The 210,159-nt window shown below is 59.4% G+C and carries 185 protein-coding genes, 2 rRNA genes and 5 pseudogenes (2 of these 192 running past the window's edge); 120 read left to right on the top strand and 72 right to left on the bottom strand.

All coding sequences use genetic code 11. The features are described 5' to 3' along the window. The 6 genes from BLV61_RS09280 to BLV61_RS09255 form a co-directional block, all read left to right on the top strand. A 23S ribosomal RNA gene (locus tag BLV61_RS09280) occupies window positions 1-1,767 on the top strand; it begins 1,125 nt to the left of the window's first position. A 155-nt stretch (window positions 1,768-1,922) separates the two neighbouring features. Continuing rightward, window positions 1,923-2,038: ribosomal RNA gene (rrf, locus tag BLV61_RS09275) — 5S ribosomal RNA — on the top strand. A gap of 376 nt (window positions 2,039-2,414) precedes the next feature. Continuing rightward, window positions 2,415-4,019, top strand: coding sequence for a response regulator (locus tag BLV61_RS09270; protein WP_047532304.1), 1,605 nt, complete (start codon window positions 2,415-2,417; stop codon window positions 4,017-4,019). Next, window positions 4,016-4,708, top strand: a complete 693-nt coding sequence (locus tag BLV61_RS09265; RefSeq protein WP_090464373.1) for a sensor histidine kinase — start codon at window positions 4,016-4,018, stop codon at window positions 4,706-4,708. The genes BLV61_RS09270 and BLV61_RS09265 overlap by 4 nt, the downstream gene beginning before the upstream one ends. A 215-nt stretch (window positions 4,709-4,923) precedes the next feature. Further along, complete coding sequence (locus tag BLV61_RS09260; RefSeq protein ID WP_167361833.1) at window positions 4,924-6,165, top strand: glutamine synthetase family protein; 1,242 nt, start codon at window positions 4,924-4,926, stop codon at window positions 6,163-6,165. Window positions 6,166-6,234: 69 nt separating this feature from the next. Then, a complete protein-coding gene (locus BLV61_RS09255; protein WP_047532298.1) occupies window positions 6,235-7,599 on the top strand; it encodes an MFS transporter in 1,365 nt (454 codons plus the stop codon). A 63-nt stretch (window positions 7,600-7,662) separates the two neighbouring features. Here the strand turns inward: BLV61_RS09255 and BLV61_RS09250 are convergent, their stop codons facing one another. The 4 genes from BLV61_RS09250 to flgA all read right to left on the bottom strand — a co-directional run bounded on the left by BLV61_RS09250 (window position 7,663) and on the right by flgA (window position 10,287). Beyond that, window positions 7,663-8,409 (bottom strand): flagellar brake protein, encoded by a 747-nt coding sequence (locus BLV61_RS09250; RefSeq protein ID WP_047532296.1) that lies wholly within the window; start codon window positions 8,407-8,409, stop codon window positions 7,663-7,665. Window positions 8,410-8,501: 92 nt separating this feature from the next. After that, on the bottom strand, window positions 8,502-8,969 hold the full coding sequence (locus BLV61_RS09245) for a flagella synthesis protein FlgN (RefSeq protein WP_047532295.1): 468 nt from the start codon (window positions 8,967-8,969) through the stop codon (window positions 8,502-8,504). Between the two features lie 49 nt (window positions 8,970-9,018). Then, complete coding sequence (flgM, locus tag BLV61_RS09240) at window positions 9,019-9,345, bottom strand: flagellar biosynthesis anti-sigma factor FlgM (protein ID WP_047532293.1); 327 nt, start codon at window positions 9,343-9,345, stop codon at window positions 9,019-9,021. 180 nt (window positions 9,346-9,525) lie between these two features. Then, window positions 9,526-10,287, bottom strand: a complete 762-nt coding sequence (gene flgA, locus BLV61_RS09235; protein WP_047532291.1) for a flagellar basal body P-ring formation chaperone FlgA — start codon at window positions 10,285-10,287, stop codon at window positions 9,526-9,528. Between the two features lie 83 nt (window positions 10,288-10,370). Here flgA and BLV61_RS09230 point away from each other — a divergent pair, with 83 nt between their 5' ends. From BLV61_RS09230 to flgE, 6 genes are all read left to right on the top strand, one after another. Continuing rightward, a complete protein-coding gene (locus tag BLV61_RS09230; protein ID WP_090464367.1) occupies window positions 10,371-11,303 on the top strand; it encodes a chemotaxis protein CheV in 933 nt (310 codons plus the stop codon). A 46-nt stretch (window positions 11,304-11,349) separates the two neighbouring features. Beyond that, window positions 11,350-12,177, top strand: a complete 828-nt coding sequence (gene cheR / locus BLV61_RS09225; RefSeq protein ID WP_047532288.1) for a protein-glutamate O-methyltransferase CheR — start codon at window positions 11,350-11,352, stop codon at window positions 12,175-12,177. 277 nt (window positions 12,178-12,454) lie between these two features. Then, complete coding sequence (gene flgB / locus BLV61_RS09220; protein ID WP_047532287.1) at window positions 12,455-12,862, top strand: flagellar basal body rod protein FlgB; 408 nt, start codon at window positions 12,455-12,457, stop codon at window positions 12,860-12,862. A gap of 3 nt (window positions 12,863-12,865) precedes the next feature. Beyond that, window positions 12,866-13,309 (top strand): flagellar basal body rod protein FlgC, encoded by a 444-nt coding sequence (gene flgC / locus BLV61_RS09215; protein ID WP_034146132.1) that lies wholly within the window; start codon window positions 12,866-12,868, stop codon window positions 13,307-13,309. Window positions 13,310-13,324: 15 nt separating this feature from the next. Next, entirely contained in the window at window positions 13,325-14,047 is a 723-nt protein-coding gene (gene flgD / locus BLV61_RS09210; protein ID WP_090464364.1) for a flagellar hook assembly protein FlgD, read from the top strand. A gap of 31 nt (window positions 14,048-14,078) precedes the next feature. Next, complete coding sequence (gene flgE / locus BLV61_RS09205; RefSeq protein WP_090464361.1) at window positions 14,079-15,395, top strand: flagellar hook protein FlgE; 1,317 nt, start codon at window positions 14,079-14,081, stop codon at window positions 15,393-15,395. A 249-nt stretch (window positions 15,396-15,644) separates the two neighbouring features. Here the strand turns inward: flgE and BLV61_RS09200 are convergent, their stop codons facing one another. Continuing rightward, window positions 15,645-18,539 (bottom strand): ribonucleoside-diphosphate reductase subunit alpha, encoded by a 2,895-nt coding sequence (locus BLV61_RS09200; protein WP_047532283.1) that lies wholly within the window; start codon window positions 18,537-18,539, stop codon window positions 15,645-15,647. Window positions 18,540-19,272: 733 nt separating this feature from the next. On the opposite strand from BLV61_RS09200, the gene BLV61_RS09195 reads away from it, so the two are divergent. Next, complete coding sequence (locus BLV61_RS09195; protein WP_047532281.1) at window positions 19,273-19,995, top strand: response regulator; 723 nt, start codon at window positions 19,273-19,275, stop codon at window positions 19,993-19,995. After that, window positions 19,992-21,602, top strand: coding sequence for an ATP-binding protein (locus BLV61_RS09190; protein ID WP_047532280.1), 1,611 nt, complete (start codon window positions 19,992-19,994; stop codon window positions 21,600-21,602). The genes BLV61_RS09195 and BLV61_RS09190 overlap by 4 nt, the downstream gene beginning before the upstream one ends. A gap of 58 nt (window positions 21,603-21,660) precedes the next feature. Here BLV61_RS09190 and BLV61_RS09185 read toward each other — a convergent pair whose 3' ends face one another. Next, window positions 21,661-22,386, bottom strand: coding sequence for a 4'-phosphopantetheinyl transferase family protein (locus BLV61_RS09185; RefSeq protein ID WP_208604203.1), 726 nt, complete (start codon window positions 22,384-22,386; stop codon window positions 21,661-21,663). A gap of 109 nt (window positions 22,387-22,495) precedes the next feature. Then, window positions 22,496-23,287 (bottom strand): dienelactone hydrolase family protein, encoded by a 792-nt coding sequence (locus tag BLV61_RS09180; RefSeq protein WP_090464358.1) that lies wholly within the window; start codon window positions 23,285-23,287, stop codon window positions 22,496-22,498. Window positions 23,288-23,432: 145 nt separating this feature from the next. Between BLV61_RS09180 and BLV61_RS09175 the strand changes: the two genes are divergently transcribed. From BLV61_RS09175 to BLV61_RS09165, 3 genes are all read left to right on the top strand, one after another. Then, a complete protein-coding gene (locus tag BLV61_RS09175) occupies window positions 23,433-24,035 on the top strand; it encodes a hypothetical protein (protein ID WP_090464356.1) in 603 nt (200 codons plus the stop codon). A 122-nt stretch (window positions 24,036-24,157) separates the two neighbouring features. Beyond that, a complete protein-coding gene (locus BLV61_RS09170; protein WP_047532275.1) occupies window positions 24,158-24,835 on the top strand; it encodes a response regulator in 678 nt (225 codons plus the stop codon). After that, complete coding sequence (locus tag BLV61_RS09165; RefSeq protein WP_090464354.1) at window positions 24,832-26,178, top strand: ATP-binding protein; 1,347 nt, start codon at window positions 24,832-24,834, stop codon at window positions 26,176-26,178. The genes BLV61_RS09170 and BLV61_RS09165 overlap by 4 nt, the downstream gene beginning before the upstream one ends. Window positions 26,179-26,203: 25 nt before the next feature. On the opposite strand, the gene BLV61_RS09160 is transcribed toward BLV61_RS09165, so the two are convergent. Further along, window positions 26,204-27,202, bottom strand: a complete 999-nt coding sequence (locus BLV61_RS09160; protein ID WP_047532271.1) for an AraC family transcriptional regulator — start codon at window positions 27,200-27,202, stop codon at window positions 26,204-26,206. Window positions 27,203-27,541: 339 nt separating this feature from the next. Between BLV61_RS09160 and BLV61_RS09155 the strand changes: the two genes are divergently transcribed. Both BLV61_RS09155 and BLV61_RS09150 read left to right on the top strand, forming a co-directional pair. Further along, on the top strand, window positions 27,542-28,876 hold the full coding sequence (locus BLV61_RS09155; RefSeq protein WP_047532270.1) for a dicarboxylate/amino acid:cation symporter: 1,335 nt from the start codon (window positions 27,542-27,544) through the stop codon (window positions 28,874-28,876). A 143-nt stretch (window positions 28,877-29,019) separates the two neighbouring features. Beyond that, window positions 29,020-30,201 carry a CaiB/BaiF CoA transferase family protein gene (locus tag BLV61_RS09150; RefSeq protein WP_090464351.1) on the top strand — a complete coding sequence of 394 codons (1,182 nt, stop codon included), beginning with the start codon at window positions 29,020-29,022 and terminating at the stop codon, window positions 30,199-30,201. 6 nt (window positions 30,202-30,207) lie between these two features. On the opposite strand, the gene BLV61_RS09145 is transcribed toward BLV61_RS09150, so the two are convergent. Then, on the bottom strand, window positions 30,208-30,702 hold the full coding sequence (locus BLV61_RS09145; protein WP_047532266.1) for a SprT family zinc-dependent metalloprotease: 495 nt from the start codon (window positions 30,700-30,702) through the stop codon (window positions 30,208-30,210). A 161-nt stretch (window positions 30,703-30,863) separates the two neighbouring features. Next, window positions 30,864-31,466 carry a Yip1 family protein gene (locus tag BLV61_RS09140; RefSeq protein WP_047532264.1) on the bottom strand — a complete coding sequence of 201 codons (603 nt, stop codon included), beginning with the start codon at window positions 31,464-31,466 and terminating at the stop codon, window positions 30,864-30,866. A 314-nt stretch (window positions 31,467-31,780) separates the two neighbouring features. Here BLV61_RS09140 and ttcA point away from each other — a divergent pair, with 314 nt between their 5' ends. Beyond that, complete coding sequence (ttcA, locus tag BLV61_RS09135) at window positions 31,781-32,605, top strand: tRNA 2-thiocytidine(32) synthetase TtcA (protein WP_047532261.1); 825 nt, start codon at window positions 31,781-31,783, stop codon at window positions 32,603-32,605. 70 nt (window positions 32,606-32,675) lie between these two features. Then, window positions 32,676-33,350 carry a DNA-3-methyladenine glycosylase I gene (locus BLV61_RS09130; RefSeq protein WP_090464348.1) on the top strand — a complete coding sequence of 225 codons (675 nt, stop codon included), beginning with the start codon at window positions 32,676-32,678 and terminating at the stop codon, window positions 33,348-33,350. Window positions 33,351-33,393: 43 nt separating this feature from the next. Here BLV61_RS09130 and BLV61_RS09125 read toward each other — a convergent pair whose 3' ends face one another. From BLV61_RS09125 to arsC, 3 genes are read right to left on the bottom strand one after another with little or no spacing between them, the layout of a single operon-like run. Next, window positions 33,394-33,819: a DUF2069 domain-containing protein gene (locus BLV61_RS09125; RefSeq protein WP_090464345.1), complete on the bottom strand. Its 426-nt coding sequence runs from the start codon at window positions 33,817-33,819 to the stop codon at window positions 33,394-33,396. A gap of 1 nt (window position 33,820) precedes the next feature. Further along, on the bottom strand, window positions 33,821-34,417 hold the full coding sequence (gene wrbA, locus BLV61_RS09120) for an NAD(P)H:quinone oxidoreductase (RefSeq protein WP_047532255.1): 597 nt from the start codon (window positions 34,415-34,417) through the stop codon (window positions 33,821-33,823). Further along, window positions 34,414-34,767, bottom strand: a complete 354-nt coding sequence (gene arsC, locus BLV61_RS09115) for an arsenate reductase (glutaredoxin) (RefSeq protein WP_090464342.1) — start codon at window positions 34,765-34,767, stop codon at window positions 34,414-34,416. The genes wrbA and arsC overlap by 4 nt, the downstream gene beginning before the upstream one ends. Before the next feature lie 114 nt (window positions 34,768-34,881). Between arsC and BLV61_RS09110 the strand changes: the two genes are divergently transcribed. Next, window positions 34,882-35,349, top strand: coding sequence for a TlpA disulfide reductase family protein (locus tag BLV61_RS09110; protein ID WP_047532251.1), 468 nt, complete (start codon window positions 34,882-34,884; stop codon window positions 35,347-35,349). A gap of 88 nt (window positions 35,350-35,437) precedes the next feature. On the opposite strand, the gene BLV61_RS09105 is transcribed toward BLV61_RS09110, so the two are convergent. The 4 genes and pseudogenes from BLV61_RS09105 to BLV61_RS09090 form a co-directional block, all read right to left on the bottom strand. After that, window positions 35,438-35,842, bottom strand: coding sequence for an META domain-containing protein (locus tag BLV61_RS09105; protein ID WP_090464339.1), 405 nt, complete (start codon window positions 35,840-35,842; stop codon window positions 35,438-35,440). Further along, on the bottom strand, window positions 35,842-36,276 hold the full coding sequence (locus tag BLV61_RS09100; RefSeq protein ID WP_090464336.1) for a hypothetical protein: 435 nt from the start codon (window positions 36,274-36,276) through the stop codon (window positions 35,842-35,844). Before BLV61_RS09100 ends, BLV61_RS09105 begins: the two co-directional genes overlap by 1 nt. A gap of 77 nt (window positions 36,277-36,353) precedes the next feature. Further along, window positions 36,354-37,346, bottom strand: a complete 993-nt coding sequence (locus BLV61_RS09095; protein ID WP_047532247.1) for a 2-hydroxyacid dehydrogenase — start codon at window positions 37,344-37,346, stop codon at window positions 36,354-36,356. Window positions 37,347-37,367: 21 nt separating this feature from the next. After that, window positions 37,368-40,120 (bottom strand): annotated as a pseudogene (locus BLV61_RS09090) (response regulator). A gap of 215 nt (window positions 40,121-40,335) precedes the next feature. Between BLV61_RS09090 and BLV61_RS09085 the strand changes: the two are divergent. The 9 genes from BLV61_RS09085 (at window position 40,336) to BLV61_RS09045 (ending at window position 51,222) form a co-directional block, all read left to right on the top strand. Then, window positions 40,336-41,055, top strand: coding sequence for a response regulator transcription factor (locus tag BLV61_RS09085; protein WP_090464332.1), 720 nt, complete (start codon window positions 40,336-40,338; stop codon window positions 41,053-41,055). Further along, window positions 41,045-42,403 carry a sensor histidine kinase gene (locus BLV61_RS09080; protein WP_090464329.1) on the top strand — a complete coding sequence of 453 codons (1,359 nt, stop codon included), beginning with the start codon at window positions 41,045-41,047 and terminating at the stop codon, window positions 42,401-42,403. The genes BLV61_RS09085 and BLV61_RS09080 overlap by 11 nt, the downstream gene beginning before the upstream one ends. 167 nt (window positions 42,404-42,570) lie before the next feature. Continuing rightward, the gene (locus BLV61_RS09075; RefSeq protein WP_047532240.1) at window positions 42,571-43,092 is read left to right on the top strand and encodes a hypothetical protein; all 522 of its coding nucleotides are present in this window, start codon (window positions 42,571-42,573) and stop codon (window positions 43,090-43,092) included. Between the two features lie 773 nt (window positions 43,093-43,865). After that, the gene (gene cysM / locus BLV61_RS09070) at window positions 43,866-44,768 is read left to right on the top strand and encodes a cysteine synthase CysM (protein WP_047532238.1); all 903 of its coding nucleotides are present in this window, start codon (window positions 43,866-43,868) and stop codon (window positions 44,766-44,768) included. Next, complete coding sequence (gene rlmD, locus BLV61_RS09065) at window positions 44,768-46,120, top strand: 23S rRNA (uracil(1939)-C(5))-methyltransferase RlmD (protein ID WP_047532236.1); 1,353 nt, start codon at window positions 44,768-44,770, stop codon at window positions 46,118-46,120. Before cysM ends, rlmD begins: the two co-directional genes overlap by 1 nt. Before the next feature lie 131 nt (window positions 46,121-46,251). Further along, entirely contained in the window at window positions 46,252-48,495 is a 2,244-nt protein-coding gene (gene relA / locus BLV61_RS09060; RefSeq protein WP_047532234.1) for a GTP diphosphokinase, read from the top strand. 138 nt (window positions 48,496-48,633) lie between these two features. Beyond that, window positions 48,634-49,467: a nucleoside triphosphate pyrophosphohydrolase gene (mazG, locus tag BLV61_RS09055; protein WP_047532232.1), complete on the top strand. Its 834-nt coding sequence runs from the start codon at window positions 48,634-48,636 to the stop codon at window positions 49,465-49,467. A 28-nt stretch (window positions 49,468-49,495) separates the two neighbouring features. After that, a complete protein-coding gene (locus tag BLV61_RS09050) occupies window positions 49,496-50,038 on the top strand; it encodes a DUF2058 domain-containing protein (RefSeq protein WP_007988773.1) in 543 nt (180 codons plus the stop codon). A 236-nt stretch (window positions 50,039-50,274) separates the two neighbouring features. Continuing rightward, window positions 50,275-51,222 (top strand): hypothetical protein, encoded by a 948-nt coding sequence (locus tag BLV61_RS09045; RefSeq protein ID WP_090464326.1) that lies wholly within the window; start codon window positions 50,275-50,277, stop codon window positions 51,220-51,222. Window positions 51,223-51,284: 62 nt separating this feature from the next. On the opposite strand, the gene BLV61_RS09040 is transcribed toward BLV61_RS09045, so the two are convergent. From BLV61_RS09040 to BLV61_RS09015, 6 genes and pseudogenes are all read right to left on the bottom strand, one after another. Then, the gene (locus BLV61_RS09040; RefSeq protein ID WP_047532226.1) at window positions 51,285-51,473 is read right to left on the bottom strand and encodes a hypothetical protein; all 189 of its coding nucleotides are present in this window, start codon (window positions 51,471-51,473) and stop codon (window positions 51,285-51,287) included. A 399-nt stretch (window positions 51,474-51,872) separates the two neighbouring features. Further along, on the bottom strand, window positions 51,873-53,093 hold the full coding sequence (gene fabB / locus BLV61_RS09035) for a beta-ketoacyl-ACP synthase I (RefSeq protein WP_047532224.1): 1,221 nt from the start codon (window positions 53,091-53,093) through the stop codon (window positions 51,873-51,875). Between the two features lie 11 nt (window positions 53,094-53,104). Beyond that, window positions 53,105-53,620: a 3-hydroxyacyl-[acyl-carrier-protein] dehydratase FabA gene (fabA, locus tag BLV61_RS09030; protein WP_047532222.1), complete on the bottom strand. Its 516-nt coding sequence runs from the start codon at window positions 53,618-53,620 to the stop codon at window positions 53,105-53,107. Window positions 53,621-53,867: 247 nt separating this feature from the next. Beyond that, entirely contained in the window at window positions 53,868-55,769 is a 1,902-nt protein-coding gene (locus BLV61_RS09025; RefSeq protein WP_090464323.1) for an ATP-binding protein, read from the bottom strand. Further along, a complete protein-coding gene (locus BLV61_RS09020; RefSeq protein WP_425272117.1) occupies window positions 55,766-56,695 on the bottom strand; it encodes an ABC transporter substrate-binding protein in 930 nt (309 codons plus the stop codon). Before BLV61_RS09020 ends, BLV61_RS09025 begins: the two co-directional genes overlap by 4 nt. 45 nt (window positions 56,696-56,740) lie before the next feature. Next, window positions 56,741-56,962: pseudogene (locus BLV61_RS09015) on the bottom strand (TonB-dependent receptor); the annotation flags it as partial. Between the two features lie 243 nt (window positions 56,963-57,205). Here BLV61_RS09015 and BLV61_RS09010 point away from each other — a divergent pair. The 10 genes and pseudogenes from BLV61_RS09010 (at window position 57,206) to BLV61_RS08965 (ending at window position 65,399) form a co-directional block, all read left to right on the top strand. Next, entirely contained in the window at window positions 57,206-58,231 is a 1,026-nt protein-coding gene (locus BLV61_RS09010) for an NAD(P)H-dependent glycerol-3-phosphate dehydrogenase (RefSeq protein ID WP_047532214.1), read from the top strand. Window positions 58,232-58,261: 30 nt separating this feature from the next. After that, window positions 58,262-58,609 (top strand): DUF4389 domain-containing protein, encoded by a 348-nt coding sequence (locus BLV61_RS09005; protein ID WP_090464318.1) that lies wholly within the window; start codon window positions 58,262-58,264, stop codon window positions 58,607-58,609. Next, on the top strand, window positions 58,606-59,061 hold the full coding sequence (gene sixA, locus BLV61_RS09000) for a phosphohistidine phosphatase SixA (RefSeq protein WP_047532211.1): 456 nt from the start codon (window positions 58,606-58,608) through the stop codon (window positions 59,059-59,061). Before BLV61_RS09005 ends, sixA begins: the two co-directional genes overlap by 4 nt. Window positions 59,062-59,187: 126 nt before the next feature. Then, window positions 59,188-60,855: an AMP-binding protein gene (locus BLV61_RS08995; protein ID WP_090464315.1), complete on the top strand. Its 1,668-nt coding sequence runs from the start codon at window positions 59,188-59,190 to the stop codon at window positions 60,853-60,855. Between the two features lie 32 nt (window positions 60,856-60,887). Continuing rightward, window positions 60,888-61,331, top strand: a complete 444-nt coding sequence (locus tag BLV61_RS08990; protein ID WP_090464312.1) for a hotdog fold thioesterase — start codon at window positions 60,888-60,890, stop codon at window positions 61,329-61,331. A 225-nt stretch (window positions 61,332-61,556) separates the two neighbouring features. Next, window positions 61,557-62,363, top strand: coding sequence for an alpha/beta fold hydrolase (locus tag BLV61_RS08985; protein WP_047532205.1), 807 nt, complete (start codon window positions 61,557-61,559; stop codon window positions 62,361-62,363). Further along, complete coding sequence (locus tag BLV61_RS08980) at window positions 62,360-63,214, top strand: alpha/beta hydrolase (protein WP_090464309.1); 855 nt, start codon at window positions 62,360-62,362, stop codon at window positions 63,212-63,214. Before BLV61_RS08985 ends, BLV61_RS08980 begins: the two co-directional genes overlap by 4 nt. 50 nt (window positions 63,215-63,264) lie before the next feature. Beyond that, window positions 63,265-63,417: pseudogene (locus BLV61_RS08975) on the top strand (thioredoxin domain-containing protein); the annotation flags it as partial. A 53-nt stretch (window positions 63,418-63,470) separates the two neighbouring features. Continuing rightward, a complete protein-coding gene (locus tag BLV61_RS08970; RefSeq protein ID WP_047532199.1) occupies window positions 63,471-64,277 on the top strand; it encodes a DUF4892 domain-containing protein in 807 nt (268 codons plus the stop codon). Window positions 64,278-64,346: 69 nt separating this feature from the next. Further along, window positions 64,347-65,399 (top strand): AI-2E family transporter, encoded by a 1,053-nt coding sequence (locus BLV61_RS08965; protein ID WP_047532198.1) that lies wholly within the window; start codon window positions 64,347-64,349, stop codon window positions 65,397-65,399. Between the two features lie 132 nt (window positions 65,400-65,531). On the opposite strand, the gene BLV61_RS08960 is transcribed toward BLV61_RS08965, so the two are convergent. After that, a complete protein-coding gene (locus tag BLV61_RS08960; protein WP_090464306.1) occupies window positions 65,532-66,863 on the bottom strand; it encodes a putative porin in 1,332 nt (443 codons plus the stop codon). A gap of 283 nt (window positions 66,864-67,146) precedes the next feature. On the opposite strand from BLV61_RS08960, the gene BLV61_RS08955 reads away from it, so the two are divergent. Then, window positions 67,147-68,271: a GNAT family N-acetyltransferase gene (locus tag BLV61_RS08955; protein ID WP_047538998.1), complete on the top strand. Its 1,125-nt coding sequence runs from the start codon at window positions 67,147-67,149 to the stop codon at window positions 68,269-68,271. A 56-nt stretch (window positions 68,272-68,327) separates the two neighbouring features. Here BLV61_RS08955 and BLV61_RS08950 read toward each other — a convergent pair whose 3' ends face one another. The 4 genes and pseudogenes from BLV61_RS08950 to BLV61_RS08935 form a co-directional block, all read right to left on the bottom strand. Beyond that, window positions 68,328-70,160, bottom strand: coding sequence for an ABC transporter ATP-binding protein (locus BLV61_RS08950; protein WP_090464303.1), 1,833 nt, complete (start codon window positions 70,158-70,160; stop codon window positions 68,328-68,330). A 93-nt stretch (window positions 70,161-70,253) separates the two neighbouring features. Further along, window positions 70,254-70,811, bottom strand: coding sequence for a peptidylprolyl isomerase (locus BLV61_RS08945; RefSeq protein ID WP_090464300.1), 558 nt, complete (start codon window positions 70,809-70,811; stop codon window positions 70,254-70,256). A 3-nt stretch (window positions 70,812-70,814) separates the two neighbouring features. Beyond that, window positions 70,815-71,620: pseudogene (locus BLV61_RS08940) on the bottom strand (alpha/beta fold hydrolase). 14 nt (window positions 71,621-71,634) lie between these two features. After that, window positions 71,635-72,558, bottom strand: coding sequence for a PA3225 family LysR-type transcriptional regulator (locus tag BLV61_RS08935; RefSeq protein ID WP_047532189.1), 924 nt, complete (start codon window positions 72,556-72,558; stop codon window positions 71,635-71,637). Between the two features lie 49 nt (window positions 72,559-72,607). Here BLV61_RS08935 and BLV61_RS08930 point away from each other — a divergent pair, with 49 nt between their 5' ends. The 3 genes from BLV61_RS08930 to BLV61_RS08920 all read left to right on the top strand — a co-directional run bounded on the left by BLV61_RS08930 (window position 72,608) and on the right by BLV61_RS08920 (window position 74,832). Continuing rightward, a complete protein-coding gene (locus tag BLV61_RS08930) occupies window positions 72,608-72,922 on the top strand; it encodes a 3-phosphoglycerate kinase (protein WP_090464294.1) in 315 nt (104 codons plus the stop codon). 215 nt (window positions 72,923-73,137) lie between these two features. Then, window positions 73,138-73,737, top strand: coding sequence for an FMN-dependent NADH-azoreductase (locus tag BLV61_RS08925; protein ID WP_047532183.1), 600 nt, complete (start codon window positions 73,138-73,140; stop codon window positions 73,735-73,737). A gap of 228 nt (window positions 73,738-73,965) precedes the next feature. Beyond that, window positions 73,966-74,832, top strand: a complete 867-nt coding sequence (locus BLV61_RS08920; protein WP_090464292.1) for a carboxylate/amino acid/amine transporter — start codon at window positions 73,966-73,968, stop codon at window positions 74,830-74,832. 253 nt (window positions 74,833-75,085) lie between these two features. Here the strand turns inward: BLV61_RS08920 and tcuC are convergent, their stop codons facing one another. From tcuC to BLV61_RS08895, 5 genes are all read right to left on the bottom strand, one after another. Beyond that, window positions 75,086-76,381, bottom strand: a complete 1,296-nt coding sequence (gene tcuC / locus BLV61_RS08915) for an MFS transporter (RefSeq protein ID WP_139213618.1) — start codon at window positions 76,379-76,381, stop codon at window positions 75,086-75,088. A gap of 50 nt (window positions 76,382-76,431) precedes the next feature. Beyond that, entirely contained in the window at window positions 76,432-77,589 is a 1,158-nt protein-coding gene (gene tcuB / locus BLV61_RS08910) for a tricarballylate utilization 4Fe-4S protein TcuB (protein WP_047532179.1), read from the bottom strand. Next, window positions 77,576-79,027 (bottom strand): FAD-dependent tricarballylate dehydrogenase TcuA, encoded by a 1,452-nt coding sequence (gene tcuA, locus BLV61_RS08905; protein ID WP_047538994.1) that lies wholly within the window; start codon window positions 79,025-79,027, stop codon window positions 77,576-77,578. The genes tcuB and tcuA overlap by 14 nt, the downstream gene beginning before the upstream one ends. A gap of 172 nt (window positions 79,028-79,199) precedes the next feature. Further along, entirely contained in the window at window positions 79,200-80,135 is a 936-nt protein-coding gene (locus BLV61_RS08900) for a LysR family transcriptional regulator (RefSeq protein ID WP_090464289.1), read from the bottom strand. 223 nt (window positions 80,136-80,358) lie between these two features. Next, window positions 80,359-82,482: a TonB-dependent siderophore receptor gene (locus BLV61_RS08895; protein ID WP_090464286.1), complete on the bottom strand. Its 2,124-nt coding sequence runs from the start codon at window positions 82,480-82,482 to the stop codon at window positions 80,359-80,361. 369 nt (window positions 82,483-82,851) lie between these two features. On the opposite strand from BLV61_RS08895, the gene BLV61_RS08890 reads away from it, so the two are divergent. Next, window positions 82,852-84,192 carry a DEAD/DEAH box helicase gene (locus BLV61_RS08890; RefSeq protein ID WP_047532173.1) on the top strand — a complete coding sequence of 447 codons (1,341 nt, stop codon included), beginning with the start codon at window positions 82,852-82,854 and terminating at the stop codon, window positions 84,190-84,192. Window positions 84,193-84,303: 111 nt separating this feature from the next. Here the strand turns inward: BLV61_RS08890 and BLV61_RS08885 are convergent, their stop codons facing one another. Both BLV61_RS08885 and BLV61_RS08880 read right to left on the bottom strand, forming a co-directional pair. Next, window positions 84,304-84,579, bottom strand: a complete 276-nt coding sequence (locus BLV61_RS08885; RefSeq protein WP_047532165.1) for a hypothetical protein — start codon at window positions 84,577-84,579, stop codon at window positions 84,304-84,306. Between the two features lie 102 nt (window positions 84,580-84,681). Beyond that, entirely contained in the window at window positions 84,682-85,416 is a 735-nt protein-coding gene (locus BLV61_RS08880) for a DUF899 domain-containing protein (RefSeq protein WP_090464284.1), read from the bottom strand. 178 nt (window positions 85,417-85,594) lie between these two features. On the opposite strand from BLV61_RS08880, the gene BLV61_RS08875 reads away from it, so the two are divergent. After that, the gene (locus BLV61_RS08875; RefSeq protein WP_047532160.1) at window positions 85,595-85,984 is read left to right on the top strand and encodes a hypothetical protein; all 390 of its coding nucleotides are present in this window, start codon (window positions 85,595-85,597) and stop codon (window positions 85,982-85,984) included. Window positions 85,985-86,033: 49 nt separating this feature from the next. On the opposite strand, the gene BLV61_RS08870 is transcribed toward BLV61_RS08875, so the two are convergent. The 4 genes from BLV61_RS08870 to BLV61_RS30845 form a co-directional block, all read right to left on the bottom strand. Continuing rightward, window positions 86,034-86,903 carry a DUF6279 family lipoprotein gene (locus tag BLV61_RS08870; RefSeq protein ID WP_047532158.1) on the bottom strand — a complete coding sequence of 290 codons (870 nt, stop codon included), beginning with the start codon at window positions 86,901-86,903 and terminating at the stop codon, window positions 86,034-86,036. Between the two features lie 72 nt (window positions 86,904-86,975). Beyond that, window positions 86,976-87,692 carry a TorF family putative porin gene (locus tag BLV61_RS08865; protein ID WP_047532156.1) on the bottom strand — a complete coding sequence of 239 codons (717 nt, stop codon included), beginning with the start codon at window positions 87,690-87,692 and terminating at the stop codon, window positions 86,976-86,978. A 203-nt stretch (window positions 87,693-87,895) separates the two neighbouring features. After that, complete coding sequence (locus BLV61_RS08860; protein WP_017337097.1) at window positions 87,896-88,084, bottom strand: hypothetical protein; 189 nt, start codon at window positions 88,082-88,084, stop codon at window positions 87,896-87,898. A gap of 127 nt (window positions 88,085-88,211) precedes the next feature. Continuing rightward, window positions 88,212-88,436, bottom strand: coding sequence for a hypothetical protein (locus BLV61_RS30845; protein WP_139213617.1), 225 nt, complete (start codon window positions 88,434-88,436; stop codon window positions 88,212-88,214). Between BLV61_RS30845 and BLV61_RS08855 the strand changes: the two genes are divergently transcribed. The 4 genes from BLV61_RS08855 (at window position 88,435) to BLV61_RS08840 (ending at window position 92,641) form a co-directional block, all read left to right on the top strand. After that, window positions 88,435-89,271, top strand: coding sequence for a CvfB family protein (locus BLV61_RS08855; RefSeq protein WP_047532155.1), 837 nt, complete (start codon window positions 88,435-88,437; stop codon window positions 89,269-89,271). The genes BLV61_RS30845 and BLV61_RS08855 overlap by 2 nt on opposite strands. A gap of 62 nt (window positions 89,272-89,333) precedes the next feature. Then, window positions 89,334-89,738 carry a DUF2177 family protein gene (locus BLV61_RS08850; protein ID WP_090464280.1) on the top strand — a complete coding sequence of 135 codons (405 nt, stop codon included), beginning with the start codon at window positions 89,334-89,336 and terminating at the stop codon, window positions 89,736-89,738. Between the two features lie 356 nt (window positions 89,739-90,094). Beyond that, the gene (locus tag BLV61_RS08845) at window positions 90,095-91,540 is read left to right on the top strand and encodes an NCS1 family nucleobase:cation symporter-1 (protein ID WP_090464277.1); all 1,446 of its coding nucleotides are present in this window, start codon (window positions 90,095-90,097) and stop codon (window positions 91,538-91,540) included. A gap of 168 nt (window positions 91,541-91,708) precedes the next feature. Beyond that, on the top strand, window positions 91,709-92,641 hold the full coding sequence (locus tag BLV61_RS08840; protein WP_047532149.1) for a DMT family transporter: 933 nt from the start codon (window positions 91,709-91,711) through the stop codon (window positions 92,639-92,641). On the opposite strand, the gene BLV61_RS08835 is transcribed toward BLV61_RS08840, so the two are convergent. Beyond that, complete coding sequence (locus BLV61_RS08835; RefSeq protein ID WP_090464274.1) at window positions 92,586-93,773, bottom strand: MFS transporter; 1,188 nt, start codon at window positions 93,771-93,773, stop codon at window positions 92,586-92,588. The two genes, BLV61_RS08840 and BLV61_RS08835, sit on opposite strands and share 56 nt — an antisense overlap. Before the next feature lie 103 nt (window positions 93,774-93,876). Between BLV61_RS08835 and ptrR the strand changes: the two genes are divergently transcribed. Beyond that, window positions 93,877-94,770 carry a putrescine utilization regulator PtrR gene (gene ptrR / locus BLV61_RS08830; RefSeq protein WP_047532146.1) on the top strand — a complete coding sequence of 298 codons (894 nt, stop codon included), beginning with the start codon at window positions 93,877-93,879 and terminating at the stop codon, window positions 94,768-94,770. Window positions 94,771-94,909: 139 nt separating this feature from the next. Next, the gene (locus BLV61_RS31865; RefSeq protein WP_003184145.1) at window positions 94,910-95,038 is read left to right on the top strand and encodes a PA1414 family protein; all 129 of its coding nucleotides are present in this window, start codon (window positions 94,910-94,912) and stop codon (window positions 95,036-95,038) included. A 141-nt stretch (window positions 95,039-95,179) separates the two neighbouring features. Here the strand turns inward: BLV61_RS31865 and BLV61_RS08825 are convergent, their stop codons facing one another. The 6 genes from BLV61_RS08825 to speB form a co-directional block, all read right to left on the bottom strand. Beyond that, on the bottom strand, window positions 95,180-95,431 hold the full coding sequence (locus BLV61_RS08825; RefSeq protein WP_047532144.1) for a phosphopantetheine-containing protein: 252 nt from the start codon (window positions 95,429-95,431) through the stop codon (window positions 95,180-95,182). Between the two features lie 69 nt (window positions 95,432-95,500). Then, window positions 95,501-96,226, bottom strand: coding sequence for an MBL fold metallo-hydrolase (locus BLV61_RS08820; RefSeq protein ID WP_090464271.1), 726 nt, complete (start codon window positions 96,224-96,226; stop codon window positions 95,501-95,503). A gap of 84 nt (window positions 96,227-96,310) precedes the next feature. Beyond that, a complete protein-coding gene (locus BLV61_RS08815; protein ID WP_047532139.1) occupies window positions 96,311-97,690 on the bottom strand; it encodes a sodium:solute symporter family protein in 1,380 nt (459 codons plus the stop codon). 189 nt (window positions 97,691-97,879) lie between these two features. Continuing rightward, window positions 97,880-99,391 (bottom strand): purine-cytosine permease family protein, encoded by a 1,512-nt coding sequence (locus BLV61_RS08810; protein WP_090464267.1) that lies wholly within the window; start codon window positions 99,389-99,391, stop codon window positions 97,880-97,882. A 55-nt stretch (window positions 99,392-99,446) separates the two neighbouring features. Next, entirely contained in the window at window positions 99,447-99,869 is a 423-nt protein-coding gene (locus BLV61_RS08805) for a YybH family protein (protein WP_047532135.1), read from the bottom strand. Window positions 99,870-99,878: 9 nt separating this feature from the next. After that, window positions 99,879-100,829: an agmatinase gene (gene speB, locus BLV61_RS08800; protein ID WP_047532133.1), complete on the bottom strand. Its 951-nt coding sequence runs from the start codon at window positions 100,827-100,829 to the stop codon at window positions 99,879-99,881. 368 nt (window positions 100,830-101,197) lie between these two features. Between speB and BLV61_RS08795 the strand changes: the two genes are divergently transcribed. Together BLV61_RS08795 and BLV61_RS08790 are read left to right on the top strand one after the other, a co-directional pair. Next, complete coding sequence (locus tag BLV61_RS08795; RefSeq protein WP_047532131.1) at window positions 101,198-102,094, top strand: LysR family transcriptional regulator; 897 nt, start codon at window positions 101,198-101,200, stop codon at window positions 102,092-102,094. Between the two features lie 12 nt (window positions 102,095-102,106). Beyond that, a complete protein-coding gene (locus BLV61_RS08790) occupies window positions 102,107-102,703 on the top strand; it encodes a tRNA-uridine aminocarboxypropyltransferase (RefSeq protein ID WP_090464264.1) in 597 nt (198 codons plus the stop codon). Window positions 102,704-102,850: 147 nt separating this feature from the next. Here the strand turns inward: BLV61_RS08790 and BLV61_RS08785 are convergent, their stop codons facing one another. The 3 genes from BLV61_RS08785 to BLV61_RS08775 are packed head-to-tail and all read right to left on the bottom strand — an operon-like array spanning window position 102,851 to window position 107,775. Then, the gene (locus BLV61_RS08785; RefSeq protein ID WP_090464261.1) at window positions 102,851-104,230 is read right to left on the bottom strand and encodes an HlyD family type I secretion periplasmic adaptor subunit; all 1,380 of its coding nucleotides are present in this window, start codon (window positions 104,228-104,230) and stop codon (window positions 102,851-102,853) included. Window positions 104,231-104,239: 9 nt separating this feature from the next. Then, window positions 104,240-106,399 carry a type I secretion system permease/ATPase gene (locus BLV61_RS08780; RefSeq protein WP_090464258.1) on the bottom strand — a complete coding sequence of 720 codons (2,160 nt, stop codon included), beginning with the start codon at window positions 106,397-106,399 and terminating at the stop codon, window positions 104,240-104,242. A 17-nt stretch (window positions 106,400-106,416) separates the two neighbouring features. Next, window positions 106,417-107,775, bottom strand: a complete 1,359-nt coding sequence (locus BLV61_RS08775) for a TolC family outer membrane protein (RefSeq protein ID WP_047532123.1) — start codon at window positions 107,773-107,775, stop codon at window positions 106,417-106,419. 597 nt (window positions 107,776-108,372) lie between these two features. Here BLV61_RS08775 and BLV61_RS08770 point away from each other — a divergent pair. Beyond that, on the top strand, window positions 108,373-116,319 hold the full coding sequence (locus BLV61_RS08770) for a retention module-containing protein (protein WP_090464255.1): 7,947 nt from the start codon (window positions 108,373-108,375) through the stop codon (window positions 116,317-116,319). 94 nt (window positions 116,320-116,413) lie between these two features. Here the strand turns inward: BLV61_RS08770 and lapD are convergent, their stop codons facing one another. The 4 genes from lapD to BLV61_RS08750 form a co-directional block, all read right to left on the bottom strand. After that, complete coding sequence (lapD, locus tag BLV61_RS08765) at window positions 116,414-118,354, bottom strand: cyclic di-GMP receptor LapD (RefSeq protein ID WP_090464251.1); 1,941 nt, start codon at window positions 118,352-118,354, stop codon at window positions 116,414-116,416. Between the two features lie 22 nt (window positions 118,355-118,376). Further along, entirely contained in the window at window positions 118,377-119,084 is a 708-nt protein-coding gene (lapG, locus tag BLV61_RS08760; RefSeq protein ID WP_047532114.1) for a cysteine protease LapG, read from the bottom strand. Between the two features lie 118 nt (window positions 119,085-119,202). Further along, on the bottom strand, window positions 119,203-119,598 hold the full coding sequence (locus BLV61_RS08755; RefSeq protein WP_047532112.1) for a YbaN family protein: 396 nt from the start codon (window positions 119,596-119,598) through the stop codon (window positions 119,203-119,205). Window positions 119,599-119,608: 10 nt separating this feature from the next. Continuing rightward, entirely contained in the window at window positions 119,609-120,196 is a 588-nt protein-coding gene (locus tag BLV61_RS08750) for a UPF0149 family protein (RefSeq protein ID WP_047532110.1), read from the bottom strand. 389 nt (window positions 120,197-120,585) lie between these two features. Here BLV61_RS08750 and recQ point away from each other — a divergent pair, with 389 nt between their 5' ends. From recQ to BLV61_RS08730, 4 genes are all read left to right on the top strand, one after another. After that, window positions 120,586-122,712 (top strand): DNA helicase RecQ, encoded by a 2,127-nt coding sequence (gene recQ, locus BLV61_RS08745; RefSeq protein ID WP_047532109.1) that lies wholly within the window; start codon window positions 120,586-120,588, stop codon window positions 122,710-122,712. 119 nt (window positions 122,713-122,831) lie between these two features. Continuing rightward, window positions 122,832-123,266, top strand: a complete 435-nt coding sequence (locus BLV61_RS08740) for a MarR family transcriptional regulator (RefSeq protein WP_047532107.1) — start codon at window positions 122,832-122,834, stop codon at window positions 123,264-123,266. A gap of 126 nt (window positions 123,267-123,392) precedes the next feature. Next, window positions 123,393-124,706, top strand: a complete 1,314-nt coding sequence (locus BLV61_RS08735; protein ID WP_139213616.1) for a type IV pilus assembly protein FimV — start codon at window positions 123,393-123,395, stop codon at window positions 124,704-124,706. A gap of 136 nt (window positions 124,707-124,842) precedes the next feature. Further along, window positions 124,843-125,130 (top strand): Rdx family protein, encoded by a 288-nt coding sequence (locus BLV61_RS08730; protein ID WP_047532104.1) that lies wholly within the window; start codon window positions 124,843-124,845, stop codon window positions 125,128-125,130. Here the strand turns inward: BLV61_RS08730 and BLV61_RS08725 are convergent. Then, window positions 125,124-126,017: a DMT family transporter gene (locus BLV61_RS08725; protein WP_047532102.1), complete on the bottom strand. Its 894-nt coding sequence runs from the start codon at window positions 126,015-126,017 to the stop codon at window positions 125,124-125,126. The genes BLV61_RS08730 and BLV61_RS08725 overlap by 7 nt on opposite strands. A 73-nt stretch (window positions 126,018-126,090) precedes the next feature. Beyond that, entirely contained in the window at window positions 126,091-126,852 is a 762-nt protein-coding gene (locus tag BLV61_RS08720) for a helix-turn-helix transcriptional regulator (protein ID WP_090464246.1), read from the bottom strand. A gap of 135 nt (window positions 126,853-126,987) precedes the next feature. Between BLV61_RS08720 and BLV61_RS08715 the strand changes: the two genes are divergently transcribed. Further along, window positions 126,988-127,803: a UDP-2,3-diacylglucosamine diphosphatase gene (locus tag BLV61_RS08715; protein ID WP_047532099.1), complete on the top strand. Its 816-nt coding sequence runs from the start codon at window positions 126,988-126,990 to the stop codon at window positions 127,801-127,803. 93 nt (window positions 127,804-127,896) lie between these two features. Here the strand turns inward: BLV61_RS08715 and BLV61_RS08710 are convergent, their stop codons facing one another. Beyond that, complete coding sequence (locus tag BLV61_RS08710) at window positions 127,897-128,487, bottom strand: HD domain-containing protein (RefSeq protein ID WP_047532097.1); 591 nt, start codon at window positions 128,485-128,487, stop codon at window positions 127,897-127,899. 18 nt (window positions 128,488-128,505) lie between these two features. After that, window positions 128,506-128,817 carry an Mpo1-like protein gene (locus BLV61_RS08705; protein WP_047532095.1) on the bottom strand — a complete coding sequence of 104 codons (312 nt, stop codon included), beginning with the start codon at window positions 128,815-128,817 and terminating at the stop codon, window positions 128,506-128,508. A gap of 161 nt (window positions 128,818-128,978) precedes the next feature. Between BLV61_RS08705 and BLV61_RS08700 the strand changes: the two genes are divergently transcribed. After that, on the top strand, window positions 128,979-130,040 hold the full coding sequence (locus BLV61_RS08700; RefSeq protein ID WP_090464243.1) for an AraC family transcriptional regulator: 1,062 nt from the start codon (window positions 128,979-128,981) through the stop codon (window positions 130,038-130,040). Here the strand turns inward: BLV61_RS08700 and BLV61_RS08695 are convergent. Beyond that, window positions 129,997-131,451, bottom strand: coding sequence for a TrkH family potassium uptake protein (locus BLV61_RS08695; RefSeq protein WP_047532091.1), 1,455 nt, complete (start codon window positions 131,449-131,451; stop codon window positions 129,997-129,999). The two genes, BLV61_RS08700 and BLV61_RS08695, sit on opposite strands and share 44 nt — an antisense overlap. A gap of 121 nt (window positions 131,452-131,572) precedes the next feature. Here BLV61_RS08695 and BLV61_RS08690 point away from each other — a divergent pair, with 121 nt between their 5' ends. Beyond that, window positions 131,573-132,139: an NAD(P)H nitroreductase gene (locus tag BLV61_RS08690; RefSeq protein WP_090464240.1), complete on the top strand. Its 567-nt coding sequence runs from the start codon at window positions 131,573-131,575 to the stop codon at window positions 132,137-132,139. A gap of 21 nt (window positions 132,140-132,160) precedes the next feature. Here the strand turns inward: BLV61_RS08690 and BLV61_RS08685 are convergent, their stop codons facing one another. The 6 genes from BLV61_RS08685 to BLV61_RS08660 all read right to left on the bottom strand — a co-directional run bounded on the left by BLV61_RS08685 (window position 132,161) and on the right by BLV61_RS08660 (window position 136,476). Beyond that, window positions 132,161-133,504, bottom strand: coding sequence for a sensor histidine kinase (locus tag BLV61_RS08685; protein ID WP_090464237.1), 1,344 nt, complete (start codon window positions 133,502-133,504; stop codon window positions 132,161-132,163). A 181-nt stretch (window positions 133,505-133,685) separates the two neighbouring features. Beyond that, window positions 133,686-134,135, bottom strand: coding sequence for a Spy/CpxP family protein refolding chaperone (locus tag BLV61_RS08680; RefSeq protein ID WP_047532087.1), 450 nt, complete (start codon window positions 134,133-134,135; stop codon window positions 133,686-133,688). Between the two features lie 234 nt (window positions 134,136-134,369). Continuing rightward, complete coding sequence (locus BLV61_RS08675) at window positions 134,370-135,047, bottom strand: response regulator transcription factor (protein WP_027922300.1); 678 nt, start codon at window positions 135,045-135,047, stop codon at window positions 134,370-134,372. 7 nt (window positions 135,048-135,054) lie between these two features. After that, on the bottom strand, window positions 135,055-135,468 hold the full coding sequence (locus tag BLV61_RS08670) for an SH3 domain-containing protein (RefSeq protein ID WP_090464234.1): 414 nt from the start codon (window positions 135,466-135,468) through the stop codon (window positions 135,055-135,057). Window positions 135,469-135,578: 110 nt separating this feature from the next. Next, the gene (locus tag BLV61_RS08665) at window positions 135,579-135,878 is read right to left on the bottom strand and encodes a YciI family protein (RefSeq protein ID WP_047532085.1); all 300 of its coding nucleotides are present in this window, start codon (window positions 135,876-135,878) and stop codon (window positions 135,579-135,581) included. A 1-nt stretch (window position 135,879) separates the two neighbouring features. Beyond that, on the bottom strand, window positions 135,880-136,476 hold the full coding sequence (locus tag BLV61_RS08660) for a septation protein A (RefSeq protein ID WP_047532083.1): 597 nt from the start codon (window positions 136,474-136,476) through the stop codon (window positions 135,880-135,882). 87 nt (window positions 136,477-136,563) lie between these two features. Here BLV61_RS08660 and BLV61_RS08655 point away from each other — a divergent pair, with 87 nt between their 5' ends. The 7 genes and pseudogenes from BLV61_RS08655 to BLV61_RS31595 form a co-directional block, all read left to right on the top strand. Beyond that, complete coding sequence (locus BLV61_RS08655; protein ID WP_047532081.1) at window positions 136,564-137,427, top strand: PHP domain-containing protein; 864 nt, start codon at window positions 136,564-136,566, stop codon at window positions 137,425-137,427. A gap of 13 nt (window positions 137,428-137,440) precedes the next feature. Continuing rightward, window positions 137,441-138,070: an L-threonylcarbamoyladenylate synthase gene (locus tag BLV61_RS08650; RefSeq protein ID WP_047538990.1), complete on the top strand. Its 630-nt coding sequence runs from the start codon at window positions 137,441-137,443 to the stop codon at window positions 138,068-138,070. Between the two features lie 60 nt (window positions 138,071-138,130). Next, on the top strand, window positions 138,131-138,889 hold the full coding sequence (locus BLV61_RS08645) for a segregation and condensation protein A (RefSeq protein ID WP_174552501.1): 759 nt from the start codon (window positions 138,131-138,133) through the stop codon (window positions 138,887-138,889). 11 nt (window positions 138,890-138,900) lie between these two features. Next, window positions 138,901-139,890, top strand: a complete 990-nt coding sequence (gene scpB / locus BLV61_RS08640) for an SMC-Scp complex subunit ScpB (protein ID WP_090464231.1) — start codon at window positions 138,901-138,903, stop codon at window positions 139,888-139,890. 314 nt (window positions 139,891-140,204) lie between these two features. After that, entirely contained in the window at window positions 140,205-141,434 is a 1,230-nt protein-coding gene (rluB, locus tag BLV61_RS08635) for a 23S rRNA pseudouridine(2605) synthase RluB (protein ID WP_047532076.1), read from the top strand. A gap of 883 nt (window positions 141,435-142,317) precedes the next feature. Beyond that, window positions 142,318-143,733 carry an amino acid permease gene (locus tag BLV61_RS08630; protein ID WP_047532075.1) on the top strand — a complete coding sequence of 472 codons (1,416 nt, stop codon included), beginning with the start codon at window positions 142,318-142,320 and terminating at the stop codon, window positions 143,731-143,733. A 318-nt stretch (window positions 143,734-144,051) separates the two neighbouring features. Next, window positions 144,052-144,496: pseudogene (locus BLV61_RS31595) on the top strand (FAD-binding protein); the annotation flags it as partial. A gap of 96 nt (window positions 144,497-144,592) precedes the next feature. On the opposite strand, the gene BLV61_RS08620 reads toward BLV61_RS31595, so the two are convergent. Together BLV61_RS08620 and BLV61_RS08615 are read right to left on the bottom strand one after the other, a co-directional pair. Next, a complete protein-coding gene (locus BLV61_RS08620) occupies window positions 144,593-147,340 on the bottom strand; it encodes an O-linked N-acetylglucosamine transferase family protein (RefSeq protein ID WP_167361788.1) in 2,748 nt (915 codons plus the stop codon). 299 nt (window positions 147,341-147,639) lie between these two features. Then, window positions 147,640-150,666: a beta strand repeat-containing protein gene (locus tag BLV61_RS08615; RefSeq protein WP_279627451.1), complete on the bottom strand. Its 3,027-nt coding sequence runs from the start codon at window positions 150,664-150,666 to the stop codon at window positions 147,640-147,642. Between the two features lie 418 nt (window positions 150,667-151,084). On the opposite strand from BLV61_RS08615, the gene arfB reads away from it, so the two are divergent. Beyond that, window positions 151,085-151,498 carry an alternative ribosome rescue aminoacyl-tRNA hydrolase ArfB gene (gene arfB, locus BLV61_RS08610; protein ID WP_090464219.1) on the top strand — a complete coding sequence of 138 codons (414 nt, stop codon included), beginning with the start codon at window positions 151,085-151,087 and terminating at the stop codon, window positions 151,496-151,498. Here the strand turns inward: arfB and BLV61_RS08605 are convergent. From BLV61_RS08605 to phhA, 6 genes are all read right to left on the bottom strand, one after another. Continuing rightward, on the bottom strand, window positions 151,495-152,694 hold the full coding sequence (locus BLV61_RS08605; RefSeq protein ID WP_090464215.1) for an MFS transporter: 1,200 nt from the start codon (window positions 152,692-152,694) through the stop codon (window positions 151,495-151,497). The two genes, arfB and BLV61_RS08605, sit on opposite strands and share 4 nt — an antisense overlap. Before the next feature lie 103 nt (window positions 152,695-152,797). Then, window positions 152,798-153,034, bottom strand: coding sequence for a hypothetical protein (locus BLV61_RS08600; RefSeq protein WP_178083164.1), 237 nt, complete (start codon window positions 153,032-153,034; stop codon window positions 152,798-152,800). Window positions 153,035-153,070: 36 nt separating this feature from the next. Then, on the bottom strand, window positions 153,071-153,202 hold the full coding sequence (locus BLV61_RS31860) for a hypothetical protein (protein ID WP_269082055.1): 132 nt from the start codon (window positions 153,200-153,202) through the stop codon (window positions 153,071-153,073). Between the two features lie 267 nt (window positions 153,203-153,469). Beyond that, on the bottom strand, window positions 153,470-154,663 hold the full coding sequence (locus tag BLV61_RS08595; protein WP_090464212.1) for an amino acid aminotransferase: 1,194 nt from the start codon (window positions 154,661-154,663) through the stop codon (window positions 153,470-153,472). Next, on the bottom strand, window positions 154,663-155,019 hold the full coding sequence (locus BLV61_RS08590; protein WP_017337151.1) for a 4a-hydroxytetrahydrobiopterin dehydratase: 357 nt from the start codon (window positions 155,017-155,019) through the stop codon (window positions 154,663-154,665). The genes BLV61_RS08595 and BLV61_RS08590 overlap by 1 nt, the downstream gene beginning before the upstream one ends. A 103-nt stretch (window positions 155,020-155,122) precedes the next feature. Continuing rightward, window positions 155,123-155,914: a phenylalanine 4-monooxygenase gene (gene phhA, locus BLV61_RS08585; protein ID WP_090464208.1), complete on the bottom strand. Its 792-nt coding sequence runs from the start codon at window positions 155,912-155,914 to the stop codon at window positions 155,123-155,125. 371 nt (window positions 155,915-156,285) lie between these two features. Here phhA and BLV61_RS08580 point away from each other — a divergent pair, with 371 nt between their 5' ends. The 49 genes from BLV61_RS08580 to fliM all read left to right on the top strand — a co-directional run. Beyond that, window positions 156,286-157,845 carry a sigma-54-dependent phenylalanine hydroxylase transcriptional regulator PhhR gene (locus BLV61_RS08580; RefSeq protein ID WP_047532064.1) on the top strand — a complete coding sequence of 520 codons (1,560 nt, stop codon included), beginning with the start codon at window positions 156,286-156,288 and terminating at the stop codon, window positions 157,843-157,845. A 248-nt stretch (window positions 157,846-158,093) separates the two neighbouring features. Beyond that, entirely contained in the window at window positions 158,094-158,834 is a 741-nt protein-coding gene (locus tag BLV61_RS08575) for a flagellar basal body rod protein FlgF (protein WP_047532062.1), read from the top strand. A 45-nt stretch (window positions 158,835-158,879) separates the two neighbouring features. Continuing rightward, window positions 158,880-159,665, top strand: coding sequence for a flagellar basal-body rod protein FlgG (flgG, locus tag BLV61_RS08570; protein ID WP_047532060.1), 786 nt, complete (start codon window positions 158,880-158,882; stop codon window positions 159,663-159,665). Window positions 159,666-159,717: 52 nt separating this feature from the next. Next, window positions 159,718-160,413, top strand: coding sequence for a flagellar basal body L-ring protein FlgH (flgH, locus tag BLV61_RS08565; RefSeq protein WP_047532059.1), 696 nt, complete (start codon window positions 159,718-159,720; stop codon window positions 160,411-160,413). 57 nt (window positions 160,414-160,470) lie between these two features. Then, entirely contained in the window at window positions 160,471-161,541 is a 1,071-nt protein-coding gene (locus BLV61_RS08560) for a flagellar basal body P-ring protein FlgI (protein WP_236693152.1), read from the top strand. A gap of 10 nt (window positions 161,542-161,551) precedes the next feature. Next, the gene (gene flgJ / locus BLV61_RS08555; RefSeq protein WP_090464205.1) at window positions 161,552-162,841 is read left to right on the top strand and encodes a flagellar assembly peptidoglycan hydrolase FlgJ; all 1,290 of its coding nucleotides are present in this window, start codon (window positions 161,552-161,554) and stop codon (window positions 162,839-162,841) included. Window positions 162,842-162,851: 10 nt separating this feature from the next. Beyond that, complete coding sequence (gene flgK / locus BLV61_RS08550; RefSeq protein WP_047532057.1) at window positions 162,852-164,909, top strand: flagellar hook-associated protein FlgK; 2,058 nt, start codon at window positions 162,852-162,854, stop codon at window positions 164,907-164,909. A 13-nt stretch (window positions 164,910-164,922) separates the two neighbouring features. Further along, complete coding sequence (locus BLV61_RS08545; RefSeq protein WP_090464201.1) at window positions 164,923-166,494, top strand: flagellar hook-associated protein 3; 1,572 nt, start codon at window positions 164,923-164,925, stop codon at window positions 166,492-166,494. A 122-nt stretch (window positions 166,495-166,616) separates the two neighbouring features. Further along, entirely contained in the window at window positions 166,617-170,189 is a 3,573-nt protein-coding gene (locus BLV61_RS08540; protein ID WP_047532053.1) for a glycosyltransferase, read from the top strand. A gap of 490 nt (window positions 170,190-170,679) precedes the next feature. Further along, window positions 170,680-171,453: a glucose-1-phosphate cytidylyltransferase gene (rfbF, locus tag BLV61_RS08535; RefSeq protein WP_047532051.1), complete on the top strand. Its 774-nt coding sequence runs from the start codon at window positions 170,680-170,682 to the stop codon at window positions 171,451-171,453. Further along, window positions 171,435-172,517 (top strand): CDP-glucose 4,6-dehydratase, encoded by a 1,083-nt coding sequence (rfbG, locus tag BLV61_RS08530; RefSeq protein ID WP_047532049.1) that lies wholly within the window; start codon window positions 171,435-171,437, stop codon window positions 172,515-172,517. The genes rfbF and rfbG overlap by 19 nt, the downstream gene beginning before the upstream one ends. Continuing rightward, window positions 172,514-173,074 (top strand): dTDP-4-dehydrorhamnose 3,5-epimerase family protein, encoded by a 561-nt coding sequence (locus BLV61_RS08525; RefSeq protein WP_047532048.1) that lies wholly within the window; start codon window positions 172,514-172,516, stop codon window positions 173,072-173,074. The genes rfbG and BLV61_RS08525 overlap by 4 nt, the downstream gene beginning before the upstream one ends. Beyond that, window positions 173,071-174,297, top strand: a complete 1,227-nt coding sequence (locus BLV61_RS08520; protein WP_090464197.1) for a class I SAM-dependent methyltransferase — start codon at window positions 173,071-173,073, stop codon at window positions 174,295-174,297. The genes BLV61_RS08525 and BLV61_RS08520 overlap by 4 nt, the downstream gene beginning before the upstream one ends. Next, window positions 174,294-175,151 (top strand): NAD-dependent epimerase/dehydratase family protein, encoded by an 858-nt coding sequence (locus BLV61_RS08515; protein ID WP_090464194.1) that lies wholly within the window; start codon window positions 174,294-174,296, stop codon window positions 175,149-175,151. Before BLV61_RS08520 ends, BLV61_RS08515 begins: the two co-directional genes overlap by 4 nt. After that, the gene (locus tag BLV61_RS08510) at window positions 175,141-176,211 is read left to right on the top strand and encodes a class I SAM-dependent methyltransferase (protein WP_090464191.1); all 1,071 of its coding nucleotides are present in this window, start codon (window positions 175,141-175,143) and stop codon (window positions 176,209-176,211) included. The genes BLV61_RS08515 and BLV61_RS08510 overlap by 11 nt, the downstream gene beginning before the upstream one ends. A gap of 17 nt (window positions 176,212-176,228) precedes the next feature. Beyond that, window positions 176,229-176,966 carry a cephalosporin hydroxylase family protein gene (locus BLV61_RS08505; RefSeq protein WP_047532039.1) on the top strand — a complete coding sequence of 246 codons (738 nt, stop codon included), beginning with the start codon at window positions 176,229-176,231 and terminating at the stop codon, window positions 176,964-176,966. Between the two features lie 52 nt (window positions 176,967-177,018). Beyond that, a complete protein-coding gene (locus tag BLV61_RS08500) occupies window positions 177,019-179,955 on the top strand; it encodes a TIGR00180 family glycosyltransferase (protein WP_090464188.1) in 2,937 nt (978 codons plus the stop codon). 29 nt (window positions 179,956-179,984) lie between these two features. Next, window positions 179,985-180,986 (top strand): UDP-N-acetylglucosamine 4,6-dehydratase (inverting), encoded by a 1,002-nt coding sequence (gene pseB, locus BLV61_RS08495; protein WP_047532035.1) that lies wholly within the window; start codon window positions 179,985-179,987, stop codon window positions 180,984-180,986. After that, complete coding sequence (gene pseC, locus BLV61_RS08490) at window positions 180,983-182,146, top strand: UDP-4-amino-4,6-dideoxy-N-acetyl-beta-L-altrosamine transaminase (RefSeq protein ID WP_090464184.1); 1,164 nt, start codon at window positions 180,983-180,985, stop codon at window positions 182,144-182,146. Before pseB ends, pseC begins: the two co-directional genes overlap by 4 nt. A 95-nt stretch (window positions 182,147-182,241) precedes the next feature. After that, window positions 182,242-183,351 (top strand): pseudaminic acid synthase, encoded by a 1,110-nt coding sequence (gene pseI, locus BLV61_RS08485; protein ID WP_090464180.1) that lies wholly within the window; start codon window positions 182,242-182,244, stop codon window positions 183,349-183,351. Then, window positions 183,348-184,049 carry a pseudaminic acid cytidylyltransferase gene (pseF, locus tag BLV61_RS08480; RefSeq protein ID WP_090464177.1) on the top strand — a complete coding sequence of 234 codons (702 nt, stop codon included), beginning with the start codon at window positions 183,348-183,350 and terminating at the stop codon, window positions 184,047-184,049. The genes pseI and pseF overlap by 4 nt, the downstream gene beginning before the upstream one ends. Beyond that, window positions 184,046-184,930: a class I SAM-dependent methyltransferase gene (locus BLV61_RS08475; protein WP_090464174.1), complete on the top strand. Its 885-nt coding sequence runs from the start codon at window positions 184,046-184,048 to the stop codon at window positions 184,928-184,930. The genes pseF and BLV61_RS08475 overlap by 4 nt, the downstream gene beginning before the upstream one ends. Before the next feature lie 11 nt (window positions 184,931-184,941). Continuing rightward, window positions 184,942-185,694 carry a crotonobetainyl-CoA--carnitine CoA-transferase gene (locus BLV61_RS08470; RefSeq protein WP_047532028.1) on the top strand — a complete coding sequence of 251 codons (753 nt, stop codon included), beginning with the start codon at window positions 184,942-184,944 and terminating at the stop codon, window positions 185,692-185,694. Next, window positions 185,691-186,281, top strand: a complete 591-nt coding sequence (locus BLV61_RS08465; RefSeq protein WP_090464171.1) for a GNAT family N-acetyltransferase — start codon at window positions 185,691-185,693, stop codon at window positions 186,279-186,281. Before BLV61_RS08470 ends, BLV61_RS08465 begins: the two co-directional genes overlap by 4 nt. Beyond that, window positions 186,263-187,279, top strand: a complete 1,017-nt coding sequence (locus BLV61_RS08460) for an ATP-grasp domain-containing protein (RefSeq protein ID WP_090464168.1) — start codon at window positions 186,263-186,265, stop codon at window positions 187,277-187,279. Before BLV61_RS08465 ends, BLV61_RS08460 begins: the two co-directional genes overlap by 19 nt. Beyond that, window positions 187,263-188,027, top strand: coding sequence for an HAD family hydrolase (locus BLV61_RS08455; protein WP_090464165.1), 765 nt, complete (start codon window positions 187,263-187,265; stop codon window positions 188,025-188,027). The genes BLV61_RS08460 and BLV61_RS08455 overlap by 17 nt, the downstream gene beginning before the upstream one ends. 299 nt (window positions 188,028-188,326) lie before the next feature. After that, entirely contained in the window at window positions 188,327-189,253 is a 927-nt protein-coding gene (locus BLV61_RS08450; protein ID WP_047532022.1) for a ketoacyl-ACP synthase III, read from the top strand. A gap of 82 nt (window positions 189,254-189,335) precedes the next feature. Further along, window positions 189,336-190,625 carry a motility associated factor glycosyltransferase family protein gene (locus BLV61_RS08445; RefSeq protein WP_090464160.1) on the top strand — a complete coding sequence of 430 codons (1,290 nt, stop codon included), beginning with the start codon at window positions 189,336-189,338 and terminating at the stop codon, window positions 190,623-190,625. Further along, complete coding sequence (locus tag BLV61_RS08440; protein ID WP_090464155.1) at window positions 190,625-190,891, top strand: hypothetical protein; 267 nt, start codon at window positions 190,625-190,627, stop codon at window positions 190,889-190,891. Before BLV61_RS08445 ends, BLV61_RS08440 begins: the two co-directional genes overlap by 1 nt. Before the next feature lie 247 nt (window positions 190,892-191,138). Then, complete coding sequence (locus BLV61_RS08435; protein ID WP_047532016.1) at window positions 191,139-191,984, top strand: flagellin domain-containing protein; 846 nt, start codon at window positions 191,139-191,141, stop codon at window positions 191,982-191,984. Between the two features lie 74 nt (window positions 191,985-192,058). Further along, a complete protein-coding gene (locus BLV61_RS08430; RefSeq protein WP_090464150.1) occupies window positions 192,059-192,424 on the top strand; it encodes a flagellar protein FlaG in 366 nt (121 codons plus the stop codon). Between the two features lie 82 nt (window positions 192,425-192,506). Further along, window positions 192,507-193,946 carry a flagellar filament capping protein FliD gene (fliD, locus tag BLV61_RS08425; RefSeq protein ID WP_090464146.1) on the top strand — a complete coding sequence of 480 codons (1,440 nt, stop codon included), beginning with the start codon at window positions 192,507-192,509 and terminating at the stop codon, window positions 193,944-193,946. A 132-nt stretch (window positions 193,947-194,078) separates the two neighbouring features. Continuing rightward, window positions 194,079-194,474 (top strand): flagellar export chaperone FliS, encoded by a 396-nt coding sequence (fliS, locus tag BLV61_RS08420; RefSeq protein ID WP_047532010.1) that lies wholly within the window; start codon window positions 194,079-194,081, stop codon window positions 194,472-194,474. Window positions 194,475-194,485: 11 nt separating this feature from the next. Continuing rightward, window positions 194,486-194,782, top strand: a complete 297-nt coding sequence (gene fliT / locus BLV61_RS08415; RefSeq protein ID WP_090464142.1) for a flagellar protein FliT — start codon at window positions 194,486-194,488, stop codon at window positions 194,780-194,782. A 172-nt stretch (window positions 194,783-194,954) separates the two neighbouring features. After that, entirely contained in the window at window positions 194,955-196,430 is a 1,476-nt protein-coding gene (locus BLV61_RS08410; RefSeq protein ID WP_047532006.1) for a sigma-54 dependent transcriptional regulator, read from the top strand. Between the two features lie 128 nt (window positions 196,431-196,558). Continuing rightward, window positions 196,559-197,776: a sensor histidine kinase gene (locus BLV61_RS08405; RefSeq protein ID WP_425272099.1), complete on the top strand. Its 1,218-nt coding sequence runs from the start codon at window positions 196,559-196,561 to the stop codon at window positions 197,774-197,776. A gap of 5 nt (window positions 197,777-197,781) precedes the next feature. Beyond that, on the top strand, window positions 197,782-199,167 hold the full coding sequence (gene fleR / locus BLV61_RS08400; protein WP_090469818.1) for a sigma-54-dependent response regulator transcription factor FleR: 1,386 nt from the start codon (window positions 197,782-197,784) through the stop codon (window positions 199,165-199,167). Between the two features lie 257 nt (window positions 199,168-199,424). Next, window positions 199,425-199,754 carry a flagellar hook-basal body complex protein FliE gene (gene fliE, locus BLV61_RS08395; RefSeq protein WP_047532003.1) on the top strand — a complete coding sequence of 110 codons (330 nt, stop codon included), beginning with the start codon at window positions 199,425-199,427 and terminating at the stop codon, window positions 199,752-199,754. 15 nt (window positions 199,755-199,769) lie between these two features. Beyond that, the gene (gene fliF, locus BLV61_RS08390) at window positions 199,770-201,557 is read left to right on the top strand and encodes a flagellar basal-body MS-ring/collar protein FliF (protein ID WP_047532002.1); all 1,788 of its coding nucleotides are present in this window, start codon (window positions 199,770-199,772) and stop codon (window positions 201,555-201,557) included. Continuing rightward, window positions 201,550-202,569, top strand: a complete 1,020-nt coding sequence (gene fliG, locus BLV61_RS08385) for a flagellar motor switch protein FliG (protein WP_007983391.1) — start codon at window positions 201,550-201,552, stop codon at window positions 202,567-202,569. The genes fliF and fliG overlap by 8 nt, the downstream gene beginning before the upstream one ends. Window positions 202,570-202,573: 4 nt before the next feature. Next, window positions 202,574-203,371 (top strand): flagellar assembly protein FliH, encoded by a 798-nt coding sequence (gene fliH / locus BLV61_RS08380; RefSeq protein WP_090464139.1) that lies wholly within the window; start codon window positions 202,574-202,576, stop codon window positions 203,369-203,371. Further along, the gene (gene fliI / locus BLV61_RS08375; RefSeq protein WP_047531997.1) at window positions 203,361-204,719 is read left to right on the top strand and encodes a flagellar protein export ATPase FliI; all 1,359 of its coding nucleotides are present in this window, start codon (window positions 203,361-203,363) and stop codon (window positions 204,717-204,719) included. Before fliH ends, fliI begins: the two co-directional genes overlap by 11 nt. 6 nt (window positions 204,720-204,725) lie before the next feature. Continuing rightward, entirely contained in the window at window positions 204,726-205,175 is a 450-nt protein-coding gene (fliJ, locus tag BLV61_RS08370) for a flagellar export protein FliJ (protein WP_090464136.1), read from the top strand. A 116-nt stretch (window positions 205,176-205,291) separates the two neighbouring features. After that, the gene (locus BLV61_RS08365) at window positions 205,292-205,600 is read left to right on the top strand and encodes an STAS domain-containing protein (RefSeq protein WP_047531993.1); all 309 of its coding nucleotides are present in this window, start codon (window positions 205,292-205,294) and stop codon (window positions 205,598-205,600) included. Window positions 205,601-205,605: 5 nt separating this feature from the next. Then, on the top strand, window positions 205,606-207,312 hold the full coding sequence (locus BLV61_RS08360; RefSeq protein WP_090469815.1) for an ATP-binding SpoIIE family protein phosphatase: 1,707 nt from the start codon (window positions 205,606-205,608) through the stop codon (window positions 207,310-207,312). A gap of 30 nt (window positions 207,313-207,342) precedes the next feature. After that, window positions 207,343-207,708 (top strand): Hpt domain-containing protein, encoded by a 366-nt coding sequence (locus BLV61_RS08355; protein WP_047531992.1) that lies wholly within the window; start codon window positions 207,343-207,345, stop codon window positions 207,706-207,708. Window positions 207,709-207,797: 89 nt separating this feature from the next. Next, window positions 207,798-209,171, top strand: a complete 1,374-nt coding sequence (locus BLV61_RS08350; protein ID WP_090464133.1) for a flagellar hook-length control protein FliK — start codon at window positions 207,798-207,800, stop codon at window positions 209,169-209,171. Window positions 209,172-209,406: 235 nt separating this feature from the next. Continuing rightward, window positions 209,407-209,907 (top strand): flagellar basal body-associated protein FliL, encoded by a 501-nt coding sequence (gene fliL, locus BLV61_RS08345; RefSeq protein WP_047531985.1) that lies wholly within the window; start codon window positions 209,407-209,409, stop codon window positions 209,905-209,907. A 9-nt stretch (window positions 209,908-209,916) separates the two neighbouring features. After that, on the top strand, window positions 209,917-210,159 hold the beginning of the coding sequence (fliM, locus tag BLV61_RS08340) for a flagellar motor switch protein FliM (protein ID WP_047531984.1). Its footprint extends 726 nt past the window's final position; only the first 243 of its 969 coding nucleotides appear in the window; the start codon lies at window positions 209,917-209,919; the stop codon falls past the right edge of the window.

Below are 210,159 nucleotides of genomic sequence, written 5' to 3'. Positions count from 1 at the left end.
CGGGGCTCAAACCATACACCGAAGCTACGGGTATCACTTAGGTGATGCGGTAGAGGAGCGTTCTGTAAGCCTGTGAAGGTGAGTTGAGAAGCTTGCTGGAGGTATCAGAAGTGCGAATGCTGACATGAGTAACGACAATGGGTGTGAAAAACACCCACGCCGAAAGACCAAGGTTTCCTGCGCAACGTTAATCGACGCAGGGTTAGTCGGTCCCTAAGGCGAGGCTGAAAAGCGTAGTCGATGGAAAACAGGTTAATATTCCTGTACTTCTGGTTATTGCGATGGAGGGACGGAGAAGGCTAGGCCAGCTTGGCGTTGGTTGTCCAAGTTTAAGGTGGTAGGCTGGAATCTTAGGTAAATCCGGGATTCTAAGGCCGAGAGCTGATGACGAGTGTTCTTTTAGAACACGAAGTGGTTGATGCCATGCTTCCAAGAAAAGCTTCTAAGCTTCAGGTAACCAGGAACCGTACCCCAAACCGACACAGGTGGTTGGGTAGAGAATACCAAGGCGCTTGAGAGAACTCGGGTGAAGGAACTAGGCAAAATGGCACCGTAACTTCGGGAGAAGGTGCGCCGGTGAGGGTGAAGCACTTGCTGCGTAAGCCCACGCCGGTCGAAGATACCAGGCCGCTGCGACTGTTTATTAAAAACACAGCACTCTGCAAACACGAAAGTGGACGTATAGGGTGTGACGCCTGCCCGGTGCCGGAAGGTTAATTGATGGGGTTAGCTAACGCGAAGCTCTTGATCGAAGCCCCGGTAAACGGCGGCCGTAACTATAACGGTCCTAAGGTAGCGAAATTCCTTGTCGGGTAAGTTCCGACCTGCACGAATGGCGTAACGATGGCGGCGCTGTCTCCACCCGAGACTCAGTGAAATTGAAATCGCTGTGAAGATGCAGTGTATCCGCGGCTAGACGGAAAGACCCCGTGAACCTTTACTATAGCTTTGCACTGGACTTTGAATTTGCTTGTGTAGGATAGGTGGGAGGCTTTGAAGCGTGGACGCCAGTTCGCGTGGAGCCATCCTTGAAATACCACCCTGGCAACTTTGAGGTTCTAACTCAGGTCCGTTATCCGGATCGAGGACAGTGTATGGTGGGTAGTTTGACTGGGGCGGTCTCCTCCTAAAGAGTAACGGAGGAGTACGAAGGTGCGCTCAGACCGGTCGGAAATCGGTCGTAGAGTATAAAGGCAAAAGCGCGCTTGACTGCGAGACAGACACGTCGAGCAGGTACGAAAGTAGGTCTTAGTGATCCGGTGGTTCTGTATGGAAGGGCCATCGCTCAACGGATAAAAGGTACTCCGGGGATAACAGGCTGATACCGCCCAAGAGTTCATATCGACGGCGGTGTTTGGCACCTCGATGTCGGCTCATCACATCCTGGGGCTGAAGCCGGTCCCAAGGGTATGGCTGTTCGCCATTTAAAGTGGTACGCGAGCTGGGTTTAGAACGTCGTGAGACAGTTCGGTCCCTATCTGCCGTGGACGTTTGAGATTTGAGAGGGGCTGCTCCTAGTACGAGAGGACCGGAGTGGACGAACCTCTGGTGTTCCGGTTGTCACGCCAGTGGCATTGCCGGGTAGCTATGTTCGGAATAGATAACCGCTGAAAGCATCTAAGCGGGAAACTAGCCTCAAGATGAGATCTCACTGGGACCTTGAGTCCCCTGAAGGGCCGTCGAAGACTACGACGTTGATAGGTTGGGTGTGTAAGCGCTGTGAGGCGTTGAGCTAACCAATACTAATTGCCCGTGAGGCTTGACCATATAACACCCAAGCAATTTGCTGACCTGAAAAGGCACCAGATTGCGGTGTGTGAAGACGCAATGAACCGAAAGTTCGCAACGATTCACAAAAGCCGCACAAACTATCGCATACCCAATTTGCTGAAGCGTCGAAAGACGGTTCGGTACCCGAATTTCTTGACGACCATAGAGCATTGGAACCACCTGATCCCATCCCGAACTCAGCAGTGAAACGATGCATCGCCGATGGTAGTGTGGGGTTTCCCCATGTGAGAGTAGGTCATCGTCAAGATTAAATTCCGAAACCCCTATCTGCGTATGCAGGTAGGGGTTTTGTTTTTGTCCGCAGGAAAGTACTGCGCCGGAAATGGCAGCGGCAGCGATGGTTTCTGGCTCCTGGGGGGGTAATACCTATGAGGCCTTTTTCTCAACGAAAAAGCGCGATAGCCCTTTTGCCGCTTCAAGAGAACGCCACCTCTGGCCGATAACCGTATGGCTACAGTGAACTTTATTTCTCGTATCTTCCGAACCGTCGTTTGGTTTGAGAAAAATCACTTGCTAGCTAATGGCTACTAGCTATCATCTGCGCGCCGAAAGAGGCAATGAAGCTGATCTTTTTCGCGTATTGGCCTTTTGATTCTTCTTCTTAAATTGCCTGGAAATCTTCGATGCTGTCGTATCACCAAAAGAGTTTTCTGATCGTCGATGATTTTTCGGATTTCCGCAGTTCGGTCAGGTCCATGCTGCGGGAACTGGGTGTGAAGGATGTAGATACTGCCGATTCCGGTGAGCAAGCACTGCGTATGTGTGCGCAGAAGTCCTATCATTTCATCCTGCAGGATTTTCATCTCGGCGATGGCAAGAAGAACGGTCAACAAGTCCTCGAAGACCTGATGATCGAAAAGCTGATCAGCCATGAAAGTGTATTCGTCATGGTCACCGCCGAAACCAGCCAGGCCATGGTACTCAGCGCCCTGGAACACGAGCCCGACGCGTACCTGACCAAACCCTTCAACCGCTCCGGCCTGGCCCAGCGCCTGGAGCGCCTGGAACAGCGCAAAACCTTGCTCAAGCCGATCCTGCAAGCTCTCGATCGGGACAAGCCTCTTGAAGTGCTAAACGCCTGCATCGCCCTGTGCAAGCAAGATATCCGCTACTCGCCATTGTGCCTGCGCTATCGTGCCGACGCCCTGCGCGACCTCAACCAGAATGAGGCGCTTGAGCGTCTTTACGACAGCATCATTGCAGATCGTCCTTTGCCCTGGGCCTTTGCCGGGCTTGGGCAATTACTGTTCAAGCGGGGTCAGATTGCACAAGCTAAAGGTGTCTACGAAAAAGCACTGAAAGTGTTCCCGATGATGCCGGCGCTGTACGACGGTATGGCGGATGTGCTGGTCGCCGAAGGTGACACCAAGGCGGCGCAGGCGGTATTGGAAGAAGCAATTCGCTTATCGCCATTGGCTGTGCGCCGACAAGCGCAGTTAGGCAAATTGGCGATGACCAATGAAGATTTTGACACAGCCTCCAGAGCCTACCGTCAGGCTGTTAGCCAAGGCGCCCAGTCACGTTTCAAGGATGCGGAAAGTAACCTCGGACTGGCCCATGCCTTGATCAGCAAAGGGAGTGAAAAGGGCCTGGATACCCGAACGCGGCTGGAGATCAATACGACGCTGAGCGCTGTGGCCAAAGAGAATCCGTCTGACCCCGGTCTGCAAATTCGTGCCCGGTTGATGAAGGCGACCAGTCTTTTGCTCAACGACAGTGAAACCGCCGAAAAGCTTACCGAGCAAGCGATGATGCGCCTCGATGGCATGGAGCAGTTCATGAGCGCGGAAGCGGCACTCTTGGTGGCCAAGCAACTTCAAATGCTTGGACAACCCAGTGCGGGCGCGTCGATGTTGAAAAACTGTGCGGAAATCTATGGTGATGACCCCGCTGTCATGAAGGGCATCGCCAAGTTGACCGATGATCCGACCATCCTCAACTCCGGCAACGCCGCCGCTGACCTCAACCGGCAAGGCGTACGCGTGTACAAGACCGGTAATCTGGTAGAGGCCCGGGACGTTTTCCGCAAGGCCCTGGCGCTACAGCCGAAAAACATCAGTATCGCGTTGAACATGGCGCAGGCATTGCTGCATGGCACTGATACCAATGTGCCGTCGGCCGAGCTCGAAGAATGTCGAACCTGTCTGAAAATGGTTGGTTTGATGCCTGACACCGATGCTCGTTATCCGCGTTATCAGAAGCTTAAAAGCAAGGCGTTTGGCGAATGAACGACAACCAGCAAGCATTGGATTTCTCTACGGTGATTGCTTCAACCGTACACGACATGAAGAACTCATTGGCGATGCTGATGCGCGCCCACAGCCAATGGTTGGCAAACCTGCCCGACCCGACCCGTCAATCTGCGGAGCAGGGCGTGATCGAGTTCGAGTTCGCTCACCTCAACGGCATGCTCGTGCAGTTGCTGGGGCTGTACAAGTTGGGCGTCAATCAAATGCCCCTGCAGCCGGCCTACCATGAGCTGGATGACTTCATTGAAGCGCAATTGGCGTGTCATCAGGACGTGTTCGCCAGTCGTGGTATTGCCGCTTCTTTCGAGGTCGATCCGCTGAGCCCTTTGGGTTTCTTCGATCGGGAGCTGATTGCTTCGGTATTGGCCAACAGCATCAACAACGCCATTCGTTATGCCCGGCATGCGCTATTGATCACCGTCAGCGATGAGGCTGGGCAACTGGTGCTGACCATCAACGATGATGGTGAAGGGTATCCGTGCGAGATGATCGAGCGACAGGCTGATTATGTGCAGGGTATCAATCAAAGTAGCGGTAGTACCGGGCTGGGTTTGTACTTTGCAGGGCGGATCGCGGCCTTGCATCAGCGAAACGGCGTCGGGGGGCACACCAGAATCAGCAACGGCGGCCCATTGGGTGGAGGCGTATTCAGTCTGTACCTGCCTTGAGCCTTTCTCTGGCCGCAGACCTTTTTGATTAACACTGCTTGATATTCTGAACACGCGGAGTCTATTTTGTACGCGTCGCCGTTCACGGCTCGCACAACAACAAGGATTGCGTCATGAAAGCGGATGGCCTCAGTTCACTCGCGCAGCGATTGGCGGGTATTGATGAGATTGAATGCGTCACACCGGACTTGAATGGCGTGCCACGGGGCAAAGTGATGACCGCCGAGGGCTTTCTCGACGGACGCCGTTTGCAGATGGCGCGCGGTGTGCTGCTGCAATGCATCATGGGTGGGTATCCGCCAGCACGCTTTTATGGAAGCGATGATGGAGACCTCGCGCTGGTGGCAGATCCCGCGCAGACCCATCGCTTGCCCTGGACCCAGCAGCCACGGGCATTCGCCATTTGCGACGCGGATGAGCTGACCGGCGCCAGCTCCAATCTTTCTACTCGTGGTCAACTCAAGGCTGTTATCGCACGTTACGCGGCGCTTGGCCTCGCGCCGGTGGTGGCAACCGAGCTGGAGTTCTTTGTCTTTGCACCTAATACCGATCCGTCCCAACCCTTCCAGCCTCCAACAGGACTGGACGGACGTAGCGAGGATGGTCATTCGGCGTTCAGTGTCAGCTCCAATAACGGTCTGCGCCCGTTCTTCAGTGAGGTCTACGCCTGCATGGCGGCGTTGGGTTTGCCGCGCGATACATTCATGCACGAAATGGGCGTCAGTCAGTTTGAGATCAACCTGCTACATGGCGATCCGCTGCTATTGGCCGACCAGACATTCCTGTTCAAACATTTGCTCAAAGAGGTGGCGCTCAAGCATGGCCTGATCGTTGTCTGCATGGCCAAGCCATTGGCGCATACACCGGGCAGTTCGATGCATATCCACCAGAGCATCGTCGATATCGATAACGGACATAACGTATTCAGTGGTGAAGACGGCCAGCCGACGGCGACCTTCCGTCATTTCATTGCCGGACAGCAGGCCTGCATGGCCGACTTCACCGCGCTGTTTGCGCCGAACGTGAACTCGTATCAGCGCTTGTGCCATCCTTTCGCATCACCGAATAACGCTTGTTGGTCCCATGACAACCGGGCAGCAGGCTTGCGTATTCCGGCCAGTTCGCCGGTCGCTCGTCGGGTCGAGAATCGCTTGCCGGGGGCTGATGCCAATCCTTATCTGGCAATTGCCGCTAGCCTGGCGGCGGGACTCTATGGCATTGAACGACGACTGGAACCGAGCGATCCGATCCAGGGCGAATTTGAAGTGCCGGACAATCTTTCGTTACCCTGTACCTTGCATGCTGCTCTCGAGCGTCTGAAACGTAGCCAACTGGCAAAGGAACTGTTTGGCAAAGAGTTCATCGAAGGCTACATCGCTTCGAAGACCATGGAGTTGACCAGTTTTTACGATGAAATTACTCCCTGGGAGCGGCGTGTTCTAGCAGCCCAGGCCTGACGAAATGTCGACACCGGGCTATCGTTTGGATAGTCCGTTTCTCACTGCAAGGAGCCGCTCGGAACGCCGATGCGCCAAATCTGGAAATCCTTTCGAGCGCTTTATTTCGCCTCGCTGATGATGTTGATCGGTTCAGGCCTTTTGAGTACTTACCTGGCATTGCGTCTGGCTGCCGACCATGTCGACAGTCTGTGGGTCGGTGCGTTGATGGCTGCCAACTATTTTGGTCTGGTACTGGGCGGCAAGATCGGCCACCGGTTGATTGCCCGGGTCGGCCACATTCGAGCTTATTCGGCCTGTGCCGGGATCGTCGGCGCGGCGGTGCTAGGCCATGGTCTGGTGAACTGGTTGCCTGCCTGGCTATTCCTGCGGGTAATCGTCGGTCTCGGCATGATGTGCCAATACATGGTCATCGAGAGTTGGCTCAACGAACAAGCTGACACCAAGCAACGCGGGGTGGTGTTTAGCGGCTACATGATTGCGTCGTATCTGGGGTTGGTGCTGGGTCAGTTGATTCTGGTCATGCACCCGGGGCTGGGGCTCGAGTTACTGATGTTGGTCGCCCTGTGCTTTGCTTTGTGCCTGGTGCCGGTGGCCCTGACCCGACGCATTCACCCGGCGCCGTTGCATCCGGCACCGATGGAGCCGAGGTTCTTTATCAAGCGTGTGCCGCAGTCGTTGAGTACGGTGTTGGGGGCTGGGCTGATCGTCGGTTCGTTTTATGGCTTGGCACCGCTGTATGCCTCTCAGCAAGGGTTGTCCACCGAGCAGGTCGGTTTGTTCATGGGTAGCTGCATTTTTGCCGGGCTGCTGGTGCAGTGGCCTCTGGGGTGGTTGTCCGATCGCTATGACCGGGCGCTGTTGATCCGCAGTTTTGCTTTCAGCCTGGCTCTGGCCGCTTTGCCGTTGGCGATCATGGAGCGGGTTCCGCTAGAGGTATTGTTCATCGCCGGTTTTCTCTGCTCATTGGTCCAGTTCTGTCTGTATCCGCTGGCAGTGGCATTTTCCAATGACCACATCGAGGGGGATCGTCGTGTATCGCTGACCGCCATGTTGTTGGTGACCTACGGGGTCGGCGCCAGTATCGGACCGCTGGTGGCCGGGGTGCTGATGAAGTTGTTCGGCAGCCAGATGCTTTATGCATTCTTCAGTTTTTTCGCGTTGATCCTGGTGTGGCGAATCCGTCCGAAAGCGGTAACCAACCTGCATCAGGTGGACGATGCGCCTCTGCAGCACGTCGCCATGCCGGATAGTATGTCGAGCTCGCCACTGGTGGCGGCACTCGATCCGCGGGTGAATGAGCAGGTGGTGCAGGACCAGATGCAGAACCCGATACCTTCCGAACCAGGGGCCGAATCGGAGCCTGAAGACGATACACCTCGTGAGCAGCCGGACGCGGGCAGCGAAAAAAGTTTTACCGAGGCCAGGCCATAACGCTGAGGCAAAAAAAACGGGCAGTCACCGCAAGGGGCTGCCCGTTTTTGTTGAAGGACTGTCTCAGAAGTCGTCTTTGTCGAAGCGACGCGCTTCGCGTTGCAACTGATAGACGAACCGCTCGACCTGCCGTTGCACCAGTCCGCTCATGTTATGGAAGCGCACACCGGCGAAGGTGGTGGAGATCTTTTCTTCAAAGTGCAGGTAACGCAACTCGACCGGGGCTGTCATCTTGCCAAAGGGCAGGGCGGCCACGAAACGGTCATAGACTTGACCCAATTGCAGTCGGTCAGTGATGTCGCCAGAAAAGCGTAACTTGCAACCGGTAGCCGAGATGTCCAGCAGCTTGCCGCTGATCGGTGTCTTGATTTTCTCGCCATCAAGGTCGACGTCGACCAATTGTGCCAGCTTCAACGCCGCGCGAAATGCATTGCGGCGCTGGTGGTAGACCACTTCATCGGGCAGCGTGCCGCGATAGCAACGACTATCGCCGGATTCGTCGATAGTCAGCGGACCGTTGCTTTCCCAGGCAATGCGCACGCCTTCGTGGAAGCCTTCGACTTTGAAGGGTTCGCCGGCCAACAGGAAACGTTCGCCGTCGCGGGGAATCATTTCGTCCAGGGCAATCATGTTGGTTTCACGATCAATGTCCACCAGATAGCTCTGGAAACGCTGGCTGCGCTCGTGGAACGTAATGATCAGTGGGTCATGACTTTCTTGCAGCTGGCGCAGGTTGCTGGAGATTTCCAGAGGCGTGCTAAGCACCTTGGGTGGCTGCGGAGCATCATCCGCATTTAAGGCATTGGACACGGTTAATCAATCTCCAGACAAATTTTGACTACGGCTAGCGGGCATTTTGCCAGCATGTTTCGCGTCTTGATAGAGCGTGCTCATCGACAAGCTTAAGCCTGACTGAGCGGGCGCGGTTTCACAAGCTTGGAGAATGATCCGCTGGCATCGTAGAGCGCGGGAGGTTCGCCGCCGGTCAGAATTTTCAGCTGGGTAGCCGTAGCGGCTTGCTGTATCAGGATCGACTGTCCGTTGCTGGCATTGGTCGTGTGGCACTGGGCCAGGAGGTTGGTCAGCACATCGCTTTGCGCCAGCAATGCTTCGCCAACGCTTGACTGGCTGGCCAATTGTTCCAGGCCGCTGCGGTTGGCTGGCAGGTTGAGGCTGGCGAGGATCTCGCTGCGCTTGCGGCCATGCTGTTCGAGCAAGATGATCAATGCCTGTTTCTGCGCTAGAACGTTTTCGAGCAGAGGCATGTCGCGACCATGCAAGGCGAGGGACTCGATCTGCAGTAACTCCAGCAATTGTTGCGCTGGAGCAAAATCGTCGATGATCAGTTGCAGTAAATTAGTGTCTTGCATGGCTGGCCTTGGGTTTTAAGCGTCCAAAAGCCTGGCGCAGGCCTTGGGCCTAGCGCTGGGCTTCGAAGTTGAGCAGTTTGCTGGCTATACGGTTGCTGTCGACTTTGTAGCTGCCATCGGCAATCGCTGCTTTCAACGCAGCCACGCGGGCGTTGTCGACGACAGGTTGATCGCGCAGCGTATCAGTGACCTTTTGCAACTGTTGAGCCTCATTGCTGAGATGTACCGATTCCCCGCTTTTGACGGTACTGGCCTGTTCGGCCGGGGTATTCAGCGACGCGGATTTATCGGCCTCGGCCGCTGCCTTGCTTGCGCTGGTACGTGTACTGCCCGTAAGTGACGAGGAACTGTTCAAACGGCTGAAATCGATGACCATGATAAAAAACCTCTGGGAATTTGGACGCTTGCCATGTTTTCGGCCATCCCCTGAAAAACTTTAGGCGCGTTTATCAATGAGCTTGCGCGCGTCAGTGCCCGCCCTGAATGGGGAACAGTTTAGGGAACAGCCTTGGTTAGCGCCATCCTCTTGAGCCGCGAGCGCCCGGAATAGAGAACCCTACATGGACACTTCCACCTGACCTGGCGCGGTGACCTGCGCCTTGATGACTCGCTGGGAGTTGAGGTTCTTGACCCGGATCTGTTCGTTCAGGCCACCGCTGGCCAGTGCCTCACCAGGCATTCTCACACTGAGCGTACCGCTGCGCGCGGTAATCACCACCTGATCGCCCTTGCGAATGACTTCGGCCTGCTCGATGTGCACCAGGGTAATGACCTGGTCAGTGACCGTTGGTCGGGTCAGTCTTTGTCCGATCGCCTGATCCACCGAGGTCAGATAGCCCTGGCTGATCAGGCTGATGTCGCGCTCTCGCAAGGTGACGTCGCCAGGCTCGACAATGCCGGCACGGCGCAGCGGTCGAGTGGTGGTCACGACGTCGCGAAACAGGCGTACTTGAGCGGGTACGAACACCGTCCAGGGCGAAGCGCCTTCGCAGCGAACCTTGACCGTTACCCGTCCCAACGGCTTGGCTGGACTCTCCAGCGAGGCTGTCAATTCCTTGTCGCACATTGGCATGCGCAATCGGGGATCGAGCTGGTTGACCTGGATTTCGTAGCGACCTTCCGTTTGACTGGTGGCCAGATAGTCTTCTACGGTGAACTCAAGAAAGCCCTGAGTGACGCCGATAAGCATGTCAGGCAAGGTAACCGCGTCAGCAAGGGCAGGGCTGCCAGCGTTGAACAGGCATACGGCCGCCAACACACCGAGCAGTTTGCGGTAGGGTGTGGTCAGGCGTCGAAAAAATGTCGGTTCTGTGTTCATAGAGAGATAAAAAGCAAGCGCCGTGCCGTTTAGAGATGAATGTGCGTCGCAACAACACTTAGCGTTGGTGTAGGAGTCTGGGCATGGCTGGTGTAATGGATTCGGTAAACCAGCGCACGCAACTGGTGGGGCAGAATCGCCTTGAGCTGTTGTTGTTCCGTCTTGACGGCCAGCAACTGTATGGGATCAACGTGTTCAAGGTTCGGGAGGTGCTGCAATGCCCCCAACTGACACTGATGCCAAAATCCAGTCCTGTCGTGTGCGGTGTGGCGAATATTCGGGGGGCGACCATTCCGATCCTTGATCTGGCGATGGCGACCGGCTCGGGTGGCTTGAAAGACAAAAACAATCCCTTCGTGATCATCACGGAGTACAACACCAAGACCCAGGGGTTCCTGGTGCGCTCGGTGGAGCGGATCGTGAACATGAACTGGGAGGAGATTCATCCGCCACCCAAGGGCACTGGCCGCGATCACTACCTGACGGCGGTGACTCGGGTCGACAATCAGCTCGTCGAAATCATCGATGTCGAAAAGGTGCTGGCGGAAGTGGCGCCGACACCGGAAGCGATCTCCGCAGGCGTGGTGGACGTCGAAACCCAGCACAAGGCGCTCTCTTTGCGTGTGCTGACGGTCGATGATTCGTCGGTGGCGCGCAAGCAGGTTACGCGTTGCCTGCAAACGGTGGGTGTCGAAGTGGTGGCGCTGAATGACGGTCGGCAAGCGCTGGATTACCTGCGCAAACTGGTCGACGAGGGCAAGAAGCCGGAAGAAGAGTTCCTGATGATGATCTCCGACATCGAGATGCCGGAGATGGACGGGTACACCCTCACGGCGGAGATCCGCAGCGACCCTCGCATGCAAAAACTTCATATCATCCTGCATACTTCGTTGTCGGGTGTGTTCAATCAGGCGATGGTCAAGAAAGTCGGTGCCGATGACTTCCTCGCCAAATTCCGTCCTGATGACCTGGCATCCCGGGTAGTCGACCGGATTAAAGCAGCAGACATTAGCTAGGGGCGTTCGGCCCCCGGCAGTCAACACGATTTAAGAGGCGGCAGCATTGTCAACGGGTAATTTGGATTTCGAACAGTTCCGGGTATTCCTGGAAAAAGCCTGTGGCATTTTGCTCGGTGAAAACAAGCAGTATCTGGTCTCGAGCCGTCTCAACAAACTGATGGAGCAGCAGGGTATCAAGTCGTTGGGTGAGCTTGTCCAGCGCATGCAGACCCAACCGCGCAGCGGTTTGCGCGAGCAGGTGGTGGATGCCATGACCACCAACGAAACCCTGTGGTTTCGTGATACCTACCCCTTTGAAGTCTTGAAGAACAAGGTATTGCCCGAAGCGATCAAGGCCAGTCCCGGCCAGCGTCTGCGCATCTGGTCGGCGGCATGCTCGTCGGGTCAGGAGCCGTATTCGCTGTCGATGTCCATTGACGAGTTCGAGCGGGTCAACATGGGCCAGTTGAGGATGGGCGTGCAGATCGTTGCCACCGATCTTTCCAGCACCATGCTCACCAACTGCAAGACCGGCGAGTACGACAGCCTGGCCATTGGTCGCGGCCTGTCACCTGAGCGACTGCAACGATATTTTGACCCGAAAGGGCCGGGGCGCTGGGTCATCAAGGCTCCGATCAAGAGTCGGGTGGAGTTCCGCTCGTTCAATCTGCTGGACAGTTACGCCAGCCTGGGCAAGTTCGACATCGTGTTCTGTCGCAACGTCCTGATTTACTTCTCTGCCGAAGTGAAGAAGGACATCCTGTTGCGGATTCACAGTACATTGAAGCCCGGTGGTTATCTGTTCCTTGGTGCTTCGGAAGCGCTCAATGGATTGCCGGATCATTACCAGATGGTCCAGTGCAGTCCGGGGATCATTTACCAGGCGAAGTGATTCGTTGCTGGACTGAAAACGGGAGACCTCAGAGGGCTCCCGTTTTTTTATGCCCGGTGTATTCCTGCCGACACCTTGAGCCCGCTCCCAAGAACGCATGTGTTTGCCAATGGGCAAGCGGCAGAAAAGCGGCAGGCGGCGGAAAACGGTTGCCGCTTTTCTGGCATTGCCGCGTTGCCACTGCTCGCAAAGCCCCGCTTTACGGGGTTTCATGAGTTGGCATGACGCTTGCTAAGTTCATCGTACGAAAAATCAGGTCACCCGAAGGTTTCCCGACATGAGCATCAGCTTCGATAAAGCGCTCGGTATTCACGAAAAGGCTCTGGGCTTTCGCGCTCAGCGCGCCGAAGTTCTGGCCAACAACATTGCCAACGCCGACACCCCGAACTACAAGGCTCGGGATCTGGAGTTCTCGAAAGTGCTCGAGGCGCAGAGCGATAAAGCCAAGAACGGCACGTTCGCCTTGAACATGACCAACAGTCGTCATATCGAAGCCGAAGGCCTGGGTAATGGTGACGAGTCGCTGATGTATCGCACGCCGATGCAACCGTCGATCGACCAGAACACCGTGGACGCTCAACTGGAACAGTCGAACTACGCGGAAAACGCAGTTGGCTTCCAGGCCAGCTTCACGCTGCTCAACAGCAAATTCAAAGGGCTGGTGTCAGCCCTGCGCGGAGAGTAAGTCATGTCCCTGTCCAGTGTTTTTAACATTGCCGGTAGCGGCATGAGTGCGCAAACCACTCGTTTGAACACCGTTGCTTCGAACATCGCCAACGCCGAAACCGTCTCTTCGAGCATCGACCAGACCTATCGTGCGCGTCATCCGGTATTCGCCACCATGTTCCAGGGCGGCCAGAGCGGCGGCAGCGATTCGCTGTTCCAGAACCAGGACGCCGCCGGTCAAGGCGTGCAGGTCATGGGCGTGGTCGAAGATCAGAGCAACCTCGAGGCGCGTTACGAGCCGAACCATCCGGCTGCCGATGCCAAGGGCTACGTCTACTACCCGAACGTCAACGTAGTGGAAGAAATGGCTGACATGATTTCCGCGAGTCGTTCGTTCCAGACCAACGCTGAAATGATGAACACCGCCAAAACCATGATGCAGAAAGTCCTGACCCTCGGTCAGTGATAAGGGGCGACTCAGATGAGTGTTAGCGATTCCACCAGCGGTTTGAGCCTCAAGGATGTCTTGGCCAATTCTTCGGTCAAAACCAGCACCACGAAGGACAGTCTGGGTTCGGCGGTCAGCGGCTCCACAGGCAACCAGTCCCTGGGCAAGGACGCGTTCCTGCAGTTGCTGGTGACGCAACTGAAAAACCAGAACCCGCTGGACCCGCAGGACAACAGCGCGTTCGTGGCTCAATTGGCACAGTTCAGTAGCCTGGAAGGGATTACCACGCTCAACGATACGGTCAGCGGCATTGCCGGCAACTACAACTCGTCTCAAGCGTTGCAGGCTTCTTCGCTGGTAGGTCGTTCTGTTGTTGCCCAGACCGACACCGCAGTGGTCGACACCTCCAAGAGTTTCAACGGTACGGCGGTCGTACCTGCCTCGACGAATCCGGTGACGATCAAGATCACTGATACCGATGGCAAAGTCGTTCGCACCATCGACCTGGGCAGCCAGCAAGCCGGTAATGCCAGTTTCATCTGGGACGGCAAAAACGATGCGGGCGAGGTGGCCAAGGCCGGCACTTACAAGTTTGCGGCTAACGCGACTTACGACAGCCAGGCGACCTCGCTGGTGACTTACCTGCCGGCCACCGTCAACAGCGTGACCATCAGCCAGACCGGCGGTGAGTTGATGCTGAACCTGGCAGGCCTGGGCAGTGTTGCCCTGTCCAAAGTACAGACCATTGGTATATAGAGCCGACTAACACGGCACAAAGGAGTGGAATATGTCTTTCAATATCGGCCTTAGCGGTCTCTATGCAGCCAACAAACAGCTGGACGTAACCGGCAACAACATCGCCAACGTCGCGACCGCCGGTTTCAAATCGTCCCGTGCAGAATTCGAAGATGTGTACTCGGCCACGCGACTGGGTACCGGTAGCAAGACTATCGGCAACGGCGTGCGTCTGGCCAACGTTTCCCAGCAGTTTGGCCAGGGCGACGTGAACAACACCGGCAACGTGTTGGACATGGGTATCCAGGGTAACGGTTTCTTCATCCTCAGCGACAACGGCTCCCTGAGCTACACCCGTGCCGGTGCGTTCAAGACAGACGCCCAGAACTACGTGGTCGACAACAACGGCAACCGTCTGCAGGGTTATGGCGTCGACTCCAATGGCAAGATCATCAACGGTGTGCTGACCGACCTGAAAATCGACACATCGAGCCTGGCGCCGCACGCGACCACCCGTGTCGATCAGACGATGAACCTGAACTCCTCGGATCCACTGCCAACAGTGACCACGTTCAATGTCAAAGACACCAGTAGCTACAACAAAACTATTTCCACCCCTGTGTACGATACACAGGGTAACCAGCACACCATGGACCAGTACTACGTTAAAAACGCGGCGTCTAACTCCTGGACCGTTTACACCTACATAGACGGTCGCAGTCCATCGGATCCTACCGCAGAACCTCCGGTCGCCCTCACCGCCGACATCACCTTCAACCCTGATGGCAGCATCAAGACGCTGACGGCTGGTGCAGGCTGGACACTAAAGAACAACACTCTGACCATGTCAGGCTGGAAGCCGGGCGTGCTGGTTGACGCCAAGGCCAACCCGCCGACCTGGGCCTTGAACGGCTCGGACGCAGCCGCGGGCGGTATCACCTTCGACATGACCAAAACCACTTCGTATGCTTCGCCTACCGCGCGGACCGCGCAGTACCAGGACGGCTACGCCACCGGCCAGATCTCCAGCCTGACCATCGATGAAAGCGGTGTCATGACCGCCAACTTCAGCAACCAGCAAACCAAGGCCATCGGACAGGTAGCGGTTGCCAGCTTCGCCAACGAGCAAGGCTTGCAGCCAATTGGCGGTACCCGCTGGAAAGAAACCTTCTCCTCGGGCGTGGCCGGCGTTGATGCACCGAAAACCGGTACCCTGGGCGCAGTGGTTTCCAACTCCCTGGAAGAGTCCAACGTTAACCTGACCAACGAACTGGTCGACCTGATCAAGGCGCAGAGCAACTACCAGGCGAACGCCAAGACCATCTCCACCCAAAGCACCATCATGCAGACCATTATTCAGATGACCTGATGCCGGTTGGCTGAAAGCGCTGCACAAAAAGCCCCTCGCAAGAGGGGCTTTTTAGTTTTGGTCGGTCCGGTAGGAGCGAGCTTGCTCGCGACGGGCGTCAACGATCACGTGTTCTGGCTGAATAACCGTGTGGCTTTCACCTGCATCGCGAGCACGCTTTCGCCTGCAAGAGCCAAAAGAAAACCCCCGATCAGCCAGTGGCTCATCGGGGGTTTCAGGAAAGCGCCTTGCGACGCTGACCAGCTCAGCTTATTGGCAAGCTTCGCAATCCGGCTCGTCGATGGCGCAGGCCTTCGGCACTGGTGCCGGACCTGCTGGCGCAGCCAGGACCGAGTCGTCGCCGTGGTTGCCGCCGCTGGAAACAGCGTTCAGCTTGCCGGTGTTGATGGTCGACTTCTCGGTGCTGGTCGCGGCCAGGGCACGGAGGTAGTAAGTGGTTTTCAGACCACGGTACCAGGCCATGCGGTAGGTCACGTCCAGCTTCTTGCCCGAAGCGCCGGCGATGTACAGGTTCAGGGACTGGGCCTGGTCGATCCACTTCTGACGACGGCTTGCCGCGTCAACGATCCACTTGGTGTCCACTTCGAAGGCGGTCGCGTAGAGCTCTTTGAGCTCTTGCGGGATGCGCTCGATTTGCTGCACGGAACCGTCGTAGTACTTCAGATCGTTGATCATGACCGAATCCCACAGACCGCGAGCTTTCAGATCGCGAACCAGGTACGGGTTGATCACGGTGAATTCGCCCGACAGGTTCGATTTCACATAGAGGTTCTGGTAGGTCGGCTCGATCGACTGCGAAACGCCAGTGATGTTGGCGATGGTCGCGGTCGGTGCGATGGCCATGATGTTGGAGTTACGAATGCCTTTCTGTACACGGGCGCGCACAGGTGCCCAGTCCAGGGTTTCGTTCAGGTCAACGTCGATGTACTTCTGGCCACGTTGTTCGATCAGGATCTGTTGCGAATCCAGCGGCAGGATGCCCTTGGACCACAGAGAGCCCTGGAACGTCTCGTAGGCACCGCGCTCGTCAGCCAGGTCGCAGGAAGCCTGGATCGCGTAGTAGCTGACCGCTTCCATCGACTTGTCGGCGAACTCGACAGCCGCGTCGGAACCGTAAGGGATGTGTTGCAGGTACAGCGCGTCCTGGAAGCCCATGATGCCCAGGCCGACCGGACGGTGCTTGAAGTTGGAGTTCTTCGCTTGCGGCACCGAGTAGTAGTTGATGTCGATCACGTTATCGAGCATGCGCACGGCAGTGTTCACGGTGCGTTGCAGCTTGGTGGTGTCCAGCTTGCCGTTGACGATGTGGTTTGGCAGGTTGATCGAGCCCAGGTTGCAAACGGCGATTTCGTCCTTGTTGGTGTTCAAGGTGATCTCGGTGCACAGGTTCGAGCTGTGGACCACGCCGACGTGCTGCTGCGGGCTGCGCAGGTTGCACGGGTCTTTGAAGGTCAGCCATGGGTGGCCGGTTTCAAACAGCATGGACAGCATTTTGCGCCACAGGTCTTTGGCCTGGATGGTCTTGAACAGCTTGACCTTGCCTGGGTACTCGGTCAGGGCTTCGTAGTACTCGTAGCGCTCTTCGAAGGCCTTGCCAGTCAGGTCGTGCAGGTCTGGAACTTCGGACGGCGAGAACAGGGTCCACTTGCCATCATCGAAGACACGCTTCATGAACAGGTCAGGAATCCAGTTGGCGGTGTTCATGTCGTGGGTACGACGACGGTCATCACCGGTGTTCTTGCGCAGTTCGATGAACTCTTCGATGTCCATGTGCCAGGTTTCCAGGTAGGCACAGACAGCGCCCTTGCGCTTGCCACCCTGGTTAACGGCGACGGCAGTGTCGTTCACGACTTTCAGGAACGGTACTACGCCCTGGGATTTGCCGTTGGTGCCCTTGATGTACGAACCCAGTGCACGAACAGGCGTCCAGTCGTTGCCCAGGCCGCCGGCGAATTTCGACAGCATGGCGTTGTCGTGGATCGCGTGGTAGATGCCCGACAGGTCATCCGGCACGGTGGTCAGGTAGCAGCTCGACAGCTGCGGACGCAGGGTGCCGGCGTTGAACAGCGTCGGGGTCGAGGACATGTAGTCGAAGGACGACAACAGGTTGTAGAACTCGATCGCACGGTCTTCCTTTTGCTTCTCTTCGATCGCCAGGCCCATGGCCACGCGCATGAAGAAAATCTGCGGCAGCTCGAACCGCACGCCATCCTTGTGGATGAAGTAACGGTCGTACAGGGTTTGCAGGCCCAGGTAGGTGAACTGTTGGTCGCGCTCGTGGTTGATCGCCTTGCCCAGTTTTTCCAGGTCGAAGTCGGCCAGAACCGGGTTCAGCAATTCGAATTCGATACCCTTGGCGATGTAGGCAGGCAGGGCCTTGGCGTACAGGTCGACCATTTCGTGGTGGGTGGCGCTTTCGGCGACGCCGAGGAAGCCCAGGCCTTCGGCACGGAGGGTGTCCATCAGCAGGCGCGCGGTGACGAACGAGTAGTTTGGCTCACGCTCGACCAGCGTACGGGCAGTCATCACCAGAGCGGTGTTGACGTCGGTCAGGGCCACGCCGTCGTACAGGTTTTTCAGGGTTTCGCGCTGGATCAGGTCGCCGTCGACTTCTTCCAGGCCTTCGCAGGCTTCGGTGACGATGGTGTTCAGGCGACCCATGTCCAGCGGCGCCAGGCTGCCGTCGGCACGGGTAATGCGGATCGAAGGATGAGCGTTGACCGCATCTTCGGCCGGGGCGCGTACGGCGCGTTCCTTGGAACGGGCATCACGATAGATCACGTAGTCGCGAGCAACTTTCTGCTCGCCGGCGCGCATCAGGGCCAGTTCGACCTGGTCCTGGATTTCTTCGATGTGGATGGTGCCGCCCGATGGCATGCGACGCTTGAAGGTCGCGGTGACCTGTTCGGTCAGGCGTGCAACGGTGTCGTGGATTCGCGACGAAGCGGCAGCGGTGCCGCCCTCAACTGCGAGAAACGCTTTGGTGATGGCGACGGTGATTTTGTCATCGGTGTAAGGAACGACAGTGCCGTTACGCTTGATCACGCGAAGCTGGCCCGGCGCGGTGGCGGACAGATCCGAATTCGAATCAGCGGCCTGAGGCAAGGTGCCCTGCGGGTTCTCGCGAGTTGTGTCGGTTTGCATGGGTGTCTCCACGTTCTCTATGTTTGTTTGGGCACCATCACGGTGCCCACCGTTCTGTCCTGAAGCACTACAACCGGCGAATGCCGGGCATAACAACTTCGGGACAGTAGGAAGGGGGCTATTTGGGCGCCGCTTCCATGCCGAAGTCTTTGGTCTCACGCCTTGGGCGGGAGGCCGGGGTCCTTTGAGGTGACAGTTGGGGGCTGCAACACCCGTACCGTTTTCACCCTTATGGGCCGAAATACAGTAACCATCCGCACGCGCGGTTTTGGCTGTCGAAAATACGTTTGGTTCAACCGGAGGGTGGCAAGAAAAGCGCTTGAAATTGGTGTCCGGTTTGTGTTTGGTCTTTTGCGCAAAACCCTACATCTAGGGTTTTTTTGGCGCCGAGGTACAAGATAATGCGTTTTGGGGGGGGATTGCAACGTACTACCTGTGGATAAGCCTGTGCGTAAATTGTGAGTGAAAGAGCGAATCGGCGTGTAGGCCGCAATGCTGCTGGACCGGACATTTTTTCATCAATTTTCAATGATCGAAAACGGCCGGGTGGATTTTTAAGGGCGCGAACCCTATCACAAAAAACCGTCTTGTCCGAACGCATTTAGCGGCTTGTGTTCTGCGCGAGCGACGTTTATACAATCGGCCAGCATGCAGGCAATTTATCCTCCCCAATCGTTACAAAAAGACGGGCGGATCCTTCCTTATTAGAGTTACTGGCAAGAAGAGGTCACCCGTGGAGCAAGAAGCCTGGCAGGTATTGATTGTCGAGGACGACCAGCGTCTGGCCGAGCTGACCCGCGATTACCTGGAAGCCAACGGCCTGCGAGTGTCGATCGAAGGCAATGGTGCCCTCGCCGCTGCCCGCATCATCAAGGAAAAACCGGACCTGGTAATCCTCGACCTGATGCTGCCCGGCGAGGACGGCTTGAGCATTTGCCGCAAAGTCCGCGACCGCTATGACGGGCCGATCCTGATGCTCACCGCGCGGACCGACGATACCGACCAGATCCTCGGCCTCGACCTGGGCGCCGACGACTACGTATGCAAACCCGTGCGTCCGCGTTTGTTGCTGGCGCGCATCCAGGCGCTGTTGCGGCGCAGTGAAGCACCAGAAGCCGCGCCGGAGAAACAACGGCGGCTGCAGTTCGGTCCGTTGGTCGTGGACAACGCTTTGCGCGAAGCCTGGCTTAACGACAATGGCATCGAACTGACCAGCGCCGAATTCGATCTGCTCTGGCTGTTGGTAGCCAATGCCGGACGCATTCTGTCCCGGGAAGAAATCTTCACGGCGCTGCGTGGCATCGGCTATGACGGCCAGGATCGCTCCATTGACGTGCGTATTTCACGCATCCGTCCGAAAATCGGCGATGACCCGGATCACCCTCGTCTGATCAAGACCGTGCGCAGCAAAGGCTACCTGTTCGTTCCTGAGGCCTGCGTAGACTCGCCGCTGTGAACTCGATCTTCCTGCGTATCTACGGCGGCATGTGCGCCGCGCTGGTCCTGGTGGCGGTGCTCGGTGTGCTGGCGTTACACATGCTCAACCAGGTACGCAGCGAGCAGTACCGCGAGCGCCTGGCCCATGGCACGTTCTCGTTGATGGCCGACAACCTGCAACCGATGAACGAGACCGAGCGCCATCGTGCCTTGTTAGTGTGGGAACGCCTGCTGGGGATTCCGCTGGCGCTGAAAACCTTCAACCAGACGGACCTTGACCTGACCCAGCGCACCCGCGTGCTGCACGGGCAAGCGCTGGTGGAGCAGACCGGTCCGCACGCGGCGAAGGTTTACCGGCTGGTCAGCGAAAAGGAACAACTGGTACTCACGGGGGAAGTCCAGCAGATCAGTGAGCAACTGGCGCGGGCGACGATTTACCTGTTGACCGATGAACTGGTGCGCGTGCCGGTGGCCGAGCAACCCCAACGTCTGGCACAACTGAAGCAGGACAAGGGTTTTGGCTTCGACTTGCGTCTGGTCACGGTCGATGAGGCGGACATGGACGAGGACCAGAGTCGTCGAGTGTCCGAAGGTGACACGGTGATGGCGCTGGGCAAGGAGGGCGATTCGATCCGCGTGTTCGCTGGCATGGTCGGGACGCCATGGGTCCTGGAAATCGGCCCTTTGTATCAGATGAATCCTTATCCGCCGGAATGGCTCGTGCTGATTGCCGCACTGGGCCTCACGCTGATCGGTTTGATCGTTTACTTGCTGGTTCGCCAACTGGAGCGCCGCTTGCGCGGTCTTGAGGCAGCGGCCACGCGCATCGCCAGGGGTAGCCTGGAAACCCGTGTGCCGGCGCGCGGTGCGGACTCGGTGGGGCGTCTGGCGTCGGCGTTCAACGGCATGGCCGAACACTTGCAACAATTGCTGGCAATCCAGCGCGAACTGGTGCGCGCCGTTTCCCACGAGCTGCGTACGCCGGTGGCGCGCCTGCGTTTCGGTCTGGAGATGATTGGTTCGGCCACCACGCCGCAAGCCCTGGAAAAGTACTGTGAAGGCATGGACCACGACATTGAGGATCTCGACCGACTGGTCGACGAAATGCTCACTTACGCAAGGCTCGAGCAGGGCTCGCCGGCGCTGAACTTCCAGCGCATCGACCTGGATGCGCTGGTCAATCAGGTGATCGAGGAGCTGGCGCCTTTGCGTGCCGACGTCACGGTGCAGCGCGGATTGTGCCTGTCGGCGGCCGATTGCGACGATGCCTGGGTCGAGGCTGAGCCGCGCTACCTGCATCGGGCGCTGCAGAACCTGGTGAGTAATGCCATGCGTCACGCGCAATCACGGGTGACCATCAGCTATCAGGTTGGGCAGCAACGCTGTCGGGTCGATGTCGAGGATGACGGGCCGGGCGTGCCGGAAATCGCCTGGGAGAGAATCTTTACTCCGTTCCTGCGCCTCGACGACAGTCGAACCCGTGCTTCGGGCGGGCATGGATTGGGGTTGTCCATCGTGCGACGCATCATTCATTGGCACGACGGGCGGGCGTTGATCGGCAAGAGCAAGAGCCTTGGGGGGGCCTGTTTCAGTTTGAGCTGGCCGCGCAATCAGGAGAAGCGCTGAGAGCTTGGTTGTCTGGGCAATCGCCTTTGCGAGCAGTCCCATACAGGCGCTGGAGTTTTCAGGCCTGGAGACTGACCAGGCTCAACAACTGCCCATCCTTGACCCCGAACTGCGCATCCAGCTCGGTGCCATTGCGCCACTCGGCGGACAGGTCTGTCAGTAATCGCAGCCGCACCTCTCCACTCTCAGTCCACTCCAGTACTTCGGCGTGTTCAAAATAGAAACGCTGCCGGACGATCGGATAGAGCGCCTTGAACAGGCTCTCTTTCACGGAAAATGTCAGGGTTACCCATAACGCCAGTTGATCGTTACGGCCGGCGGCCATGCGCTGTAGTTCCGGCGGGGTGAGGATCTCTGCGGCCAGGCGCTCGGCCCGTTCGGCGTTGAGCAGGTTTTCCAGGTCCATTCCCAGTCCGCGCCAATGGCTTTTTTTTGCGACGATAGCGGCGGCACGGCCCGTGCTGTGGGTGATCGAGCCGGTAATGTGTGCCGGCCAGACTGGGGCCCGGTCTTCGCCGATGGCCGGGCTGACGTTCAGGCCTTCCAATTGTTGCAGCGCGGCACGGGCGCAGACACGGCCGGCGAGAAACTCTGCCTGACGCTTGGCGACCGAGCGCTGGATGGTCGCTGGCGCTTCAATGGCGCTGCGCTGGAAATCATCACTGACCAGTTGCGAGGTATTGAAGTGCGTGCTCAACAGTACGGTATCGGGCAGCACATGGGGCAGCGGCCAATGGGCATCGAGTGGGGTGCAAAAAGCGGGCAGGGCGGGGAGTGGTTTCATGTCTGGCATTTTGCCGGGTTGGATTGGCGCTGGGTAGTAGTCGAGGGTTTTGTGGCGAGGGAGCAAGCTCCCTCGCCACAGGGATGCTCGGCTCCCGATGTTGGGCGTGTCAGCTGAAAATCTTTTTGAAAAACGCCTGCATGTCCGCCCACGACTTTTCATCCGCCGGCTTGTTGTAACCGATGTCCGGCCCGCCATGATCGCCGTGGCTCAAGCGATCGGCATCAGGGTTGCTGAAGCCGTGCTTGGCACCGTCGAGGCTGACGAATGTGTAGTCGGCGCCGGCCTTGTCCATTTCGGCTTTGAACGCAGCGACATTTTCGGGAGTGATCATGCTGTCACGGGCGCCGTGTTCGACGAGGATTTTCGCTTTCACGCTGCCTGGCGTAGCGGGGGTATTGGTTGCCAGTGCGCCGTGGAAACTGACGACACCCGCCAAGGGCACACCCTGACGTGCCGCATTGAGCACCACGCCGCCACCGAAGCAGTAGCCGATGGCGGCCATTTTATTGGGGTCGGTTTGCGGCTGTTTCTTCAGCAGATCGAGCCCGGCCTGGAACCGTGCGCTGGCCACCGCGCTGTCTTTCAAAACGGCTTGCATGAAAGCCATGGCGTCCTTCGGATGTTCGGTGTTCTTGCCGTCACCATACATATCGATGGCCAGTGCGCTGTAGCCCAGACCGGCCAGATCCCGGGCACGTCGTTTGGCGTAATCGTTGAGCCCCCAGAACTCATGTACGACCACAACACCGGGTCGCGGCCCCTTGATCGCGTCGTCGTAGGCGTAATAGCCGATCATTTTCGTGCCGTCGGCAGTTTGGTAGGGGATTTCCTGGGTCTTTATGGCGGCCTGGCTGAGCCCGCTCAAGGCCAGCAAGAGGACAGCGAGGAACATGCGCATGGTCGAATCTCCTGTTGAAACTCTTGGAAATACTCGGGAAGAGTTGGTTCAGCTTAGGTTAAGGGCGCGTTCAGGGGGAGTTCAGGGCGACGTAAGTAGTCTTGCCCCGTAGCCAATAAACAAGCAACTCACTAGGAGTTTCACTATGACTGGATTCAAAAAACTGCTTCTGGCATTCACCGTTTTGGGCGCAAGCACGACAGCGTTCGCGTCCGACGACACTTTCGGTAGCCTGACTTTAGGGCAGACCAGCGACAAGATCAAAAAGTCCCACGCCCTGAACGACAACCTTAATCGTCCGAACGCTGACGGCGTGATTGGCAAGGACACAACCTGGGGTGTGCGTCTGGGCCAGCAAAACAGCCAAGGGCGCTACTACGCCACTTACGACAACGTGTCGGGCTCGCACAATGGCATTAAACTGCGTCAGGAAAACCTCTTGGGCAGCTACGATCTGTTCTACCCGGTAGGCGGCACTACCAAACTCTTCGGCGGCGCCTCGGCGGGATTGTCCAAAATGACTCAGGAATCGCCAGGTTTCAGTCGCGACAGCAATATCGGTTACACGTTGGGTGGTCAGGCGGGAGTTTTACAGCAGATTTCGCGAAATACGTCAGTTGAACTGGGGTACCGTTATCTTCGAAGCAATGCCAGCATCGAGATGAACGAGCGCGGCGGCAGCAAACAGGGGGCTCTGAGCCTGACCAGCAGCGCCCAGACTTACGTTTCCGCCAACTACGCTTTCTGAAAAAAAACGTTCGCGACGGGCCGGCACCGGATCAGCCATGAGGTTGAACCGGTGCCGGCCTGTACACTATCGAGGTGCGCTGTTCGTACCTCTGGAGACATTGATTTGCCTGGGAGCGTGTTATGAAACTGCTGGTCGTCGAAGATGAGGCGCTATTGCGCCATCACCTGCAAACCCGCCTGACGGATAGCGGACACGTAGTCGAGTCCGTGGCCAATGCCGAAGAGGCTTTGTACCAGACCGAACAGTTCAATCATGACCTGGCGGTGATCGATCTCGGTCTGCCGGGTATGGGCGGGCTCGACCTGATTCGCCAACTGCGCTCGCGGGGCAAGACCTTTCCGATCCTCATCCTCACGGCGCGTGGCAACTGGCAGGACAAGGTCGAAGGCCTCGCCGCCGGTGCTGACGACTATGTGGTCAAGCCGTTCCAGTTCGAAGAACTCGATGCCCGGCTCAATGCCTTGCTGCGTCGGTCCAGCGGTTTCACACAGTCGACCATTGTCGCCGGGCCGTTGCTGCTTGATCTGAATCGCAAGCAGGCATCGCTCGACGAGCAGCCACTGGCGCTGACGGCATACGAGTACCGCATCCTTGAATACCTGATGCTCCATCACCAGCAAGTGGTGGCCAAGGATCGCCTGATGGAACAGTTGTACCCGGATGACGACGAGCGTGATCCGAACGTGATCGAAGTGCTTGTCGGCCGCCTGCGGCGCAAGCTGGAAGGGCCGGTCGGGTTCAAACCGATCGATACCGTAAGGGGCCTCGGCTACCTGTTCAATGAGCGCTGCAGTTGATTCGTTCTCTACGCGTTCGCTTGATGCTCGCCGCCACCCTTCTGGCGGTGTTGTTCATGCTCGCGTTGCTGCCGGCCATGCAGGGGGCGTTCAGCCTGGCTCTGCAGGACTCCATCGAACAGCGTCTGGCGTCGGATGTGACGACGCTGATCTCCGCCGCCCGGGTGGAGAACAATCATCTGCAGATGCCCGCGCAATTGCCCGACGAGCGCTTCAACCTCACCGACAGCCGTTTGCTCGGTTATATCTATGACCGTGAAGGTCATCTGGTCTGGCGGTCGAAGGGCACTCAGGAGGAAAACATCAATTACAAGCCGCGCTACGATGGGCGCGGTAACGAGTTCGCAAGAATCAACGAAGCCAATGGCCAGGAGTTCTTCGTCTATGACGTCGAGGTCAAGCTGCTGGGTGGTAAAAGCGCGGCTTTCAGCATTGTCGCGCTGCAGCCGGTGCGCGAATACGAACACACCCTTGAAGGCCTGCGGGAAAACCTCTACCTGGGCTTCGGTGCGGCATTGCTGGTATTGCTGGCCTTGCTGTGGATCGGTCTGACCTGGGGCTTGCAGGCGTTGCGCCGGCTCAGTCAGGAGCTCGACGAGATCGAAGGCGGTACACGCGAAAGTCTCAGCGAGCAACATCCGCGCGAACTGCTGCGCTTGACTGGCTCCCTGAACCGCTTGCTACACAGCGAGCGTGAGCAGCGCAGCCGTTATCGCGACTCCCTTGACGACCTGGCGCACAGCCTTAAAACCCCTTTGACGGTGTTGCAAGGCGTCAGCGAAGACATGGCGCAACGCCCGGAAAATCGTGAGCAAGCCCGGGTCCTGCAAACCCAGATCGAGCGCATGAGTCAGCAGATCAGCTATCAATTGCAACGCGCCAGCCTGCGCAAAAGCGGTCTTGTGCGCCATCAGGTACAGCTGCAGCCCGTGTTGCAAAGTCTGTGTGACACTTTGGAGAAGGTTTATCGCGACAAGCGCGTGCGAGTCGCCATGGACTTGCCACCGCAGTGTTATGTGCCCATCGAGCAGGGCGCCTTGCTGGAGATGATGGGGAACCTGCTGGAGAACGCTTATCGCTTGTGCCTTGGTGAAGTGCGAATCAGTGTTCGCCAGACCTTGAGCGGTATCGAGTTGTGTGTCGAAGACGACGGCCCCGGAGTCCCCACCGACCAGCGCGCGCGAATCCTGCAGCGCGGTGAGCGTCTTGACCGCCAGCATCCGGGGCAGGGCATCGGCCTGGCAGTGGTCAAGGACATCATTGAAAGCTACAGCGCCAAACTGACCCTGGGCGACTCACCCTTGGGCGGAGCGGCGTTCCGGATTCATTTTCCGGCGGTTTGATCCTGGGTTCCTACAGGTTATTCCTTCAATTCTCCTGCGCGCGGTACGCCCCCGGCGTCAGCCCCGTCCACTTCTTGAACGCCCGATGAAACGCCGAGGGCTCGGAAAATCCCAGCTGCTCGGCAATCTGTTGCAACGACAGGTTGGCGCGGCTCAAATGATAAATCGCAATGTCACGTCGCAACTGGTCCTTCAACTCCTGAAAACTGCTGCCTTCTTCGCGCAAATGGCGGCGCAAGGTTTGCGGGCTGATGTGCAGGTGCGCGGCCACGGCTTCCAGATCCGGCCAGCGCGAACTGTCGCGACTGAGCAGCCGCCGCAGCTGACTGCTCAAACTGTCGCCATCGTCAGGACGCGATAGCAGATCGGCAGGGGAGCGCTCAAGAAAAAGCTTGAGCGTCCGCTCGTCCTGCAACAGCGGCATGTTCAAGTAGCGGCTGTGAAACAGCAGGCTGCTGTGCGGGGTGGAAAACTCAAGCGGACAGGAAAAAAGCAAATCGTATTCGGCCCCATGCTCCGGTCGCGGATAGCTGAACGTGGCTTGTTCCAATCGAATGCGCTGGCCGATCAGCCAGCTACCGAAGCGGTGCCAGATCACCAGCAGGCTTTCGGTGAGGAAATGGTCCGGATCCCACAGATGCGCATCGTCCAGGCTCAGGCGGATCATTTCATCTTCACGCGTCAGGGTCAGGCGCGGGGCATCGGGGAATAGGCTATAAAACAATAAGCCACGGTTGAGTGCCTTATCCAGATTTCGGCAGTGGATCACGGCATGACACATCATGGCGAAGCTGCCCGGCTTGCTCTGGCCTTTTCCGAATCCCAGGTACTCGTCGTCCAGTGCCAGCCAAAGTGCCTGGATCAGTCGAGCGAACTGTTCCGGAGCTATACGCGCCCGCGGCTCGCTGAGCAATTCGGGGCTGATCCCCAATTGCTGCAACAGAGCCGAATAGGCATAACCACGCCGTTGCGCGCCACCGAGGGCGGCACGGGCGAAATGACTGGCGATGGTGCGTTCGCGCATAACAGGCAAATCCATCTATTGAGCGACGGATGGTAGCGGCGGCACTTGCCAATGAACAGGGCGGATATCCGCCAAATTGCAGGATGAGATCCGGTCGATGGGCGGAAATCCGCCACTGCAATGGAACCCCCGGATAAACAGAAAATGCTTGCAACCCTTGCTGTCAAAAGGCTTGCAGGGTTTTCGCGGAAGGTGGCATGGGCCTTGCGATACAACGAGCAGATGCCTGCCGTCGCGCGGCTCGAAAAAACAAATCCCTCCAGTGCAGGAGGGTTCGCAATTCAGGTGCCGTGGATAACAGATGGATGTTGTCACCGCGCACTCTTGAGGAACTTTGCAATGACGACTCGTCAGCCACTGTACAAATCCCTGTATTTCCAGGTGATCGTTGCAATTGTCATCGGTATTTTGCTCGGTCACTACTACCCACAGCTCGGTGTGGCCGTTAAGCCGCTGGGTGACGGGTTCATCAAACTGATCAAAATGATCATCGCTCCGATCATCTTCTGCACCGTCGTCAGCGGTATCGCCGGCATGCAGGACATGAAGTCGGTCGGCAAGACCGGTGGTTACGCACTGCTCTACTTCGAAATCGTTTCGACCATCGCTCTGCTGGTGGGTCTGGTTGTGGTCAACATCGTGCAGCCAGGCGCTGGCATGCACATCGATGTCAGCACGCTGGACGCCTCCAAAGTCGCCACCTATGTTGCGGCCGGTGCCGATCAAAGTGTCGTCGGCTTCCTGCTCAACGTGATCCCGACCACCATCGTCGGCGCGTTCGCCACGGGCGACATCCTGCAAGTGCTGATGTTTTCGGTGATCTTCGGTTTCGCCCTGCATCGCCTGGGTGCCTACGGCAAGCCGATCCTCGACTTCATCGATCGCTTCGCCCACGTGATGTTCAACATCATCAACATGATCATGAAGCTCGCGCCAATTGGTGCCTTTGGTGCCATGGCGTTCACCATCGGTGCCTACGGTGTCGGGTCGCTGGTGCAACTGGGTCAGTTGATGGCCTGCTTCTACATCACTTGCCTGCTGTTCATCCTGATCGTGCTGGGCGCTATCGCTCGCGCTCACGGTTTCAGCGTGCTGAAAGTGATCCGCTACATCCGTGAAGAACTGCTGATCGTGCTGGGCACTTCGTCCTCGGAATCGGTACTGCCCCGCATGCTGATCAAGATGGAGCGTCTGGGGGCGCAGAAATCCGTGGTGGGTCTGGTGATCCCGACCGGTTACTCGTTCAACCTCGACGGCACTGCGATCTACCTGACCATGGCGGCCGTGTTCATTGCCCAGGCCACCGATACTCACATGGATATCACCCACCAGATCACCTTGCTGGTGGTACTGCTGCTGTCCTCCAAGGGCGCTGCGGGCGTGACCGGCAGTGGTTTCATCGTACTGGCCGCCACCCTGTCCGCCGTGGGTCACCTGCCGGTTGCCGGTCTGGCGCTGATCCTCGGTATCGACCGTTTCATGTCCGAAGCCCGTGCGCTGACCAACCTGGTGGGCAACGCCGTTGCCACATTGGTGGTGGCCAAGTGGGTCAAGGAACTGGACACTGACGTGATGCACGCCGAGCTGGCCTCGGGCGGTCGCGGCATTGCCGATGAACCTAAGGACGATGTCCTGGGCCACGTCGAAGGGGCAACCCCGACTAACGCCAAGTAAACCTTGTCATGATGAAAAAACCCGCTTCGGCGGGTTTTTTTTGCCCGCGACCTGAGCACAAGGGTCACCGTCACTGGCACATTAGGTGATTGCCCCTGAGCGTCTGGCTGCCTAGTCTGGGGCATCGTCTAGGGAGAACATTCATGGTTGGTCCACTGGCATCACTCAAGGTTCTGGATTTTTCGACACTACTGCCCGGGCCGTTCGCCTCGCTGCTGCTGGCGGATATGGGCGCCGAGGTCCTGCGCATCGAGTCGCCGACTCGCATGGACCTGCTGCGCGTGCTGCCACCCCATGACCGGGGCGTTTCCGCCAGTCATGCCTACCTCAATCGCAACAAGCGCAGCCTGGCGATGGACCTCAAGCAACCCGAGGCGCTGGACGTGATCAAACAGCTGCTGCAGGACTACGACATCGTCCTTGAGCAATTTCGCCCTGGCGTCATGGAACGATTGGGCCTGGGCTATGAAGCCTTGAAAGCGATCAATCCGAAGCTGATTTACGTGTCGATCACCGGTTACGGGCAGACCGGCCCCTACAAGGATCGCGCCGGACATGACATTAACTACCTGGCCCTGGCTGGGCTATCAAGCTACACCGGCCGCGCTGACAGTGGGCCGCTGCCCTTGGGCGCCCAGGTGGCGGATGTCGCCGGTGGCTCGCTGCACGGGGTGATCGGCCTGTTGGCGGCGGTGATCGCTCGGCAGCAAACCGGCCTGGGGCAATACCTGGATGTGAGCATGACCGATTGTGCGTTCAGTCTGAACGCCATGGCCGGAGCCGGGTATCTGGCCTGTGGCGTTGAGCCGGGTCGGGAAGACCAGATGCTCAATGGCGGCAGTTTCTACGACTATTACCGCTCGCGGGACGGGCGCTGGTTGTCGGTGGGCAGCCTGGAACCGGACTTCATGAAACGGCTGTGCACGGCCTTGGGGCTGGAGGAACTGGCCAACCTCGGCTTATCGCCGCAACCGGCCCCGCAAAAGCGCCTCAAGGACGCGCTGAAGGTCGAGTTCGAGAAGCATGATTTTGCCGAGTTGTGTGCAATGTTTGCCGGTCTGGATGCCTGTGTCGAACCGGTGTTGAGTCTGAGCGAGGCGGTGCAGCATCCACAAATGCAGGCGCGGGAATTGGTGACCGAGGTGCCACGGGGGGATGGTACGAGCCAGCTGCAGATGGCGTGTCCATTGAAGTTTTCGCAAGGTTTGCCGCAACCCGGACATATTGGCGCGACGCTGGGGCAGCATACGGATCAGGTGTTGGATGAGTTGGGGTATAGCGTTGAGCGGATTGCTGAATTGCGGCGTGCCAAAGTGGTTCTCTAGCGTCCACTACTCGACCCGCATTTCCCCGCTGAACACCAACGTGCTTCGACACCGCCGACACAAATACCGTCGGCCCTGTCGTACCAGGCTATGGCGCTGCGCCGAAAACGGAAAGTCACTGTCTGCGCACGGGCATTTATAGATGTAACGGGTCACGCTGCGGCGTTTGACGTCATAGGTGTGGCAGCGGTTGGGCGGCAGTTCGTACACGCCACGCATGATCAATTGCCATTCTTCGCCATGGGGCTGGATGCGGTCGCCGAACAGTTGATGGGCAATCAGGTGCGCGACTTCGTGGGCTACCGTCTGCTTGAGGAAATCTTCGGTGTTTTCCCGATACAGTTGCGGGTTGAAGCGCAGCAGGTTCTCGTGCAGATGCGCGACACCGGCTTTTTGCCCGCGCAGCTTGAGGCTTACCACGGGGCGTTTGAAAGTTCGTTTGAAAAAGGATTCGGCTTGTTGGAAACAGTCTTCGACGCGGATATTGAGTTGCTCGGGCATGCTTGATGGATCTCCAGAGGTGTCGAGTATGCCGCAACCCTCGAGCCTTGCGAATCGCCGAAGCGCCGAATGGTTGTTGCCGTTGTCTGTACTGGAGGCATTAAAAGGCCGCCTTGCGGCGGCCGGTGTGTCGGCAGATCTAGTTTTTGGAGGGTGTGTTGCTAATTGGTATAGATCGGCCCCACGCCGAGTCCCCAGACGATCACGGTGAACGCCATGATGGCCACCAGCACCACCAGGCCTACGGCAAGTACTGAACTGGAAAACAGAAAGCCTTCGTCGGATGGAATGTTCATGAACGTCGGCAAGCCGACATACAACAGGTAAACGGTGTAGCAGATCGCCGCAGTGCCGACGATCATTCCCAGCCACATGTGCGGGTACAGTGCCGCAAGGCCGCCAATGAACAGCGGGGTTGCGGTGTAGGTGGCAAATGCCACGCAACGCGCCAGGCTTGGATTGGCATCATAGGTGCGGGCCATCCAGTGGATGAACGCGCCCATGACTGCCACGCCGCCCAGCATGGCCAGGTACGACATGATGGTCATCCATAGCGCGCTCTCTTGGGTCAGCATCACCGGCGCTCGATTGCCGATGACCCAGCCGACCTGTGTGGTGCCGATAAACGCCGACACCGCGGGAATCGCCGCCAGAATCAGTGTGTGGGTCAGGTACATGTGGCTGATGCTTTCCTCCTGGTCGCCACGGATTTCTTTCCATTCCTGATCAGGGTGGGTGAAAAGCCCCACTACGTGATGGATCATGCCAGTCACTCCTCTTGTTTTTACCGTCGCCCCCCAGTGGAGCGCTTACGGGCCAAATTGGCCAAGTAAGTTACAGGTCTGGATATGAATGCGACCTTATGTCGCAGTATAGGAAGGAGTTTCCCTTGAGGGAGTAGGGGTATTAGAGCAAATCGCGCTGTAAACGCGCGTCTTAATCGCCGTAGAGTCTGTGCAGGACCGAATTTACGGGGAGGGAGCTGGCTCGCTGGCCACATGGGCCCCGAGGGCCTTCGCCAGCGGAGTGTTTTTGCGTAAAATGCCGGCCTTTCGTCACACCTCACGGATTTCGCGTCATGGGCACTCTTACGGTCAACCAGAACAAACTGCAAAAGCGCCTTCGCCGTCAGGCCGGTGAGGCAGTTGCCGACTTCAACATGATTGAAGACGGTGACAAAGTCATGGTCTGCCTGTCCGGTGGCAAGGACAGCTACACCATGCTCGATGTGCTGATGCACTTGCAGAAGGTGGCGCCGATCAAGTTCGAGATCGTGGCGGTGAACATGGATCAGAAGCAACCGGGCTTCCCTGAGCACGTGCTGCCGGCCTACCTCAAAGAGCTGGGCATCGAGTACCACATTGTCGAGAAAGACACTTACTCGGTGGTCAAGGAGCTGATTCCGGAGGGCAAGACCACCTGCTCGCTGTGCTCGCGCCTGCGTCGCGGCACGCTCTATACCTTCGCCGACGAAATCGGCGCGACCAAAATGGCGCTCGGCCACCATCGTGACGACATTGTCGAGACGTTTTTCCTGAACATGTTCTTCAACGGGTCGCTCAAGGCCATGCCGCCAAAACTGCGCGCCGACGATGGCCGCAACGTGGTGATCCGCCCTCTGGCCTACTGCAACGAAAAAGACATCCAGGCCTATTCGGACCTCAAGCAATTTCCGATCATCCCGTGCAACCTCTGCGGCTCCCAGGAAAACCTGCAGCGTCAGGTGGTCAAGGAAATGCTGCAGGACTGGGAGCGCAAGACCCCGGGTCGTACCGAGAGCATTTTCCGCAGTCTGCAGAACGTGATCCCGTCGCAATTGGCAGACCGCAACCTGTTCGACTTCACCAACCTCAAGATCGACGAAACGGCGGCTTCGCGCTTCGTCAATGTGGTCAATCTCTAACCACAATCAATACAGGAGAGAGCAAGCTCGCTCCTGTATTTGGCTTTCGTTTCAATCCTCAGGAGAGGGCATGCGCGACTACAAGTGGCTGAACGAATACTGCTTGAACCGTTTCGGTTCGGCGGCTGAACTGGAAGCCCATCTGCCCGTTCCCAAGACCCCGGCGCAATTGCGCAAAATCGGCGACGATCGCTACCTCTCGACCATGGCGTTGCGTGTATTCCGCGCCGGGCTCAAGCACAGCCTGGTGGACGCCAAGTGGCCGGCCTTCGAAGAGGTATTCTTCAAGTTTGACCCGGAAAAAGTCGTGCTGATGAGCGCCGAACACCTGGAGCGCCTGATGCAGGACGCGCGGATCATCCGCCACCTGGGCAAGCTCAAGAGCGTGCCGCGCAATGCGCAGTTCGTACTGGATGTGGCCCATGAAAAGGGCAGCTTCGGCGCGATGATCGCCGATTGGCCGGTGACCGATATCGTCGGGCTCTGGACCTTCCTGAAAAAGCGTGGCCATCAGTTGGGCGGTCTGTCGGCGCCGCGTTTTCTTCGCATGGTTGGCAAAGACACCTTTGTGCCGAGCTATGACGTGGTGGCGGCATTGAATGCGCAGAACATCATTGACAAGGTGCCCAGCAGCCAGCGGGATCTGGCGTTGGTGCAGGGTGTGTTCAACCAGTGGCATGAGGAAAGTGGCGGACGGCCGATGAGCCAGATTTCGATGATGCTGGCTTACACCGTGAATCATTGAGACCGAGTCGAACTATCGCGGGCGAGCCCGCGATGGCTTCAGATCAGGCGGCAGAGATTTCGCCTTCGCCCGCCCGCTTGCGGTTCAACTGATACCGCCAGCGCACATACAACAGTGCCGAGCAGAACACGGCCAGGCTCGCGCCCATCTCCAGCAAGCCGAAAATCTGCCGGTTCGGGTCATAGGCAGCCAACGCGCCCTTGATGAAATACAGGTTCACCACAAAGCACATCCATGAATGTCCACGGGCGCTGCCGATGATCATTCCCGGCGCCAGCAACAGCAGCGGCACCAGTTCGATCAGCAGGATCACCCAAGGCCGCGCACCGTGCAGATCGGCGACCGCCAGGTAGTAGACGCAAAGCAGCCCCACCAGCCCGAAAAAGCACAGCAGGCTGATGAAACGCATGGCCCGGACCCGGGGGGCGAGCCACTCGATGGAAGGCAGGATCTTCGGCTTCTTGGCCACTTCAGCGCTCCAGTTTCTGGGCAGTCTTGGCCAGGCGTGAGCCCAGCGCGCGGCACAGCGCCACTTCATGGGCATCCAGAGCGCTTTTGCCGTCGGCACCCGCATGGTGGCTGGCGCCATACGGTGTGCCGCCACCCTGGGTTTCCAGCAGCGCCGATTCGCTATACGGCAGGCCGGTAATCAGCATACCGTGGTGCAGCAACGGCAACATCATCGACAGCAGCGTGGTTTCCTGGCCGCCATGCAGGCTCGCCGTGGACGTAAAGACCCCGGCCGGTTTGCCGACGAGGGCGCCGGTCAGCCACAGGTTGCTGGTGCCGTCGAGAAAATACTTGAGCGGCGCCGCCATGTTGCCGAAGCGGGTGGGGCTGCCCATTGCCAGGCCGGCGCAGTTCTTCAGGTCGTCGAGGGTGGCGTAGAGCGCGCCTTCGTCCGGAATCTCTGGCGATACGGCTTCGCATTCGGTGGAGATCGCCGGCACCGTGCGCAACCGCGCCTCAAGGCCGGCCTGTTCGACGCCCCGGGCAATCTGCCGGGCCATTTCGTTGGTCGAGCCACTGCGGCTGTAGTACAGCACCAGAATGTAGGGCGCAGTCACGGCAGCAGCTCCAGAATCTGCTCCGGCGGACGGCCGATGACGGCTTTGTCGCCGACTTCGAGAATCGGACGCTCCATCAGTTTAGGGTGAGCGGCGATGGCGGCGATCAATTGCGCCTCGCTCAGGCTGCTGTCGGCCAGGTTGAGGCTCTTGTACTCGTCCTCGCCAGTGCGCAGCAGTTGTCGGGCGCTGATCCCGAGTTTGCCCAGCAGGCTCTGGATTTGTGCGGTGTCCAGTGGCGTTTCGAGGTAGCGCACCACCGACGGCGTCAGGCCACGGGATTCAAGCAGTTCGAGCGCACCGCGGGATTTCGAGCAGCGCGGGTTGTGATAAAGCGTCAGATCGGTCATGAGCGGGTCGCATCTTGCGTAAGGTGGCGGCTATTCTAACTGTGCAGCGCGCATTCCTGAACCGCGAGAGGCGATGGGTCGCAGGCGCATTCAATTTTTGACAAGGAACACGACATGACAAGGCGACTGGCAGCGGCATTGACGATCATCGGGGCGTTGATGCTGGGGGGTTGCGGTAATGACTACGGCATTGACCAGAACGGACAGAAAGTCGCCGCCGATCGTCTGGACGGTAAGTGGCTGGTACTCAACTATTGGGCGGAATGGTGCGGCCCGTGCCGCACCGAGATTCCGGAATTGAACCACTTGGCCGACCAACTCAAGGACAAGAAGATCGGTGTATTCGGGGTCAATTTCGACAATGTACAGGGCGAAGATCTGAAAGGTGCCAGCGAGAAACTCGGGATCAAGTTCACCGTGTTGGCGCAGGATCCAGCCGATTTGTTCGAACTTCCACGCAGCGAGGCGTTGCCGGTGACGTACATCATCGATAACAAGGGCAAGGTGCGCGAACAATTGATGGGCGAGCAAACGGCGGCGGGGGTGATGGCGAAGCTGGAGGCGTTGCAGGCTAAAAACTGACTTTAACGATGTGAACGCTTGTGGCGAGGGGCTGTCGGATCGCCGCACCCTCGCCACAGTCATTCACATGAGCGGGACAGGGGGTTGATCAACCTTCTTCAAGCCACCAGCGCAGCGGCTTGCCTTCAGCCGGCCAGAAGCGCATCTGGTCAATCGGCGAAACGTCCCAACGCTGTACATTCTCCAGCGCCTGGAGGAAACGTTTTTCTTGCTCCATCAGCGCCGGCGCGCAGAGTTTGCGGGTGCTGCCGACTTTGCCAAAACTGAGCTTGTTGCCTTCCAGCGTGTACGGCGCGAACCAGTGGTTGCAGCCGCCGCTACCGTAGGCCCGACCGTCGTCAGCGAGGGTGATGGTCAGGTGGCTGTAATCCATCAGGGGACGTTCGCCGATCCACTCCAGGATGTAGCTACGATTTTGTTGCAATTGCACCGGCTCGGCGGCGCAGCCAAACAGGCTGGCACCGACCATCGCGGTCAGAGCGAGGCGTTTCATCACGCGGGCTCCTGGCATTTCGGGCACAGGTGTTTCTCGCCAACGGACTTCCAGCCCAGCTCGGCAATCCGCGCAGTGGCCGCAGGTTTTTCCGCTTTATTGCCCAGTTTGGCGTCGACCGCGAACTCGAAACTCAATTCTTTGGCGCAGCTGTCACAGTTCACTTGCCAAGTGTGGATCGCCAATTCGCCGAACACCGGACCACTGGCCACCGCGACCCATTGGCCGGGCGGGTTGATCAGGTGGCGAACCGTTTCGACGGTCAGGCGCATGGACAAGTCCTTGGCGCCTTTGAGGGTCACGATCAGCACGTCGTTGTTACGAATCGAGCCGCCGTTGCCGGTGACTTGATAACGCCCCGGCACCAGGGCGCGGCATTCGGTGAGGGTGTGTTGCGGGTTCATCAGGTTGTAGCGGAAATCGTGTTCGACCATGGGTCCTCCAAATATGCGCGATATGCTAGCACGGGCATACGCGCAGCATGGCGCGGGCATATGACCTTCGATCAGGTTCAGTCGCCCTCGACCCGATTTTCGGGGTTGCCTGCCATCCATGCCGCGATGTTCTGCAGGGTGGTCGCGGCAATCGCGCCCAGGGCTTCGCGGGTCAGGAACGCCTGGTGCGCGGTCACGATCACGTTGGGGAACGTCAGCAGTCGCGCCAGCACATCGTCCTGCAATGGCAAATCGGAACGGTCTTCGAAGAACAGCTGCGCTTCCTCCTCATAGACATCCAGCCCCAGATAACCCAATTGACCATCCTTCAAGGCATCGATCAACGCAGGTGTATCCACCAAGCCACCGCGTCCGGTGTTGATCAGCATCGCGCCCGGCTGCATGTGCGCCAGTGATTCGCGGTTGATCAAATGTTTGCTCTCTTTGTTGAGCGGGCAATGCAAGCTGATGATCTGCGACTCGGCCAGCAGTTGCGGCAAGCTCAGATAACGAGCGCCCAGTGCTTCGACTTCGGGGTTGGGAAAAGGGTCGTAGGCCAACAGCTTGCAACCGAAGCCGTTCATGATTCTGGCGAAGGTCGCGCCGATTTGCCCGGTGCCGACCACGCCGACAGTCTTGCCCACGAGGTCGAAACCGGTCAGCCCGTGCAGGCTGAAATCGCCTTCGCGGGTGCGGTTGTAGGCGCGGTGCAAGCGGCGGTTGAGCGCCAATATCAGTGCCACCGCATGTTCGGCCACCGCGTGCGGCGAATAGGCCGGGACGCGCACAATCGCCAGCCCCAGGCGTTTCGCCGCCGCCAGGTCGACATGGTTGTAACCGGCCGAGCGCAGGGCGATCAGCCGGGTGCCGCCCGCAGCAAGGCGTTCGAGCACCGGGGCGCCGAGGTCATCATTGATGAAGGCGCAGACCACCTCGTGCTGCTCGGCCAATGCCACCGTATCGAGGCTCAGGCGTGCCGATTGAAAGTGCAACTCGATATCGGCGGGCAGGTCTGCGGCGAGAAAACTGTCGCGGTCGTAGGTCTGGCTGCTGAAAAGAATCGTGCGCATGTTGTCCTCCTGGAAAGTGCATCAGGCGTTGATCCGCGCCTGGACGGCCAGGCGATTGATCGCCCGGTCGAGTTCTTCGAGAGCGCCAAAGGCCCTCGGGTCCTGTTGCTTGAGCAGGGTTTCGCTGCGCTGGCAGGCGGCGCGCAGTTGTGGAACGCCGCAATAGCGGGTGGCGCCATGCAGACGATGGACCCGTTCGATCAGGGCATTGTGGTCGTGGCTTTCCTGAGCCTGACGGATCGCTTCACGGTCGGCTTCCAGCGAGGCCAACAGCATCGCCAGCATGTCCGCCGCCAGGTCGGCCTTGCCCGCCGCCAGGCGTAAACCCTCATCGTGATCGAGCACCTGCAACTCAAAGGCACTGCCGTGGCTGTCGCCCAAGCGCTCCGGATGCTGGTTGCGCAGCGCCAGGCCACTCCATTTCAGCACCACTTGCGCCAGTTGCCGCTCGCTGATCGGTTTGGTCAGGTAGTCGTCCATGCCGCTTTGCAGCAACGCCCGTTTTTCGTTGGCCATGGCATGGGCGGTGAGGGCGATGATGGGCAATGGCGTGCAATGACGATCGCTCTCCCACTGACGGATCGCTTCGGTGCTCTGGCGCCCATCCATGCCGGGCATCTGCACGTCCATCAGCACCAGATCAAACGTCTCGCTCTGCACCGCTTTGATCGCGGCATAACCACTTTCCACCGCGAGCACCTTGGCGCCCATGTCTTCGAGCAGGGTTTGCACCAGCAGCAGATTGGCCGGGTTGTCGTCAACGCACAGCACCTTTGGCGCGCGGCTGGAAACCGGTTCTTCGGGTTCGCTGCGCAGTTGGCGCGGGTTGACCAGATCGGACAGCGCACGACGCAGTTTACGGGTGCAGGCCGGTTTGGCCTGCAGTTGACTGTGAGGGTTGGGTACCGAGAGATGGAACAGCGTCTGCTCAGTGGTCGGGCACAGCACCAGCACTTTGCAGCCCAGGTGCTCGAGGTCCCAGATGTACTGGTTCAGGCGTTCCGGCGGCATGTCATTGCTGGTGACACCCAATACCGCCAGATCGATCGCCTGTTCGGTCTGGTGGGCGCCGGTCACGCCGTTGGTCAGGCTTTCCAGGGTGTTGAACGGTGTGACGTCGAGTCCACAGTCTTCCAATTGGTGCTGCAACGCCTGGCGGGCCAGTTCGTGGTTTTCCAGTACCGCCACGCGTCGTCCCATCAGTGGAGGGCCGGGCAGGTCTTCGGCATCGTCGCGGGTCTTGGGCAAGCTGAGGCTGATCCAGAATTCCGACCCCTCTCCCGGCGTGCTGTCGACGCCGATTTCTCCGCCCATCTGTTCGATCAGGCGCTTGGAAATCACCAGCCCCAGACCGGTGCCACCCGGTTGCCGCGCCAGCGAATTGTCGGCCTGACTGAAGGCCTGGAACAGCGCGCGTACGTCCTGGTTAGACAGACCGATGCCGGTGTCCTGAATACTGATGCGCAGTTGCACACTGTCTTCGTGTTCGTCTTCGAGCATGGCCCGGGCGACGATGGTGCCTTCGCGGGTGAACTTGATCGCGTTGCTCACGAGGTTGGTGAGGATCTGTTTGAGCCGCAGCGGATCGCCCACCAGCGACAGCGGTGTGTCGCGGTAGACCAGGCTCACCAGTTCCAACTGCTTGGCGTGGGCGGCGGGGGCGAGGATGGTCAGGGTGTCCTGCAGCAGGTCGCGCAGGTTGAACGGAATATGGTCGAGCACCAGTTTGCCGGCCTCGATTTTCGAGAAGTCGAGAATCTCGTTGATGATCCCCAGCAGGTTGTCGGCTGATTTTTCGATGGTACCCAGGTAGTCGAGCTGGCGCGGGGTCAGTTCGCTTTTTTGCAGCAGATGAGTGAAACCGAGAATGCCGTTGAGCGGCGTACGAATTTCATGGCTCATGTTGGCCAGGAACTCGGATTTGATCCGGCTCGCCTCCAGCGCTTCCTTGCGCGCCAGATCGAGTTCGATGTTCTGGATTTCGATGGTTTCGAGGTTCTGACGCACGTCTTCAGTGGCCTGATCGATGCTGTGCTGCAATTCTTCCTGGGCATTTTGCAGGGTGCCAGCCATGCGGTTGATCCCTGACGCCAGCTCGTCCAGCTCCTGGCTGCCGAGGGGGGCAGACGGGTTTCCAGATGCCCATCCTTGAGCTGAGCCACGGCTTGCTTGATCTGAGTCAGCGGTCGATTGATGGTGCGGCCCATGCGCAATGCCAGCAGCGCCGCGCCACTCAGGCCGGCCGCAATCATCAACAGGCTGGCAAACAAGCTGCGATAACCGCGCAGCAACATACCGTTGTGGGACAGTTCGAGCTCGACCCAGCCCAGCAGGCGGTCGGCTTCATCGGGAATCAGGTCGCCGGCCAGGTTGCGGTGCTTGCCGAATACCGGAAGCAGATAACGCGTTGCGTCGCTGCCACTGCGGCGCAGCATTTGCGAGCCATCACCCAGCGGTGCCGGGTTGAGCATGGTCGGGCCCGCGTGGGCCAATGGCGTGCGGTCCGGCGCGAGGAAGGTCACCGCACGCACATCCGGTTGTTCCAGGGACTGCGTGGCGATGCGCTCAAGCAACTCACTGTTCTTGTGCCCCATGGCCGGAGCCACCAGCGGTGCCAGTTGCTCGGCGATCATTTCGCCGCGCTGCATGAGTTGGGTTTGCAGGTCGGATTGCTGCATCCAGGTAAAATAACCGCCCAGAACCAAGGCCATCAGGCTGGTCGGCAACAGGGTCAGCAACAGCACGCGGCCTTTAATTCCCAGTTTCTTGAGCACGCATCTCTCCTGCATCCCGCTATTTATAGAGCTGCACGTGCTTCCGGCACGTACCACTTGCGCAGTGTAGCGATTTGCAGGCGGGCAATCTTTGTAAAATTGATGTCGTCATTCGTCGGTCAGCCCGACACTTTTGCGTTGAGGACATGGCCTTGGGTTGCCGTCGTCGGCACAATCTTGAATAATTATCAACTGAGAATTATTTGCAGATACTCATGACGCCCATTGCAGCTGGCTCCCCCCGCATCCTTTCCATTGAAGACGACCTCGTCCTTGGTGCTTATGTTCATGAGCATCTGGGCCGTAGCGGCTTTCAGGTGACCTGGTGCCAGAACGGCCAGGAAGGCCTGAACGCGGCCCGCGAGCAAGCGTTCGATGTGGTGCTGATGGATATTTTGCTGCCGGGGCTGGATGGATTGTCGGTGCTGACGCAACTGCGCCGGAGCCATTCCACTCCAGTGTTGTTGATGTCCGCGCTCGGCGCCGAGGCGGATCGGATCAGCGGCTTTCGTTTGGGTGCCGATGATTACTTGCCCAAACCCTTCAGCATGCTCGAGTTGCGGGTGCGAATCGAGGCGATCCTGCGCCGGGTCGCACTCGACCGTCGACCGATGCCGGAAGCGATTGCTCCTGCGGTGGACAGTCTTCGTTTCGATGATGAGCGCTTCGACGTTATTTATGGCGGGCAGGCTGCCGGCCTGACCCGTAGCGAATATCGGCTGCTGGAAACCCTGAATCGCAACGGCGACGAAGTGTTGAGCAAGGCTTTCCTTTATCAGCATGTGCTGCAACGCGGCTACGCAGCCCATGACCGTAGCCTGGACATGCACATCAGCCAGATTCGCCGCAAGCTCAAGGCCATCGATTACACCGAGCGGGAAGTGCGCACGGTCTGGGGCAAGGGTTACACCTTGAGTGTCAGCGATGACCTATAACTTGCCGGGCCGGCATTCGCTGTTCTGGAAACTGGCTTGCCTGTTAGTGGCGTTCTGTTTGCTGATGATCTGGTTGAGTTGGTCCTGGGGGCGCTATATGGAAGAGCAAAACCAGTATCTGTCAGATGAGGCTCGCAGCACCTTGAACCGCTATGCCTCCGAAGCCGAGCAGGCGTGGCAGCAGGGGCGGCAGGCGGGCGTCGATGGCTGGTTGAAAAAAATGCAACTGCAGGAGTCGGGCTGGGTTGGCGTCATCGATGGAGATTTGCAGTCGCTGAGCAGCCAGCCTCTGACCGACGAGGAAGTCCAGCACCTGACCTTTCTGCGTCGTGTCGATTGGCCCATTCACCGCAAGGGCCTGCCGTGGCTGCGTCTGCCGTTTCCCGGCGATCCTTACGCCGGCAGCCTGGTCATCGAGTTGCCCCAGCGGTTCATGCCGGGGCGCTACAAAGTCTTCTGGCGTGTGATCACCAATGGGGTGATTCCGGGGCTGTTCACATTACTGCTGTGTGTCGGCCTTTACCGTCTGCTGGTGGTGCCGCTCAATCACCTGCGTGAGCAGGCCAATGCCTGGCGTGCAGACCAATTAAATGTGCGACTGTCGAGCAGCACCACCAATCGAGCGGATGAATTGGGCGAGCTGGGCAGGGCGTTCGATCACATGTCCGAGCGCCTGCAAAGCACGGTGGCTTTGCAACAGCAATTGCTGCGCGATCTGTCCCATGAATTGCGCACGCCGCTGAGCCGCCTGCGAGTAGCCAGTGAAAGCGAACAAAGTCTGACGCAACTGCGCGAACGCATAGGACGCGAAGTCGACGGTATGCAACGCCTGGTCGAAGACACATTGCAATTGGCCTGGCTCGACACCGAGCGCACCCGACTGCCCGATGAAGCGATCCAGGTTCAGGCGCTGTGGGAAATGCTCGCGGAAAACGCCTGCTATGAAAGTGGCTGGCCGGCGCATCAACTGCAGTGCACGGTGGATGCGTCCTGTTGGGTTCGCGGACATCTCAATACGCTGGCTCAAGCGCTGGAAAACATGCTGCGTAATGCGATTCGCCATTCACCTTCCAGTGGCATTGTCCGGCTTGCCGGGCAGCGTGAGGGTGACTATTGGCATCTGTGGCTGGAGGATCAGGGTAGCGGCGTGGCGGAAGCCGATCTGGAGCGGATCTTCCTGCCATTTACCCGCCTCGACGGCTCGCGGCCAGGGGATGGAGGTTTTGGGTTGGGATTGAGTATTGCGAGGAATGCGGTGCAACGTCAGGGAGGGAATCTTTGGGCGCAGAACACCAAGCATGGGTTGCGGATTAATATGCGGTTATTGGCTGATAAAACGCCAGTTTAATATGGCAAAAGCCGGATTGGGGCTGTGCTCATACAACTGACTCGGAAATATCCTACATTGCGAGAAGTGCTTGGTGTATGAGAGTTCTGAAATGAGAGAAGCGACCTCAAGGCTTTAATGTGACGGGCGATACCTACCTTGCAGATCAATATGAAGGAGGACCGCTAATGGATGTCATAATAAGAACACCCGCCCTATCAATGCAGGCTGATGCCTATGTCATCAAGAATCCTTACGAAACAAAAAATTCTCATACAATAACTAAAGCCTCTGATGCTGCTGATGTATTGAATTTGACAAGCGAGTCTGAAATAGAGGCGTTGAAAGAATTGATAAAGGGATGCGATTTTACGTCGATAAGTACCAACCAGCTCGCAAGGATTGGATCAAGGCTCAGTGAGCTTGATTTGATAGATGAACACGTGGCTTGCGCTTTTATATCGGGGAATATGGCGACTGATAAAAATGGTCATCAAACTGAGAAGGACGCCAAGTATAATGCTATTGCCATGTTTAACCAGATGCTGGGTGATAACAAGGCATACGCCCGCGAATGGCCTATGTATGCTCATCAGGAGTCATTCAAGATCGTGACGAGAATGCTGCTGGGCGCCAATCAGGCGATAAACGCACTCTCCTATTTTGCGAACTCATCCGGAAATGATCTGTTCATCAGCATTCAGGCTTGAGTAAGTCGGTACCCGGCAGTATTGATGGGTACCGACAAGCTATTGCTCATCGAGCATAGCGTGTGGTCCCGGAGTATTGTCTTTGTGTATTAAGCGTATTCTCGTGGCGTACCCTGTAAGTCCCCAGCGGGCCAAGTACTGAAGCAGTATTGCCACGGCCGCCGGCGACTTGAGTCCAGGTTGAACCAGTTTGTCTATCAATGTATAGCTTTGGGGCAGAGCCAGCGCCTGAGGCGGTAATAGTGGCGGAAATGTTGGCCTGCCGACATCCGTTTGCACTGGTAATCGTAAAAGGGCCTTGTGCTATAACGAACGAGTTGGCGGGTACAGACCCGTTGTAGGTATTAAGAATGCTAATACATACTGCTGAAGCTTGAGTGCTCGCCAACATCAGGCTGGCGAGGGAAAGCGAAAAAAGTGTTTTCATCTAAGTGCTCATTTGAAGTAGTTGCCAATGTGATGGGTGTCGCGAAACCGTATGAAGTGCATATTTCGCGTTACAAAAGACTATCCATGAAAAGCATTGCCAACTAGTTCATGCATGTCGTCATGAGTTGCAGGAAATTTCTGATGGAGTGAGTTTTTCGGTGATAGGGGTCGAGGGCGGATGATGGCTATTTAATGACATCCACCCTGTGCCTGTTCCCGTCAAAACGCGGGAGTCAAAATCATCCTTATACCCATAAGCCATAAGCACCACACTTTGCGTGATATGGCCTGACCCGGTTTGCCGGTATGATAGGCGCCCCCGCAGTCTGGATTGCGAATACGCCATGACCTTGCAGTACCCAACCATCGCCGATTGCGTCGGCAACACTCCGCTGGTCCGTTTGCAGCGCTTGCCCGGCACTACCAGCAACACCCTTTTGCTCAAGCTCGAAGGGAACAACCCGGCGGGTTCGGTCAAGGACCGTCCGGCGCTGTCGATGATCACTCGCGCCGAGCTGCGCGGGCAGATCCACGCCGGCGATACGCTGATCGAGGCGACCTCGGGTAATACCGGAATCGCGCTGGCCATGGCCGCCGCGATCAAGGGTTACAAGATGATCCTGATCATGCCGGACAACTCCAGCGCCGAACGCAAGGCGGCCATGACCGCCTACGGTGCCGAACTGATTCTGGTCAGTCAGGAAGAAGGCATGGAAGGCGCCCGCGACCTTGCCCAGCGCATGGAAGCCGAAGGCCGTGGCAAGGTGCTGGATCAGTTCGCCAACGGGGATAACCCTGAAGCGCACTACACCACCACCGGCCCGGAAATCTGGCGCCAGACCCAGGGCACCATCACCCATTTCGTCAGCTCCATGGGCACCACTGGCACGATCATGGGCGTCTCGCGCTATTTGAAAGAGCAGAGCGAGAGCGTGCAGATCATCGGCTTGCAGCCAATGGAAGGCTCGGCGATCCCGGGCATCCGTCGCTGGCCCCAGGAGTATCTGCCGAAGATCTACCAGGCCGATCGTGTGGACCGTATCGTCGACATGGCCCAAAGCGAAGCCGAAGACGTGACCCGTCGCCTGGCCCGCGAAGAAGGCATTTTCTGCGGCGTATCCTCGGGCGGTGCCGTGGCGGCAATGCTGCGTCTGTCCAAAGAAGTTGAAAACGCGGTGATCGTCGCGATCATCTGCGACCGTGGCGACCGTTACCTGTCGACCGGCATATTCGACGCGCCCAACTGATGGCCAAGCATGAGAGAGGCCTGCGCTTCCAGCCCACCGGCGGCAGCAAGGCCCCGCAAGTCCCGACCGGCAAAAAGCAGCGCCTGACCATCGAGCGCCTGGCCAATGACGGTCGCGGTATCGCGTTTTTCGAAGGCCGCACCTGGTTCGTCATCGGCGCGTTGGCCGGTGAAGAAATCGAGGCGCGCGTGCTCGGTGCCCACGGCAAAGTGGTCGAGGCACGCACCGAACGGGTGTTCAAGGCCAGCGAGCTGCGCCGCCCGATGCCGTGCGCCCATGCAGGGCGTTGCGGTGGCTGCAGCGTGCAGCATTTGCCACACAACGAACAACTTGCCCTGAAACAGCGCATGCTCGCCGAGCAATTGTCTAAGGTCGCTGGCGTCGAACCCGAAGAATGGGCGCCTCCTTTAAGCGGTCCGGAATTCGCTTATCGTCGCCGTGCCCGAGTGGCTGTGCGCTGGGACATGAAGGCGAAAAAACTCGAAGTGGGTTTCCGCGCCGCCGGCAGCCAGGACATCGTCGCCATCGATCAATGCCCGGTGCTGGTACAACCCTTGCAGCCCATCATGACCGGCTTGCCGGAAATGCTGCGGCGTTTGAGCAAACCCCAGGCGCTTGGCCATGTGGAGTTGTTCAGCGGTTCATCGCTGGCCGTGTTGCTGCGGCACATGGCGCCGTTGTCCGAAAGTGACATGACCATCCTCAAGGATTTCTGCGCGCTGCATGAAGCCCAGTTGTGGCTGCACGGTGACGGCGAGCCGCAACCGGTCGAGGCCGGCCAGTCGTTGGGCTATCGCCTGGAATCGTGGAATCTGGAGCTGGCCTATAGGCCCGGGGATTTCATTCAGGTCAACGCCGGAGTCAACGAAGCGATGGTCGCCCAGGCGCTGGAATGGTTGAAGCCGACAGCGGATGAACGGGTTCTCGACCTGTTCTGTGGCCTGGGCAACTTTGCCTTGCCGCTGGCGCAGTCCGTACGTGAGGTGGTAGCAGTGGAAGGTGTGCAGGTGATGGTCGAGCGGGCAGCCGCGAACGCCGTTAGCAATAATCTGCATAACGCGAAGTTTTTTCAGGCCGATTTATCCCAGCCTTTGACCGACGCCGAATGGGCCGCCGAAGGCTTTTGTGCGGTACTCTTGGACCCACCGCGTGACGGTGCTTTCGAGGTTGTGCGCAAGCTCAAATCTCTGGGCGCCGAACGGTTGGTGTATGTGTCTTGCAACCCGGCAACTCTGGCGCGCGACACGGTCGAATTGATCAAGCAGGGCTACCGGTTAAAACGTGCCGGGATTCTCGATATGTTTCCTCAGACGGCGCATGTCGAGGCCATGGCGTTATTTGAAGCGAGCTAGGATGCTCGTCTGGTCCGACTGGTCCGACTGGCCCGCCTGTGCAGCCGCGCACCAGCCCCGCGTGGGCTCACGGGCAACGAAGGTCAGCGATTTTGACGCATTGAATCTGCGTCGTAGGGAAGGTAAGCAAGATGGTACAGGTGAGAGCACACCAGCCGATCAACACCGACGGCAGTATCAATCTCGAGGCTTGGCTCGATCATGCGGTCAGTGTCGATCTGGCACTGGATCGCGAAGCCTTGAAAGAAGCCTGCGAGTACGCTCGCGAGGCCGAACAACAAGCCAATGCGGCGAAGAACCTGTGGTCGGAAGGAAACTCGAGTTTCCGCACCGGCCTTGAGATCGCCGAGATTCTCGCCGACCTCAAACTCGATCAGGATTCGCTGGTCGCCGCGGTCTTGTACCGTGGCGTACGCGAAGGCCAGATCCAATTGCCAGCGGTCAGCCAGCGCTTTGGTCCGGTGGTGGCCAAACTTATTGACGGCGTTCAACGCATGGCGGCGATCAGCGACAGCCTGAGCCCACGTAAATCCATGGTGATGGGCGCTCAGGGCCAGGTGGAAAACCTGCGCAAAATGCTCGTGGCCATGGTCGATGACGTTCGCGTCGCGCTGATCAAACTGGCGGAACGTACCTGTGCGATTCGTGCGGTAAAAACCGCCGATGACGAGAAGCGCAACCGCGTGGCACGTGAAGTCTTCGACATCTACGCGCCGCTCGCCCACCGTCTGGGTATCGGTCATATCAAATGGGAACTGGAAGACTTGTCCTTCCGTTACCTCGAGCCCGATCAGTACAAGCAGATCGCCAAGCTGCTCCATGAGCGGCGCCTGGATCGCGAGCGCTTCATCAGCGATGTGATGAGCCAGTTGAAAAACGAATTGCAGGCCACCGGTGTCGAGGCCGACATCAGCGGTCGGGCCAAACACATCTATTCGATCTGGCGCAAAATGCAGCGCAAGGGTCTGGAATTCAGCCAGATCTACGATGTGCGCGCCGTTCGCGTGTTGGTCCCGGAAATGCGCGACTGCTACACCGCGCTGGGTATCGTCCACACCCTGTGGCGGCACATTCCGAAAGAGTTCGACGACTACATCGCCAACCCCAAGGAGAACGGGTACCGCTCGCTGCACACGGCGGTGATCGGCCCGGAAGGCAAGGTGCTGGAAGTACAGATCCGCACCCACGCCATGCACGAAGAAGCCGAACTGGGTGTTTGCGCGCACTGGCGTTACAAAGGCACCGACGTCAAATCCGGCTCCAACCACTACGAAGAGAAGATTTCCTGGCTGCGTCAGGTGCTCGAGTGGCATGAAGAACTGGGCGACATCGGCGGCCTGGCGGAGCAGTTGCGGGTCGATATCGAACCCGATCGGGTCTACATCTTCACCCCTGACGGTCACGCCATCGACTTGCCGAAGGGCGCGACGCCGCTGGACTTCGCCTACCGCGTGCACACCGAGATCGGTCACAACTGCCGTGGCGCCAAGATCAACGGGCGCATCGTGCCGCTCAACTACAGCCTGCAAACCGGTGAGCAGGTCGAGATCATCACCAGCAAGCACGGAACTCCGAGCCGGGACTGGCTGAACCCGAACCTGGGTTACGTCACCACGTCACGGGCGCGAGCGAAGATCGTTCACTGGTTCAAATTGCAGGCGCGCGACCAGAACGTCGCCGCCGGCAAGACCCTGCTGGAGCGTGAGCTCAATCGCCTCGGCCTGCCGCAGGTGGATTTCGACAAGCTGGCCGACAAGGCCAACATGAAGACTGCCGACGACATGTTCGCCGCTCTCGGCGCTGGCGATCTGCGCCTGGCGCAACTGGTCAACCTGGCGCAGCAACTGGTCGAGCCGGAGCGGGGCAACGAGCAGCTGGAACTGATTCCGCGCAAGGCCACCGGTTACAAGCCGGGCAAGCGCGGCGATATCCAGATCCAGGGCGTCGGCAACCTGATGACCCAGATGGCGGGTTGCTGCCAACCGTTGCCGGGCGATGCGATCGTCGGTTACATCACCCAGGGCCGTGGCGTGAGCATTCACCGCCAGGACTGCGCCTCGGTGCTGCAACTGGCCGGGCGCGAGCCAGAGCGAATCATCCAGGTCAGCTGGGGGCCGGTGCCGGTGCTCACTTACCCGGTGGACATCGTCATTCGCGCTTACGACCGCTCCGGTCTGCTGCGTGACGTTTCGCAGGTGCTGCTCAACGAGCGCATCAACGTGCTGGCGGTCAACACACGCTCGAACAAAGAGGACAACACCGCACTGATGTCCCTGACCATCGAGATTCCGGGCCTGGATGCGCTGGGGCGGTTGCTGGGGCGGATTTCCCAGTTGCCGAACATTATTGAGACCCGGCGTAACCGTACGCCATAAAACGGGAGCGCTTCACTGTAGGAGCGAGCCTGCTCGCGATGGACGTTAACGATGACGCGTGCTGTCTGGATGAACGCACCGCCCTCTGATCCATCGCGAGCAGGCTCGCTCCCACAGGGAGCGGACAGAGATTGAACGATGTATTCACTCGAAGACCTGCTGCACCTCATGAACCGCCTGCGCGACCCGCAGTACGGTTGCCCGTGGGACATCAAGCAAACCTACGCCACCATCGTTCCACATACCCTTGAGGAAGCCTACGAGGTCGCCGACGCCATCGAGCGTGGTGATTTCGATCACCTGCAGGGAGAGTTGGGCGATCTGCTGTTCCAGGTGGTTTATTACAGCCAACTGGCCCGGGAAGAAGGGCGTTTCGAATTCGCCGGTGTGGTCGACAGCATTACCCGCAAGCTGATTCGCCGGCATCCACACGTGTTCCCCACCGGTGATCTGTATGCGCCGCTGGATGTCCCGCGCCTGAATGAAGAGCAGGTCAAACAGCGCTGGGAGGCCATCAAGGCTGAAGAGCGTGCGGAGAAATCTTTGGCGCCCGAACAGCTGTCCTTGCTCGACGATGTCCCGGCTGCACTGCCGGCATTGTCGCGTTCCGCCAAATTGCAGAAGCGAGCAGGGCAGGTCGGTTTCGACTGGCCGGATGCCTTGCCGGTGCTGGATAAAGTCCGTGAAGAGCTCGATGAAATCCTGGAGGCGATGGCTGACAATGACCCGGCAGCGATTGCCGATGAAGTCGGCGATCTGTTGTTTTCAGTGGTGAATCTGGCGCGCCATCTCAAGGTCGATCCGGAAACCGCACTGCGGAGCGCCAACGGCAAGTTCGAAAGACGTTTCCGTTTTATCGAACAGGCATTGCGCGACACCCATCGTCCCATGGAAGATTGCACCCTCGAAGAGTTGGACGCCCTGTGGGGTGAAGCCAAACGCCAGGAAAAGAATTTGCCCAACTGCGGTTGAGCAGTTGCCTAAGTGAGTAATAAGCACCATGAGCATTTCCCTTCGCGACCAGTTGCTCAAAGCAGGGCTGGTCAACCAGAAGCAAGCCAAGCAGGTCAGCAAGGACAAACAGAAGCAGCAGCGCCTTGCCCACAAGGGCCAGATTGAGCTCGACGATTCCCAGCAGCGCGCGGCACAGGAAGCCATGGCCGAGAAAGTCAAGCGCGACCAGGAGCTCAACCGTCAGCAGCAGGAAAAGGCCGAGGCCAAGGCCCGTGCCGCACAGGTCAAGCAATTGATCGAAGTCTCGCGCCTGCCGAAACTGACGACCGAGGATTACTACAACTTCGTCGACGACAAGAAGGTCAAGCGCATCTCCGTCAACACCCTGATGCGTAACAAACTCAGCAGCGGTTCGTTGGCCATCGTTCATCATGCCGGTGGTTATGAAGTGATTCCGCGCGAAGCAGCGCTGAAGATCCAGGAGCGCGACCCACAGCGCATCGTGCAGTTGAACGTGCAAACCGAAGAAGTCAGCGTTGAAGATGATCCGTACGCAGCGTACAAGATTCCTGATGATTTGATGTGGTAATCGATTCGTTGTTCTATTGGCTTTAAATGTTTGCTGGTAATTTGCGTCATTAATAAATTGAGCCCGAAAGATTGTATCGATACGATCTTTCGGGTTTTCTTTTACCAAAAAATAACCTTCGTTAAATGGCGTTCATCGACGGCTCTCGGTTTGAGAACGCGACGGCAGTTATAGGTGTGGGCGTGCTGTGTGAAAGGGAACAAATGGAATGAACTAAAATAAACAAGGATTTATCAATGCAAGTCAGTATTGCTTCATTACGCCAGCCAACTTTTAAGTCCCAGTTCTCCAAGGCGCGAAAGCCTGGGCAGGTCATAGACGATTATCTGACCAGTGAACTGGACGCCCGGATTGAATATCTGCGACGCAAGATACGGATCGCCGCCAAAGCAGCCCGTGCAGATCATGCCGGCGCCGACTGGCTTTTCTTTACGTTACCGGAGTTTTTCTGGAACGTGCCATGGCATGAGGTTCGCAGCGAAGCAGAACTTCATCAGTTGAACTCGGCCTATCTGGACAAGATCCCTGAGTATGTCGTGTCATTAATGAAAGATCTGCCGGCTGAGCAATACGGCAAGATGGTTTTTCTGGGGGGGAGTTGTGCGACCCTCATCAAGGTCGGTGAGGGGGAGTCTGGTTACTACGAGGTCATTAATTATTTACTGGCGATGAGTAACAAAGAATATGAAGTTGACGTTCCTTTAATCTCGATGTGGCCAAAGCGTTATGTGTCAGGTATCGATTTCGGCAAAAATGTCGGGTCCAGGGACGGTTATTGGTTCTTTAAACTCTTCGATGAAGTCATCGTCAGGGTAAAAAATGTCAGTAGCGTGCGAGCCGAGCATAGTTATTTCGGTGGGTATGAAGGCAATTTCATTAACAGTCTGGTTCCAGGGTGCCCGTTCGGTATTAACCTGTGCCTGGATTACGCCGCGCTGAAAGGCGGGGAGCGCGAGAAAGAGATTGAACTGACAGGGGTGAAAATCGACTTTTTGATTGCCTGTGGCATGGATTTCGACTTCAGCAAGCGTCACCCGTCCTCGGTCCAGTACTCGATCCGCAATGACGGCATGGGGGACGGAAAGTGCGAAGTGGTGAAGCTTGAGGGTGGTCGGATCGTCAGTATTGTCCCTTCGGTAGTCATTGACGACTCCCTTCATCTGTCGGTGCTTCACATTGAATGAGTCGTGTCAGCTGGTTGCAGCCTGCCCGGAAAGGACAGGCTGCACGACGTTGGCGTCTGACTTCAACCGATTGCGAGCTCGCGTTTGCGCTCCAGCGATTCCAGTTCGGCTCTGTAGTTTTGTGCGTCGGTCTCGGAGTGGAACATCCCGACCAGCATGTCTTGTTGGTGTACATCCCACATCCGGATTCCGGCGGCTACGCCTTCGTGGGATTTATGTGAATCGTCGCGTTCAGTTACTTTGACAGTCATCTGCTAGCTCCAATCTCGGTTATCTGCAGCAAGGCGTGTGCAGGACTTTGTTATATATTTTGTTAGCTTGCTAAGTAAATGACAAAATTTGGTAACAGTCTTTTGCAAAATCAGACAAAGTCTCGCAGGCCTTGCAGTCTGCGACATTCAGCCGCAGCCCCTTGAGTTTCATGACAAAAGCTTCATGTTCGCCTTGAAGAAAACCGCTGATTAACGCTGGCCAAAATCCCCTGGGGGACCGAGCTCGCGGGTATTGAGGGCGTGTCAGTCGACATCATTGTTGCGTGGCTAAACCGCATCGCCAGCAAGCTCGCTCCTGCAGGTGTTTACGTTTTCCAGGCAAAAAAAAACGCCCCGAACCAGTCGGGGCGTTTTCGTATGCGTCGAAGCGACGGGGTATTACTTACCCTGCCAGCGCTTCAGTACCAGCGTGGCGTTGGTGCCACCGAAACCGAAGCTGTTGCTCATTACGGTGTTGACCGCGACATCTTCGCGAGTTTTGGTCAGGACTGGCAGGTCAGCCACTTCCGGGTCCAGCTCGTCGATGTTGGCGGAACCCGCCATGAAGTTGCCTTCCATCATCAGCATGCAGTAGATCGCTTCGTGAACGCCGGCGGCGCCCAGGGAGTGACCTGACAGGCTCTTGGTAGAGCTGATGGCCGGCGCCTTGTCACCAAAGACTGCGCGCACACCTTTCATTTCCGCGACGTCGCCGACCGGAGTCGAGGTGCCGTGGGTGTTCAGGTAGTCGATCGGAGCATCAACGGTGGACATGGCCATCTGCATGCAGCGGATGGCGCCTTCGCCGCTTGGGGCGACCATGTCGTAGCCGTCGGAGGTCGCGCCGTAGCCAACGATTTCCGCGTAGATCTTCGCGCCACGGGCCAGAGCGTGTTCCAGTTCCTCAACCACGACCATGCCGCCACCACCGGCGATCACGAAACCGTCACGGTCGGCGTCGTAGGCACGGGAGGCTTTTTCCGGGGTGTCGTTGCGCTTGCTGGACAGTGCGCCCATGGCGTCGAACAGGAACGACTGGCTCCAGTGTTCTTCTTCACCGCCGCCGGCGAATACGATGTCCTGCTTGCCCATCTGGATCTGTTCCATGGCGGTACCGATGCAGTGAGCACTGGTGGCGCAGGCGGAAGCGATGGAGTAGTTCAGGCCCTTGATCTTGAATGGCGTGGCCAGGCAAGCGGAAACGGTGCTGCTCATGGTCCGCGTTACGCGGTACGGGCCGACGCGCTTGACGCCTTTCTCGCGCAAAATGTCCAGCGCTTCCATCTGGTTCAGCGTGGAGGCGCCACCGGAACCGGCGATCAGCCCGGTACGCGGATTGGACACTTGCTCTTCGGTCAGGCCGGAGTCAGCGATGGCATCTTTCATGGCCAGGTAGGCGTAAGCCGCCGCGTGGCCGACGAAGCGATAGATCTTGCGATCGATCAGCTCTTCGAGGGGGAGGTCGATGGAGCCGGAAACCTGGCTACGCAGACCCATTTCAGCATATTCCGGGTTGAACCGGATGCCAGGGCGGCTTGCACGCAGGTTAGCGGAGACGGTCTCTTTGTCATTGCCCAGGCACGAAACAATGCCCAGACCAGTGATAACGACGCGGCGCATGCGGATAACCCTTAGAAGTTGTCAGTGGAGGTGAAAACGCCGACCCGGAGGCCTTCGGCGGTGTAGATCTCGCGACCGTCGACAGTGACCGAACCATCAGCGATGGCCAGGTTCAGCTTGCCCTTGAGCACGCGTTTGATATGGATGTTGTAGGTCACTTTCTTGGCGGTCGGCAGGACCTGGCCGAAGAATTTCACTTCGCCCGAACCCAAGGCGCGACCGCGGCCTGGCAGGCCTTGCCAGCCGAGGAAAAAGCCGACCAGTTGCCACATGGCGTCAAGGCCCAGGCAGCCTGGCATCACCGGATCACCTTCGAAGTGGCAGGCGAAAAACCACAGGTCCGGAGTGATATCCAGCTCGGCGACCAATTCACCTTTGCCGTACTTGCCACCCTCTTCGCTGATCAGGGTGATGCGATCAACCATCAGCATGTTGGGGGCGGGCAGTTGCGCGTTACCTGGGCCGAACAGCTCACCGCGACTGCAGCGCAGCAGGTCTTCCCGGGTAAAGGCTTTTTGTTTGGTCATGCGAGCTCCTCAATAGTCCCATGCGGCAGGTGGGGCAAATCTTCCCGGCCGATCGAAGCGTTCATGCCTCGAGCCGGCAGCCTACTCATAGACTATTGCGTTGTGGTGAAAGTCACAGCACCAAGGACATGAATGTACACTTGTGCACTGAAATTTTTATTCAAGCCCCTTTTCGGGCCTGTTCGGGTGCCTAAGACTGCCGCACTTTCGCGTTTCACGCCAGTCGCAGATGCTTCAAAGGCCTGTACTACTGCACCCAGCGCTGCAGAATTTGCTGAAGATCAATACGTTTGAAGGGCTTGGCCAGGTAATCGTTCATCCCTGCCGATAAACAGGCTTCCCGGTCGCCCTGCAAGGCATTGGCGGTCAGGGCGATGATCGGCAGATCGGTACAGCCGGGCAGTTGGCGGATCTGTCGGGTGGCTTCGTAGCCGTCGATGATCGGCAGTCGGCAGTCCATCAGGATCGCTTCGAAGATCAGGCTCTCGGCACTGCGAACAGCCTGCGCGCCATCGACGGCGACGCTGACGGTAAAGCCCAGGCTGCGCAACATGGCTTCGATGACGGTCTGATTGACCGGGTTGTCCTCGACCAGCAACACATTGCGTCCTTCACCATCGCCATTGCCACTCGGCGCGCGCGAAGACAGCACGGGCAGCGGCTGTTGATAGAGCGCCAGCGGGATTTCCAGGGTGAACACCGAGCCTCGACCTTCTTCGCTCTGGGCACGCAAGGTGCCGCCCATGCGTTCGGCGAGGGTGCGGGCTATCGGCAAGCCCAGGCCGGTGCCGCCGTAACGCCTTGAAATAGAACTGTCGGCCTGCTGGAACGCATTGAACATCAATTCCAGGCTTTCGGGCGAAATGCCGATCCCGCTGTCGCGAACGGTGCAGGTGAACCACAACAATTGGTGATCCAGTGATTGCCACTGGGATTCGATGGTCACCCGGCCCTGCTCGGTGAACTTCAACGCGTTGCCGACCAGGTTGACCAGAATCTGCCGGATGCGCGTCGGGTCGCCCTGAACCTGCAACCCCCGCATGTCTTCGGGGATCTGCAGCTGCAGATCGAGCCCGCGCTGCGCGGCGCTGTGCTGGAACGACTGGGCGCACGCAGCGATCAGGTCCGCGAGGTTGAACGGAATATGTTCCAGCTCCAGTTCCGAGCGTTCTATACGCGAGAAATCCAGAATATCGTTGATGACTTTCAACAGGTGTTCGGTGGATTCCGAGGCCAGTGCCGCGTATTCGACCTGCTCTTCAGTCATGTCAGTGGTTTCCAGCAACTGCAGCATGCCCAGCACGCCATTCATGGGCGTGCGCAGTTCGTGGCTCATCATCGCGAGGAAATCCGACTTGGCATTGTTGGCCTTTTCCGCTTCCTCGCGGGTCTTGATCAGTTGCGCCATTGCCTGTTGCTGTTTGCGGCTGGCCTGTTCGAGGCCGCTGGCGAGGTTGTTGATGTGTTGTGACAGGGCGCCCAGCTCGGTGTCATCGACGATGGGCAGGGGTGTTTTGAAGTCGCCGTTCTGAATCGCCTTGACCGCATCGCCGATGTCGCGGATCGGTTGCGACAGGCTCCCTGCCAGACGCCGGGCGATCAGGAAGGTAAACAACAGTGCGAACAGCGCCAGGATGCCGGCCTTGAGCAGGATTTCCTGCTGGCGCTGACTGAATGCATCACTGGACAGACCGACGATGACCCGGCCCAGATAGTCTTCGGCGGGAGCCGTAGCCGTGCTCTTGCCACTCTGGAAAAAATCATTGTGCAGCGGCACCCGTTGCAGCCGCACCGGTGCCTGGAACACTTCGACCTGATGCGGGCGATTGTGGTTTTCCGACGGTTGTTCGACGTACGCCAGAATCCGGTTGGCGCTGTCCTGGATTTCCAGGAAGCGCACATGGGGCGTGGCCAGCGAGGCCTTGAGCAGGCTTTCGAGCACCTCGTTGTTGCCGGAAATCACTCCGTATTCGGTCGCCGGGGCCAGTTGGTTGGCGATCAACTGGCCGGTGTGGTTGAGCTCCTGGCGCAGGTCCTGGATCCGCACGAACGTGAAGAAGGTGATTAACAGCAGTGTCAGCAGCAGGGCAGGGCCGAGACTGATGAGCTGGGTCCGGGTATTGATGTCCCAGCGACGACGGAAGCTCATGGGTGACGTTCTCCTTCAGCCAACAGTGCTGCGACAGACGCTTCATTGATCTGTTCAATACCTAGCGAGCGAGCCACCTGTGCGTTGCTTGAAACTTTGAAGCGCGACGGGTAGTGCGAGCGTGGCCAACTGGCGGGTGGCTGGTCGAGCAGGTTGTCGAGGGTCGCCAGCCAATCGCTCTGATCACTGTAGGTGCTGGCCAGGCTCCCGGCCTTTACGAACCCGGCATTGGGGCCGATCAGCGCCAGTTGCCGGGCATAGCTGCTGAGTAACAGGTTTTTCGCGGTTTTCGGGTTGTACAGGTCTGGATCGTCGAGGCCCAGCAACACATCGCTGTTTTTCAGCAACGCTTGCAGCGGACGGCTGTCGTGGGTGTTGTCCCAGCGCTCGGTGACCACCTCAAGGCCCAGTGGCAGAGCCGCCTGGCGCAATTCTTTAAGCAGGAATTCACTGTGGTTGTCGTACAGCACGCCAACCCGTTTGACCTGAGGCAGGAGGATTCGGGCCAGGCGCAATTGGCGACCCGGCGGGGGATCGCTCCAGAGCAGGCTGAGGCGAGGCGCCAGGGTGTCACTCAGACGTTGCTGTGCTTGCAGTCGGCTGATGCGCAGCACCAGCGTCGGTGGGCCTTGGGTATCTTGCAGGCGCCAGTCGAGGCTCGGCAGGTCGAGCAGAATCACGCGGATATCGCCGTGAAGCTCGCCCGGTGGCGGAAGTTCGGCCACTGGTTGAAAGCGTACGTTGTCGCCCGGTCGCAGTTCGCGCAGGGCCTGGGTGAAGGATTGCACGCCGGGGCTGCCTTCAATACCGGTCAGCAGAATGTCTGCGGCCTGGACCATCGGGCTGTTCAGCCAGCCACTGACCACCAGGCACAACAGGGCCAGCAGGTGGCCGAAGGTAGGCGGCTTGCGGGTTCGGGCAGGCAGCACTTAAAACGCCAGCTCCGCACTGAAGTACATCGCTCGACGCTCGTCGTCGTAGAACAGCTTCATATCCATGGCCAGGCTCCATTCGGCGAAAAAACCGTTATAGCCCAGTTCGCGGGAGCGCATGTGTTCTTGATCGAGGTTGCCGGCGCCGCGCGTCTGGACGAAATAGCGGGCGCTGGACCGACCATGGGCTGCAGGGGGCAGGCGGGTGACCCGGTAGCGCCAGTTGACGTGGTTTTTGAACAGGTCCGGCGAGCTGAAGGCCAGCGCCAATACCCGCGGCGAGCGAGGTGAAGGGGAACCCAGGGGCACAACACTTCCTTGTTAGCGAGTGAAGGCGCGCATGTTAACCGAGCTGTACGACGTTTCTACTCACGATGTCAGCGTTTTCCACGGTTTTATCGGACTTTTTTGTGCGTGCGCCGCTAATTGACGCGGGGGCTGGCCGCCACTGGGCCGCTCCGTATAATGCCGACATCGCCACTGGTATGGATTAACGGATTGCATATGACTGAACAGCGCCCGATTGCGGTCCTGGGAGGCGGAAGTTTTGGTACCGCCGTGGCTAATCTGCTGGCCGAAAACGGTCATCAGGTCTTGCAGTGGATGCGTGACCCCGAGCAGGCCGAGGCCATCCGGGTCAATCGTGAGAACCCGCGTTACCTCAAAGGCATCAAGATTCTGCCCGGTGTGACACCGGTCACCGATCTGCAAGCCACCCTGGACGCCTGCGACCTGTGTTTCGTCGCGCTGCCGTCCAGCGCGTTGCGCTCGGTGCTGGCCCCGCATGCCGAGCGTTTGCGCGGCAAGTTTCTGGTCAGCCTGACCAAAGGCATCGAAGCCCACACCTTCAAACTGATGAGTGAGATCCTCGAGGAAATCGCTCCGCAAGCACGCATCGGCGTGTTGTCCGGGCCGAACCTGGCCCGCGAAGTCGCCGAGCACGCACTGACCGCCACCGTGGTCGCCAGTGAAGACGAAGAACTCTGTCAGCGGGTTCAGGCGGCGTTGCACGGGCGCACCTTTCGCGTGTATGCCAGCGCCGATCGTTTCGGTGTGGAGCTGGGCGGGGCGTTGAAAAACGTCTACGCGATCATCGCCGGCATGGCGGTGGCGCTGGGCATGGGGGAAAACACCAAGAGCATGCTGATCACCCGGGCATTGGCGGAAATGACCCGCTTCGCGGTGAATCAGGGTGCCAACCCAATGACGTTCCTGGGCCTGGCGGGCGTCGGCGATTTGATCGTCACCTGTTCATCGCCGAAAAGCCGCAACTATCAGGTCGGTTTCGCCCTCGGCCAGGGTTTGAGCCTGGACGAGGCGGTCAATCGCCTGGGCGAGGTCGCTGAAGGTGTCAACACTCTGAAAGTGCTCAAGGCCAAGGCTCAGGAGGTCGGCGTGTATATGCCGCTGGTCGCCGGGCTGCATGCGATCCTGTTCGAAGGGCGCACGCTGGAGCAGGTGATTGAGCTGCTGATGCGCGCCGAGCCGAAGACGGACGTCGATTTCATTTCCACCAGTGGCTTCAACTAAGCCCTCTATGAAACAGGAACGGAGCGAGACATGAGCGATCAAAAAGTACAAGCCAAATACGAGTCCATCCTGTTGCGGGTGCTGTGGATGGTCGTCTTCGTACTGGCCTGGCAAGTGGCGCAGTTCATCCTTGGCGCGGTGGTGCTGGTGCAGTTGATCTATCGTTTGATTTACGGCGCCCCGAACGCAACCTTGATGAATTTCGGCGACAGTCTGAGCCAGTTTCTGGCGCAGATCGGTCGTTTCGGCAGTTTTCACAGCGATCAGAAACCCTGGCCGTTCGCCGACTGGCCAACACCGCGTACGCCGGAAGGTGAAGCGCCGCACGCCGTGCCGCCAGCCCCGCATCCGGCTCGAGATGAGGAACCCAAGCTATGAAACTCTGGGTATTGCGTCATGGTGAGGCTGAACCTCACGGTTCCAAATCCCATGATTCGGAGCGGGCACTGACCGCTCACGGCCGTGAAGAAGTCCTGCGCAGCGCTGCGTTGTTGATCGGCCAGCCGCTCACCGCTATCTATGCCAGCCCTTATCTGCGAGCGCAGGAAACCGCGCAGCTTGTACGCGACGCACTGGGTTTCGAGCCGGAGATCCGTACCGTCGAGTGGCTGACGCCGGAAACCGATCCGGACAAAGTCGCCGAACAACTGGTGTCGGTGAGCAATGTCCTGCTGGTCAGCCACAACCCGCTGGTGGGTCACTTGCTGAGCTACCTGCAACATGGCGCCGGGTATCCGCCGGAGAAGGTCGGCACTGCCGGACTGGCTGAAATCAGCGGCGATGAGCTGCTGATCGGGTCGATGAAGCTCGCGGGCATCAAGCATCCGTAATGGCGTTGCTTTGCTTTATAGGCGCAGGGCTTCGAAGCAGCATGAAAAATTTTGTATGAAATAGCTAACCAAGCACTTGCTTGGTTAGCTACGCTTGCTCCAGAACAAAAATAAGGAGCGAGTCTCATGTCTGCTGCTTTTCGTTTGCCGCTGGATGTCTTCTACGAACGTGAGGCCCGTCATCCCCGACAGCGCTTTTTGGTTCAACCCATCGGCGGCGGACAGGTCGAGACACTGACATGGGCCGACGTCGGCCATCAAGCCCGCTGCGCCGCCCATTGGTTGCGTGCGCGGGAATTGCCCCAGGGCAGTCACATCGCGCTTATTTCAAAAAACTGCGCCCACTGGATCATTGCCGACCTGGCCATCTGGATGGCCGGCCATGTTTCCGTGCCGCTGTACCCCAACCTCACCGCCGAGTCCGTGGCCCAGGTGCTCAATCATTCGGAAGCGGCACTGGCCTTTATCGGCAAACTTGACGACTGGCCGGGCATGTCCCGTGGGGTCCGCGAAGATTTGCCGACGATCAGTCTGCCGTTGCATCCACCGGGCACCTTCGATTTCAGCTGGGCCGATCTGCAGCGCAGTTCGCCGATCCAGGACGACCCCAAACCCGCCGCCGATCAACTCGCGACCATCATTTACACCTCCGGCACCACCGGCATGCCCAAAGGCGTGATGCACAGTTTCGCCAACCTGGGATTTGCCACTACCCGAGGCACCCAATTATTCGGCCTCAATGAGTCGGACCGCTTGTTGTCCTACCTGCCGTTGTGCCATGTCGCTGAACGGATGTTCGTCGAACTGGCATCGATTTACACCGGCCAGACAGTGTTCTTTGCTGAAAGCCTCGACACCTTTCTCGACGACCTGCGTCGCGCACGGCCGACCGCGTTGTTCGGCGTGCCGCGAATCTGGACCAAATTCCAGATGGGCGTCTACAGCAAGATTCCGGCAAAACGCCTGGATTTTCTGCTCGGCCTGCCGATCGTCGGCAAACGAGTCGGGCACAAAGTCCTCGCCGGCCTGGGGCTGGATGCGTTGCGCGTGGCCCTCTCCGGCGCGGCGCCAGTGCCGCAGGCCTTGCTGTCGTGGTACCGCAAGCTCGGGCTGGATGTGCTCGAGGTCTATGGCATGACCGAGAGCTGCGGTTACTCGCACATTGGCCTGCCGGGTCAGAACAAACCGGGCTGGATCGGCAAGCCCTGTCCGGAGGTCGAGGTGCGCATCGACGATTCGGGCGAGGTCCTGGTCCGCAGCGGCGCGACCATGCTCGGCTATTTCAAGGAGCCGCAGAAAACCGCCGACACCATCACCGAGGATGGCTTCCTGCGCACCGGCGACAAGGGCGAGCAAGACGCCGAAGGCAACCTGCGCCTGACCGGGCGCCTGAAGGAAATCTTCAAGACCAGCAAAGGCAAATACGTGGCCCCGGCCCCCATCGAAAATCGTTTGGCGGTGCATTCGCGTATTGAGCAGGTGTGTGTAGTCGGCGATGGCCTGATTGCGCCACTGGGGTTGTGCGTATTGTCGGCGGTCGGGCAGCAGGATGCGGGCGGCGCGGCGCGCGCCGGCCTGCACTCAAGCCTGGAAAAGCTTTTGGATGAGGTCAATGGCGCCCTCGACAAGCACGAACGCTTGCGGCGCCTGGTGGTGGTCAAGGACAGCTGGGCGGTGGAAAACGGCTTCCTCACGCCGACCCTGAAAATCAAGCGCAACGTGATCGAAGCTGCATATGGCGCGCGCTTCGCGGAATGGAGCGAGCGCAGCGAGGCAGTGCTGTGGCAGGATTGAGTCACGAACAAAACCAACAAAGGAAGTCAGCGATGAGTTTGTGGCGCACCACTCCCAACATCGAGCAATTGAATGCCATCCAGAAAAACACCATTGGCGAAGTGCTGGATATCCGCTTCGAAGCCTTTGATGACGAGTCCCTGACGGCGAGCATGGTCATCGATCATCGCACCCATCAGCCTTACGGTCTTTTGCACGGCGGCGCTTCTGTGGTGCTGGCCGAGACGGTCGGCTCCATGGCCAGTTACCTGTGTATCGATACCAGCAAGTTTTACTGCGTGGGCCTGGAAATCAATGCCAACCATCTGCGTGGCCTGCGCAGCGGGCGGGTGACGGCGGTGGCCAAGCCGATTCACATCGGTCGCACGACCCATGTCTGGGACATTCGCCTGACCAGCGATGAGGGCAAGGCCAGTTGTGTGTCGCGGTTGACCATGGCAGTGGTGCCGCTGGGGCAAAATCCGCCGGCGCGTTGATCCAAGTATTGTGGCGAGGGTGCTTGCTCCCGTTGGGTCGCGAAGCGGCCCCAGTCACCTTGACCCGGGACATCTGCTCATGACGGCTGCTATGCATCCGTACGCGAGCAAGCCACAGGTTCATGGGTTTGACCGGACTGTCATCATTCCTGTCAGTTACGGTCATTGCTGCATGGCGCGGACTTACGGACAATCGAGCTCTGTTTTCGTTGATGGATCGTCGGTATGTCGCAGCAGATATTTTTCGCCCACGCCAACGGGTTTCCCTCGGGAACTTATGGCAAGTTGTTCGCGGCGCTGGCGCCCGAGTATCAGGTGACGCATCTGGAGCAGCACGCCCATGACCCGCGGTTCCCGGCGGATGACAATTGGTACAACCTGGTGGACGAATTGATCCATCATCTGGAGCAGCAGCCCGAACCGGTCTGGGGCGTCGGTCACTCCTTTGGCGGCGTACTGCATCAGCACGCGGCGTTGCGCTGCCCTCATCTCTATCGTGGCGTGGTGATGCTCGACTCGCCGGTGCTGACCCGTACCGATCAATGGGTTATCCGGGCCGCCAAGCGCTTCGGTTTCATCGATCGCCTGACCCCGGCCGGTCGCACCCTGGGACGGCGCGAAGAGTTCGCCGACCTGGAAAGCGCCCGGCGCTATTTCGCCGGCAAGACCCTTTTTCGCGGCTTCGATCCGGACTGCTTCGACGCCTATCTGCAACATGGTTTGCACAAGGTGGGCGACAAGCTGCGCCTGCGCTTCGACCCGGCCACGGAAATCAGTATCTACCGTGGCGTTCCCCACACCAGCCCTGGCCGAACACGGCAATTAAAAGTGCCGCTGGCGGTGGTTCGCGGGCGCAGCAGTCGGGTTGTGATGCGTCATCACGCCAGCTCGGTCGGGCGCATGCCATTGGGCGAATCCTTGACCGTGCCCGGTGGCCACATGTTTCCTCTGGAACGTCCGCAGGACACCGCGATGCTGCTGAAAAACCTGTTCAGCCGCTGGGACCGTCGCCGCCAACAGGATTGCGCATGAACCATGTCGTCGAAGAAGTACGCCTGACCCTGCCGCACATCGAACTGGCGGCGCACCTGTTCGGCCCCGAGGACGGCTTGCCGGTCATCGCCCTGCACGGTTGGCTGGACAACGCCAACAGCTTCGTGCGCCTGGCGCCCAAGCTCAAAGGTTTGCGCATCATCGCGCTGGACATGGCCGGGCACGGTCATTCCGGGCATCGACCGGCGGGGGCCGGTTATGCAATGTGGGACTACGCCCACGATGTGCTGCAAGTCGCCGAACAGCTTGGACTTAACCGGTTTGCGCTGTTGGGGCATTCCATGGGCGCGATCGCTTCCTTGATCATCGCCGGAGCGCTGCCGGAGCGCGTGACTCATCTGGCGTTGATCGACGGTGTCATTCCCCCTACAGACAAAGGCGAAAATGCCGCCGAGCGCATGGGCATGGCCCTGCAAGCGCAACTGGATCTGCGAGACAAACGCAAACCGGTTTACGCCACCCTCGATCGGGCCATCGAGGCGCGAATGAAGGGATTGGTAGCGGTCAGTCGCGAAGCCGCCGAACTGCTGGCGCAACGAGGGCTCATGCCCGTGCCGGGAGGTTACACCTGGCGCACGGACAACCGCCTCACGCTGCCATCGCCGCTTCGTCTCACTACCGAGCAGGCCATGGCCTTCGTTCAGCGGGTCAGTTGTCCCGCCAAGCTGGTGGTTGCCGCCGATGGCATGCTCGCCAAACATCCTGAGCTGCTGGAACGTCTACCCTTTAGCCGTGAACAGCTGCCAGGCGGCCACCATTTGCACCTGAATGACGCGTCCGGTGCCGATCTTGTCGCAGACTGTTTCAATCGGTTCTTCGCCGTTCCTTGACTTGCACCGGGCAACTGTCGAGGCTGGGCGGGTTGAAATGGGAGACAACCATGATAGATCTCTACACCGCTGCGACCCCGAATGGCCACAAGGTCTCTATCGTGCTCGAGAAACCCGACCTGCCCCGCACAGTGCAAGCGTCGAGTTTCAGCAAGGACAAGAAGGAACATAAGTCTGCACACTTTCTCAAGATCAACCCCGATGACGCCAGTGTCGTCAAGGGCGCCCAGGCCATGCTGATCCGATGAGCCTATCGATGCGTTCCCTCAACCTGCTGGCGCTTTGCTGTTTCAGTCCTCTGTTGTTTGCCGCCGATGTTCCAGGCAGTCAGGACCTGCCGATTCTGCCGCGCATGACCGATGCGCAGATCGTCGACTATCGCCCCGCAGCCGAACTCGAGCGGGTCTATCCGCTGGGTTCGATACGCAAGATCAGCGGTCAGTTGCGTTTTGACGGTCAGGTCAGCGCCCGTGGTAACGCCACGTCGGTGACCTACGAGTTGCCACCGGAACACTCGGCGACACAAGCCTTTACCGACGCCCGCGAAGCTTTGCAGAAGCAGGGCGCCCAGTTGCTGTTCTGGTGCCAGGCCCGTGATTGCGGCGAGAGCAGCCTGTGGGCCAACGAAGTGTTCGGCAACGCCAAACTCTATGGCTCCGATAACGAACAGGCGTATTTGCTGCTGCGACTGGCGGCTCCGAAGGACAATACCCTGGTGGCGCTTTACAGCATCACGCGGGGCAATCGCAAAGCCTATCTGCATGTCGAGCAGTTTGACGCCGCGGGTCCGCTGGGCGATTTGCTGCCGACATCCGCAACCTTGCTGCGCGAACTCAAAAGCACCGGCGAACTTGATTTCCCCAAACTGACAGACGTGCCTGACGAGGCCTGGCTGCGCTTGATCTCTCGTGGCCTGAATCTGGACACGACCCAGCGGATCAGTCTTTCCGGGCCGAAAGCCGAAGCCTGGCGTCAGGCATTGATCGAGCAGGGTGTACGGGCGGCGCGGATGGAAACCGGCAGCGTCGAAGGCTCTGGCCTGCATATTGAACTGCTGCGTTAAGCTTGATCGGGTGAACGCGTTCTGCGCGTTCGCCTACTCTTTTGCGAACTGACTTTTCTTGAGATTTCGATGATCAATAACGACCGGCTGTTGGTGCAGATCCTGCTCCTGGTGCTGTTTGGCGCAAGTTTCTGGGTAATGGCGCCGTTTTGGTCGGCGTTGTTCTGGGGCGCGGTGCTGGCATTTGCCAGTTGGCCACTGATGCGTTTGCTGACGCGCTGGCTTAACGGTCGCGAGTCCCTGGCGGCAGCCATATTGACCGTCGGCTGGATGTTGCTGGTGGCGGTGCCGTTGGTGTGGCTGGGGTTCAATCTGGCGGACCACGTGCGTGATGCCGTGTCATTCTTCAAGGACGTCCAGGTCGATGGCTTGCCTGAAGCCCCCGCCTGGCTCGGCAGTGTGCCCTTGGTGGGCACGCGACTGGTCGGAATCTGGAACAGTATCGATCAACAGGGCGCGGCGATGATGGTGTCGCTCAAACCTTATTTCGGGCAGGTCGGAAACTGGCTGTTGGCGCGTAGCGCGCAGATCGGCAGCGGCATCCTCGAGCTGACCTTGAGCATTGTCTTCGTGTTCTTTTTCTATCGGGACGGGCCACGATTGGCGGCGTTTGTTCATGGCTTGCTGGAGCGCCTGATCGGCAAGCGGGCGGGGTATTACATCGAACTGGTGGCGGGCACGGTGCAGCGGGTGGTGAACGGGGTGATCGGGACGGCGGCGGCCCAGGCGGTTCTGGCGCTGATCGGGTTCCTGATTGCCGGCGTACCCGGGGCTCTGGTACTCGGTATCGTGACTTTCCTGCTCAGCCTGATTCCCATGGGCCCGCCGCTGGTGTGGATTCCGGCCACGGCCTGGCTGGCCTGGAAAGGCGAGTACGGGATGGCGGTGTTCCTGGGCATCTGGGGCACATTCATCATCAGCGGCGTGGACAACGTGCTCAAGCCGTACCTGATCAGCCGAGGCGGCAATCTGCCGTTGGTGATTGTATTGCTGGGGGTGTTTGGCGGGTTGATTGCCTTCGGCTTCATCGGCCTGTTCATTGGCCCTACGCTGCTCGCGGTGGCGTACAGCTTGCTGACCGACTGGAGCAAAAGCCACTCGCGGGTCGAGGATCGTCGCTGATTCGAAAGGGATGGCGGGGGAGGAGAACACAGACTCGCGTTGGTCCATCGCACGGATGATGGGGGACAGACAAACCAACGCCAGGCTGTAAAGGCGGCTCGGGCTTCCTTGCCCGAGTCGTATGGCGGGGAATCAGAACTTGGCTTCGGCATCCAGTTGCAGAGTGTTGATGTCCGAATCTTTCTTGTTGATGCTGGCGTTGGTGTAGTCGGAGTTCGCCATGTAGTAAGTAGCGCCGACGTTGAAGTTCTTGTCCAACTCGTAGCTCACTTTCAACTTGCTGCCACGCGAACCGGTGAAACCGTTGGCGAAGTCGGAGTCGGTGAAGGCACCGACCACGGCGTTTTGCTGTACATCGCGGTAGTTGTAGTCGATAGCGAAGCCGTAGACCTTGGTCTTGACGCCGGCCAACCAGCCAGTGTCCTGGCTGTTGCTGGCTTCGGTGTTGTTCACGTATTGACCGTAAATCGACAGCGGCACTGGCAGACCGCTGACATCCAACTGACCAAAGCCTTCGTACAGTTTGAATTCTTCACGCGGGCTGTTGCCGTTGACGGCCAACGCGCACGGCGCAGTGACGGTGCCAGTGCCAGGGCAGGCGCTGCTGTCAGCGTTGTCATAGGCGTAGATACTGCCGCCCAAGGTCATTTTCAGGTTATCGGTCAAAGCGAAGCGACCGCCCAACTGACCGGCGTACAGACGCAGGTCGTGTTTGAACTGCACGCCCTCGCCGTCGACGTTGTCCTTGAGGGTGTAGTGACCGGCGCTACCGAACAACTCGGTGCTGCCGCTCAGCGGGTATTTGTAAGACACCGACAGACCTTCCGGATTGATATCGCTATCCCAGATGATGTCGCCCATGCTTACCCATTGCTGTGGCATCTTGCCGCCCACCAGGTGCAGGTTCTTGATCGCATCCGGGTGGTAGTCGACGTAGCCCTGATCCAGCCAGATCTGCTTCTTGTCGAAGTAGTTGTTCAGGTCCTGGTTGGTGGAACGCGCGTCATCGTTGCTGCCGGTGGCAACGCGAATACCGGTGTCAACTTGCGGGTTGATTTCGCTGTAGGCACCCAGGCGGGCACGAATGCGCTGACGGTTCTGGTCCTTGTTGTTCGATACGCCGTCGTTTTGAACGGTTTCCTGACGAAAGCGCACGTCACCCTTGAACTGGGTCTTGGCAGCCCAGGCCAGTTTCTGATCGAAAGTGCTCAGTTCGTTGGTTTTCTTGGCGGTCACCGCGATTTGTTCGTTGGTTTCCTGTTGAGCCTGGCGGGCGATTTGTTGTTCCTTCTGATCCCTGGCCAGCTCTGCTTGCAGTTCGCTGTACTGCGTGTTGGTAATCGAACCGTTAGCCTTGAGCATGTCGAGCAGTTTGGCGTCGACTGCGGCACTGGCCGGAACACTCATGGCCAGCAGCAAACCACCACACAGGGCCGCCGCAGTTTTCGTGGAAGCAACACGCATATCAATCTCCGAAGATGAGAGTGGATGGCTGAGCCATCCAGGGCACAACCGACCATTGATGGACGGAAAACAGGGCCGGGCTATTCCCCGGCGTTCTAAAAACAGGCGCCAGTATCGCGATGGTTTATGACAGTGAGGTGGCAATGCGGTGGCAAGTCGATGACGATGCAAAATCGTCCTGAACTATTGAGATAGAGCGCTGTCGGCGATTTGATCGTGTGCAAAGGATGGCGATCGGCGATACTCGACAGGCTTTTTAAGCCATGAACGAGTGAGGATGGTGATGCCGTTGCAACGCTTGCAAAGTCTGTCCGAAATCGCCGCGCAAACGTGGGACGCCCTGGTGCCCGAGACGCAGCCGTTTTTGCGCCATGCATTTTTGAGCGCACTGGAAGACAGTGGCAGCGTCGGCCCTCATTCCGGCTGGCAACCCGAACATTTGCTGCACGTCGAAGGTGATCGATTGATCGCCGCCTTGCCGAGCTACCGTAAATGGCATTCCTATGGTGAGTATGTGTTCGATCACGCCTGGGCCGATGCCTGTGAACGCGCCGGTATCGATTACTACCCCAAGCTGTTGACCGCTGTGCCGTTTAGTCCAGTCAGTGGTCCGCGCTTGCTGGCGGCCAGGGTGGAGGACGGCTTCGAATTGCTCAAAAGCCTGCCGGGTTATCTGGAGATCGAACAGCTTTCCAGCGCTCATATCAATTTCACCGATCCGTTCACCGACGCGGCACTGGCCGAGCAGCCAGGCTGGTTGCAACGCATCGGCTGTCAGTACCACTGGCAGAACCGCGGTTATCGGGATTTCCAGGACTTCCTCGAAGCCCTCAGCTCACGTAAACGCAAACAGATGCGCAAGGAGCGCGAGCAAGTGGCGGGGCAGGGCTTTGATTTCGAATGGCTGGAAGGTTCGCAACTGACAGAAGCACAGTGGGATTTTGTCTACGCGTGCTACGCCAATACTTACGCGGTGCGTAGGCAAAGGCCTTATCTGACGCGGGAGTTTTTCAGTCTGCTGGCCGAGCGCATGCCGCAATCAATTCGCGTGGTGTTTGCCAGGCAAGGCTCCCGGCCGGTCGCCATGGCGTTCAGCCTGGTGGGGGGCGACAGTTTCTATGGTCGTTACTGGGGGTGCCTGGCCGAATTCGATCGACTGCATTTCGAGACCTGTTTTTATCAGGGTATGGATTATGCGATTGCCAACGGTTTTCAACGCTTCGACGCGGGTGCCCAGGGCGAGCACAAGTTGATTCGTGGGTTCGAACCGGTGATCACCCACTCCTGGCATTATCTGCGCCATCCGGGGTTGAAAGCAGCAGTCAAAGACTTCCTGCAGCAGGAGAGGCAGGGTGTGCTGGCATATGCCGAGGAGGCGCGGACGGCTTTGCCTTATCGGCAGGCCTGAAGTAAACGGCAAAACGGTGAAAACAAGCTCCCACCGTTTTCTAGTGCCGCCAAGAGTCAATCGATTCCGACGAACCCACCGGTCTGATGCTGCCACAGCCGCGCATACAAACCGCCCTGGGCCAGCAGTTCAGCATGGCTGCCGGTTTCGGCAATCTTGCCATTCTCCAGTACAACCAACCGGTCCATGCGGGCGATGGTCGAGAGCCGGTGGGCGATGGCGATCACGGTTTTGCCCTGCATCAGGGTTTCCAGGCTTTCCTGGATTGCGGCCTCGACCTCCGAATCCAGGGCTGAAGTGGCCTCGTCCATGATCAGGATCGGCGCGTCCTTGAGCAGCACGCGGGCGATGGCGATACGCTGGCGCTGACCGCCCGAGAGTTTGACCCCGCGTTCACCGACATGGGCATCGAAACCGGTGCGGCCTTCGGCGTCCGAGAGCATGGGAATGAAACCGTCGGCGCGCGCCTTGCGCACCGCCTCCCAGAGCTCGGCGTCGGTCGCGTCGGGTTTGCCGTAAAGCAGATTGTCGCGGATCGAGCGATGCAGCAAGGACGTGTCCTGGGTGATCATGCCGATGCGCTCGCGCAGGCTTTCCTGGCTGACCTCGGCGATGTTCTGCCCATCGATCAGAATCCTTCCGCCTTCCACGTCGTAGAGGCGCAGCAGCAAGTTGACCAAGGTCGACTTTCCCGCACCGGATGGCCCGATCAGGCCGATCTTTTCGCCGGGCTTGATGTTCAGGTTGAGACCGCCAATGATCCCGCTCCGTTTGCCGTAGTGAAAGTCCACGTTCTCGAAACGCACTTCGCCACGGGCCACGGTCAAGGGTTTGGCCTGGTCGCGGTCGGTCACCGAGACGGGTTGCGAAATACTCTGCAAACCGTCCTGAACCATGCCGATGTTTTCGAAGATCCCGGTTACCACCCACATGATCCAGCCGGACATGTTGACGATGCGGATCACCAGGCCGGTGGCCAGGGCAATGGCGCCCACAGTGATCAGCGATTGCGTCCACAGCCACAGCGCCAGGCCGGTGGTGCTGACGATCAGCAAGCCGTTCATGCTGGTGATGACCACGTCCATGCTGGTCACCACGCGGCCGGCCAGTTGGGCTTTTTCAGTCTGTTCCTTGATTGCCTCGCGGGCGTATTGCTGCTCGAAGTTGGTGTGGGCGAACAGCTTCAGGGTGGTGATGTTGGTGTAGCCGTCGACGATGCGCCCCATGAGTTTGGAGCGCGCATCGGAGGACACGACCGAACGTTCCTTGACCCGTGGCACGAAGTAGTAGAGCGCGCTGATGAAGGCGACGATCCAGGTCAGCAGCGGGATCATCAGGCGCCAGTCGGCCTCGGCGAACAGCACCAGGGAACTGATGGCGTAGATCAGCACGTGCCACAACGCATCCACCGCCTGCACGGCTGAATCGCGCAGGGAGTTGCCGGTCTGCATGATCCGTTGGGCGATGCGCCCGGCGAAGTCGTTCTGGAAGAAATTAAGGCTCTGTTTGAGCACATAACTGTGGTTTTGCCAGCGGATCAGGCTGGTCATGCTGGGGCTCAGGGTCTGGTGCACCAGCAAGTCATGCAGGCCAACGAATACGGGGCGCAGGACCAGCGCCACCACGACCATCCAGGTCAGCTCAAGGCTGTGTTCCTTGAAGAAATTGACGTTCGGCGTGCCTTGGGCCAGGTCGATGATGCGGCTCAGGTAGCTGAACAGCGCGACTTCGATCAGCGCGCCAACCAGGCCGACAAACAACAGGGCCGCGAAGCTCGGCCAGACCTGCTTGAGGTAATAGGTATAAAACGGCAGTACCCGATCCGGCGGAGCGGGCGTCGGGGCGTCGCGGAAGACGTCGATCAGTTTTTCAAAACGGCGATAAAGCATGGGTTTTTCACCCGCGAACGGGCTCTCCTTTAAACGGTTTGAGTGTTGCCGGCATGACCGGCAACGGCTCGGACATCCTTGTCCAGCTTAGTCTCAGTCGATGCGCTTGGCCGACTTGATGAACACCGGATCGGCCGGCACGTCTTTCATGCCGCTTTTGGTTGTTGTTTGCGAGTTGACGATGATGTCGACCACGTCCATGCCTTTGACCACTTTGCCGAACACGGCGTAGCCGTCACCGCTGTCGAGGAAATCGTTGTCCTTGACGTTGATGAAAAACTGGCTGGTGGCCGAATCCGGCACCGAGGTGCGGGCCATGGACAGGGTGCCACGGACATTATGCAGGCCGTTCTTCGATTCGTTCTTGATCGGCGCCTTGGTTTCTTTCTGCTGCATTTGCGAAGTGAAACCGCCGCCCTGAACCATGAAGCCCGGAATCACGCGGTGGAAAATCGTGTTGTTGTAGAAGCCGCTGTCCACGTAATCAAGGAAGTTCTTGGTACTGATCGGGGCTTTGACCGGGTCCAGTTCGATCTCGATCTGGCCGTTGGTGGTTTCCAGCAGCACATGTGGCGCCTTGGTTGGCGTTGCCGCCATCAGGTTGGCGGCAAACAGAACGGAGCCAGCGACAAGGGCGATTTTTTTCAGCATGGGTCAGTGATCCTGAGGGTGGTGGTATCGACGGCGGCAAGAAACTCAAGCAGCGTCTGGTTGAAGTGTTCGGGCTGGTCCAGCGGGGTGGCGTGACGCGAATCGGCAATCACCACCAGCCGCGCATCGGGCAGCAGTTTTACGTAGTTTTCCTTCAGCGAGACCGGCGTGTAGTCATGGTCGGCGCTGACGATGAGGGTTGGACAGGATACCTTCGACAGTCGTTCCTGAACGCCCCATCCCACAATGGCATCGAAGCTGGCGAGATAAGCATGTTTGTCGTTTTTTGCCCAGCGTTCGGCCATTTTTTGTCGCAGATCCGCCTGCTCGGGCTTGGGGAACAATTTTCCGCCCAAGGCTTTGCCGATGGTGCCAAGACTGAGGACGCGCATCAGGCTCCAGCGCTTGAACCATTGCCAGTAATCGTCGCGGCTGCGCAGTTTGACCTCGGGCGCGCTGTTGACGATGCACAGGCTTTTGAGCAGTTGCGGCTGATCCACGCCCAGTTGAAAGCCGATCATGCCACCCATTGAAAGCCCCACATAGTGAGTCGGGCCTAGATTCAGATGCTCGATCAACGCGATCAGGTCGGCGCTGAACCCGGCGATGCTGTAGCGCTCGCGGGGTTTGTCCGAGCGACCATGGCCGCGCACGTCCGGGACGATCACCCGGTAACGGGCAGCCAGCGCGGGGATCTGTTTTTCCCAGTCCAGGGTGCTCGAACCCAGGCCGTGGACCAGCAGCAATGGCGTACCGTGGCCATATTCCTCATAGTGCAGGTTGCAACCATCGTGTTCGAAATAGGCCATGCGTGCACTCCGTGTCAGGCTTGTTCAGGGGCGGCGAACGGTGCGTCCAGTGGTGCGGTATCGAAGGTGCGCAGCAGTTCGATGAGAATCTGCGTGGCGGGTCCGAGCGGTTTGTCCTTGTTCGAATACAGGTAAAAATTCGGATTACGGCTGCCACCCTGATCCAAAGGTAGCAGCTTGAGCGTGCCTTCCTTGAGTTCCCGTTCGATCGTGTGCCTTGGCAACCAGGCGAAACCCAGGCCACTGCTGACAAACGTGGCGGCGGTGGCCAGGCTACCGACAGTCCAGCGCTGTTCGGCGCCGAGCCAGCCGACGTCCCGGGGCTGTTGCCGGCCGGAGTCGCGAATCACCACTTGCATCTGGCTTTCCAGATCCTGGAAATTCAGTTCGCGATTCAGACGATGCAGCGAGTGTTCGGGGTGAGCGACCGCGACGAATTCGACGTCGCTCAATTCCGCGCCCAGGTAACCCGGAATACTGAAACCGGTAATGGCCAGGTCGGCCACGCCTTCGAGCAACACCTCTTCCACCCCCGACAACACTTCCTCGCGCAAGCGCACCCGGCAGCCACGGCTTTGCGGCATGAACGCGGTCAAGGCGCGGACCAGGCGGGCGCTCGGATACGCCGCGTCGACCACCAGCCGCACCTCGGCTTCCCAGCCTTGCTCCATGTGGTGGGCCAGGTCTTCCAGCTGGCTGGCTTGTTTCACCAGTTGCCGGGAGCGGCGCAGCAGCACGCCACCGGCCTCGGTCAACACCGCTTTGCGGCCATCGATACGCAGCAGTGGCACGCCGAGCTGGTCCTGCATGCGCGCCACGGTATAACTGACCGACGACTGCGAGCGGTGCAGCGCCTCGGCGGCCTGGGCGAAACCACCGTGATCGACCACGGCCTGCAGCGTTCGCCATTGATCAAGGGTCACGCGGGGCGCTTTCATGATGAGCTCCTCTTGTCCTAAGCTGGCAGCCCTTATTGGAGACTGCTGAATGAAAAAATTCTGTTGTGTGGTGCTGGCGATGCTGCCGCTGACCGCGTTTGCTTATCAGATTGATGTCGAAAAACAGCTGAACGGCTTGAGCATTGACTACAACGCGTATGACACCGATAGCGATATCGCCACCATCCAGGTGAACAACTACGGCAGCACCGACGTGACCTGTAAGGTGGTTTTCAACAACGGCCCGGAAGCGCCGCGCACCCGCAATATCGAAGTGGCTGCTGGCAAACACAAAAATGCGACTGCCAAGTTCAACCGTTCCATCATCAAGATGCGTATCAAGCTCACCTGCACCCCAAAATGACGGTAGGAGTCAGAGTGCTCGCGACAGCGTCGGGGCAGTCGACAGCCCTTTTCACCCGTCGCTGTCGCGAGCAAGCTGGCACCTGCAACGTATGATTCGCTTATAAACGAATTTATCGATAGTTTATAGCAGTTATTTGCGCTTTTTCATCGATATGGCAATGTTTAACCTTCACTCCATCGACTTACAGCATTCTCAGATGGAGGTTACATCCCATGTCCCGCGTTCTGATCATCGAAAGCAGCGCACGTCAGCAAGACTCGGTTTCCCGTCAACTGACCCAGACCTTCATCAAACAGTGGCAAGCGGCTCACCCGAAGGACGAAATCACTGTCCGTGACCTGGCCGTCAACCCGGTGCCGCATCTGGACATCAACCTGCTGGGTGGCTGGATGAAGCCTGCCGATCAGCGCAGCGACATCGAACAGGTTTCCCTGGAACGTTCCAACCAATTGACCGACGAACTGCTGGCCGCCGATGTGCTGGTGATGGCCGCACCGATGTACAACTTCGCCATCCCGAGCACCCTCAAGGCCTGGCTTGACCATGTGCTGCGTGCCGGCGTGACGTTCAAGTACACCGAAACCGGTCCTCAAGGTTTGCTCACCGGCAAGCGCGCTTATGTGTTGACCGCTCGTGGCGGGATCTACGCTGGCAGCGCCGCGGATCACCAGGAACCCTACCTGCGTCAGGTCATGGGCTTCATCGGCATCCACGACGTCACGTTCATCCACGCCGAAGGCATGAACCTGGGCGGTGACTTCCAGGAAAAAGGCTTGAACCAGGCGAACGCCAGGCTTGCTCAAGTGGCCTGACCCTTTAATCGCCAGATAATCGCTGGATGGTCTAGTGACCTGGCGCTACCCCTTCAAGCCTGTACGCGCATCGAACCTCCCTTTGCACTTGCTGCTCCTGAGTGCTGCCGCCCGATTGAACGCTTTAGCGAGATCGGGCTTTTTTTTGCCCGGAATTTTGTATCGTTTGAGTGTTCGCGATCACCGGCAAAAACCGCTATCTTCGCCGCCATTCGAAACGAGGCGAGCATGGGCTATCTACTTTTTGTCACGCTGATCCAGGCGTTTTCCTTCAGTTTGATCGGCGAATACCTGGCCGGTCATGTCGACAGTTACTTCGCGGTACTGGTGCGTGTGCTCCTGGCGGGGCTGGTGTTTATTCCGCTCACGCGCTGGCGCTCGGTAGAGCCTGCGTTCATGCGCGGCATGTTACTGATTGGTGCGCTGCAGTTTGGCGTGACCTACGTTTGCCTGTATCTGAGCTTCCGTGTGCTGACGGTGCCTGAAGTGCTGCTGTTCACGGTCCTCACGCCACTGCACGTGACCCTGATCGAAGATGCGCTGAACCGACGGTTCAATCCATGGGCATTGGTGTCGGCACTGGTGGCGGTGGCCGGGGCTGCGGTGATTCGCTATGACCGGATCAGCCCGGACTTCTTCATGGGGTTCCTGCTGCTGCAACTGGCCAACTTCACCTTCGCCGCCGGGCAGGTGCTCTACAAACACCTGGTGGCTCGTCACCCAAGCGATCTGCCGCATTACCGACGCTTCGGTTATTTCTACCTTGGCGCACTGGCGGTGGCGTTACCGGCGTTCTTGCTGTTCGGCAAACAGAACTTCTGGCCGCAAGCGCCGCTGCAATGGGGCGTGTTGGTGTTCCTCGGCCTGGTTTCGACCGCGCTGGGTCTGTACTGGTGGAACAAGGGCGCCTGTCTGGTGAATGGCGGGACGCTGGCGGTGATGAATAACCTGCATGTGCCCGTGGGACTGCTGCTCAATCTGCTGATCTGGAATCAGCATGAGGAACTGGGGCGGTTGCTGCTGGGTGGCAGCGTGATTCTGATGGCGGTGTGGATCAGTCGGTTGGGTATTCAAAAACCGGTGGCTGTGCGCTAAACCCAACCAGACTCAGCTCGGGGTCAAGACAGTCGACGAGATGTATATGATCGGCAATCGCCTGCAAAGCCTGCTGGGGCAATTCAAAATTTGATGCCGTCTTGCCCGGCGCTTATCAGGACGATGGGGGCAGGGTGTTGGACAGGACGGGTGCGTGGCAGGCCTGCATTGATACGAAAGACGTGTCAATGCAGGCAAGGGCGGGCGATTTATTCAGCGAAAAAACCTGAACGCCAACGAAACCTCTCGTTGATCAAGCGTTGACTGTCACTGCTTTTTGCCGGCGATACAAGATCGTCGTCGCTGTGAATCCACAAAAAGCGGCAAACATCAGCCAGTAGGCAGGCGATGCCTTGTCACCGGTTGCCTGTACCAGGAGAGTGGATACGGCGGGTGTGAAGCCGCCAAAAACAGCGGTCGCCAAACTGAATGCCAGGGAAAATCCCACGACTCGTACGTTCTGAGGCATCACTTCAGTCAAGGCCGCAACCATCGCGCCGTTGTAAATGCCAAAGAAGAAAGAGAAGTACAACAGCACGGCGAGCAGGCGTTCAAAGCTTGCCGCTGCGGCCAGCCAATGCATGGCGGGATAAGCGGTGAACAGGCACAGCAAGGAAATCGCCAGCAACAAGGGGCGACGGCCGATGCGGTCGGAGAGTGTGCCGCCGATGGGCAGCCAAATGAAGTTGCTCAGGCCGACGAAGAGCGTGACCACCAGACTGTCGGTGGTGCTCAGGTTCAGTACAGTCCTTCCGAAGGTGGGGGTGTAGACGGTAATCAGATAGAACGTGGTGGTGGTCATTGAGGCCAGCAAGCCCCCCGCCAGCACTGTGCGCCAGTTGTCTCGCATCGAGCGGAACACTTCATTGGCACTTGGGTGATGCGTGCGTGCTTTGAACGCATCGGTTTCCTGGAGTGAACGGCGAATGATGAAGATGAACGGAATAATCACGCAACCTATAAAGAAGGGGATCCGCCAGCCCCAGGCGGCCACTTCGGCAGCTTCCATGGACGCGTTGATCGTGTAGCCCAAGGCGGCTGCAAGAACGATCGCCACCTGCTGGCTGGCCGACTGCCAGCTGGTGTAGAAACCGCGGCGGCCCGGCGTGGCGATTTCAGCCAGATACACTGAAACGCCACCCATCTCCGCGCCAGCGGAGAAACCCTGCAACAGTCGTCCCATCAATACCAGTACAGGTGCCGCGACACCAATGCTGGCATAGCCTGGCACGAGTGCAATCAATACCGTTCCCGCGGCCATGATCGACAGCGTCACGATCAACCCCTTGCGGCGTCCCACCTTGTCGATGTAAGCGCCCAGCACGATAGCGCCCAGTGGGCGCATCAGGAATCCCGAGCCGAATACGGCGAAGGTCATCATCAGCGAGGCGAAATCGCTGGTGGCAGGAAAGAACGTCTGGGAGATGTAGGTCGCGTAAAAACCGAACAGAAAGAAGTCAAACTGTTCGAGAAAGTTGCCGCTGGTGACCCGTAGAATGGCGCCCAGCTTTGACCCCTTGGATCCGCTATCTTGAGTTGTTGTTTTCATTATGGTTACCCGGGTGATCAATATTGTTATTGGAATGAGTGGTTCTACGATCAGTCGCTTCCGGCGTTAATCGGGTTGGGTTGGCGTTTTTCGATGGAGTACTTGAGCAGCGCGGCGCTACGGAAGATGCCGTGGGCGAATTTGCTGTAGGGCATGGTCAGGAAAAACGCCATGACCAGGCCGAGATGGATCGCCAGCAACAGGCCCAGGGCTGCGGTTTCACGGAACGCCAGGAGTGCCAGACCGCTGGCGCTGACCAGCAACAGCAGCGCGATAAAGCCGCGATCCATGGGTTTCTGGTTTTCGTCGCCGTGTTCGGGGTTGCGACGCAGGTTCAACCACAACAGGCCCGCGGGGCCGACCAGCAATCCGAGCCCACCGCTGATGCCCAGCATCACCGGCAAACTCAAGACGGGGTAGGGCGCCGACCAGTCCAGCAGGAAATGGTAGAGCGTGGCGACCCCAGTGGCTGCGAAGCACAGCATGAAGCCGTAGAAGGTGAAGTGGTGGAAGCGCCGCCGCCACAAGGTGAATCGATCATCAGCGTTATTGCAGCCCTCGCCATGACCACCGTCCAGGAATTTGAGCCGGGCGACGTTGGCCGTGGCTTCCAGTGCGGCAGCGGTTTTTACCTGCGCGGGCGCGTCGGCCGGTGAAACATTGCGCCAGAAGCGCCGCACGCCAAGGGTCAACGCGAGTACCGCGAATCCGAAAACCGCACCAAACATTACAGCCAGGGTGTTGTGCGGGAAGATCCCGTAGAAATTTCCCCCGGGCATCGCGGTGAACAAGTTGCCCATCACCATCAACGTAAGACACAGGAACAGTGCCAGCCCGGTACCGGCTGACAGCGCCAGAGTCAGTCCGTTGCGCCGGTATAGCGTGCCCATCGCCTGTGGCCAGGCGTATTCGGCGTAAGTATCGAGGCGGACTTTGGCCATGGCCTTGGGCACATTGATTTCGAATTCGTGAGGTGCGGCGTACTGGCAGGCATGCAGGCATGCGCCGCAGTTATGGCAAAGGTTCGCCAGGTAATGGATATCGGCCTGGGAAAACTCCAGGCGTCGTGTCATGGCCGGAAATACAGCGCAGAAGCCCTCGCAATAACGGCAGGCATTGCAAACGGTCATTTGTCGCTGAACTTCGCTTTCATCAAGGTTGAGCACCGGAATCAAATCGCTCGGTGCCTTGGGATCAAACAGCTGCATGTCTAAATTCCGTTTGTGAAAGAGAAACAAAGCCTGCCGAAGCGGCTGCCTGTACACCGGCAATCCGACCGAAGGCAGTACCAATGGCCATGCCGATGCCGGCGGTGTAGCCCTTGCCCAATACATTGCCCGCCATCATTTCTCCTGCGACAAACAGGTTGGGGCTAGGCTTGCCGTTGAAGTGAACGGCGGCGGTGTCGTCGGTAGCGAGGCCTAAATAGGTGAAGGTCACGCCGGGCTTAAGGGGGTAGGCGCAGAAGGGTGGCTTTACCAGTGGGCGCGCCCAATGGGTTTTGGCGGGCGTCAAACCCTCGGTGTGGCAATCGTCCAGCGCGGTGTGGTCGAACGTGCCGACGCGGCAGGCCGCGTTGTATTGCTCGATGGTGTTGACGAATTGCGTAACGGGAAGCTTCAACTGGCGGGCCAGATCTTCCAGCGAGTTGGCTTTAGTGCCCGGAAATACCGGCGGCATGAACCGGCCGAGGGCTTGTTGGTCGATGATCGAGTAGGCCTGTTGACCGGGTTGACCCGCGACCAGTCGACCCCAGATCGCATAGCGCTTGGGCCAGAAGTCTTCACCCTCGTCATAGAAGCGTTCGCCGTCGCGATTAACCACCACGCCCAGCGATACGCAATCGATACGGGTACAGATACCTCCGTCATACAGGGGGGCGCGGGCGTCGATGGCCACCATGTGTGCTTGCGTCGGGTCACCAATGAAGTCGGCGCCCAGGTTCTGCATGCGCCGAAGCAGTACGCCGGTATTGAAACGCGTCCCGCGAATCAAAAAATTGTCTGAAGGCCATTCTCCGCGCTCGTTTTGACCCCAGGCCTCACGGAGCCATTCGCGGTTGGATTCGAATCCGCCGGCAGCCAAGACGCAGGCCTTGGCCTGAATACGCTCGGCGGGAAAACGTTGTCCATCGACATCGCGCTCACTGATGTGGGCGGCGATGAATTTTCCATCCTTCAATTCGATATCAGTCACTTGAGCGTCATAGCGAATTTCGACGCCCAGCTTCTCGGCGCTGCGGAAGTAAGCGTTAACCAGTGCTTTGCCGCCACCCATGAAAAATGCATTGGTGCGCGCAACATGGAGGGCACCGGACAGCGACGGCTGGAAATGCACGCCATGGGAGCGCATCCAGTCACGGCAGTTCGATGAGGCGCGGATGACAAGACGTGCAAGCTTCTCGTCGGTAATCCCACCGGTGACCTTCAGCAGATCCTGCCAATATTCTTCTTCGGGATAGGCATCGACCAGGACATCTTGCGGCGCGTCGTGCATGCAGCGCAGGTTTCGGGTGTGTTGCGAGTTGCCGCCGCGCCAGGCTTTTGGTGCACCCTCCAGCAACATGACGCTAGCGCCGGCCTCCCGAGCCATCAAGGCTGCACACAAGGCCGCATTGCCGCCGCCAATTACTAATACGTCGATCATCATCACTCCTCAATCGCAAGGAGGCATGAACGAAAAACTCCTCGCGAGTAGGGAGACCTTAGGGCAGACAGTTTTGTGTCGAAAGGCGCATTACCGCTTGGGGTGTTTAGTTTTTATAAAGGCTTTGCTGATTGGCGCTCATCGTAACGCCGGGATAGGGGGGGCATCGAGATCATGGCGCGACGTCGTCGATCCACGAGGCGCCTGGCCACTGATGATCAATCACCAACTGTCGCGCGACATCGGTGATAACCAGTCGCGCCGCCAGGGCTGCGGGAGCCAGTTCATCGTCAGGCAGCGTCGCCAACAGGTTTCGTCTGCCTGCGTGAGTATCGGAAATTTCCACCACTGAAAGTCCCGACTCGCCTTTAAGCGCCGCCGCTGCACCGGGCTGGATGGTGGCGGCATGACCTGCGCGTACGGCATTCATCAATACGGCAAGACCATCCACTTCCATGATGATGTTGGGAGCCAGTCCCACGCGTTCAAACGCGGTCATCAGCGTTGAACGCAACCCGTGTTGCGCACTCGGCATCACCAGCGGAAGTTGACCCAGATCCGCCAGCTGCACGCAGGCTCCTCGTGGAGCGTGGGGCAGGTGAGGCGAGCTGATGACAAATAGTTTCTCGTCGAGCAGCGGTGTAACGCTCCAGCGCTTTCCACCTTCAAGTTGAAACAAAATGGCCAAGTCTATCTGGCGTGCATTGAGTTGCGTGGCCAAGTGCCCGGACAGCATCTCAACCAGATGCAATTGAATATCCGGATAGCGCTCTCGCATCGCGTTGATCAATGGCAGGGCAAGCACAGTGGCAGTCGTAGGCGGCAAGCCGACGGTGACATACCCACTCATCCGCCCACGGTGAGCCGCCATGATCGCATTCTCGGATTGCCGCAAGCACAGCTGGGCATGGTGCAGGAACGCCATCCCGGCGCTGGTCGGTGTGACGCCGGTAGTGGTGCGATTCAGAAGTCGGGTTGCCAGTTCGTTTTCGAGTTTCGCGATCTGTTGGCTGAGAGCCGACACGCCGACGTCCAGCTCAAGCGCTGCGCGTCCCAGGCTCCCTTGCTCGACGATTTTTACGAAATAGCGCAGTTGTCTTAATTCCAAACGTTACTGCTCCACTTCAATTGACACTGGAAGGCCTGATGGACGGGACGGAAAAATGTTGGCCGCCACGCGTTGCACGGGCGGCACAACAGTTATCCAGCCTGAGATGTTATGCCTCGGCCGTCAACTTTCCACTCAGGGTGAGGGAACACTTGTATCGTTATACCCAACAAGAAAGGCGCTGGAAGGGCCGTCAAGCTCTAACCCTCATCTTCCGGATCGACTACAGGGTGTACGAAATACCGACTTGAACGGTTCTCGGTTCACCCGGGTAAGCGTAGACATTGCCGAAGGCGCCTTCTTCATAGTCGCGGTCGAACACGTTCTTCACATCGAGATTAAGCCTGACCTTGTCGTTGATCTTATAAAAGCCGAGCAAATCGACGACGGTGTAACTGCCCATCGAAAACGCTGTGTTAGCAGTCTGGCCTGCACGTTCGGCGACGTACTTGCTACCCACACCCAAGCCCAGCCCTTTCAGGTTGCCATCCTGGAATTCATACACGTTGAGCAGGCTGAAGCTGTTCTTCGGGATGTTCAACAGCCGAGTGCCCGACTGGATCACATTGTCCTGGGTGACTTCGGCGTCGACATAGGCATAGCCGCCAATCACTCTCCATTCCGGGGTTACATTGCCTGCCACGTCCAAATCAAAGCCCCGGCTGCGGACTTCGCCAGCCGCCACGCTGAACGTCGAGTCCAGGGGGTCGGTGGTGAGGACGTTTCGTTTTTCAATCTGGTAGATCGCGGCGTCAACACTCAACTGGCGATCCAGCGCCTCCCATTTGATCCCCATCTCATAGGACTGACCCTTTTCCGGCTCAAAGCCACCCCCCTGTCGACTCGCGCCCGTATTGGGTTTGAACGAGCGCGCGGTATCGGCATACACCGCGACGGTATCGGTAAGGTCATAAAGCACTCCGAGACGCGGGGTCACCGCGTTGTCGCTCGCCTCCCAGCTCCTGGCCCCCGGCACAAAGGTTTGATAGTCATGCTCGAAACGCTCAAAACGGGCGCCAGCCAAAACTTTCAAGCGCTCGGTCAATGCCACCTGGTCCTGGACGAAGGCGGCGTATGTCTTGAGATTTTCCTTATCGTGGGTCGGCGTGCGGGTCAGGGTCGGACGAGGCTGGCCGTACACCGGGTTGAAGAGATCAATCGGGTAGGCACCCACTGCACCACTGGAACGCTGGATGATGGACTTGTAGTCGTAATCTTCGTATTCGACACCGGTCAACAAGGTGTGATCGAAGCCGCCGGTGGAGAAATGCCCGGTAAGGTTCAGTTGAATGTCCTTGTCCGTCCACTCCAGCTTGCGATAGTTGAAGTTGCGCCCCAGCGTGCGCCCGTCGGCTGCGACGCCGTTGGCTTCAATGGCATTGCCCTGCAAGGTGCCATCGAGCCATTGGAAACCGCCACCCAATGTCCAGTTGTCACTCAGGAAGTGCTCGAAACGCAATTGGGCCATGTTGTTGTCGTTGTGCAACTTGCCGGCGTCTTTTTCACCGAAGAACGTATCACGCGACGCGGTGCCAATCTGGTTGGGATAGCGGGTCACACCGCGATCCAGCGGGTGATTGTTGCGCATGAAGTCGCCCTCGAAAATCACCTTGGTGTCATCGGTGGCCTGCCAGGAAAGCACCGGCGTCACGCCGTAACGTTCGCTCTCGACATGATCGCGGAACGTATCGCCGCCCTCACCCACCACGTTCAAGCGATAGGCCAGGCGGCCTTCTTCATCCAGCGGACCGGAGGCGTCCAGTGTGCCGCGCTTCATCCCCTGGTCATCGAGTTGGCTGCCCAGCGTGACGGTGGGCACGGCCAGAGGCTGTTTGGATACCACGTTGAACGTGCCACCCGGGTCGCCTCGACCGTAGAGCATGGTCGCCGGCCCTCGTAGCACTTCGAGCCGCTCGATGGTATTGGCATCGGGCATGTTCGGATAACCGCGGTTGATCGGAAAGCCGTTTCGATAGAACTCGCCGGTGGTAAATCCACGCACCGTGAAAGTGGTCAGCCCTTGGCCGCCGAAGTTGTTGGCGCGTCCCACCCCGCCGGCATAGTCGAGTGCTTCTTGAAGGCGCGTAGCCCCAATGTCCTCCACCACCTCTTTGGTCACCACGCTGATGGATTGCGGAGTTTCATGAATCGACGTGTCAGTTCGCGTCGCGCTGGCAGATCGCGTTGCGCGGTAACCCTGCACTGGCCCTTGAGCCGTTTCGTACTCGGCTGACCCGACGATTTCGGTCGCTTGCAACTCTAGACTGGGGGTATCGGTTGTGGGTTGCGCCCAAGAGGGAGCGGAAAACACAGTAAGGACACAGATAGAGACCAGCGTACGACGCATCGGGGAAGCCTTGAGAAAATAGCCAAAGGGGACGGCATACGTGCCAATAGTTCGCGGCGCATGGTATATCAAATTATTTGCCGTTGATACGTATTCGCATTTGTAAGTTGTGAACGCCACTTCCGCTTGTACTCATTTGCTGACCAAATGATTTCAGATCACACCGCTTGAAGTCGGGCGGCCAACGAATCCCGGACACCCATTTAGGTGAGAATGCCAGCCAGTTAGAGGCTTTGAATTAGACTCGGGGACAAATCAGGCAACAAAAAAGCCACTGTTTGCAGTCGTTTGCATAAAGAAACTCGGCCTGAGCGCTCGAAACCGTTACCCTATGCAGCTGTTTTTTTGCATTTCTTCGAGGTAGCACCCGTGTTTTCCCAATTCGCCCTGCACGAACGCCTGCTCAAAGCCGTGGCCGAGCTGAAATTTGTCGAGCCAACGCCTGTGCAAGCAGCGGCCATTCCGCTGGCGCTCCAAGGGCGTGACCTGCGGGTGACAGCGCAAACCGGTAGCGGCAAGACCGCTGCATTCGTTTTGCCGATCCTCAACCGCCTGATCGGTCCGGCCAAGATCCGCGTCAGCATCAAGGCGCTGATCCTGCTGCCGACCCGCGAGCTGGCCCAGCAGACCTTGAAAGAAGTCGAACGCTTCTCGCAGTTCACCTTCATCAAATCCGGCCTGATCACTGGCGGTGAAGACTTCAAGGTCCAGGCCGCCATGCTGCGCAAGGTACCGGACATCCTGATCGGCACGCCGGGCCGGATGATCGAGCAACTGAACGCCGGCAACCTCGACCTGAAAGAAGTCGAAGTACTGGTGCTCGACGAAGCCGACCGCATGCTCGACATGGGCTTTGCCGACGACGTTCAGCGCCTGGTGGACGAGTGCACCAACCGTCAGCAGACCATGCTGTTCTCCGCCACTACCGGCGGTTCGGGCCTGCGCGAGATGGTCGCCAAGGTGCTGAACAACCCTGAGCACTTGCAGCTCAATGCGGTCAGCCAGCTGAACGAGACCACTCGTCAGCAAATCATCACTGCCGACCACAACCAGCACAAAGAACAGATCGTCAATTGGCTGCTGGCCAACGAGACCTATCAGAAGGCCATCGTGTTCACCAACACCCGGGCCATGGCTGACCGTATCTACGGCCGCCTGGTGGCTCAGGAGTACAAGGCGTTCGTGTTGCACGGCGAGAAAGACCAGAAGGATCGCAAACTGGCGATCGACCGCCTGAAGCAGGGCGGGGTGAAAATCCTCGTAGCCACTGATGTCGCCGCTCGCGGTCTGGACGTGGACGGCCTGGACCTGGTGATCAACTTCGACATGCCACGCAGCGGTGACGAATACGTGCACCGTATTGGTCGTACCGGTCGCGCGGGCAACGATGGCCTGGCCATCTCGCTGATCTGCCACGGCGACTGGAACCTGATGTCGAGCATCGAGCGCTACCTCAAGCAGAGCTTCGAGCGCCGCACCATCAAGGAAGTCAAAGGCACTTACGGCGGACCGAAGAAGGTCAAGGCTTCGGGCAAGGCTGTTGGCGTGAAGAAGAAAAAGACCGACGCCAAGGGCGACAAGAAAAAAGCCGCCGCCAAGACCCCGACCAAGCGCAAGAGCGCCAACCGGCCGAAGAGCGATTCCCTGGTCAGCAAGGATGGCATGGCCCCGCTCAAGCGTCGCAAGCCGGAAGCGCCGGCTGCTGAATAAAGCAACGTAGTGAGCCCATAAAAAACCGGACCCAGGTCCGGTTTTTTTATGCCAGACAACGGCCCTGCGAAGTCGACGCCGACACATCGCACCGGCCAGCGCCTACGGCTTTCAACCCTCGGTCTTTTTCTCCGCCGAGCCCAGTTCTTTCAAGCGCTGGTCGATCAACTGGCACTTGTCAGGCAAATCCTTGGATGCCGTCCCAAGGTCCATCTTCTGCAACTCGGCATTGATCTCCTTGGCCTTGGTCGGGTTCTGCTCCGTAAGCCTGGCCACTTCCTGTCCCAGTTGTTCGCGTTTGGCGGTGGCTTCTTCGGGCGTGCAGGCCCAGGCGGGCAGGGCACAGGTCAGAGCGGCGGCGAGGGTGAGCGTGAGCAGTGATTTCATGGCGGCAGGTCTCGGTTCCGGTGAAGGCGGGTTACCCGGTTGAGCGCTGCCCCATGGCAAAAGTTCAGTGTCAGGCAATGGCCGCGATTCTGTGCCAGCAGGTCAACTTCCGTGGCAGCAGTTCGACTTCGCCCCCTCCTCGTACCGGTCGTGGTGCCGCACCCATTCCATGATTTCCTCTTCATTCCTGCCCTTGGGCGTCAGATCGAGGTAGTTGTAGGCGCCGACCAGCATGTCCAGGCCACGGGCATAGGTGGAGTAAGTGTGGAAAATTTCTCCGGCTTCATTGCGATAAAAAACACTGAGCCCGGGGAGTTCTTCCTCGCAACCGTCGGTTTTTTCGTAGTTGTACGTAGCCGTTCCGGCGGCGACCTCTTCGGCTCGAGCACTGACACCAAAGTCATAATTGAAATCGCTGCCGGCCGACGATACCCAGTCGAATTTCCAGCCCATGCGGCGTTTGAATGCCTGGAACTCGGCGAAGGGTGCATGGGAGACCGCCACCAGCGCGATGTCATGGTGGGCCAGGTGCTGGTTGGCGCCGTCGATGTGATCGCTGAGAAATGAGCAACCGGGGCAACCTTCATCCCAGCCTTCGGCGAACATGAAGTGGTAAATGACCAGCTGACTGTGCCCGCCGAACAGATCAGCCAGTTTCAGTTCGCCGCCTGGTCCCTGGAAGCGGTAGACCTTGTCGATTTTCACCCAGGGCAGGGCGCGGCGTTCAGCGCTGAGTTTGTCCCTTTCCCTGGTGAAGGCTTTTTCGTGGGCCAGATGGTGTTGGCGGGCGACCAGCCATTCTTCCCGGGACACGACGGGATGATTCTGAATGTTCATGGGTTTTTCTCCTGCGTGATGCTTGGAGGTGACGGACACAGCTTAGTCGTTTGATCCCTGCTCAATTCGACATACCGACGGTCGCTGCTGTTCGAAACCCCGGCTGAACGGCTGCCGTCCACGCCGGTCACAACCTATGAAGGCCCTCTCACTCACGGGCACCGGAGGTTGAATCAGGATGACGACTTATAACTGGGATTTAATTGAGCGTTTGCTGCACGAGGTGCAAAACGGAGCGAGCAGTTTCACGCCTCGACCCTATGCCGAGCAGTACGCGGCGCAGAAGGCTGCGGAAGGTGAGCAGACCGAAAACCTGGATCACCTGAAAGCGGTGGCCGGCGAATACGAAAAGTTGCTGCTGGCGCGTGGTTACATCGAGCCTCGGCCCGATGAGCAAGGCGGTAGCGGTTCCAATTACATTTTGACGCCTCGTGGCTCAAGCCTGTTGAGCCTGATCGACAGCAGCATTCCGGGCAACGAGCATCCACGTCAGGTCTTGGATGAACAGGAGGATGCGCTGGCTGAGGAGACGTTTGATGCGCTGGCGGCGAAGGCGCAGATTGCCTGAAACAAAGGATCGCAGCCGTTTGTCGGCTCTGCCCAAGGCTGCGATCCATCTACCCCTGCTTCGCCGCCTTCAAGCATTTCAAATCGCTGAAATCCTTGCGCACACCCTCAATTTTCTTCAGCAAACGCTGACGTTGTTCCCGTGTGCTCTCTGCCATCAAATCCACAAATAGCGAGCGCGCCTGGGCTTCGGTGTTGGCGAAGGCCTGGCGGTATTGCGGTGTCCACAAACGTTCTCGATCGACCAGTAGCGTCTCGATTTGTTGTGGGAATTGTGGGCTCTGACGTTGCGCCACGGCCTCACTGAACTGTTTCTGCCAGTGCGCGCGGTTGGCGATCCATTGGGTGTTTTGGTCGCCCAGCGCAGTCGACCAGGCCATCACCCGTTGTTCCTGGCTGACGCTCAACGGGCCGAGCCAATCGGTCAGGCGCTTGTCCATGCGCGCACCGCGTTCGGCAATTTGCTGAGCCAGCGGCGGTTTGACGTATTCCTTTTCACGTTTGCGCAGATCTTTGGCAAAAGCGTCGTTCATCTCGGCGACTTGCTTGTCATCCAGTCCCTGTAGCAACTCGATGGCCGAAGGCGTGATCTGGCGCGCGGTTTCAGCGATAGCCATTTTGGCTTCCGTGGTTCGCGCTTGCAGCGCCGCGTCGGTCACCTGATTGGTCTCGACCATGCTCTGCAAGCGATCCAGCCATTCGAGGTAACCCGGCAATTGTGTGGTGCAGTGCCAGTTCAGGTGTTTCTTGAGGCGCTCGTTGAACCAGTCCTTTTGCTCGCCGTTCATGTCCAGGTAGTCGCTGAGCGTCCACGGAATGATCACGTCGAGGTTGCGATAGGCCAGGCCGACGCGGCTGCAGGCGCCGAGGGCGAGGGTGAAGATCAGCAGGGTGGCGATGTGCTTGAACCAGCGAGACATGGGCGAATCCTTGCGAGGCCGGGCGCGTCTTATTCTCATGTGAACGCAGGATGAGCCGGGCAGTTCAGCCAATCAATAGAATGCGCGCTCGGCCTTGAGCGTCACCAGGCCATCACACTGGCTGTTGTGCCCGGAATACGCCGAGCACTCGCTGCCGCTGAGGTTGGAGTTGCTGTAGATCAGGTCAAGGTCGATGCCCATGAACGGGCGTGAAAACTTCACCGACCAATCGGTGAAACTGCTGACGTAACCACCGCCCACCGAAACCGGCGAGTTCAGCTGATGGGTGGTATATTTCATGCTGATCCCGATGCCGAACGGCTGATTGCCGCCAAGGTCGGCGAATAGCGTGTTGTTCTGTTTGTCCGGATCGTTGCTGAAAGCCACGCCGAAGCGGCTACTGAGCAGGGTCAGGCCGCCGAACAGTTCCTGGCTGTCGAGGGTGTCCACCTTGGGATAGCTGTAGTGGATCATCCCGACTTCGTAGCCGAGCGTTTGGTCGAAGGGTTGTTTAAAACCGATGTAGGAATCGATTTCGAGGTTCTTGCCCGACGAGATGCCCATGCTCGGTGCGTACTGCCCGAAATACAGGCCACTGTCGTGGCTGAGGTCGAGGCCACCGTGAAAGGAGCCGACCGCCGAAGGCTTGACCAGCCCCTGGGCCATGCTGCGGCTGGGGGTGGTACCGAGTTTGAGGTCGAAGTCGCCGAGCTCGCGCTGGAAAATTTGCGCGTGCGCCGATGAGCCGGCCAACAGGCCAGCAAGCAATAAACAGGTGGACTTGAGCATGCGTCACTCCATGAACAGCGAGCGCAGGGCGTCGGGCCCGCTGAAACGCTTGATCTAGACGCGTGCAAGGATACCGGCGATTCATCGTGGTCGATGGCCGTTCGTCGATTTTTGCGGATTAATTAAACAGAAGGGGTGTGGCGAGGGTGCCAGTCCAGGCGCTTCGAAGCTCAAAGCGCCTCAGGACGGGTGTATTACCGGTATTACTTCTTGCCCAAGGTGATCTGCTTGGACGGGCCGAACGTCTGGCCGCTGACGCCTTTGGCAATTTGCTGGATTTCACCACCGGATTTGAGGAACGCAGCAATCTGGTTGTTGATCGATTCGCTGGTTTCGACGGCTGGAGCTGGCTTTGCTTTGCTGTTGGATGCTTTTACGCGCATGGCGGCCATTAACCTGTAGAAAATTAACTTGGCCATGTATCGTACAGGAAAGGCCGGCTATTTGCTTGGTAAATATCCCTTTAAGCACAGCGGGCATGCGCGAGGTCAAGCGCAAGTTATTCTCTTGATGAATCCCCTAAGCTGCTGTTTTAAATAAGAACAAGGGTGTGGGAATGGCCGTTTTGCCGCTGAGTAACCAGGGTTGAAATTCCCAGAATGGACTGACGAGCGGCCACGCCACGCGCCAGAACCCATGAAATTCAAGGCTTTGAGCGAGATTTTCCTGCGTCATCGGGCCGGACACCGAACGCGCCCGGTAAAACCGGGTAGAATGCGCCCACGCAATGAGGGTATTGAACATGGCTTTAGTCGGGCGTTACAACAGTTTGCAAGTGGTTAAACACACTAACTTCGGTTTATATCTGGACGGTGGTGCGGATGGCGAAATCCTTCTGCCGAATCGTTATATTCCAAAAGATATTCCCAGCGAAGATGAAGACTGGCTCAATGTTTTTGTTTATCTGGACAGCGATGACAAACTCATTGCAACTACGGAGAAACCGAAAGTTCAGGTCGGTGAATTCGCCAGTTTGAAAGTTGTAGAAGTTAACAGTATCGGTGTGTTCCTGGATTGGGGGCTGCCGAAGGATCTGTTGCTGCCGTATTCCGAAGAAAAGCGGCAGATGACGGCGGGCGAATACGTCGTGGTGCATGTCTATCTGGATAAGCACACCCGCCGCATCACCGCGACGGCGCGCCTGGACCGTTACCTGGACAAGACGCCGGCCAACTACACCGCAGGCCAGGAAGTGGATTTGCTGGTTGCCGAAGCCACCGACATGGGGTTCAAGGCGATCATCAACAACAAACACTGGGGCCTGATCCACAAAAACGAAATCTTCAAGTTCATGCGCGCCGGTAAAGAAGAGAAGGGGTTCATCAAGGAAGTTCGCGCCGACGGCAAGATCAGCCTGAGCCTGCAACCGGTTGGCCAGGAAGCAGCCAGCAGTCTGAACTCGAAGATCCTCGCCAAGTTGCGCGAGAATAATGGCACCCTGGCGGTCAACGACAAGAGCGACCCCACGCTGATCAGCAGTATGTTTGGTGTCAGCAAAGGCAACTTCAAGAAAGCCATCGGTGCGTTGTACAAGAATGGCCAGATTGTCATTCATGCCGATCGTATTGAACTAAGCTGAGCGCTTTGCGGCCCTATGCAGAAGACGCCCGAACCTGCGGCGGCTCCTGCAAGGGCCGGATGATGAAAAAAACTCTCATAGCCTATGTCGCCACCCTGGCGGCGTTTCTCGTACTCGATGGCCTCTGGCTGGGCGTCCTTATGGCGTCGACCTATCGGGAACTGCTCGGTTCGTTGATGCTCGAGCAACCGCGGTGGGTCCCAGCCGCTGTGTTTTACCTCCTTTATGTCGTCGGTTGTGTGGTGTTTGTGGTGTTGCCGGCGCGGAGCTGGACACACGCCGCACGTCTGGGGGCATTGTTGGGCGCGGTGGCGTACGGCACCTATGACTTGTCCAACTGGGCAACCCTGCAAGGGTGGTCGGCGCGGTTGGCATTGATGGACATGGCGTGGGGCGCGGTGGCAAGTGCCGTTGCCTGCATTGTGGGTTTTCGTGTGGCGAATACGCTGGCTGCAAGCAAATCATGAACGGTGTTGGCTGGACGAATGTCATCACGAGCAAGTTCGCTCCCCCCTTTGAGCCTGCGCAACAGTCCAAGAGTGGGAATTGGCCCGTTCACGATTGACTGAGCAGCAGTCGGCTATTCCTCTCTGTATACATGACATGTGCACCGTTTGCAGGCGGCAGTGCCCTGTTCATGGGCATCTCTGAGCAAAAAATGCCGTTTATCTGCCTGCATAAAACACCGCTAGAACCGCGATTCGTCACACCTTTATCGTTTATGGCACGCATTCTGCGTAGCAACTCGTATACAAACAATGACAGCTCCCGTACGCAGTGTGATGTTGGCATCACGTCGGGAGTGTTTACGAGGAGCTTCGCAATGACCGAGCAAACGCCCAACGGCTACAGCCCGCGCTTGTACAACCAGGACCTGGGACCGCTGCCGCAGAAATGGAATTGGTACAACATTTTCGCCTTCTGGATGAGTGATGTGCACAGCGTCGGCGGTTATGTATTCGCCGCCAGCCTGTTCGCGCTGGGGCTGGCCAGTTGGCAGGTGTTGATTGCCTTGCTGGGCGGAATTTGCATTGTGCAGTTGATCGCCAACCTGGTGGCCAGGCCGAGTCAGCAAGCGGCAGTGCCGTATCCGGTGATCTGCCGGTTGGCGTTCGGGGTGTTCGGGGCGAACATTCCGGCGGTCATTCGCGGGTTGATCGCGGTGGCCTGGTACGGGATTCAGACGTACCTCGCGTCCAGCGCGTTGATCATTGTGGTGTTGCGCTTCTTTCCTTCGATGGCGACCTACGCAGAACCACATTTTGCCGGTTTGTCCTACCTCGGCTGGTTCGGTTTCCTCAGCCTGTGGTTCGTTCAGGCGTTGGTGTTCTGGGCAGGCATGGAGTCGATCCGCCGTTTTATCGATTGGGCTGGCCCGGTGGTGTACGGCGTGATGTTCATGCTCGCCGGGTGGATTGTCTGGCAGGCCGGTTGGAGCAACATCAGTTTCACCCTCGCGGAAAAGTCCCTGTCGGGTTGGGAAGCGTTCGGACAAGTGATCGTGGCCATGGCCCTGGTGGTGTCGTACTTTTCCGGGCCGACCTTGAATTTCGGCGATTTCAGTCGCTACTGCCGGAGTATGCAGGACGTGCGTCGCGGAAATTTCTGGGGACTGCCAGTGAATTTTCTGGCGTTCTCCCTGGTGACCGTGGTGATTGTCTCCGGCACCTTGCCTGTCTTCGGTGAAATGCTTCACGACCCGATTGCCACCGTGGCGCGGATCGACAACAGCGTGGCCGTGCTGCTGGGCGCGTTTGCCTTCGTCACCGCCACCGTCGGCATCAACATCGTCGCCAACTTCGTGTCCCCGGCATTCGATTTCGCCAACATCGCCCCGAGTAAAATCAGTTGGCGTGCCGGCGGCATGATCGCGGCCGTGGCGTCGATCTTCATCACCCCGTGGAATTTGTTCAATAACCCCGAAGTGATTCACTACACCCTCGATGTGCTGGCGGCGTTCATTGGCCCGTTGTTCGGGATTCTGTTGGTGGATTTCTACCTGATCAAAAAACAGCAGATCGACGTTGATGCGCTGTTCAACGATGGCCCGAGCGGGCGCTATTACTACAGCGGCGGGGTTAACTGGACGGCGGTCAAGGCACTGATTCCGGCGACGTTGATGGGCGTGGCGATCACTTTCACCCCGTTCCTGCAACCGATGGCCAACTTTGCCTGGTTCACCGGTTGTTTCCTCGGTGGCGCACTGTTCTTCGTGTTGGCCAAGCGTGAGCAGGTGCAGCGATCTCTCCCGCTGGTCACGGCGGCATGACGCAAGCGGGAATTTAAAGGTCTCTATCAGGCGGAAATTTCTGGCCGTCTGGTTAATAATCGACAGCATAATTTTTCGCCCCGACGCCGCTTGTTCGACAAGCCGCTCGGGGCTTTGCTTTTACTGTCGAGTCACTGCCATGTTGTGTGTTGTTCTTGAGGTCTTGCGGTGAGCGTCGCCCGGCGTAGCGCCGATGGATTTGCCCTGCAAGTGATGCTGGGGTTGTGCCTGATCTGGGGCGTTCAACAGGTGATGATCAAGTGGGCGGCACCTGACATCGCACCGGTCATGCAGGCAGCGGGGCGTTCGGGCATGTCCGCGTTGCTCGTCGGGTTGTTGATCTGCTGGAAGGGCGGCTGGGATCAAGTCGGCACCACCTGGCGCGGCGGCTTGTTGGCCGGGGCTCTGTTTGGCCTGGAGTTTTTCTTCATCTCCGAAGGCCTGCAACTGACCACGGCGGCCCATATGTCGGTGTTCCTCTATACCGCGCCGATTTTTACCGCGTTGGGTGTGCATTGGTTGTTGCCGAGCGAGCGCTTGAGGCCGGTGCAATGGTTGGGAATCTTCCTCGCCTTCGTCGGCATTGCCGTTGCGTTTGCCGGTGGCGTGTCCTGGGCCAACCTTGATCACCGCATGCTGATGGGCGATGCGCTGGGGGTATTGGCCGGTGCCGCCTGGGGGGCCACCACGGTGGTGGTGCGTGCTTCGCGATTGTCGGAAGCGCCGGTGACCCTGACCTTGTTTTATCAGTTGATCGTCGGCTTCGTCGGGCTGCTGTTGATCGCGCTCCTCAGCGGTCAGATCACCCACGTCAGCTTGACCACCGTGGCGGTGGCCAGCGTGTTGTTTCAAGGCCTGGTGGTGTCGTTCTTCAGCTATCTGACCTGGTTCTGGCTGTTGCGCCGGTATCTGGCGGCGAACCTGGCGGTCTTTTCGTTCATGACGCCGTTGTTCGGCGTCACGTTCGGCGTGGTGCTGCTGGGAGAAAAACTCAGCCTCAACTTTGTCATCGGGGCCGTGCTGGTGCTGCTGGGCATCACGTTTGTCAGCGCTGAGCAGTGGGTGCGTCGCCGTTTGCGCAAAGCGCTCGGGCAGCGTTGACCGGACTCAAGAGCAATCCGCCGGCCAGCAGCAAACCGCTGCCGGCGATCACCAGCGCAGGTTGCAAGCCACCGCTGAAATGGCTGCTCAATGCTGCCAGCAACGGCCCGCTGAGCTGGCCCACGGCAAAGCAGGCGGTCAGCAGCCCGGCGTTGCGTTGGCTGGCGTGGGGCGCCAGCTCCCGTGAACGTTGCATCACCAACTGCATGCAGGCCAGGAATGGTGTGCCACACAAGATCACTCCCAGCACGAGCCCCGGACCATTGCCCAGCAGGCAAGCGAAGACCCCGGCGGCTTGCATCCATAAGGTCAGCGTCAGCCATTGACGCGTGGTATTGGCCGCTTGTCGACGCAGACTCACCAACACCACGCCAATCGCCGCTGCCAGGCCGAAGCACGGCCAGAACAGATCGGCCTGCCAATGCCCGTGGAACTGCGCGTTGGCCATTTGCGACAGAAAAGTGGCCGGGATGATGTAGCCCAGGCCGTACAGTCCATAGACCACGCCCAAACGGCCGATGCCTCGATGGGATGAGCTTGCGACGCTGGCAGTGGCAGTGGCAGGTGCGGTCGCGGTGGGCCGGGGCAGAAATCGCAGAACCCCCAACAACATCAACAGGGCGACGGCGGCATACACCAGCCACAACGTGGCAGACGTCTGGCCCAAGAGGTTCGCGACCAAGGCCAGCACCCCGGTCAGAAAAATTCCCAGACCCGGTCCGGCAAATACCACGGCGCCGAGCCGCGGGCGCCCGGTGGCAGCCGCCAGTGGCTGACTCAGCGCAGTAATCATCACCAATACCCAGGCGCTGGCCACGCCGGTGCCAAAGCGCAGCAACAGATGCGACCAGAACCCGTTGGCCCAGAACGACGCCAGGGTCAGCAGCACACACAGCCACAGACCGCCCAGCAGGCGGCGGCGCACTTGCTCGGGACGACGAGAGAACATCGCGTCCACAGCACCGACGAAATAGCCCAGGTAATTGGCGGCGGCAATCAGTCCGGCGTCGGTCAGGTCGATCTGGCCTTCGCTGAGCAGATGCGGCAGTTGCGGCGTCAGGGCAAAACGGCCGATGCCCATGGCCATCATCAAGGCGACAAAACAGGCAAGCAAGCGGATCAAGGGAGACATGGTCGGAGTTCCACCAGAAGATCAATGACCGTCAGGCTAGGACTGATTGACTTTCTTTAAAAATGAATAATAGTGAGTAACTTGTTCTTGTTTGGAGAATGGCGTGGAATTCAGTCAATTGCGAATTTTCCAGGCTGTGGCGGAGGAAGAGTCCATCACCCGTGCTGCTGAACGCCTGCACCGGGTGCCGTCCAACCTGTCGACCCGGCTTAAACAGCTGGAAGAGCAACTGGGGGTCGAACTGTTCCTGCGCGAGCGTCAGCGTTTACAGCTATCGCCCGCGGGGAAAGTCCTGCTGGACTACACCACCAAGTTGTTTGCCTTGCACGATGAGGCTCATGCCGCCGTACAGGGGGGGCAACCGGCCGGCGACTTCGTGCTCGGCACCATGTACAGCACTGCTGCGATTCACCTTCCGGCGCTCTTGGCGCGTTATCACCGAACCTACCCGGCGGTGAACCTTCAGGTGCAATCCGGGCCCAGTGGCGAATTGCTTGAGGGCTTGCTGACCGGCCGGCTCGATGCGGCGCTGGTGGACGGGCCGCCGGAGCTGGCGGGATTGGACGGTGTGCTGTTGTGCGAAGAGAAACTGGTACTGGTCAGCGAAGCCGACCACCCACCGGTGCTCAGCGCGCGGGATGTGGAAGGGCGTTCGGTGTTCACCTTTCGTCAGGGCTGCTCTTACCGGATGCGCCTGGAGTCGTGGTTTTCCCATGATCACGCAGCGATGGGGCGGGCCATGGAGATCGAGTCCTATCCGGGGATGCTTGCGTGCGTGATTGCCGGTTCCGGGGTGGCGCTGATGTCGGAGTCGATGCTCGCCAGTCTGCCGGGCCGTGAAAGCGTGGCGGTACACCCGCTGGCCGAGCCTTTTGCCACGGCGACCACGTGGCTGATGTGGCGCAAGGGCATGGTCGGGGCCAACCTGAATGCGTGGATCGAGCAGCAACAGGCGGTCTATCCGTCGGCGCAGATTCAGGCGCGTGCGATTGCCTGAGTTGACATTGGTCAATTGTGATCGATTCAGTAACAGATCATTGCCAATTTGATCGAGCATTGCACAGCACTTCAGACTATTATCAGAGCGAAGGGGCTACAGAATTCCGGCCGCTCGGCACTACCCTGAAGGGGGCATCATGAAAGAGAAAATTCAGAACTGGCTGCATGACCTGGGTGTCGCACTCGGTTTGATCGAACCGCCTCTGCAACCTGTGCCAATTCGCACGGACGACGAACAACGCCGACGCCAACCGCGTCGCCGGTAATCCTGTAGGAGCGAGCCCGCTCGCGATGGACGTTAACGATCACGCTGATTGTCTTGAAGTACGCGTCGCCTGGAAGTTTTCGCGAGCAACCTTGCTCCTGCAGGGGCGCGTACGGATTGTTACAACCGGCAATCATGATTGTTAATGTCTGCCGATTTCCAGCAAAAACCGACTCAAGTCTCTGGCCGTCCTGGCCGTTTTGAGCAGTTGGTCCTCCTCGGCGGTAAACGCCGTCAAGCCGAACTCATCTTCCAGATGGAAGATCAACTCTTCGATATCCGTTTTATCCAATCCCAACTGCGCCAGGCTGGCGTTGTCGTCGAAGTCATCCTGACTCTCCAGCAGTCGGCTGATGAAGTGATGCACCGCGGCACGAACGGCAGCTTTTTTCATGATGGTTCTTCGAGGGCGTAATCGTTGTTTTCCCTGCGTTGAATATCCTGAAAATGAGTACAGCAGGCTTCAGCCGTGGCAGCGTTGCCACTCGTCAATCATGTGGCGCAAATGTTCTCCGGAGAAACTGTCGAAATGGCCGCCATGCACCGTGCGGATCGGCAGGGCGTGCAAGCGTTGCAGACTGCGCGCGTAGTCATCGAGGTTGGAATGGTAGGCGTCTTCGATCAACGGTCCGTCGTAGATGATATCGCCGCTGAACAGGGTCTCGGTTTCCGCTTCGTACAGGCAGATGCCGCCTGGCGAGTGTCCTGGCGTGTGCACAACCTGCAACACCCGATTGCCCAGATCCAGCACATCTCCATCTTCGACAAAGCCCGTGGCTGGCGCGGCCTTGACGCTGTACTCGGCGTAGCAAAGCGGGCAATCCGGATGCGCCTCGAACATATCGTCACCGACGAACGCCCTGCTCAAGTCGTTTTCGCCGTCCGGTGCGGCGAGGATGTCCGCTTCGGCGGGATGCACCAGGCGCTCGGAAAATTCGTGATGCCCGGCGATGTGATCGAAATGGCAATGACTGGCCACCGCCACCAATGGCCGCTCGGTGATCCACGGCAATTGCTCGCGCAGGCTGACCAGCCCTGAGCCGCTGTCCAGCAGCAGGTCCTTGTCACGGCCTTGAATGTGCCAGAGGTTGCAGCGGTAGAAGGGCCGGATGTACGGCTCGTGAATCAGGCGAATGCCGTCACTGAGCTGTTTGACTTCGAACCACTGATCGCGGCTGACGATTTTCATAAGCAGTTTCCTTCAGACGAAAAAAACGGGTGTGGCAACCGACGCCACACCCGCCGAAGAAAGCATCAAGTCGTTATATTCAGCTTAGGCGGCGCTTGCCAGTGTCACCGGGCGACGGGACATCAGGCTGACAACCACGAAGCTCACCAGGCCTACGCCCAGGCTGTAGTAGATCGGGGTGTTGGCGTCCAGACCATCCTTGACCATGAACAGCAGGGCAGTGGCGAAGCCCAGGCCCATGCTGGCGATGGCGCCGGCGGTGGTTGCGCGTTTCCAGAAAATCGCGCCGATCAACGGGATGAGCATGCCGCCTACCAACAGGTTGTATGCCAGGGTCAGCGCACTGATCACGTCGTTGACCACCAGGGCGATACCCAGCACCACGATGCCGGTCAACATTGTGACCAAGCGGTTCAGGCCCAGGCTCGACTGCTTGCCGCCGCGCAGTTTTGGCAGCAGGTCTTCGGTCAGGGTGGTGGCAGCGGCGAGCAGGCCGGCGCTGGCGGTGGACATCATGGCGGCCAGGGCGGCAGCGATCACCAGGCCACGGATACCGTCCGGCAGGGACAGTTTGACGATGGCGGCGAAGGCGTTGTTGACGTTGTCCAGATCCGGGATCAGTACGTGAGCCGCCATGCCGATCAGGGCGCAGGCCAGGCCGTAGATGATGCAGTAGATGCCGGCAGCCGTACCGGCGACCTGAGCGACTTTCGCGGTCTTGACGGTGAACACCCGTTGCCAGATGTCCTGACCGATCAGGATGCCGAAGAAGTAGATCATGAAGTAGGTGATGATGGTGTCCCAGCCGATGGTGGTGAAGCTGAAGCTTGCCGCCGGCAGTTTCAACACCAACTCATCCCAGCCGCCCACGCGGTACAGGCAGATTGGCAACAGGATGAACATCAGGCCGACGGTCTTGATCACGAACTGGACAATGTCGGTCAGGGTCAGGGACCACATGCCGCCAATGGCCGAGTAGATCACGACCACGCCACCGCCCAGCAGTACCGACACCCAGAACGGCAGGCCGAACAACACTTGCAGCACGGTGCCGATGGCCAGGATCGACGTCACGCCGATCATCAGCGCGTACGCCAGCATGATCGCCGCGCTCGCGGAGCGGGCCATCGGGTTGTAGCGCTTCTCCAGCACCTGGGTAACGGTGTAGATCTTCAGTTTCAGCAGCGGTTTGGCCAGGAACAGGTTCAGCGCAACGATCCCGCAACCCAGTGCGGCGCACAGCCAGAAGCCGGAAATGCCATGTACGTAACCCAGACGCACGGTGCCCACGGTGGACGCGCCGCCGAGAACGGTAGCCGCCATGGTGCCCATGTACAGGCTCGGGCCGAGGTTACGACCTGCGACCAAAAAGTCTTCGTTGGTCTTGGCTTTGCGCATGCCGTAGTAGCCAAGAAGCAGCATCGCGGCGGCGTAGATGAGTACGACGAATAAATCCAATGCCATGATGGCGTGTCTCCGATTGTCTTTTTTATGGTGAAGCGAAAATCAATTCCTGCGGGAACATCAATCCCTGTGGGAGCGTGGCTTGCCCGCGATGGGAGTACAGCGATCTGTCAGACAGACCGCGTCATCGTTCATCGCGGGCAAGCCCGCTCCCACAGGTCATGCGTTGGCCGAAGGTAATGCGTTTGATCAGGCGACTTGTCGAGCCGCCGATTTACCGAGTGAATTCGAACCCTTGCTGCGTGCATCCCGCGGGCCGAACACTTCCCGTGATTCCGGGAACAGGCTGAGCAACGTCAGGTACACCACCGACGCCAGGCCCAGGGTGACCGGCAGGCTGATGTCGATTCCGCCGGCCATTTCGCCCAGCGGCCCGACAAATTGCCCCGGCAGGTTCACGAAGCACAGGCCGACGGCCGCACTCGGGATCCAGGCACCCAGGCCACGCCAGTTCCAGCCGTGGGTGAACCAGTAGCGGCCACCTTTTTCGCCGCGGGTAAACACTTGCAGGTCATCCGGGCAGTAGAAACCGCGGCGTACCAGCAGGCCGATGATCATGATCACCATCCACGGGGTGGTGCAGGTGATGATCAGCACGGCGAAGGTCGACACGCTCTGTACCAGGTTCGCCGCGAAGCGCCCGATGAAGATGAAGGCAATCGACATCACACCGATCAGCAGCGTGGCCTTGACCCGTGACAGTACCCGCGGGAACACGCTGGACATGTCCAGCCCGGTGCCGTAGAGCGACGTGGTGCCGGTGGACATGCCGCCGATCACTGCAATCAGGCACACCGGCAGGAAGAACCAGCTCGGCGAGACCGCCAGCAGGCCGCCGACATAGTTGTTGGCCGCGATGTAGTCCGGGGCCTTGATCGCTACGATGGTGGCGGTGGCCAGGCCGAACAGGAACGGGATGAATGTCGCGATCTGCGAGATCACCACTGCGGCCATGATCCGGCGCTTGGAGGTTTCACGCGGGATGTAGCGCGACCAGTCGCCGAGGAACGCGCCGAAGGAAATCGGGTTGCTCATGGCCACCAGTGCCGCACCGATGAACGCCGCCCAGAAACCTGGCTGGCCCATGTTGACGGTGCCGGCGTAGTTCACATCGAAAGGACCGGCGAAGGCGAAGACACCCAGCAGGAACAGCAGGCTGGCGCTCCACACCGCGATCTTGTTGACCCACAGCAGGAAGCGGAAGCCATAGATGCATACCGTGAGCACCAGGATCGCGAACAGACCGTAGGCCAGGCCCAGGGTCAGGTCGGTTTCCGGAAGGCCGATCAGGCGTTTGGCACCACCGATCAGTGCATCGCCCGAACTCCACACCGAAAGCGAGAAGAAGGCGATGGCGGTCAACAGCGACAGGAACGAACCGACGATCCGCCCGTGCACGCCGAAGTGCGCACCGGAAGACACGGCGTTGTTGGTGCCGTTGATCGGGCCGAACAGGCCCATTGGCGCGAGGATCAGCGAACCCAGCAACACGCCCAGCACAATCGCCCAGACGCCTGCCTGGAAAGACAGGCCGAACAGCACCGGGAAGCTGCCGAGTACGGCGGTAGCAAAGGTATTCGAACCACCGAAGATCATCCGGAACAGGTCCGTCGGGCCTGCGGTGCGTTCGTTATCCGGGATCTGTTCGACCCCGTGGGTTTCTATTTGCGTAAGGCTTTGGTCGTTGTTTTTGTTATTCATGATCTGCTCCGATCATAAAGGCGCGCTCATCGTGCGTGAGGCGTCGCCTGTTTGGCTAAGGGGGTGGCAGCCCTTCCGGCATGGCGGACAAATGTTCGTGGCAGGCCAGCCATAGGCCTTGTTGTTCTTGGCCAGACGCTTGTTTTTTGAAAACAATTGTCTCGCGCTCCTGGCTGAAATGTTGCTCCCCTTGCATGCGCAGCTCGGTGGCTACGTCATGGATGAAAATCGCCACATCACCTTGCAGGCTGACGAAGGCGTTGCTCGAGGTGCACGACAGCACCTCGAAACCATCCTCGGCACGCCAGCTGTCCCACAATGCCTGATAGGCATCGCGCGACAGCAGGGGCTGTTCGAGGGTGTAGAAGACGAAGCTGGCGTCAGAGCTGAAGGCACCGAAGTAGGCTTCGCGATCGTTACGAGCGAAGGCAGACACCAGATCGGCGGCGGCTTGCAATACCTGATCACGTTCGTTCATCACCAATCCTCAGCGATGGACCACGCCAGGCAGTACGCAGAGCATCTCGTACAGCAGGTTGGCGGCCAGCAGCGAGGTGTTGCCGGTGGTGTCGTAAGCGGGCGAGACTTCTACCAGATCGCAACCGACCAGGTCGAGGCCTTGGCAGCCACGCACGATCTCGATGGCCTGAATGGTCGTCAGACCGCCGATTTCCGGGGTGCCGGTCCCTGGTGCCCAGGCCGGGTCGATGCCGTCAATGTCGAAACTCAGGTACACCGGGCCGCCGCCGACTTTCTCGCGAACTTCGGCCATCAGCGGCGCCAGGGATTTGTGCCAGCACTCTTCGGCTTGAACCACGCGGAAGCCCTGGTTGCGGCTCCAGTTGAAGTCGTCAGCGGTGTAGCCCTGGGCGCGCAGACCGATCTGCACAACACGGTCCGGATCCAGCAGGCCTTCTTCAACGGCGCGACGGAAGGTGGTGCCGTGGGCGATTTTCTCGCCGAACATGTGATCGTTCACATCGGCGTGGGCGTCGATGTGCACCAGGCCGACCTTGCCGTGCTTTTTATGGATGGCGCGCAGGATCGGCAGGGTGATGGTGTGGTCACCGCCCAGGGTCAGCGGGATCACGTCGTGTTCAAGGATGTTGTCGTAGGATTCTTCGATGATCCGTACGGCATCCAGCAGGTTGAAGGTGTTGATCGCGATGTCGCCGATGTCGGCAACCGACAGCGAGTCGAACGGTGCCGCGCCAGTGGCCATGTTGTACGGGCGAATCATGACCGATTCAGCGCGGATTTCGCGAGGCCCGAAACGGGTGCCAGGGCGCAGGGAAGTGCCAATGTCCAATGGCACGCCTACGAAGGCAGCGTCCAGACCGGCAGCGGTATTCAGGTGGGGGAGTCGCATCATGGTGGCGATGCCGCCGAAGCGCGGCATTTCGTTGCCGCCCAGTGGTTGGTGAAGAATCTTGTCCACGGGTAGGGCCTCATCGTCGTTGTTTTATTTATGTCGATACACCGTTCACAGTAGGCACGGGCACCGCTGGGAGCCGATTCTGCGAAATGTCGTGACGGGGAAGAATCGCTCCGCGCAAATACTTAGTTCAGATTTTTCTAAACTAATGGCAAAGGCCGAGATAGACTTTATGCCGCGCGCAGAATTCTGTGGCGAGGGAGCTTGCTCCCGCTGGGTTGCGAAGCGGCCCCAAAACATTCACGCCCATGGGCCTGATTCACTGCACCCTCAGATTTCACGACTGCTGCGCCCGGAGGCGGATCGACCGAACGGGAGCAAGCTCCCTCGCCACAAAAGCAACACGCACTGCCTTGCAAACGGAGTCCTTCGTGGCCAATGCTTTACCCGACTTGAAACTATTGCGCATCTTCGTCAGCGTGGTGCGTCATCAGGGCTTCGCCAACGCCCAGCAAGAGCTCAATCTCTCGACGTCGGCCATCAGCACTTACATGAGCCAGCTCGAAGCCGCGCTGGGCCTGGTGCTGTGCCATCGCGGCCGTGGCGGTTTCAGCCTCACCAGCAAGGGGGAGCTGTTTCATCAGGAAACCTTGCGGTTACTGGGCGAGCTGGAGGGCTTCGAACAATACGCTGCCGCGCTCAAGGGCGAGTTGCGCGGCACGCTGAACCTGGGAGTGATCGACTCCACGGTCAGTGACAAGGCCTTGCCGTTCGCCGAAGCCATTGGCGCCTACAGTCAGGAACACCCGGCGGTGCATTTGCACTTGTCGGTCATGAGCCCCTACGAATTGCAACTGGGCGTGCAGGACAATCGACTCGATCTGGCCATCGGTGCGTTCTCCACGCGCATGAGTGGCCTGGTCTACATGCCGCTCTACCGCGAACAACATTGGTTGTATTGCAGTGCCCGGCACCCGCTGTTCAATGAGCGGCGTATTCCCGAGCAGGTCATCACCCAGCAACGCATGGTCGGTCGCGGTTACTGGAGCCAGGCCGAACTGGCGCGGCACGGCTTCAAGCACAGCGCCGCCACCGTGGAGAGCATGGAGGCGCAGCTGATCCTGGTGCTGTCCGGCGCCTACATCGGTTACTTGCCCGAGCATTACGCCCAGGCCTGGGCGGACAAGGGCGACTTGCGGGTGTTGCTACCGGCGACCTTCGGTTATCAGGCACCGTTCTCGATGATCGTGCGCCGTGGACGCAGTCGCGAGCCGCTGATCCAGACCTTCCGCGATCTGCTCAAAGCGCAGCTCAACCAGGCCGCTTAAGGAAACGTTGCGATGTCCCGAATTCAATGTCCCCGCTGCCTGCGTCCGCAAAGCCATTGCTTGTGTCCGTTGGTCCCGAGCCTCGACAGCCGCACCCGTGTGTTGTTGCTGCAACATCCGAGTGAAGTGAATCATGCGCTGAACACCGCGCGCCTGGCTGCGTTGGGCTTGAACAATGCCGAACTGATGGTCGGCGAGGTGTTTGAGGATTTGCCGGTGCTGTTGAATCAACCGGGGTATCGGGCGCGGTTGCTGTTTCCCGGCGAAGAGGCGCAGCCGATTCAAACCTGTGCCGTCACCGATGAACCGTTATTGCTGGTGGTCCCGGATGGCACTTGGCGCAAGGCTCGCAAGCTATTGCACCTCAACCCGCTGCTGGCGGCGTTGCCGAGGGTGACCCTGGCCGAGGGTGGCGTGTCCCGCTACCGGCTGCGCAAGGCTCCCGGGCCAGGGGCGTTGTCGACGATCGAGGCGATTGTCCAGGCACTGGAAACCCTTGAGGCACCAACGTCGTTCGAGCCGTTGCTCAGGCCGTTCGAAGCGTTGATCGAGGGGCAGATTGCGGCGATGGGGGAGCAGACGTACCAGAACAATCACGGGCCGAAATAAGCGTCGTTCGTGCCGGCCTCTTCGCGGGCAAGCCCGCTCCCACAGGGAACCGTGTCGAACACAAAGCGTGTGAACGCTACACAACATTGTGGGAGCGGGCTTGCCCGCGAAGACGGCGGATCAATCACCGCAGCTCTCAAGACATGATTACCTTTCGCGCATCGCCTCGGTCCGCGCTTTCAGCACCGGTTTGAGCAGGTAATCCAGCACACTTTTCTCACCCGTGATGATATCCACCGTCGCCACCATCCCCGGAATGATCAACAGCGGTTTCGCATCCCCGCCCAGGTGGTTTTTATCGGTACGCACCTGGATCAGATAGAAGCTGTTGCCCTTGTCGTCGGTGATGGTGTCGGCGCTGATCAATTCCAGCTTCGCGCTCAGGCCGCCGTAGATGGTGTAGTCGTAGGCGCTGAACTTGACCATGGCTTTCTGGCCCGGATGCAGGAACGCCACGTCTTGCGGCCGCACTCTGGCCTCGATCAGCAGGTTGTCTTCCAGCGGCACGATTTCCACCATGTCGCTGCCCGGCTGGACCACGCCGCCGATGGTGTTGACCTTCAGCGTTTTGATAATCCCGTGAACCGGCGAGACTACCGTGGTGCGGGTCACGCGGTCGTCGATGGCGATGCTCGATGCGGTGATTTTCGACAGGTCGGTGCGTTTCTCATTCAACTCTTTGGCGGCCTCCGAACGGAAGGTTTGTTCGGACTCGTCAATCTTGCTCTTGATCTCGTTGATCGCTGATTCGGCGCGGGGAATGGCCAGGGTGGTGGCGTTCAGCGAGCCGCGAATCTCCACCGCGCTGCGTTTGAGGCGCAGGATCTCCACCGGTGACACCGCCCCCGTGCCCACCAGCGGCGTGGACATGTTCATCTCTTGCTGTAGCAGTGCCAGGCTTGAGCTGTATTGCCCCTGTTTTGAGCGAAATTCCGCCAGTTCCTGGGTTTTTTGCCGAAGTTGTTCGCTCAGGGTGCGTTGTTCGCTGGCCAGTCGCCGTTGCCGTTGTTCATACAACGAACGTTCGTCTTCGGCCACCTGGGGCGCTTTGGCGATCACTTCCTCCGACAGCTTGAACGGCCGACCTTCGGCCTCCGCCGACAGGCGTTCGACCTGTGCGGTCAGTGCATAGCGATCAGCCTCGCTTTCACCCTTGTTCGACAGATAGCGCGTGTCATCCAGGCGTAGCAAGGTATCGCCCTTGTTCACCATTTGCCCTTCACGCACGAAGATTTCGGTGACGATGCCGCCTTCAAGGTTCTGGATCACCTGAACCTTGCTCGACGGAATCGCCTTGCCTTCGCCCATGGTGACTTCTTGCAGCACCGCGAATTTGGCCCAGACCAGCGCGCTGATTAACAAACCTGCCGCCAGCCATACGGTGATCCGCGACCAGCGCGGTGAGTCCTGCAGTGAAGCGCCGGCGGTTTCCGGCATGAATTCGCTTTCGGCGCTTTTGGCGAAGCTGCCGAAGTAACCCCGCTGCTTCGAATTGGCAGGCGACTTGTCGGATGATGAACGAGCCATGAGTCGCTCCTAGACGGCCGAAGAGCCGACACGGCCCTTGCGCAGTGCATCGATGACCGCTTCTTTGGGCCCGTCGGCGACGATCCGCCCGTTGTCCAGTACCACCAGCCGATCCACCAGGCTGAGCATCGAGGTTCGGTGGGTGACCAGCAGCACGGTTTTGCCCTGGACACAGCCATGGAGTTTTTGTCGCAAAACGTCTTCGCTGCTGTTGTCCATGGCGCTGGTGGGTTCGTCGAGCAGCAGGATCGGTGGGTCGAGCAACAACGCCCTCGCCAGCAACACGGCCTGACGCTGGCCACCGGACAGCAATTGACCACGCTCGCCCACGGGTCGGTCGAAGCCTTGCGGGTGTTGCCGGGCCAGTTCGGTGACACCGGTGAGTTCGGCCACTTCGAGCATGCGTGAATCGCTGATGTAGCGCGCGCCGAGGGTAAGGTTATCGCGCAGGCTACCGGCCAATAACGGCAGGTCGTGGGCGACGTAACCGATTTGATGACGCAGGTCGGCGACGTCCAGTTGTCGCAAGTCCAGGCCATCGAGCAACAGCTGGCCTTCTTCCGGTTCGTAAAAACCCATCACCAGTCGCGCCAGGGTGCTTTTGCCCGAGCCGCTGCGGCCGATGACGCCGATCCGCTCGCCGGGCTTGACGCTGAAGCTGACATTGGCCAGCGCCGCACTGTTCTGGCCGTTGTAGTGGAAGGTCACGCCGACGACATCCAGCGCGCCCTGCAGCTGCGTGCGCTCCAGCGGCCGTTGTTTGGCATCGCGTTCTTGTGGCAGCGACATCAGCGCGTCGGTGCTTTTCATGGTCAGTTGCGCTTGCTGGTAGCGGGTGATCAAACCGGCGATCTGGCCCAGTGGCGCCAGCACGCGGCTGCCGAGCATGTAGCTGGCCACCAGTGCACCGACGCTGAGGTTGCCGGCAATGATGCTGTAGACACCGGCAACGATGGTCGCCATGCCGGAAAACTGCTGGATGAACAGCGTGCCGTTGGTGGCCAGCGCCGAGAGGTTACGCGCATGGCTGTCGAGGCGGGTGAGGGCGCCATGGGTGCTTTCCCACTTGTGCTGGCGCTCGCTTTCGGCGCTGCAGGCCTTGAGGGTTTCCAGGCCGCCGAGGGTTTCGATCAGCAGGGCCTGGCGTTCGGCACCGAGGCTGAGGCTCTTCTGCACGGTGTCGCGCAGCCGCACCTGTATCACCATGGCGAAAATGATCGTGATCGGAAACGCCAGCATCGGAATCACCACCAGCCAGCCACCGAGCAGGCCGATCACCACCAGCATGAGCACTACGAAGGGCAGGTCGATGAGGCTGGTGAGGGTGACAGCGGTGAGGAATTCCCGCAGGCCCTGGAAGTCATGAATGCTCTGGGCAAAACCACCGATGGTCGCCGGCCGCGCTTTCATCGACATGCCGGTGATGCGTTCGAACAGGGTCGCCGACAGGATCACATCGGTTTTCTTCCCGGCGGTGTCCAGCAGATGGGCGCGCACCACCCGCAACACCAGTTCGAAACCGGTGCCGATCAGCAAGCCGATGGACAGCACCCACAGCGTCGAGGTGGCTTGGTTGGGCACCACGCGGTCGTAGGTCTGCATCACGAACAACGGCACCATCAGGCCCAGCAGGTTGATCAGGAAGCTCGCCAGGATGGCATCGCTGTACAGCCATTTCGACAGCTTCAGGGTGTCGCGGAACCAGGCCTGCACACGAGGCACGAGGGGGGAGCGCAAGTCTTCCAGTTCATGCCGTGGTCGGGCGAACAAGGCCTGGCCGGAATAATGCGCTTCAAGTTCCTCTGGGCTGATCCATTGTTCACCGCCGTCGGCTTCGCTGGGCAGAATCAGCACCCGGCCGTCATCGCCAATACGTCGCAAAACCGCGGTACGACCGTTATCGAGCAACAGCAGGACGGGCAAGTTGAGCGCGGAGATGTCTTTAAGCTCGCGACGCAGCAAGCGCGCCTGCAAACCGGCCCGGGCCGCTGCACGAGGCAGCAGGTCCAGGCTCAGGCGTTGGTGTGCCATTGGCAGCCCGGCACTCAGGCTGGCGCGACTGACCGTCGCGCCATGAAGTTTGCAGAGGATCAATAGACCGTCCAGAAGCGGGTCGTCAAAGCTCAGACGCGGATCGACACCGATGTTGCCGGGTTCCATGCTGGTCAAATTGGTCGCTCCAGGTACTACTTCAGTTCAGGCAGACGAGCTTGGTTTTTCACCTCGTTCCGGGCGACTGCATCGGCGGGCAGCACTACCCGCTGTTTGCTCAGTAACTGGCCCATGTTCGCCAGTACACGGTACATCGAAAACTCCTCGGTGTAGCGTACTTCGGTGTAGCGGCGGTTGGCGTTGTAAAGCTCGTTTTCACTGTCGAGCAGGTCGAGCAAGGTGCGTTGGCCAAGGCCGAACTGATCCTGATAGGCCACGCGCACGCGTTTACTGGTCTCGGCATATTCACGGGCGGTCGGGGTCTGTTTCTTGGCGTTGACCATGGCGTTCCAGGCCAGGTGGATGTTTTCGTTGAGCTGGCGCAGGGCATTGTTCCGAATGTCCATCGCCTGATTGATCTTGTGCGCATCGGAGGCCATGCGAGCCTTGTCGCTGCCGCCGCGGAACAGGTTGTAGTTCATCACCACGCCCACGCGCCATTCGTTGTCATGACCTTCTTCGCCGGCAATGTTGTTGTTCGCTCCGACGGCGGCTTCAGCATCGAAGCGCGGGTAGAACGGCGACTTGGCCACTTCGTATTGGCTTTCGGCGGATTGCACGTCAGCCTGGGCGGATTTCAGGTAAGGGTTGTTCTCCACCATGCTCTGCTGCGCTTCCTGCAGCGATGCAGGCACTTCGCCTCGGGTCGACGGCGGTGTTTCAAGCTCATCGGGCATGCGCCCCACGACGCTGTAGAAGTTCGACTCGGCGTCGGCCAGATCGACTTCGGCGGTGTCGAGGTTGTTCTCTGCCAATGCCCGGCGAGCATTGGACTGGTCGGCGTCGGCGTTGCTGCCGACACCGCGCTGGGTGCGCAGGCCGATCTGGTCGTTGACCCGCAAGTGCGCCTGCAGGTTGTTCTTGGCCAGTGTCACCAGTTCGCGGCGCTTGAGCACATCGAGGTAGACCTCGATGGTGCGCAGGGCCAGATCCTGGGCGGTGCCCTGAGCGTAATAGGCCCGGGAGTTGACCACGCCCTTGGTGCGTTCGACTTCGTTGGCGGTGTTGAACCCGTCGAAGAGCATCTGCCGCAGGCGCAGTTCCGATTGGGTGTAGTTCAGGATTGCCGTGTGGTGGTTGCCGAGGGCCCGGGTGTTGGTGTTATCGCTGTACCCGCGCCCGTACGCGGCATTCAGGTCGACCGATGGATAAAAGCCCCCCTTGGCGACGTTGACGTCTTCATCAGCCGACAGACGGCTGTCTACTCGCGACGCCAACTCAGGATGGGTCGCGATGGTGCTCTGGATCGCCTCGGTCATGGACATTGCATCAGCTTGAGAAGTGCAGGCCATGGCCAGCAGAACCGCGCTGCAGAGGGGGGTTAAGAGGCGCATGGGTACATCTCCCTGATTCCTGATGGTTCTTTATCGGTCGCCAATTATTTGACGACATTTATAGGTAAACCGTTTCATGCTTTTAACAACAGAGCTAAGAACATTCTAGGGAGGAGCTAAGAACTATTTCTCATAATGCCTATGCCAAAAAAAACTTATGCGCTCTGCAAAATCCAGCACATTGTTCAATGCGAAAGCCCTTGATTTATGAGCTTTAGGGCGCTCTTCTGGGTTTTAGGAAAGTTCCAATCCACTTATCGACAATGGACGGAGAAGTGCTGGAGGGGAGGGACGCGTAGCAGACTGGAGTGACGGTTTTTTGTCACTTGTGTGGTTCAGGATCGTTACGCTGCGCTCGCTGGACAGGTTGGGCTGGATTTGGATCCCGATGCCATTGATTGCAAACGGGTTTGTCCAGATACGCGAACGATGTCCGTGAGTTTCACGCTGGGCGAGAATGTCGCCAGAGGACGGTGGTCTACTCAGGTAAATCCGCTGACCCGCAGACAATCCGCCAGGCAACCCGCCTGAGCCATCGAGCATGTTCTCCGTGATAAATCAGGGTGCCGACAGCGGTTGGCAGCGGAGGAAATGCACATGGCTACGCTCATCGGTATCGTCAGTAAAGTCATCGGTCAGGTATTCGCGGTGGCGGGCGACGGCACGCGTCGTGTCCTGGTCGAGGGCGACCGGTTGTTCGCCGGCGATCAACTGAATACCGGGGCCGAAGGCGCAGTAGCGGTGCATTTGCAAAATGGCCATGAGCTGACCCTTGGGCGCGGCAGCAGCCTGCAAATGACCCCTCAATTGCTGGCTGATCAGTCGCCCCATGTGGTGGACACGACTGAGTCGGTGACGCCGAGCCAGGCGCAGCTGACCGACGTCGAGCAACTGCAAAAGGCCATCGCTGCCGGTGACGACCCGACGCAAACCGCTGAAGCGACCGCGGCCGGCCCGGGGTCGACCGGACCTTCCGGCGGCGAGCTGGGCGGCGGCCACAGTTTTGTCATGCTCGAAGAAGTGGCGGGACGGGTCGATCCTACCATTGGCTTCCCCACCGCCGGCTTCAATGGCATTCCCGAGTTTCCCGAGTTGCGGCACAACGCCGCTGCCAATAATGGTTTAGACGGCGCGGGTACTTCGGCGCCAGTCATCACGCCGCCTATCGTCACGTCACCGGACGTCACGCCGCCTGTCGTCACGCCACCGGACGTCACGCCGCCTGTTGTCACGCCACCGGACATCACACCCCCGGTCGTCACGCCTCCGATCAATAACCCGGTCACCCTCAACGGCCTGTCCGTCGAGGGCGGTGAACTGACCGTCAACGAAGCCAACCTCGTCGATGGCTCGGCCAGTAATCCCGGTGCGCTGACCCAGAGCGGCACGTTTACCGTCACGGCGCTCGACGGGCTCACCAGTCTGAGCGTCGGCGGAATCAATGTGGTCAGCGGCGGTGTGGCTGCAGGTTTTCCTCAGTCGATCACCACACCGCTGGGCAGCACCCTGACCATCACCGGATATAACCCGGCCACTGGTGTGGTGAGTTACAGCTACACCCTCAATGGCAGCGAAAACCACGCGTCCGGGGACGGCACCCAACTCAGTGAACACTTCACAGTGGTCGCCGGCGACAGCAACGGCGACAGCGCCACGGGTTCGCTGGACGTCAACATCAGCGATGACGTCCCTAAAGCCGTCGATGACAGTAACGCGGCCACGGCGTCAGAAACCCATCTGACCCTGAACGGCAGCGTACTGACCAACGATGTGCAAGGCGCCGACCGCATCCCCACCGGACCGGAAAGCGGCCCCGTGGTGGGTGGCACTTTCACCGGGACTTACGGCACGTTGGTGCTCAATGCCAACGGCACGTACACCTACACCCTTGATACCAGTGATGCGGATTTCAAGGCCCTGCATGGCGGTGGCAACGGGACCGAAACGTTCACCTACACGCTTAAGGATGCTGACGGCGATACCAGCACGGCGAATCTGGTTCTGCAGATCCACAACAACGACGACCCGGTGACGATTGGCGGATTGAACGTCGAAGGTGGCGAGCTGACGGTTTACGAAAAAAACCTCACTTACGGCAGCAACCCGAATGCGGCGGAGCTGACCCAAAGCGGCACCTTCACGGTCAATGCGCCGGACGGTTTGCAAAGTCTGACCGTGAGTGGCGTCTCGATAATCAGCGGCGGCGTTCCGGTGGGCTTCCCGCAATCGGGTAGCACTGACACGGGCGCGACCTTCACCATCACCGGTTATAACCCGACGACCGGGGTAGTGAGTTACAGCTACACCCTGAACTACACCGACACTCATCCGAATGCCAGTGGCGCCAACAGCATCACCGAGCATTTCGAAGTCGTCGCCACCGATACCGATGGCAGCACGGCGCACGCGCAAATCGACGTCAACATCGTCGATGATGTGCCCAAGGCCAATGCCGATACAGCCTCGGTCACCGAGGGCGGTGTGGTCACCGGCAACGTGCTGGCGAACGATGTCGGCGGTGCCGACGGTCCGGCGGTTGGTGGTGGCGTGGTCGGCGTGCGCGCCGGCTCGGACACCTCGACCCCGGTCGTGGGTGGCCTCAACAGCCAGATCAACGGCACCTACGGTTACCTGACCCTGGACGCCCACGGCAACGCCGAATACCACAGCTACCCCAACAGCGTGAACGGTCCGGGCGCGACCGACACCTTCACCTACACCCTGCGTGACGGCGACGGCGACCAGAGCACCACGACCCTCACCATCGACGTGAACAACAGCTGCATCAAAGCGGTCAGTGACAACGACGTGACCGTCTACGAAAAAGCCCTCGACGACACCAAGGACGGCCAGGACCTGGCGGCCGGCTACGCCACCGGCAGCGATCCCCATAACGCGGGCGAGACCGCCAGCGGCACGTTGGTCGGTTCGGTCACCGGCGCCAGCGGCGCGATCAGCTACAGCCTGGTCGGCAGCGCTCAGGGCCATTTCGGGGTGATCCAGCTCAACTCCGATGGCACCTACACCTACACCCTGACGACACCGGCGAACACCACGCCGCACGCGAACGACGGTGCCAACACCGTCACGGAAACCTTCACCTACCAGGCCACCGATTCTCAGGGGAGCGTGGTCACCAGCACCATCGTGGTCAACATCGTCGATGACGTGCCCAAGGCCAATGCCGATACAGCCTCGGTCACCGAGGGCGGTGTGGTCACCGGCAACGTGCTGGCAAACGATGTCGGCGGTGCCGACGGTCCGGCGGTTGGTGGTGGCGTGGTCGGCGTGCGCGCCGGCTCGGACACCTCGACACCGGTTGTGGGCGGGCTGAACAGCCAGATCAACGGCACCTACGGTTACCTGACCCTGGATGCCCACGGCAACGCCGAATACCACAGCTACCCCAACAGCGTGAACGGCCCCGGCGCGACCGACACCTTCACCTACACCCTGCGTGACGGTGACGGCGACCAGAGCACCACGACCCTCACCATCGACGTGAACAACAGCTGCATCAAGGCGGTCAGCGACAACGACGTGACCGTCTACGAAAAAGCCCTCGACGACACCAAGGACGGCCAGGACCTGGCGGCCGGCTACGCCACCGGCAGCGATCCCCATAACGCGGGCGAGACCGCCAGCGGCACGTTGGTCGGTTCGGTCACCGGCGCCAGCGGCGCGATCAGCTACAGCCTGGTCGGCAGCGCCCAGGGCCATTTCGGGGTGATCCAGCTCAACTCCGATGGCACCTACACCTACACCCTGACGACACCGGCGAACACCACGCCGCATGCTAACGACGGTGCCAACACCGTCACCGAAACCTTCACCTACCAGGCCACCGATTCTCAGGGGAGCGTGGTCACCAGCACCATCGTGGTCAACATCGTCGATGACGTGCCCAAGGCCAATGCCGATACAGCCTCGGTCACCGAGGGCGGTGTGGTCACCGGCAACGTGCTGGCAAACGATGTCGGCGGTGCCGACGGTCCGGCGGTTGGTGGTGGCGTGGTCGGCGTGCGTGCCGGCTCGGACACCTCGACCCCGGTCGTGGGTGGCCTCAACAGCCAGATCAACGGCACCTACGGTTACCTGACCCTGGATGCCCACGGCAACGCCGAATACCACAGCTACCCCAACAGCGTGAACGGCCCCGGCGCGACCGACACCTTCACCTACACCCTGCGTGACGGTGACGGCGACCAGAGCACCACGACCCTCACCATCGACGTGAACAACAGCTGCATCAAGGCGGTCAGCGACAACGACGTGACCGTCTACGAAAAAGCCCTCGACGACACCAAGGACGGCCAGGACCTGGCGGCCGGCTACGCCACCGGCAGCGATCCCCATAACGCGGGCGAGACCGCCAGCGGCACCTTGGTCGGCTCGGTCACCGGCGCCAGCGGCGCGATCAGCTACAGCCTGGTCGGCAGCGCCCAGGGCCATTTCGGGGTGATCCAGCTCAACTCCGATGGCACCTACACCTACACCCTGACGACACCGGCGAACACCACGCCGCATGCTAACGACGGTGCCAACACCGTCACCGAAACCTTCACCTACCAGGCCATCGATTCCCAGGGGAGCGTGGTCACCAGCACCATCGTGGTCAACATCGTCGATGACGTGCCCAAGGCCAATGCCGATACAGCCTCGGTCACCGAGGGCGGCGTGGTCACCGGCAACGTGCTGGCGAACGATGTCGGTGGTGCGGATGGCCCGGATGCCGGTGGTGGCGTGGTCGGCGTGCGCGCCGGCTCGGACACCTCGACGCCGGTTGTGGGTGGCCTCAACAGCCAGATCAACGGCACCTACGGTTACCTGACCCTGGATGCCCACGGCAACGCCGAATACCACAGCTATCCCAACAGCGTGAACGGCCCCGGCGCGACCGACACCTTCACCTACACCCTGCGTGACGGCGACGGCGACCAGAGCACCACGACCCTCACCATCGACGTGAACAACAGCTGCATCAAGGCGGTCAGTGACAACGACGTGACCGTCTACGAAAAAGCCCTCGATGACACCAAGGACGGCCAGGACCTGGCGGCCGGCTACGCCACCGGCAGCGATCCCCATAACGCGGGCGAGACCGCCAGCGGCACCTTGGTCGGCTCGGTCACCGGCGCCAGCGGCGCGATCAGCTACAGCCTGGTCGGCAGTGCCCAGGGCCATTTCGGGCTGATCCAGCTCAACTCCGATGGCACCTACACCTACACCCTGACGACACCGGCGAACACCACGCCGCACGCGAACGACGGTGCCAACACCGTCACCGAAACCTTCACCTATCAGGCCACCGATTCCCAGGGGAGCGTGGTCACCAGCACCATCGTGGTCAACATCGTCGATGACGTGCCCAAGGCCAATGCCGATACAGCCTCGGTCACCGAGGGCGGAGTGGTCACCGGCAACGTGCTGGCGAACGATGTCGGCGGTGCGGATGGCCCGGATGCCGGTGGTGGCGTGGTCGGCGTGCGCGCCGGCTCGGACACCTCGACCCCGGTTGTGGGCGGGCTGAACAGCCAGATCAACGGCACCTACGGCTACCTGACCCTGGACGCCCACGGCAACGCCGAATACCACAGCTACCCCAACAGCGTGAACGGTCCGGGCGCGACCGACACCTTCACCTACACCCTGCGTGACGGCGACGGCGACCAGAGCACCACGACCCTCACCATCGACGTGAACAACAGCTGCATCAAGGCGGTCAGCGACAACGACGTGACCGTCTACGAAAAAGCCCTCGACGACACCAAGGATGGCCAGGACCTGGCGGCCGGCTACGCCACCGGCAGCGATCCACACAACGCGGGCGAGACCGCCAGCGGCACCTTGGTCGGCGCGGTCACCGGCGCTTCCGGTGCGATCAGCTACAGCCTGGTCGGCAGCGCCCAGGGCCATTTCGGGGTGATCCAGCTCAACTCCGATGGCACCTACACCTACACCCTGACGACACCGGCGAACACCACGCCGCATGCGAACGACGGTGCCAACACCGTCACCGAAACCTTCACCTACCAGGCCACCGATTCCCAGGGGAGCGTGGTCACCAGCACCATCGTGGTCAACATCGTCGATGACGTGCCCAAGGCCAATGCCGATACAGCCTCGGTCACCGAGGGCGGTGTGGTCACCGGCAACGTGCTGGCGAACGATGTCGGCGGTGCGGATGGCCCGGATGCCGGTGGTGGCGTGGTCGGCGTGCGCGCCGGCTCGGACACCTCGACGCCGGTTGTGGGTGGCCTCAACAGCCAGATCAACGGCACCTACGGCTACCTGACCCTGGATGCCCACGGCAACGCCGAATACCACAGCTACCCCAACAGCGTGAACGGCCCGGGTGCGACCGACACCTTCACCTACACCCTGCGTGACGGCGACGGCGACCAGAGCACCACGACCCTCACCATCGACGTGAACAACAGCTGCATCAAAGCGGTCAGCGACAACGACGTGACCACCCACGACAAAGCCCTCGACGACACCAAGGACGGCCAGGACCAGGTGGTTGGACACGTCCCCGACAGCGAACCGGATCATGGCAGCGAAACTGCCAGTGGCGATACCGACAAGACCCCGATCGGGGGGGGTGTTACAACGGCCAAGCCAAGCCTCTCCGGCCCGTTGGCGGGTGATAGCACCAGCAATGACGCTGCCGTGGCTGCGGCGAAAACGGCGTTCGACACCAGTGGCAAACAAACGGGGGCGCAAAACGTCGGGTATTCCCTCTCTGACGGTAAGCCCAACGAAGGTGATGTCGGGTCGCAGGGCGAGGCCACTACGAAGGGAGCCCTTGAGTCCAGAGACACCAAGAACGATGCGGTTGGCCTGGGTGACGGTGTGAGCAGTCCCGACCCGGATCCACTGGCGCATGACGACACCACCACATCTGGCAACAATACCAACCCGGTGTTGGTCACCGATCTCAATCAACAGAACTCGGTGCTGTCGGGCACGGTGGTCAGTACACCGCTAACGGGTTCGCCAGTGGGCGAGGGCGCAACGTTCGCTGCCGACGGTGGCCTCCTCAAAACCATAACCGTCGATGGCACCACCTACGACCCGAAAGGCAACGTTAACGACAGCAAAGGCACTCTGGTGGAGAACCTCGACACCGCAGATAACCATTACGTGTCGCAGAAGGCCGCGTCGGTGGTGAACACCGAAAACACCGGCTGGATCTCCAAGGCAGCGGACTTCACTGGCACAGGCGCGATCAACTTCAAAGGTACCAACCCCAACAACACCGAGAACCAGAACCTGGCCGACGTACGCAGTGCGTTCTCGGCCAATGCAGCGACCATGACGGCGGTGCTGGTGGTCAGCGGTTACCTGGGTGCGGTGACCAATGCCCACGCCAATGATGAGGATCGCATCACCGTCAATCTTAAGCAGGGCGAAACCCTCAACCTGGATCACAACCTGGCAGCGGGCCATGTGGCCATGGAATATTCGGTCGACGGCGGAGCCTGGATTGCCCTTGCGGACGGGCAAACCCTGACGGCAACGTCGGATGCGACCTACCAGATCCACATCACCAATATCACCAATACCAGTGGCAGCAACTCCAACGGGGCGGAAGACTACCAACTGACCATGACCGTCAACTACGCCGGTGCCCATGACATTGCCCCGGATGACCATGGCACCTCCATCGCCAGTGACAGCCATGGCGGCAGCGACAGCGCCCACCTGTCCATCAGCTACCAGGACAATCACATCCTCACCGGGACGGCGGGCAATGACACACTGGTGGCGGGCAATGGCGACAACATCCTCAATGGCGGTGACGGCAATGACATCCTCACCGCAGGCCCCGGCAATAACGAGCTGCACGGCGGCGCCGGCAACGACTTGCTCTACAGCGGTCCGGGCAATGATCTACTCGACGGAGGTATCGGCAACGACACCGCCAGCTATGCCCATGCCACGGCCGGGGTCACGGTCGACCTGAGCCTGCTCGGCGCTCAGAACACCATTGGCGCCGGCACCGATACCTTGGCCGGCATCGAAAACCTGACGGGCTCCAACTACAACGACACCCTCACCGGCGACAACAACAGCAACATCATCAATGGCGGACTGGGTAACGATGTGCTCAATGGCGGGGGCGGCGATGATTTCCTGATTGGCGGCCTGGGCAACAACACCCTCACCGGCGGAGCCGGGGCCGACACTATCGAGTGGCTCAAGGGCAACAGCGGTCACGACGTAGTGACCGACTTCGCACCAGGCACCGACAAACTGGACTTGTCGCAGTTGCTGCAAGGGGAAAGCAACACTGCGGCATCGCTGGATGACTATCTGCACTTCACCGTCAGTGGCAGCGGTGCGTCAGTGGTGACCAGCATCGACGTCAGTGCATTGGCCGGCGCGGCGCCGAACCAGACCATCGATCTGGCGGGTGTCAACCTGGCCAGCCATTACGGGGTGACGCCGGGGGCGGGCGGGGTGATTGCCGGGGCGGATACGGCGACCATCATCAACGGGATGCTCAATGATCATTCGTTGAAGGTGGATACCGTTTGATCTGAAAAAGGTCGCAGCCTCCGGCAGCTCCTGCCTGGGATCGTCTGGATCCTGTAGGAGCCGCCGAAGGCTGCGATCTGTTGATCTGCTGGCTTCACATCGGTTCAGGCGCGCCGATCAATCTTCCCATTACCCCAAACACCCCCAGTTCCTTGATCGTTTCCAGCTCACCCTGAGTCTCGACCATTTCTGCAATCAACGGCAGGTCAATGCTGTTGGTGGCCCTGAAGATCGCCTCGATGAACAGCCGCTTATCTCGTTGCTCATCGATGTGCCTGATGTAGGCTCCATCGATTTTCAAGTAAGCCAGACCCAGTTGCGTCAGGTTGCCGATCTGACTGAAGCTGCCACCAAAATGCTGCAAGCCGATGCGAAAACCGGTGTTGAGCACACTGTGACTCAGCCGTTGCAACTCGTCCGCGGGCGGCAGTTGGCATTCGTCGATTTCCAGGGTCAGCAGCGGTGCCAGATCCGGCAGCGATTCGAGCATGTCGAGGATCAGTCGCAGCTGCGCCCGGTCGCGCAGGGTACTGCCGGACAAGCTCAGTGCCAGTGGCCAGCGGTTGGCGGCGAGGTATTCGAGGGTGGCGTCGAGCATCGCCAGATCGAAGCGTGCCGACCAGCCCAGACGCTCGATCCACGGCAGGAAATGTCCGGCGGCAATCGCTTCGCCCTGCGGATCGATCAGACGCGCGAGGACTTTGTGGTGCAGCACCTGACGGGGGTCAGCGCATTGCACCACCGGCTGAAAATACAGCTGCAATTTGCCTTGGGTCAGGGCGTCGTCGAGCCAGGCACGCCAGTCATGTTGAGGCTGATTCGGTACGGTCTCGTGATGCCCCAGCAGCACCCAGGGGCGGTCGGAGCGTTGCCGGGCTTGAGTCAGTGCATGGTCCAGGCGCAGTAGCACGTCGCTGGCCGGCTCACCGGGGTGATAGGCGACAATGCCCAAATGGGCGACGGGCGTGCAATCGCTGGCGCCGGTCAGACGCAGGTTTTCCAAGGGGGCGCTGATCTCGGCGGCCAGTCGCTCGGCGCCCTCGGTGTTCAGTCCCGGCATCAGGAGACTGAATTCGCCGCCACGGTTGCGTGCCGCCAGCCAGGCCCGCCGTTCGGGCAATTGAGTCAAGCGCTTGAGCAATTCGCCCGTCGCGCTGATCAATGCATCGGTGCGTTGCCCGCCAAGACGTTGATTGAGTCCCACCAGATCGTTGATCTGCAGCATCAGCAAATGGCCGTCGCTGTTTTGTTCATCGACCAGTAAGTAATCGGCCAGCTGCTCATCCAGCAAGCGACGGTTGGCCAACCCGGTCAGGCTGTCCTGATAGGACTCGCTGCGTAGTTTTTCACTGCGTTCGGCTTCTTCGGCGAATAACGCTTTGAGTTTCTCGACCATCTGGTTCATTGCCAGCACGACCCGTTTCAATTCCGGTGTGCGTGGCAATTTCGGCAGGCTCAGGAACTCATGCTTGCTGATGGCTTCGGCCTGTTTGACCAAGGCGTCCAGCGGGCGAAATTGCCGACGCAGCAACCAGCCACCGAAGACGGCACTGAGCACTCCGCATACCAGCAGCCAGATCAGGCTGCCAAGGGTGCTGTCCCAGAGTTTGGCCAGGGCGAATTGCGGGTTGCTCAACACTTCCACGCGCGCCGCTTGCTCCCAGCCGCGCATGATCAGCGCGTCGCCCCCCTCTATACGCAGGTTCACCAGGCTGACGAACCACCCCGGTACGCCCTCGATACGCCCGGCAACGTTACGCTCGACCAGTACCTGCTGATTCTCGACATCGATAATGCGAATGCTGTTGAAGTAGCCACTGTCGAAAATTGAACTGACCATCAGCTCCATCATGGCCGGATCATCGATCTGTGCCGTCAGCGACAAGCCCAATGCAGTGGCGGCGTCCTGGGCATGGGAGCGCAGTTGACCGAGCATCTGTTCGCGGGAGCTTTCCAGGCTGACAAAGAAACTGCCACTGAACGCCACCAGCAGGAACAGGCAGATAGCGAGAAACAATTGGTTGCGCAGTTTCATCGAACGCTCCTTGCTGTGGCCGTTAACCGTTGCCCACGGAGAACCCCTCGGCCTGCATCTTTTTCAGGACGTCTTGCCAGCGCGACAGTTTTTTCGAGTCGCTGCTGCGATTGCCGCCCTTGGCACCGGGTAGGTAGAGGCCTTCGGCATTGAAGGCATACACCGGCAACAAGTCTTTGCGTTGGGAGGCGGGGCGGATGTCGCTGACCAGGTTATCCAGCACCAGCGGGTCGGCGGCAGGGCTGCTGTAGAAGGTCAGCACCATATGCGCCTGGTTCTGGGTCAGCGCCTTGACGTAAGTGATGCGCAGTTTTTCGCTGGGAATGCCGAGTTGGCGCAGGCTGAAATATTTCGCCAGTGCGTAGTCTTCACAGTCCGCGGCGCCCTTGATCAGGGATTCGGCGGGCGTGGCCCAGTAGTCGGCCTGATGCCAGACGCGGCTATCGTCCTGAAAATTCAGTTGTTGATTGAAGAAACGATTGACCGCATTGAGTTGTTCGCGCTCAGGCGCGTTGCGTTCGCCCTGGAGCATTTGACTCCAGGCCACGATACGTCTCTCTTCAAGGCCGAGGGGGCCGTAACGCTGTCCGACGCTTTCAAGAATCTGTGCAAAGTCCCAATAGGCCGAGGCGCTGGTCAGGCCGATCAGCAGAAAAGCGGCCAATAGCAGTCGCCCGCCGATCCGAAGTCGGAACGTTGGCCATCCTGGACTTCGCTGGCTGCGGGACATGTCCGGCTGCTCGTGTGTTGAGTGTTGAAGTCTAGGTGGTGTTTGCCGCGAAGAGGGGCAGATCGTCGGATGAAGGTGTCACGCAGGACGGCCTGCGTGGCGAAGGCGCCACAGAAGTTCAGGATTTGTGCAGGGTTTTCTGGCGAAGGATATAGATCGTCACCAGCACCGCGCTGGTCAGCATGAAGCCGCGAGCCCAAGGCAGGGGCACGAGATAGCAGGAGAACAGGATGCTCGCCCACATCAGGCCGATGGCGTAGACCTTGCCCTTGAGCGGAATGCCGTTGCCGTCGAGGTAGTCGCGAATCCAGGGCCCAAGGTGCCGATGCTCCACCAGCCATCGATAAAAGCGCGGCGAACTGCGGGCGAAACAGGCGGCCGCCAGCAGCAGGAAGGGCGTGGTGGGCAATACCGGCAGGAAAATCCCGATTACCCCCAGCGCTACGCTGAGCCAGCCGATGGTCAGCAACACGTAACGCAACATCAGGGGGCGGTTGCCTATGGGGGCGTCCATAGGCACGACCTTAGTGGTGGCGTGGCTTGAGGATCGCCGGTTTTTCGTCTGGCGCGTTGCACAGCAGGTACAGCGCGGTCAGGGCTTCCGGGATCTGTACGATCATGTCGTCCATCAGGTTGGCGTCGGCGGCGATGTCGGAGAACTCCGGTTGCTCGTCGAACAGGCCCGAACCGACCATGATCGGCAGCAACATTTCGCTGACTTCATCTTCGGCGGTTTCGAACCAGGCTTCTTCGCGCAGGAACACGCCTTCCATGAAGCCGATGCACCAGCCACGCAGATCGGAATCGTCCGGGTCATCGCCCAGGTCCAGGTCGCAGGGCAACTCGAACTCTTCATCAGAGGCCAGTTGACGGGCGATGTGCGCCTTGAGGGCCAGCAACGTGGATTCGATCGCTTCGCGCTCGGTGTCGTCGGCGTAATGCGGCTCTTCGGCGAAGAGCGCGTCGATCCACTCACGATCCGGGACCTCTTCGGAACAGATCGACAGCGCGGTGAGGTAGCCGTGGGCGGCCACGTAGTCCAGCGCCTCGTCATGCAGTTCATCGGCGTCGAGGAAGACTTGCAGGCGGGTTAGTTGCTCAGCGAAGGACATTAAAGGACTACCTTGGGGAATTAACAGATGCGGGAATTCTAGGCCTTCTTGAGCGCTCAGGCCAGCCGCGCGGCATATTTGCACCGCATTCCCTGTGGGAGCGAGCCTGCTCGCGATGGGGTCGTCACATCCAACATCGTCGCTGCCTGATCCGCCGCCATCGCGAGCAAGCTCACTGCCACAGGATTTATACGGTGTTGTTGGTGTGTCTTATCAGCGGCGCCCTTTGCCGGACAGTGCTCGGGTATACTCGCGCGTTTTGTGATGCCCTGCTGGCGTCCCGGCTGAAATGTGAAGCGACATGCAACGCGCACTTACGATTTGTCGGTGTGGTGCTGGCGGTTCTGAACCAGCCTTGCAGGGATGTTTCGGTGATTTTTGGAGTTTTTATGCTCGAACAGGCTCAACGCGTCCTCAAGGACATCTTCGGCTACGACAGTTTCCGTGGCCGTCAGGGTGCAATCATTGAGCGCGTGGCCAGCGGCGGCGATGCCCTGGTTCTGATGCCTACCGGTGGCGGCAAATCCTTGTGCTTCCAGGTGCCGGCGCTGTTGCGCGATGGCCTGGCCGTCGTGGTGTCGCCGCTGATTGCCTTGATGGACGATCAGGTCGCGACGCTCGAAGAGCTGGGCGTGGCCGCCGCCGCATTGAACTCTACCCTCAGTGCCGAGCAACAACGCGACCTGGCGGCCCGCATCAAGCGCGGCGAAGTGAAAATGCTCTATCTCGCGCCGGAACGGCTGGTCCAGCCACGCATGCTGGCGTTCCTGCAAGGGTTGAACATCGCTCTGTTCGCCATTGACGAAGCGCACTGCGTGTCGCAATGGGGCCATGATTTCCGTCCGGAGTACCTGCAACTTGGCCAGTTGGCGGAAATGTTCCCCGATGTGCCACGCATCGCCCTGACCGCCACCGCCGACAAACGCACCCGGGAAGAGATTGTCACTCGCCTGCACTTGCAGAACGCCGAGCGCTTCCTGTCGAGCTTCGATCGACCGAACATCTTTTATCGCATCGTGCCCAAGGAGCAGCCGCGCAAGCAGTTGCTGGCGTTTCTCGCCGAACGGCGCAGCGATGCCGGCATTGTGTATTGCCTGTCGCGCAAAAAAGTCGAGGAGGTGGCGGCATTCCTCAGTGAGCAAGGCTTCCCGGCGCTGCCCTACCACGCCGGGTTGCCCAACGATTTGCGCGCCTACCACCAGAAGCGCTTCCTCAACGAGGAAGGCCTGATCATGGTCGCCACCGTGGCGTTCGGCATGGGCATCGACAAACCCAACGTACGTTTTGTCGCACACCTCGATCTGCCGAAATCCCTTGAGGCCTACTATCAGGAAACCGGTCGCGGCGGGCGTGACGGCCTGCCGGCAGACGCCTGGATGGCCTACGGCCTGCAAGACGTGGTGATGCTCAAGCAGATGCTGCAGAACTCCGAAGGCGACGAACGCCACAAGCGCCTGGAGCAGCACAAGCTCGACGCCATGCTCTCGTTGTGCGAAGAAACCCGCTGCCGCCGCCAGACCCTGCTGGCCTATTTCGACGAGGACATGCCCGAGCCCTGTGGTCACTGCGACAACTGTGTCGACGGCGTGCAGACCTGGGACGCCACCGAGCCCGCCCGTCAGGCGCTTTCGGCGATCTACCGCACCGGCCAGCGCTACGGTGTCGGGCATTTGGTGGATGTATTGCTGGGCAAGGACAACGAAAAAGTCCGCAGTTTCGGTCATCAGCATCTGTCGGTTTACGGTGTTGGCAAAGCGATGGCCGAAGGCGAATGGCGCTCGTTGTTCCGACAACTGGTTGCCCGGGGGCTGGCGGATATCGACCTGGAAGGTTACGGCGGCTTGCGCCTGAGTGACAGCTGCCGGCCGCTGCTCAAGGGTGAAGTGACCCTGGAGCTGCGCCGCGACCTCAAGGCGCAAACCACGACCAAAAGCAGCAAGAGCCAGGCGAGCCAACTGGTGCGCGGCGAAGAACGCGAACAGTGGGAAGCCTTGCGTGCCCTGCGACGCAAACTCGCCGAAGAACACGGTGTGCCGCCTTACGTCATCTTCCCGGATTCCACCTTGCTGGAAATGCTCCGCAGCCAGCCCACTTCCCTGGCGGAAATGGCCACGGTCAGTGGCGTCGGCGCGCGCAAGCTGGAACGTTATGGCGAGGCCTTCCTCGAAGTTCTCGGCGGCCAGGTCGAGGCACCGAAGGTGGTGGCCGATGTGCGCCACGAATTGATCACCCTGGCGCGCGCCGGCATGACGCCGCTGCAGATTGCCGGTCAGCTGCAATGCTCGGAAAAGAACGTCTACACCATGCTGGCCGAGGCCATTGGCAAGCAGCAGCTGTCGCTGGAACAGGCACTGGATTTGCCCGAGGACTTGATGGGCGAAGTTCAGGATGCGTTCCTCGACGGCGAAGGCGAGTTACCGCCAGTGTCGGAGATTTCCGCGCTGTTTGCGGGCCGGGTGCCGGAAGGTGTTTTGTACTGTGTACGGGCTGCATTGCAGTCCGAATTCGAGATTTGAGTGATCTGTCGTGCAGGTGTAACGATTCAGTACAGATCAAGCCTTGCCTCAGGGCAAGGCTCATGCTTAGCTGACTAATTATTAGGTTTTCTCTGTTTCAGTCTAATCATGAGTGTTTTATGCCGTTAACCGATCAACACCGCTTTGGCATGCAATTGGCCCAGATGTCACGCGGCTGGCGTGCCGAACTCGACCGCCGACTGGCCGGGCTCGGACTGTCCCAGGCGCGTTGGCTGGTGCTGCTGCACCTGGCGCGTTTCGACGAAGCCCCGACACAACGTGAACTGGCGCAAAGCGTCGGCGTGGAAGGACCCACCCTGGCCCGCCTGCTCGATAGCCTGGAAAGCCAGGGCCTGGTGCAGCGTCAAGCGGTGCTGGAAGACCGTCGAGCAAAGAAGATCGTCCTCTGCGCCCCGGCGCTCCCCCTGATCGAACAAATTGAAACCATTGCCACGCAATTGCGCCACGAGCTGTTCGAAGGCGTGGATGAGGCGGATTTGGCGGTGTGCATGCGGGTTCATGGGCACATTCTTGGCAACCTTGAAAAATCTTGAGGCATAACCCCGCGCCAGACTGGTGAGCGGCCGCATTGAGCAGACTATAAGAACTACTGCGCGATATCGTGTTCGTACCGGATGTGCGAACACGTGCAGGTTGGTTCTGGTTACTAAGGGATGCTCATGCTTGAGAGTCGGCTTTTCGTTGTACGCTGTTGCACCCGATTGTTGCTGGTCGGTGCCGTTGTCACTTACTCGGCATTGGCGTCAGCGCTGGGGCTCGGTGAAATGACCGTTCACTCGGCATTGAATCAGCCGCTGCGAGCCGACATTGCGCTGATGGATGCCGCAGGTCTGGAGGAGGGCGAACTGTCGGTCAGCCTGGCGACAGCGGACGAATTCAGCCGGGCCGGTGTCGAGCGGGTGCGCTTCCTTGATAACCTGAAGTTCACTCCTGTCCTGCGGGGCAACCGTCGCCTGATCCAGGTGACATCTAACAAACCGGTCAATGAACCCTTCCTGAATTTCCTCGTAGAGCTCAATCAGCCCAACGGCCGGTTGCTGCGTGAGTACACGGTGCTGATCGACCCTCCAGGATCACCCAATATTGTGCCGGCAACGGATGAACCGCTGATCGGCCGACCCTCTTCCGAATTTCCGAGTGTCCAGCCTGCCACCGCGCCACTTCCTGCGCGCAAGGAGCCGCCCAAGCCTGCCGCCGCTCCACTGATTCATCCGCTTGATGAACAATTGGCCGCCAGCGTGCTGCAAAACCAGCAGTTGCAGGCAAGCGTTGACGAGCTCAAGGCGAAGCTCCTGGCACAGGGCGAACAGATCGCCGCTGGGAAAAAGCAGGTAGCCGAGTTGCAAACCCGGTTGGCAGAAGTTCAGCTGTCGACAGCAGAGCCGGATGAGCCTGCGGTGGTGACGCCGACGCCTGTCGTTGCGGCAGAGCCCGGGAGGGATTTATCGCTGATATTCGGGCTGCCGGCGCTGGTGGTGTTGGGGCTGCTGGGATGGTTCGTTCGGCGTCGCCGCCAGCCACTACAGACCGCCCCCGAACCTGCGGCCAAGCAAGAGCCGGGACTGAACCGATCGGTGGAACCATGGCAGGACGTTCTGGGTAAGCAAGGTGAAATCGCGGCCCATGACGCACAACAGGCCAGCCTGCGCAGTTCCGGGTTTGCCCCACAAGAATCTCTGGAAAACCGTTCACGTCATCCCGGGTTGAGCCCTGTCGCATCAGCCGCAGTGCCCGTGGCGGCAGCGTCTGGCAACGAGTTCCAGTTGAACCTGGATGACCTGTCGATGGGGGCGAGTTGGGGCTTGATCGACGCCACCGCATCGCCATCGAGTGCCTCTACGTTGCCGGAGCCCGACATTGAATGGGAACTCGAACCCGTTTCCCGATCGATGGACGGCAGCTTTCTCGTCGAGTTCGCAGAGCCGGTTCCATCGCCGGACCTTGAACCGCCGAAACAGGCGGCCCGCAGTTAATTTGCCGTCACCCGATAACCTTGGGTGTAGGGAACTATTGTGGCGAGGGAGCAAGCTCCCTCGCCACAGATGTGATGTGTTGTAAGCTGGAGCGCATTCAAACGTCAGTCTTTATGCCTCAGGGAACCTGTCTTTCATGGCCGCGAGCAAACCGGAAATCGTCATCACTTATTGCACCCAATGCCAGTGGTTGTTGCGCGCTGCCTGGCTGGCCCAGGAGCTTCTCAGCACGTTCGGCGACGATCTGGGTAAAGTGTCACTGGTACCCGGCACGGGCGGCGTCTTTCACATTTCCTGCGACGAGGTGCAAATCTGGGAGCGCAAGGTTGACGGTGGGTTTCCCGAGGCCAAGATTCTGAAACAGCGGGTCCGCGATCAAATCGATCCGGACCGGGATCTCGGACACAACGATCGCACTCAGTGAGAGGCGGCCTCTGCGGCGACGGCTTTCTTGCTCGAACCGTTCGCAAGCCTGCTGGACACCACAATCGCGACGATGATCAACGCACCGCCCAGCAACATGCGCAGGGTAGGGTTTTCATCGAATAACAGCCAGGCCACGGTGATGCCGTAAACCGGCTCCAGGGCGAAGACCACGGCGGCGGTCCGGGCCTTGATCACGGCGAGGCTGGCGACGAACAGGCTATGGGCAACGCCGGTGCAGAACACCCCGAGCAGGCTGATCCACAGCCAGTCGATAGCACGCACCTCGCTCAATTGCGGCGCCGCCATCGGCAACAGGCACAGGGCGACCACAACGTTCTGATACAGCGCTGCCTGCACCGGCGGAATGCGGCCGGAACTGACGCGGTTGGTCAGCGACAGCAGGGCGAACAACAAACCGGATGCCACGGCCCAGAGCAGGCCCGTGGTAGCGCCGCTGGCCAGATCGAACGCTGGCGTCACCAGCACCAACCCGACGCTGACCAGTACGACCAACAGGATCTCATTGGCGCGAATGCGTTCGCGGAAAATCAGGCCTTCGAGGATGACGGTAAAGGCCGGGAAACTGGCAAAGCCCAGCGTTGCGATCGCCACGCCAGCCACTTTCACCGCAATGAAGAAACTCACCCAGTGCCCCGCCAGCAACAGGCCGCTGAGTAACAGTCGACGCCAGTCCACGGCTTCAAGTGTTTGCCAGCGGCTCTGGCGGGCGAATCGTGCAAAAAATGCCAGCGCCAGCACTGCGAATGCCGCGCGGCCGAAAACGATGATGGCCGGTGAGGCTGCGGCGAGTTTTCCGAATACGCCGGTCAGGCCAAACATCAGTGCACCGATATGCAGGGCGCCAAGGGCGGTACGGGGAGTCATTGCAGTCCTTGATAAACATCGTGAGCCGGACCATTTAACCGCAGCCGCTACCGTCGTGTCTGTCGTCAGACTCTCACTGTTTGTCGCCAGCCTCGCGTCGCAGTTTGCCCGGTGATGTGCCGAACTCGCGCAGCACCGCGGCGGCGAATGCACTCTGGGAGCTGTAACCGACGCGACAGGCAATCTCGCCTATGGGCAGCATCGATTCGCGCAACAAGGTAACGGCCTTATGCAGGCGGCGACTGCGGATGTAATCCATCGGCGTCTGCCCGCATTCGGCAACGAACCGGGCATGCAGACGAGCACTGGAGAGGCCGGCCACGCGTGCCAGATCGGCGACTTGCAGCGGGTAGGCGGCGTATTGGTCAATGTGCGCATTCAATGCAGCGTAGGGCAGGCGCCGAGTACCGACGCTATCAGGTCTTGCGTTGTTCAGACTGGCCAGCAACAGCACCGCACCCTGTTGCGCAATCAGCGGATCCTCGACCGGGCTGTTGGCCAGCCAGGCGACCAGTTGGCTTTGCCCGGCATCCAGCGACAGCCGTCCAGCGTTGTCGAGCAAGCGTCGGCTGGATTCGGCATGATCGCCCAGGGACTGAGAGACCCATTGATCACCGGGCACGTCCAGTACCAGGCAACGGCTGCCATTGGCGCTGCCGCACGCATGGTGCGCGCCGGATGGCACCACGGCGAAACTCTGCTGAACCACCTGGCTGCCACGCCCGTCGATCTCGAAATCCAGCGCGCCCGACAGCCCGAACACCAATTGTGCGTGCTCATGGCTGTGGATGATCAGGTCGTGGCTGTACTGACGAAGGGTGAGGATCGGTCTCATCGCGGGGCTCCGGGGACTGGGCGGCAGTTTACACCGAGGCGGCTCGTTCGCGTTGTCACAAGACTGACTTGCCGCTGTCATGGGCTATTAATCCACACGGCGCAAGCTGGCGAAAACCAATCCTGAGGGTTGTCCATGACCAGCGCCGAGCTCGCCAAACCCAGCCGTAAGCAACGTGTGCGGACCCTATGGATTTCCGACGTGCATTTGGGCACGCGCGATTGCCAGGCCGAGCATCTGTCGCAGTTTCTCAAGGGTTACCACGCAGACAAGATCTATCTGGTGGGCGATATCATCGACGGCTGGAAACTGCGCGGCGGCATGTACTGGCCGCAGGCGCACACCAACGTGATCCGGCGCTTGCTGACCATGGCCAAGCGCGGTACCGAGGTGATCTACGTCACCGGCAACCATGACGAATTCCTGCGCCGCTATTCGAAGCTGATTCTGGGCAATATCCAGTTGGTGGACGAAGCGGTGCACGTGACCGCTGACGGCAGGCATTTGTTGGTGATCCACGGGGACCAGTTTGACGTAATCACTCGCTATCACCGCTGGCTGGCCTTTCTCGGCGACTCGGCCTACGAATTCACCCTGACCCTCAATCGTTGGCTCAACCATTGGCGTGCCCGTTATGGCTATGGCTACTGGTCGCTGTCGGCGTACCTCAAGCACAAGGTGAAAACCGCCGTCAGCTTCATCAGCGATTTTGAAGAAGCCATCGCCCATGAGTGTGTCAAACGCGAGCTGCATGGCGTGGTGTGCGGGCACATTCACCATGCCGAGATTCGCAAGGTCGGCGAGGTGGATTACCTCAATTGCGGGGACTGGGTGGAGTCGTGCACGGCGCTGATCGAGCATTGGGATGGCACGATCGAGTTGTATCGCCTGGCTGATGCCCAGGCGCGGGAGGCGCAGTTGAAGGCTTTGAAAGTCGCCGAGCCAGCGTGAAAGTTGCGGTGAGTGTACCGGCCTCATCGCGAGCAGGCTCGCTCCCACCATTTGATCGTTTTTTCCTTAAATCACGCGATCCCCTGAGGCCTGTCAGGCGGGTGAGTATTCTTCCATCGCCGCCTTGTAGATCGAGTGCTTCGGCTGCGCGAACAGTCGCGCCATCATCGGTTCAAAGAAACTCAGCGGCAGGGTGTCATATGCCGGATCAAACGCCGCCGCGTCGTACTTGGCGCAGAATTCGATGGTTGCCAGGTACTGCGGGTGATCGCTGAATTGCTCGCGCAGGTGCCGGTCCATGCCCAGGTGATGGAAGAAGTAGTAGCCCTGGAAAATTCCGTGTTTTTCCACCATCCACAAATTCTCGGCGCTGACAAACGGTTTGAGGATGGCGGCCGCGATGTCCGGGTGGTTGTAGGAGCCAAGGGTGTCGCCGATGTCATGGAGCAGGGCGCAGACCACGTACTCTTCATCGCGGCCGTCGCGCCAGGCGCGGGTGGCGGTTTGCAGGGAGTGGGTCAGGCGGTCCACTGGAAAGCCACCAAAATCACCCTCCAACAACTTCAGGTGCGCCGCGATTCGTGCCGGCAGTTGACGGGCGTAGGCACTGAAGTCCGCAGCAATGATCGCCCAGTCTTCCTGGGTGCCGTCCTTCATGTGGGTGAAACGGGCGTTTGCATTCATCGGCAATCCTCCTGTGTTCTAGAACGGCACGCGTCCCAGAATCATGTCGCGATACATGACGAAATCGCCGAGCAAGCTATAGAAGGGATGTTGGAAAGTTGCAGGGCGATTCCTTTCGAAGAAGAAATGTCCGACCCAGGCGAAGCTGTAGCCGGCCACCGGCAAAGCCCACAACAGCATCCAGGTGCCCCGACCAATGGTCAGCGCCAGAATGAAAATGACCAGCGTCGTGCCGATGAAGTGCATTCGTCGGCAAGTGCTGTCGCTGTGCTCGCTGAGGTAATAGGGGTAAAACTCAGCGAAGCTGTTGAATCGTTTGACGTTTTCCACGTATGCGATCTCTGTGCTTATTGTTCTGACTGCAAGTTGTTCTGCGGGTAGCCTATTTGAGTCTAGAGTGATCAATGGCATCGGCCAGTGACAATAGGCGCCACTTTAGTATCCTTCGGAAATTGGCCGTGACAGTGCGGCTCATCATGTAAGAACCCGACATGAGCGAACGAACGACTTCTGCAAGCTGGGCGATGGGGATTGTCAAAGCACTGGAAATGGACGGCCTGGATTGCCGGGTTCTGTTCAAACAGCTGGGGCTTGACTACGCGGCATTGGATGATCCGGATGCGCGCTTCCCGCAGGACTCCATGACACGACTCTGGCAACGCGCGGTTGAGCTGTCCGGCAACCCGGCGATTGGCCTGAACATGGGCAAGGTGGTACGCCCCGCGCAGTTCCATGTGACCGGCTACGCCTTGATGTCCAGCCAGACCCTGGCCGAAGGTTTCAAGCGACTGGTGCGTTACCAGCGGATTATTGCTGAAAGCGCGGACCTGAGTTTCCGCCTGCTGGATGAGGGGTATGCGCTGATTCTGACGGTTCACGGCGATCATTTGCCGCCCACCCGTCAAAGCGCCGAAGCCTCACTGGCCTGCGCCCTGGCGCTGTGCGGCTGGCTGACCGGTCGCACGCTGCACCCGCGCAAGGTGCTGGTCCAGGGCGATCAACCGGCCAATCTCGAACCTTATAAACAGGCTTTCCATGCGCCGCTGGTGTTCAACGCACCTTACGATGCGCTGATTTTCGAGCGTTCGGACATGGAAGCGCCATTGCCGACGGCCAACGAGGCCATGGCGTTGCTGCATGACCGCTTTGCCGGCGAATACCTGGCACGGTTTTCCGAGGGGCGCGTGACCCACAAGGCGCGGCAGGTGCTATGCCGTTTGCTGCCACAGGGCGAACCCAAGCGCGACACCGTGGCGCAAACGCTGCACCTGTCGCAACGTACGTTGCAGCGACGCTTGCAGGAAGAGGGCACGAGTTTTCAAACATTGCTCGACGACACCCGGCGCGAATTGGCCGAGCAGTATCTGGCGCAACCGACCATGACCCTGCTGGAAATTGCCTACCTGCTGGGGTTCGCCGATCCGAGCAACTTCTTCCGCGCCTTCCGGCGCTGGTTCGATGCCACGCCCGGCGAATACCGGGCGCGATTGATGGAAGCGCCACCGACGGTCAGTGACGCCAGAACGCTGGAATGCACAGAACAAATACCGTAATGATCTCCAGTCGGCCCAAGAGCATGCCGAACGAGAGAATCCACTTGGCGGCGTCGGGCAGCGAGGCGAAGTTGCCGGCCGGGCCGATGGTTTCACCCAGGCCGGGGCCGACACCGGACACGGTGCTGGCGGCGCCGGTGAGCGCGGTCATCCAGTCTACCCCGAGCAGCGACAGCAACAGCGCGATCACGCAGATGGTGATGGCGAAGAAAAACGAAAAGGTCAGAATCGAACGCACGATCTCTTCATCGAGCCGGTGACCGTTGTACTTCTGCTTGATCACCGCGCGCGGATGAATCAACTGATTAAGGTTGGCCTTGAGCAGAATGTAGGCCACCTGGAAGCGGAAAATCTTGATCCCGCCAGCCGTCGAGCCGGAACAACCGCCGACAAAGCCCAGATAGAAGAACAGCATCAGCGAGAAATTGCCCCAGAGGCTGTAGTCCCCCAGTGCGAAACCGGTGGTCGTCACCACCGACGTCACGTTCAGCGCCACATGCCGCAGCGCTTCCAGCCAATGCAGCTTGGTGGTCCACCAGTACCAGGTGCCGAGCACCAGCCAGGTCACCACCAACATGCCGAGCAAGCCTTGAACCTGTTGATCCTTGATCAGCGCCCGGCGGTTGCCGCGCAGGGTCGCCACGTACAGGGTAAAAGGCAGGCTGCCGAGAATCATGATGACGATCGCCACCCAGTGCACCGCCGGTTGTGTCCATTTGGCCAGGGACTGGTCGGAGGTGGAGAAACCACCGGTGGAAATTGCCGACATCGCATGGTTGATCGCATCGAACAGGCTCATCCCGGCCCACCAGAACGCCAGGCTGCCGACAATGGTAATGCCGACGTAGGCCGCTACGATCAACCGCGCCACCATGTGCGAGCGGGGCATGACTTTTTCGGAACGGTCCGACGACTCGGTCTGAAACAGCCGCATGCCACCGATGCGCAGCAGTGGCAGAATCGCCACCGCCATGCCGATAAAGCCGATGCCGCCGATCCAGTGCAACAGCGAGCGCCACATCAGAATGCCGGGGGACATGGTGTCCAGGCCACTGAGTACCGTCGAGCCGGTGGCGGTGATGCCGGACATGCTTTCAAAAAACGAATCGGTGTAGCTGATGCGCTGGGTCAACAGAAACGGCAGTGCGGCGAAGATGCACACCACCAGCCAGCTGCTGACGGTCAGCAGGTACATGTCCCGTGGGCGCAGGTGAATGTGCTCGGGTCGTCCCGGAATGACCAGCGCCAGGCCGGCGACAAAGGTGATCATGCTGGCCCAGAGGAACGACGGCAGGTCATGGGTACGGTCGAAGATCACCAGCGTGGCCATGGGCACGACCATGGCGATGGCCAGGGTTATCAGGAAGATGCCGATAATGAAACCAATGATCCGTAAGGTCGGCAACGCCATGAGGTCCGCTCGGCTGAATGTGGGAAGGGCGCCATTCTACCTGCGGTGCAGGGCATGTAAACCGGCACTCCGGCGGTAGATACCGCTAGAATAGCCGCACCAATTTTTCAGGAGGTGGCCGATGCAGGCTCTCGACGTATTGCTCAACCGTGTTTCCGTCCCACGCCTGGTCGAGCCGGCTCCCACGCCAGAGCAGCGCGAGGCGCTGTTTGCCGCCGCCATGCGTGCACCCGATCACGGTCACTTGCAGCCGTGGCGTTTCTTGACTGTCGAAGGTGCTGCGCGCGAGCAAATGGGCGAGTTGCTGGCCGAAGCCGCGAAGCTGCAGGATGGCGAAGCCAGCGAGGCGGCCATCGACAAGGCGCGCAACGGTCCGCTGCGGGCGCCACTGGTGGTCGTGGTGATTGCGCGCTTGCAGGATCACGTCAAATATCCCAAGTCCGAGCAACGACTGGCGGCTGGCTGCGCGGCCCACGGGATTTTGCTGGCGGCCTATGCGCAGGGCATTGGCGCGGTGTGGCGTACGGGTGATCTGGCCTATTCGCCGCATGTGGCCAAGGGGTTGGGATTGGCCGAAGGCGAGGAGGTGATTGCGTTTCTGTACCTTGGCACGCCGCTGAAAGAACCGCGCGTTGCGGAGAAAGTTGATGTGGCCGAGTTCGTCAGCGCCTGGCCCGGTAAAGCCTGACGACCTCGATCATAAGTGGGTTCAGGGTTGGACCACTGCGCCTGGGACGAGTGGCAGTTCCAGACTGGCAATAAACCCGCCTTCCGGGTGATTGGCCAGCACCAGGCTGCCGCCATGTCTCTCCGCTGCCCGCCGTGCAATGGCCAATCCCAAACCGTGGCCTGCCGCAGTCTGCCCCGGCGCGCGGTAGAAGGGTTCACCGAGTTGATTCAAGTGTTCGGCGTCAACGCCTGGCCCATGATCGCGCACGCTCACCACGATCCGATCTCCCTGACGCAATGCCAGCATTTCGATCGGTTGCCCGTTCACCGGATTGAAGCGCTGGGCATTGCGCAGCAGGTTGTCCACGGCGCGTTCGATCATGGTCGGCCAGCCTTTCAGGTTCAGTTGCGCCTCAGCCTCCAGCGTTACACTTTGTTCCGGTGAAGCCATTTGTGCATCCCGTTGCAGCGTTGCGAGCAAGGCGTTGAGATCGACCTCCTCAGCGCTGGCGTTATCGGCATCGACCCGCGCCAGCACCAGAATTTCGCTGATCAGCGCTTCGAGTCGGTCGCATTCACGTGTCAGGCGCGGCCAGAGCTTTTGCCGTTCTTCCGGTGACGCCCGTTCGGCCAAGGCCAGGGCAATGCGCAGCCGGGCGAGGGGAGAGCGCAGTTCGTGGGACACATCGCGCAGCAACTGCCGCTGGCTGCCGATCAGGCTTTGCAGGCGTGCCCCCATGCGGTTGAAATCAGTGGCCAGTACGCCAAACTCATCGCGGCGGTTGGCCAGTTTGACCAGGCTGTTTTGTTGGTAAGTGGTTTGCCCCAGGTCATGCACCGCGCCGCGCAAACGGCTGAGCGGACGGGTAATGGAAAGGGTCACGAACAAGCTGAACAGGGTCAGCACCACCAGGGCGATCCCCAGTGCACTCAGCGGCCAGAGCAGGCTTTCGCGGTGCCAGGCATCCAGTTCCGGGTGTGGAATGCGATAGATCAGCAGGTAGGTGTCGCCGGTTTTTTCGCTGGTGTATTCCGCCGTCAGACGACGCCATGGCAGGCGCCGGTCATCATTGTTCTGGCGTGCTTCGAAGGCCGCCGCGCGACGTGGGAAGGTGCCGCGCACCACCGGGTCGCCGCTTTCGTTGAGCACCTGAACATCGATGTGATATTGGCGTTTGCGTTGTTCGAGAATGTCCTGGGCGGCGTCCTCGCCCTGGGTCTCATAGGTTTGAGTCCACTCCTCGGCCAGGGTGTTGAGGCCGGGATGACGACTGAGAATCCACGCGTCCTGATTGAGCATGTGCCCCAGCAGAATGGAGAGCCCGGCAACCAAAGCGATCGCCAGCCAGAAGCTGGCCAGAATACGCCAGAACAATGAGCGCACAGAAAATCCTCAAACAATCACGGAATCACCTGTAGGAGCGAGCCTGCTCGCGAAGAACGAATAGACAACACGTGCTACCTGTTGCCGCGCGTTATCGTTGCCGTCCATCGCGAGCAGGCTCGCTCCTACAGTAAAAGCAGCAGACCCAATGGGGTGAGCCATTGGGTCCGGGGTTAACGCATTATTGCGCTTTTTGCGGTTGTTGCGCTTTCCAGGCCTTGAATTCGGCCCATTCGGCGCGGCGCTCAGCCTGTTGCTTCTGGATCTCGTCGAATTTCTTCTGTTGATCCGGTTTCAGCAGCGCGCGGACGTCGGCTTCGGCTTTCTTGTGGTTGGCGGCCATTTCGTCCTTCATGGCTTTCTGGTCGGCTGGCGAGAGTTTTTCCAGGTACTTGTCTACCAGTTGCTTACGCTCGTGCATTTGCTCGCCCATGATCTTGCGGATCTGATCGCGCTGTTCGCGGCTCAGGTCCAGTTGGCTGTACGGGCCTTTGCCGTGCATGCCGTGCATCTGACCGCCGTGGCGCGAACCGTCCATTGGCCCACCCATCGGGCCTGTGCCTTCAGGCATGGCCATGGCAACGGTCGGCAGGGCGGCGGCGAACATCAGAGCGATAAGAGTCTTGCGCATGGTGAATCTCCTTGTCTCATTCCCGGTACGTTCCGGATGAGTACAGATTACGGAGATCAAGGTCAGCGGCGGTCAGTGGAGCGTAAAGCTTGGGTAAAGATGGTTTTGCGCCGACCTGACATAACGTCATTTGGGGCGCCGGGCTGCGAAGCGGCCCCAACAGCGGGATTGCTGCGCAGTCAACGGGCGCAAGCTCCCTCGCCACAGGTTGCAGTTGGCCAGCTCTTTCTCGGTTTACAGGCTGTAGTAGTAACCACGGCTGCGCAGCGCGACGATGCGCGGACGGCCATCGGGGTGCGGGCCGATCTTCTTGCGAAGGTTGCTGACGTGCATGTCCAGGCTGCGGTCGTACAGCGTCAGTTTGCGACCGAGGGCGATTTGCGCCAATTCCTGTTTGTCCAGTGGCTCGCCGGGTTGCTTGAGCAAGGCTTCCAGCAAGCGGCTTTCGGAGACGGTGAGGGTAAATTCCTGTTCGTCGATGCTGACTACGCCGCGCACCGGGCTGAAACACAGATCGCCCAGTTCCAGCTGGCTGGAAACGGCCGCCGGGTGGCTGCGGCGTAGCACCGCTCGCAGGCGGGCGGTCAGTTCCCGCGGGTCGCAGGGTTTGGCGAGGTAATCGTCGGCACCCAGTTCCAGGCCTAGGATGCGGTCCAAAGGTTCACCGCGGGCCGATAGCATCAGCACCGGCAAGTCGGGGTGATCGCTGCGCAGTTGCTTGAGCAGTTCCAGGCCGCTGCCATCCGGCAACATCACATCCAGCACGACGGCTGCCGGAGACGTTTCGGCCAGTGCACGACGGGCGCTCTGGCCATCGTGACAGGCTCGGACTTGAAAGCCTTCCTGGCTCAGCCAACTGCTCAGGAGCTCGCACAACTCCTGGTCATCATCAATAAGTAACAGCTCGCTCATGACTCACTCAATTTAGCCATTGTCGACGTTTTCGACTTGCACCACTGGCGAAGATACCGCAGAGCAGGGCCAATAGCGCAACTCCGGCGCCGATGACGAACCATTGTTGCTGATCGGTCAGCAAGCGCGGCAGCGGGCTGCTGGCCTGGGCCTCCTTGAGCTGCAGCTTCAAGCGCTGGTTCTCCTGACGCAATCGGGCCAGCACGGGGCTTTCGCGCTCGCCATCGGCATTTTGCAGTTGTTTGCTCAGTTCTTCCCGTTGCCGCTCGCTTTCCTTAAGACGCTGTTGCAACTCGGTGATCTGGCTGCCAGCGCTCAGTGACAGCGGCGTCGAACTACCGCCGCTGGCGCTTTCTTCACCGTGGGCGGGGGCCACGATCGACAACGTGACCAACATCAGACACAACGGACCCTTGCGCATCACGACTCCTGATTCCAATACGAGTATTGGGAAGTTGTCGGCAGGCAAACGAGAATAATGAGCGATTGAGAGCGCGATGAACCGAGAAGGTTCATCGCGAGGGGGACGAATTACGGCAGGACTTGCTTGAACGGCTTGACCGAAACGTTGGCGTAGACGCCTGCGGCGATATACGGATCGGCGTCGGCCCAGGCCTGGGCAGCGCTCAGGGAGTCGAATTCGGCGACGATCAGACTGCCGGTGAAACCCGCCGCGCCCGGATCATTGCTGTCGACCGCCGGATGCGGGCCGGCCAATACGATGCGACCTTCGCCCTTGAGCGCTTGCAGACGCTCAAGGTGCGCTGGCCGGGCGGCCAGGCGAGCTTCCAGGGAGTTGGCGACGTCTGTGGCAATGATTGCGTAAAGCATGTCAGTCCTCGGTTTTTGGCGTGGTGGTATCGGCATCGTGCAGGTGGCGGGACAGGTAGATACCTTGACCAACCAGGAACAGCAAGGTCATTCCCAGGCTGCCGAAGACCTTGAAGTCGACCCAGTAGCTCTGGAAGGTGAACGCGACAAAGAGATTGGCGGCACCGCAAAACAGGAAGAACACGATCCAGGCGATGTTCAGGCGGGTCCAGACGGCATCAGGCAGGGTCAGCGCGTGGCCCATGATGCGTTTGATCAGCAACTGCTCACCGACGAAATGGCTGCCAATGAACGCAAGGGCGAACAGCCAGTTGACCACCGGGGCCTTCCATTTCAGGAAGGTCTCGCTGTGGAACGCCAAGGTCAGGCTGCCGAAGACCAGGCAGGCGATCAGGGTCAGCCACTGGCTCTTCTCCAGCTTGCGCTGTTTGATGAACAGCGTGCCGTAGACCACCAGGGAACTGATGATGAGCATCGCGGTGGCGCTGTAGATGCCGCCTACAGTGACCTCGTGGCCGGCAATGTCGACGACCCTTGGATCAATCTTGAAGACGATGAAAAACAGCAGGAGGGGGATGAAATCGATGAATTGTTTCACAGTGGCAGCCAGAAGCAGGATGTGGCGGCATAATAACAAACATATGGGCGCGCGATAGCGCCAGCTGATTTGAGGTTACAAAGCCCCGTGAATGTTGATTTGCACTGCCATAGCACGGCCTCCGATGGCGCCCTGGCGCCTGCGGTTCTGGTTGCGCGTGCGTTCGAGAAAGGCGTGCGAGTCCTGGCCTTGACCGATCACGATACCCTCGAGGGCCTCGACGAGGCCCGCAACGCAGCGAACGCGCTGGGGATGCAACTGATCAACGGTGTCGAATTGTCCTGTACCTGGGGCGGTGCGACCATTCATGTATTGGGCTACGGTTTCGACGTCAATGCCGCGCCGTTGGTCGAGGCAATCGCCAAATTGCATGACGGTCGCTGGTTGCGATCCGAAGAAATCAGCCGAAAACTGGCGCTCAAAGGCATGCCGGGCGCGCTGGAAGGCGCACGGGAGATCCAGCAGGAATTGGGTGACAGCGGCAACGCGCCGGCCCGCCCGCACTTTGCCGACTGGATGGTGCGCGAAGGTTTCGTCAAGGATCGCGCCGAAGCGTTCCGCAAATGGCTGGGTGCCGGCAAGCTGGGCGACGTCAAGCTACATTGGCCGACCCTGGAAGATACCGTTGAAACGCTGCGCGCAGCCAAAGCCTGGGTCAGTCTGGCGCATCCCTGGCATTACGATTTCACTCGCAGTAAACGTCGCCGCCTGATTGCCGACTATATTCAAGCAGGGGGCCACGCGATTGAAGTGGTCAATGGCCATCAGCCCGCCGAGCAAGTGGGCAGCCTGGCCATTCTCGCCCGGGAGTTTGGTCTGCTGGTCAGCGCCGGCAGTGATTTTCATGGCCCTGGAGGCTGGTCCGAGATCGGTGAGTACCGCCCGGTTCCGGAGGATCTGCCACCACTGTGGTGTCGATTCAAACATGACCCAATTATTGCCGCCGTCTGAACAGGTAGAGAATGTGAGTCAATTTTTCCAGATTCATCCGGAAAACCCGCAAGCGCGCCTGATCAAGCAGGCGGTCGAAATCATCCGCAACGGCGGGGTGGTGATTTATCCCACAGACTCGTCCTACGCCATTGGTTGCCAGATCGGCGACAAGAATGCCGTGGAGCGCGTGCGCCGGTTGCGCGGGCTGGATGACAAGCACAATTTCGCGCTGATTTGCAGTGACCTTTCGCAATTGGGACTGTTCGCCAAGATCGACACGGGCCTTTTCCGCTTGCTCAAGGCCCATCTACCGGGCCCGTACACCTTCATTCTCAACGCCACCCGTGAAGTGCCGCGCCTGCTGTTGCACCCGAAAAAACGCACCATCGGCCTGCGGGTGCCGAGCCATCCGATTGCCTTGGCGCTGCTCGAAGAGCTCGGCGAGCCGCTGATGAGCGTGACTCTGATCCTGCCCGGCGAAACCGACCCGATGACCGATCCCTATGAAATGCGCCAGGTGCTTGAGCATCAGGTTGACCTGATCATCGACGGCGGTTTCGGCGGGGTTAAGGCGTCCACCGTGATCAACCTCGCTGACGGCGAGCCGGAAGTGATCCGCATCGGTTGCGGCGATCCCACGCCGTTCATGGCCGAGGCCTAGATGTCTGCAGTAGAACCCGTCGACAGTCAGGCCGGAGCCCAGCAAGAGCTGCCCTTCGCCATGGTCTATGGCCAGGCGGTCATGGAAATGCCGCTGGACCTGTACATCCCGCCGGATGCGCTCGAAGTCTTTCTCGAAGCCTTCGAAGGCCCCCTCGATCTGCTGCTGTACCTGATCCGTAAACAGAACATCAATATCCTCGACATCCCGGTGGCGGAAATCACCCGTCAGTACATGGGGTATGTCGAGTTGATGCAGTCGGTGCGCCTGGAGCTGGCTGCCGAGTACCTGGTGATGGCCGCGATGCTGGCCGAGATCAAGTCGCGGATGCTCCTGCCACGGGCCGAAACCGTCGAAGACGAGGAAGAAGACCCGCGCGCCGAGCTGATCCGCCGCTTGCAAGAGTACGAGCGCTTCAAGGCCGCTGCCGAAGGCATCGATGGTCTGAGTCGCGTCGGTCGCGATGTGCTGGTGCCCAAGCTCGACGCCCCGGAAGCCCGGGCGCGCAAGCTGCTGCCGGACGTGCGGCTGTCGGAACTGCTGCTGTCCATGGCCGAAGTGCTGCGTCGCGGCGACATGTTCGAAAGCCACCAGGTCAGCCGCGAGGCGCTGTCCACCCGCGAACGCATGAGCGATGTGCTGGAACGGCTCAAGGGCGGCGGGTTTGTGCCGTTCGTCGAGCTGTTCACCGCCGAGGAAGGACGTCTGGGGGTGGTGGTGACTTTTATGGCGATCCTCGAGCTGGTCAAGGAATCCTTGGTCGAGCTGGTGCAGAATGAGCCGTTCGCAGCGATCCACGTGCGAGCCCGAGCCGAATAACGAGTTGAATCATGAACCTGAGTGAACCCCGCGAGCTGGCACCTTTGCTCGAAGCCTTTCTGTTGGCCTCGGGAAAACCGCAATCCCTCGAGCGCCTGTTCGAACTCTTCGAAGAGGGCGAGCGGCCGGAGCCACCGGTTTTCAAGAAAGCGTTGACGATACTCGCCAAGTCCTGCGATGGCCGCGCCTTTGAGCTGAAGGAGGTCGCGTCCGGGTATCGCCTGCAAATCCGCGAAAAGTTTTCGCCGTGGGTCGGCCGCTTGTGGGAGGAGCGCCCGCAGCGCTATTCCCGCGCCATGCTCGAGACCATCGCCCTGATCGCCTACCGCCAGCCGATCACCCGTGGCGAGATCGAGGACGTGCGGGGTGTGGCGGTCAACAGTCAGATCGTCAAAACGCTGATGGAGCGCGAGTGGATTCGCATCGTCGGATACCGCGACGTGCCGGGCAAGCCGGCAATGTTCGCCACCACCAAGGCGTTTCTCGATCACTTCAACCTGAAAAACCTCGACGACCTGCCGCCGCTGGCCGAATTGCGCGAACTGGAGCCCGATCCGGTGCTCGATTTCGACGATGCGCCAGTGCCTGCCGGTCTGCAAGAACTGGCGGACGCCAGCGCCGAGCCGGAAGAGCCCAAGGAAGAAACCAGTTTCCATACGCTGTTGCTGGAATTGGACAGCATGGAGGAGGGGATCAAGACCGATTTCGATGATTTGTTGCGTGATGGCGAGGTTTCCGCGACTGATCCGGAGTCCGCTGACGTTCAGCCGGACACCGAAGCCGTGCAGATCGAGCCGGAGCCTGACCTGGAAGTCGAGCCCGAACCAGACATCGAGCCGGAACAGGACGACGACATTCTCGGTGTCGCCGAAGCCCGGGAAAAACTGCTGGCGGCGGTTGCTGCCCTGGAACAGCCGAAACCTGAGCTTAGCGATGAAGAGGCCGAAGCCTTGGCTTTAGCCGAAGCCATCGAAGCTGAACGCCGCGAATTCGAAGACTGATCTTGACCCTGTAACCACCCAATACCCCCTGTGGGAGTGGGCTTGCCCGCCATTGCGGTGAGTCAGACAGGAATAATGTCGTCTGACACGCCCTCATCGCGGGCAATCCCGTTCCCACAGGGGTTTTGGTCAATCATCACAAAATCACCGGTCGGCGGAAAAGCCAATAAGCTGTGGCGGATCAACTAGTCTCTGATGCGCAAACGCCCTGATGAGCGTATGATTCGCGACCCTTCGGCGATCCCTTCGCCCAAGTACACAGATTTGCAACGTTCCAGGCCACGCCTGGACAGATCACACCGGGAGGTGCCCAGATGAGTATCAACGACCAGCAAGACGACCAGCCAATCGGCCCAGCAGGCGAAAAACTGCAGAAAGTCCTCGCCCGTATCGGCGTCGGCTCGCGCCGTGACGTGGAAGCCTGGATCAGCCACGGCCGCATCAAGGTCAACGGCAAAGACGCCACCCTTGGCCAGCGCGTCGACATGCACGACGCCATCACCATCGATGGCAAGGTGATCAAGCGCGAAGAAGCCGCCGAGTCGGTACGCCGCGTGATCATGTACAACAAACCCGACGGCGAAATCTGCACCCGTGTCGATCCGGAAGGGCGTCCGACCGTGTTCGACAAGCTGCCGCGTCCGAAAGAAGGGCGCTGGATCAACATCGGTCGCCTGGACATCAACACCACGGGGTTGCTGATGTTCACCACCGACGGTGAGCTGGCCAACCGCCTGATGCACCCGTCCTACGAGATGGACCGCGAATACGCCGTGCGTGTACGCGGCGAAGTCGATGACGAGATGATCGAGCGCCTGAAAGCGGGTGTCGTGCTCGAAGACGGCCCGGCGCGTTTCACCGATATCCAGCAGGCTCCGGGTGGAGAAGGTTTCAACCACTGGTACCACTGCGTGGTGATGGAAGGTCGCAATCGCGAAGTCCGTCGTCTGTGGGAATCCCAAGGGTTGGTGGTCAGCCGTCTGAAGCGCGTGCGTTTTGGTCCGGTGTTCCTCAACTCCGACCTGCCGATGGGCCGCTGGCGCGAAATGAGCCAGTACGAAGTCGACATTCTTAGTGCCGAAGTCGGCTTGACCCCGGTGGCCATGCCGCAACTGAACGCCAAAAGCAAAGACAAGCTTGAGCGTATGCAGCGCAAGTCGTCGCGTCCAATGGCCAAGACCGAGCGCGTACGTACCCTGCGTCCGGCTGCTGGCGCGCCTGCCGCACCGCGTGAAAGCCGCGAGCCGCAGATCGAAGGTGAGCGTCCGGGGCGCAAGCCTGTTGCACGCCAGGATGGCGAGCGCGGTCCACGCACTCCGCGTCCGGCCAATGGCCGCACCGAGCGTGGTGAAGGTCGCGGTGCTCCAGCCGGTCGCGGTACGCCGGTCGCCGATCGCCCAGTCGACACCAAGCGTCCGGCCAAGCCGGCACCAAAGCGTCCGGGGATCAAGCTGGTCGAGGGTGACAAGCCTTCCGGCAAGCGTCGTGGCGCACCGGCCGGTTCGGGTCAGCGTCCGGGCTTTGGTCGTCGTAAGCCGGAGTGACGTAGTCACTGGCTGCAAGCTGTGAGCGACAAGTCAAAAAATGCCAACCCTCGGGTTGGCGTTTTTTTTTGCGCCTGGCTTCAGCGATGCATTGTTTTTGGAGGCCTCTTCGCTGGCAAGCCCGCTCCCCCAGGGTTAACGGGTGTACATCAATTTGGGCGGCGCCAGCGATCAATGTGGGAGCGGGCTGACCCGCGATGTCGTTAGCCGGGCCTGCGCGAGCTCCGGAATGGAAACCCGACGTTACGCCCTGTAACGATTTTTTGACGAATTCCGCCGATTACCCCCGTGCAATCCTCACTTCCCTGATGCTGTAAGAAAATTCTTCCACTTCGCGACCCTTTCAGTCTCGGCCGATGGCTCTAACCCGCTTGTCTCAACGCCTCATGCAGGGTGTCATGCGCGCCATGCCTGTCGTGCTGGTGCATAACAAAAAGGAGGCGCAATGAACGCCGCAATCCGTTTTCACCTCTCTGCGTGGGGCACTTTTTCTGCCGCCCCCGTCAATGACCCGCAAAGGTCTGAGCCCTTTTTTACAGCCGCCCGAGCCATTCGGAGTGGACACAGGCAATCCCGGCAACCGACACGCTGACTCAGCGGTGTCTGGCGGCAGGGGGTTAGCGGTGTACAATGCGCCGCGTTTTACCTGTGACCTCCTGCGCATCTGCGCAAACCTCGAGGCTATCCGCCTTGTTCACTCCGCCGCGTCACGAGCGTGTCGGGTTCGATTTCGTCACAGATAAAAACAAACAGGTGACGCATGACCGTTGTAAATACGCTGAACTCCTGGTGCTTGCGCTGGGGTTTGATCGGTGCCGCTTAACGCCTTTCCTGAGCAGCAACGTCTACTGAACATCATCAAACCTTGCGTGAGACCCTTTTCATGAGTGGACAAAACTCGCATTCAGGCGAGCTGAAACGCGGCCTGAAAAATCGCCACATTCAACTGATTGCCCTCGGTGGCGCGATTGGTACCGGTTTGTTCCTCGGCTCGGCCGGGGTACTGAAATCCGCCGGCCCGTCGATGATCCTCGGCTATGCCATTTGCGGCTTCATTGCCTTCATGATCATGCGCCAACTGGGCGAAATGATCGTTGAAGAGCCGGTGGCCGGTTCCTTCAGTCACTTCGCACACAAGTACTGGGGCGGTTTCGCCGGCTTCCTGTCGGGCTGGAACTGCTGGATCCTGTACATTCTGGTGGGCATGTCGGAGCTGACCGCCGTCGGCAAATACATTCACTACTGGGCGCCGCACATCCCGAGCTGGGTCACGGCTGCTGGCTTCTTCGTGCTGATCAACCTGATCAACCTGGCCAACGTCAAAGTCTTTGGCGAGGCCGAGTTCTGGTTCGCGATCATCAAGGTCGTGGCGATCGTCGGCATGATTGGCCTGGGCAGCTACCTGCTGGTCAGCGGTCACGGCGGCCCGCAAGCCTCGGTGAGCAACCTGTGGTCCCACGGCGGCTTCTTCCCGAATGGCGTCAGCGGTCTGGTGATGGCCATGGCGATCATCATGTTCTCCTTCGGTGGCCTGGAAATGCTCGGCTTCACCGCAGCCGAAGCCGACAAGCCGAAAACCGTGATCCCCAAAGCCATCAACCAGGTGATCTACCGCATTCTGATTTTCTACATCGGTGCGCTGGTTATCCTGCTGTCGCTGACCCCGTGGGACAGCCTGCTGCAGACCCTGAACGCATCCGGCGACTCCTACAGCGGCAGTCCTTTCGTCCAGGTGTTCTCGATGCTGGGTAGCAACACCGCCGCGCACATCCTCAACTTCGTGGTTCTGACGGCGGCGTTGTCGGTGTACAACAGCGGCACCTACTGCAATAGCCGCATGTTGCTGGGCATGGCCGAGCAGGGCGACGCGCCGAAAGCGCTGGCGAAGATCGACAAGCGCGGTGTGCCGGTGCGTTCGATCCTGGCCTCGGCTGCCGTGACGCTGATCGCGGTGCTGCTGAACTACCTGATCCCGCAAAACGCGCTGGAACTGCTGATGTCACTGGTGGTGGCTACCCTGGTGATCAACTGGGCGATGATCAGCTTCTCGCACTTCAAGTTCCGCCAGCACATGAACAAGACCCGCCAGACACCGCTGTTCAAGGCCCTGTGGTACCCGTACGGGAACTACATCTGCCTGGCGTTCGTGGCGTTCATCCTCGGCGTGATGCTGTTGATTCCGGGGATCCAGATCTCGGTGTATGCGATTCCGGTCTGGATCGTGTTCATGTGGGTCTGCTACGGCATCAAGAACAAGCGCAGTGCGCGACAGGCGCTGCAGGCTGCCAGCGCGAAGTAAGCGTGGAACGCAGAAACAACAAACCCGGCCATGTGCCGGGTTTTTTGTTCTTGATGTTCTGATTTCACGATTGCGCTGAAGTCTGGTTCCTACAAAGTCGAGTATCGTTTACTACAGTCATTTCGGAACTTTTAATAAACCTGACCCGCACCTTCAAACTGATGCAGGAGCTTAACCGTGAAGTGTATGAATACCTGGAAAACATCAGTGGTGTGCTAGTAATCGGCTTCAAAGAGTTCGGTAATGGCATGGATCGGGTGTTGAGACAAACCCTGGGCAGTCTGGACGCCGAGCTCGATAAAGCAGTCAAGAGCCTCGCTGGCGGGCACCAACGCTGCTCAGCGTGGCCAAGAACGGTGAATTCGAGTTCTGGTTCGCCATCCTCATGGTCACGGCAATTCTTGGCTTCATCGGCCTGGGCTTCGCCGCGCTGATGGGCTGGCTGCCAAACCGTGAAGTCATCGGCCCCAACACCCTGATGGCCTAATACGGTGGCTTCGCGTCCAAGGGCTGGTCGGCCGTGGTCGGCGCCTTCATCATCATGATGTTCAGCTTCATCGGCACCGAGGCGGTGACCTGTGGCATCACCTTCACGCTCGGCGGCTTGAAGACTAACAGCCTGGCCCAGGTGCTGAACGAGGAGGTTCGGCCTATTGCCTGGTTGTACGCCGCGGGCGAATTGGCGGGCAACGTCTATTACGTCAAATACGCCGGTGGCGCCGGGCTTACATCGGGGTCGATCATGGGCCGCATTGTGGGGGCCGAGCCGCTGCCCTGGCCAGCCATACCCCTTCGTGAAGGTGCATCGCCGAATAGCCGAGGCGCTACGCCTCGGCTTCACCCTTCTCGCCTGGGGCTATTATCGGCGTACCGCATAAAGTTCCATTTGGGCTTTGTACCGGTTTGGAATTGCGAAATCGACAACGGTGAAACCGCTGTCTTTCAAGAGCGCAATGAGTCGGTCGCGACTGAAGTTATGGAAATGCTCGATTTCCAGCCAGTAAGGGTTTGCATTTTCCGCATCCATGATTTTCCAGCTCGAAGAGGTCAAGTCAGGCAGGCTGATAACGATCACTCCGCCAGGGCGAAGCACTTGCGCTGCTTTTCGCAAGGCCTCGAGGGGGTAAGGCATGTGCTCAAGAACATCCATCATGGACAGGACATCGAGCACGACCTCGACTTGCAGTGTCATGAAATCATGTTGCAGTGCCTTGAAGCCCAGGTTCTGGATCTGGTTGACAGTTTCGGCGCGAGCATCCAGGCCCAATGCCGAAAACCCATAGTCTCCGGCCGTCATTACCAGCGCACCGTCGCCGCAACCCACGTCCAGCCAGACTGGCCGGTTGGCCGGACTCACGACTGCCTGGAAACCACCCAGCAGCCCTGCGACCTTATCCACGACAGGCGACCAGATGGCGCGCTTGGAGTCATGGTAACCAGAGGATTGAGCGAGCTGACTGGCGTTCGCGTTGCGGAACACTTCGGCCAGGCCTGCTTCCGTCCAATAGTGACGGTTATGCACATGTCCGCACGAAGGGCATTGCATCCACTCGATGGTCGGCGGCAAAGGCTCATGCCAAAGAGGATGAACCGTGCAATTGGCGTACCCTAACGTCGTGCTCGCGCCTTCGCACAGAGGGCAGGCCGGGTAGGGTTCCTGTAGCGGGAGTGCGCAGGTGTCCAGCGCTGGCTCAACGACGGGTTTGGGCTCGACTGGCCCGCCGTCCGGCACGTCGATATGTTCACCCTTCACGCCGATGCGATGCTGTCGGGTCATCAATTCGATGGCTGTTTCGAAATTGCGGGTAAAGCGCAGCGTATCGAACAGCGGTGTGGTCAAGCGATTGGCAGCGACCTTGTCACGCAGGGCCATCCGATAGTCAGCATCGGTACCGATGCGTTTACCGATACGCACCATGTCGTCATGGTCGGCACCCACCAGCTCCGGCAGCTCGATCGCGTTGAGCAGGCTTTCGCTGACGCGCGAGCAGAAGTGCTTCCCTCGGCTAGTGATCACGGGAACGCTGGCCCAGAGCGCATCCGATGTGGTGGTGTGCCCATTGCATACCAGCGTATCGAGGACGGCGTCCGCCAGTTGCAAGCGGGCCAGGTGATCCTGGGGCATGGCAAAAGGTGCGAAGATCAACCGTTGCGGATCGATGCCTGCGAGCTGTGCGTGATGGGTGAGGTTGGCGATGGCCGCGTCGCATTGGCCCAGCAACCAGAGCACACTGTCCGGCACTTCTGCCAGCACACGCAGCCAGACAGAAAAGCTGGTGCGGTCGATCTTGTACGACTGGTTGAAAGCGCCGAATACCACCTTATCGTCCGGGAGCCCGTTTGCCGCGCGAGTGGTCGGTGCGGCCGCGGCACCACGTTTACGGTCGTTGCACTGGTAGGAGTGCGGTAGGCGACAGAACGCCTCGGAGTAGTGCGGCGTGCTGCTGTCCGGCGTCACGAACCGGTCCGAAACGATGTAGTCGATATCGGTGTTCGCGGCACTGCCGGGATAGCCCAGGTACGCGACTTGAAGCGATGCAGGTCGGTAAGCCAGGATCCCTGGGCGGCTACCACCGGTGTAAAGTTTCAGATCGAACAGGATGTCCAGCTGATCGGCTGCGATCCGCTCGGCGGCCTGTTGGTCGCTCATGGCGTCAATAGCGACGTGATGCTCAACAGCATTGATGAAGCGTTGCCGGTATTCGGAAACATCGAAAGCGCTGTAGTCGTATGCAAATACTTCGAAGCGTTCACGGTCATGGGATTCGAGTAGGCCGGCCATCAAGTGCATGGTTGCATGGTTGCGGAAATCACAGGAGACGTAGCCGACACGAATGCGTTTGCCTGGGCGTGACGTTGCAACAGGTGTCGCGATGGGGGCGACCGCCGGCACCATGCGTTTGACATAGGTTTGCGTGACCCCGAGATTGCGTGCCTCGTCCGGGCACCACGTTAGGTGGGTCAGAGGGTACTCCTGCGGTAAATCGAACGCCGCCTGGTCGTACCAGTTGCCGATTTTCTGCTGCAGTGCTTCGATCCAGTCCCAATCACAGGTAAAGCGAGCCGGTACCAGGGCTGCGCCGATCACCGCTGGGTCTTCAGGCGCCAGCTGGAGAATCTTCTTGAAGGCGTTCGACGACTCTTCATAGCAGTCGTTGCTTTGTAGAAGCAATGCCGCATGGGTCAGCAGTCTGGGGTTGAGGCTGACCGTCAGCTGGAGGCGCGCGAATTCGATGCCCTCATGCTGGCGATTGGCGTTGAAACAGGTGGTTATCAGCGCGTCGAGCACCTCATCGTTGTCAGGTGCCTCCGCATGGGCCTTGAGCAGGCACTGCAACGCGTCGTCGGTAGTGCGCATGGCTGCCAGCAGTATGCCGGCCGCGAGCCAGTTGCGCGCGCCGGCGCCTTTTTCGGCCGCCAGCTTGAAAGCCTCCACTGCTTCGGCGAAGCGTCCGGAAAGGCGCAAGGCCTCGGCCCTTAGCCCGAGCAGGGCGGGGTTTTCCGGTAGCTGCTCCAGCAGTTGGCCAAGTTCGGTCAGTGCCTCGGTAGCATGGCCGCTATTGATCTGAGCGAGTAGCGCCTCAAGGCGCCCTTCCTGAATTGTCATAGAGGTAATTTTTTCAAAAAAATGATCGCAAGATCGCGACGGAGACATCCAGCGATGTCCGGTATTGAAAAAAAATAGGCAGGCCAAAGGTGTGCCTCAGAGGGCCTGACAGCGGCCCATCCTAAATGGGCACATCGGGATCCGTCCATAACCATGGGATGAAAGCAGGAACAGGGCAGGTGAATGCCCCATCCCTGCGTTTGCACAGCGCTCGATGCACCGTCGGTTGACCCTGGCGCACATCATTGGGTAATGCGTACCAGGGCCAGCGATGGTTCATGAGTGATCAGGTCGCGTCATTACACGTTCAGATACGGAATCTGAGTTGTAGAGAGTTGACCCAGTTGGGCGGACGTCATCGAACCGACCTGGGTTTTGCTCAGTGCGTTGACCTGAGAGGTCGACAGCACAGCGATCTGCGACGTGGTCAGTGCACTCACCTGGGCGGTGGTCAGGGCGGCGATGTCCTTGGTGATGATCGCGGCAACCTGAGAGGTGCTCAGAGCGGCCAGTACGGTAGTCGCAATGCCCGAGATCTGAGTTGTTGTCAGCAAGCCGATCTGGCCGGTCGACAAGTTGGTACCCAGCGCGCTGACCTGCGCATACTTCAGGGCGCCTACCTGGCTGGTGGTCAGACTGGTGACCTGGGAGAGCGTCATCGCGGCCGCCTGGGTGGTCGTCAGTGCTGCAATATCAGCCGTTTCCATTGCCTTGATCTGAGTGGTGCTCAGGGAAGTCAGGGCCGTGGTCGAGATCCCCGCTACCTGTGCAGTCGTCAGTGCGGCGATGTCCTTGGTTGAGATCGCCTGGAGCTGAGTGGTGGTCAGGCCATTGATCAAGGTGGTGGTGAGGTTCGCTGTCTGAGTGGTGGTCAGCGCGCCGATCTGGTTAGACGTAAAGTTCGAAACCAGAGAGTTGATCTGGGAGTACTTCATGGCCGCCACCTGGCCGGTGGTCAGGCTGCCGACTTGACCTGTGGTCAATGCCGACAGCTGAGCGGTCACCAGCGAGCTGATGTCCTTGGTCTCGATCGCTTGCAGCTGTGCCGTGGACAGGCTTGCGGCGTTCAGACCGGTGACCTGGGTGGTGGACAGTGCCGCGATCTGGCCCGTGGTGAGGTTGGCTTGCAGCGTACCCACCTGGGTGGTCGACAGTACAGAAATCTGGGTAGTCGACAGCGCAGCGACGGAGGCTGTGCCCAGGCTGCCCAGTTGGGCCGTCGACAGGGCGGCGATGTCCTTGGTCGAAATCGCTGCCAGTTGAGCGGTGCTCAGGGCGGCCATCGTCGTGGTGGAGACACCCGCCACCTGCGTCGTGGTCAGTGCGCTGATCTGGCCGGTGCTGAGCTTGGCGCCGAGGCTACCAACCTGGGTGCTGCTCAATGCGGCGAGCTGGGCGGTTGCCAGGGTGCCGACCTGAGTGGTCGTCAGGGCGCCCAATTGAGTGGTCGACATTGCGGCAATGTCTTTGGTCTCGATGGCCTTCAGCTGGGCTGTTGTCAGGTTACCCAGAACAGTGGTCGACAGGCCCGCTGCCTGGGCAGTCGACAGGGCGGCGATGTCTTTGGTCGAGATTGCCTGGAGTTGAGCGGTGCCCAGCGAGCCTATGACAGTGGTCGACAGCCCGGCGGCCTGCGTTGTGGTCAGTGCGCCGATCTGGGTGGTCGACATGCTGGCTGCTAGCGCGCCGACTTGCGCGGTGGTCATCGCCGTGATCTGGGCGGTCGTCAGGGAGGCCAGGTTGGTTGTCGATACGGCGCCCAGTTGGGCCGTCGACAGGGTGGCGATGTCCTTGGTCGAAATCGCTGCCAGTTGAGCGGTGCTCAGGGCGGCCATCGTCGTGGTGGAGACGCCCGCCACCTGCGTCGTGGTCAGTGCGCTGATCTGGCCGGTGCTGAGCTTGGCGCCGAGGCTACCAACCTGGGTGCTGCTCAATGCGGCGAGCTGGGCGGTTGCCAGGGTGCCGATCTGAGTGGTCGTCAGGGCGCCCAATTGAGTGGTCGACATTGCGGCAATGTCTTTGGTCTCGATGGCCTTCAGCTGGGCTGTTGTCAGGTTACCCAGAACAGTGGTCGACAGGCCCGCTGCCTGGGCAGTCGACAGGGCAGCGATGTCTTTGGTCGAGATTGCCTGGAGTTGAGCGGTGCCCAGCGAGCCTATGACAGTGGTCGACAGCCCGGCGGCCTGCGTTGTGGTCAGTGCGCCGATCTGGGTGGTCGACATGCTGGCTGCTAGCGCGCCGACTTGCGCGGTGGTCATCGCCGTGATCTGGGCGGTCGTCAGGGAGGCCAGGTTGGTTGTCGATACGGCGCCCAGTTGGGCCGTCGACAGGGCGGCGATGTCCTTGGTCGAAATCGCTGCCAGTTGAGCGGTGCTCAGGGCGGCCATCGTCGTGGTGGAGACGCCCGCCACCTGCGTCGTGGTCAGTGCGCTGATCTGGCCGGTGCTGAGCTTGGCGCCGAGGCTACCAACCTGGGTGCTGCTCAATGCGGCGAGCTGGGCGGTTGCCAGTGTGCCGACCTGAGTGGTCGTCAGGGCGCCCAATTGAGTGGTCGACATTGCGGCAATGTCTTTGGTCTCGATGGCCTTCAGCTGGGCTGTTGTCAGGTTACCCAGAACAGTGGTCGACAGGCCCGCTGCCTGGGCAGTCGACAGGGCAGCGATGTCTTTGGTCGAGATTGCCTGGAGTTGAGCGGTGCCCAGCGAGCCTATGACAGTGGTCGACAGCCCGGCGGTCTGCGCTGTGGTCAGTGCGCCGATCTGGGTGGTCGACATGCTGGCTGCTAGCGCGCCGACTTGCGCGGTGCTCATCGCCGTGATCTGGGCGGTCGTCAGGGAGGCCAGGTTGGTTGTCGATACGGCGCCCAGTTGGGCCGTCGACAGGGCGGCGATGTCCTTGGTCGAAATCGCTGCCAGTTGAGCGGAGCTCAGGGCGGCCATCGTCGTGGTGGAGACGCCCGCCACCTGCGTCGTCGACAGCACGTTAATCTGGGCGGTTGACATGTTGCCGGCCAGAGCACCCACCTGAGAGGTGGTCATGGCTGCGATCTGGGCGGTGGAGAACGCCGTTACTTGAGTGGAGCTGAGGGCTGCAACCTGAGAAGAGGCGAGCGACGCGACATCATCCGCGCCCAGTGCCTTTAGCTGGGAAGCATTGAAGGCGGCGATCGCGGCAGTGCTCAGCGAGACAACGTCCGAAGTCGACAGTGCTGCGATCTGGGCGGTAGACAGAACCCCGGCCTGGGTAGTGCTCAGGGCTGCTATATCAGAAGTTGCAAGCGCCGCTATTTGTTTCGTAGATAGAGCGGCTATCTGAGCCGTTGACATTGACGTGACGATTGAGGTCATGGATTAACGTTCCTGGGATGTAAGGGGATAGGGCAGCCTTTCTCTCTCGCGTCGCCACAATACGCGCCCACGAGCTCTATGCCTGATCATTGCATCGGCATGGCCATTTGATACTTGAGGGGCTGAAGTAATATTAATTATGGTTACAACCGGGGGACGGAACATGCGCCTGGGCTGCTTGGCAGCACTCCAAGATTCATTATCTAAAAGGTCAGCTTGGTATGAAGCCTTGGATTAGTGTGGTCACTGGAAACAATGCAACGTCCCTTTTGTAAATCCGACAACGCTGTAGGAAAAGTCTGGCAGGGCTTTTTCGATCTCGCCTGCACCTGTGATTGTCCCCTATTCAAAACGCTATCGCGGTATCCTGAACGCTCCCGACCCCGGACCCCTTTCCATGCTGGTGATTTCCAACAACGTGCATATACCGGATGCCGAGATCGAGTTGACCGCCATTCGCGCCCAGGGCGCCGGTGGGCAGAACGTCAACAAGGTTTCCAGCGCCGTGCACCTGCGCTTCGACATTGCGGCCTCGTCCTTGCCCGAGTTCTACAAGGAGCGGCTGCTGGCGTTGCGCGACAGTCGTATCACCAGCGAAGGTGTGTTGATCATCAAGGCCCAGCAATACCGCACCCAGGAACAGAACCGGGCCGATGCGCTGGCGCGTTTGACCGAGCTGATCCTCAGCGCCACCAAGGTCGAAAAGAAACGCCGCCCGACCAAGCCGACCCTCGGTTCGAAGACCCGTCGGCTCGAATCCAAGAGCAAGCGCGGCAACATCAAGGCCGGGCGCGGCAAGGTCGACTTTTAGCGGGATTCTCGCGTTTCGCGCTGTTTCGGCGCCTGCCGGTACAAGTAGATGCTGAGCATCAAACCGCTTAAAGCGGCGAGGGCGGCGAACAGGAAGATAGAGGCAAAACCGAAGCCCGCCGCAATCGCGCCGGCCAGTGGTCCGGTGATCCCCAGCGACAAGTCGATGAACAGCGAATAAGCCCCGACCGCCGCGCCACGGCTGGAAGCGGGCACGAGGTTGACCGCTTCGACCCCCAGCGCCGGAAACACCAGTGAGAAGCCAAAGCCACTGAGCGCAGCGCCCGCGAGCGCCCAGTTCGCGTCAGGTGCCAGCCACAGCAGCAACAGCCCCAGGACCTCCACCGACAGGCAGGCAATCGCCACGCGGAATCCGCCGAGGCGGTTGATCAGGTTGCCGAACAACAGTCGTGCACCGATGAAGCTGGCACCAAACAGGCTCAGGCACAGCACGGCGTTGTCCCAGTGCCGGGTGGCGTAATACAGGGTGATAAACGTGGCGATGGTGCCGAAACCGATGGAGCCCAAGGCCAGTCCGCAGCCGTGGGGCAGCACCCGACCGAGTACATGCATGAACGGCAAGCGCTCACCGGTCACGATCGGCGCAGCGGTTTTCGGCCATGCCAGCAACAGGCCCAGGGCGGCCAGCAACACGATACTCACGCCCATGCTCCACAAGCCCATTTGATTGACCAGCAGCACCCCCAGCGGCGCGCCGACGGCCAGTGCGCCATAACTGGCGATGCCGTTCCAGGAGATGACCTTGGCGGTGTTCGCCGCGCCAACCCGGCCGATGCCCCAGCCAATCGAACCGGAGCCCACCAGGCTCTCCGCGCTGCCGAGCACCAGGCGACCGACCAACAGGCTGATCAGGCTCAACATCGGCAGGCTTTGGGTCCAGGCTGAAAGCAGCATGAACACGCCACTCAGCCCGCAACCGGCCAAGCCGTACATCACGGCCAATTTGCTGCCCTTGTTATCGATGATTTTCCCGGCGTACGGACGGCTGAGCAGGGTGGCAAGGTATTGCACGCTGATCACCAAACCGGCGATCACCGCGCCGAAGCCGAGGTCGCTGTGGACGTAGCCGGGCAATACGGCCAGGGGAATACCAATGTTCAGGTAGCCGATAAAGGTAAACAGGACGATGGAGACAACTTGCAGCGTGACCGCCAGGGGGCGCTGGTTTTCAGACATGGGTCAAAGGTCCACGGGATAGCAGATAGATAGGCTGCTTATGATAACGGCGTAGGCGGTCGTGGGTTGAGAAAAAGTAAAACTAATTGCCGAACGGGATTAATCAGGGCTTGGCGGGCGCCAACAGTTGCGTGGTGACCAGGGCGGCCAGCGCATTTTCTTCGCTGCCGAAGCGGGCCAGCAATGCGGCTTGTTTTTCAGAAGACAGACGAGTCCAGATCTCGATCATTTTCTCGGCGGTGCCGATCAGAACGCTGGCCTGCAGTGCTTCATCAAAAGGAGGGGTGACGTTGTCGGTCATGGTGCGGGACTCACGGTTCAGGCGGTGTGGAAAGCGCATGTTAGCGCTTTCCACACGGTCTGTACGGCGGGTGTTTCAGTCTTCGCTTTCAGCCTTGCGGCTGCCAGTGGCTTCTTTCGGCTCGGGCTGTTGGGCGCCGGCTTGTTGCGTGGTCGTCTGCTCAGGTTCGTGCAGGCTTGGGAAGGGGAGATTAGGAATCTCGTGCATAGTCGCGCTCCTCGCTAAGTCTGTTGATAGATCTGGTAGATCCGCGCTTTTAAAAAAAGCCTGGGCAGGATACAGCAGGGGAAATGACAAACAGACTTTTATATCCATTTGTTTCGACGAATGGGATTGTCTAGACAGGTCTATTGTTTTGTCGCAGGCATGCTTGCAGGAGCGAGCCTGCTCGCGAGGGTGTGTCAGTCATTGAGGTGTCAACTGATACTCCATCGCGAGCAGGCTCGCTCCTACGGGGGGGGTAGTGTTTGGGGCTTACTTGCAGACGTCAGCAATCGCCTGTGCCAGCAGATCCAGACGCGTCGCATCAATCCCCGCCACGTTGGCCCGACCGGAACTGACCATGTACACGCTGTGATGGTCGCGCAGGTTTTTCACCTGTTCAGGGGTCAAGCCGGTGTAGGAAAACATTCCGCGCTGCACACCAATGTGCGCAAAACGCTCGCGTAAACCGTGGGGTTCAAGGGCTTCCACCAGTCCGCTTCGCAGTTGGGCAATACGCAAGCGCATGGTTTCCACTTCGTCGGCCCACAAGCGTTTCAACTCTGGATCGCCGAGGATGGTTGCCACCACGGCAGCACCGTGATCCGGTGGCGTCGACCACAGGTTGCGGGCGATGTTGGCCAGTTGGCTGCGGATATCCACCAGCTTGTCGGCGGTTTTCGCGCAGACAATCAAAGCGCCGGTGCGGTCGCGATACAGGCCGAAGTTCTTCGAGCAGGAGCTGGTGATCAGCACTTCCGGCAACTCGGCGGCGAACAAACGGGTCGACCACGCGTCCTGTTCCAGGCCATCGCCGAAGCCCTGGTAGGCGAAATCGATCAGCGGCAGCAGTTCACGCCGACGCACCACTTCCAACACGCGGCGCCAGTCGTCGTGGGACAGATCGAAACCGGTCGGGTTGTGGCAGCAGGCGTGCAGCAGCACCACGTCACCCTTGGGCACTTCATTGAGCACGGCGAGCATGGCATCGACGTCGAGACGATTGTCGCTGCCCACGTAGGGGTAATGACTGACCTTGACGTTGGCCGCCGCGAAAATGGTTTCGTGGATCGGCCAGGTCGGATTGCTCAACCAGATGCCCCGGCCCGGCAGGCACTGGGCGATGAAGTCCGCGCTCAGGCGCAACGCTCCGGTACCGCCCGGTGTCTGGGTGGCGCCGGCGCGATGTTCGCTGATCAGTTTTGAATCGGCGCCGAGCACCAGCTCACTGATGAGCTTGCCGAAGGCCGGTTCGCCATGACCGCCGATGTAGGTCTTGGTGGTCTGGCGATCGACCAGGCGCGCCTCGGCGAGTTTCACGGCCTGGGGAATCGAGGTCAGGCCCTGGGCGTCTTTGTAGACACCCACGCCGAGGTCGAATTTGCGCGGGTTGGGGTCCTGCGCATAGGCCTCCATCAGGCCGAGGATCGGATCGCCGGGCACCCGGCCGATGGCGTCGAAGTGCATTATTTTCGGCCCTCGGCGTCCTTGGCCACTTCGTCCGTGCGCGCGGCCATGATGAAGTCATTGCGGTGCAGGCCTTTGATCGAGTGGCTCCACCAGGTGACGGTGACTTTGCCCCACTCGGTCAGCAGGCCTGGGTGGTGACCTTCGGCCTCGGAGATTTCACCGACGGCGTTGGTGAACGCCAGGGCGTGCTTGAAGTTTTTGAACAGGAAGACTTTTTCCAGCTGCATGATGCTGTCGCGTACTTCGATGTTCCAGTCCGGGATCTGCTTGATCAGTACCGGCAGTTCTTCGTCGCTGACTTGCGGAGCATCGGCGCGGCAGGCTTCACAGTGGGCTTGGTTCAATGTGGACATGGTGTGTTCCTGAAATCGAATGTTTGGAATTCGGCCGTCATGTCACCACGCTAAAGCAAAGCGTCGGTTCCGGACAGGCTCACTTGATTCTAAAAGCTGCGGATCAAGCGGCTTTTGGTTTTGGCGGAAATTTCGGTGCATGCAGGCCCATCTGCATCGCTTGCTTGACCATGCCCATGATGTCTTCGTGGGCGAGGTCGAACAGGCGCTTGAGATTTGGCAAGACGAAATACAGTGGCTGCAGGATGTCGATGCGGTAAGGCGTGCGCATGCACTCCAGCGGATCGAACGCTTGGTGTTCAGGTTCGTCCGACAGGCAGTACACGGTCTCTTTCGGTGAAGACAGGATGCCGCCACCGTAGATGCGCCGGCCTTGCGGGGTTTCCAGCAGGCCGAACTCGATGGTCATCCAGTACAGGCGCGCCAGGTACACGCGCTCTTCCTTGGAGGCCTGCAGGCCGAGTTTGCCGTAGGTATGGGTAAATTCCGCGAACCAAGGGTTGGTCAGCAACGGACAGTGGCCGAAGATCTCGTGGAAAATGTCCGGCTCTTGCAGGTAATCCAGCTCTTCGCGGGTGCGAATAAAAGTGGCAACCGGAAACTGCTTGTTGGCGAGCAATTCAAAAAAGGTCTGGAAGGGGATCAGCGCCGGAACCCGGGCGACCTGCCAACCGGTGGTTTCACCGAGCACCTTGTTGATTTCGCCCAGTTGCGGAATGCGGTCGTGGGGCAGACCGAGCTTTTCGATACCGTCCAGGTATTCCTGGCACGCACGCCCTTCGATCACTTTCAACTGGCGAGTGATCAGCGTGTTCCACACCGCGTGTTCTTCAGCGGTGTAGTCGATAAAACCTTGCGCATCGGGCTCGCGAGCCACGTATTGCGTCTGCTTCATGCTGCTCTCCTGCGAGGGGGCTTCGTTCTTGTTATGTCCTGCTATGGACCTAGAAATAACCCATGAATTGCAGCGTTGCAGCAGGCGGTTGGGGTTGCATGTAGGAAAAGCGCCCGTAAATCGTAAAGTTTTCGTTACGCTTTGGCGGGTGTTGCGCAGCTGCTGAGATTTTCCGGTTTGAAAAGGGCCTTAGGTGTCACATAATCTTGACGACTATCTGGGCGCCTAATCAGAAAAATCGGGCGCTATCCCTGTGGGAGCCAGCCTGCTGACGATAGCGGTGTGTCATTTGACATCAAAATCGCCTGTTGCTACGCCATCGCCAGCAGGCTGGCTCCCACAGGTCAATCATCGTTTATCAGGCCTTTTATATGCGTATCAAAGTCCACTGCCAGAATCGCATTGGCATCCTGCGCGACATTCTCAACTTGCTGGTGGGGTACGGAATTAACGTCGCTCGTGGGGAAGTGGGCGGTGAGCATGGCAACGCCATCTACCTGCATTGCCCGAACCTGATCAACATTCAGTTCCAGGCTTTGCGTCCGAAATTCGAGGCCATCGCCGGGGTTTTTGGCGTTAAGCGTGTAGGGCTGATGCCCAGCGAGCGTCGGCACATGGAGCTCAATGCCTTGCTCGGCGCCCTGGAGTTTCCGGTGCTCTCGATCGACATGGGCGGCTCCATCGTGGCGGCCAACCGCGCAGCTGCGCAATTGCTCGGGGTGCGCGTCGATGAGGTGCCGGGGATACCGCTGTCGCGTTACGCCGAAGATTTCGACTTGCCGGAGTTGGTGCGCGCCAACAAATCGCGGATCAATGGGCTGCGGGTCAAGGTCAAGGGCGACGTGTTTCTGGCTGACATCGCGCCGCTGCAATCGGAGCATGACGACAGCGAAGCCATGGCCGGTGCGGTATTGACGCTGCATCGCGCCGACCGGGTGGGTGAGCGTATTTATAACGTGCGCAAACAGGAGCTGCGCGGCTTCGACAGCATCTTCCAAAGCTCGAAAGTGATGGCGGCGGTGGTGCGTGAGGCGCGTCGCATGGCGCCACTGGATGCACCGCTATTGATAGAGGGCGAAACCGGTACCGGTAAAGAATTGCTGGCGCGTGCCTGTCACCTGGCCAGTCCTCGTGGTCAGTCACCGTTGATGGCGCTCAACTGCGCCGGTCTGCCGGAGTCCATGGCCGAGACTGAATTGTTCGGCTACGGCCCCGGTGCTTTTGAAGGTGCGCGGGCTGAAGGCAAGCTCGGTCTGCTGGAGCTGACGGCGGGCGGTACGCTGTTTCTCGATGGCGTTGGGGAAATGAGTCCGCGTTTGCAGGTGAAATTGCTGCGCTTCCTGCAGGACGGTTGCTTCCGTCGTGTAGGCAGTGATGAAGAGGTTTATCTCGATGTGCGAGTGATTTGTGCGACCCAGGTCGATTTGTCCGAGTTGTGCGCCCGCGGAGAGTTTCGTCAGGACCTGTATCACCGCTTGAACGTGTTGTCGCTGCACATCCCGCCGCTGCGCGAATGCCTCGACGGTTTGGCGCCGCTGGTGGAGCACTTCCTCGATCAAGCCAGTCGACAGATCGGTTGCCCGTTGCCAAAACTCGCGCCGGCGGCCATGGAACGACTCAGTCATTACCATTGGCCGGGCAACGTTCGGCAGTTGGAAAACGTGCTGTTTCAGGCGGTGTCCCTGTGTGAGGGCGGTACGGTCAAGGCCGAGCATATTCGCTTGCCTGATTACGGTGTGCGTCAGCCCCTTGGCGATTTTTCCCTCGAAGGTGGGCTGGATGAGATTGTCGGGCGCTTCGAAAAGGCAGTGCTGGAGCGGCTGTATTCCGAGCATCCGAGCAGTCGGCAACTGGGCAAGCGGTTGGGGGTTTCCCACACCACCATTGCCAATAAGTTGCGTGATTATCAGGTTGGCAAAGACAACGCCTGATCCTGTGGCGAGTTAGCAAGCTCCCTCGCCACAGGGGGCTGTTCTGCTACAACAGGTCAAGCCTTGCCACCCACCGGCATAACACCGCCGGTTTTTCGTCTCTGATACAAACCCTCCGCGCCTGCTCAATCCCTCAAGTCCTTTGTTTGCCGGGTCTTGCCGTGCCAGGAACAAGTTGGTCTGCAAATTGCTTGTGGCTCATCAGTACAGCAGTGGGCGGCAAACGTCCGGCAGGCAGAGGAAAGATTGTGGACAAGTACCTTTATGTGGCAATGACCGGCGCCAGCCAGAATGCCCTGGCGCAAAAGGCTCATGCCAACAACCTGGCGAACATCTCCACCAACGGCTTCCAGAAAGACCTGGAGCAGGCGCGTTCGATGCCGGTGTTCGGTGACAGCTTTCCGGCGCGTGCGTTTGCGATGTCCGAACGCCCGGCCACGGACTTTTCACCGGGTGCCCTGGTGGAAACCGGTCGCGACCTCGATGTCGCCGTGCAAGGCAACGGCTGGCTGGCCGTGCAGAACCCTGATGGCGGTGAAAGCTATGTGCGCACCGGCAGTCTGGTGGTTGACGCCCTGGGCGTATTGCGGGCCGGCAACGGCATGCCGGTCATCGGCAATGGCGGGCCGATTGCCGTGCCGCCAGAGCAGCAGATCGAAGTGGGCGAAGACGGCACCATCAGCATCCGCGCGATGGGTGAAGGCCCGCGCGTGATGGCCGAAGTCGACCGCATCAAGCTGGTCAATCCGGACATCAAGAACATGACCAAAGGCCTGGACGGTTCGATCCACACCAAGGACGGTCAGCCGGCGCAAGCCGATGCCAACGTCAAGCTGGTGTCCGGGTTCCTCGAGTCGAGCAACGTCAACGCCGTGGAAGAGATGACCTCGGTGCTGGCCTTGTCCAAGCAATTCGAGCTGCACATCAAGATGATGAACACCGCCAAAGACGACGACCAGGCCATGGCTCGGGTCTTGCAGATCAGCTAACTATCAGAACGTCGCGCCGTAAAACAGGCGCACGAGGAGAATCGAATGCTTCCGGCTCTATGGGTTGCCAAAACCGGTCTGTCCGCCCAGGACACGAACCTGACCACCATCTCCAACAACCTGGCCAACGTGTCGACCACGGGTTTCAAACGTGACCGCGCCGAGTTCCAGGATCTGCTCTATCAGATCAAGCGTCAGCCAGGCGCCCAGTCGACCCAGGACAGCGAACTGCCGTCGGGCCTGCAACTGGGTACCGGTGTGCGCATTGTCGGCACCCAGAAGAACTTCACCGCCGGCAGCTTGCAAACCACCGAGCAGCCGCTGGACATGGCCATCGATGGTCGCGGTTTCTTCCAGATTCTGCAGCCTGACGGCACAACGTCCTACACCCGTGACGGTACCTTCCACCTGGACTCCAATGGCCAGATCGTCAACGCCAGCGGGTTTGCCCTGGAGCCGGCCATCGTCATTCCGAACGATGCCCAGACCTTCACGGTCGGTCGCGATGGCACCGTGTCCATCACCGTTGCCGGCAACCCGGCTGCCCAGGTGATCGGCAACCTGCAAACCGCCGACTTCATCAACCCGGCCGGCCTGCAGGCCGTGGGTAACAACCTGTTCCTGGAAACCGCCGCCAGTGGTGCGCCGCAAGTCGGTACGCCAGGCCTGGCCGGTTTCGGCACCACGCTGCAGAACACTCTGGAAACGTCCAACGTCAGCACCGTTGAAGAGATGGTCAACATGATCACCACTCAGCGCGCCTACGAGATGAACTCCAAGGTGATCTCCACCGCCGACCAGATGCTCTCGTTCGTAACGCAGAATCTGTAATCAAGTCTATGAGGCGGCCATGAGGCCGCCTGCAACACCGTGAGGTAGGGTCATGAATCGCTTCGTTTCCGTTCTGGCATTGACTGGAGTCACCGTGCTCGCGGGCTGTGTGCCGTCGACACCCAAGCCCAATGATCCCTACTATGCCCCGGTGTTGCCGCGCACGCCGCTGCCGGCTGCCGCGAACAACGGCTCGATCTACCAGGCCGGTTTCGAACAGAACCTCTACGGCGACCGCAAGGCGTTTCGGGTCGGTGACATCATCACCATCACCCTGAACGAGAAGACCCAGGCCAGTAAAAACGCCAACTCGCAGGTGGCCAAGAACAGCAAGACCGGCATCGGCCTGACGTCGCTGTTCGGTTCTACGCCCAATACCAACAACCCGTTTGGTAGTGGCGACCTGAGTCTGAGCGCCAGTTACGAAGGTGACCGTGCGACCAAAGGCGACAGCAAGGCAGCCCAGGGCAATACCCTGACCGGCTCGATCACCGTGACCGTCGCCGACGTGTTGCCCAACGGCATCATTGCCGTGCGAGGCGAGAAGTGGATGACCCTCAACACCGGGGATGAACTGGTGCGGATCGCAGGGCTCGTGCGTGCCGATGACATCGCTACCGACAACACTGTTTCGTCGACTCGCGTCGCCGATGCGCGCATCACCTATTCGGGCACCGGTTCGTTTGCCGATGCGAGTCAGCCAGGCTGGTTCGACCGTTTCTTCCTCAGCCCGCTGTTCCCTTTCTAGGTGGCTTTTTTGGTGAGCAAGTTGAACTTCAAGCACCTGATCGCAGCTGCGCTGTTGATGTCCTTGTCGCTGGGTGCTCAGGCCGAGCGGCTGAAGGATATCGCCAGTATTTCCGGCGTGCGTTCCAACCAATTGATCGGTTACGGGCTGGTGGTCGGGCTTAACGGCACCGGTGACCAGACGACGCAAACCCCGTTCACCCTGCAGACCTTCAACAACATGCTCTCGCAGTTCGGTATCAAGGTACCGCCGGGATCGGGCAACGTGCAGTTGAAGAACGTCGCGGCCGTGTCGATCAGTGCTGACTTGCCAGCGTTCGCCAAGCCGGGACAGCAGGTCGACATCACCGTTTCGTCCATCGGTAACTCCAAGAGCCTGCGTGGCGGTACCTTGCTGCTGACGCCGCTCAAGGGTATCGACGGTAACGTCTATGCCATCGCCCAGGGCAACCTGGTGGTGGGCGGTTTCGATGCTGAAGGCCGCGACGGTTCGAAAATCACCGTCAACGTTCCGTCGGCCGGTCGCATCCCGGGCGGAGCCTCGGTCGAGCGAGCGGTGCCGAGCGGTTTCAACCAGGGCAACAGCCTGACGCTGAACCTCAACCGTTCCGACTTCACCACCGCCAAGCGCATCGTCGACAAGATCAACGACATGCTCGGCCCTGGCGTGGCCCAGGCCATCGACGGCGGTTCGATTCGCGTCAGTGCGCCGCTGGATCCGAGTCAGCGGGTCGACTACCTGTCGATCATCGAAAACCTCGAAATCGATCCGGGCCAGGCGGTGGCGAAAGTCATCATCAACTCCCGTACCGGCACCATCGTGATTGGTCAGAACGTCAAGGTTTCACCGGCCGCCGTGACCCACGGCAGCCTGACCGTGACCATCACCGAAGACCCGATCGTCAGTCAGCCGGGCCCTCTGTCCAATGGTCAGACAGCGGTCGTTCCGCGTTCCAAAGTCAATGCCCAGCAGGAAGCCAAGCCGATGTTCAAATTCGGCCCCGGCACCACCCTCGACGAAATCGTGCGGGCGGTGAATCAGGTCGGCGCGGCCCCGGGTGACTTGATGGCGATCCTCGAAGCTCTGAAGCAGGCCGGCGCGTTGCAAGCCGATCTGATCGTGATCTGAGGACGGCATCGTGGATATGCGCAAGAGCGGTCTGGTCAGCAGCAGCGATTCGGGTTCTTACTCGGACCTCAATCGTCTGAACCAGCTCAAGGTCGGCGACAAGAACAGCGATGGCAATATGCGCAAGGTTGCGCAGGAATTCGAGTCGCTGTTCCTCGGTGAAATGCTCAAGTCCATGCGCTCGGCCACCGAGGCGCTCGGTCAGGACAATCCGCTCAACACGCCAGCGGCCAAGCAATACCAGGAAATGTACGACCAGCAGTTGGCCGTCTCCATGTCCCGCGAGGGCGGTGGTATCGGTCTGGCCGACGTGCTGATGCGGCAGATGTCGAAGAACAAGCCGATGGCTCCCGGTGAGGCGGCCGCAGCGTCGGCGGCCAAGCAGGAAGCGGCAAAGGCAGCCGCGCAGACACCGGTGGCCGCCGGTACAGTCGCAACCGGTGGGCCGCTTTCGCGAGTCAATGGACAGCGTCCGTTGTGGGCTTCGCGGTCGGTCCATGCGCCGACGGGCGAGGGCGAGCATCGCAACGACATGGCGATGATCAATCAGCGGCGCCTGGCCTTGCCGCCGAAACTGGCTGACCGCTTGCTGGCGGGTCTGGTGCCTTCGGCCTCGACCACCGCAGCGACCGCCGCCACGGTGCAGAACAAAATCCAGTTGCCGCAGAGCACTCGCAGCGGTGCCGGCCCTTTGTACAACGGCGACTGGCTCGCTTCGCAAACGGACACGGCTTCCGGCGGTGGTATGCAGATTTACGGTCGAGCCATGGCGCAGATTCCGCTCGCGCCGGCGAAAAAAGCCTTCAGCTCCGCCGACGAATTCGTCAACACCATGCTGCCGATGGCCAAGGAAGCCGCCGCGCGCATCGGCGTCGACCCGCGTTACCTGGTGGCCCAGGCCGCCCTGGAAACCGGTTGGGGCAAATCGGTCATGCGCGCCCAGGATGGCAGCAGTAGTCACAACCTGTTCGGCATCAAGGCCGGCAGCAGTTGGAAGGGGGATTCGGCGCGGGCGATCACCAGCGAATTCAGGAATGGCGAGATGGTCAGGGAGACGGCCCAGTTCCGTTCCTACGATTCCTACAAGGACAGCTTCCATGACCTTGTGACTTTGCTGCTGACCAACAATCGCTATCAAGATGTCGTGAAGTCGGCCGATAACCCAGAACAGTTTGTACGCGAGTTGCAAAAGGCCGGTTACGCAACCGACCCGGACTACGCAAGCAAGATTTCGCAGATAGCCAGGCAGATGTCGAGTTACCAGAACTACGCTGCGGCGGGCGTTTCAACGAATTTATAAGGTCTGAACCATGAGTTTGCTCAATATCGGGATGTCGGGTTTGTCCGCTAGCCAGTCTGCATTGATGACTACCGGCAATAACATTTCCAATGTCGACACCGCCGGTTATTCGCGCCAGCAAACCGTGCAGGGCTCCAAGGCGTCGATTCAGTACGGCAACGTCTACATCGGCACCGGCACGACACTGGCCGATGTGCGCCGGGTGTACAACAGCTACCTCGATGCACAGTTGCAGACCACGACGTCGCTCAACAGTGATTCGGCTGCGTATCTGGGCCAGGTCACGCCGCTCGACAAGTTGCTTTCCGACAGCGGCACTGGCCTTAACGGCGCACTGACCAAGTTCTTTGCTTCGGTGCAGAACGTCAATGCCAAGCCCGGCGACGACGCTTCCCGTCAGTTGCTACTCAGCGATGCGCAGGCCCTGGGCAACCGCTTCAACTCGATCTCCAGCCAGTTGAACTCGCAAAACGCCGACATCAACGGCAACCTGACCAGCATGGCTGATCAGGTCAACAAGCTGGCTACTACCATGGCGCAGTTGAACAAGAAAATCAGCGAAGTCTCCGCTTCCGGCGGTGCGCCAAATGACCTGCTGGATGCTCGCAACGAAACCATGCGTCAGCTTTCAACCTTTACCGGTGCACAGTTTGTTGAGCGTGAAGGCAACGTAGACATCTATCTGGGCAGCGGTCAGCCGTTGGTGATTGGCAATACCGTCAACAAACTGGAGGCGGTGCCAAGTAAGGATGACCCGGGACGTATCTCGCTGCAGGTCAATCGTGGCTCGAGCACCATCGACATCACATCGATCATGACCGGTGGTGAAATCGGCGGCCTGCTGCGTTATCGCAGCGAAGTACTCGATCCGGCCATGAACGAGTTGGGTCGTGTGGCGCTCACCGTCGCCGATCAGATGAACACCATCCAGGCCCAAGGCATCGACAAGAACGGTAATTTCGGCGGCAATCTGTTCAACTCCATCAACACTGCCACGAACATGGCTCAGCGCAGCATTGCGACGATCGGCAACAGCGCCGGCTCGGGCAACTTCGATGTCAGCATTGAAGACAGCGGCAAGCTGACCACCAACGATTACAAGGTGACGTTCACCAGCGCCACAGACTACACCGTGCAACGCTTGCCGGATGGCTCCGCCGTGGGCGCCTACAGCACCACCACCAACCCGCCACCGGTGATCGAGGGCTTTGCGCTGACGCTCAACGGCGGGGCAGCCGCGGGCGACAGCTTCAAGATCACCCCGACCCGAAATGCCGCGGCGAACATCCAGACCGAGATGACCGACTCCAAGCGTCTGGCCATCGCGGCACCGCTGGGCGCGGCCATCGCCCCGGGTGGTGGCGGAACGCTGACCATTCCTGCCAGCGGTCAGCCGACCCTGACCACCAAGTTCGACATCTATGACACCGCGACCACCACCGCGATGCAGAACGGCCTGAAGTATTCGACTCCGGTCAAAGTGGTGTTCGGTGATCCGTCGGCCGACGGCACCACCCAAAGCTATCAGCTCCTGGATGCCAAGGGTGGCGTGCTCAGTTCGGGTTCGATCCAGCCAGGTCAGAGCAACACGTTGAGTCTTAATATTCCGCTCAAGGATTCGACCGGTTCGCCGATTCCACCTGCGCCAGCTACTCAGTACACCGTGAGTTTCGACATGACGGTGGCCGGCTCTCCTGACAAGGGCACGGCGATCAACGTCAGCCTCAGCCAGCCAGGCAGCCTGGACAACCGCAATGGCACTGCACTGGCGGGTCTGCAGACCCAGCAAGTCGTGGACACCGGTTCGGCAAGCAAAGGCATTTCCCTGACTGATGCTTACGGAAAACTGGTCGAGGGTGTCGGCGCCAAGGCGGCTCAAGGCAAGCTCGACAGTGCCGCGACCTCGGCCATTCTGGCGAACGCCAAGAGCGCACGTGACTCGCTTTCCGGTGTCGACCTCGATGAGGAGACCGGCAATCTGGTCAAGTATCAGCAGTACTACACGGCCTCTTCGCAGATCATCAAGGCTGCGCAAGAAATCTTCAGCACACTGATCAACAGTCTTTAAGGAGTCGTAGCCCATGCGCATTTCCACCGGCCAGTTTTACGAGTCCTCAGCGGCAAACTACCAGCGTAACTTCGCCAACGTGGTCAAGAGCAGCGAAGAGGCCAGCAGCCTGGTTCGCGTCAACACGGCGGCAGATGATCCGGTCGGCGCCTCGCGGTTGCTGCAGTTGGGTCAACAGGCTTCGATGCTCGATCAGTATTCGTCGAACATGACCACTATCAAGGCGACCCTCGGTCAGACCGAAGCGGTCATGACCAGCATCGGCAACGTGTTGCAGCGTGCCAAAGAGCTGGCGCTGGGTGCTGGCAACGCCGGTTATACCGATGCAGACCGTCAGGCGAACTCCTCCGAGCTGGGGCAGATCGAAGAGCAACTGCTCAGTCTGATGAACACCAAGGACGAAAACGGCAAGTACATCTTCTCCGGCTCCAAGGGTGATGTGGCTCCGTTCTCCCGCAACACTGACGGCACCTACTCCTACAACGGTGATCAGGTCACCCTTGATCTGCCGATTGGTGACAACCAGTCGATGGCCACCAACAGCACCGGTTGGGACGTGTTCCAGCAGGCGATCAATACCAATCGGACCGAGACCAGCCTCACCGCTCCAGGCGTTGATGACGGTCGAGTGTCGCTGTCCAACGGTCAGGTCAGTTCCGATGTGACCTACAACGCCAAATTCCGCAGTGGTGAGCCCTACACTGTTTCGTTCTTGAGCAGCACTCAGCTGAAAATCACCGACGCGGCGGGTACCGACGTGACGGCCGAAACCAGCCAGAACGGTGTGTTCTCGTCCAGTAACGCCAACAGCCAGACCGTGAGCTTCCGTGGTGTTGATCTCAAGCTCAACATCAATTTGAAGAGCGGTGACAGCGCCAACCCGGACGCCGCCATCGCCGGCCACAGCTTCACTTTCGGCGCCAAGCCGGACACCTTCACCACTTCGCGTAGCCCGGGTAACCCGTCGGCCGCACTGGTGACCGGTGCCGCTGTGACCAACGCCACGGATTACAACGCCAGCTTCCCGAATGGCGGAGCGATCCTGAAGTTCACCAGTGCCACAGACTTTGATCTGTACGCAGCACCATTGACCGCTGACAGCAAGCCGGTGTCCACCGGAACCGTGGCCGGGACGACCGCTACAGCGTCCGGTGTTTCGTTCACGGTGGCCGGCACGCCGGGTGCAGGCGACCAGTTCTCCGTTTCGGTCAATACGCACAAGACCCAGAACATTCTTGACACCGTCAGCCAGTTGAAAACAGCGCTGGCGACCCCGACCAACAATAATCCGGTCGCTATTCAGAAAATGAACGCGGCAGTCACCGCCGGTATCGGTAACCTGACCAGCGGGATCGATCAGCTGGCCATCGGCGTCAGTTCGGTCGGGGGGCGCGGCGCTTCATTGGTGACTCAGACCGATATCAACCAGAGCATGGTGCTGGCCAATACCCAGACCCAGAGTGCCATTCGTGATTCTGATGCGGCTGACGTGATGACTCGCCTGACCCTGCAGCAAACCATGTTGCAGGCATCGCAACTGGCGTTCAGCAAGATCGCTCAGTTGGGCCTGTTCAACAAAGTCTGAGTCCGTGCTTTCGCGATGATCTCGCGAAGGTCGCCTCTGCCGAGAGCAAACCGTCTTTTTTCAGCGGTTCCGGGGGGTTACTTCATTGAAGTAAGCTCCCGCCGCTCACGAGTTTCCCCGCCGTGAATCCAGCACCTCTTGTTACCATCGCAATTCCCGCCTTCAATCCGCAGTTTTTTCAAGTGGCGCTGCAAAGCGCGCTGAGCCAGACCTATCCCCATCTTGAAGTGATCGTCTGTGACGACAGTGCTGGCGATGAGATTCGCGAAATTGTCGATGCCTGCGAGGTGCCGGCAACGATTTGCCTGCGCTATGTGCGCAACCCCCAGCGTCTGGGATTTCAAGGCAACCTCATGGCATGCGCGCAAGCGGCCAGCGGTGAATACCTGAAGTTACTGTGCGACGACGACCAGTTGCTGACTGAGTGCATTGCCCAGCAGATCGCCGGTTTCATCGATCATGAAGACGTCAATCTGGTGATTGCCCAGCGGCAGTTCTATGACGCGGATCACATTGTGTTGGCCGATCGTGTTGCCAATTGCTGTTTCTCCAAAGGTGTCACTCTGTTCAAGGGTGAGGACCTGCTGGGCATCCTGGAAAGTTCTCAGGTCAACTTTCTCAGTGGCCTTAGCGGGGCGCTGATCCGTACCCGGCATGCGCTGGAATATTTGCCGGCCCTGACCCAGATCGGGGAAGGCTTTGTTGCTTGTCTGGATTTCGCCCTGTTCGCTTGCCTGTTGCGGCGCGGCAACCTCGTGGTGGTGGCTCAGATGTTAAGCCTGGAACGCTTGCATCCTGCGCAACTGAGTCAGCAGGCGCCCGTCAAGGCAGCGCTCAAAACGGAACTCGACTGGCTCAAGCAAATGCTTGCCTTGCGCAGTGGTGAGCCTGCCCCCGCGCCGGGCTGGGTGCGTTCTCTGGCATTGGCGGACGCGGTTGAGGGGCACGCTTATGCCTGGGAAGAAATCGCCCTCGGCCGACAATTGGGCTTCATCCAGACATTGGTCAACACTCGGGTTGGTTACACCAGCGAAAGCTTTTCGCAGATGTACCGCGAGTGGTTGTCATGCCGTGCCCTGAACCCCTCCCAGCAGCGTTTGCTCGGTGCCCGCTTGCAGAGTTGGAGCTGGCGTCCGCGCATCGTGCCGATTGTTCTCGACAGCGAAGGCGATACTTCGGCGCTGGAAGAAACGCTCAAAAGTATTCGTCTGCAGTCCTATGCCGCCGAGCAAGTGGTGGTGCTGTCTTCGTCGCAGCAAGTATCGTGTGATGGCGTACGTCACATGCGCCTGGAAGTTGACCCGGTCGCCCAGTTCAATGACTTGCTGGCCCAGTTGGAAAATGCCGACTGGATCTATCTGCTTCGCGCTGGTGATCGCCTCAATGAACTGGCCTTGCTGTTGCTCGCTGAACGCATGGTTGAAATGCCCGACTTACGCTGTCTGTACAGTGATGAAGGCGGGTTGCGCGATGAGGTGTCAATCGAGCCGGTTTTCAAACCGGATTTCAACCTCGACCTGATGCGCAGCTACCCCTATGTCGGACGGGTCCTTGCTCTGCAACGGCATCGGATGATCGAGTTGGGCGGCATCTCGCGAGGTTTTGGCGAACTGGGTGTGCATGATCTGCTCTGGCGTCTGGTGGAGAGCAGCGGGCCGCACGCCATCGGGCACATTGCCGAAGTGCTCGTCGAGTCCACATTGCGCCTGTCGCAGTGGGTGAATCAGCCTGAGGTGATCGAACAGAGCCCGCGGGTACTGGCCGCGCATCTGGATCGGCTCGGTGTACCGCACACGATCCGTGCCGGCAGTCAGGCGATGATCAACCGCGTCGATTATCTGCACGATCAGCCGGCCATGGTTTCGATCATCGTTGCGACTCGCGATGGACTGAGTGCGCTTCAGCGTTGCGTTGAAAGCTTGTTGGAGAAAACCGCTTTCGCGCACTATGAAATTCTGATTGTCGATAACGCCAGCAGTGCTGTGGACGCCCGCAACTGGCTGTCGGCCCTCGAGCAAATGGGCAGCGAGAAGTTGCGCGTATTGCGCTGTGATTACGGCGACAATCTGGCTGCGCTGCACAACTTTGCCGCGAGTCAGGCGCGGGGTGACTACCTGCTGTTTCTGAGTGCATACACCGCTGTTGTGAGCCCTGAGTGGCTCGACGAGTTGCTCAACCACGCACGGAGACCTGAAGTCGGCGTGGTCGGTGGTCGCCTGGTGAGCCCGCAAGGGCGTATCGAGGGCGCGGCCCAGGTGCTGGGGTTGCGCGGCACGACCGGCGTGCCCAATCGTGGCGAGCTGTTCAACACGCCGGGTTACATGCAGCGTCAGCAGACCGTACAGAATTTCAGTGCAGTGGGAATCGATTGCTTGCTGGTACGCAAGAACGTATTCGATGAACTGCACGGCCTGGACGATCGCGATCTGCCGCAAGCGCTCAACGGGGCTGATTTTTGCCTGCGCGTACGGCAAAGCGGCTACCTGGTGGTGTGGACGCCTTACGCCGAGCTGATGCGAATTGCTCCGTCATCTGCTGTGGACCTCGCGCCCAAGCTGATTCAAGCCGAACAGAAGAGTTTTTATCAGCGTTGGATGCCGGTAGTGGCGAGGGATCCGGCCTACAACCCCAACCTGAGTCTGGGCACCAGCAACTTCAGTCTGGAGCCGGGATTCAAAGCCGGTTGGGACCCGTTCCTGCGTCCGATGTTGCCCAAAGTACTGGGCATTCCCATCAATGCCAGTGCCGTGGGTCATTACCGGGTTACTCAACCCTTCTTCGAGCTTGAAGCCGCCGGGCGCGTGGTGGGGCATCTCGCTTATTACACGCCGACAGACATCGAGCTGGAACGTTGCTCTCCCGACGTGATTGTGTTGCAGGGACGCTATAACCAGAATGCGGTCGATGAAGTCGAGCGCGTCAAAAACGGCTCTCGCGCTTTCCGGATATTCGAGCTCGACGATTATGTAATCGATGTGCCGAAAAAGAACGCGCACTTGCGCAAGGCCGAGGTTGGGGTCGATAAAATCGTGCGCCGTGGCGTCGGCTTGTGTGATCGCGTCGTGGTCTCGACCCAGCCTCTGGCCGATGCCCTGCGTGATATGCACCATGATATTCGCGTCGTGCCAAACATGTTGGCGCCGCATCTGTGGTCCGGCCTCACCAGTCGTCGCCGCACCTCACGCAAGCCTCGCGTGGGCTGGGGCGGCGGGACGAGCCATGACGGTGACCTGGCGATCATTGCCGATGTGGTGAGTCAGTTGGCCAATGAAGTCGAATGGGTTTTTTTCGGCATGTGCCCGCCCGCGTTGCGGCCGTTTGTTCATGAGTTTCATCCAAGCGTTGGCCTGGAGGCTTACCCGGCCAAGCTGGCCAGCCTGAATCTCGATCTGGCACTGGCGCCGCTGGAATTTCACATTTTCAACGACTGCAAGAGTAACTTGCGGCTGCTGGAGTACGGCGCTTGCGGGTACCCGGTGATCTGCACGGATACCGAGGCTTATCGGGGTTATCTGCCCTGCACCAAGGTCGTGAGCAACAGTACCGAGGAATGGCTTGAAGCGATTCGCATGCACCTGTCCGATCCCGATGCGAGCTACCGCATGGGCGATGCGCTTCGCGAGGAAGTGCTGCGCGATTACATGCTCAAGGGCAACAACCTGAACTATTGGATCGAGGGCTGGCTACCTGACTGATCAGGTGCGAGTGTTCACCGCAGGCGGCCATGGGGCCGCCTGTTTTATTTGTGTCGTGGCCAACACGCGTTTCAGGTTTCACCCCTCAAGCTCTTTTATTGAGGTGAGCATGGCGGTGATCGATCCGAGCAGCACAGTGCTGGCGGCCAACATTTAACGTCTGACGTATACCGGCACTGGGCGTTTACCGGTTAGGCAGTGAACTGGACAACGTCATTAGCGAGACACTTTCAATCCTGCAAGGGTGTTAAAGGTGCCAGATCAAAATGAGAGGGGCGAGCTCGGTCGCATGATCGGGCTGGCCCCTTTTTTGTGTCCGCCACTTGGGTCGCTAGCTGGCGCGTTTCCTGCAAGCCCCCGGTATATCGCCATAAAACGAGCACTTGCGGTCAATCCGCAGAGTGCCCGCACGGCAGAAAGTTTGATCCAGAAGGCCCGCAAAAGCTTGATCCAGCTTGCCCGAGCCCTGTGAAGAACAAGAGGGGAGACGATGAAGGCAGTTATTTTGGCGGGTGGCTTGGGCACGCGCATCAGTGAAGAGTCGCACCTCAAGCCCAAGCCGATGGTCGAGATCGGTGGCAAGCCAATACTCTGGCACATCATGAAGCAGTATTCCGCCCACGGGATTCACGACTTTGTGATCTGCCTGGGCTACAAGGGTTATGCGATCAAGGATTTCTTCGCCAACTACTTCCTGCACACCTCCGACGTGACCTTCAACATGCGGGAAAACCGCATGGACGTGCACCAGAACTACAGCGAGCCGTGGAGCGTCACCCTCGTCGAAACCGGTGAAGAAACCATGACGGGTGGCCGTCTCTTGCGTGCCGCCCCTTATCTGAAAGACGAAAAAGCTTTTTGCTTCACCTACGGCGATGGCGTCTCCGACGTCGATATCAGCAACCTGATCAGGTTTCACGAAGCTCACGGCAAAATGGCGACGGTCACCGCCGTGCAGCCGCCGGGACGCTATGGCGCACTGCAGCGGCTGGGTGACCAAGTGCTGGGGTTCACCGAAAAACCCCGTGGCGATGGCGGCTGGATCAATGGCGGCTTCTTTGTGCTTTCGCCAAAGGTATTGCCTTTCATTGCCGGTGACGCGACCAGTTGGGAGGCGGAGCCGCTGATGCGCCTGGCCGAGCTTGAGCAATTGCATGCTTACGAGCATTCCGGTTTTTGGCAGCCAATGGACACCCTGCGCGACAAGAACCACCTCGAAGCGCTGTGGCAGAGCGGGGAGGCCCCATGGAAGCAGTGGGCCTGAGTGCGGATTTCTGGCGCGGCAAGCGGGTTCTGGTCACCGGGCATACCGGTTTCAAGGGCAGTTGGCTGACGCTGTGGTTGCAGAGCCTTGGCGCCGAGGTCAGCGGCTTTGCCCTTGATCCGGCCACCGAACCGAACCTGTATGACCTGGCGCGAGTGCATGAAGGCATCAACGATGTGCGCGGCGACTTGCGTGATCTGGGGGCCTTGCTTGAAATCATCGCCGAGACCGAGCCTGAGATCGTTCTGCACCTGGCCGCTCAGCCGCTGGTGCGAGAAGGCTATCGCGATCCGCTCGGCACCTATTCCAGCAACGTCATGGGCACCCTCAACCTGCTCGAAGCGATTCGTCAGGTCGGCTGCGTGCGCGCCTGCGTCCTGGTGACCACCGACAAGGTCTACGCCAACAAGGAATGGCTGTGGCCCTACCGCGAAGACGAAGCCCTCGGCGGCCACGATCCCTACAGCAGCAGCAAGGCATGTTGTGAGCTATTGGCGCAGTCTTACGCGGCTTCGTTCTTCCCGGCCGACAAGTACGACGAGCACGGCCTTGCCCTGGCCACCGCGCGCGCCGGCAACGTGTTGGGCGGCGGTGATTTCGCCCCCGAGCGACTGATTCCCGACGTGCTGAAAGCCTGGTCGGCGGATGAGCCTGTGACCCTGCGCTACCCGCAAGCCGTGCGCCCGTGGCAACACGCGCTGGAGCCGCTGGCCGGTTACCTCCAACTGGCCGCCGGTCTCTATGAACAAGGCCCGGAGTATGCCGGTGCCTGGAACTTCGGCCCGGGTGAGGCGGACATGCGCAGCGTCGGCGAAGTGGTCGAACTGCTCGCCCATCGCTGGCCACAGGCTCGCGGTCTGCGCGTCGAAAAAAGCGAACTGCACGAGGCCGGTCTGCTGCGCCTGGACAGCAGCCGCGCCCGCCAAGTGCTGGGCTGGCAGCCGCGCTGGTCGTTGCAGCAGTGCCTGACCCAGACCCTCGACTGGCATCTGGCGTGGCAGAACGGCGATGACATGCGCGCCGTCACCCTCGGCCAACTGAGCCTGTACCGAGGCGGGCTGTGAGGGAGTTTTCATTGAAGGCGTTGCCGCTGGCCGGACTGTTCAGCGTCCAGCACAAGCGTTTTGAAGATCAGCGCGGGCACTTCGCCCGGTTGTTTTGCGAAGGCAGTCTGACGGCGTTTGGCGCCGAGTTTCATATCCGCCAGATCAACCATTCCTGCACCCGCGAGAAGGGCAGTGTGCGAGGTCTGCATTACCAGAACGCCAACGCGCCGGAAGCCAAGCTGATTACTTGCCTGCGTGGTGAGGTGTGGGACGTGGCGGTGGATTTGCGCCCCGATTCCGAGACCTTTCTGCACTGGCACGCCGAGCACCTGAAGGCTGGCGACGGTCGCAGTTTGTTGATTCCAGCCGGTTTCGCCCACGGTTTTCAAACCCTGACCGACGACGCCGAATTGCTTTACCTGCACAGCGCCGATTATGCGCCGGAGCACGAGGGCGGTCTGTCGATAAGCGATCCACGGCTGGCGATTGCCTGGCCGTTGCCTGTCAATAATTTGTCAGCGCGTGATTCCAGCCATCCTGCGCTCGATCAACACTTTGCCGGAGTGCGTGTATGAACTGCCGTGGGTGCGCTGCACCTTTGAGCCTGCCGCTGATCGACCTCGGCACTTCGCCGCCGTCCAATGCCTATGTGCACGCCGATCGCCTGGAACAGGCCGAGCAATGGGTGCCGCTGAAGGTCGCCGTTTGCCAGCAATGCTGGCTGGTGCAGACCGAGGATTACACCAGCGCCGACAGCCTGTTCGATGCCGAGTACGCTTATTTCAGTTCGTTCTCCAGCACCTGGCTGGCCCACGCCGAACGTTACGTGGCGGAGATGGTCGAGCGCTTCGGCCTGACGGCTGACAGTCGTGTGGTGGAAGTGGCCGCCAACGATGGCTACCTGCTGCAATACGTCGCCGGTCGCGGCATTGCGTGCCTGGGCGTCGAACCCACTCGCAGCACCGCGCAGGCAGCCCGGGAAAAAGGCCTGGAGATTCGGGAACTGTTCTTCGGTCGTGATACCGCCGCGCAGTTGAAAAGCGAAGGTTGGGGCGCCGACCTGATGGCCGCCAACAACGTGCTCGCGCACGTGCCGGACATCAATGATTTCCTCGGTGGTTTCGCCACCTTGCTCAAGCCAACCGGCGTGGCCACGTTCGAGTTTCCGCAACTGTTGACGCTGATGGCGGGTGCGCAGTTCGACACGCTCTATCACGAGCACTATTCCTACCTGTCGCTGACCGCCGTACAGACCCTGTGCGAGCGCAACGGCCTTGAGGTGTTCGACGTCAGCCAGTTGAGCACGCATGGCGGATCGTTGCGGGTGTTCGTGCAACGCAAGGACGGCGAACGCCGTGCGGTGCAAGCGGCGGTGCAACAGCAGTTGCAGGCCGAACTCGATGCCGGGGTGAAAACTGCCGAGTACTACGCGACCCTCGCGCCTGCTGCCGAACGCATCAAACATGACCTGCTGCGTTTCCTGTTGCAGGCGAAGGCCGACGGCAAGCGTGTGGTCGGTTACGGCGCGGCGGCCAAGGGCAATACCTTGCTCAACTACGCCGGCGTGAAACCGGACTTGCTCGCGTGGGTGGCCGATGCCAATCCGCACAAGCAGGGCAAGTTTTTGCCGGGCAGCCGCATTCCGATTGTGGCGCCAGCACAGATCGATATCGAGAAACCGGATTACGTGCTGGTGTTGCCGTGGAACCTGCTGCACGAAGTCAGCCAGCAACTGGCACAAGTGCGTCAGTGGGAGGGTCGCTTCGTGATCGCCGTGCCTGAGTTGAGCGTGCTGTGAAGGTTCTGGTGACCGGAGCCACGGGCTTCGTCGGTCGGCATCTGGTCGCGGCGCTGTTGACGCGCGGTTGCAAGGTGCGTGCGGTGGCGCGCAACGCAAACACTGCGCAGGGCATGCCGTGGATCAAGGACGTCGAGTTTATCGCGGCGGATATTCACGCCGCCGATGTCGATGTCGTCGCATTGACCGAGGGCGTCGATGTGCTGGCGCATCTGGCATGGCCGGGGCTGCCGAACTATCGGGGGCTGTTCCATTTCGAGCACAACCTGATGGCCGACTACCGCTTTATCAAAAGCGTGGTCGAGGCGGGTGTGAAACACGTATTGGTGACCGGCACCTGTTTCGAATATGGCCTGCAGAGCGGGCCGCTCAGCGAGCAGGTCGAGCCGCAACCATCCAATCCGTATGGGCTGGCCAAGCACACACTGCGCCTTTTTTTGCAGAACCTTGCGCAGGAACATCCGTTCACTTTGCAGTGGGCGCGGTTGTTCTATCTGCATGGCGAAGGGCAGAACCCCAACAGCCTGCTGGCGGCGCTGGACCGGGCGATCGATGCCGGCGACGCGCAGTTCAATATGTCGATGGGTGACCAGCTACGCGACTATCTGGAGATCACCGAGGCCGCGGCGCAGTTGGCAACGCTCATTGCCCGACCCGATGTCGGTGGCGTGATCAACTGTTGCAGTGGCCGGCCTGTATCCGTGCGGGCGCTGGTCGAGGCGCGCGTGAGGCAGCGCCAATCCTCCATAACGCTGAACCTGGGGCATTACGGTTATTCCGCCCATGAGCCCATGGCTTTTTGGGGTATTGCCCAGCGAATTTCCCAATTAAGGGGTGAAGAACATGCAGCATGAACTCTATCGAGCGAACGGGCTGCCGGTGCTGCAAAACCGTACGTTCGCCACTGCCGAACAGGCGAAGGCATCGGGCAGTGCGGATATCGTGCTGGTGCAGGACAGCCAGAGCGGGCTGATCTTCAATCAGGCTTTTGACGCCAGCCAACTCAGTTATGACGTCGACTACCAAAATGAACAGGCCCACTCGGTGCAGTTCCAGCATCACTTGAATGACGTAGAGGCGATTCTGGCCCGGCATTTCAAAGGCCGCGAGCTGATCGAGGTCGGCTGTGGCAAGGGCTATTTCCTCGAAATGCTGCGTGAGCGTGGCTATGCCATCACCGGTATCGACCCCTCCTATGAGGGCGACAACGTCGATGTGATCAAGGCGCCGTTCACCCGTGAGCTGGGGCTTGCCGCCGATGCGATCGTGTTGCGCCATGTGCTGGAGCACATTCAGGACCCGGTCAGCTTTCTGGCTGACATTGCCTCGGCCAACCGTGGCGGACAAATCTACATCGAGGTGCCGTGCTTCGACTGGATCGTCGAGCACAACGCCTGGTTCGACGTGTTCTACGAACATGTGAACTACTTCCGTCTTGCCGATTTGCGAGGCCTGTTCGATACGGTGCATGAAGCCGGGCACCTCTTTGGCGGGCAGTACCTGTACATCGTCGCCGACCTTTCTACATTGCGCCGCGCGCCATCTGCCGCACCGCAATTGCTGGTGCTATCGGACAATTTCACTGCCAGCCTTGAACGTACCGTGCAAATCATTCAAGCCGCGCCGCAACAAGGGTCGGCCATTTGGGGCGCATCGTCCAAGGGCGTGATCTATTCGTTGTTCCTGCAGCGCGCGGGTGTGGCGGTGGATCATGTGGTGGACATCAACCCCGCCAAACAGGGGCGTCATCTGCCTCTGAGCGGTGTTCAGGTGTCTTCGCCGCAAGAGGCTATGGATGCGTTGCCCGAAGGCGCCAACCTGTTTGTGATGAACTCCAATTACCTCGAAGAGATCAAGCGGATGACCGGTGGACGCTACGTCTATCACGCCGTCGACAGCGCTTCGTTCCAGTGAACCCAGAGAAATTTCAGATGACCGACAACAACATCCACACAGCTTTCGAAGCCGAGTGCCAGGCAGAGATCGCCCGTCAGGGTGACGACCAGAAAGTCGTGGGCCTGGCCCGTGACTTCTTCAACGAATCAGCCCGCCACAAGTACAGCTACCACTTTTCGTGGATGGGCCGTCCGATCATCCAGCTGCCACAAGACATGATGGCAATGCAGGAGATCATCTGGCAGGTCAAGCCGGACCTGGTCATCGAGTGCGGCATCGCCCACGGCGGTTCGATCATCTACTACGCCTCGCTGCTGGAGCTGCAAGGCCACGGCGAAGTGTTGGGCATTGACCTCGATATTCGCCCGCACAACCGTGAAGCCATCGAAAGCCATCCGATGGCCAAGCGCATCAAGATGATCGAAGGTTCGAGCATCGACCCGGCCATCGCCGCTCAGGTACAGGCCGCGGCCAAAGGCAAGAAAGTCATTCTGGTTCTCGACTCCAACCACACCCACGATCATGTGCTGGAAGAGCTGCGCCTCTATGCACCACTGGTGTCGGCAGGCAGTTACTGCGTGGTCATGGACACCGTGGTCGAAGACATGCCAGCCGACTTCTTCCCGGATCGTCCATGGGGACCGGGCGATAACCCGAAAACCGCTGTATGGAAATATCTGGAAGAGAACAAGGATTTCGAAATCGACCGGCAGTTGCAAAACAAGCTGTTGATCACCGTGGCGCCTGACGGTTATCTGCGTCGCGTTCGTTAATCAAAGAACAGTTTCAGGCATCAGGTAACTGGCCGGTTGTGGGGATAGGAAAATGCAGGTTCAAAGCAACAATCAGATCAACGGGAGACCGCTGAACGAAATGTTCACTGTAGTGGTCATTACCCACAACCGTACCGCATTTCTGCGTCGTACCTTGCAGTACTACAGCAATTACGACGCCAAGGTCCTGGTGCTGGATTCATCCAGTCAGGATCACGAAAGCGTCGTTTCCGACTTCCCGTCGATCGACTATCGGCACGTACCTCAGTACAGCTACAACGGGTTTCAGCAAAAGCTTGCCTACGGTGTCAGCCAGGTCACGACGCCCTACATGGTGCTTGCATCCGACGACGACTTCCTGCTGCACGATGCTCTGACCGACTCGGTGAATTTCCTCGAAGCCAACCCCGATTACGGCATGTGCCACGGTTACTGCCTGATGTACCTGACACATTCCAACAATGTGCAGTACTACCGTCGCGACAAGAAGGTGAAAGAGGATTACAACGCCGAGCGTGCTCAGGATCGCGTGCTCGATTACATGGGGCAGTACATCCCGCCGTTCTATGCGGTGCAACGCACCTCGCTGCTGCGCGACTGGTACGAAGCCTTGCCGCAAGGCACGATCTTCGAATGGCAGGAAATCGGCCATGTCTATTACATGCTCGCTCGGGCCAAGGCACGGATTCTGCCGATCCCTTACGTGGTGCGCGAGGTCAACTACGGGCGTTCGGAGCACAACACCGAAATCATTCACGTCCTGCGGTTCACGGATGCCCGTTCCGTCGCCGAGCGCGAGCGGTTTGCCGGATTCCTGGCAACGTTGCCCACCCAGATCAGTGACCTGAGTCCGGAGCAAACGGCGTCCTTCGCGCTGGACAGTTTCCAGGTGTTCGCTGACAGTCTTGTCACGCGCAATGCGTTGACGATCGAGCCGATCTTCGAGTCTTACTGGAATGACCCCACCACGGGTCCTAAACGCATTTTCGGCAAAGCGCAGTACGTCGAGATGCCGTTCTACAATCAAGCGTTTTTCGACCATCTGACTGAATTTGAATTCCTGTTGCACGCGATGCCGGCAGGCCGTTTGCAACTGGAGGAAATGGAAGGCGCATTGCTCAAGCAGCACATGTTGCAGCGCACCTTTTCCAATGACACGCCAGAGACCGTCCAGAACCGCTTGCTTGAAGCCATACGGTTAGGCGCGTTCAACCGGCATGTGGTGCAGAAAATGGCCAGGCAACTGCAGGACCTGGGGCACAGCGCCGATGCGCAGATTCTGACCGACTGGATTGCCCGTCTGGACAGCGTGCCGACGTTCGACAGCCGTCAATTGCTCGACAGCATGCCCACCGGCACGTTGTTGAACTGGCTTGAGGCACGCCAGCCGAACGACACCGCGATTCGCAAAATCAATCAACACCTGGCGACTCACGAGGGTGGCCCGCAGTTTGGCATTCTGCTGCTGGATCTTGATGCCGACATGAACAAGTTGCAGGCGACCTTCGACAGCCTGATGGACAGTGCCTTCCGGGCGTTCAAGGTCGTGGTCTTCACTACCGGTGAATTACCCGAGATCACCACCGAACAAAACACCGTGCATTTCATTAAGGTCAGCGCCGGTAATTACGTCGACAAGCTGAACCAGGTTGCGCAGCGTTCAAGTGTTGACTGGCTGCTCCTGGCCGAGGCGGGGGACGAGTTCACCAGCGCCGGGTTCCTGCGGGCCAGCCTTGAGTTGCTCAACGCCGAAGGTTGCCGTGCAGTGGCGATGGATGAGATCCATCGCCATGGTCACGGTTCGCTGAGCGACGTCTTCCGCCCGGCCTTCAACCTCGATCTGTTGCAAAGTTTGCCTGTGCTTGCCGCCCGCCATTGGCTGGTGCGCCGTGAAACATTGGTGGAGGTCGGTGGCTATGCACGTGAGTACAGTCATGCGCTGGAATTCGACCTGCTATTGCGCTTGATCGAAGCCGGAGGGCTGGCGGGGCTGGCGCATCTGGCCGAACCACTGCTTATCACTGCTGCGCCGACCATGGAACCAAACGAACACGCACGCCAGACATTGGTGCGCCATCTGGCAACCCGCGGTTATCAGGCGCAGGTGACTGCCGAAGCATTCGGCGGCTTGCGCATTGACTATCGTCACGCCACTCGGCCAAAGGTGTCGATCATCGTTGCCAGCGATGACAATCAGGAGCAAATGCAACGCTGCCTGGTGAGCGTATTGCAACGCACCCGCTATCAGAACAATGAAATCATCATTGCCGACAATCACAGTCAGTCCACTGAGCTGTTGGCCTGGCTTGAGAATCTTGAGCAGAACGCCCGCGGGCGAATTCGCCTGATCAAAAACCAGCAGCGCCTGAGTGCTTCGGCACTGCTCAACCTGGCTGCCGAGCAGGCGCAGGGTGAGTATCTGGTATTGCTGGCAGCGGACGCCGAGGTGGTCAACGCCAATTGGCTTGAAGCACTGCTGAATCAGGCCCAGCGCCCGGAAGTCGGTGTGGTGGGTGCCAAGCTGGTGGATCGCGAAGGCAGTGTCACCGGCGCGGGCCTGATCCTTGGCCTTGAGTCGGGCGTGACATCGGCCTTCGTGGGCGAGAAAAAAGATGCGACAGGCTATATGCATCGTCTGCTCGTCGAACAGAACTGTTCGGCGGTTTCCGGCGCGTGCCTGATGGTGCGCAAGGAAGTGTTCGATGCTGTCGGCGGGCTGGATCGGGAGCATTTCGCAGAAGTCTTTGCCGATGTCGATCTGTGCCTGAAAGTCGCCGAAGCGGGTCTGCTGATTGTGTGGACGCCGCAAGTGCAGATTGCTCACCCCGGCACGCTGGCTGATGATCCTCAGGTCAAAGCCGCCCTGCGTGACAAATGGCAGGCGCGCTTCGCCCATGACGTCGCCTACAACCAGAACCTTTCCCTGACCGGCAAGGGCTTTACCCTCGGCGAAGCCTCCAGTATCGACTGGGCACAGTTGCTCGCCTGAGCCGACGCACGGGAAACAGGACTCAAGACATGTTCAACGGTAAATCGATTTTCATCTCGGGCGGCACCGGCTCGTTCGGTCGCAACTTCATCCGTCGCTTGCTGGAGCAATATCAGCCCAAGCGCGTGGTGGTGTTCTCCCGGGATGAGCTCAAACAGTACGAAATGCAGCAAACGTTCAATGCGCCATGCATGCGTTACTTTCTCGGTGACGTGCGCGATGCCGAGCGTATGCGTCAGGCGATGCGCGGCATCGACTACGTGGTGCACGCGGCGGCGCTCAAGCAGGTGCCGGCGGCGGAGTACAACCCGACCGAATGCATTCGCACCAACGTCAATGGCGCGGAGAACATCATCGCCGCGGCCATCGACAACGGCGTGAAGAAAGTCGTGGCGCTGTCCACCGACAAGGCGGCGAGCCCGATCAACCTGTACGGCGCAACCAAGTTGCTGTCGGACAAACTGTTTGTCGCCGCCAACAACATCGCCGGTGAGCAACAGACGCGTTTTTCCGTGGTTCGCTACGGTAATGTGGCCGGCTCGCGTGGGTCGGTGGTGCCGTTCTTCAGCAAGCTGATCAACGAGGGCGCCAAAGAGCTGCCAATCACTGATGAGCGCATGACCCGGTTCTGGATCACGCTTGATCACGGCGTGCAGTTCGTCCTCGACAGCTTTGCGCGGATGCATGGCGGCGAAGTGTTCGTGCCGAAGATCCCGTCGATCCGCATCGTCGATCTGGCCTTGGGCATGGCCGAGCACCTGCCGCACAAAAACGTCGGGATTCGTCCGGGGGAAAAACTCCATGAGTTGATGGTGCCGCTGGACGATGCGCGGATGACGCTGGAGTTCAAGGACCACTACACCATCCAGCCTTCGATTCGCTTCACGAGTGTCGATGTCGATTTCGCCGTCGACAAACTCGGCGAGCGCGGCTACCCGGTGAGCGAAGACTTCGAATACCGTTCCGACACCAACCCGCATTACCTGTCGGTCGGGCAGATCGCCGACCTGCACGCGAAGCTGTCGGCATGATTCCGTATGGTCGGCAAAGCCTTGATCAGGCGGACATCGACGCAGTGGTCGAGGTGTTGCAGTCCGACTGGCTGACCCAGGGCCCGACCATCGAGCGCTTCGAACGGGCGATGGCCGAACGCTGCCAGGCCGATTACGCGGTGGCGGTGTGCAACGCCACGGCGGCGCTGCACATTGCCTGTCTGGCGGCCGGGCTCGGGCCGGGTGATCGTTTATGGACGACGCCCAACACCTTTCTGGCCTCGGCCAACTGCGGCCGTTACTGCGGCGCCGACGTCGATTTCGTGGACATCGATCCGCTGACCTGGAACCTCGATGCCTTCGCCCTCGAAGTGAAACTCGATCAGGCCGAGCAGGACGGTACGCTGCCCAAAGTGCTGGTGGCCGTGGCGTTCTCCGGGCAGAGCTGTGACATGCGCCGCATCGCCGAACTGGCCGAGCGTTATGGCTTTACGGTCATCGAAGATGCGTCCCACGCGGTCGGAGCGTCCTATGCCGGTCGTCCGGTAGGTTGCGGTGAGTTTGCGGCGATGACGGTGTTCAGTTTCCATCCGGTGAAGATCATCACCAGCGCCGAAGGCGGGATGGTCCTGACCAACCGCCCGGACCTCGCTGAGCGCCTGCAACGCTTGCGTAGCCACGGTATGACCCGGGATCCCGCGCAGATGACAGAGCCCAGCCACGGCCCCTGGTACTACCAACAGGTGGAGCTGGGATTCAACTATCGCATCACCGATCTGCAAGCTGCCCTGGGGTTGTCGCAGTTGGGCAAGCTTGATGCGTTCGTCGCGCGTCGGCGTGAGCTGGCTGCACGTTATGACCGGTTGCTGGCGGACCTGCCGCTGACATTGCCCGGTGCACAAGCAGACGCTGAATCAGCGTGGCATCTGTACGTGGTGCGTCTGCAGCTCGACCGAATCAAGCTCAGCCATCGACAGGTGTTCGAAGGGTTGCGGGCCGCCGGGGTGGGGGTAAATCTGCATTACATCCCGGTGCATTTGCAGCCGTACTATCGAGACCTGGGTTTCCTCGAAGGTGACTTCCCGCAGGCCGAACGTTACTACGCCGAGGCCATCAGCCTGCCGTTGTTTCCTTTGTTGAGCGATGAACAGCAGGGCTACGTGGTCGAGCAACTTCGACGGTTGGTTCTTGAGGCGTAGAAACACTTGAGCAACGTCGCAATCATTCCTGATCGCAGTGGCAGCAATCAAATCCGGAATACTTTTTTGATAATCAACACTTCTGGGGTGGCTTTGTGAAACGGCAGTACGCAGCACGGGGAGAGCTGACGCAAAGCGATCGGCAATCGTTTGTCAGCATCGCCGGGCGTCGCATCGGTCCAGGCGAACCGCCTTACATCGTTGCCGAGATGTCGGGTAATCACAACGGTGACATCAACCGTGCTTTGCGCATCATTGAGGCCGCCAAACAGGCTGGCGCCGATGCGGTAAAAATACAGACGTACCGCGCAGACACCATCACGATAGATCACTGCGGTGCGGAGTTCATGGTTAAGGGCGGTCTGTGGGATGGCCGCCGCCTCTATGAACTCTATGAGGAAGCACACACGCCCTGGGAGTGGCATGAGGCAATCTTCGAGCACGGCCGCAAGATCGGGATCGCCGTATTTTCATCCCCCTTTGACGCCACGGCGGTGGATTTCCTCGAAAACCTGGGAGCACCCGCTTACAAGATCGCATCACCTGAGTTGATCGACTTGCCCCTCATTCGCAAGGTGGCCAGGACGGGCAAGCCCATCATTATGTCCACCGGTATGGCGACACTTGAAGAAATTGGCGAGGCCGTTGAAGCGGCACGTGGGGCAGGGGCAACAGAAATTGTCGTGCTGCATTGCACGGCAGCCTATCCAGCGCCGCCAGAAGAGGCAAACCTTGCAACGATCGCCGAGATTGCCCAGCGTTTCGATGTTGTGAGCGGCCTTTCTGACCACACGTTGGGAACGGTCGTATCTGCACTTGCAGTAGGGTTGGGCGCTGCGGTCATTGAAAAACATTTCACGCTGGCTCGCGCCGAGGGTGGGGTCGACAGTGCCTTCTCGCTGGAGCCCGCAGAGCTTGCCGAACTCGTGACCACAGCACGTATCGCTCAAGTCGCGATCGGTTCCCCGGCATTCGAGCCCACGCGATCGGAAGAAATTGTCCTGAAGAATCGCCGTTCACTCTATGTCGTGGCACCTGTCGCCAAGGGCGAGTTACTGACGGAGGCGAACGTGCGCTCTATCCGTCCCGGTAATGGGCTCAAGCCCAAGTTTCTTGATACCGTGCTCGGGCGCAGGGCAACGCGTGAACTGGCGTTTGGCGAGCCTCTGGATGTCTCGATGGTCGAAGGAGGGATCGATTCATGACCGACACGCCGACTGCCGTCGCGATCATTCCTGCCCGGGGAGGCAGCAAGCGAATCCCTCGCAAGAACATTCGCGCCTTCCGTGGTCGCCCCATGATTGCCTGGTCGATCGAAGCGGCACTCGCCAGCGGTGCCTTTGACACAGTCATGGTCAGCACGGACGACCCGGAAATTGCAGACATTGCGCGTACCTGGGGTGCCGAGGTGCCATTCCTGCGATCAGCTGCCGCCGCAAATGACCACGCCACAACGTCGCAAGTTCTCCTCGAGGTGTTAGGTCAGTACGCGCAAACGGGCGTGCACTTCGATCTTGCCTGCTGTCTCTACCCGACCGCGCCTTTCGTGCGCCCCTGTGACCTCGCCGACGGACGCGAACGGCTGCTTGGAAGCCGCTTTAACGTCATCATGCCCGTCACTGGTTTTTCTTATCCAATCTGGCGATCGCTTCAGCGTGAGGAGGATGGTCGCATCACCTTGAACTTCCCTGAAAACCTCAATGCGCGGTCACAGGATCTTCCGGTTGCCTATCACGATGCCGGGCAGTGGTACTGGTTTCGCACCGAAGCATTTCTGCGCGACCACGTGTTGATGGGCCCGGACACTGGCTCGATTGTGTTGCCGGCGATGCAGGTGCAGGACATCGATACCGAGGAAGACTGGGGGCTTGCCGAGCTGAAGCATGAAAGGATGTTTGGATGAATGATCCCCGCTTACGCCGCCATCCGTTCGGCTTTCTGGAAGTGGTTGATCGCCCCACGCCAGAGGCCTTGAGCGATTATTATGCGCAAACCTACTTCCAGAACGAGGCCAGTGGTTATCGAAAATCCTACGCTGAGGAAGAGCTAGAGGTCATAGCGCTTCGAATCGCGCAACGGTATGGCCAGGCTCGCGCGCTCTTGAGTCATGATCGGCCGGGTAGCCTGCTTGACGTGGGCTGCGGTGAAGGCTTCGTACTCAAGTTCTTCGAGCAGATCGGTTGGCAGGTTGAAGGTATCGATTACAGCCGTGCCGGCGTGCAGCAGATCAATCCTGACTACGCCCACCATGTCGAACAGGGTGATGTCTTCGAATTGCTCGAAGCCCGTATCTCGGCGAAAAAACAGCACGATCTGGTCTGGCTGGGTAACGTGCTGGAGCATGTTCTGGACCCTGTAAGCCTGCTGCAATCACTGCGCCGTTTAGTGGCCCCGGGTGGACTTCTGGTCGTCACCGTTCCAAACGATGGCTCGGCCTATCAAGAGGCGCTGTTCGCGACGGGCGCGATACCTGATCGGTTCTGGATCGCCACGCCCGATCATATGTCGTACTTCACGGCTGACACCCTGCGCCGAACGGCTGAGGAAACGGGGTGGGATTGTCTGGCGATACAGGGCGACTTTCCAATCGACCTTTTTCTTGCCCATGAAGGATCGAACTATGTCGCTGATCGTGCTCAGGGGCCAGTAGCCCACAGGGCCCGGTTAATGCTCGAAAGACTGATAGGACAGGCGGGTATCGAAGCATCCAACCGCTTTTATGCTGCACTCGCTGATGTGGGGTTCGGTCGCAACCTGACCGGGTTCTTTAGACCGAAACCCTGAGGAGTCAATACATGACAGACAAATCCATACGAACACTGGTCGGCTCGACGCAGTCCGAGACTGACCGCAAACAGATTCTCGTGGACCGGCTTCGCGCCTCCCGGATACCCGATGGCGAGTTGCTGGACAACATCGGTTTGTATCTCACACGACAGACCTTGTCGCGGATCAACTTCATGCAGATGCTTTACCAGATGATCGTTCCCGTTCACGGCACCATCATGGAGTTTGGCGTGCGTTGGGGGCAGAACATGGCCTTGTTCTCTACGTTGAGAGGGATACACGAGCCATTCAATTACAACCGCAAGATCATCGGTTTCGATACCTTTGACGGGTTTCCTTCGGTCGCGCCGCAAGATGGGGGCGGTGTTCAGGCAGGAGACTATGGGGTCGTAGAAAACTGGAGTGAGGAGCTCGAAGGCATTCTGGATTTTCACACACAAAACGCGCCCATCCCCCACAAGAAAAAGCACGAACTGGTCAAGGGGGATGCCACGATGACGCTACCGGATTATCTGAAGGAACATCCCGAAACCATCGTGGCACTGGCCTATTTTGATTTCGATATCTACAAGCCGACCCACGACTGTCTCGAGGCGATCCTGCCGTATCTGACCAAGGGCAGCGTGCTGGCTTTTGATGAACTCAATACACCGCAGTTTCCGGGTGAAACCATCGCGGTGCGTGAAGTCCTGGGTTTGTCTCGTTACGCAATCAAACGCGACCCCTCTAATCCGCTCACGTCTTATTTGGTGATCGAATGAGTGCAGGCGTCGTTCGATACGTGGTGATGCCGAGCCCGTCCCTGTCGGACGGAGTGCTGGATATACGCGCCGTGCAACCGTCCGACATCGACGCGATACGGCAATGGCGAAACGCACAGATGGATGTGCTGCGGCAAACCGCACCGATATCCGCCGAAGGACAGAAGCGTTATTTTGCTGAGCGTGTCTGGTCAGAGCTCGAGAGCTCAGAACCCTCGCAGATTTTGCTCGCTATCGAAAGCGACGGCGTTTTGATCGGGTACGGTGGCTTGGTGCACATTTCCTGGCCTAACCGCCGGGCCGAGGTTTCATTTTTGCTGACCCCGGAACTGGAAAAAAAGCCGGACGCTTTGACTGCCCTGTTTTCGCGTTTCCTGGCCTTGTTGAAGCAATTGGCGTTTGAGGATCTGGGGCTGAGACGTCTCTGCACCGAAACGTTCGCGCACCGCACCCGTCACATTGCGATACTCGAGGCTTCGGGTTTTTGCTACGAAGGGTGTTTGCGTGAGCATGTGCTGATCGATGGCAAACCCACGGATTCGTTGACCCACGGCTTGCTGGCCGGCGAATGGAAAAAAGGCAGTTGAACGGCAGTCCGCTATACATCAAGGGCAGTCAGCCGCGCGGGGCCCATAACGTGCTCGTCACCAGCGCTTCACGCAAGGCGCCCCTGTTGCGCGCGATGCAGGAAGCCGCCAGGCGGGTGCATCCCGATGCTCGCGTCATTGCTGGTGACCTCGATCCTGAGGCGCCGGCCCGCTATGTCGCTGACGGGTTCTGGAACATGCCCCGCCTCAGCGACGCTGAACTGCCCGCGCTGATCAACGGGTGCCATGAGCGTGGGATCGCAGTGATCCTTCCCACTCGGGATGCAGAGCTGCTCTTTTGGGCGCGCCACAGAGCAACGCTGTCTGAAGCGGGAATCTCGGTCATCGTCTCTGACACTGTCGCTGTCGAACGTTGCCTCGACAAGCTCGCTTTCGCTCACTTCGGCGCAGAGGCCGGGCTCCCGGTGATCCAGGCGGAGACGGCGCCCGAGGCCGTCGGTCCCGGACCTTACGTGGTGAAGGAGCGTTTCGGTGCCGGTGCGCAAGCCATAGGGCTTGATTTGTCACTCGATGCCGCGCGCAGTCACGCGAAAATGCTGGATTCGCCGATTTACCAGCCATTCGTACCGGGGCCGGAGATCAGCATCGACGGCTGGGTAGATCGTAGTGGCGCAGTTGCGGGAGTGCTGCTGCGCAGGCGCGACCGTGTGATCGCTGGCGAGTCGCAGGTCACGACCACTTTTCGCAGTGAAACGCTTGAGCATGAAGCTGTTCGTGCGCTGGAAGCACTGGGCTTGCGTGGCCCGGTGATGTTGCAAGCGATCCTCCTTAATGACGACGACATGCGCATCATTGAGTGCAATTCCCGTTTTGGCGGTGCCTCCACCGCTGCCATTGCTGCTGGGCTGGATCTGCTCTATTGGAGTCTCGTCGAGGCCTTTGAGCAGGGGCCGGTACCTGAATTCAAGCGTACTGCAGGTGAGGTGAGACTGGTTCGCCTGCCCGTTGATCTGGTGTTCCATGATCCTTATTTTTGACCTGGACGATACGCTCTATGATGAAACCAGCTTCGTCATAAGCGGGCTCGGGGCCGTTGCCCGTTATGGTGAGGATGTCTTCGGATGGGACGCAGAGTCTTCGCTGGCATTTATGCGTGAAGTGCTTGAGCGCGAAGGGCGAGGTCGGGTTTTTGACCGATGGCTTGAGTTACATGGCCACTGGTCGAAGGCACGAGTGGCCGGTTGCGTGAAGATTTATCGGCATCATCGTCCTCGTCTCGAATTGTTCCCCGCTGCCAGGGTTGTGCTTGAGCAATTTCGCGGGCGAGTGCCACTTTATCTCGTCACCGACGGGCACAAAATCGTGCAGAAGAACAAGGTCGACGCACTGGGCCTGTTTCCGGCGTTTCGACGAGTCTTTATCACGCATCGTTTTGGTATTCACCATGCGAAGCCTTCCACTCATTGTTTCGAGCGTATTCGTCAGGCAGAAGGCTGTAGCTGGGGCGACATGGTTTACGTCGGCGACAACCCCTCCAAGGATTTTGTCAATCTCAATCCACTTGGCGCATTGACTGTCAGGGTGCAGACAGGCGGGCATCGTAATGTTGTGGCTTTGCCTGGCCACGACGCACAAGTATCCATCCCTGACCTCAATGCACTGCCCGAGGTGTTGGCCGCACATTTTCAGGTGCCACCGCGCTACGGGGCTGGACTTGCTGGCGATCACGGTCGTGACTCAGCAGGCCTTTCGTCCTGGCCTGGGACTGGCCCCCAAACACGCTGAAACCCTGCTGGGCTGCCCTGTCCGCCAGATCATCAAGTGCGCAAGGATGCTGGTTTTGGCGTTGGTCGAATAACCTGTCGTGATGCTGATTCGGCAAAATAGCGTGACCTGCGAGTCATAACGCGCATCTTCACTGTATTGTATTGACCGGGGATATGGCGCCTGGCCCGTTATCGGTTCCAGTGATAGCTCTTTGCGATCCCCGTGGCTGCCTGTCGGGGCGGCCATTTTCGGTATGTCGGCGCCCCTCGAATCCTTGCGAGCGGTGGTATTGGGCTGTTTTTTATTGGGAAGCCGTAATGATTGGCATAAAAAGCATTGCGAGCTACGTTCCTGTAGCCGGCGTGGACAATTACGCACAAGGTGCAAAATTCGGGAAGGATGAAGAATTCATCCTCGGAAAGATCGGGTCGGCGTTCCTGCCGCGCAAAGATGCTGATCAGGAAACCTCCGATCTGTGCGTGGAAGCGGCCAACGCGCTGTTTGCCAGCAACCCTGAACTGAAACGCGAGTCCATCGACGTGCTGATCGTCGTTACCCAGAACGGTGACGAAGAAGGCCTGCCGCATACAGCAGCGATCGTCCAGGACAAACTCGGCCTGTCGACCAATGTTGCGGCGTTCGACATCTCGCTGGGTTGTTCCGGTTACGTCTACGGCATTTACGCGATCAAGGGCTTCATGGAAGCTGCGGGCCTGAAGAATGGCCTGCTGATCACGGCTGACCCGTATTCTAAAATCGTCGACCCGGAAGATCGCAATACCACCATGCTCTTCGGCGATGCCGCGACGGCCACCTGGATGGGTGAAGACCCGGTCTGGGCACTGGGCAAGGCCAAGTTCGGCACCGACGGTTCCGGCGCGCCGCACCTGAAGGTCACCGATGGCGTGTTCTTCATGAACGGCCGTCAGGTGTTCAACTTTGCGCTGCTCAAAGTTCCGGCACATTTGCATGAGCTGCTCGACGACTCCGGTCTCAAGGCCGATGACATCGATGCGTTCTGCATTCACCAGGGCAGTGCGGCGATCGTCGATGCCGTGGCGCGGCGCTTCGAAGGCGAGCCGGAGAAGTTCATCAAGGACATGGTCGAGACCGGCAACACCGTTTCGTCGAGCATTCCCTTGCTGCTGGAGAAACACGCACTCAGCGCCGAATGGCAGCGCGTGGCGATCAGCGGTTTTGGTGTTGGCCTGTCGTGGGGGTCGGCGATTATCTATCGTCCTTGAGTCATAAAACCCGGACACAAATATAGCGTTCAAGGTGTAACCTTGAGCGCTATTTTTTTGCCTGAATGAAGCGCGAGGCGCCATGAGCGAGTTTTTTCAATCCAATGCTGAAGTCATCTTGCGTCGCTGGCCGGCGGTGGCTGAGCGCTTGCTGGCGGAGGACTCGGGCGCTTTGCAGGCCGATCTTGTGGAAGGCCTCGGTTCGACCTTGAGCATCAACGGCATTCAGTTGACCAGCCGGCATGACCGGACCCGTGAAGCGCGGTTGCAGGCAGACAGTCTGCCCGCCGACAGCCCGGCGATGCACGTCTACGGCACCGGGCTGGGTGATTTGCAACTGGAGCTGCTGCAGCGTCCGGGGGTCGAGCGTCTGCACGTGCACATCCTTAATGGCGCGGTGTTTGCGCTGGTCTTGCAATTGCTCGATCAGCAAGCGTGGCTCGCCGATTCGCGGGTTGAGCTGCATTACGCCGCAGACTTGAGGGAAATCTGCCTGCCGTTCTTTGCGCTGCCATCGGAGTTGGTGTTGGCCGATGATTACAATGCGAAGATTCGCGACCGCTTGATCAGTGAAACGCATCTGGCGTTCAACAATCGCGAGTTTGTTGCGGACAATCCTGAAATCGCCGAGCGGCTACAGGACAATATCCAGCAAGTTCGTGCCGACAGCGACGCAGCGCAGCTGTTCGCAACGCATACGGGTGAGCCCGTATTCGTGATTGCGACAGGCCCGAGTCTGGAGCAGCACTTTGAGGCGTTACGGAGCATCCGCAGTCAGCACGCTCGTCCATTGTTCATCTGTGTCGACACCGCTTACCGGCCGTTGATGGCGCAAGGCATCAAGCCTGATGTGGTGGTCTCGATCGACCAGCGGATCTCTTTGCAACACCTGCCAGCCGATGACAGCGCCGGTACAGCGCTGGTTTACATGCCTCTGGTCGATCCTGTCGTACTGTCGGGCTGGGAGGGCAAGCGTTACGTAGCGTACTCGGCCAGTCCGGTGTTCCGGGAGCTGCGTGAGCAGTTGCCTCGAGCTGAGTTGCACGTGGGGGGGAGCGTGATTCATCCGGCGGTGGATTTGGCGGTGAAGATGGGGGCCGCCAGGGTCACCCTGTTCGGGGCTGATTTTGCGTTCCCCAATAACAAGACTCATGCCGGCTGGAGCGATGGCGACCTCGGTCCTCAATTGGGTGCCTCTCGCCATTGGGTATTGGACGGGCATGGGCAGCGAGTCAAGACACAGCTGAATTTCCGCAGTTATCTGTGCGAGCTGGAGCGCTACATCGCGGCGCGTCCACACGTTGAGTTCTATAACAGCAGTCGTGCCGGAGCCATGATTACCGGCACGATCTTTCATCCGGAGTTCAGTTGATGAATGAGATGTCACTCGTCGAACAGGCCCGGCAATGTGCTGGATTGTTTCGTCTTGGAAGGGATGTCGAGGCCGCGCTGTTCATGGTCGAGGTGGGTTCGCAGGTGCAATCGAGAGTTGAAAGTGCCGGGGGTGAGGTTCTTTCCTGGTGGTCGGCTGTGCTGATGCGCATGCTTGATTGTCAGGAGCGGCAGGATTGGTTGGCGCTGGCGGACTACATGGAGTATGAGCTGGTGGATTTGCTGGAGGCTGTCAGTTCTGGTTGAGGCGGTTGTTGATCAGATACAGATCCGGATTATCGATTTTGCGGCAATTCTCTGACGTCATTTTTCAATGGCTGAGTCGTCTCTAAGCCTTTGTTTTGGAGGGGGTGGCAGGGTGATGGCAAAAAATTTTCAAAATCCCCTAAAGCAACCTGCATTCACGACGATAACTATTACGTAGGTTCTCTAGGCCATACCGGGCGGTTGCCAGGGCCGGAAGCCGCAGTACCCAACCAACGAGGAATTCGTCATGGCTTTAACAGTAAACACCAACACTACTTCCCTGGGCGTTCAGAAGAACCTGAACAAAGCGTCCGACGCACTGTCGACCTCGATGACCCGTCTGTCCTCCGGCCTGAAAATCAACAGCGCCAAAGATGACGCCGCTGGCCTGCAGATCGCTACCCGTATGACTTCGCAGATCCGTGGCCAGACCATGGCTATCAAAAACGCCAACGACGGTGTTTCGATCGCTCAGACCGCTGAAGGCGCTCTGCAAGAATCGACCAACATTCTGCAACGTATGCGTGAAATTTCGGTTCAGTCGCGAAACGACTCGAACGGTACTGCTGACCGTGACGCTCTGGACAAAGAATTCCAACAGTCCGTTGCTGAACTGACCCGTATCGCTCAATCGACCAACCTGAACGGTAAGGCTCTGATCGACGGTACTGCTGGTGCGATGGAATTCCAGGTAGGTTCGAACACCTCTTCCGACAACCAGATCACTCTGACCCTGTCGACCAGCTTCGACGCCAGCGCATTGGGCATGACCGGTATTGCCATCTCCGGTACAGACAACGCTACTAACCACACCAACGTTGACGCTTCGATCTCGGCTATCGACGCTGCTCTGGCCAACATCAACGCCACTCGCGCTGACCTGGGTGCTGCTCAGAACCGTTTCGCGACTACCATTTCCAACCTGCAGAACATCAACGAAAACGCCAGTGCTGCACTGAGCCGCGTACAAGATACCGACTTCGCTGCTGAAACTGCACAGCTGACCAAGCAACAAACTCTGCAACAAGCTTCCACCGCAGTTCTGGCTCAGGCCAACCAACTGCCATCCGCTGTACTGAAACTGCTTCAGTAATCGCCGATGAGTTTTGGCGGGGGGGTGCGCTGGTCGCGCTCTCTCGCTTTTTACTTTTTTAAGAGGTGACGGACATGGATATGAGCGCCAAGCTGAACTTGTCTTATCCTGCGGCCAGGCAGGCGACGACAGTTGCCGAAAAGCCTGCGGAAACGCCTCACCCGGTGGTTGCTCAGGTAACTGCTGTCAAGGAAGAAAGTAAAAGCGTTCCGACCGATCAGGAAAAACTGAAGATGGCCGTACAGGAAATCGAAAAGTTTGTGCAGTCGGTCAAACGCAACCTGGAGTTCTCGATCGATGAGCCTTCAGGCAAGGTAGTTGTCAAAGTCATTGCCAGTGATTCGGGTGAGGTGATCCGTCAGATCCCCAACGAGGAAGTTTTGAAGCTGGCAAACAGTTTGAATGATGCAAGCAGCCTCTTGTTCAGCACGAAGGTCTGATAATTGGCACGAATTTTGTTGCTATATTCTTTTGGGCGTTGTAGTGGTCAAAAGGCCGGCGACACACTGAAGGGAGTTCCACATGGCAAGTCCAATTCAACCGGGAAGTGGTCTGGGTTCCGGTCTTAATATCAGTTCGATCGTCACGGCCTTGGTCAACGCTGACAAATCGGCCAAGCAGAACCAGATCGACCGGCAGACGGCCACCAACACCGCGCAGATCTCCGGTATCGGTTCCCTCAAGAGTGTTCTGGCGAACTTCCAGACGGCGATGAAGAACCTGAGCAGTACGACTAACCCGCAGTTTCTGGGGTTCACTGCCACTTCCGGCGATGCCAAAGTACTGACGGCTACGGCCAGCAATACGGCTGTCAATGGCACTTATGTCGTTAAGGTCAGCAATCTGGCAACTTCTTCGAAGGTGGCAACCGCGGCGTTCGCTGGCGGTGCCAGTACTTCGATTCCCGAAGGTACGCTTAACATCACCCAGAATGGCACTTCCGTTCCCGTGACCATTCCGGCGGGCGCGACGTTGCAATCGGTTCGTGATGCGATCAACACCCAGCAGGGTGCCAACGGTTTCAGTGCCAACATCGTTACTGACTCGTTTGGTTCGCGCCTGGTGATGGGGTCTTCGGCCACGGGTGCAGGTTCCGATATTACCCTTAGTGGGATCACGGGTCTGGAAATCACGGCCGGTCAGAAGATGGGTGCAACGCCGACCGCTACTTCGGCAGGTGCCATTGGTGAGTTCGCGGTAGACGCCAATTTCACCGTGGACGGCCTCGCGCTGACCAGCAAGACCAACACTGTGGACAAGGCCGTTTCCGGTTTGACCCTGAATCTGGTCGCTGGTGGTGATGCAACGACCACTGTAACTGTTGGCCCTAACGGCGATGGCTTGAAAAAGGCCATCCAGAGTTTTGTTGACGCTTACAATCAGGTTGTGACCAGTGTCAACTCCTTGACCAAGCCTACCCTGGATAAAGACGGCAATCCGACGGTCGCCGCTGCGCTGACCGGCGACCCGTTGTCGCGTAGCGTTCTGGCCTCGATCCGTGAGCCATTGGTCACAACGGGGGCAGGCGACAAGCTTACCGTTCTGTCGCAGTTGGGCATCACCACTAACCAGAAGACCGGGGCGCTGGATTTCGACAGCACCAAGTTTTCCAAGGCAATGGATACCCAAAAGCTGGGCGGCGAAGTCCAGAAGCTGTTCCTGGGTGATCCAACAGCCACTGGCGCTGCTGCCAAAGGTCTGTTGACGCGCATGAATGAGGCCATCCAGCCTTACACGGTCACTGGCAAGGAGGGTATCCTCGATTCGCGCTCGACCAACCTGGCCAAGACCAAGTCGAACCTTGCTGAGCAGCAGGCCGCTCTGGATCGTCGCGTCGAGACGCTGACCGCCGTGCTGACCAAGAAGTACAACGACATGGATAGTCTTGTCGGCAAGTTGAAGGCAACAGCGAGCAACATCACATCCATGTTCGATGCGATAAACGCTCAGAAAAACGCCTGATACTCCGTACACGCCAAAAAAGCCCGGCAGCAGAATGCGCTCGTCGGGCTTTTTGGTTTTCGATCTAAAGGTTTTTGGTGCCGTGTCGATAGACTGGTTATACGAATCACAGATTTTTGGATGAGGTAGAGCATGAACCCGATGTTAGCCCTTCGGCAATATCAGAAGATTGGTGCGCAAGCCCAGACTTCCGAAGCCAGTCCGCACCGCCTGGTGCAGATGCTGATGGAGGGCGGGCTGGATCGTATCGCCCAGGCCAAAGGCGCGATGGAGCGCAAGGACATCCCGAACAAGGGCATCCTGATCGGCAAGGCCATTGGCATTATTGGCGGTTTGCTCGAAGGACTTGATCTGGATAATCAGTCCGATACCGTGGGGGAACTGGCCAATCTGTACGAATACATGATGAAGCGCCTGACCGAAGCCAACGCCAAGACCGATCCGAAGATCCTCGACGAAGTCGCGGACCTGCTGCGCACGGTCAAAGAAGGTTGGGATGCCATCGGCACGCCGGCTCCACAGTTCTGAAGGAGATCGCCATGAGTCTTGTACTGCAGCGAATTGAAGAAACCCGCGACGCTCTGGTCGATGCTCTGGCCGAGCGCAACTGGGAGGCTATAGGCGAGTTGGATCTGGCTTGCCGTTCCTGCATGGAAGACGTCATGAGTGAGGCCGCGGTGGACGAGGTCGCGTTGCGCGACAACCTTGAGGAACTGCTCGGGGTTTACAAGCAACTGCTCGATGCGGCCACCGGGGAGCGTCAGGCAATAGTCGATGAGATGTCGCAGATCACCCAAGCGCAAAACGCGGCAAAGGTTTACCATCTGTTTGGATAATTAATCCCCGGTTAATCCAGACATGTGCGCCATAAATTTGACTGTGCACGGTTTTTTGACTTAACTAGTGGCTGTTTTCAGATTTCAGGCGTCTACAGGCACATGGTGTCCTGCAAGCGTCTCGCTTGCCCCTTATTTCGGGCATTGAGTTGACTAGGGAAGTTGCTATTGCATGTGGCGTGAAACCAAAATTCTGCTGATTGATGACGATAGCGTCCGCCGCCGCGACTTGGCGGTGATTCTAAATTTTCTCGGTGAAGAAAATTTACCCTGCGGTAGCCATGACTGGCAGCAGGCTGTCGGTTCGTTGGCATCCAGTCGTGAAGTAATCTGTGTCCTCATCGGGACGGTCAATGCTCCAGGTGCGCTTCTGAGTTTGTTAAAGACACTCTCCACCTGGGATGAGTTCCTTCCGGTTTTGTTGATGGGCGATAATTCTTCCGTTGACCTGCCGGAAGACCAGCGTCGCCGAGTGCTTTCGACCCTGGAAATGCCACCCAGCTACAGCAAGTTGCTCGACTCCCTGCACCGTGCCCAGGTCTATCGCGAGATGTACGACCAGGCCCGTGAGCGCGGTCGTCATCGCGAGCCCAATCTTTTCCGTAGCCTTGTCGGCACCAGCCGGGCGATTCAACACGTCCGTCAGATGATGCAGCAAGTCGCCGATACCGATGCCAGCGTGCTGATCCTCGGTGAGTCGGGGACTGGCAAGGAAGTGGTTGCGCGTAACCTGCATTACCACTCCAAGCGCCGTGATGCGCCGTTCGTGCCGGTCAACTGCGGCGCAATCCCCGCGGAGCTGCTGGAAAGCGAATTGTTCGGCCATGAGAAGGGCGCCTTTACCGGTGCGATCACCAGCCGTGCCGGGCGTTTCGAACTGGCCAATGGCGGCACCCTGTTCCTCGACGAAATCGGCGACATGCCGTTGCCGATGCAGGTCAAATTGCTGCGTGTGTTGCAGGAGCGCACCTTCGAGCGCGTGGGCAGCAACAAGACCCAGAGCGTCGATGTGCGCATCATCGCGGCCACTCACAAGAATCTCGAAAGCATGATCGAGATCGGCACCTTCCGCGAAGACCTGTACTACCGCCTGAATGTGTTCCCGATCGAGATGGCGCCGTTGCGCGAGCGCGTCGAGGACATTCCGCTGCTGATGAACGAGTTGATCTCGCGCATGGAGCACGAAAAGCGGGGTTCGATCCGTTTCAACTCGGCGGCAATCATGTCGCTGTGCCGTCACGGCTGGCCGGGTAACGTCCGCGAGCTGGCAAACCTGGTGGAGCGCATGGCGATCATGCATCCGTACGGCGTGATCGGCGTGGTCGAATTGCCGAAAAAATTCCGCTACGTCGACGACGAAGACGAGCAGTTGGTCGACAGCCTGCGCACCGACCTGGAAGAGCGCGTGGCCATCAACGGTCATACGCCTGACTTCAGTGCCAACGCCATGTTGCCGCCGGAAGGCCTGGACCTGAAGGATTACCTCGGTGGTCTGGAGCAAGGCTTGATTCAGCAGGCCCTGGACGATGCCAACGGCATTGTCGCGCGAGCTGCCGAACGCCTGAGAATCCGTCGGACCACCCTGGTGGAGAAGATGCGCAAGTACGGTATGAGTCGTCGTGACGGTGATGAACAGGCGGATGATTGACGCGTGTTTTTCAACTCCTTCATTTATAGGCGGTTTTTTTTCGGCACGGGTATTGCTACATCCCTCGCAACGTTCCGTTTCACTGACGGTCAGCCAAGCGAGAGAGCACGATGCCCCAAGCCGCCCAGATGTCTCCTGTCTCAGATGCTTTTGGGAATACCCTGGGGCAACCGTCGTCGGTAGAGCAGGCAAGCCGGCAGGGTCTTGAGCAGGCTTTTGCCCTGTTCAACCAAATGTCGAGCCAGTTGACCGACTCCTACAGCATGCTCGAGGCCCGGGTCACCGAGCTCAAGGGCGAGCTGGCGGTAGTCAGCGCACAGCGCATGCAGGAGCTGGCGGAAAAAGAACGCCTGGCCAACCGTCTGCAAAACCTCCTCGATCTGTTACCCGGCGGCGTCATCGTCATTGATGCCCTGGGCATCGTGCGCGAGGCCAATCCGGCGGCTTGCGAACTGCTTGGGCTGCCTCTTGAGGGTGAGCTGTGGCGGCATGTCATTGCCCGTTGCTTTGCGCCCCGTGAAGACGACGGCCATGAAGTGTCCCTCAAGGACGGTCGGCGTTTGTCGATTGCCACGCGCTCGCTGGATGCAGAACCCGGTCAGTTGGTGTTGCTCAACGACCTGACTGAAACCCGTCATTTGCAAGATCAACTGGCCCGCCACGAACGCCTGTCGTCCCTGGGGCGAATGGTCGCGTCGCTGGCTCATCAGATTCGTACGCCATTGTCTGCCGCGTTGCTGTATGCAAGCCATTTGACCGAGCAGGCGTTGCCGGTCGAGACTCAGCAGCGTTTCGCCGGGCGACTCAAGGAGCGCCTGCATGAGCTGGAGCACCAGGTGCGCGATATGCTGGTGTTTGCCCGCGGCGAGCTGCCCTTGACCGATCGTGTAACCCCCAGGCAACTGATGCAGTCGCTGCAAGCGGCCGCATTGACCCATGTGCAGGACCTACCGATCCGCTGGCAGTGTGACAGCCATGTCGGCGAGTTGCTGTGCAGTCGCGACACCCTGGTCGGGGCCATTCTCAATCTCATCGAAAACGCCATTCAGGCCAGCGGCGGTCATGTCCGTCTGAAGGTTCATCTGTACACCCGCGAAAACACCCTGCGCCTGTGTGTCAGCGATAGCGGCAGCGGTATCGACGACGCCGTGCTGGCGCGTTTGGGTGAGCCGTTTTTCACCACGAAATCCACCGGGACCGGCCTGGGCCTGACGGTGGTCAAGGCGGTTGCGCGTGCCCATCAGGGCGAGTTGCAGTTGCGCTCGCGACTGGGGCGCGGCACTTGTGCGCAGGTGAGCCTGCCGCTTTTTTTTGGTGAAAAAACCAGCGCTCAGAGAGCCGAGTGAAGGTCATGGGTATCAAGGTTCTACTGGTCGAGGATGACCGCGCACTACGCGAAGCACTGGCTGACACGCTGTTGCTCGCCGGACACGATTACAAAGCCGTCGGTTCGGCGGAAGAAGCATTGGCCACCGTGGGGGGCGAGGCGTTCAGTCTGGTGATCAGCGACGTCAATATGCCGGGCATGGATGGTCATCAATTGCTCGGCTTGCTGCGCGCGCGTCAGCCGCAACTGCCGGTGTTGCTGATGACCGCGCACGGTGCCGTGGAGCGGGCAGTCGATGCGATGCGCCAGGGCGCCGCGGATTATCTGGTCAAGCCGTTCGAGCCCAAGGCCTTGCTCGATCTGGTGGCCCGTCATGCCTTGGGCAGTCTGGGCGCGCCGGAGAGTGAAGGGCCTGTCGCGTTCGAACCGGCCAGTGCGCAGTTGCTCGAACTGGCTGCGCGGGTCGCGCGCAGCGACTCCACGGTGCTGATTTCCGGCGAATCGGGGACCGGTAAAGAAGTGCTGGCGCGCTACATTCATCAGCATTCTCATCGCGCCAGCCAGCCGTTCATTGCGATCAACTGTGCGGCGATCCCCGACAACATGCTGGAGGCCACGCTTTTCGGTCACGAAAAAGGTTCTTTCACCGGTGCCATCGCGGCGCAGGCCGGCAAGTTCGAGCAGGCCGATGGCGGGACTATCCTGCTTGACGAAATTTCCGAGATGCCCCTGGGGCTTCAGGCGAAATTGCTGCGTGTGCTGCAAGAGCGCGAGGTTGAGCGAGTCGGTGCGCGCAAGCCGATCACCCTGGACATTCGTGTTGTCGCCACCACTAACCGTGATCTGGCCGGGGAAGTGGCGGCGGGGCGTTTCCGTGAAGACCTTTATTATCGCCTGTCGGTGTTTCCGCTGGCCTGGCGTCCGTTGCGTGAGCGCCCCGCCGACATCCTGCCGCTGGCCGAGCGTCTTCTGGCCAAGCACGTCAATAAAATGAAGCATGCCGTGGCGCGACTGTCCCCCGAGGCGCAGGCTTGCCTGGTCGGTTATCCGTGGCCGGGTAATGTGCGTGAGCTGGATAACGCGATCCAGCGTGCGCTGATCCTGCAGCAAGGTGGCTTGATTCAACCTCAGGATTTCTGTCTGAGCGGCCCGGTCGCCTGTGCGCCCCTGCCGGCCTTGGCGCCCGTGCCCGTGCGGGCAGTGGAGGTCGAAGCCGAAACGGGCGGAGCGCTGGGGGGTGACCTGCGCCGCCGTGAGTTCCAGATGATTATCGACACGTTGCGTACAGAGCGTGGCAGGCGCAAGGAGGCTGCTGAGCGGCTGGGCATCAGCCCGCGTACCTTGCGTTACAAATTGGCGCAAATGCGCGATGCGGGAATGGACGTGGAAGCCTGTTTGTTCGCCACCTGACGCAGTTCCTGTAGGAGCGAGCCTGCTCGCGATGGTCGTTAACGATTACTCGGGGTTTCAGGATAAACGCGGTGCTCTTGAGATCATCGCGAGCAGGCTCGCTCCTACAGGACGAAGTTCGGATTAGGGGCGGGGATGGCTTTTGTTGGGCGCAGCCACGGAGCTGGCACCCTTGTTGCTAACACCTCACTACCCGCCGAGCGAGTGTCAAAAAAATTGCGGGACGCCAACGACGTAGTTCGTCAAAGAGAGAAGTCATGAGCCAAGGTATTGAATTCAACCGATTGATGCTGGATATGCGCGCCATGCAAATGGATGCCATGTCTGCGCCGAAGTCGTCTGCCGCAGTCCCTGAACTGAGTGGCACCAGCTTTTCCGACATGCTCGGTCAGGCTGTCAATAAAGTGAACGACACCCAGCAGGCTTCCTCTCAATTGGCCAACGCCTTCGAGATTGGCAAGAGCGGTGTCGACCTCACCGACGTGATGATTTCCTCGCAAAAGGCCAGCGTGTCTTTTCAAGCATTGACCCAAGTGCGTAACAAGCTGGTTCAGGCTTACCAAGACATCATGCAGATGCCGGTTTAAGGACGAGATTGAGTCATGGCAGAAGCAGTCGCCGATAATGTTCCGGCCAAGGCCACACCGATAGACGGCAAACCGCCGCTGTTCGGCCTGTCCTTCCTGGAAAACCTTTCCGAGATGACCATGTTGCGTCAGGTGGGCCTGCTGGTCGGCCTGGCGGCGAGCGTGGCGATTGGTTTTGCCGTGGTGTTGTGGTCCCAGCAACCGGACTATCGGCCGCTGTACGGCAGCCTTGCCGGTATGGACGCCAAGCAGGTCATGGATACCCTGGCCTCCGCCGATATTCCCTACACCGTTGAACCCAATTCCGGTGCCTTGCTGGTCAAGGCCGACGACCTGTCCCGCGCGCGGCTCAAACTCGCGGCTGCTGGTGTCACTCCCAGCGACGGTAACATCGGGTTTGAAATTCTCGACAAAGAGCAGGGTCTGGGCACCAGCCAGTTCATGGAGGCGACCCGCTACCGTCGCGGTCTTGAAGGTGAACTGGCGCGCACCATCTCCAGCCTGAACAACGTCAAGGGTGCCCGTGTGCACCTGGCGATTCCGAAGAGCTCCGTGTTCGTGCGCGACGAGCGCAAGCCAAGCGCTTCGGTCCTGGTTGAACTCTATTCCGGCCGCTCTTTGGAGCCTGGCCAGGTCGTGGCCATCATCAACCTGGTGGCGACCAGCGTTCCTGAACTGAGCAAGTCGCAGATCACCGTCGTCGACCAGAAAGGCAACCTGCTGTCCGATCAGGCGGAAAACTCCGAACTGACCATGGCCGGCAAGCAGTTCGATTACAGCCGTCGCATGGAAAGCATGCTCACCCAGCGCGTGCATAACATCCTGCAGCCGGTGTTGGGCAATGACCGCTACAAAGCCGAAGTCTCGGCCGATGTGGATTTCAGTGCCGTCGAATCGACTTCCGAGCAGTTCAATCCCGACCAGCCGGCGTTGCGCAGTGAGCAGTCGGTCAACGAACAGCGTACCGCCAGCAATGGCCCGCAAGGCGTACCGGGTGCCCTGAGCAACCAGCCGCCGTCGCCGGCCTCGGCACCGCAAACCACCGGTGGCGCCACGGCGTCGGCCGGCATGGTGCAGCCAGGCCAGCCATTGCTCGATGCCAACGGCCAGCAAATCATGGACCCGGCCACCGGTCAGCCGATGCTGGCGCCGTACCCGGCGGACAAGCGTCAACAATCCACCAAGAACTTCGAACTCGACCGTTCCATCAGCCACACCAAGCAGCAGCAGGGTCGTTTGAATCGCCTGTCGGTGTCGGTGGTGGTGGATGATCAGGTCAAGATCAACCCGGCCAACGGTGAGACCACCCGTGCGCCATGGAGCGCCGATGAATTGGCGCGCTTCACCCGTCTGGTGCAGGACGCTGTCGGTTTCGATGCCAGCCGTGGCGACAGCGTCAGCGTGATCAACATGCCGTTCTCTGCCGAGCGCGGTGAAGTGATTGCCGATATTCCGTTCTACTCCCAGCCGTGGTTCTGGGACATCGTCAAGCAAGTGCTGGGTGTCTTGTTCATCCTGGTGCTGGTGTTCGGTGTACTGCGTCCGGTGCTCAACAACATCACCGGTGGCGGCAAAGGCAAACAGCTGGCCGGCATCGGCAGTGACGTCGAGTTGGGCGGCATGGGCGGCCTGGACGGCGAACTGGCCAACGACCGCGTCAGCCTCGGTGGCCCGACCAGCATCCTGCTGCCGAGCCCGAGCGAAGGCTATGACGCACAGTTGAACGCAATCAAGAGTCTGGTGGCAGAAGATCCGGGTCGTGTGGCCCAGGTCGTGAAAGAGTGGATTAACGCAGATGAGTGATAACCGAGCCGTTGCCGCCAAACTGTCCAAAGTCGACAAAGCCGCGATCCTGCTGCTGTCTCTGGGCTCGACCGATGCCGCTCAGGTACTGCGCCACATGGGGCCCAAGGAGGTCCAGCGTGTGGGTGTGGCCATGGCGCAGATGGGTAACGTGCACCGCGAGCAGGTCGAGCAGGTGATGAGCGAGTTCGTCGACATCGTCGGCGACCAGACCAGCCTGGGTGTTGGCTCCGACGATTACGTGCGCAAAATGCTCACCCAGGCCCTGGGCGAGGACAAGGCCAACGGCCTGATCGACCGGATTCTGCTGGGCGGCAACACCAGTGGCCTCGACAGCCTGAAGTGGATGGAGCCGCGCGCCGTCGCCGACGTGATCCGCTACGAGCACCCGCAGATCCAGGCGATCGTGGTGGCCTATCTCGATCCGGACCAGGCCGGTGAAGTGCTCGGTAACTTCGACCACAAGGTGCGACTGGACATCATTCTGCGGGTTTCCTCGCTGAACACCGTGCAGCCAGCAGCCCTGAAAGAACTCAACCAGATTCTCGAGAAGCAGTTCTCCGGCAACTCGAATGCTTCGCGTACCACCTTGGGCGGTATCAAGCGCGCCGCCGACATCATGAACTTCCTCGACAGTTCGATCGAAGGCCAGCTCATGGACTCGATCCGCGAAGTCGACGAAGACCTGTCCGGTCAGATCGAAGACCTCATGTTCGTGTTCAACAACCTGGCCGATGTCGACGACCGTGGTATCCAGGCGTTGCTGCGCGAAGTGTCCTCCGACGTGCTGGTGCTGGCCCTCAAGGGCTCGGACGAAGGGGTCAAGGAAAAGATCTTCAAGAACATGTCCAAGCGTGCGGCCGAACTGTTGCGCGACGACCTCGAGGCCAAGGGCCCGGTGCGCGTCAGCGACGTGGAAACCGCGCAGAAAGAAATCCTCACCATCGCCCGCCGTATGGCCGAAGCCGGGGAAATCGTTCTCGGCGGCAAGGGCGGCGAGGAAATGATCTAACACCATGGCCAAGCATGATGAGTCGCCCACTGACCTGATCCGGGCCAGGGATGTCGGTGGTTTTGATACCTGGGCGCTGCCCAGCTTCGATCCGCCTGCACCCGAGCCTGAGCCTGAGCCGGAACCCGAACCGCCGGAAATGGAAGAAGTGCCGCTGGAAGAAGTCCAGCCACTGACCCTCGAAGAGCTCGAAAGCATTCGCCAGGAAGCCTACAACGAAGGCTTCGCCACCGGTGAGCGAGAGGGATTCCACAGCACCACGCTCCGGGTTCGTCAGGAAGCCGAAGTGGCGCTGGCGGCGAAGATTGCCGGTCTGGAACAACTGATGGCGCATCTGTTCGAGCCTATTGCCGAGCAGGACACACAGATCGAAAAGTCTTTGGTCGACCTCGTCCAGCACATCACCAAACAAGTGATTCAGCGCGAACTGGCCATCGATTCGACGCAGATTGAACACGTCATGCGCGAGGCCCTCAAACTCCTGCCGCTGGGCGTCGGCAATGTGCGGTTGTACATCAATCCGCAGGATTTCGAGCAGGTCAAAGCCCTGCGCGAGCGTCATGAGGAAACCTGGCGCATCGTTGAAGACGAAGCGTTGCTGCCGGGCGGTTGCCGGGTCGAGACGGAACACAGCCGTATCGATGCCACGATCGAAACCCGCGTTACGCGGGTGATGGACAAGCTGTTCGATCAACTGCACGAACAGGCCCTACACCCTGCCGCCCCCGATCTGAGCCTGGAACTGCCGGTCGAAGCCAAACCGGCCATTGCGCCAGCGCCGGACGTTCCCGATGCGCCTTGAACGCACCAGTTTCGCCAAGCGCCTGGGCAGTTATGCCGAGGCCACGGAACTGGCCGGCGCGCCGATCCTCGAAGGGCGCTTGCTGCGCATGGTCGGTTTGACCCTTGAGGCCGAAGGCTTGCGCGCGGCCATGGGCAGCCGTTGCATGGTCATCAACGACGACAGCTACCACCCGGTGCAGGTCGAAGCCGAAGTCATGGGCTTCTCCGGCAGCAAAGTCTTTCTGATGCCGGTCGGCAGCGTCGCCGGCATTGCGCCCGGCGCCCGAGTCGTTCCCCTGGCGGATGCCGGTCGCCTGCCGATGGGCATGAGCATGCTCGGGCGGGTACTCGATGGTGCCGGGCGTGCGCTGGACGGCAAGGGCGGGATGAAAGCCGAGGACTGGGTGCCGATGGACGGCCCGACCATCAACCCGCTCAAGCGCGAACCGATCAGCGAGCCGCTGGATGTCGGCATTCGATGCATCAACGGTATGTTGACGGTCGGTCGCGGTCAGCGGCTCGGGCTGTTCGCCGGTACCGGCGTCGGTAAATCCGTTTTGCTGGGCATGATGACCCGCTTCACCGAGGCCGACATTATCGTCGTCGGGCTGATCGGTGAGCGGGGTCGTGAAGTCAAGGAGTTCATCGAGCACATCCTCGGTGAGGAGGGGCTCAAGCGTTCGGTGGTGGTGGCGTCGCCAGCGGACGATGCGCCACTGATGCGTCTGCGCGCAGCCATGTATTGCACGCGAATCGCTGAATATTTCCGTGACAAGGGCAAGAACGTCCTGTTGCTGATGGATTCGCTGACCCGTTTCGCCCAGGCCCAGCGGGAAATTGCCCTGGCCATCGGCGAACCGCCGGCGACCAAGGGTTATCCGCCCTCGGTGTTCGCCAAGTTGCCGAAACTGGTGGAACGGGCCGGTAACGCCGAGAAGGGCGGCGGTTCGATCACCGCGTTCTACACCGTACTGTCCGAAGGCGACGATCAGCAGGACCCGATTGCCGACTCGGCGCGCGGCGTGCTCGATGGCCACATTGTGCTGTCCCGGCGCCTGGCCGAAGAGGGGCATTACCCGGCGATCGACATCGAGGCGTCCATCAGTCGGGTCATGCCGGCGGTGGTGTCGCCGGAGCACATGGTCCGTGCGCAGTATTTCAAACAGTTGTGGTCGCGCTATCAACAGAGTCGCGATTTGATCAGCGTCGGTGCCTATGTTGCCGGTGGTGATCGCGAGACCGATCTGGCGATTTCCCTGCAGCCGCAGTTGGTCACATACCTGCGCCAGGGCCTCAACGACAACGTCAGCCTGGGCGAAAGCGAGGCCTATCTAGCCTCGATCTTCGCGCCTGCGGCGGGCGGTTAACCGGTCATGGCCCAGACCCGGGCAGGGCGCCTGGCCCCCGTGGTGGGCATGGCCGAAAAGTCCGAGAAAACCGCAGCCCAGCGTCTGGGGCACTTTCAGGGGCAGGTGCGTCTGGCGGAAAGCAAACTCGCCGATCTCGAAGCCTTTCGTCTCGATTATCAAGAACAATGGATCGTGCGCGGCAGTGGCGGCGTGTCGGGCCAATGGCTGCTGGGCTATCAAGGCTTTCTGGCGCAACTGGGCACGGCCATCGATCAGCAACGACAAAGCCTGGCCTGGCACCAGAACAACCTGAACAAGGCACGGGAAACCTGGCAGCAGGCATTTGCCCGGGTCGAAGGTTTGCGCAAACTGGTGCAACGCTACGCGGATGAAGCGCGGGCGCTCGAAGACAAGCGCGAGCAAAAACTGCTGGATGAGTTGTCCCAGCGCTTGCCGCGACAGGATGCGTATTGAAAAGGTGAGCCGCGATGGCGATCTGATGGACGGCATCCTTTTCCGGCCTTGCCCCAACCTTTACCAAATGCTAAACCTTGTACAAGCAGGTTCCCCAATGACAAGGAAGCCATGACATGTCAGTTGTTACAGAAATCTCTGCGGATGGACAAAAGCTGACGATATCGGTCAAGGGACGATTCGATTTCGCCAAACACCTGGAATTTCGTAATTCCTATGAGCTTCCCGATCGCGCCATGCCGAGTTCCGTTGTAGTCGACCTGAAAGAGGCGACTTATCTCGATAGTTCGGCGTTGGGGATGTTGTTGCTGCTTAGGGATCATGCCGGTGGCGAAAACTCCGATATTCGCGTCGTCAACAGCAGTTCCGATGTGAAGAAAATCCTCGCGATTTCCAATTTCGACAAACTGTTCGACATCAGTTGATCGCCGTGAAGCCTGCACTCGAATCGCTGACGATTCTGATTGCCGAAGACAGCGCGGCAGATCGCATGCTGTTGTCGAGCATCGTTCGTCGCCAGGGGCATCAGGTGCTGACCGCGGCCAACGGTGCCGAAGCGGTCGAAGTCTTTCGCCTGCAATGTCCGCAACTGGTGTTGATGGACGCGATGATGCCGGTGATGGATGGCTTCGAAGCCGCCCGGCAGATCAAGGCGTTGGCCGGGGAAACCCTGGTGCCGATCATCTTTCTCACGTCATTGTCCGAAAGCGAAGCCCTGGCCCGTTGCCTGGAGGTGGGCGGCGACGACTTTCTGGCAAAGCCTTACAACCAGGTGATTCTCTCGGCCAAGATCAAGGCGATGGATCGATTGCGACGATTGCAGGCCACCGTGCTGCAGCAGCGCGATCAGATCGCCCGGCACCACGAGTATTTGCTCAACGAGCAGCGGGTGGCGAAGGCCGTGTTCGACAAGGTGGCCCATTCGGGCTGCCTCAACGCCCCTAATATCCGTTACCTGCAATCGCCCTACGCGCTGTTCAACGGCGATCTGTTATTGGCCGCGTTTACCCCGGCGGGTGACATGCATGTGCTGCTCGGTGATTTCACCGGCCATGGTTTGCCGGCAGCCGTCGGTGCGATGCCCCTGGCTGAGGTCTTTTACGGCATGACCGCCAAGGGCTATGGCCTGGCGGAAACCTTGCGCGAGATGAATGCCAAGCTCAAACGTATCCTGCCGGTGGACATGTTCTGCTGCGCAACGCTGCTGTGCCTGAGTGTTCAGCGACGTTCGGTGGAGGTCTGGAATGGCGGCATGCCGGACGGCTACCTGCACAGCATGGCCACTGGCGAACGAACGCCCCTGACCGCACGCCATTTGCCCCTCGGCGTGCTGAATTCGCAAGCCTTTGATGATCGCACTGAAGTGTTTCCCATGGCGCTCGGGGATCGGGTATTCCTGCTCTCCGACGGTGTGATCGACACTTGCGATGCCAACGAACAGCTGTTTGGTGTGCAGCGACTGCAAGAGGTGTTTGCGCTCAATCGTCAGCCGGATGCACTGTTCGAAGAGATCGAGCGGGCGCTGCGGGACTTTGGCGGCGAAGCGCGCGACGACGTGAGCATGGTCGAAATCAGCCTGTTGGAGCCCGCGCGGCTGAATCCGCCCGCGGTGGTCTACTCCGACAGCGGTCAATCCTGCCCGCTGGACTGGTCGGTGAGTTTCGAGTTTCGTGCCGCTACCCTCAAACGCTTCAATCCGTTGCCCTATTTGCTGCAATTGCTGCAGGAGGTTCACGGTCTGCGGGCACAAAGCGGGGCGCTCTACAGTGTGCTGGCCGAGTTGTATTCCAATGCGCTGGAGCATGGTGTGCTTGGCCTGGATTCAGGCCTCAAGCGCGATGCTTCGGGTTTTACCCGCTACTACCAACAGCGCAATGTGCGCCTGGATGAGTTGCAGGACGGTTTTGTCCGGGTGCATTTGCAGGTCACGCCAGAGGGCGAGGGCGGTTGCCTGGCGATTTGCGTCGAAGACAGCGGCAAGGGATTCGATGTCGAGCGGGTGCTGGAACGCCCTCTGGATCCTGTCCGTCTGTCGGGACGCGGTGTCAGTCTGATCCGCCAGTTGGGGCGTAATGCCAGCTGGTCCGACGATGGTCGTAGTGCTCGCGTGGAGTTTTACTGGGAGGCTCTGGCATAATCCGCGCATTCTTGATCAAGGAGTGAGCAAGTGGCAGACACACATCTCGACCCGGACGTGCTGAGCGCGTTGCAAGAGGTCATGGAGGGCGAGTATCCGATCCTGGTGGATACCTTTCTCGCTGATTCCGAACAGCGCTTGCAGCTGCTGAAACAGGCCGCCGACGCTACGCAGATCCTTGAGATGGCCCACAGCTTCAAGGGCAGTAGCAGCAACATGGGCGCGATTCGCCTGGCTGACCTGTGTCATGAGCTGGAGCTGAAGGCTCAAGGGCAAAATCTTTCAGGCGCTGAGGCGCTTGTCGCGGAAATCGATCGCGAATTCGCGTTCGTTCGACCGCTCTATGAGGAGGAGCGACGGCGTTCGCTCTCCGCCAGTTTGATCATTCGGCGCTAGTCACGGCACCGTTTGAACAAAACTGGCGCGACCCTTGCAGTAATCTCCCCCAACTGTACCTACGAGCCCAGTGCAGCGGAGACCGTTTCATGCCCGTTACCCCCAATTCACTTCTTCAGGCCGCCGCGCAGGCCAAGACTCAAGCTGCCGCCAATTCCACGGCGCCAACCGCTGAGCCCGGGGACAAGGCCTCCAGCTTCGCGCAGGTCTACGCCAGGCAAGCCGAGAACAAACCCGTTGCAGCGGCAGACGGATCGGCCAAGCCGGCACGCGAAACAGCTCCCGACAACGCCGGAAAAAAAGACATCGCCGGCGATAAATCTGCCGCCCCGGAACCGACGGTTGCCGATAGCGGCAAAACCTTGCCCGCCGATAAACCGGCGCAGGGCGATGACAAGGTCGCCAGCGATAGTGCTTCGGATGCCGCGCAGACCCTGGCTGCCGATACAGCGCCAGTTGACCCGGCGCTCGATCCGGCCATGATGGAGACCGTGCAGCCGGTGGTGACCGCCCCTGTGCCGACAACGCCGCCAGTGGCTGAAACTGTACAGCCCTCGGCTGAAGCGCCAGTCGCCGCAGCGGTGACAGCGCCAGCGACAACGACAACGACGGCGGCCGCCGCGACCACGAATCCCGATTTCGATCCCGAAGCCGATCCCCTTGACGCGTTACCGGCTGTTCGCATGGCGATGGAGCAGAGCGGCCACGTTTCCGCATCCAGTCAGGCGCAGCCGAAAGCGGCACCGACCTCCGCACAGGCGCAGGCTGAAGGAGAGCCGACCTCGGCACAGAGTTTTGCCGCCGGTATGGCGAGCATGCTCGAAGTGCAAGCCGACAAGGACAGCACCAGCCAAGGGGGGGACAAGGCGTTCAGTGGTCTGATCGATGACGGTTTGAAGGATCTCAAATCCGCCAGCAGCGACACTCGGGTCGATGATTTCGCCAACCGTCTGGCGGCATTGACTCAGGCAGCCACGCCGAAAACCGCCAACGCATTGCCCGTGAACCAGCCGATCGCCATGCATCAGAGTGGCTGGACCGACGAAGTGGTCAATCGTGTCATGTACCTGTCGAGTGCCAATCTGAAGGCGGCTGACATTCAGTTGCAGCCAGCAGAACTGGGGCGCCTCGACATTCGGGTCAACATGGTGCCGGATCAACAGACCCAGGTGACGTTCATGAGCGCTCATCCGGCTGTTCGCGAGGCACTCGACGGGCAGATGCATCGGTTACGTGACATGTTCGCGCAGCAGGGCATGGGGCAGGTCGATGTCAACGTGTCCGACCAGTCCCGTGGGTCGCAGCAAGGACAGGATCAGGCTCATCAAGGGCAGAGTGGGCGAACCAGTACCAGTGGTGGCCGCCTCGACTCCGTGGATGACGATATCGCCTCGAGCGTGGCTGAAGTGGCTGCGACAACGACCAGCGTGATCGGCTCCAGTGCTGTCGACTACTACGCCTGATTCCGCCAGATACATAACCCTGTGGGAGCGGGCTTGCCCGCGATGGGGCTATTACATTCAGCATGTTCGTTGATTGTTACACCACCATCGCGGGCAAGCCCGCTCCCACAGGGTGTTGCGGCGTGCTTCAGATCGTATGCATCCCCACCCATCTCCATTCCGATACTTCTGGCATAACACTTGCTCTTGCCTTGCCGTGCGACTGTGAAAACCCGAATAGTGACGGATTATTGGCATGGCGAAGAGCGACGCAGCAGTAAAAGACCCCGCAACCAAAGGCAAACTCAAGCTGGTTATCTTGATCGTGGTGGCTGTGCTACTGGCGATCGGCTTGTCCGTGGGGGCGACCTGGTACTTCATGCACAGTAACCAGAGCAAGCCTGTTGCCGTGGCTGAGACCGCTCCGGTCGGCAAGCAGCCCGCGATTTTCGAATCCATGGCGCCGGCGTTCGTGGCCAACTTCAACCAGAACGGCCGTCAACGCTACATGCAGGTGAGCATCACCATGCTGGCCCGCAACCAGGCTGATCTGGATGCACTGAAGGTTCACATGCCAGTGATCCGCAATAACCTGGTCATGCTGTTCTCCGGGCAAGACTTCGCCACGCTCGCGTCGCCGGTCGGCCAGGAAATGTTGCGCCAGAAGGCCACGGCCAGCGTCCAGGAAGTGGCGCAGAAAGAACTTGGCAAAGTGGTCATCGAACAGTTGCTTTTCACTAATTTCGTACTGCAGTAGGAACACGACATGGCCGTGCAAGACCTGCTGTCCCAGGATGAGATCGACGCGCTGTTGCATGGCGTTGACGATGGTCTGGTACAGACCGATACCGTTGCCGAACCCGGCAGCGTCAAAAGCTATGACCTGACCAGCCAGGATCGCATCGTCCGTGGACGCATGCCGACCCTGGAAATGATCAACGAGCGTTTCGCCCGCTACACACGCATCAGCATGTTCAACATGCTGCGCCGCTCGGCAGACGTGGCGGTC

Origin of the sequence: Pseudomonas mohnii (assembly GCF_900105115.1) — a bacterium.
Classification (GTDB): Bacteria; Pseudomonadota; Gammaproteobacteria; order Pseudomonadales; family Pseudomonadaceae; genus Aquipseudomonas; species Aquipseudomonas mohnii.
Note: the sequence above shows the minus strand (reverse complement) of the source record. Positions and strands in the feature narration are given on the sequence as shown.

Coding starts and splice junctions, on each gene's coding strand:
- BLV61_RS09270 (WP_047532304.1), top strand. CDS start 2,415: ATGCTGTCGTATCACCAAAAGAGTTTTCTGATCGTCGATGATTTTTCG.
- BLV61_RS09265 (WP_090464373.1), top strand. CDS start 4,016: ATGAACGACAACCAGCAAGCATTGGATTTCTCTACGGTGATTGCTTCA.
- BLV61_RS09260 (WP_167361833.1), top strand. CDS start 4,924: ATGACCGCCGAGGGCTTTCTCGACGGACGCCGTTTGCAGATGGCGCGC.
- BLV61_RS09255 (WP_047532298.1), top strand. CDS start 6,235: ATGCGCCAAATCTGGAAATCCTTTCGAGCGCTTTATTTCGCCTCGCTG.
- BLV61_RS09245 (WP_047532295.1), bottom strand. CDS start 8,969: ATGCAAGACACTAATTTACTGCAACTGATCATCGACGATTTTGCTCCA.
- flgM (WP_047532293.1), bottom strand. CDS start 9,345: ATGGTCATCGATTTCAGCCGTTTGAACAGTTCCTCGTCACTTACGGGC.
- flgA (WP_047532291.1), bottom strand. CDS start 10,287: ATGAACACAGAACCGACATTTTTTCGACGCCTGACCACACCCTACCGC.
- BLV61_RS09230 (WP_090464367.1), top strand. CDS start 10,371: ATGGCTGGTGTAATGGATTCGGTAAACCAGCGCACGCAACTGGTGGGG.
- flgB (WP_047532287.1), top strand. CDS start 12,455: ATGAGCATCAGCTTCGATAAAGCGCTCGGTATTCACGAAAAGGCTCTG.
- flgC (WP_034146132.1), top strand. CDS start 12,866: ATGTCCCTGTCCAGTGTTTTTAACATTGCCGGTAGCGGCATGAGTGCG.
- flgD (WP_090464364.1), top strand. CDS start 13,325: ATGAGTGTTAGCGATTCCACCAGCGGTTTGAGCCTCAAGGATGTCTTG.
- flgE (WP_090464361.1), top strand. CDS start 14,079: ATGTCTTTCAATATCGGCCTTAGCGGTCTCTATGCAGCCAACAAACAG.
- BLV61_RS09200 (WP_047532283.1), bottom strand. CDS start 18,539: ATGCAAACCGACACAACTCGCGAGAACCCGCAGGGCACCTTGCCTCAG.
- BLV61_RS09185 (WP_208604203.1), bottom strand. CDS start 22,386: ATGAAACCACTCCCCGCCCTGCCCGCTTTTTGCACCCCACTCGATGCC.
- BLV61_RS09180 (WP_090464358.1), bottom strand. CDS start 23,287: ATGCGCATGTTCCTCGCTGTCCTCTTGCTGGCCTTGAGCGGGCTCAGC.
- BLV61_RS09175 (WP_090464356.1), top strand. CDS start 23,433: ATGACTGGATTCAAAAAACTGCTTCTGGCATTCACCGTTTTGGGCGCA.
- BLV61_RS09170 (WP_047532275.1), top strand. CDS start 24,158: ATGAAACTGCTGGTCGTCGAAGATGAGGCGCTATTGCGCCATCACCTG.
- BLV61_RS09160 (WP_047532271.1), bottom strand. CDS start 27,202: ATGCGCGAACGCACCATCGCCAGTCATTTCGCCCGTGCCGCCCTCGGT.
- BLV61_RS09155 (WP_047532270.1), top strand. CDS start 27,542: ATGACGACTCGTCAGCCACTGTACAAATCCCTGTATTTCCAGGTGATC.
- BLV61_RS09150 (WP_090464351.1), top strand. CDS start 29,020: ATGGTTGGTCCACTGGCATCACTCAAGGTTCTGGATTTTTCGACACTA.
- BLV61_RS09145 (WP_047532266.1), bottom strand. CDS start 30,702: ATGCCCGAGCAACTCAATATCCGCGTCGAAGACTGTTTCCAACAAGCC.
- BLV61_RS09140 (WP_047532264.1), bottom strand. CDS start 31,466: ATGATCCATCACGTAGTGGGGCTTTTCACCCACCCTGATCAGGAATGG.
- ttcA (WP_047532261.1), top strand. CDS start 31,781: ATGGGCACTCTTACGGTCAACCAGAACAAACTGCAAAAGCGCCTTCGC.
- BLV61_RS09130 (WP_090464348.1), top strand. CDS start 32,676: ATGCGCGACTACAAGTGGCTGAACGAATACTGCTTGAACCGTTTCGGT.
- arsC (WP_090464342.1), bottom strand. CDS start 34,767: ATGACCGATCTGACGCTTTATCACAACCCGCGCTGCTCGAAATCCCGC.
- BLV61_RS09110 (WP_047532251.1), top strand. CDS start 34,882: ATGACAAGGCGACTGGCAGCGGCATTGACGATCATCGGGGCGTTGATG.
- BLV61_RS09105 (WP_090464339.1), bottom strand. CDS start 35,842: ATGAAACGCCTCGCTCTGACCGCGATGGTCGGTGCCAGCCTGTTTGGC.
- BLV61_RS09100 (WP_090464336.1), bottom strand. CDS start 36,276: ATGGTCGAACACGATTTCCGCTACAACCTGATGAACCCGCAACACACC.
- BLV61_RS09095 (WP_047532247.1), bottom strand. CDS start 37,346: ATGCGCACGATTCTTTTCAGCAGCCAGACCTACGACCGCGACAGTTTT.
- BLV61_RS09085 (WP_090464332.1), top strand. CDS start 40,336: ATGACGCCCATTGCAGCTGGCTCCCCCCGCATCCTTTCCATTGAAGAC.
- BLV61_RS09080 (WP_090464329.1), top strand. CDS start 41,045: ATGACCTATAACTTGCCGGGCCGGCATTCGCTGTTCTGGAAACTGGCT.
- BLV61_RS09075 (WP_047532240.1), top strand. CDS start 42,571: ATGGATGTCATAATAAGAACACCCGCCCTATCAATGCAGGCTGATGCC.
- cysM (WP_047532238.1), top strand. CDS start 43,866: ATGACCTTGCAGTACCCAACCATCGCCGATTGCGTCGGCAACACTCCG.
- rlmD (WP_047532236.1), top strand. CDS start 44,768: ATGGCCAAGCATGAGAGAGGCCTGCGCTTCCAGCCCACCGGCGGCAGC.
- relA (WP_047532234.1), top strand. CDS start 46,252: ATGGTACAGGTGAGAGCACACCAGCCGATCAACACCGACGGCAGTATC.
- mazG (WP_047532232.1), top strand. CDS start 48,634: ATGTATTCACTCGAAGACCTGCTGCACCTCATGAACCGCCTGCGCGAC.
- BLV61_RS09050 (WP_007988773.1), top strand. CDS start 49,496: ATGAGCATTTCCCTTCGCGACCAGTTGCTCAAAGCAGGGCTGGTCAAC.
- BLV61_RS09045 (WP_090464326.1), top strand. CDS start 50,275: ATGCAAGTCAGTATTGCTTCATTACGCCAGCCAACTTTTAAGTCCCAG.
- BLV61_RS09040 (WP_047532226.1), bottom strand. CDS start 51,473: ATGACTGTCAAAGTAACTGAACGCGACGATTCACATAAATCCCACGAA.
- fabB (WP_047532224.1), bottom strand. CDS start 53,093: ATGCGCCGCGTCGTTATCACTGGTCTGGGCATTGTTTCGTGCCTGGGC.
- fabA (WP_047532222.1), bottom strand. CDS start 53,620: ATGACCAAACAAAAAGCCTTTACCCGGGAAGACCTGCTGCGCTGCAGT.
- BLV61_RS09025 (WP_090464323.1), bottom strand. CDS start 55,769: ATGAGCTTCCGTCGTCGCTGGGACATCAATACCCGGACCCAGCTCATC.
- BLV61_RS09010 (WP_047532214.1), top strand. CDS start 57,206: ATGACTGAACAGCGCCCGATTGCGGTCCTGGGAGGCGGAAGTTTTGGT.
- BLV61_RS09005 (WP_090464318.1), top strand. CDS start 58,262: ATGAGCGATCAAAAAGTACAAGCCAAATACGAGTCCATCCTGTTGCGG.
- sixA (WP_047532211.1), top strand. CDS start 58,606: ATGAAACTCTGGGTATTGCGTCATGGTGAGGCTGAACCTCACGGTTCC.
- BLV61_RS08995 (WP_090464315.1), top strand. CDS start 59,188: ATGTCTGCTGCTTTTCGTTTGCCGCTGGATGTCTTCTACGAACGTGAG.
- BLV61_RS08990 (WP_090464312.1), top strand. CDS start 60,888: ATGAGTTTGTGGCGCACCACTCCCAACATCGAGCAATTGAATGCCATC.
- BLV61_RS08985 (WP_047532205.1), top strand. CDS start 61,557: ATGTCGCAGCAGATATTTTTCGCCCACGCCAACGGGTTTCCCTCGGGA.
- BLV61_RS08980 (WP_090464309.1), top strand. CDS start 62,360: ATGAACCATGTCGTCGAAGAAGTACGCCTGACCCTGCCGCACATCGAA.
- BLV61_RS08970 (WP_047532199.1), top strand. CDS start 63,471: ATGCGTTCCCTCAACCTGCTGGCGCTTTGCTGTTTCAGTCCTCTGTTG.
- BLV61_RS08965 (WP_047532198.1), top strand. CDS start 64,347: ATGATCAATAACGACCGGCTGTTGGTGCAGATCCTGCTCCTGGTGCTG.
- BLV61_RS08960 (WP_090464306.1), bottom strand. CDS start 66,863: ATGCGTGTTGCTTCCACGAAAACTGCGGCGGCCCTGTGTGGTGGTTTG.
- BLV61_RS08955 (WP_047538998.1), top strand. CDS start 67,147: ATGCCGTTGCAACGCTTGCAAAGTCTGTCCGAAATCGCCGCGCAAACG.
- BLV61_RS08950 (WP_090464303.1), bottom strand. CDS start 70,160: ATGCTTTATCGCCGTTTTGAAAAACTGATCGACGTCTTCCGCGACGCC.
- BLV61_RS08945 (WP_090464300.1), bottom strand. CDS start 70,811: ATGCTGAAAAAAATCGCCCTTGTCGCTGGCTCCGTTCTGTTTGCCGCC.
- BLV61_RS08935 (WP_047532189.1), bottom strand. CDS start 72,558: ATGAAAGCGCCCCGCGTGACCCTTGATCAATGGCGAACGCTGCAGGCC.
- BLV61_RS08930 (WP_090464294.1), top strand. CDS start 72,608: ATGAAAAAATTCTGTTGTGTGGTGCTGGCGATGCTGCCGCTGACCGCG.
- BLV61_RS08925 (WP_047532183.1), top strand. CDS start 73,138: ATGTCCCGCGTTCTGATCATCGAAAGCAGCGCACGTCAGCAAGACTCG.
- BLV61_RS08920 (WP_090464292.1), top strand. CDS start 73,966: ATGGGCTATCTACTTTTTGTCACGCTGATCCAGGCGTTTTCCTTCAGT.
- tcuC (WP_139213618.1), bottom strand. CDS start 76,381: ATGAAAACAACAACTCAAGATAGCGGATCCAAGGGGTCAAAGCTGGGC.
- tcuB (WP_047532179.1), bottom strand. CDS start 77,589: ATGCAGCTGTTTGATCCCAAGGCACCGAGCGATTTGATTCCGGTGCTC.
- tcuA (WP_047538994.1), bottom strand. CDS start 79,027: ATGATCGACGTATTAGTAATTGGCGGCGGCAATGCGGCCTTGTGTGCA.
- BLV61_RS08895 (WP_090464286.1), bottom strand. CDS start 82,482: ATGCGTCGTACGCTGGTCTCTATCTGTGTCCTTACTGTGTTTTCCGCT.
- BLV61_RS08885 (WP_047532165.1), bottom strand. CDS start 84,579: ATGAAATCACTGCTCACGCTCACCCTCGCCGCCGCTCTGACCTGTGCC.
- BLV61_RS08880 (WP_090464284.1), bottom strand. CDS start 85,416: ATGAACATTCAGAATCATCCCGTCGTGTCCCGGGAAGAATGGCTGGTC.
- BLV61_RS08875 (WP_047532160.1), top strand. CDS start 85,595: ATGACGACTTATAACTGGGATTTAATTGAGCGTTTGCTGCACGAGGTG.
- BLV61_RS08870 (WP_047532158.1), bottom strand. CDS start 86,903: ATGTCTCGCTGGTTCAAGCACATCGCCACCCTGCTGATCTTCACCCTC.
- BLV61_RS08865 (WP_047532156.1), bottom strand. CDS start 87,692: ATGCTCAAGTCCACCTGTTTATTGCTTGCTGGCCTGTTGGCCGGCTCA.
- BLV61_RS08860 (WP_017337097.1), bottom strand. CDS start 88,084: ATGGCCGCCATGCGCGTAAAAGCATCCAACAGCAAAGCAAAGCCAGCT.
- BLV61_RS08855 (WP_047532155.1), top strand. CDS start 88,435: ATGGCTTTAGTCGGGCGTTACAACAGTTTGCAAGTGGTTAAACACACT.
- BLV61_RS30845 (WP_139213617.1), bottom strand. CDS start 88,436: ATGTTCAATACCCTCATTGCGTGGGCGCATTCTACCCGGTTTTACCGG.
- BLV61_RS08850 (WP_090464280.1), top strand. CDS start 89,334: ATGAAAAAAACTCTCATAGCCTATGTCGCCACCCTGGCGGCGTTTCTC.
- BLV61_RS08845 (WP_090464277.1), top strand. CDS start 90,095: ATGACCGAGCAAACGCCCAACGGCTACAGCCCGCGCTTGTACAACCAG.
- BLV61_RS08835 (WP_090464274.1), bottom strand. CDS start 93,773: ATGTCTCCCTTGATCCGCTTGCTTGCCTGTTTTGTCGCCTTGATGATG.
- BLV61_RS31865 (WP_003184145.1), top strand. CDS start 94,910: ATGAAAGAGAAAATTCAGAACTGGCTGCATGACCTGGGTGTCGCACTC.
- BLV61_RS08825 (WP_047532144.1), bottom strand. CDS start 95,431: ATGAAAAAAGCTGCCGTTCGTGCCGCGGTGCATCACTTCATCAGCCGA.
- BLV61_RS08820 (WP_090464271.1), bottom strand. CDS start 96,226: ATGAAAATCGTCAGCCGCGATCAGTGGTTCGAAGTCAAACAGCTCAGT.
- BLV61_RS08815 (WP_047532139.1), bottom strand. CDS start 97,690: ATGGCATTGGATTTATTCGTCGTACTCATCTACGCCGCCGCGATGCTG.
- BLV61_RS08810 (WP_090464267.1), bottom strand. CDS start 99,391: ATGAATAACAAAAACAACGACCAAAGCCTTACGCAAATAGAAACCCAC.
- BLV61_RS08805 (WP_047532135.1), bottom strand. CDS start 99,869: ATGAACGAACGTGATCAGGTATTGCAAGCCGCCGCCGATCTGGTGTCT.
- BLV61_RS08790 (WP_090464264.1), top strand. CDS start 102,107: ATGTCCCGAATTCAATGTCCCCGCTGCCTGCGTCCGCAAAGCCATTGC.
- BLV61_RS08785 (WP_090464261.1), bottom strand. CDS start 104,230: ATGGCTCGTTCATCATCCGACAAGTCGCCTGCCAATTCGAAGCAGCGG.
- BLV61_RS08775 (WP_047532123.1), bottom strand. CDS start 107,775: ATGCGCCTCTTAACCCCCCTCTGCAGCGCGGTTCTGCTGGCCATGGCC.
- BLV61_RS08770 (WP_090464255.1), top strand. CDS start 108,373: ATGGCTACGCTCATCGGTATCGTCAGTAAAGTCATCGGTCAGGTATTC.
- lapD (WP_090464251.1), bottom strand. CDS start 118,354: ATGAAACTGCGCAACCAATTGTTTCTCGCTATCTGCCTGTTCCTGCTG.
- lapG (WP_047532114.1), bottom strand. CDS start 119,084: ATGTCCCGCAGCCAGCGAAGTCCAGGATGGCCAACGTTCCGACTTCGG.
- BLV61_RS08755 (WP_047532112.1), bottom strand. CDS start 119,598: ATGGACGCCCCCATAGGCAACCGCCCCCTGATGTTGCGTTACGTGTTG.
- BLV61_RS08750 (WP_047532110.1), bottom strand. CDS start 120,196: ATGTCCTTCGCTGAGCAACTAACCCGCCTGCAAGTCTTCCTCGACGCC.
- recQ (WP_047532109.1), top strand. CDS start 120,586: ATGCTCGAACAGGCTCAACGCGTCCTCAAGGACATCTTCGGCTACGAC.
- BLV61_RS08740 (WP_047532107.1), top strand. CDS start 122,832: ATGCCGTTAACCGATCAACACCGCTTTGGCATGCAATTGGCCCAGATG.
- BLV61_RS08735 (WP_139213616.1), top strand. CDS start 123,393: ATGCTTGAGAGTCGGCTTTTCGTTGTACGCTGTTGCACCCGATTGTTG.
- BLV61_RS08730 (WP_047532104.1), top strand. CDS start 124,843: ATGGCCGCGAGCAAACCGGAAATCGTCATCACTTATTGCACCCAATGC.
- BLV61_RS08725 (WP_047532102.1), bottom strand. CDS start 126,017: ATGACTCCCCGTACCGCCCTTGGCGCCCTGCATATCGGTGCACTGATG.
- BLV61_RS08720 (WP_090464246.1), bottom strand. CDS start 126,852: ATGAGACCGATCCTCACCCTTCGTCAGTACAGCCACGACCTGATCATC.
- BLV61_RS08715 (WP_047532099.1), top strand. CDS start 126,988: ATGACCAGCGCCGAGCTCGCCAAACCCAGCCGTAAGCAACGTGTGCGG.
- BLV61_RS08710 (WP_047532097.1), bottom strand. CDS start 128,487: ATGAATGCAAACGCCCGTTTCACCCACATGAAGGACGGCACCCAGGAA.
- BLV61_RS08700 (WP_090464243.1), top strand. CDS start 128,979: ATGAGCGAACGAACGACTTCTGCAAGCTGGGCGATGGGGATTGTCAAA.
- BLV61_RS08695 (WP_047532091.1), bottom strand. CDS start 131,451: ATGGCGTTGCCGACCTTACGGATCATTGGTTTCATTATCGGCATCTTC.
- BLV61_RS08690 (WP_090464240.1), top strand. CDS start 131,573: ATGCAGGCTCTCGACGTATTGCTCAACCGTGTTTCCGTCCCACGCCTG.
- BLV61_RS08680 (WP_047532087.1), bottom strand. CDS start 134,135: ATGCGCAAGACTCTTATCGCTCTGATGTTCGCCGCCGCCCTGCCGACC.
- BLV61_RS08675 (WP_027922300.1), bottom strand. CDS start 135,047: ATGAGCGAGCTGTTACTTATTGATGATGACCAGGAGTTGTGCGAGCTC.
- BLV61_RS08670 (WP_090464234.1), bottom strand. CDS start 135,468: ATGCGCAAGGGTCCGTTGTGTCTGATGTTGGTCACGTTGTCGATCGTG.
- BLV61_RS08665 (WP_047532085.1), bottom strand. CDS start 135,878: ATGCTTTACGCAATCATTGCCACAGACGTCGCCAACTCCCTGGAAGCT.
- BLV61_RS08645 (WP_174552501.1), top strand. CDS start 138,131: ATGGTCTATGGCCAGGCGGTCATGGAAATGCCGCTGGACCTGTACATC.
- scpB (WP_090464231.1), top strand. CDS start 138,901: ATGAACCTGAGTGAACCCCGCGAGCTGGCACCTTTGCTCGAAGCCTTT.
- rluB (WP_047532076.1), top strand. CDS start 140,205: ATGAGTATCAACGACCAGCAAGACGACCAGCCAATCGGCCCAGCAGGC.
- BLV61_RS08630 (WP_047532075.1), top strand. CDS start 142,318: ATGAGTGGACAAAACTCGCATTCAGGCGAGCTGAAACGCGGCCTGAAA.
- BLV61_RS08620 (WP_167361788.1), bottom strand. CDS start 147,340: ATGACAATTCAGGAAGGGCGCCTTGAGGCGCTACTCGCTCAGATCAAT.
- BLV61_RS08615 (WP_279627451.1), bottom strand. CDS start 150,666: ATGTCAACGGCTCAGATAGCCGCTCTATCTACGAAACAAATAGCGGCG.
- arfB (WP_090464219.1), top strand. CDS start 151,085: ATGCTGGTGATTTCCAACAACGTGCATATACCGGATGCCGAGATCGAG.
- BLV61_RS08605 (WP_090464215.1), bottom strand. CDS start 152,694: ATGTCTGAAAACCAGCGCCCCCTGGCGGTCACGCTGCAAGTTGTCTCC.
- BLV61_RS08600 (WP_178083164.1), bottom strand. CDS start 153,034: ATGCGCTTTCCACACCGCCTGAACCGTGAGTCCCGCACCATGACCGAC.
- BLV61_RS31860 (WP_269082055.1), bottom strand. CDS start 153,202: ATGCACGAGATTCCTAATCTCCCCTTCCCAAGCCTGCACGAACCTGAG.
- BLV61_RS08595 (WP_090464212.1), bottom strand. CDS start 154,663: ATGCACTTCGACGCCATCGGCCGGGTGCCCGGCGATCCGATCCTCGGC.
- BLV61_RS08590 (WP_017337151.1), bottom strand. CDS start 155,019: ATGTCCACATTGAACCAAGCCCACTGTGAAGCCTGCCGCGCCGATGCT.
- phhA (WP_090464208.1), bottom strand. CDS start 155,914: ATGAAGCAGACGCAATACGTGGCTCGCGAGCCCGATGCGCAAGGTTTT.
- BLV61_RS08580 (WP_047532064.1), top strand. CDS start 156,286: ATGCGTATCAAAGTCCACTGCCAGAATCGCATTGGCATCCTGCGCGAC.
- flgG (WP_047532060.1), top strand. CDS start 158,880: ATGCTTCCGGCTCTATGGGTTGCCAAAACCGGTCTGTCCGCCCAGGAC.
- flgH (WP_047532059.1), top strand. CDS start 159,718: ATGAATCGCTTCGTTTCCGTTCTGGCATTGACTGGAGTCACCGTGCTC.
- BLV61_RS08560 (WP_236693152.1), top strand. CDS start 160,471: ATGTCCTTGTCGCTGGGTGCTCAGGCCGAGCGGCTGAAGGATATCGCC.
- flgK (WP_047532057.1), top strand. CDS start 162,852: ATGAGTTTGCTCAATATCGGGATGTCGGGTTTGTCCGCTAGCCAGTCT.
- BLV61_RS08545 (WP_090464201.1), top strand. CDS start 164,923: ATGCGCATTTCCACCGGCCAGTTTTACGAGTCCTCAGCGGCAAACTAC.
- rfbF (WP_047532051.1), top strand. CDS start 170,680: ATGAAGGCAGTTATTTTGGCGGGTGGCTTGGGCACGCGCATCAGTGAA.
- rfbG (WP_047532049.1), top strand. CDS start 171,435: ATGGAAGCAGTGGGCCTGAGTGCGGATTTCTGGCGCGGCAAGCGGGTT.
- BLV61_RS08520 (WP_090464197.1), top strand. CDS start 173,071: ATGAACTGCCGTGGGTGCGCTGCACCTTTGAGCCTGCCGCTGATCGAC.
- BLV61_RS08510 (WP_090464191.1), top strand. CDS start 175,141: ATGCAGCATGAACTCTATCGAGCGAACGGGCTGCCGGTGCTGCAAAAC.
- BLV61_RS08505 (WP_047532039.1), top strand. CDS start 176,229: ATGACCGACAACAACATCCACACAGCTTTCGAAGCCGAGTGCCAGGCA.
- BLV61_RS08500 (WP_090464188.1), top strand. CDS start 177,019: ATGCAGGTTCAAAGCAACAATCAGATCAACGGGAGACCGCTGAACGAA.
- pseB (WP_047532035.1), top strand. CDS start 179,985: ATGTTCAACGGTAAATCGATTTTCATCTCGGGCGGCACCGGCTCGTTC.
- pseC (WP_090464184.1), top strand. CDS start 180,983: ATGATTCCGTATGGTCGGCAAAGCCTTGATCAGGCGGACATCGACGCA.
- pseF (WP_090464177.1), top strand. CDS start 183,348: ATGACCGACACGCCGACTGCCGTCGCGATCATTCCTGCCCGGGGAGGC.
- BLV61_RS08475 (WP_090464174.1), top strand. CDS start 184,046: ATGAATGATCCCCGCTTACGCCGCCATCCGTTCGGCTTTCTGGAAGTG.
- BLV61_RS08470 (WP_047532028.1), top strand. CDS start 184,942: ATGACAGACAAATCCATACGAACACTGGTCGGCTCGACGCAGTCCGAG.
- BLV61_RS08465 (WP_090464171.1), top strand. CDS start 185,691: ATGAGTGCAGGCGTCGTTCGATACGTGGTGATGCCGAGCCCGTCCCTG.
- BLV61_RS08460 (WP_090464168.1), top strand. CDS start 186,263: ATGGAAAAAAGGCAGTTGAACGGCAGTCCGCTATACATCAAGGGCAGT.
- BLV61_RS08455 (WP_090464165.1), top strand. CDS start 187,263: ATGATCCTTATTTTTGACCTGGACGATACGCTCTATGATGAAACCAGC.
- BLV61_RS08450 (WP_047532022.1), top strand. CDS start 188,327: ATGATTGGCATAAAAAGCATTGCGAGCTACGTTCCTGTAGCCGGCGTG.
- BLV61_RS08445 (WP_090464160.1), top strand. CDS start 189,336: ATGAGCGAGTTTTTTCAATCCAATGCTGAAGTCATCTTGCGTCGCTGG.
- BLV61_RS08440 (WP_090464155.1), top strand. CDS start 190,625: ATGAATGAGATGTCACTCGTCGAACAGGCCCGGCAATGTGCTGGATTG.
- BLV61_RS08435 (WP_047532016.1), top strand. CDS start 191,139: ATGGCTTTAACAGTAAACACCAACACTACTTCCCTGGGCGTTCAGAAG.
- BLV61_RS08430 (WP_090464150.1), top strand. CDS start 192,059: ATGGATATGAGCGCCAAGCTGAACTTGTCTTATCCTGCGGCCAGGCAG.
- fliD (WP_090464146.1), top strand. CDS start 192,507: ATGGCAAGTCCAATTCAACCGGGAAGTGGTCTGGGTTCCGGTCTTAAT.
- fliS (WP_047532010.1), top strand. CDS start 194,079: ATGAACCCGATGTTAGCCCTTCGGCAATATCAGAAGATTGGTGCGCAA.
- fliT (WP_090464142.1), top strand. CDS start 194,486: ATGAGTCTTGTACTGCAGCGAATTGAAGAAACCCGCGACGCTCTGGTC.
- BLV61_RS08410 (WP_047532006.1), top strand. CDS start 194,955: ATGTGGCGTGAAACCAAAATTCTGCTGATTGATGACGATAGCGTCCGC.
- BLV61_RS08405 (WP_425272099.1), top strand. CDS start 196,559: ATGTCTCCTGTCTCAGATGCTTTTGGGAATACCCTGGGGCAACCGTCG.
- fleR (WP_090469818.1), top strand. CDS start 197,782: ATGGGTATCAAGGTTCTACTGGTCGAGGATGACCGCGCACTACGCGAA.
- fliE (WP_047532003.1), top strand. CDS start 199,425: ATGAGCCAAGGTATTGAATTCAACCGATTGATGCTGGATATGCGCGCC.
- fliF (WP_047532002.1), top strand. CDS start 199,770: ATGGCAGAAGCAGTCGCCGATAATGTTCCGGCCAAGGCCACACCGATA.
- fliG (WP_007983391.1), top strand. CDS start 201,550: ATGAGTGATAACCGAGCCGTTGCCGCCAAACTGTCCAAAGTCGACAAA.
- fliH (WP_090464139.1), top strand. CDS start 202,574: ATGGCCAAGCATGATGAGTCGCCCACTGACCTGATCCGGGCCAGGGAT.
- fliI (WP_047531997.1), top strand. CDS start 203,361: ATGCGCCTTGAACGCACCAGTTTCGCCAAGCGCCTGGGCAGTTATGCC.
- fliJ (WP_090464136.1), top strand. CDS start 204,726: ATGGCCCAGACCCGGGCAGGGCGCCTGGCCCCCGTGGTGGGCATGGCC.
- BLV61_RS08365 (WP_047531993.1), top strand. CDS start 205,292: ATGTCAGTTGTTACAGAAATCTCTGCGGATGGACAAAAGCTGACGATA.
- BLV61_RS08350 (WP_090464133.1), top strand. CDS start 207,798: ATGCCCGTTACCCCCAATTCACTTCTTCAGGCCGCCGCGCAGGCCAAG.
- fliL (WP_047531985.1), top strand. CDS start 209,407: ATGGCGAAGAGCGACGCAGCAGTAAAAGACCCCGCAACCAAAGGCAAA.